204 protein-coding genes, 4 tRNA genes and 2 pseudogenes (2 of these 210 cut by a window edge) are annotated in these 228,930 nt (G+C 60.6%); 90 read left to right on the forward strand and 120 right to left on the reverse strand.

All coding sequences use genetic code 11. The features are described from left to right. Both M5B98_RS16025 and M5B98_RS16030 read left to right on the forward strand, forming a co-directional pair. Positions 1-222: the final stretch of an RNA polymerase sigma factor gene (locus M5B98_RS16025; protein ID WP_248743219.1), read on the forward strand. It extends 285 nt beyond the left edge of the window; the window shows 222 of its 507 coding nt (coding positions 286-507); its start codon lies off the left edge, out of view; the stop codon is at positions 220-222. Next, the gene (locus M5B98_RS16030) at positions 219-971 is read left to right on the forward strand and encodes an anti-sigma factor family protein (RefSeq protein WP_119428030.1); all 753 of its coding nucleotides are present in this window, start codon (positions 219-221) and stop codon (positions 969-971) included. The genes M5B98_RS16025 and M5B98_RS16030 overlap by 4 nt, the downstream gene beginning before the upstream one ends. 5 nt (positions 972-976) lie before the next feature. Here M5B98_RS16030 and M5B98_RS16035 read toward each other — a convergent pair whose 3' ends face one another. The 7 genes from M5B98_RS16035 to M5B98_RS16065 form a co-directional block, all read right to left on the reverse strand. Continuing rightward, on the reverse strand, positions 977-1,948 hold the full coding sequence (locus tag M5B98_RS16035) for a spore coat protein U domain-containing protein (protein ID WP_248743220.1): 972 nt from the start codon (positions 1,946-1,948) through the stop codon (positions 977-979). Beyond that, the gene (locus M5B98_RS16040) at positions 1,945-4,302 is read right to left on the reverse strand and encodes a fimbria/pilus outer membrane usher protein (protein ID WP_248743221.1); all 2,358 of its coding nucleotides are present in this window, start codon (positions 4,300-4,302) and stop codon (positions 1,945-1,947) included. Before M5B98_RS16040 ends, M5B98_RS16035 begins: the two co-directional genes overlap by 4 nt. A 108-nt stretch (positions 4,303-4,410) precedes the next feature. Next, positions 4,411-5,193: a molecular chaperone gene (locus M5B98_RS16045; protein ID WP_248743222.1), complete on the reverse strand. Its 783-nt coding sequence runs from the start codon at positions 5,191-5,193 to the stop codon at positions 4,411-4,413. 23 nt (positions 5,194-5,216) lie between these two features. Beyond that, entirely contained in the window at positions 5,217-5,717 is a 501-nt protein-coding gene (locus M5B98_RS16050) for a spore coat U domain-containing protein (RefSeq protein WP_248741092.1), read from the reverse strand. A 4-nt stretch (positions 5,718-5,721) separates the two neighbouring features. Continuing rightward, on the reverse strand, positions 5,722-6,258 hold the full coding sequence (locus tag M5B98_RS16055; RefSeq protein ID WP_119428025.1) for a spore coat U domain-containing protein: 537 nt from the start codon (positions 6,256-6,258) through the stop codon (positions 5,722-5,724). Positions 6,259-6,277: 19 nt separating this feature from the next. Further along, positions 6,278-6,811, reverse strand: a complete 534-nt coding sequence (locus M5B98_RS16060) for a spore coat U domain-containing protein (protein ID WP_085712451.1) — start codon at positions 6,809-6,811, stop codon at positions 6,278-6,280. 72 nt (positions 6,812-6,883) lie between these two features. Further along, positions 6,884-7,405, reverse strand: a complete 522-nt coding sequence (locus M5B98_RS16065) for a spore coat U domain-containing protein (protein ID WP_248743223.1) — start codon at positions 7,403-7,405, stop codon at positions 6,884-6,886. Between the two features lie 285 nt (positions 7,406-7,690). On the opposite strand from M5B98_RS16065, the gene zapE reads away from it, so the two are divergent. Then, positions 7,691-8,821, forward strand: coding sequence for a cell division protein ZapE (gene zapE / locus M5B98_RS16070; protein WP_248743224.1), 1,131 nt, complete (start codon positions 7,691-7,693; stop codon positions 8,819-8,821). Positions 8,822-8,884: 63 nt separating this feature from the next. Further along, positions 8,885-10,198, forward strand: coding sequence for a protein kinase (locus tag M5B98_RS16075; protein ID WP_248743225.1), 1,314 nt, complete (start codon positions 8,885-8,887; stop codon positions 10,196-10,198). Positions 10,199-10,255: 57 nt separating this feature from the next. On the opposite strand, the gene M5B98_RS16080 is transcribed toward M5B98_RS16075, so the two are convergent. Continuing rightward, positions 10,256-10,960 carry a YebC/PmpR family DNA-binding transcriptional regulator gene (locus M5B98_RS16080; RefSeq protein ID WP_085712455.1) on the reverse strand — a complete coding sequence of 235 codons (705 nt, stop codon included), beginning with the start codon at positions 10,958-10,960 and terminating at the stop codon, positions 10,256-10,258. 219 nt (positions 10,961-11,179) lie between these two features. Between M5B98_RS16080 and M5B98_RS16085 the strand changes: the two genes are divergently transcribed. Then, a complete protein-coding gene (locus tag M5B98_RS16085; protein WP_248743226.1) occupies positions 11,180-12,586 on the forward strand; it encodes a type VI secretion system Vgr family protein in 1,407 nt (468 codons plus the stop codon). Between the two features lie 3 nt (positions 12,587-12,589). Here M5B98_RS16085 and M5B98_RS16090 read toward each other — a convergent pair whose 3' ends face one another. Continuing rightward, positions 12,590-13,987, reverse strand: coding sequence for an FAD-dependent oxidoreductase (locus M5B98_RS16090; RefSeq protein WP_248743227.1), 1,398 nt, complete (start codon positions 13,985-13,987; stop codon positions 12,590-12,592). A gap of 66 nt (positions 13,988-14,053) precedes the next feature. Further along, on the reverse strand, positions 14,054-15,379 hold the full coding sequence (locus M5B98_RS16095; RefSeq protein WP_248743228.1) for an MFS transporter: 1,326 nt from the start codon (positions 15,377-15,379) through the stop codon (positions 14,054-14,056). Between the two features lie 270 nt (positions 15,380-15,649). Between M5B98_RS16095 and M5B98_RS16100 the strand changes: the two genes are divergently transcribed. After that, a complete protein-coding gene (locus M5B98_RS16100; protein WP_248743229.1) occupies positions 15,650-16,549 on the forward strand; it encodes a LysR family transcriptional regulator in 900 nt (299 codons plus the stop codon). Here M5B98_RS16100 and M5B98_RS16105 read toward each other — a convergent pair. Then, positions 16,519-17,379 (reverse strand): LysR substrate-binding domain-containing protein, encoded by an 861-nt coding sequence (locus M5B98_RS16105; RefSeq protein WP_248743230.1) that lies wholly within the window; start codon positions 17,377-17,379, stop codon positions 16,519-16,521. The genes M5B98_RS16100 and M5B98_RS16105 overlap by 31 nt on opposite strands. Before the next feature lie 113 nt (positions 17,380-17,492). Here M5B98_RS16105 and M5B98_RS16110 point away from each other — a divergent pair, with 113 nt between their 5' ends. The 3 genes from M5B98_RS16110 (at position 17,493) to M5B98_RS16120 (ending at position 20,231) form a co-directional block, all read left to right on the forward strand. Beyond that, complete coding sequence (locus M5B98_RS16110) at positions 17,493-18,602, forward strand: 2-aminoethylphosphonate--pyruvate transaminase (protein WP_085712460.1); 1,110 nt, start codon at positions 17,493-17,495, stop codon at positions 18,600-18,602. A 57-nt stretch (positions 18,603-18,659) separates the two neighbouring features. Beyond that, complete coding sequence (gene phnX / locus M5B98_RS16115; RefSeq protein ID WP_114884124.1) at positions 18,660-19,487, forward strand: phosphonoacetaldehyde hydrolase; 828 nt, start codon at positions 18,660-18,662, stop codon at positions 19,485-19,487. Positions 19,488-19,676: 189 nt separating this feature from the next. Continuing rightward, on the forward strand, positions 19,677-20,231 hold the full coding sequence (locus M5B98_RS16120; RefSeq protein WP_114884125.1) for a cytochrome b: 555 nt from the start codon (positions 19,677-19,679) through the stop codon (positions 20,229-20,231). Here the strand turns inward: M5B98_RS16120 and M5B98_RS16125 are convergent. Continuing rightward, positions 20,222-21,136 carry a 1-aminocyclopropane-1-carboxylate deaminase/D-cysteine desulfhydrase gene (locus M5B98_RS16125; protein ID WP_248743231.1) on the reverse strand — a complete coding sequence of 305 codons (915 nt, stop codon included), beginning with the start codon at positions 21,134-21,136 and terminating at the stop codon, positions 20,222-20,224. The two genes, M5B98_RS16120 and M5B98_RS16125, sit on opposite strands and share 10 nt — an antisense overlap. Positions 21,137-21,177: 41 nt before the next feature. Next, positions 21,178-23,214, reverse strand: coding sequence for an NADPH-dependent 2,4-dienoyl-CoA reductase (locus M5B98_RS16130; RefSeq protein WP_248743232.1), 2,037 nt, complete (start codon positions 23,212-23,214; stop codon positions 21,178-21,180). A gap of 205 nt (positions 23,215-23,419) precedes the next feature. Here M5B98_RS16130 and M5B98_RS16135 point away from each other — a divergent pair, with 205 nt between their 5' ends. Then, positions 23,420-24,550, forward strand: coding sequence for a nitrilase-related carbon-nitrogen hydrolase (locus M5B98_RS16135; protein ID WP_248743233.1), 1,131 nt, complete (start codon positions 23,420-23,422; stop codon positions 24,548-24,550). Positions 24,551-24,553: 3 nt separating this feature from the next. Beyond that, the gene (locus tag M5B98_RS16140) at positions 24,554-25,594 is read left to right on the forward strand and encodes an AraC family transcriptional regulator (protein ID WP_248743234.1); all 1,041 of its coding nucleotides are present in this window, start codon (positions 24,554-24,556) and stop codon (positions 25,592-25,594) included. A 4-nt stretch (positions 25,595-25,598) separates the two neighbouring features. Here M5B98_RS16140 and M5B98_RS16145 read toward each other — a convergent pair whose 3' ends face one another. The 3 genes from M5B98_RS16145 to M5B98_RS16155 all read right to left on the reverse strand — a co-directional run bounded on the left by M5B98_RS16145 (position 25,599) and on the right by M5B98_RS16155 (position 27,774). Next, positions 25,599-25,748, reverse strand: coding sequence for a hypothetical protein (locus tag M5B98_RS16145; RefSeq protein ID WP_170929600.1), 150 nt, complete (start codon positions 25,746-25,748; stop codon positions 25,599-25,601). Positions 25,749-25,909: 161 nt separating this feature from the next. Further along, on the reverse strand, positions 25,910-26,782 hold the full coding sequence (locus M5B98_RS16150; RefSeq protein ID WP_248743235.1) for a DUF2242 domain-containing protein: 873 nt from the start codon (positions 26,780-26,782) through the stop codon (positions 25,910-25,912). Positions 26,783-26,874: 92 nt separating this feature from the next. After that, positions 26,875-27,774 (reverse strand): LysR family transcriptional regulator, encoded by a 900-nt coding sequence (locus tag M5B98_RS16155; RefSeq protein ID WP_248743236.1) that lies wholly within the window; start codon positions 27,772-27,774, stop codon positions 26,875-26,877. A gap of 121 nt (positions 27,775-27,895) precedes the next feature. Here M5B98_RS16155 and M5B98_RS16160 point away from each other — a divergent pair, with 121 nt between their 5' ends. Then, positions 27,896-29,101 (forward strand): MFS transporter, encoded by a 1,206-nt coding sequence (locus tag M5B98_RS16160; protein WP_248743237.1) that lies wholly within the window; start codon positions 27,896-27,898, stop codon positions 29,099-29,101. 58 nt (positions 29,102-29,159) lie between these two features. On the opposite strand, the gene M5B98_RS16165 is transcribed toward M5B98_RS16160, so the two are convergent. The 10 genes from M5B98_RS16165 to M5B98_RS16210 form a co-directional block, all read right to left on the reverse strand. Further along, complete coding sequence (locus M5B98_RS16165; protein WP_248743238.1) at positions 29,160-31,031, reverse strand: SurA N-terminal domain-containing protein; 1,872 nt, start codon at positions 31,029-31,031, stop codon at positions 29,160-29,162. 233 nt (positions 31,032-31,264) lie between these two features. After that, positions 31,265-31,537: an HU family DNA-binding protein gene (locus M5B98_RS16170; protein WP_002552737.1), complete on the reverse strand. Its 273-nt coding sequence runs from the start codon at positions 31,535-31,537 to the stop codon at positions 31,265-31,267. Positions 31,538-31,684: 147 nt separating this feature from the next. Next, positions 31,685-34,081, reverse strand: coding sequence for an endopeptidase La (lon, locus tag M5B98_RS16175; RefSeq protein WP_085712471.1), 2,397 nt, complete (start codon positions 34,079-34,081; stop codon positions 31,685-31,687). Positions 34,082-34,244: 163 nt separating this feature from the next. Beyond that, positions 34,245-35,528, reverse strand: a complete 1,284-nt coding sequence (gene clpX / locus M5B98_RS16180; protein ID WP_016775335.1) for an ATP-dependent Clp protease ATP-binding subunit ClpX — start codon at positions 35,526-35,528, stop codon at positions 34,245-34,247. A 112-nt stretch (positions 35,529-35,640) separates the two neighbouring features. Beyond that, a complete protein-coding gene (gene clpP, locus M5B98_RS16185) occupies positions 35,641-36,276 on the reverse strand; it encodes an ATP-dependent Clp endopeptidase proteolytic subunit ClpP (RefSeq protein WP_053161532.1) in 636 nt (211 codons plus the stop codon). Positions 36,277-36,368: 92 nt separating this feature from the next. Continuing rightward, on the reverse strand, positions 36,369-37,679 hold the full coding sequence (gene tig / locus M5B98_RS16190) for a trigger factor (protein ID WP_248743239.1): 1,311 nt from the start codon (positions 37,677-37,679) through the stop codon (positions 36,369-36,371). 401 nt (positions 37,680-38,080) lie between these two features. After that, a tRNA-His gene (locus tag M5B98_RS16195) sits at positions 38,081-38,156 on the reverse strand. Between the two features lie 76 nt (positions 38,157-38,232). Further along, positions 38,233-38,317: transfer RNA gene (locus M5B98_RS16200), tRNA-Leu, on the reverse strand. A gap of 58 nt (positions 38,318-38,375) precedes the next feature. Next, positions 38,376-38,451 (reverse strand) — tRNA-His (locus M5B98_RS16205). Positions 38,452-38,483: 32 nt separating this feature from the next. Further along, positions 38,484-38,560 (reverse strand) — tRNA-Arg (locus M5B98_RS16210). A 274-nt stretch (positions 38,561-38,834) separates the two neighbouring features. Here M5B98_RS16210 and folD point away from each other — a divergent pair. Together folD and pbpG are read left to right on the forward strand one after the other, a co-directional pair. Next, positions 38,835-39,689: a bifunctional methylenetetrahydrofolate dehydrogenase/methenyltetrahydrofolate cyclohydrolase FolD gene (gene folD / locus M5B98_RS16215; protein ID WP_248743240.1), complete on the forward strand. Its 855-nt coding sequence runs from the start codon at positions 38,835-38,837 to the stop codon at positions 39,687-39,689. Between the two features lie 228 nt (positions 39,690-39,917). Next, the gene (gene pbpG, locus M5B98_RS16220) at positions 39,918-40,856 is read left to right on the forward strand and encodes a D-alanyl-D-alanine endopeptidase (RefSeq protein ID WP_085712474.1); all 939 of its coding nucleotides are present in this window, start codon (positions 39,918-39,920) and stop codon (positions 40,854-40,856) included. A 54-nt stretch (positions 40,857-40,910) separates the two neighbouring features. Here pbpG and M5B98_RS16225 read toward each other — a convergent pair whose 3' ends face one another. Together M5B98_RS16225 and M5B98_RS16230 are read right to left on the reverse strand one after the other, a co-directional pair. After that, on the reverse strand, positions 40,911-41,117 hold the full coding sequence (locus tag M5B98_RS16225; protein WP_102621718.1) for a hypothetical protein: 207 nt from the start codon (positions 41,115-41,117) through the stop codon (positions 40,911-40,913). A 97-nt stretch (positions 41,118-41,214) separates the two neighbouring features. Further along, a complete protein-coding gene (locus tag M5B98_RS16230; RefSeq protein ID WP_248743241.1) occupies positions 41,215-41,886 on the reverse strand; it encodes a peptidase C39 family protein in 672 nt (223 codons plus the stop codon). Between the two features lie 231 nt (positions 41,887-42,117). Between M5B98_RS16230 and M5B98_RS16235 the strand changes: the two genes are divergently transcribed. Beyond that, positions 42,118-42,285, forward strand: a complete 168-nt coding sequence (locus M5B98_RS16235; protein WP_167443780.1) for a hypothetical protein — start codon at positions 42,118-42,120, stop codon at positions 42,283-42,285. A 73-nt stretch (positions 42,286-42,358) separates the two neighbouring features. Here the strand turns inward: M5B98_RS16235 and M5B98_RS16240 are convergent, their stop codons facing one another. Together M5B98_RS16240 and M5B98_RS16245 are read right to left on the reverse strand one after the other, a co-directional pair. Further along, positions 42,359-43,108: a TerC family protein gene (locus tag M5B98_RS16240; RefSeq protein WP_085712478.1), complete on the reverse strand. Its 750-nt coding sequence runs from the start codon at positions 43,106-43,108 to the stop codon at positions 42,359-42,361. A gap of 28 nt (positions 43,109-43,136) precedes the next feature. Next, complete coding sequence (locus tag M5B98_RS16245) at positions 43,137-43,379, reverse strand: hypothetical protein (protein WP_134827433.1); 243 nt, start codon at positions 43,377-43,379, stop codon at positions 43,137-43,139. 144 nt (positions 43,380-43,523) lie between these two features. Between M5B98_RS16245 and nhaR the strand changes: the two genes are divergently transcribed. After that, positions 43,524-44,423, forward strand: a complete 900-nt coding sequence (gene nhaR, locus M5B98_RS16250; protein ID WP_085712480.1) for a transcriptional activator NhaR — start codon at positions 43,524-43,526, stop codon at positions 44,421-44,423. Here the strand turns inward: nhaR and M5B98_RS16255 are convergent. Continuing rightward, positions 44,420-45,580, reverse strand: a complete 1,161-nt coding sequence (locus M5B98_RS16255) for an MFS transporter (RefSeq protein ID WP_248743242.1) — start codon at positions 45,578-45,580, stop codon at positions 44,420-44,422. The two genes, nhaR and M5B98_RS16255, sit on opposite strands and share 4 nt — an antisense overlap. Before the next feature lie 337 nt (positions 45,581-45,917). Here M5B98_RS16255 and sstT point away from each other — a divergent pair, with 337 nt between their 5' ends. Beyond that, on the forward strand, positions 45,918-47,150 hold the full coding sequence (gene sstT / locus M5B98_RS16260) for a serine/threonine transporter SstT (protein ID WP_248743243.1): 1,233 nt from the start codon (positions 45,918-45,920) through the stop codon (positions 47,148-47,150). Positions 47,151-47,214: 64 nt separating this feature from the next. On the opposite strand, the gene M5B98_RS16265 is transcribed toward sstT, so the two are convergent. Then, positions 47,215-47,724 carry a DUF1993 family protein gene (locus tag M5B98_RS16265; RefSeq protein ID WP_248743244.1) on the reverse strand — a complete coding sequence of 170 codons (510 nt, stop codon included), beginning with the start codon at positions 47,722-47,724 and terminating at the stop codon, positions 47,215-47,217. Between the two features lie 124 nt (positions 47,725-47,848). Between M5B98_RS16265 and M5B98_RS16270 the strand changes: the two genes are divergently transcribed. Next, positions 47,849-48,496, forward strand: a complete 648-nt coding sequence (locus M5B98_RS16270; RefSeq protein ID WP_248743245.1) for a YceH family protein — start codon at positions 47,849-47,851, stop codon at positions 48,494-48,496. 16 nt (positions 48,497-48,512) lie between these two features. Here M5B98_RS16270 and M5B98_RS16275 read toward each other — a convergent pair whose 3' ends face one another. Together M5B98_RS16275 and M5B98_RS16280 are read right to left on the reverse strand one after the other, a co-directional pair. Continuing rightward, positions 48,513-49,031, reverse strand: a complete 519-nt coding sequence (locus M5B98_RS16275; protein WP_248743246.1) for a cupin domain-containing protein — start codon at positions 49,029-49,031, stop codon at positions 48,513-48,515. Between the two features lie 86 nt (positions 49,032-49,117). Continuing rightward, positions 49,118-49,936, reverse strand: coding sequence for a shikimate 5-dehydrogenase (locus M5B98_RS16280; RefSeq protein WP_248743247.1), 819 nt, complete (start codon positions 49,934-49,936; stop codon positions 49,118-49,120). A 254-nt stretch (positions 49,937-50,190) separates the two neighbouring features. Here M5B98_RS16280 and M5B98_RS16285 point away from each other — a divergent pair, with 254 nt between their 5' ends. From M5B98_RS16285 to M5B98_RS16295, 3 genes are all read left to right on the forward strand, one after another. Next, positions 50,191-50,535, forward strand: coding sequence for a hypothetical protein (locus tag M5B98_RS16285; RefSeq protein WP_025108898.1), 345 nt, complete (start codon positions 50,191-50,193; stop codon positions 50,533-50,535). A 246-nt stretch (positions 50,536-50,781) separates the two neighbouring features. Further along, positions 50,782-50,976, forward strand: coding sequence for a hypothetical protein (locus tag M5B98_RS16290; protein WP_085712486.1), 195 nt, complete (start codon positions 50,782-50,784; stop codon positions 50,974-50,976). Positions 50,977-51,078: 102 nt separating this feature from the next. Further along, complete coding sequence (locus M5B98_RS16295) at positions 51,079-51,261, forward strand: hypothetical protein (protein ID WP_085712487.1); 183 nt, start codon at positions 51,079-51,081, stop codon at positions 51,259-51,261. Here the strand turns inward: M5B98_RS16295 and M5B98_RS16300 are convergent. Beyond that, the gene (locus tag M5B98_RS16300; protein ID WP_248743248.1) at positions 51,258-52,319 is read right to left on the reverse strand and encodes an AI-2E family transporter; all 1,062 of its coding nucleotides are present in this window, start codon (positions 52,317-52,319) and stop codon (positions 51,258-51,260) included. The genes M5B98_RS16295 and M5B98_RS16300 overlap by 4 nt on opposite strands. Before the next feature lie 156 nt (positions 52,320-52,475). Here M5B98_RS16300 and yegQ point away from each other — a divergent pair, with 156 nt between their 5' ends. Then, positions 52,476-53,804, forward strand: a complete 1,329-nt coding sequence (gene yegQ / locus M5B98_RS16305; protein ID WP_248743249.1) for a tRNA 5-hydroxyuridine modification protein YegQ — start codon at positions 52,476-52,478, stop codon at positions 53,802-53,804. 6 nt (positions 53,805-53,810) lie between these two features. Here the strand turns inward: yegQ and M5B98_RS16310 are convergent, their stop codons facing one another. Next, positions 53,811-54,674 (reverse strand): LysR family transcriptional regulator, encoded by an 864-nt coding sequence (locus M5B98_RS16310; RefSeq protein WP_114884163.1) that lies wholly within the window; start codon positions 54,672-54,674, stop codon positions 53,811-53,813. 101 nt (positions 54,675-54,775) lie between these two features. Between M5B98_RS16310 and M5B98_RS16315 the strand changes: the two genes are divergently transcribed. Then, complete coding sequence (locus M5B98_RS16315; RefSeq protein WP_248743250.1) at positions 54,776-55,669, forward strand: DMT family transporter; 894 nt, start codon at positions 54,776-54,778, stop codon at positions 55,667-55,669. A gap of 12 nt (positions 55,670-55,681) precedes the next feature. On the opposite strand, the gene M5B98_RS16320 is transcribed toward M5B98_RS16315, so the two are convergent. Next, positions 55,682-56,398, reverse strand: a complete 717-nt coding sequence (locus M5B98_RS16320; protein WP_248743251.1) for a FadR/GntR family transcriptional regulator — start codon at positions 56,396-56,398, stop codon at positions 55,682-55,684. A 365-nt stretch (positions 56,399-56,763) separates the two neighbouring features. Between M5B98_RS16320 and M5B98_RS16325 the strand changes: the two genes are divergently transcribed. After that, complete coding sequence (locus M5B98_RS16325; RefSeq protein ID WP_248743252.1) at positions 56,764-58,110, forward strand: MFS transporter; 1,347 nt, start codon at positions 56,764-56,766, stop codon at positions 58,108-58,110. Positions 58,111-58,124: 14 nt separating this feature from the next. Continuing rightward, complete coding sequence (gudD, locus tag M5B98_RS16330; RefSeq protein ID WP_248743253.1) at positions 58,125-59,468, forward strand: glucarate dehydratase; 1,344 nt, start codon at positions 58,125-58,127, stop codon at positions 59,466-59,468. On the opposite strand, the gene M5B98_RS16335 is transcribed toward gudD, so the two are convergent. Then, positions 59,465-60,340 carry a LysR family transcriptional regulator gene (locus M5B98_RS16335; protein WP_248743254.1) on the reverse strand — a complete coding sequence of 292 codons (876 nt, stop codon included), beginning with the start codon at positions 60,338-60,340 and terminating at the stop codon, positions 59,465-59,467. The two genes, gudD and M5B98_RS16335, sit on opposite strands and share 4 nt — an antisense overlap. 160 nt (positions 60,341-60,500) lie before the next feature. Between M5B98_RS16335 and ampC the strand changes: the two genes are divergently transcribed. After that, positions 60,501-61,667: a class C beta-lactamase gene (gene ampC, locus M5B98_RS16340; protein ID WP_248743255.1), complete on the forward strand. Its 1,167-nt coding sequence runs from the start codon at positions 60,501-60,503 to the stop codon at positions 61,665-61,667. Positions 61,668-61,729: 62 nt separating this feature from the next. On the opposite strand, the gene M5B98_RS16345 is transcribed toward ampC, so the two are convergent. Continuing rightward, positions 61,730-62,002 (reverse strand): hypothetical protein, encoded by a 273-nt coding sequence (locus tag M5B98_RS16345; protein WP_103386224.1) that lies wholly within the window; start codon positions 62,000-62,002, stop codon positions 61,730-61,732. A gap of 405 nt (positions 62,003-62,407) precedes the next feature. Between M5B98_RS16345 and M5B98_RS16350 the strand changes: the two genes are divergently transcribed. The 4 genes from M5B98_RS16350 to M5B98_RS16365 all read left to right on the forward strand — a co-directional run bounded on the left by M5B98_RS16350 (position 62,408) and on the right by M5B98_RS16365 (position 70,211). After that, complete coding sequence (locus tag M5B98_RS16350) at positions 62,408-63,556, forward strand: AAA family ATPase (RefSeq protein ID WP_248743257.1); 1,149 nt, start codon at positions 62,408-62,410, stop codon at positions 63,554-63,556. A gap of 195 nt (positions 63,557-63,751) precedes the next feature. After that, positions 63,752-64,375 carry a response regulator transcription factor gene (locus M5B98_RS16355; RefSeq protein WP_085712498.1) on the forward strand — a complete coding sequence of 208 codons (624 nt, stop codon included), beginning with the start codon at positions 63,752-63,754 and terminating at the stop codon, positions 64,373-64,375. 3 nt (positions 64,376-64,378) lie between these two features. Then, positions 64,379-67,966, forward strand: a complete 3,588-nt coding sequence (locus M5B98_RS16360) for an ATP-binding protein (protein ID WP_248743258.1) — start codon at positions 64,379-64,381, stop codon at positions 67,964-67,966. 97 nt (positions 67,967-68,063) lie between these two features. Continuing rightward, positions 68,064-70,211, forward strand: coding sequence for an autotransporter outer membrane beta-barrel domain-containing protein (locus M5B98_RS16365; protein ID WP_248743259.1), 2,148 nt, complete (start codon positions 68,064-68,066; stop codon positions 70,209-70,211). 73 nt (positions 70,212-70,284) lie between these two features. Here M5B98_RS16365 and M5B98_RS16370 read toward each other — a convergent pair whose 3' ends face one another. The 4 genes from M5B98_RS16370 to M5B98_RS16385 all read right to left on the reverse strand — a co-directional run bounded on the left by M5B98_RS16370 (position 70,285) and on the right by M5B98_RS16385 (position 73,993). Then, complete coding sequence (locus M5B98_RS16370) at positions 70,285-70,848, reverse strand: DUF4174 domain-containing protein (protein WP_248743260.1); 564 nt, start codon at positions 70,846-70,848, stop codon at positions 70,285-70,287. Between the two features lie 211 nt (positions 70,849-71,059). Next, positions 71,060-71,845, reverse strand: a complete 786-nt coding sequence (locus tag M5B98_RS16375; protein ID WP_085712503.1) for a sulfite exporter TauE/SafE family protein — start codon at positions 71,843-71,845, stop codon at positions 71,060-71,062. A 102-nt stretch (positions 71,846-71,947) separates the two neighbouring features. Continuing rightward, positions 71,948-73,162 carry an MFS transporter gene (locus tag M5B98_RS16380; protein WP_248743261.1) on the reverse strand — a complete coding sequence of 405 codons (1,215 nt, stop codon included), beginning with the start codon at positions 73,160-73,162 and terminating at the stop codon, positions 71,948-71,950. 81 nt (positions 73,163-73,243) lie between these two features. Continuing rightward, positions 73,244-73,993: a hypothetical protein gene (locus tag M5B98_RS16385; protein WP_119428042.1), complete on the reverse strand. Its 750-nt coding sequence runs from the start codon at positions 73,991-73,993 to the stop codon at positions 73,244-73,246. A gap of 245 nt (positions 73,994-74,238) precedes the next feature. On the opposite strand from M5B98_RS16385, the gene M5B98_RS16390 reads away from it, so the two are divergent. From M5B98_RS16390 to M5B98_RS16400, 3 genes are all read left to right on the forward strand, one after another. Further along, a complete protein-coding gene (locus M5B98_RS16390) occupies positions 74,239-75,387 on the forward strand; it encodes an aldose epimerase family protein (protein WP_248743262.1) in 1,149 nt (382 codons plus the stop codon). Positions 75,388-75,477: 90 nt separating this feature from the next. Next, the gene (locus tag M5B98_RS16395; RefSeq protein WP_248743263.1) at positions 75,478-76,299 is read left to right on the forward strand and encodes an aldo/keto reductase; all 822 of its coding nucleotides are present in this window, start codon (positions 75,478-75,480) and stop codon (positions 76,297-76,299) included. 29 nt (positions 76,300-76,328) lie between these two features. Next, on the forward strand, positions 76,329-76,799 hold the full coding sequence (locus M5B98_RS16400; protein ID WP_085712507.1) for a DUF1810 domain-containing protein: 471 nt from the start codon (positions 76,329-76,331) through the stop codon (positions 76,797-76,799). On the opposite strand, the gene M5B98_RS16405 is transcribed toward M5B98_RS16400, so the two are convergent. Further along, a complete protein-coding gene (locus M5B98_RS16405) occupies positions 76,764-79,124 on the reverse strand; it encodes a DNA polymerase II (protein WP_248743264.1) in 2,361 nt (786 codons plus the stop codon). The two genes, M5B98_RS16400 and M5B98_RS16405, sit on opposite strands and share 36 nt — an antisense overlap. Before the next feature lie 188 nt (positions 79,125-79,312). Between M5B98_RS16405 and M5B98_RS16410 the strand changes: the two genes are divergently transcribed. Then, the gene (locus M5B98_RS16410; protein ID WP_085712511.1) at positions 79,313-79,753 is read left to right on the forward strand and encodes a CBS domain-containing protein; all 441 of its coding nucleotides are present in this window, start codon (positions 79,313-79,315) and stop codon (positions 79,751-79,753) included. 12 nt (positions 79,754-79,765) lie between these two features. On the opposite strand, the gene M5B98_RS16415 is transcribed toward M5B98_RS16410, so the two are convergent. Next, the gene (locus M5B98_RS16415; RefSeq protein ID WP_248743265.1) at positions 79,766-80,389 is read right to left on the reverse strand and encodes a glutathione S-transferase N-terminal domain-containing protein; all 624 of its coding nucleotides are present in this window, start codon (positions 80,387-80,389) and stop codon (positions 79,766-79,768) included. 88 nt (positions 80,390-80,477) lie between these two features. Next, positions 80,478-81,566: a DUF1615 domain-containing protein gene (locus tag M5B98_RS16420; protein WP_248743266.1), complete on the reverse strand. Its 1,089-nt coding sequence runs from the start codon at positions 81,564-81,566 to the stop codon at positions 80,478-80,480. 184 nt (positions 81,567-81,750) lie between these two features. Here M5B98_RS16420 and M5B98_RS16425 point away from each other — a divergent pair, with 184 nt between their 5' ends. Next, positions 81,751-83,286, forward strand: a complete 1,536-nt coding sequence (locus tag M5B98_RS16425) for an FAD-dependent oxidoreductase (protein WP_248743267.1) — start codon at positions 81,751-81,753, stop codon at positions 83,284-83,286. 4 nt (positions 83,287-83,290) lie between these two features. Here M5B98_RS16425 and hemB read toward each other — a convergent pair whose 3' ends face one another. After that, positions 83,291-84,265 carry a porphobilinogen synthase gene (gene hemB / locus M5B98_RS16430; RefSeq protein ID WP_003223551.1) on the reverse strand — a complete coding sequence of 325 codons (975 nt, stop codon included), beginning with the start codon at positions 84,263-84,265 and terminating at the stop codon, positions 83,291-83,293. A 144-nt stretch (positions 84,266-84,409) separates the two neighbouring features. Next, entirely contained in the window at positions 84,410-85,108 is a 699-nt protein-coding gene (locus tag M5B98_RS16435; protein ID WP_248743268.1) for a glutathione binding-like protein, read from the reverse strand. 295 nt (positions 85,109-85,403) lie between these two features. Between M5B98_RS16435 and M5B98_RS16440 the strand changes: the two genes are divergently transcribed. Continuing rightward, entirely contained in the window at positions 85,404-86,078 is a 675-nt protein-coding gene (locus M5B98_RS16440; RefSeq protein WP_248743269.1) for a histidine phosphatase family protein, read from the forward strand. 31 nt (positions 86,079-86,109) lie between these two features. On the opposite strand, the gene mnmH is transcribed toward M5B98_RS16440, so the two are convergent. The 3 genes from mnmH to M5B98_RS16455 all read right to left on the reverse strand — a co-directional run bounded on the left by mnmH (position 86,110) and on the right by M5B98_RS16455 (position 98,866). Next, entirely contained in the window at positions 86,110-87,213 is a 1,104-nt protein-coding gene (gene mnmH / locus M5B98_RS16445) for a tRNA 2-selenouridine(34) synthase MnmH (RefSeq protein WP_248743270.1), read from the reverse strand. Next, positions 87,213-88,247, reverse strand: coding sequence for a selenide, water dikinase SelD (selD, locus tag M5B98_RS16450; RefSeq protein ID WP_085712520.1), 1,035 nt, complete (start codon positions 88,245-88,247; stop codon positions 87,213-87,215). The genes mnmH and selD overlap by 1 nt, the downstream gene beginning before the upstream one ends. A 98-nt stretch (positions 88,248-88,345) precedes the next feature. Further along, on the reverse strand, positions 88,346-98,866 hold the full coding sequence (locus M5B98_RS16455) for an autotransporter-associated beta strand repeat-containing protein (RefSeq protein ID WP_248743271.1): 10,521 nt from the start codon (positions 98,864-98,866) through the stop codon (positions 88,346-88,348). Positions 98,867-99,273: 407 nt separating this feature from the next. Here M5B98_RS16455 and M5B98_RS16460 point away from each other — a divergent pair, with 407 nt between their 5' ends. Beyond that, positions 99,274-100,233, forward strand: a complete 960-nt coding sequence (locus M5B98_RS16460) for a nucleoside-specific channel-forming protein Tsx (RefSeq protein WP_248743272.1) — start codon at positions 99,274-99,276, stop codon at positions 100,231-100,233. Between the two features lie 14 nt (positions 100,234-100,247). Beyond that, positions 100,248-101,270: a purine-nucleoside phosphorylase gene (locus M5B98_RS16465; protein ID WP_248743273.1), complete on the forward strand. Its 1,023-nt coding sequence runs from the start codon at positions 100,248-100,250 to the stop codon at positions 101,268-101,270. 3 nt (positions 101,271-101,273) lie between these two features. Here the strand turns inward: M5B98_RS16465 and M5B98_RS16470 are convergent, their stop codons facing one another. From M5B98_RS16470 to M5B98_RS16480, 3 genes are all read right to left on the reverse strand, one after another. Further along, complete coding sequence (locus tag M5B98_RS16470; protein WP_248743274.1) at positions 101,274-102,230, reverse strand: quinone oxidoreductase family protein; 957 nt, start codon at positions 102,228-102,230, stop codon at positions 101,274-101,276. 30 nt (positions 102,231-102,260) lie between these two features. Continuing rightward, the gene (locus M5B98_RS16475; RefSeq protein WP_085712525.1) at positions 102,261-102,434 is read right to left on the reverse strand and encodes a DUF1427 family protein; all 174 of its coding nucleotides are present in this window, start codon (positions 102,432-102,434) and stop codon (positions 102,261-102,263) included. Between the two features lie 89 nt (positions 102,435-102,523). Further along, the gene (locus tag M5B98_RS16480) at positions 102,524-103,312 is read right to left on the reverse strand and encodes an AraC family transcriptional regulator (protein WP_248743275.1); all 789 of its coding nucleotides are present in this window, start codon (positions 103,310-103,312) and stop codon (positions 102,524-102,526) included. Positions 103,313-103,449: 137 nt separating this feature from the next. Here M5B98_RS16480 and M5B98_RS16485 point away from each other — a divergent pair, with 137 nt between their 5' ends. Further along, positions 103,450-103,677, forward strand: a complete 228-nt coding sequence (locus M5B98_RS16485; protein ID WP_064597962.1) for a DUF6555 family protein — start codon at positions 103,450-103,452, stop codon at positions 103,675-103,677. 38 nt (positions 103,678-103,715) lie between these two features. Continuing rightward, positions 103,716-103,988, forward strand: a complete 273-nt coding sequence (locus tag M5B98_RS16490) for a hypothetical protein (protein WP_248743276.1) — start codon at positions 103,716-103,718, stop codon at positions 103,986-103,988. A gap of 23 nt (positions 103,989-104,011) precedes the next feature. On the opposite strand, the gene M5B98_RS16495 is transcribed toward M5B98_RS16490, so the two are convergent. From M5B98_RS16495 to M5B98_RS16505, 3 genes are all read right to left on the reverse strand, one after another. Further along, positions 104,012-104,179 carry a metallothionein gene (locus tag M5B98_RS16495; RefSeq protein ID WP_085686659.1) on the reverse strand — a complete coding sequence of 56 codons (168 nt, stop codon included), beginning with the start codon at positions 104,177-104,179 and terminating at the stop codon, positions 104,012-104,014. Between the two features lie 472 nt (positions 104,180-104,651). Further along, complete coding sequence (locus M5B98_RS16500) at positions 104,652-105,107, reverse strand: DMT family transporter (RefSeq protein WP_248743277.1); 456 nt, start codon at positions 105,105-105,107, stop codon at positions 104,652-104,654. Between the two features lie 4 nt (positions 105,108-105,111). After that, positions 105,112-105,600 carry a DMT family transporter gene (locus tag M5B98_RS16505; RefSeq protein ID WP_248743278.1) on the reverse strand — a complete coding sequence of 163 codons (489 nt, stop codon included), beginning with the start codon at positions 105,598-105,600 and terminating at the stop codon, positions 105,112-105,114. A gap of 111 nt (positions 105,601-105,711) precedes the next feature. On the opposite strand from M5B98_RS16505, the gene M5B98_RS16510 reads away from it, so the two are divergent. Next, positions 105,712-106,647, forward strand: a complete 936-nt coding sequence (locus tag M5B98_RS16510) for a LysR family transcriptional regulator (protein ID WP_248743279.1) — start codon at positions 105,712-105,714, stop codon at positions 106,645-106,647. Positions 106,648-106,668: 21 nt separating this feature from the next. Here the strand turns inward: M5B98_RS16510 and M5B98_RS28880 are convergent, their stop codons facing one another. From M5B98_RS28880 to M5B98_RS16520, 3 genes and pseudogenes are all read right to left on the reverse strand, one after another. After that, positions 106,669-107,490, reverse strand: a complete 822-nt coding sequence (locus M5B98_RS28880) for a methyl-accepting chemotaxis protein (RefSeq protein WP_412548797.1) — start codon at positions 107,488-107,490, stop codon at positions 106,669-106,671. 84 nt (positions 107,491-107,574) lie between these two features. After that, positions 107,575-108,351, reverse strand: a pseudogene (locus tag M5B98_RS28885) (cache domain-containing protein); the annotation flags it as partial. 126 nt (positions 108,352-108,477) lie between these two features. Continuing rightward, positions 108,478-109,797, reverse strand: coding sequence for a Na+/H+ antiporter family protein (locus tag M5B98_RS16520; RefSeq protein ID WP_085712531.1), 1,320 nt, complete (start codon positions 109,795-109,797; stop codon positions 108,478-108,480). A 1,457-nt stretch (positions 109,798-111,254) separates the two neighbouring features. On the opposite strand from M5B98_RS16520, the pseudogene M5B98_RS28890 reads away from it, so the two are divergent. Continuing rightward, positions 111,255-111,401: pseudogene (locus tag M5B98_RS28890) on the forward strand (HAMP domain-containing protein); the annotation flags it as partial. Positions 111,402-111,503: 102 nt separating this feature from the next. Next, a complete protein-coding gene (locus tag M5B98_RS28895) occupies positions 111,504-112,259 on the forward strand; it encodes a methyl-accepting chemotaxis protein (protein ID WP_371807414.1) in 756 nt (251 codons plus the stop codon). Between the two features lie 41 nt (positions 112,260-112,300). Here M5B98_RS28895 and M5B98_RS16530 read toward each other — a convergent pair whose 3' ends face one another. From M5B98_RS16530 to M5B98_RS16545, 4 genes are read right to left on the reverse strand one after another with little or no spacing between them, the layout of a single operon-like run. Further along, complete coding sequence (locus tag M5B98_RS16530) at positions 112,301-113,614, reverse strand: ATP-binding protein (protein ID WP_248743281.1); 1,314 nt, start codon at positions 113,612-113,614, stop codon at positions 112,301-112,303. Continuing rightward, complete coding sequence (locus M5B98_RS16535) at positions 113,611-114,279, reverse strand: response regulator transcription factor (protein ID WP_248743282.1); 669 nt, start codon at positions 114,277-114,279, stop codon at positions 113,611-113,613. The genes M5B98_RS16530 and M5B98_RS16535 overlap by 4 nt, the downstream gene beginning before the upstream one ends. 3 nt (positions 114,280-114,282) lie before the next feature. Continuing rightward, complete coding sequence (locus M5B98_RS16540; protein WP_119428499.1) at positions 114,283-114,594, reverse strand: PepSY domain-containing protein; 312 nt, start codon at positions 114,592-114,594, stop codon at positions 114,283-114,285. Beyond that, complete coding sequence (locus M5B98_RS16545) at positions 114,594-114,902, reverse strand: PepSY domain-containing protein (RefSeq protein WP_248743283.1); 309 nt, start codon at positions 114,900-114,902, stop codon at positions 114,594-114,596. Before M5B98_RS16545 ends, M5B98_RS16540 begins: the two co-directional genes overlap by 1 nt. 145 nt (positions 114,903-115,047) lie before the next feature. Between M5B98_RS16545 and M5B98_RS16550 the strand changes: the two genes are divergently transcribed. The 5 genes from M5B98_RS16550 to codA all read left to right on the forward strand — a co-directional run bounded on the left by M5B98_RS16550 (position 115,048) and on the right by codA (position 120,166). Continuing rightward, the gene (locus M5B98_RS16550; protein WP_248743284.1) at positions 115,048-116,127 is read left to right on the forward strand and encodes a patatin-like phospholipase family protein; all 1,080 of its coding nucleotides are present in this window, start codon (positions 115,048-115,050) and stop codon (positions 116,125-116,127) included. A gap of 86 nt (positions 116,128-116,213) precedes the next feature. Continuing rightward, positions 116,214-116,570 (forward strand): 6-carboxytetrahydropterin synthase QueD, encoded by a 357-nt coding sequence (queD, locus tag M5B98_RS16555; RefSeq protein WP_007955941.1) that lies wholly within the window; start codon positions 116,214-116,216, stop codon positions 116,568-116,570. Positions 116,571-116,655: 85 nt separating this feature from the next. Next, the gene (locus M5B98_RS16560; protein WP_248743285.1) at positions 116,656-117,468 is read left to right on the forward strand and encodes an alpha/beta fold hydrolase; all 813 of its coding nucleotides are present in this window, start codon (positions 116,656-116,658) and stop codon (positions 117,466-117,468) included. 170 nt (positions 117,469-117,638) lie between these two features. Continuing rightward, complete coding sequence (gene codB / locus M5B98_RS16565; RefSeq protein ID WP_119428495.1) at positions 117,639-118,910, forward strand: cytosine permease; 1,272 nt, start codon at positions 117,639-117,641, stop codon at positions 118,908-118,910. A 14-nt stretch (positions 118,911-118,924) separates the two neighbouring features. Beyond that, complete coding sequence (gene codA / locus M5B98_RS16570) at positions 118,925-120,166, forward strand: cytosine deaminase (RefSeq protein ID WP_248743286.1); 1,242 nt, start codon at positions 118,925-118,927, stop codon at positions 120,164-120,166. Between the two features lie 143 nt (positions 120,167-120,309). Here the strand turns inward: codA and M5B98_RS16575 are convergent, their stop codons facing one another. Next, positions 120,310-121,302 (reverse strand): diaminopimelate epimerase, encoded by a 993-nt coding sequence (locus tag M5B98_RS16575; protein ID WP_248743287.1) that lies wholly within the window; start codon positions 121,300-121,302, stop codon positions 120,310-120,312. 113 nt (positions 121,303-121,415) lie between these two features. On the opposite strand from M5B98_RS16575, the gene M5B98_RS16580 reads away from it, so the two are divergent. Next, the gene (locus M5B98_RS16580; RefSeq protein WP_248743288.1) at positions 121,416-122,567 is read left to right on the forward strand and encodes an MFS transporter; all 1,152 of its coding nucleotides are present in this window, start codon (positions 121,416-121,418) and stop codon (positions 122,565-122,567) included. A 42-nt stretch (positions 122,568-122,609) separates the two neighbouring features. Here the strand turns inward: M5B98_RS16580 and M5B98_RS16585 are convergent, their stop codons facing one another. The 3 genes from M5B98_RS16585 to M5B98_RS16595 form a co-directional block, all read right to left on the reverse strand. Continuing rightward, positions 122,610-125,033, reverse strand: a complete 2,424-nt coding sequence (locus M5B98_RS16585) for a TonB-dependent siderophore receptor (protein WP_248743289.1) — start codon at positions 125,031-125,033, stop codon at positions 122,610-122,612. A gap of 98 nt (positions 125,034-125,131) precedes the next feature. Next, on the reverse strand, positions 125,132-126,115 hold the full coding sequence (locus tag M5B98_RS16590; RefSeq protein WP_248743290.1) for a FecR family protein: 984 nt from the start codon (positions 126,113-126,115) through the stop codon (positions 125,132-125,134). Positions 126,116-126,155: 40 nt separating this feature from the next. Further along, on the reverse strand, positions 126,156-126,656 hold the full coding sequence (locus tag M5B98_RS16595) for a sigma-70 family RNA polymerase sigma factor (RefSeq protein WP_045121794.1): 501 nt from the start codon (positions 126,654-126,656) through the stop codon (positions 126,156-126,158). Positions 126,657-127,001: 345 nt separating this feature from the next. Between M5B98_RS16595 and M5B98_RS16600 the strand changes: the two genes are divergently transcribed. Continuing rightward, a complete protein-coding gene (locus tag M5B98_RS16600; protein WP_248743291.1) occupies positions 127,002-129,716 on the forward strand; it encodes an AAA domain-containing protein in 2,715 nt (904 codons plus the stop codon). Then, the gene (locus M5B98_RS16605; RefSeq protein ID WP_248743292.1) at positions 129,713-130,024 is read left to right on the forward strand and encodes a hypothetical protein; all 312 of its coding nucleotides are present in this window, start codon (positions 129,713-129,715) and stop codon (positions 130,022-130,024) included. The genes M5B98_RS16600 and M5B98_RS16605 overlap by 4 nt, the downstream gene beginning before the upstream one ends. 17 nt (positions 130,025-130,041) lie before the next feature. On the opposite strand, the gene M5B98_RS16610 is transcribed toward M5B98_RS16605, so the two are convergent. Continuing rightward, the gene (locus M5B98_RS16610; protein ID WP_248743293.1) at positions 130,042-130,755 is read right to left on the reverse strand and encodes a class I SAM-dependent methyltransferase; all 714 of its coding nucleotides are present in this window, start codon (positions 130,753-130,755) and stop codon (positions 130,042-130,044) included. Positions 130,756-130,935: 180 nt separating this feature from the next. Here M5B98_RS16610 and M5B98_RS16615 point away from each other — a divergent pair, with 180 nt between their 5' ends. The 3 genes from M5B98_RS16615 to M5B98_RS16625 are packed head-to-tail and all read left to right on the forward strand — an operon-like array spanning position 130,936 to position 134,854. Then, a complete protein-coding gene (locus M5B98_RS16615; protein WP_248743294.1) occupies positions 130,936-132,105 on the forward strand; it encodes an aromatic ring-hydroxylating oxygenase subunit alpha in 1,170 nt (389 codons plus the stop codon). Positions 132,106-132,144: 39 nt separating this feature from the next. Next, positions 132,145-133,806 (forward strand): choline dehydrogenase, encoded by a 1,662-nt coding sequence (locus tag M5B98_RS16620; RefSeq protein WP_248743295.1) that lies wholly within the window; start codon positions 132,145-132,147, stop codon positions 133,804-133,806. 13 nt (positions 133,807-133,819) lie between these two features. Beyond that, entirely contained in the window at positions 133,820-134,854 is a 1,035-nt protein-coding gene (locus M5B98_RS16625) for a GlxA family transcriptional regulator (RefSeq protein ID WP_248743296.1), read from the forward strand. Between the two features lies 1 nt (position 134,855). Here M5B98_RS16625 and M5B98_RS16630 read toward each other — a convergent pair whose 3' ends face one another. The 4 genes from M5B98_RS16630 to M5B98_RS16645 all read right to left on the reverse strand — a co-directional run bounded on the left by M5B98_RS16630 (position 134,856) and on the right by M5B98_RS16645 (position 143,260). Further along, positions 134,856-135,584, reverse strand: coding sequence for a class II aldolase and adducin N-terminal domain-containing protein (locus M5B98_RS16630; RefSeq protein WP_248743297.1), 729 nt, complete (start codon positions 135,582-135,584; stop codon positions 134,856-134,858). A gap of 145 nt (positions 135,585-135,729) precedes the next feature. Continuing rightward, a complete protein-coding gene (locus M5B98_RS16635; RefSeq protein WP_248743298.1) occupies positions 135,730-140,199 on the reverse strand; it encodes a hemagglutinin repeat-containing protein in 4,470 nt (1,489 codons plus the stop codon). Between the two features lie 94 nt (positions 140,200-140,293). Then, a complete protein-coding gene (locus M5B98_RS16640; RefSeq protein ID WP_248743299.1) occupies positions 140,294-142,021 on the reverse strand; it encodes a ShlB/FhaC/HecB family hemolysin secretion/activation protein in 1,728 nt (575 codons plus the stop codon). 105 nt (positions 142,022-142,126) lie between these two features. Beyond that, positions 142,127-143,260 (reverse strand): MFS transporter, encoded by a 1,134-nt coding sequence (locus M5B98_RS16645; RefSeq protein ID WP_248743300.1) that lies wholly within the window; start codon positions 143,258-143,260, stop codon positions 142,127-142,129. A 97-nt stretch (positions 143,261-143,357) separates the two neighbouring features. Here M5B98_RS16645 and M5B98_RS16650 point away from each other — a divergent pair, with 97 nt between their 5' ends. The 3 genes from M5B98_RS16650 (at position 143,358) to M5B98_RS16660 (ending at position 146,929) form a co-directional block, all read left to right on the forward strand. Further along, positions 143,358-144,122 carry an AraC family transcriptional regulator gene (locus M5B98_RS16650; RefSeq protein ID WP_248743301.1) on the forward strand — a complete coding sequence of 255 codons (765 nt, stop codon included), beginning with the start codon at positions 143,358-143,360 and terminating at the stop codon, positions 144,120-144,122. A 96-nt stretch (positions 144,123-144,218) separates the two neighbouring features. After that, complete coding sequence (locus M5B98_RS16655) at positions 144,219-145,340, forward strand: HlyD family secretion protein (protein ID WP_248743302.1); 1,122 nt, start codon at positions 144,219-144,221, stop codon at positions 145,338-145,340. Then, a complete protein-coding gene (locus M5B98_RS16660) occupies positions 145,337-146,929 on the forward strand; it encodes a DHA2 family efflux MFS transporter permease subunit (protein WP_248743303.1) in 1,593 nt (530 codons plus the stop codon). The genes M5B98_RS16655 and M5B98_RS16660 overlap by 4 nt, the downstream gene beginning before the upstream one ends. 4 nt (positions 146,930-146,933) lie before the next feature. On the opposite strand, the gene M5B98_RS16665 is transcribed toward M5B98_RS16660, so the two are convergent. Further along, positions 146,934-147,374 carry a carboxymuconolactone decarboxylase family protein gene (locus tag M5B98_RS16665; protein WP_085712558.1) on the reverse strand — a complete coding sequence of 147 codons (441 nt, stop codon included), beginning with the start codon at positions 147,372-147,374 and terminating at the stop codon, positions 146,934-146,936. 229 nt (positions 147,375-147,603) lie between these two features. On the opposite strand from M5B98_RS16665, the gene M5B98_RS16670 reads away from it, so the two are divergent. From M5B98_RS16670 to M5B98_RS16685, 4 genes are all read left to right on the forward strand, one after another. Then, positions 147,604-148,110 (forward strand): sigma-70 family RNA polymerase sigma factor, encoded by a 507-nt coding sequence (locus M5B98_RS16670; RefSeq protein WP_248743304.1) that lies wholly within the window; start codon positions 147,604-147,606, stop codon positions 148,108-148,110. Next, entirely contained in the window at positions 148,110-149,069 is a 960-nt protein-coding gene (locus M5B98_RS16675) for a FecR domain-containing protein (protein ID WP_248743305.1), read from the forward strand. The genes M5B98_RS16670 and M5B98_RS16675 overlap by 1 nt, the downstream gene beginning before the upstream one ends. Before the next feature lie 98 nt (positions 149,070-149,167). After that, positions 149,168-151,591, forward strand: coding sequence for a TonB-dependent receptor (locus tag M5B98_RS16680; protein ID WP_248743306.1), 2,424 nt, complete (start codon positions 149,168-149,170; stop codon positions 151,589-151,591). Positions 151,592-151,672: 81 nt separating this feature from the next. Continuing rightward, on the forward strand, positions 151,673-151,963 hold the full coding sequence (locus tag M5B98_RS16685) for a hypothetical protein (RefSeq protein ID WP_248743307.1): 291 nt from the start codon (positions 151,673-151,675) through the stop codon (positions 151,961-151,963). Positions 151,964-152,021: 58 nt separating this feature from the next. Here the strand turns inward: M5B98_RS16685 and M5B98_RS16690 are convergent, their stop codons facing one another. From M5B98_RS16690 to M5B98_RS16710, 5 genes are all read right to left on the reverse strand, one after another. Beyond that, positions 152,022-153,593 (reverse strand): diguanylate cyclase, encoded by a 1,572-nt coding sequence (locus M5B98_RS16690; RefSeq protein WP_248743308.1) that lies wholly within the window; start codon positions 153,591-153,593, stop codon positions 152,022-152,024. Between the two features lie 190 nt (positions 153,594-153,783). Continuing rightward, positions 153,784-154,299 (reverse strand): hypothetical protein, encoded by a 516-nt coding sequence (locus M5B98_RS16695; protein ID WP_170931632.1) that lies wholly within the window; start codon positions 154,297-154,299, stop codon positions 153,784-153,786. Beyond that, positions 154,299-155,027, reverse strand: coding sequence for an alpha/beta hydrolase (locus M5B98_RS16700; protein ID WP_085712568.1), 729 nt, complete (start codon positions 155,025-155,027; stop codon positions 154,299-154,301). Before M5B98_RS16700 ends, M5B98_RS16695 begins: the two co-directional genes overlap by 1 nt. Before the next feature lie 3 nt (positions 155,028-155,030). After that, a complete protein-coding gene (locus tag M5B98_RS16705; protein WP_248743309.1) occupies positions 155,031-155,528 on the reverse strand; it encodes a PAAR domain-containing protein in 498 nt (165 codons plus the stop codon). A gap of 138 nt (positions 155,529-155,666) precedes the next feature. After that, positions 155,667-156,332 (reverse strand): ribonuclease T2, encoded by a 666-nt coding sequence (locus M5B98_RS16710; RefSeq protein WP_248743310.1) that lies wholly within the window; start codon positions 156,330-156,332, stop codon positions 155,667-155,669. Positions 156,333-156,502: 170 nt separating this feature from the next. Between M5B98_RS16710 and M5B98_RS16715 the strand changes: the two genes are divergently transcribed. From M5B98_RS16715 to M5B98_RS16740, 6 genes are all read left to right on the forward strand, one after another. Continuing rightward, positions 156,503-156,985: a hypothetical protein gene (locus M5B98_RS16715; protein WP_248743311.1), complete on the forward strand. Its 483-nt coding sequence runs from the start codon at positions 156,503-156,505 to the stop codon at positions 156,983-156,985. A gap of 95 nt (positions 156,986-157,080) precedes the next feature. Next, on the forward strand, positions 157,081-158,784 hold the full coding sequence (locus M5B98_RS16720; RefSeq protein WP_248743312.1) for a copper resistance system multicopper oxidase: 1,704 nt from the start codon (positions 157,081-157,083) through the stop codon (positions 158,782-158,784). Between the two features lie 11 nt (positions 158,785-158,795). Continuing rightward, entirely contained in the window at positions 158,796-159,653 is an 858-nt protein-coding gene (locus M5B98_RS16725) for a copper resistance protein B (protein WP_248743313.1), read from the forward strand. 31 nt (positions 159,654-159,684) lie between these two features. Then, on the forward strand, positions 159,685-160,059 hold the full coding sequence (gene copC, locus M5B98_RS16730) for a copper homeostasis periplasmic binding protein CopC (RefSeq protein ID WP_248743314.1): 375 nt from the start codon (positions 159,685-159,687) through the stop codon (positions 160,057-160,059). A gap of 3 nt (positions 160,060-160,062) precedes the next feature. Further along, positions 160,063-160,926: a copper homeostasis membrane protein CopD gene (copD, locus tag M5B98_RS16735; RefSeq protein ID WP_248743315.1), complete on the forward strand. Its 864-nt coding sequence runs from the start codon at positions 160,063-160,065 to the stop codon at positions 160,924-160,926. A 59-nt stretch (positions 160,927-160,985) separates the two neighbouring features. Next, a complete protein-coding gene (locus M5B98_RS16740) occupies positions 160,986-161,771 on the forward strand; it encodes a transporter substrate-binding domain-containing protein (protein ID WP_248743316.1) in 786 nt (261 codons plus the stop codon). A 48-nt stretch (positions 161,772-161,819) separates the two neighbouring features. Here M5B98_RS16740 and M5B98_RS16745 read toward each other — a convergent pair whose 3' ends face one another. The 3 genes from M5B98_RS16745 to M5B98_RS16755 form a co-directional block, all read right to left on the reverse strand. After that, positions 161,820-162,035, reverse strand: coding sequence for a hypothetical protein (locus M5B98_RS16745; RefSeq protein WP_085712578.1), 216 nt, complete (start codon positions 162,033-162,035; stop codon positions 161,820-161,822). A gap of 111 nt (positions 162,036-162,146) precedes the next feature. After that, positions 162,147-162,845, reverse strand: coding sequence for a hypothetical protein (locus tag M5B98_RS16750; protein ID WP_119428468.1), 699 nt, complete (start codon positions 162,843-162,845; stop codon positions 162,147-162,149). Between the two features lie 108 nt (positions 162,846-162,953). Then, positions 162,954-163,316, reverse strand: a complete 363-nt coding sequence (locus M5B98_RS16755; protein WP_248743317.1) for a DUF6124 family protein — start codon at positions 163,314-163,316, stop codon at positions 162,954-162,956. 573 nt (positions 163,317-163,889) lie between these two features. On the opposite strand from M5B98_RS16755, the gene M5B98_RS16760 reads away from it, so the two are divergent. Together M5B98_RS16760 and M5B98_RS16765 are read left to right on the forward strand one after the other, a co-directional pair. Beyond that, complete coding sequence (locus tag M5B98_RS16760; RefSeq protein WP_248743318.1) at positions 163,890-164,267, forward strand: hypothetical protein; 378 nt, start codon at positions 163,890-163,892, stop codon at positions 164,265-164,267. Between the two features lie 135 nt (positions 164,268-164,402). Continuing rightward, positions 164,403-164,807: a hypothetical protein gene (locus tag M5B98_RS16765; RefSeq protein WP_248743319.1), complete on the forward strand. Its 405-nt coding sequence runs from the start codon at positions 164,403-164,405 to the stop codon at positions 164,805-164,807. A gap of 136 nt (positions 164,808-164,943) precedes the next feature. Here M5B98_RS16765 and M5B98_RS16770 read toward each other — a convergent pair whose 3' ends face one another. The 6 genes from M5B98_RS16770 to M5B98_RS16795 form a co-directional block, all read right to left on the reverse strand. Beyond that, positions 164,944-165,789 (reverse strand): hypothetical protein, encoded by an 846-nt coding sequence (locus M5B98_RS16770; protein WP_248743320.1) that lies wholly within the window; start codon positions 165,787-165,789, stop codon positions 164,944-164,946. A gap of 192 nt (positions 165,790-165,981) precedes the next feature. Then, complete coding sequence (locus tag M5B98_RS16775) at positions 165,982-166,614, reverse strand: HNH endonuclease (protein ID WP_248743321.1); 633 nt, start codon at positions 166,612-166,614, stop codon at positions 165,982-165,984. Positions 166,615-166,865: 251 nt separating this feature from the next. After that, positions 166,866-167,966, reverse strand: a complete 1,101-nt coding sequence (locus M5B98_RS16780; protein ID WP_248743322.1) for a hypothetical protein — start codon at positions 167,964-167,966, stop codon at positions 166,866-166,868. A 264-nt stretch (positions 167,967-168,230) separates the two neighbouring features. Further along, complete coding sequence (locus tag M5B98_RS16785) at positions 168,231-168,608, reverse strand: hypothetical protein (RefSeq protein WP_248743323.1); 378 nt, start codon at positions 168,606-168,608, stop codon at positions 168,231-168,233. A gap of 359 nt (positions 168,609-168,967) precedes the next feature. Beyond that, positions 168,968-170,476, reverse strand: a complete 1,509-nt coding sequence (locus M5B98_RS16790) for a hypothetical protein (RefSeq protein WP_248743324.1) — start codon at positions 170,474-170,476, stop codon at positions 168,968-168,970. A gap of 151 nt (positions 170,477-170,627) precedes the next feature. Further along, a complete protein-coding gene (locus tag M5B98_RS16795; RefSeq protein ID WP_248743325.1) occupies positions 170,628-171,287 on the reverse strand; it encodes a hypothetical protein in 660 nt (219 codons plus the stop codon). 171 nt (positions 171,288-171,458) lie between these two features. Here M5B98_RS16795 and dusA point away from each other — a divergent pair, with 171 nt between their 5' ends. Next, positions 171,459-172,454, forward strand: a complete 996-nt coding sequence (gene dusA, locus M5B98_RS16800) for a tRNA dihydrouridine(20/20a) synthase DusA (protein ID WP_248743326.1) — start codon at positions 171,459-171,461, stop codon at positions 172,452-172,454. 75 nt (positions 172,455-172,529) lie between these two features. Next, positions 172,530-172,901, forward strand: coding sequence for a DUF2388 domain-containing protein (locus M5B98_RS16805; protein ID WP_248743327.1), 372 nt, complete (start codon positions 172,530-172,532; stop codon positions 172,899-172,901). On the opposite strand, the gene M5B98_RS16810 is transcribed toward M5B98_RS16805, so the two are convergent. Then, positions 172,902-173,732 (reverse strand): undecaprenyl-diphosphate phosphatase, encoded by an 831-nt coding sequence (locus tag M5B98_RS16810; protein ID WP_134827547.1) that lies wholly within the window; start codon positions 173,730-173,732, stop codon positions 172,902-172,904. A 506-nt stretch (positions 173,733-174,238) separates the two neighbouring features. Between M5B98_RS16810 and M5B98_RS16815 the strand changes: the two genes are divergently transcribed. From M5B98_RS16815 to M5B98_RS16825, 3 genes are all read left to right on the forward strand, one after another. After that, positions 174,239-174,979: a winged helix-turn-helix domain-containing protein gene (locus tag M5B98_RS16815; protein WP_085713182.1), complete on the forward strand. Its 741-nt coding sequence runs from the start codon at positions 174,239-174,241 to the stop codon at positions 174,977-174,979. A gap of 292 nt (positions 174,980-175,271) precedes the next feature. Continuing rightward, positions 175,272-175,916 (forward strand): winged helix-turn-helix domain-containing protein, encoded by a 645-nt coding sequence (locus M5B98_RS16820; RefSeq protein ID WP_248743328.1) that lies wholly within the window; start codon positions 175,272-175,274, stop codon positions 175,914-175,916. A 381-nt stretch (positions 175,917-176,297) separates the two neighbouring features. Next, positions 176,298-177,692 (forward strand): undecaprenyl-phosphate glucose phosphotransferase, encoded by a 1,395-nt coding sequence (locus M5B98_RS16825; protein ID WP_248743329.1) that lies wholly within the window; start codon positions 176,298-176,300, stop codon positions 177,690-177,692. Between the two features lie 359 nt (positions 177,693-178,051). Here M5B98_RS16825 and M5B98_RS16830 read toward each other — a convergent pair whose 3' ends face one another. The 6 genes from M5B98_RS16830 to galE all read right to left on the reverse strand — a co-directional run bounded on the left by M5B98_RS16830 (position 178,052) and on the right by galE (position 184,252). Continuing rightward, on the reverse strand, positions 178,052-180,130 hold the full coding sequence (locus tag M5B98_RS16830) for a YjbH domain-containing protein (RefSeq protein WP_248743330.1): 2,079 nt from the start codon (positions 180,128-180,130) through the stop codon (positions 178,052-178,054). Beyond that, positions 180,127-180,891 carry a capsule biosynthesis GfcC family protein gene (locus M5B98_RS16835; protein ID WP_248743331.1) on the reverse strand — a complete coding sequence of 255 codons (765 nt, stop codon included), beginning with the start codon at positions 180,889-180,891 and terminating at the stop codon, positions 180,127-180,129. The genes M5B98_RS16830 and M5B98_RS16835 overlap by 4 nt, the downstream gene beginning before the upstream one ends. After that, positions 180,888-181,553 carry a YjbF family lipoprotein gene (locus M5B98_RS16840; RefSeq protein WP_139831917.1) on the reverse strand — a complete coding sequence of 222 codons (666 nt, stop codon included), beginning with the start codon at positions 181,551-181,553 and terminating at the stop codon, positions 180,888-180,890. The genes M5B98_RS16835 and M5B98_RS16840 overlap by 4 nt, the downstream gene beginning before the upstream one ends. Before the next feature lie 12 nt (positions 181,554-181,565). Then, the gene (locus M5B98_RS16845) at positions 181,566-182,681 is read right to left on the reverse strand and encodes a polysaccharide export protein (protein ID WP_114884344.1); all 1,116 of its coding nucleotides are present in this window, start codon (positions 182,679-182,681) and stop codon (positions 181,566-181,568) included. Between the two features lie 89 nt (positions 182,682-182,770). After that, positions 182,771-183,007: a hypothetical protein gene (locus M5B98_RS16850; RefSeq protein ID WP_003226528.1), complete on the reverse strand. Its 237-nt coding sequence runs from the start codon at positions 183,005-183,007 to the stop codon at positions 182,771-182,773. A gap of 228 nt (positions 183,008-183,235) precedes the next feature. Further along, positions 183,236-184,252 (reverse strand): UDP-glucose 4-epimerase GalE, encoded by a 1,017-nt coding sequence (gene galE / locus M5B98_RS16855; protein ID WP_248743332.1) that lies wholly within the window; start codon positions 184,250-184,252, stop codon positions 183,236-183,238. A gap of 381 nt (positions 184,253-184,633) precedes the next feature. Between galE and galU the strand changes: the two genes are divergently transcribed. Next, on the forward strand, positions 184,634-185,467 hold the full coding sequence (gene galU / locus M5B98_RS16860) for a UTP--glucose-1-phosphate uridylyltransferase GalU (protein ID WP_007951629.1): 834 nt from the start codon (positions 184,634-184,636) through the stop codon (positions 185,465-185,467). 31 nt (positions 185,468-185,498) lie between these two features. Next, positions 185,499-185,909, forward strand: coding sequence for a mannose-1-phosphate guanylyltransferase (locus tag M5B98_RS16865; protein WP_248743333.1), 411 nt, complete (start codon positions 185,499-185,501; stop codon positions 185,907-185,909). 4 nt (positions 185,910-185,913) lie between these two features. Here M5B98_RS16865 and M5B98_RS16870 read toward each other — a convergent pair whose 3' ends face one another. From M5B98_RS16870 to M5B98_RS16905, 8 genes are read right to left on the reverse strand one after another with little or no spacing between them, the layout of a single operon-like run. Beyond that, positions 185,914-187,050, reverse strand: coding sequence for an SGNH/GDSL hydrolase family protein (locus M5B98_RS16870; RefSeq protein ID WP_248743334.1), 1,137 nt, complete (start codon positions 187,048-187,050; stop codon positions 185,914-185,916). Beyond that, positions 187,050-188,102, reverse strand: coding sequence for an acyltransferase family protein (locus M5B98_RS16875; protein ID WP_248743335.1), 1,053 nt, complete (start codon positions 188,100-188,102; stop codon positions 187,050-187,052). Before M5B98_RS16875 ends, M5B98_RS16870 begins: the two co-directional genes overlap by 1 nt. A 12-nt stretch (positions 188,103-188,114) precedes the next feature. Next, a complete protein-coding gene (locus tag M5B98_RS16880; protein WP_248743336.1) occupies positions 188,115-189,218 on the reverse strand; it encodes a hypothetical protein in 1,104 nt (367 codons plus the stop codon). After that, positions 189,209-190,441 carry a phosphoribosylaminoimidazole carboxylase gene (locus M5B98_RS16885; protein ID WP_248743337.1) on the reverse strand — a complete coding sequence of 411 codons (1,233 nt, stop codon included), beginning with the start codon at positions 190,439-190,441 and terminating at the stop codon, positions 189,209-189,211. The genes M5B98_RS16880 and M5B98_RS16885 overlap by 10 nt, the downstream gene beginning before the upstream one ends. Continuing rightward, a complete protein-coding gene (locus M5B98_RS16890) occupies positions 190,438-191,550 on the reverse strand; it encodes a polysaccharide pyruvyl transferase family protein (protein ID WP_248743338.1) in 1,113 nt (370 codons plus the stop codon). Before M5B98_RS16890 ends, M5B98_RS16885 begins: the two co-directional genes overlap by 4 nt. 14 nt (positions 191,551-191,564) lie before the next feature. After that, on the reverse strand, positions 191,565-192,647 hold the full coding sequence (locus M5B98_RS16895) for a glycosyltransferase (RefSeq protein WP_318654181.1): 1,083 nt from the start codon (positions 192,645-192,647) through the stop codon (positions 191,565-191,567). Positions 192,648-192,688: 41 nt separating this feature from the next. Then, positions 192,689-194,917: a polysaccharide biosynthesis tyrosine autokinase gene (locus M5B98_RS16900; RefSeq protein ID WP_248743340.1), complete on the reverse strand. Its 2,229-nt coding sequence runs from the start codon at positions 194,915-194,917 to the stop codon at positions 192,689-192,691. A gap of 38 nt (positions 194,918-194,955) precedes the next feature. Next, positions 194,956-195,396, reverse strand: a complete 441-nt coding sequence (locus M5B98_RS16905) for a low molecular weight protein-tyrosine-phosphatase (protein ID WP_085713166.1) — start codon at positions 195,394-195,396, stop codon at positions 194,956-194,958. A gap of 303 nt (positions 195,397-195,699) precedes the next feature. Here M5B98_RS16905 and M5B98_RS16910 point away from each other — a divergent pair, with 303 nt between their 5' ends. Both M5B98_RS16910 and tal read left to right on the forward strand, forming a co-directional pair. After that, a complete protein-coding gene (locus M5B98_RS16910) occupies positions 195,700-196,644 on the forward strand; it encodes a glycosyl hydrolase family 5 (protein ID WP_248743341.1) in 945 nt (314 codons plus the stop codon). Positions 196,645-196,836: 192 nt separating this feature from the next. After that, entirely contained in the window at positions 196,837-197,763 is a 927-nt protein-coding gene (gene tal, locus M5B98_RS16915) for a transaldolase (protein ID WP_114884366.1), read from the forward strand. Between the two features lie 72 nt (positions 197,764-197,835). Here tal and rssC read toward each other — a convergent pair whose 3' ends face one another. The 3 genes from rssC to M5B98_RS16930 form a co-directional block, all read right to left on the reverse strand. Then, positions 197,836-198,318, reverse strand: coding sequence for an anti-sigma factor antagonist RssC (rssC, locus tag M5B98_RS16920; RefSeq protein WP_042560140.1), 483 nt, complete (start codon positions 198,316-198,318; stop codon positions 197,836-197,838). Beyond that, on the reverse strand, positions 198,318-199,499 hold the full coding sequence (gene rssB / locus M5B98_RS16925; RefSeq protein WP_085713163.1) for a two-component system response regulator RssB: 1,182 nt from the start codon (positions 199,497-199,499) through the stop codon (positions 198,318-198,320). Before rssB ends, rssC begins: the two co-directional genes overlap by 1 nt. 324 nt (positions 199,500-199,823) lie before the next feature. Continuing rightward, positions 199,824-200,513, reverse strand: coding sequence for a VacJ family lipoprotein (locus M5B98_RS16930; protein WP_085713162.1), 690 nt, complete (start codon positions 200,511-200,513; stop codon positions 199,824-199,826). A 186-nt stretch (positions 200,514-200,699) separates the two neighbouring features. Between M5B98_RS16930 and M5B98_RS16935 the strand changes: the two genes are divergently transcribed. Together M5B98_RS16935 and M5B98_RS16940 are read left to right on the forward strand one after the other, a co-directional pair. Continuing rightward, a complete protein-coding gene (locus M5B98_RS16935) occupies positions 200,700-201,320 on the forward strand; it encodes an HAD family phosphatase (protein WP_248743342.1) in 621 nt (206 codons plus the stop codon). Positions 201,321-201,428: 108 nt separating this feature from the next. Next, positions 201,429-201,692, forward strand: a complete 264-nt coding sequence (locus tag M5B98_RS16940) for a DUF4404 family protein (protein ID WP_248743343.1) — start codon at positions 201,429-201,431, stop codon at positions 201,690-201,692. Positions 201,693-201,755: 63 nt separating this feature from the next. Here the strand turns inward: M5B98_RS16940 and queF are convergent, their stop codons facing one another. Beyond that, positions 201,756-202,586 carry an NADPH-dependent 7-cyano-7-deazaguanine reductase QueF gene (gene queF, locus M5B98_RS16945; protein WP_114884371.1) on the reverse strand — a complete coding sequence of 277 codons (831 nt, stop codon included), beginning with the start codon at positions 202,584-202,586 and terminating at the stop codon, positions 201,756-201,758. 61 nt (positions 202,587-202,647) lie between these two features. Next, a complete protein-coding gene (locus M5B98_RS16950) occupies positions 202,648-203,181 on the reverse strand; it encodes a plastocyanin/azurin family copper-binding protein (RefSeq protein ID WP_248743344.1) in 534 nt (177 codons plus the stop codon). 155 nt (positions 203,182-203,336) lie between these two features. Between M5B98_RS16950 and M5B98_RS16955 the strand changes: the two genes are divergently transcribed. After that, positions 203,337-204,017, forward strand: a complete 681-nt coding sequence (locus tag M5B98_RS16955) for a heavy metal response regulator transcription factor (RefSeq protein WP_248743345.1) — start codon at positions 203,337-203,339, stop codon at positions 204,015-204,017. Continuing rightward, entirely contained in the window at positions 204,017-205,357 is a 1,341-nt protein-coding gene (locus tag M5B98_RS16960) for a heavy metal sensor histidine kinase (protein ID WP_248743346.1), read from the forward strand. The genes M5B98_RS16955 and M5B98_RS16960 overlap by 1 nt, the downstream gene beginning before the upstream one ends. A gap of 30 nt (positions 205,358-205,387) precedes the next feature. On the opposite strand, the gene M5B98_RS16965 is transcribed toward M5B98_RS16960, so the two are convergent. The 3 genes from M5B98_RS16965 to M5B98_RS16975 all read right to left on the reverse strand — a co-directional run bounded on the left by M5B98_RS16965 (position 205,388) and on the right by M5B98_RS16975 (position 208,637). Then, positions 205,388-206,632, reverse strand: a complete 1,245-nt coding sequence (locus tag M5B98_RS16965; RefSeq protein ID WP_248743347.1) for a lipoprotein-releasing ABC transporter permease subunit — start codon at positions 206,630-206,632, stop codon at positions 205,388-205,390. A 63-nt stretch (positions 206,633-206,695) separates the two neighbouring features. Then, the gene (gene lolD, locus M5B98_RS16970) at positions 206,696-207,379 is read right to left on the reverse strand and encodes a lipoprotein-releasing ABC transporter ATP-binding protein LolD (RefSeq protein WP_167443782.1); all 684 of its coding nucleotides are present in this window, start codon (positions 207,377-207,379) and stop codon (positions 206,696-206,698) included. 7 nt (positions 207,380-207,386) lie between these two features. After that, positions 207,387-208,637, reverse strand: a complete 1,251-nt coding sequence (locus tag M5B98_RS16975; RefSeq protein WP_085713153.1) for a lipoprotein-releasing ABC transporter permease subunit — start codon at positions 208,635-208,637, stop codon at positions 207,387-207,389. A 94-nt stretch (positions 208,638-208,731) separates the two neighbouring features. On the opposite strand from M5B98_RS16975, the gene M5B98_RS16980 reads away from it, so the two are divergent. Both M5B98_RS16980 and M5B98_RS16985 read left to right on the forward strand, forming a co-directional pair. After that, complete coding sequence (locus M5B98_RS16980) at positions 208,732-209,313, forward strand: PilZ domain-containing protein (RefSeq protein ID WP_085713152.1); 582 nt, start codon at positions 208,732-208,734, stop codon at positions 209,311-209,313. Positions 209,314-209,326: 13 nt separating this feature from the next. Then, positions 209,327-210,049 (forward strand): glycerophosphodiester phosphodiesterase, encoded by a 723-nt coding sequence (locus tag M5B98_RS16985; RefSeq protein ID WP_085713151.1) that lies wholly within the window; start codon positions 209,327-209,329, stop codon positions 210,047-210,049. A 42-nt stretch (positions 210,050-210,091) separates the two neighbouring features. Here M5B98_RS16985 and sthA read toward each other — a convergent pair whose 3' ends face one another. Together sthA and M5B98_RS16995 are read right to left on the reverse strand one after the other, a co-directional pair. Continuing rightward, the gene (sthA, locus tag M5B98_RS16990; protein WP_085713150.1) at positions 210,092-211,486 is read right to left on the reverse strand and encodes a Si-specific NAD(P)(+) transhydrogenase; all 1,395 of its coding nucleotides are present in this window, start codon (positions 211,484-211,486) and stop codon (positions 210,092-210,094) included. 201 nt (positions 211,487-211,687) lie between these two features. Continuing rightward, positions 211,688-212,734 carry an FAD:protein FMN transferase gene (locus M5B98_RS16995; protein ID WP_248743382.1) on the reverse strand — a complete coding sequence of 349 codons (1,047 nt, stop codon included), beginning with the start codon at positions 212,732-212,734 and terminating at the stop codon, positions 211,688-211,690. A gap of 75 nt (positions 212,735-212,809) precedes the next feature. Between M5B98_RS16995 and M5B98_RS17000 the strand changes: the two genes are divergently transcribed. Further along, complete coding sequence (locus tag M5B98_RS17000; protein WP_085713148.1) at positions 212,810-214,102, forward strand: MFS transporter; 1,293 nt, start codon at positions 212,810-212,812, stop codon at positions 214,100-214,102. Between the two features lie 64 nt (positions 214,103-214,166). Here M5B98_RS17000 and M5B98_RS17005 read toward each other — a convergent pair whose 3' ends face one another. Continuing rightward, entirely contained in the window at positions 214,167-215,630 is a 1,464-nt protein-coding gene (locus tag M5B98_RS17005; protein WP_085713147.1) for a glyceraldehyde-3-phosphate dehydrogenase, read from the reverse strand. A gap of 354 nt (positions 215,631-215,984) precedes the next feature. Between M5B98_RS17005 and mfd the strand changes: the two genes are divergently transcribed. Genes mfd through M5B98_RS17020 form a run of 3 tightly spaced genes read left to right on the forward strand, consistent with a single transcriptional unit; the run spans position 215,985 to position 222,713 of the window. Next, the gene (gene mfd / locus M5B98_RS17010) at positions 215,985-219,434 is read left to right on the forward strand and encodes a transcription-repair coupling factor (RefSeq protein ID WP_248743348.1); all 3,450 of its coding nucleotides are present in this window, start codon (positions 215,985-215,987) and stop codon (positions 219,432-219,434) included. A gap of 10 nt (positions 219,435-219,444) precedes the next feature. Beyond that, a complete protein-coding gene (locus tag M5B98_RS17015; protein WP_085713145.1) occupies positions 219,445-220,011 on the forward strand; it encodes a CsiV family protein in 567 nt (188 codons plus the stop codon). Between the two features lie 11 nt (positions 220,012-220,022). Continuing rightward, on the forward strand, positions 220,023-222,713 hold the full coding sequence (locus M5B98_RS17020; protein ID WP_248743349.1) for a DEAD/DEAH box helicase: 2,691 nt from the start codon (positions 220,023-220,025) through the stop codon (positions 222,711-222,713). Positions 222,714-222,755: 42 nt separating this feature from the next. Here M5B98_RS17020 and M5B98_RS17025 read toward each other — a convergent pair whose 3' ends face one another. The 3 genes from M5B98_RS17025 to M5B98_RS17035 form a co-directional block, all read right to left on the reverse strand. Beyond that, positions 222,756-223,493 (reverse strand): S-methyl-5'-thioinosine phosphorylase, encoded by a 738-nt coding sequence (locus M5B98_RS17025; protein WP_248743350.1) that lies wholly within the window; start codon positions 223,491-223,493, stop codon positions 222,756-222,758. 12 nt (positions 223,494-223,505) lie between these two features. Continuing rightward, positions 223,506-224,516: a beta-N-acetylhexosaminidase gene (gene nagZ / locus M5B98_RS17030; protein WP_248743351.1), complete on the reverse strand. Its 1,011-nt coding sequence runs from the start codon at positions 224,514-224,516 to the stop codon at positions 223,506-223,508. Between the two features lie 158 nt (positions 224,517-224,674). Beyond that, a complete protein-coding gene (locus M5B98_RS17035) occupies positions 224,675-225,382 on the reverse strand; it encodes a TetR/AcrR family transcriptional regulator (protein WP_248743352.1) in 708 nt (235 codons plus the stop codon). A gap of 230 nt (positions 225,383-225,612) precedes the next feature. Here M5B98_RS17035 and lexA point away from each other — a divergent pair, with 230 nt between their 5' ends. Together lexA and sulA are read left to right on the forward strand one after the other, a co-directional pair. Continuing rightward, positions 225,613-226,221 carry a transcriptional repressor LexA gene (gene lexA / locus M5B98_RS17040; RefSeq protein ID WP_085713140.1) on the forward strand — a complete coding sequence of 203 codons (609 nt, stop codon included), beginning with the start codon at positions 225,613-225,615 and terminating at the stop codon, positions 226,219-226,221. A gap of 10 nt (positions 226,222-226,231) precedes the next feature. Further along, on the forward strand, positions 226,232-226,705 hold the full coding sequence (sulA, locus tag M5B98_RS17045) for an SOS-induced cell division inhibitor SulA (protein WP_248743353.1): 474 nt from the start codon (positions 226,232-226,234) through the stop codon (positions 226,703-226,705). Positions 226,706-226,784: 79 nt separating this feature from the next. Here the strand turns inward: sulA and M5B98_RS17050 are convergent, their stop codons facing one another. The 3 genes from M5B98_RS17050 to topA form a co-directional block, all read right to left on the reverse strand. Continuing rightward, entirely contained in the window at positions 226,785-227,018 is a 234-nt protein-coding gene (locus M5B98_RS17050; protein WP_003226592.1) for a hypothetical protein, read from the reverse strand. A 106-nt stretch (positions 227,019-227,124) separates the two neighbouring features. Continuing rightward, on the reverse strand, positions 227,125-227,649 hold the full coding sequence (locus M5B98_RS17055; RefSeq protein ID WP_085713138.1) for a DUF6586 family protein: 525 nt from the start codon (positions 227,647-227,649) through the stop codon (positions 227,125-227,127). A 171-nt stretch (positions 227,650-227,820) separates the two neighbouring features. After that, positions 227,821-228,930, reverse strand: the 3' portion of a protein-coding gene (gene topA / locus M5B98_RS17060; protein ID WP_248743354.1) for a type I DNA topoisomerase. 1,530 nt of this gene lie beyond the right edge of the window; only the last 1,110 of its 2,640 coding nucleotides appear in the window; its start codon lies off the right edge, out of view; it ends in the stop codon at positions 227,821-227,823.

Consider the following 228,930-nt stretch of genomic DNA (forward strand, 5'->3'; position numbering starts at 1 on the left):
GTCATTGCCCAGTCGACCCTGCAAGCCTTCGATCGCCTGCCCACCGAACAGCGCGCCCTGCTGCTGATGGTGTCGGTGGAAGGCTTGACCTATAAGGAGGTCGCCGAGATTCTCGACGTCCCCACCGGCACCGTGATGTCGCGCCTGTCCCGCGCCCGCCAGGCTTTGCGCCAGCTCAGCGACGGCGAAATCAGCAGCCCTTCCTTGCGGATACTCAAATGATCAGCCTGCCCCCCAGTGAGCGTGATTTGCACGCCTACATCGACCACCAGCTCAGCGACGCCGACCGGCGTGTGCTGGAAAACTGGCTGGCCAGCCACCCGGAAGACGCCGCGTTGATCCGCGCCTGGCAACAGGATGCCCAGCACCTGCGCGCGGCCCTCGGTGGCGCGTTGCAACAACCGGCCAACCCGGATCTGGACCCGGCGTTGATCCGCCAGCGGCTCAAGCATCGATCCCGTCGACGCTGGGCCAGCGCGGCCGTGTTGCTGATAGCGGTCAGCCTCGGCGGTGTCAGTGGCTGGCAGGCCCGGGAAATGACCCTCGTACGCTCGATTGCTCCGATGAGCGATGCCCTGCAGGCGTACCGTCTGATCGCTCAGCAAGGGATTCTGCCGGCGGACTACAAGGACGGCGGCGCAGGTGACATGCAGCGCTGGCTCGACCGCTACTTCACGCAGGCCAACCGTCTGCCGGACCTGACGGCAGCCGGGTTTCAACCGGTCAGCGGCCGCCTGCTGAGTACCGATGAAGGCCCGGCAGCGATGGTCATGTATGAGGATCAAAACGGGCACAAGGTCAGTTTCTACGTGCGCCCGCCAGGGCCGAAAAATACCTTTCTGCCACGGGGTAGCCGTCGCGACGGGGATCTGCAGGCCGAGTACTGGTCCGGCGACGGTTACAACTACGCCATGGTCAGCCCGACCGATACCCCGGCGGCGCCGTTGCTCCAGCACACCGAGCGCTTCTGACCGGTTCAGAAGCCGACATCCAGCACCACATTGTCCAGATAGGTGCCGGCGGGCGGCGTGGTCTGGTCGGTGTAGATCTTCGCGTTGTAGTTGAAGATCTGGCTGCCGGTGCCCAGGCCGTTACCGGGATTGACCTCGGCATCGGTGCTGGCCCGACGTGCTGCGCCGACACTACCCCAGCGGGTGGTGCCGGCGCTTTTGAAAATGTCGTAGGCCAGATAGTTGCTGCCGGAAATCATTCGTCGTCGACCGCCGACGCTGACCGGATTCTGCCCGTCGCCCAGACCCACGGTGTAGGCGCTTCCCTTGGTGCAGGCCAGATTGATGGTCTGCCCGGTCACCGGGGTAAACGCGCTGATCACCGGTGCGCTGCCGAAAGCGATGTTGGGCGCGGTGATGGTGCAATCGTTGGACACGGTCAGATTGACCGTCAGGGTCGTGGTGCCGCTGTTGATATCGCGACCCAGACAGAGTCCGCCGACCCCGATGCCCGAACAGTAATTCCAGTTCCAGAAGATACTCAGGGTTTCGGTGTACACCCCGGCTGCCACGTTGCTGCCAATCGTGGTGCCGAGGTACAGCGGCACGGTTTTCGGCACCGTGCCGCCCAGCAATCCCAGCGCATCGATAATGCCGTTGCGGGCGAAGTCATAAGCCGTGCCCCGGGTCAGCGGGTAACTGGTGCTGTTGTTGGCGTAGATCGTGTAGCCAATGACATCTCCGGTGGGCCCGAGCAAGCCGCTCTGGGTGGAGGTCACCGTGGCCCAGAAGTGATCGTTGTTGGCCAGCAGCGACAACAGCGAGCCTGTACAGCTCAACCCGCCGTTGAGTGTGGAACTGGGTTGCGACGTGGTACGAACCGCAATCGAACTGATCGTGCCGAACGCCGCCGGCGTGGTGGTGACCACCGAACACAGCGCCTGCGCCGCGCCCGGCAGCATCAGTGCCAGCCACAGGCAGAGCCGTACCCACGTCATTGGCACACCAATGGCCCGATCAAGGGCACCTGATCCTGTTGCAGGTCAACCTTGAACTGCGCCTGACAGGTCTTGCCATCGGCCAGCGTCACCCTCAGCGAGTTCTGCGCCTGCAGGTTTTCCAGATAGACCAGTCCGTCCCAGCCCACCACCGTGCGCGTACCACTCTCCTCATGCAGCACGCCGCTGCCGAGCGGCAATTCCTGTTGCTGCGCATCCACCAGCACGATGCTCGCGGCAATCACCCGGCTCAGCGGAAACTCCAGCAGATAGCCACTGCCACGGCGCACGGCAATGCGCTGTTCGACATTCGGACTGCGCACGTTGGCCGGCAGGTTCAACGGATCGATTTCATATTTGCCGCGGTAGTAGGCGCTGCTCCATGGCACCAGCAAATGGCCGTTGCGGTCGGTCTGGCCGACCTGCTGGTTCTCGTAACGCACCGGAACATCCGCGTAACCGTCAGTGCTGACGACCACGAACGCATCGTCGATGCGATTGGCCGCGAACACTTGATGGTCCATCCACACCAGCGAACCGCTGGCATCGGCCCAGCGGGTTTCTGCGTCCGAGGTGCCGTAGACACCAGCCTGCAACTGCACCGATTGCAGACGCCACGTCACATCGGCTTGGCGGTAATCCGGCCCGTCACCGTTGGCGTAGCCGAGGTTGAAGCCCACCCCGCCCTCGGACGGTACGGCGCGGCTGTAGTTGACGCGTTGTTGGGTCTGCCCGGTCTTGCTGCGTTCGCTGCTGATGGCGAGGCTGCCGCGCAGGTCGAAGGGGATCACCAGTTGCGCCTGCACCGCCCAGTTGGCGTCGCCGATTTCGCGGTTGGCCGACAGGTAAAAACTGCTGTTGCGCCACAACGGCTTGCTCCAGCTCAGGTTGAGCAACCGCGTGCGGGAATCGTCCGCCGCCCGGATATCGAAGTAGCCGACACCCAGACTGCCCCAGCGCTCAAGGTTCAGGCTCAGGGTCGCCTGCTCGCTGCGCTTGCTGAGGCTGGTGTAAGGACTGTCGACCACCGTGAGGTCGGCGTACTGATCGCGGCGCTGCAACCGTTGCCAGGAAAAGCTGAAGCGCTGGGCGCTGTACTGATAACCGAGGCTGTATTGCTGACCGCCGTCACCGTCGAAACGGCTCTGGCTGATCGCACTGTTGAGTACCCCGAAATTGCCCAGCCGCAGATTGCCGCCGAGCCCGCCGAGGGTCAGTGAATCGGCTGCTTCGGCGTGGCTTTCCAGCGTGAAGCTGTCGCTGATGCCATAACGCAGGCTGCCCGAAGTCACGCCCGGCCCGTAGCTGAAATCCTTCAGCCCGTAATCGCGGCGCAGCGTACCGGCGCTGATCGAGAAATCGCTCAAGCCCTTCTGCAACAGGCTGCTGGTGACATAGAACGGCACGGTGGTCGATACCTGCCGACCCAGCGCATCGGTGGTCACCACCACGGCTTCGCCCGCACCGTTGATGAAGGGGATATTGGTCAGGGTGTACGGGCCCGGTTGCAAATCGGTGCTGCTGGACTTGTAGCCGTTGATGAACAGATCCACCGAGGACGGCACCGCCGCTTCACCGGCGAACTGCGGCAGCGGATAGGTCACCAGATCCGGACGCACCGCGAAATCCCGGGAAAACTGCACGCCCCCCAGGCGCACGGAACTGCTCCACGGCAAGGCGCCGCTGACCACGTCCCCCGCCTCGTAGGTCAGCATCCGCTCGTCGTCGGAGTAACGCCACGTGGTGTCGTAGCGCAAATAGCCATTGTTCAGCGTGCTGACCGAATCACCCGACAAGGTGCGCCGGTACTGCCCGGTGTTGGACAGCGTGCCCCAACTGTCGAACACCCGCACCTCGTTCCACGCCGCCAGATAAGTCCCCGCGTCGTCGGTATCGTTGAGGTACAGGTCATAGTTGAACAAAGCGCCGAAACTGCTCAGCGCCGGGATACGTGGATAGACCTGACGATTGCCGATGAACTGCTCCGGCAGCCAGTCCGGTGGCACATCGAGCAGCAGTCGCTGACCGACACTGTCGTAGTCGCTGTGAAGCCCCGGCAGACCGTCGAGATCGACTTCGGCGCCGGCACTCTCGGGCAGTTGCATGCCGGTGTCGCGCAACACACTGGCCGGCAGGAACAGCCGCCCGCCGCGCTGCTCCACCGCCACTACACGTCCGGTATTCATCTGGTTGACCACCAGTTCCAGAAACAACTGTGCATCGCTGACGGCCTCCATGCCGCTGGGAGGCGGCGGCAGTTCGCCGGCCCCGGATGGATGAATGAACATCAGGCAACACGCGCCGGTGACAAGCCACAACGGACGCTGAATACGGCGAGCCCATCCCGGGCTCATTAGCGTGCTTCGTCCGTCAATGGACTGGTTCCTCCTGAAACCGCTGCTGCCCGCCGGCCAATCGCTTGCCCGGCGGCCCCGCACTACCCGGCCCGCAGGCCGAAATCCTTACTTCGCCGGAGCGATGCTCTGCACCTGCGCCGCGCCATTGATCCGACCGGCCAGTTCTCCCGTTGTTGATCCCGGCGCCGGCCAGCGCATGACCGCGCCGGGCAGCACATAACCCAACAGCCCTTCCGCCAACGGCTTGCTCTGCCCGCCCTGCTTGAGCGCGACATCGGTCAACCGCGCATGCACCGCGCCCTGGTTGCGCACTTCCACATAGGGTTTGCCGTCGACCGAAACCGTGCGCCAGCTCAATTGCGGCAGCCCGATACCCTTGGGATCACGCGGCCGGGTCGTGTCTTCCTTGCTCCACAGGCCGGCACCGTATGCAAACAGGGGCACCGAATAGCGCATCTGGAAGCGAATGGCCGCAGCCGTCTTTCCTGCATCGGCGACAGGTGGCTGCGCCGAAGGAATTTCGTCGATGATGATCCGGTAGGCCAGTTCCTGGCCGGGCGGCACCTCTTTTGTCCGGGTCAGGCGCACCAGTTGTTTCTGCCCCGGCTCGATCTTCGCCACGGGCGGACTGCCGATCACGTCACGCTGGTTCTGGTATTGCTCCTGGAAGCCGTTCTGGCTCCAGCCAAACACGCGGATCTGCAGATTCGCGGTTTCACTGCCACGATTTTCCAGCCATAACGCGCTGGCCTGCTGATCAGCTTCGAGCACCGGATCGATCGGCCAGATCAGAACAGAACTGGCCGCCTGCGCCTTGATCGCGCCGAGTGAAGCCAACATCAGCATTGCGCAACCCGCCCGTAACAGCCGTGACGAGACAACCCCCATAAACCTGCTCCTTGTGCCTTTCATTACCACGACAGTTGCACCTGCAACACGTCGCTGTACGTCCCCCCGGGCTGATTGCCCGGCAACTGAACCTGACCGTAGATCGGCAGGCTGATGTTGTTGGCGTCGCTATAAGCCACCGCCACGCTCTGCCCGATACCCAGACTCTGGCTGTAGGCCGCATCGCGAAACAACGCATACGCCACCTTCGCGCTACCGCCACTGATTTGCATGCGGCGCCCGCCGCTGTTGTACTGGCCGCCATCGACCGTCATGTTCAGCGTCACCCCCGGCGTACATTGCAACTGCACGCCGCCGGTCAATGCCACTTGCACCGTGCCGGTGGCCAGTGCCGAACTCGAACCGAAATTCAGTCCGCCATAGTTCGACACGCCCCCCACCACCAGGCAGCCCGGTGTGATCGTCGCGCTGACCTGAAAGCTCTGGCTGGTCACCGCCGCCAGCGGCAATGGCACAGCCCCCGCGCACAACAGAAGCAGCGCCGCACAACCATGCCGGCCCATGGCACTAGAACGTCAGCTCAACGGAAATCGTGTCGGTGTAAGTGCCCGCCGGCAGGCCGGCCTTGCCCACCGCCTGACCGTAGAGGTTCACGGTCTGCGCCACGCCGGTGCTGGCGGCGAGGTTGATCACGCCGTCGATAGCCAGCAATTGCGAGTGCCCGGCATCGGTGTACAAGTCGTAGGGCACGTAGTTGGCAACACCGTCGTAAAGCGCGCGGGTGCCGCCGGGCGACAACCCGTCGTGGGCGCCGGCCCGCACCTTGACCGACGGCGTGGTGCCGGCCGAGCAGAGAATCGACAACGCCCCGCCACCGCCGCCCAGCACCTGGCCGGTCGCGGTGGTGAACAGGCTGTTGGCGGTGCCGAAGTTCAGGGCACCGAAGTTCAGGCCTGTGGAACCGCCGGAACCGTTGACCTGGCAACTGCTGATCAGGATCAGGCTGGAAGTGATCTGACCGGTGACCGTGGTAGCGGCATTGACGCTGGAGGCCAGCGTCAGGCCGAGCAACGACAAACCTATCCTTGATGCAATCGTACCCATGGTGTCCTTCCTCTACGGTTTACCAATCGAGCGTCACCGTCAGGGTGTCGGTATAGACACCGGCCGGTACCGCACGGGTGTTCGCCACCACCGAGCCAAATACCGGGATGGGTATCTGCGCGCCGCTGGTGACAGCGAAATTGTGCTGTTGACCGATGCTGTAGCTCTGGCTGCCCGAGGCATCGAGAAACAGTTGATAGGGAATGGTCTGGCGACCGTTGCTCAGGCGACGGGTATTGCCGTCACCATGAGTGCCGCCGTCGATGCTCACGGTGAAACCGGTCACCGAAGGGTTGCAGGCCACGTTGAGCCTGCCGCTGCTGTCGTTGGCCAGGCTGGCCTTGATGGGGGCGTTCCAGGTAGGGCCCTGCTGGCCGAAATCGAGTTTGCCGAAATCGCCTACCGGGCTGGCGGGGCTGGATGTATTGGTCACTTCGCAGCCGGCGATAAGGGTCAACCGGGCGTGAATCTGCCCGTTGATGGCCGCCTGGGCATCTTCGGTGAGCAACAGCAATGCGCCTGCGGTGATGACCAGCCAGTGCTTGCCTGTCATTGCATCCCTACTCCTTCCGATCCCTGACCGCGTTCGTCATTGAACGCTCCTGCCGCACACGCTCCCGGCCGATCACCAGGTCACCGTCACCTTGACCAGATCCGAATACCGACCGGCTCTCGGCACCTCGGCCATCCGCTCGATCCGGCCGTACAGCGGCAGGTCCACCGAACCGCTGTCGGGCACCCGCCCGCTGACCGGCACGTCCACCACCAGCGGCAGCCGCCGTGCGGCGTCCTGGTACAAACGGTAAGGAATGGCTTTGCCACCCGCCTCGCCCGTCATGTAGCGCACTTCTCCGGTCCCGCCATGCAGCCCGCCATCGACGCACAGCTGATACGGCGTGTCGGGATTGCATTCCAGGCGCGGCAATCGCGCATTCATCAGCGCCGCCCCGAGTGGCCCGGCCGGATCGTCAAGGCGTGCAGTGCTGCCGAAATCAAGCACACCCAGTTGCTCGATACCGGCTTCGCGCTGCTGGCCGATCAACTGGCAACCGCGCTGCACATCGACGCGCACCTCAACCTGCAGGTCGGCCGCCTGCACCGGTGTTGCGAGCCCGCCCAGCAATGCCCAGACCACCCTTGCATTCACCGTCCGCTCCTTGATGGCGACAGCGTCTCTGCCGTTACAGTGTTTCAGGTTAGCAACGGACGCCGATTGCGCCAGTCGATTGGATCCACTGAACGTGCGGGATATGTTTCGAAAAGTTGTCGATCCGTTACCCCATGGCACTGAAAAAACCTGTACGCGCCGCAGATTACTGTCCAGAAAGACCGTTGGCCGATAAAGCGCAGTGGAAGGCAAACTACCCATCTGGTTACACTACGCCGCCGCGCTCGGGGGGAGCCGGCCTGACGATGACGGAGTGACCACACCGTGCCCGCCCGACCGCCCGAACGTTCGCGTCTGTCCCAGCGCCTTTCAGGGTTGCGCCGTTTGTTCGGCAAGCGAAATCTGGCCAGTGCTGGCCATTGCGCCAGCGCCCAATCGATCCGCGATTACTTCCGGCACAAGGCCCATGGCCAGGGCTATACCCTCAGCCACAGCCAGCAGCGGGTGATCGACTGCATGGCACAGCAGGCCGGCCTGTTGTTCGGCCCTTCGACGCAAACCCCACCCAGTCTGTACCTGCACGGCGCCGTCGGGCGTGGCAAGAGCTGGTTGCTCGACGGTTTTTTTCAGGCCTTGCCGATCCAGCAGAAACAACGCCTGCACTTCCATGAATTCTTCGCCCGCCTGCATCAGGGGATGTTCCGGCATCGCGAACAGGACGACGCCCTCGGCGCCACCCTTGATGAGTTGCTACAGGACTGCCGGGTGCTGTGTTTCGACGAATTCCATGTGCATGACATCGGCGACGCGATGCTCATCACCCGGTTGTACAAGGCCTTGTTCCAGCGTGGGATCCTGTTGCTGGTGACCTCCAACTACCCGCCGGAAGGCCTGTTGCCCAACCCGCTGTATCACGCACGGTTCAAACCGGTGATCGACCTGATCAACGCGCGCATGCAGGTCATGGAAGTCGGCGGCCCCCATGACTACCGCAGCCAGGCGCGCAATCACGCGCATCAGCTGTTCACCCAGGGCCATTACGTCTGGCCGGCCACACCGGCACAACGGCTGGCGCTGGATTTGCCGCCACGGGATACCGCGCCGCAACCGATAACGGTTGGCAACCGGGTCTTGCAGGCGCGTCTGTGCGAAGGCCGCCGCGTCGGTTTCACCTTCAATGACCTGTGCGAACAGCCCACGGCCGTGATGGATTATCTGGAACTGTGCCGGCGCTTCGACCACTGGATCATCGATGAACTGCCGGAGCTGGACGAATGCTCGATCGCCGTCCAGCAGCGTTTCATCAACCTGATCGACGTGCTCTACGATCAGGACAAACACCTGACGCTACTCGGGCGCCAGCCTTTGCATGAAAGCCTGGCCGGCAACGCCATTGACCTGGCTCGCACCCGCAGCCGGTTGGGGCAATTGGCGGAAGTGCGCGAACTGGCCTGATTTGCCGTTATCATGCCGCCCATTCCCGGCGTCACGGCGCCCTCTCGATAGCGACCTTTTTACATGCACACCCTTGCTCAATTGCGCGCCGGCGAACTGTCGGGCATCACCCGGCTGGACCTGGTCGAAGGCTTGACCGAGTTCCCACAAGAGATCTTCGACCTGGCCGACACGCTGGAGGTACTTAACCTCAGCGGCAACAAACTGAGCAGCCTGCCGGACGATTTGCATCGTTTGTCCCGTCTGCGGGTGCTGTTCTGTTCCGACAACCGGTTCACCGAGCTGCCCGAGTGCCTCGGTCAGTGCCAGGCCCTGAGCATGATCGGCTTCAAGGCCAACGGGATCGTCCGAGTGTCCGGCACCGCCCTGCCACCGCAGTTGCGCTGGCTGATCCTGACCGACAACCTCATCGAAACCCTGCCCGCCGAATTGGGCGAGCGCCCGCTCCTGCAAAAACTCATGCTCGCCGGTAACCGTCTGCGCGCGCTGCCGCCATCGCTGAGTCAGTGCCATCGGCTGGAATTGATCCGCATCGCCGCCAACCAGTTGACGGAACTGCCGCAGTGGCTGCTGACCCTGCCGAGCCTGACCTGGCTGGCCTACGCCGGCAATCCGCTGGAAACCGAAGCCGATGCCGCCGCGCTGGAAGCCACGCCGTTGATCGACTGGTCGAGCCTGCGTCTCGAGCAGCGGCTGGGCGAAGGCGCGTCCGGGGTCATTTCCCGTGCGTCGTGGCAGCCGGTCGGCCAGCCTGAGCGTTCTGTGGCGGTAAAGCTCTACAAGGGCGAGATGACCAGCGACGGCTCACCGCTGCACGAAATGAACGCCTGTATCACGGCCGGGCTGCACCCGAACCTGATCCGGGTCGAGGGCCGCATCGGCAATCATCCCGAGGGCCAGCAAGGGCTGGTGATGCAACTGATCGACCCGAGCTATCGCAACCTCGCCGCATTGCCGAGCCTGGCGTCCTGTTCGCGGGATATCTACACCGATGACTGCCGGTTCAGTGCCGATGTCGCCTTGCGCATCGCAAAAGGGATTGCGTCGGTTGCCGAACATCTGCATGAACAAGGCATCACCCATGGCGACCTTTATGGGCACAATATCTTGTTGAACGATCAGGGCGATTGCCTGCTGGGAGACTTTGGCGCGGCGTCGTTCCATGCCACCACGGACAACCCGGAAACCCGCGCGCTGCAACGCATCGAAGTGCGAGCATTCGGCATTTTGCTGGGGGAATTGCTGGCGCGCGTCGACTCGGGTCTGAGTGCGGATCGACGTGAGGTGCTGGAGGCGCTGGAACAGCGCTGCTGTCAGCCGGATGTGCTGGCGCGGCCGGGGTTCAGCGAGGTCGTGCAGCAGCTGGAATCGTTGTAAACGCTACACCGCCATCGCGAGCCGGGCTCGCGATGGCAGCATTTTTGACGCAGCGGATCAGCCGGCCAGGCCGACGAACATTTCCTGCACGTCGTCGTGGTTGTCGAGGCCTTCGAGGAACGCTTCGACTTCAGCCATCTGCTCGTCGCTCAGGCCGCTGACCGGGTTCTTCGGCTGGTAGCCCAGCTTGGCCGACAGCACGGTGAAACCTTGCTCCGGCAGGGCTTTCTGCACGGCGTCGAGGTCGGTCGGATCGGTCAGGAACAGGGTCGCGCCCTCTTCGCCCGGCTCGAAATCCTGGGCACCGGCTTCGATCGCGGCCATTTCCGGATCGGCGTCCGGGGTGTCCGGCGAGGCTTCGATCATGCCGACGTGGTTGAAGTCCCACGCCACAGAACCGGAAGCGCCCAGTTGGCCCTTGCGGAACGCCACGCGGATTTCCGCCACGGTGCGGTTGATGTTGTCGGTGACGCACTCGACGATCAACGGAACCTGGTGTGGAGCAAAACCTTCGTAAGTCACGCGATGGTACTGAACGGTCTCACCCAGCAGGCCCGCGCCTTTCTTGATCGCGCGGTCCAGGGTTTCCTTGGGCATCGAGGCTTTCTTGGCCTGTTCGACCACCAGACGCAGGTGTGCGTTGGTGGCGGTATCGGCACCGTTGCGGGCAGCGATGGTGATTTCTTTCACCAGTTTGCCGAAGATCTTGCCCTTGGCGTTGGCTGCCGCTTCTTTGTGTTTAACCTTCCACTGTGCGCCCATTACTCACTCTCTTGATCTGTGGCGCCGAGACATCTATTGGCCGACGCGTGGCGCCAAGTTTATACGGCCTAAAGTCGGCAATCGACCAAAAATTCCGTCACGTGTCGACATCTTCTACACACCTTGTAGGGCGATTCTGAAAAACCGGTTTGTCATGACCATTTCGCACTGCGGTTTCGTACCCTCTGTGGCCCGTATTACCCGACAGAGCCCGTGCGAATGCTCAATGACAAGGAAAGTCCCTTCACGCTGACACTCACCGACGGTGGCTTGTGCCTGCCGGTACTGCGCTTCAGCGGCCATGAAGCGTTGAACCGACCCTACCGATTCGAAATTGAAGTCATTGGCCTGGCTCCGGCCCTGGCCCCCGCCAGTCTGTTGCATCGCCCGGCGTTCCTGCAGTTGAGTGAAGATAATGGTCTCCACGGCACCCTTCACAGCGCCGGTTGTGAACACCGCGGCGCCCACCGGATCGGTTACCAGGTGGTGCTGGTGCCAGACCTGCAGAAACTGGAGCAACAGCCCAGGCGCCGGGTGTTCACCCGATTGAGCGTGCCGGACATTCTCGAACGGTTGCTGACAGAACATCGCCTGCCCGCGAACGGCTTCCGCTTCGATCTGACGGTGGGGTACTACCCGCCGCGCCCGTTCTGCATCCAGTACGACGAGTCGGACCTGGCACTGCTGCATCGACTGTGTGAAGAAGAAGGCATCCACTATCACTTCGAGCACCGGCCGGATGGCCATGTCGTGGTGTTTGCCGATGACAGCCTGAGCCTGCCGCAGCCCCCGATACCCGTGCCCTTCAGCCCGGAGAACGAGGCGCATGCTCCCACCCTCAGTACGCTGTTCCTGCGTCACGACCCCGTCACTGCGCAGGTGTCGCCCACCGTCCGCGAACGCGGGCAGCCCGGCAACGATGATCAAGCGGCCAATCACGCAGTGACAGGCGTCATACCCCTGCGAGGACTTCCGTCAACCGGTCAACGCCACGCCGATCAACGCAGCCGTCGACAGCTTGAGCGCCAGCGCTGCCACTACCGCTGCATTGAGGGGCGCAGCGATTGCCTGCAGCTGCTCAGCGGTCGTTTGTTGCAGGTCACGGATCATCCGGTGGGGGCGTTCAACGACCAGTGGCTGATCACCGAGTTGCGCCATCAGGGTCAACAGCCGTCGATTCTCGATCAGATGTCCACGCCCCGTCGTTATCACAACGACTTCACCGCACAGCCCTGGTCAACCGAGTTTCGCCCGCCGCTGCGACAGCCACGCCCGAGCATACCGGGCTATCACCCGGCGCAAGTGCTGGGCTCGCCCGGGCAACCTGCGCAACTGGACGATCTGGGTCGACTCGCCGTGCGGTTATGGCCCGCGCTGACACACAATGCCGACGCTGACGGCTTGTGGCTGACGTTTGCCGTGGTCGGCACCGGTGGCCGGATCAACAGGGAAGCGCTGCCCCGTGCCGGCAGCGAAGTCTGGGTGAGTTTTCTCGACAGTGACCCGGATCGGCCGATCCTGTGCCTGGACGTCAGCCAGCCTCGCCCGGCACGCAAGACCCCGGAACCGCACGACAACGGTCTGTTGCTCGACTGGCTGCTCAATCGCGCCCCGCCTTCGTCCTGATGTTCAACCCTTGTCGGCCTTGCCGGCAGCGGCGGCGAATTTCGCCAGGCGTACATCGAGATGCCGAGGTCGCCGCCCATGGTCTTCGGCGCGCTCCTTGCGGCGAATGGCGTTGCGCACCATCAGCGAGCCGAGATAACGGATCGGCTCCGGCGGGAAATAGCCCAGTGGTCCGTTGACCAACGGCGAACGCGTCCACGGGTTGTCGAGGCCTTGCACCAGCGAGGCGAGAATCTGCCCACCCATGTGGCACGGCCCGACACCGCTGCCGGAATAACCGAAACCGTAGAACACATTGCCGCTGGCACTCATCTGGCCGAAAAACGGCAGGCCGGTGACCGAGCGATCAGAAGGCCCGTTCCATGTCGCGTCGACTTTCACATCGGCGAAGGCCGGGAAAAAATCGTCGAGGCTGCGCTTGAGCAATCCGGCGTAAGGCGATGGCTGGTCGAATACCGGCAGCATCCGCCCGCCATAAGCGAAGGTGTTGCCGCCCTTGCCGAGCATGATCCGGCCGTCCGGGGTGTTGTGGTAGTAGTGCACGAAGATCCGCGAATCGAGCACGGTCACGCCGCTGGTCAAACCGATTTCCTGCAGCAGTTCCGGGCGCGGTTCGGTGATCAGCATGTCGCTGGAAACGATCGCCACACTGCGCTCGAACTGCGGGAATGCACGGGCCATCCAGGCATTCATCGCCAGCACCACGCGGTCGGCGACCACGCTGCCACTGGCCGTCTGAATGCGCGCCGGACGGCCCTCCTCAAGCCCGGTCATCGCGGTGTTTTCATGGATCCTGACGCCGAGTTGCAGCGCGACTCGACGTAAACCACGCACCAGCTTGCCCGGCTGCACACTGGCGGCGGCCGGCGAAAACCAGCCTTCCAGATGCTTGTCTGAACCGGCCATTCGCTGCACGTCGGCAACGGGACGCTGGGTGAACGAGTTGATGCCGTTGCGCTCGAGCGCGGCAATCACCGCATCGGTCGAGCCGCATTGCGCGCGGTTGGTGGCGGTGTAAAGCGTGCCGTCGAGGCGGTAATCGGCCTCGACGCCGTACTGCTCGCCGAACTCGCCGATGGCGTGAATGCTGCGTTCGGATTCCTTGACCAATCGCACCGCCTCTTCGACGCCGAACAGCCGCTCGAGGGTGAAATACTTCGCCGACCACGACAGCGCACAACCGCCGTTGCGCCCACTGGCGCCAGCGCCGCAGATGTCGGCCTCGATCAGCAACACATCGAGTTCGGGGTTCTGTTGCTTGAGCATGATCGCCGTCCACAACCCGGTGTAACCACCCCCGACAATGCACACGTCGGTGCGCACTTCGCCTTGCAGCGGCGGACACGGTTCGGACGTGTCGAGCTGCAAGGCCTGCTCCAGCCAAAACGGTCTCATGAACATTCTCCAGTCAGTCGGCCACGGCACAACCTGCCGCGAATGCCGCAGCAGGCCGCGAGGCAAGGTTTTTCAGTTACGCAGAGGTTTGATGGTCAGGGCCCGATTGGGCACCGAGGCACGGGGTTCCATGACGCCGACCGGGCGGCTGTTCCAGTGTGGTATCAGCACCAGCGCCGAGAACAATGCGCAACCGGCGAACACGATGAATACCGTCACCGAATCGAAGTAGCCGGGCAGCAAACCGCCAAGCACCGCACCCACCGAGCCGCAGCCGTTGACGAATCCGGCGGCGGTGGCGCCCGCCTTGGCCTTACCGAAATCGATGGCGGCCGCGCCGCTGATCATCGAGTCCGGGCCGTACAGGGTCAGGCCCATTACGAATAGCAGCGCCACCACCAGCATCACGCTGCCGGTGTGCAAGGCGCCCATGAACAGCGCGAGGGTCACGGTCAGCGCCAGCAGGCTCAGCACACAGGCCGGCATACGCCGGGCGCCGAACAGTTTGTCCGAGGCCATGCCGATCATGATCGGCCCGAGCAGCCCGGCCAGTTCAAACGCAGTCGGAATGATCGCCGCCCCGACCTTGCCGACCATGGGCATCTGTTCAAAGACGATCACCGGCCCCCACAACAGAATCGCGTAACGCGCCGGTTTCAGCAGAAAGTACGCCAGACCCAGCACCAGCACCGTGCGGTTGCGCAGGATTTCCTTGAGCGGCTCCCACACGCTGAGTTTGCTGTTGGCTTCGGCTTCTTCGGCACTGATGACCGGTTCCGGCTCCACGGCGGGCAGGCCGACATCTTCCGGTTTGTTGCGCTGAAAGATGAAGAACAACAGCGCCACCACAGCCACCACCGCCGCACTGGAAATGAACGCCGCGTGCCACGAACCGATCAGCGTGTAAGCCCACCAACCGGCGAACGGCGACGCCACCAATCCACCGAAGGCGTAGCAGGAACTCCATAACCCGAGCACTCGCCCGCGCTGTTCGGCGGGGAAGAAACTGCCGAGGTTCTTGCACAATCCCGACCAGCCGGTGGACTGCGCCAGCCCCTGAATCAGCATGCAGGTGGCGAAGATCGGCAGGGTCGCGAAACTGCCCATTACCAATGCCGCCGCAGCGGAAATCAGCAACCCGCCGAGCACCACGACCCGGGGGCCGAAGCGGTCGGCGAGCATGCCCCAGGTGAACTGACCGATGGCGTAGGCCGCCAGATAAATCGCGTCGAGGTTGGCCATGGCCATTTTGTCGAGCATGAAACTCGGGTCTTCGGCGATGCCCAGTTTGGCCACCGAAAAGGCTTTGCGGGTGAAATAGAACGCGGCGTAAGCGAGCCAGGTGACAGCGAAAATCTGCATGCGCCAACGCGCAATGGTGCCGATGTGCTTGTTCATTGTGGTTCTGACCTCAGGGTGTGAGTGTGCCGGCAGAATCGTTAAGTAAACGCCTGTGTTTTTTATTGTTGAGCACTGCGATATCACCCCGTCCCTTCGGCGATACCGGTCAGATGAGTCCTGCTGTTGCACGCACAGGCTCATGGCCAGCGTCGCTGCCCGACCGGGCAGTCAGCGTTGGCGTGAGCGGATCAAAGCAATTACTGTTTAATAAATAAAATCGATTTATCGTATTTCACACATAAGCTCAGCTTGTTACTGGAGTCAGTCATGTCGGTTTCCCACGCCCAGCTCAAAGCCTTTCACGCCGTGGCCGTGCACGGAAGCTTCACCAAGGCTGCCGAGCGGCTTTACCTGACGCAACCGGCGATTTCCGACCAGGTGCGCAAGCTGGAAGAGCGCTTCGGCGTGTTGCTGTTCCATCGCAACAAACGCTCAGTGCGCCTGACGGATCTGGGCGAGCGCCTCCTGGCAATCACCCAGCGCCTGTTCGTGGTCGAGGCCGAAGCCCAGGAGTTGTTGCAGGAGTCCCAGGCCCTGCAGACCGGCAGCCTGATTCTGGCAGTGGACGCGCCGGTGCACGTGCTGCCGCAGATCGCCAGATTTTGCGAGCGCTACCCGGGGATCAGCGTGAAGATCGAAACCGGCAATACCGATGAGTCGCTGTTCCGCTTGTTCAACTATCAGGCCGATCTGGCGTTGCTCGGGCGCGATGTCAGCGATGAACGCCTGCTGTGCGTGCCATTGCGCAACGATCCGATGGTGGCGTTCGTGTCGCGTCATCATCCGTGGGCCGAGCGCGAGTCGATCTGCCTTGAAGATCTGGACGACACGCCACTGGTGCTGCGCGAACACGGCTCGGTGACTCGTCAGACCCTGGAAGAAGAAATGGCACGCGCCGGTTTCCGCATCCGCCCGGCGATCCAGGTCGAAGGCCGGGAAGCCGCGCGGGAGGCGGTAGTGGTGGGGATTGGCGTGGGCGTGGTGTCGGCGGCGGAGTTTGGTGCGGACTCACGGGTCTGCGCGCTGCCGATCACCGATTGCACCCGGCGGTTGACCGAGACACTGGTGTGCCTGCGGGAGCAGAGTTCGCGGCGGGTGGTGGCGACGTTTCTCGACATGGTGCGCGAGAGTCTTGTTCAGACCGGCGCCAAACCGAAGAACGCCTGAATCAAGCGCAATTCGCGCCGCCGCTCCACGCAGCCGATCATGTGCCGGTTCACCAGACCTTCTCCCGCGATGGGAATCGCCACCACGCGCGGGTCATGGCTGACTTCAACCGATGACACCACGCCGACACCCAACTCAGCCGCCACTGCTTCCGTCACCGCCTCACGACTGTCCAGCTCCAGCAACACCCGTGGATTGACCGATGCCTGCGCACAGGCCTGATCGAAGGTGCGTCGGGTAATCGAGCTCGGTTCGCGTAACACCATGATCACCTGATCCAACTCCTTGAGCCTGACCTCGCCGCTGCGAGTCGCCCAGGGATGCCCGGCCGGCACCAGTGCGCAGATCCGCGATTCGCTCAGGGCTTGCAGGTGCAGGCCCTTGCGCGGTTCGACTTCGGTCAGCACCGCCACGTCCGCATGCTCGGACAACAACGCCGCCAGGGTTTCCTGCGCGTTGCCCAAACGCAAATTCACCGTGATCCCCGGATACCGCGCCCGCAGGCTGGCAAGCATCGGCATGACCATGTGCGGACCGTCCGCTGCCACCTCGAGACGCCCGGTCAGCAACTGCCGATTGGCTTCGAGCAACGCCTGGGCCTCTTCGGCCATGCCGAACATCGCCCGGGTGATCGCCGCCAGTTTGGTGCCCTCCTCGGTCAGCTCGACCCGGCGCGCCGTCCGTCGCAACAGGGTGATCTGGTAATGCTCCTCCAGCGCCTTGATGTGCCCGGTGACCGCCGGCTGGCTGATGAACAACCGCGCGGCGGCACGGGTGAAGCTGCCTTCACGGGCCACGGCGTCGAAGGCGCGGAGCTGGAACAGGTTCATGAATAACCCTCACTGATGGCTGGCATAACAACAAACAATTTGATTGATGATCCGCCGAATTGCAACGTATGCCCCGTAGCTTCATCCCACAGCGCTATCGCGAGGACACACGAATGAGTACTGCCGCACCCATCCTGCTCACTCCCGGCCCGTTGACCACCTCGGCCCGCACCCGTCAGGCGATGATGGTCGACTGGGGTTCATGGGATGACCGCTTCAATCAACTGACCGCCAGCCTCTGCGAGCAACTGCTGGCCATCATCAACGGCGCCGACAGCCACCATTGCGTGCCTTTGCAGGGCAGCGGCACCTTCGCCGTCGAAGCCGCCATCGGCACCCTCGTCCCTCGCGACGGCAAGGTGCTGGTGCTGATCAACGGTGCCTACGGCAAGCGTCTGGCGAAGATCTGCGAAGTCCTCGGCCGCTCGTTCAGCACCTTTGAAACCGCTGAAGACGAACCGACCACCGCCGCCGACGTCGACCGCCTGCTGCGCGCCGACAGCGACATCACCCACGTTGCGCTGATCCACTGCGAAACCAGCACCGGCATCCTCAATCCGCTGCCGGAAATCGCCCAGGTCGTCGAACAGCACGGCAAACGCCTGATCATCGATGCCATGAGTTCCTTCGGCGCACTGCCGGTGGATGCGCAGAAAGTCCCGTTCGATGCGCTGATCGCCGCCTCCGGCAAATGCCTCGAAGGCGTACCGGGCATGGGCTTCGTGTTCGCCCGCAAGGAATCCCTGGCCGCAGCCGCCGGCAACTCCCATTCGCTGGCGATGGACCTGTTCGACCAGCACAGCTACATGAAGAAGACCGGCCAGTGGCGCTTCACCCCGCCGACCCACGTGGTCGCGGCGCTGCACGAAGCCCTGCTGCAATACAACGAAGAAGGCGGCCTGCCGGCGAGGCATGCGCGCTACGCCGCCAACTGCCAGGCGCTGATGGAAGAGATGGGCAAGCTCGGCCTGCGCAGCTTCCTGCCTGCCGCGATCCAGGCGCCGATCATCGCGACCTTTCACGCACCGAAAGATCCGCGCTACCAGTTCAAGGACTTCTACGAACGGGTCAAGGCCAAGGGTTACATCCTCTACCCCGGCAAGCTGACCCAGGTCGAAACCTTCCGCGTCGGCTGCATCGGCCACGTCACCCCGGCGCAGATGCGCGAAGCCGTCGCGGCGGTGGGTGAAGTGCTGCGCGAGATGGAAGTGCTCGACATTTGATTCACCCGGCCCGCTCCCTTATTTGAATTGCATTGCCAACACAGGATTCTGACCAGCATGAACTACAACAACCCAACCCAGCTGCAAGCCGCCATCCTCGACTGGGCCGGCACCGTGGTCGATTTCGGTTCTTTCGCACCGACCCAGATCTTCGTCGAAGCCTTCGCCGAATTCGATGTCCAGGTTTCCATCGAAGAAGCCCGTGGCCCGATGGGCATGGGCAAGTGGGATCACATCCGCACCCTGTGCGACCAGCCGCAGGTTGCCGAGCGCTATCGCAAGGCATTCGGCCGCACCCCGACCGACGATGACGTGACCGCGATCTACAACCGCTTCATGCCGCTGCAAATCGAAAAAATCGCCGAGCACTCGGCGCTGATCCCCGGCGCACTGGAGACCATCGCCAACCTGCGCCAGCAAGGGATCAAGATCGGCTCCTGCTCCGGTTATCCGAAGCAGGTGATGGACAAGGTCGTGGCACTGGCCGCCACCAACGGCTACATCGCCGACCACGTGGTGGCCACCGACGAAGTGCCGAACGGCCGCCCATGGCCGGCCCAGGCTCTGGCCAACGTAATTGCGCTGGGCATCGACGATGTCGCCGCCTGCGTGAAGATCGACGACACCGTGCCGGGGATTCTCGAAGGTCGACGCGCCGGGATGTGGACCGTGGCGCTGATCTGCTCCGGCAACGCGCTGGGCCTGGACTACGAAGGCTACCGCGCACTGGGCAGCGACGCCCTGGCCAGCGAACGCAAGCGCATTCACGCGCTGTTCGAAGGCTCGCGTCCGCACTACATGATCGACACCATCACCGACCTGCCGGAAGTGATCGCCGACATCAACAAGCGCCTGGCCAAGGGTGAGATGCCGCAAAGCAGCTGATAACGCAGCCTGCGGCAAACAAAAACGCCAGTGTCTGCCCGACACTGGCGTTTTTTTTGGGCAAACCCCTGATTTCGCGCAATGAAAGAGTTTTTAGACGCGGGCAATTCGGCCAAAGCGGATTACAGTTAAAGCATGCCGTCGCTCAAGAACGGCACGTTTCGACCCTGATCCGTGAGGAAATACCGTATGCCGTGGACAAGTTCCGAATCACGCTACAGCACCGTGTCAGTCCTGTTGCACTGGTTGATGCTGGTGTTGTTGGTGCTGGTGTATGCCAGCATGGAATTGCGAGGCATCTTTCCCAAGGGCAGTGGCGGCCGCTCGCTGATCCGCGAAGTGCATTACATGCTCGGCCTGACCGTGTTCGTGCTGGTCTGGTTTCGCCTGCTGGCCCGCAGCATCGGCCCGGCGCCGAAAATCTTCCCTGCCTCACCGCAGTGGCAGACCGCACTGGCCCGGCTGATGCACTGGGCGCTGTACCTGTTCATGATCGCCATGCCGATCCTCGGCTGGCTGATCACCAGCGCCGAGGGCCATCAAGTGATGTTCTACGGTTTCGACCTGCCGTTGCTGGTGCACGAGGACAAGGCCTTCGCCAAGCAGGTTGAACACTGGCACGTGCTGATCGGCAACATCGGTTACTGGCTGATTGGCCTGCATGCGCTGGCCGGGCTGTATCACCATTACGTGGTGGGCGATAACACGCTGCTGCGGATGATGCCCAAGCGCAATCAGGGTTGACCGTCGAATCCACGCAGGCCCTGCAAGCCGCCGGTGTGGATGAAGATCAGGCGCGTTCCGCTCTTGAAACGGCCCGCCTCGATGTGTTGTTTGAGCGCGAGCAAGGCCTTGCCGGTGTACAGCGGTTCGAGAGGAACGCCGCTGGCCTGTTCGGTCTGCGCGATGAATTCAAGCAACGGCCCATCGACTTTGGCGAAGCCGCCACGGCTGGCGTCGATCAGTTCGTAGCCGCCGATATCACCGACAATCGCCTCGACGTTGGCCGCGACGCCGTGATCGTCGGGCACGGCCATCGCGCCATACACCGGGCGTTGACCGCCCTCCGCCAACACCAATCCCGCGAGCGTGGTGCCGGTGCCACAGGCCAGCCACCAGCCGTCATGGTTGTCCCAGCCGAGCTTGCCGAATTGTTGACTGACCTGATTCTTCAGTGATGCGCAACCCTGCGCACCGGGCAACCCACCGCCACCTTCGGGCACCGGATGCAGCGTCGGGTATTGCGCCAGCCACGGCTCCCAGAAACCCGGCTCGTGCCGTGCCCGATAACCGCCATATCCGAGCCAGTGCAACTGCATGTCGAAATCCTGCAGATCCCTGACCGTCGGCGTGTCCTGCGGATGCCCGCGCAACAGCCCCACCGTTGTGAATCCCAGGCGTTTGCCCGCCGCGGCCAGTGCATGCAGATGATTGGAGTGCGCGCCACCCAGGCTGATGATGCCTTCGGCGCCCGCACGGTCGGCGGCTTTCAGGTGTTCGACGAGTTTGAACCATTTGTTGCCGCTGATCAGCGGGTCGATCCGGTCCAGACGCAGGATCGCCACTTCAATGCCGGCGGCAATGAGCCAGTCCAGATGAAGCGGTTCGAGAGGGGCTGGGGCCAGCCAATCGGAGGGAGGCAGAAACATGAAGGCCGGCTCTGTAAAAAGAGCCGGCATTCTAGGGTGGATCAGAGCTCGGCGGCCAGACGCGAACCCTGATTGATCGCACGTTTGGCATCCAGCTCGGCCGCGACATCGGCGCCGCCGATCAGGTGCACGTTCTGCCCGGCAGCCACCAGACCGTCGTGCAGCTCGCGCAGTGGATCCTGGCCGGCGCAGATGACGATATTGTCCACCGGCAGCACTTGCGGCTCGCCGGTTTCGCCGATGCGGATGTGCAGGCCTCCGTCGTCGATCTTCAGATATTCGACGCTGTTGAGCATCTGCACCTGCTTGTTCTTCAGACCGGTGCGGTGAATCCAGCCGGTGGTCTTGCCCAGACCGTCGCCGACCTTGGATTTCTTGCGTTGCAGCAGGAACACCTCACGAGCCGGTGCGTGCGGTGCAGCCTTGATCCCGGCCACGCCACCACGGGCTTCCAGGTTCGTGTCGATGCCCCACTCTTTCCAGAACGCGGCGCGATCCTGACTGGTGGCCACGCCTTCATGAACGAGGAATTCCGAGACGTCGAAACCGATACCGCCGGCACCGATCACCGCCACACGCTTGCCCACCGGTTTGCGCTCGAGCAGCACATCCAGATAGCTCAGCACTTTGGCGTTCTCGACACCCGGAATCGCCGGCACTCGTGGTGCAATGCCGGTGGCCAGAATGACTTCGTCGTAACCGCCCTCGACCAGTTTTGCCACATCGACGCGGGTGTTCAGGCACACCTCGACGTTGGTGGTCTGCAGTTTACGTTTGAAGTAGCGCAGGGTTTCGTAGAACTCTTCCTTGCCCGGCACGCGCTTGGCGACGTTGAACTGGCCGCCGATTTCGCTGGCGGAATCGAACAGCGTCACCTGATGGCCGCGTTCGGCAGCCACGGTGGCAGCGGACAGACCGGCAGGGCCGGCACCGACCACGGCAATCTTCTTGATCTGCTTGACCGGCAGGTAGTTGAGCTCGGTCTCGTGGCAGGCACGCGGGTTGACCAGGCAACTGGTGAGTTTGCCGCCGAAGGTGTGATCGAGGCAGGCCTGGTTGCAACCAATGCAGGTGTTGATTTCGTCGGCGCGACCTTCAGCGGCTTTGTTGACGAAATCCGGGTCGGCGAGGAACGGCCGCGCCATCGACACCATGTCGGCATCGCCTTCGGCCAGGATCTGCTCGGCGACTTCCGGGGTGTTGATGCGGTTGGTGGTGATCAGCGGAATGCTCACCGAACCGCGCAGCTTGGCCGTGACCTTGCTGAACGCCGCACGCGGCACTTTGGTGGCGATGGTCGGAATCCGCGCTTCGTGCCAGCCGATACCGGTGTTGATGATGGTCGCACCGGCCTGCTCGATGGCTTTGGCCAGGGTGACGATTTCTTCCCAGGTGCTGCCGCCCTCGACCAGATCGAGCATCGACAGACGGAAGATGATGATGAAGTTCGGACCCACCGCTTCACGCACCCGGCGAACGATTTCCACCGGCAGACGCATGCGGTTTTCGTAGCTGCCACCCCAGCGGTCGGTGCGGTGGTTGGTGTGGGCCGCGAGGAACTGGTTGATGAAGTAGCCTTCGGAACCCATGATTTCCACGCCGTCGTACTCGGCGGTCTGGGCCAGTACCGAACAGGTGACGAAATCGCTGATCTGTTTCTCGATGCCTTCCTCGTCCAGCTCTTTGGGCTTGAACGGGTTGATCGGCGCCTGAATCGCGCTCGGTGCGACCTGTTTCGGGCTGTAGGCATAACGGCCGGCGTGGAGGATCTGCATGCAGATCTTGCCGCCCGCCTCATGCACCGCACGGGTGACGATGCGGTGCTTGAGGGCTTCTTCCTCGGTGGTCAGCTTGGCTGCACCGGAGTACACGCCGCCCTCGTCGTTCGGGCCGATACCGCCGGTCACCATCAGGCCGACGCCGCCACGGGCGCGCTCGGCAAAATACGCCGCCATCCGCTCGAAGCCACCCGGCTTCTCTTCCAGGCCGGTGTGCATCGAGCCCATCAGGGTGCGGTTGCGCAGCGTGGTGAATCCCAGGTCCAGCGGGGCCAGCAGGTGCGGGTAAGTGGCGGTCATCGGTAACTCCACAGCGAGCGATCACGGAAAATGCGGGAGCTCTGCGTCCCCCGTCAGTCATGTTCGACAGCCTAAGAGTCGCATCGCTGTCACTCAATGACCGTAACTGACAAGTTATTGATCCAAATGCGCAGCGCCCCTTGGCAAGCGCAGGCATGGGCCCTACCCTAGTCCCACACTTTGTACCCGGCTGTTGTTGGATTTCATGCGCAAACTTCTGTACCTGACCTTTTCCATGGCGCTGGTCGCCGCGCTCACCTTCTACGCCATGTGGGCGGCTGACCGCCCGGCCGGTCATTACCTGTCGGACCTGCGGATCAAACTGGCGGTCGATCAGGGCACCCGCGCCGACCGTGGCAACCTGCTGGGAATCCAGCCTGAACTGTTCCCCACCGACTACCAAAGCTCCGAGCGCCTGCACCGCAAACTCGCGGCTTATTTGCAGCAGGCGCAGGATCAGGGTCTGCTCAATGACAAAACCATCGTGGTGCTGCCCGAGCATGTCGGCACCTGGCTGATGATCAGCGGCGAAAAAGACGAGCTGTACCAGGCGCCCACCCTCGAGGAGGCGATGAACTGGCTGGCCGCCAGCAACCCGTTGCAGTTCGCCCGTGCCTGGCTCACCGCCAGGGGCAGCAGCCGTCTGGATGACGCCCACCTGCGGATGAAATCCCGAGACATGGCCAAGGACTATCAGCTGCTGTTCGGCGGCCTGGCCAGGGAATTTCATATCACGCTGGTGGCCGGCTCGATCGTGCTGCCGGAACCGAACATCATCGACGGCCGGCTCAAGGCCGGCAGCGGTGCGCTGTACAACACCAGTGTGGTGTTCGGTCGTGACGGCGCCCCGCTCGGCCAGCCACAGCGACAGATGCGCCCGATCTTCGATCAGGATCAAGCAGCCGGCACCAGCGAGACTTCACAGATCAACGTGGTCGACACCCCCGCCGGGCGCCTCGGTGTGCTGATCGGCAACGACAGCTGGTATCCGGACAACTACCGCAAGCTCGACGAGCAAGGTGCGCAACTGATCGCGGTGCCGGCGTTCGTCATCGGTCATGGCGTGTGGGACCAGCCCTGGCAGGGTTACAGAGGCTTGAACGTGCCGGACTCGGTCAGCCTCAAGCCGGGAGAGGTCAGCGAAGGCCAGGCCTGGCACCGCCTGACCCTCACGGCACAACCGCCGGGCAGCCGGGCGATTGCCGGCATGAGCGTGTTCCTGCGCGGGCAGTTCTGGGACAAACCGAGTTCCGGACAAAGCTTCCTCAGCAGCAATGGCCAGCAGTTCGCCGACGGTGAAGCCCGTGGCGCGCGCTTGCTCAATCTCTGGTTGTAGACCATGAAGCCGCTGCCGATGCGTCTCGGGGATCTGTCGGTGGGCTTCGTCCATAGCCTGGCCGATGCCGTGCGCAGTCATGACGCCGACCCGCAGCCGTTGCTCGAACAATATGGGCTCGACACCGCAAGACTGGCCGAGGCCGGCGCACGCCTGTCGATCCCGCGCTACATGCGCCTGGGTCATGGTGCAATCCAGTTGACCGGCGATCCGGCGCTGGGTTTGCGCATGGGCCGGCTCAGTCGTCTTAGTCAGGCGGGACTGGCGGGCGTCACGGCAGCGCAGGCGCCGACGGTGCGCGAGGCCGCCCGCTGCCTGACGCGCTTCGAACCGCTGTACGGCTCCAATTATCGTGGTCAGTCGAGTTTCCACGAAGACGCCAGCGGCGCGTGGCTGCGTTTCTATTCGATCAGCCCGTACAACGCCTATAACCGTTTTGTGGTGGATTCGATTATCGCCGGGTGGCTGCATCAGTTGTCCAGCGTCAGCCCCGAACCGCTGCGCGCGGAACGAATCGAAATCGAATTCGACACACCGGATTATCGCGACGCCTACGCCGTGCTTGGCGAGTGCCCGATCCAGTTCGGCGCCGAACACAATCAACTGCGCCTGAGCCTCGCCAGCCTGGCCGCACGCAACCCGGAGCATTGCCCCAGCACCTGGAAACATCTGCTGCAACTGTGTGAACGGGAACTGGAACAACTGACGCGAACCCGCAGCCTACGTGAACGCATCACGCAATTGCTCGGGCCGTTGCTCAATGGCGGCCGGGAACCCGACCTGGAAGAAGTGGCGGCGCGCCTGAAGCTGCCGACCTGGACGTTACGGCGCAAACTGGCCGAAGAAGGTACGCAGTTTCGCGCGATCCTCAACGATACCCGCCGTGATCTGGCGATGACCTACATCCGCGACACTGAACTGGCGTTCGGTGAAATCGCTTACCTGCTGGGTTTTGCCTCGGCCGAAGCTTTCCAGCGCGCCTTCAAGCGCTGGAACGGCCAGACACCGGGCGAGTTCCGCCGCAGTCACCGCAAGACCGGTTGAAGCCTCAGAGCTCGGTGGCGTCTTCCGCAGGCTCCGGCGAATCCAGTTCGTAGGCCTGGAATTCAAGCAGTTCTTCTTGATAGTCATCCATCGTGTAATCCCCCTCACTGCTTTGCTGAAATGGCCTGGAGCAAATGACCAGTGCCTCGAGCATAAAGTGCCCATATGAAGGAAAAATGAAACACGGCCTTCATGAAATAAACGTAGCAGGCGGTCAGGGATTTATCGCGGGGATATTTTCAGAAGGTGTAAACCGAAATTTCAGCTCACACAAGTATCGAAGCGGGAGCGACGTTGCGTCGCTCCCACAACCGGTCAATGCCCGCTTGGCATCGCCGGGATCGGCTCGGACGGTGGCGGCAAGTCAGTCGGATTGGCCGGTGGCGTGATGACTTCCGGTGCCGGCGCTGATGTTGGAACCAGCTCCGAACCCGGGGCCGGGGTGATCGGCGCCGCCTCGGCAGGTGGAACGACCGGTTCCGAACTGGCCGGAGTAGTCTCTGCGGCGGCAGGCGCCGGGGTCGTGGCAGGTTCGGCGGCCGGGGCTGGCGTCGGAGTCGGCTCGGCCGCTGGCGTCGGGGCCAGCGCGGCCGGCGCAGCCTTGGGTTCCGGTACGCCGAGATCGGCCTTCGGCTTCTCGGTGATGTGGGCGGCTTTCTTCGCATCGGCCGGCAGGAACAGCTCGACCAGGGTGAAGAAGCGCTCGTAGAACTTCTGCGAAGACACGGTTTCGCTGGCCACCTTGACCATCGAGTCGTCAGAGGAGCCGATCGGCATCGACACCGAGCCCAGCACACCCACGCCGAGGCTGGCCGAGTTGTTGGTCTTCTTCAGCGCGTAGCGGTCCTGCAGGGCGTTGGCGAACACGGTCGCGTGGTGCGCGGAGCTGCCGTCATCGGTACACACCACGTTGAAGCTGATCTCCATGTGGGTTTCACCGGTCTGCTGGAAGCTCTTGTGCCCGCTGACCAGTTTCGGGTCGCTGCTGGTGATGATGTAGCCCTGGCTGAGCAACGCACGGCGCGCCGCTTCGCAGCTGGCGGCATCGGTGACCGGATAGTTGCGCGAAAAGGTGCCGGAGTCGTCGAAGTTCTCATGCTCGTAGATAGGCTTGTCCTTGGAGCAGCCGGCAGCGGCGGTCAGCAACAACGCCAACCCGAAAAAACGCACGGGAATAGAATTCAACATTAAACATCCTGAGGGAAAACGGTCCGGGGCGTATTGTGCAACAGATCGCTGCCCCGCGGCGTACGGATTAGTGTCTTAAAACAGTTACAACTCTACTGACCCTCGGCGACAGGAAAAAGTCGCGCCGACAAATGATCAATGAACACCCGCAATTTGGCGGTTGCATGGCGACTGGATGGCCAAAGCACCCAGAACTGTCCGACGTGCTCCAGATGCTCATCCAGCACCCGCTGCAGGCGCCCCTGCCTTTGCGCCTCATGGGTCATGAAGTCCGGCAGGCAGGCGATGCCCAGACCGGCCAGTGCCGCATGTCTGACCGCTTCAATTGATGTGCTGACCAGGCGGGTCGGCAAACTCGGCTCGGGAACGCCCTCCTTACGCTTCAGCGGCCAGGGTTCCAGTTTGCCCGTGGCGTGAAACGTGTGGCGCAGACAGGCGTGCTGCGCCAGATCGGCGGGGATCAGCGGCACACCGCGTTCGCGCAGATACCCGGGGCTGGCCACCAACACCATGTGAAATTTCCCCAGGGGCCGGGCCATGAGCCGCGAATCCCGAGGTTTTCCTGTGCGGATGACCGCATCGAAGCCTTCCTCGACGACATCGACCATGCGATCGGTCAGGTCCAGATCCAGCTCGATCTGCGGGTACAGCGCCATGAATTCATTCATGACCGGCATCACCAGTTCATGCACCTGGGGCAAGCTGACCCGCAACTTGCCGTGAGGCGCCGATGCGGCATCACACAACTCGAATTCAGCCGCCTCGACCTCGGCGAGAATCTTGCGGCAGCGTTCAAGAAACAGCGCGCCTTCGCTGGTGAGCGTGATGCTGCGGGTCGTGCGATGGAACAACCTCACGCCGAGCCGGGCCTCCAGACGTGCGATGCTTTTTCCGACCGCCGAGGACGACACGCCCTGCAAACGTCCCGCTTCGGTAAAACTGCGGGTTTCCGCCACCTGCACGAACACCGAAATGCTGCCCAGACTGTCCATTCTTTCCCCCTGATTCACGACATTCCTGTCCGAGATGTTCGGAACCCTAACCTGTTTTTCCCGAATGTGCAGCGCCCTACCCTGTGGACTTCATCTCCCTCGGCAAAATGGATGCTGGCTCATGAACGATGCACAACTCACTTCTGCAACGCTTGCCCACCCGGTCGAACCCGCAGAGCGATTACCGTTGGGTGCCCTGCTCGCACTGGCCACCGCCGGATTCATCACCGTGCTGACCGAAGCCATGCCCGCTGGCCTGTTACCGCAGATGAGCGCGGGTCTCGATGTCTCTCAGGCGCTGATCGGGCAACTGGTTACGCTGTACGCCATCGGATCGATGCTGGCGGCCATTCCGCTGACCATCGCCACCCGAGACTGGCGCCGCCGACCACTGCTGTTATCGGCCATTGGCGGTTTTGCCATCGCCAACAGCATCACCGCGCTGTCAGAGTGGTACTGGCTGACATTGATTGCGCGTTTTATTGCCGGCGTGTTTGCCGGGTTGCTCTGGGCGTTACTGGCAGGGTACGCGAGCCGCATGGTTGCCCCGCATCTGCAGGGCCGCGCCATCACCGTGGCCATGCTCGGTGCCCCTCTCGCGCTTTCGTTGGGCATACCGGCCGGCACGCTGCTCGGCACCGTGGTCGGCTGGCGGTTGAGCTTCGCGATCATGAGCGCAATGACCGTGCTGCTGGTTATCTGGGTACGCTGGCAGGTACCGGACTTTGCCGGTGAGCGCGCCGGAAAGCACCTGCCCCTGCGTCAGGTGTTTACCCTGCCGGGCGTGCGATCCGTGTTGTTCGTGACGCTGTCCTACGTGGTCGCTCACAACCTTCTGTACACCTACATCGCGCCGTTCCTCGAACCCTCCGGGCTCGGTGCCGAAATCGACCGGGTGTTACTGGTGTTCGGCCTGGCGTCGGTGCTGAGTCTGTGGATCGTCGGCAGCCTGATTGATCGCTGGCTGCGGGAGCTGGTACTGATCAGCGCCACATTGTTCATGCTTTCCGCCGTGGCCCTGGCTCTGTGGCGGGAAATGCCCGGCGTGGTCTACGCCGCCACGGCGGTATGGGGGCTGGCCTTCGGCGCAATGCCTTCACTGCTGCAGACGGCCTCGGCGAAAACAGCGAAGGACGCTGCCGACACCGCGCAATCGATGCTGGTGACCCTGTGGAATGTCGGCATTGCCGGAGGCGGACTGGCGGGTGGCCTGTTGCTGGCGAATCCGGGCGTCAGTGCCTTTCCCTGGATCGTTGCGGGCTTATTGATTCTGACCCTCTGGGCGACCGCGAATGCCCGGCAGCATGGATTCCCACGCGCTGAATAGCGGGCAAAAAGAAGCCCCGGACTTTCATCCGGGGCTTCTTTTATCGCTCAGTCAGGCATCAGAAACGCTTGATGTCCGCTTCGCTTTCGAGCTGCTTGCGGTACGCCGCGAAGTCCTGCTGGCCTTCACGCGAAGCGAGGAAGCGACGGTATTGCGCTTTCTCTTCATCGGTCGGCGCAGCGGCTTCGTTCACAGCGTTCAGACGCACGATGGTCAGGCTGCCATCAGGCAGTGTCACGCTGCTGAAAGTCGGCTTGTCCTTGGCGGCCGGTTTCGGCATGCGGAACAGCGCTTGCAGCACTGCAGGATCAACACCTTCCTGGGCACGGGTGGCGGCCTGGGTGACTTTCCAGTTCTGACCGTCGATGGCCTTGTCCAGCGGGGTCTTGCCGTCACGCAGACCGGCGATCAGTTGCTCCGCCTTGGTCTTGGCAGCCGCGCTGGCGTGCTCTTTGGCCAACTGAGTGCGAATGGCGGTGGCCACGGCTTCCAGCGGCAGTTGCGCAGGCTTGAGGTGTTCCTTGGCACGCAACACGATCACGGTATCCGGATCCAGCTCGATGGCGGTGCTGTTGGCACCATCATCCAGCACTTCGTTGCTGAACGCGGCAGTGACCACGGCGCGGTTGGCCGCAACACCTTCCCCACCCTCACGGCCAAACGGCTTGGAGGTGTGTACGGTCAGTTTCAGATCCTGGGCCGGCTGCGCCAGGTCAGACGCCTCGAACGAGGAGTCTTCCAGCTGCTTGGTCGCCTCGACGAAACGCTGCTCGACCTGCTGGGCTTTCAGCTCGTGGGTCAGCTTGTCTTTCAGGCTGGCGAAGGTCGGCACTTCCGGCGCTTCGACGCCCAGCAGCTTGATCAGGTGGAAACCGAAATCGGTGCGAACCGGCTCGGACACTTGATCCTTGTTCAACGAATACAAGGCTTTCTCGAAGGCCGGGTCGTAGACACCAGGACCGGCATAACCCAGGTCACCGCCGTTGTTGGCCGAGCCCGGATCCTGCGAGAACTCCTTGGCCAGCGCTTCGAACTTCTCGCCCTTGGCCAGACGTGCCTGGACTTCTTCGATCTTCGCCTTGGCCTGGGCCTCGGTGGTCTTGTCGTTCACTTCGATCAGAATGTGCGCCGCACGACGCTGTTCCGACAGGTTGGCGATTTCTTTCTGGTACGCTGCCTGCAGGTCTTCGTCCTTGACGGCGACCTGGTCGAAGAACGAAGCCTTCTTCAGCTCGAGGTAATCGATGACCACCTGATCCGGGGTCATGAATTCCTTGGCGTGTTCGTCGTAGTAAGCCTTGACCTCATCGTCGGTCAGCTTCACTGCCGCCGGATCAGCCTTGATGTTCAGCGAGGCGAAATCACGGGTCTGCTTTTCCAGGCGGGCGAAGGCCAGCACTTGAGCGTCGGTGACGAAACCGCTGCCCGCTACACCGGCGCGCAGCTGACCGATCAGCATTTCCTGAGCCAGCATCTGGCGGAATTGCATGCGGCTGTAGCCCAGCTGACGGATCACCTGGTCGAAACGGTCGGAGCTGAACTTGCCATCAACCTGGAATTCAGGCGTTTGCAGGATCACCTGATCCAGCGCCGCGTCGGAGAAGGCGAACTTCGATTTTTCTGCGCCTTGCAGCAGCAGCTTGCGATCGATCAGACCCTTGAGGGCCGATTCGCGCAGCATTTTTTCGTCGAGCAAGGAAGCATCGAAGTCCTTGCCCAGCTGTTGCATCAGCTGACGGCGTTGCATGTCAACGGCCTGGCTCAGCTCGTTCTGGCTGATTTCTTCACCATTGACCTTGGCCGCCTCGTTGGTGTGAGTCGTGGCCTTGAAAATGGCATCGAAACCGGTCAGGGCCATCAGTGCAACGATGACCCCGATAATGGTCTTGGCAATCCAGCCTTGTGAATTGTCCCTGATATTCTGCAGCATGCGTCCCCCAGAAACGGTTGAACTTCAAAAATTAGGCAACCGTGGAGCGTGGGTAGAATCCGGATAGAAGAAAGGCGCATCCGAGGATGCGCCTTCTCGTAACTGGCGGAGCGGACAGGGCTCGAACCCTCGATCCCGGTGTAGCAGGCAATTATTCCAGACTGCCTGCTCTACCGCTCCGCTGCCAAGTCAGGCATGACCCCGACCCGGATGGGTAAAAACCTGAATCAAACTTAGTTGACGGCTTCTTTCAGGGCTTTACCGGCTTTGAAACCTGGCTTCTTGGCTGCCGCGATTTCCAGAGTCTTGCCGGTCTGTGGGTTACGACCGATGCGAGCTGGACGATCGGTTACCGAGAAAGTACCGAAACCTACCAGAACTACGGAGTCGCCAGCCTTCAGAGCGCCAGTGACGGATTCGATTACAGCGTCCAGCGCACGGCCAGCAGCAGCTTTCGGGATATCAGCGGATGCAGCGATAGCATCAATCAGTTCCGACTTGTTCACTCTAAGTCCCCTTATATCTATTTTGAGATGATTCTAAGTTTTTTGGTGAAAGCAAAAACGAGTGCTGAATGGCCTACAGACACTTAAGAGCCGCTTTATAACAAGGGCTCTAAAAAACTGTCAACAAGCCCCCCAGCCAAAGACGTATTAATGCGTGCTAATTCTTTCCTTGGAATCGGACTCGCGTTTTTCATCCTTCGCGACAATCTCCGGAGCCACATCCGGCAAGGGCTCCGGCGCGTATTGCAGCGCAATTTGCAGGACCTCGTCAATCCATTTAACCGGTTTAATCTGCAGATCCTGCTTGATATTGTCAGGAATCTCCTTCAGATCACGCACGTTCTCTTCCGGAATAATCACGACCTTGATTCCACCACGGTGCGCGGCAAGGAGTTTTTCCTTCAGGCCACCAATGGCAAGGACTTGACCACGCAGGGTGATCTCGCCGGTCATGGCGACATCGGCGCGCACAGGAATACCCGTCAAAGCCGACACCAGTGCGGTGCACATGCCTACACCGGCGCTCGGGCCGTCTTTCGGCGTAGCACCTTCCGGCATGTGAATATGGGTGTCGCGCTTCTCGTGGAAGTCCAGGGGAATGCCCAGGCTCTTGGCACGGCTGCGCACAACGGTCAGGGCCGCAGTGATCGATTCGACCATTACGTCACCCAGCGAACCGGTCTTGATCAGTTGCCCTTTACCCGGCACGACGGCCGCTTCGATGGTGAGCAATTCACCGCCGACCTGAGTCCAGGCCAGGCCGGTCACCTGACCGATCTGATCCTGCTGCTCGGCCAGACCGTAGCGGAATTTGCGCACGCCAAGGAAGTGCTCGAGCAGATCAGCTGTCACTTTCACCGAGAAACGTTTTTCCAGTGCATGCTCTTTAACTGCCTTGCGGCAGACCTTGGCAATCTGCCGCTCAAGGCCACGCACACCGGCTTCACGTGTGTAGTAACGGATGATGTCGCGGATCGCTTCTTCATCGAATTCCAGCTCGCCTTTCTTCAGGCCGTTGGCGGCAATCTGTTTTGGCGACAGGTACTTGACGGCGATGTTGATCTTTTCGTCTTCGGTGTAGCCCGGCAGACGGATCACTTCCATCCGGTCCAGCAGCGCCGGCGGAATGTTCATCGAGTTCGAGGTGCAGAGGAACATCACATCCGACAGGTCGTAATCGACTTCCAGATAGTGATCGTTGAAGTTGTGGTTCTGCTCCGGATCGAGCACTTCCAGCAACGCCGACGCCGGATCGCCACGCATGTCGCTGCCCATCTTGTCGATTTCATCGAGCAGGAACAGCGGGTTGCGGACGCCCACCTTTGTCATCTTTTGAATCAATCTTCCTGGCATCGAACCGATGTAAGTCCGACGGTGACCACGGATTTCCGCTTCGTCACGCACGCCACCAAGGGCCATTCGCACGAATTTACGGTTGGTGGCGTGAGCAATCGACTCCGCCAGCGAGGTTTTACCCACGCCCGGAGGGCCGACCAGGCACAACACCGGGCCACGAATCTTTTTCACGCGCTTCTGCACGGCGAGGTACTCAAGGATGCGTTCCTTGACCTCTTCCAGGCCGTAGTGATCGGCGTCGAGAATGTCTTCGGCACGGGCCAGATCCAGGCGTACCTTGCTCTGGGCCTTCCACGGCACCTGTACCAGCCAGTCGATATAGGAACGCACGACGGTGGCTTCGGCCGACATCGGCGACATTTGCTTGAGCTTGTTCAGCTCGGCAGTGGCCTTGGCCAGGGCGTCTTTCGGCAGACCGGCAGCGTCGATGCGCTTTTTCAGGTCTTCGATTTCGTTGTGGCCTTCGTCGCTGTCGCCGAGTTCCTTCTGAATGGCCTTCATCTGCTCATTCAGGTAGTACTCGCGCTGACTGCGCTCCATTTGCTTCTTGACGCGGCCGCGGATGCGCTTTTCGACCTGCAGCAGGTCGATTTCGGCGTCCAGCAGAGCCAGAACGTGCTCGACCCGGGCAGCCAGATCGATGATTTCGAGGATTTCCTGCTTCTGCTCGATCTTCAGCGCCATGTGCGCAGCCATGGTGTCTACCAGACGGCCCGGCTCATCGATGCTGTTGAGCGACGACAGGACTTCAGCCGGGACTTTCTTGCCCAGCTGAACATATTGTTCGAATTGCGACAGCAGCGTGCGCACGAAGACTTCGGACTCGCGCTCGGCGGCGTCGACTTCGTCGATCAGCGAGACTTCGGCACGGCAGTGGCCATCGACCTCGCTGAAACGCTCGACAGTACCGCGCTGCTCGCCTTCGACCAGAACCTTGACGGTGCCGTCAGGCAGCTTGAGCAATTGCAGAACGGTTGCAATGGTACCGACGCGATACAGAGCGTCTTCTCCGGGATCGTCGTCAGCCGGGTTTCTCTGGGCCAGCAGCAGGATCTGCTTGTCGCCCGTCATCGCGGCCTCGAGGGCTTCGATGGATTTCTCGCGCCCCACGAACAGCGGGATAACCATGTGCGGATACACAACGACATCACGCAATGGCAGGAGAGGCAATTCGATGGTGGTCTTCATGATTTCGCCTCTACGGCGGCCATATGGCCGTAATCAGATGGAATTAAGCTTGAAACCAAGATGGGGGCTGCCTTGAAAAAAAACAAGCGCAAAGCGGATGTAAAAAACGACATAAAAAAAAAGAGGCCCGAAGGCCCCTTCTTTGTTCCGGCAGGGTGGACACTTACGCGTCCGGCGCTGCCTTGGCCGTCGGCTCACTGTTTTCGTAGATATACAGTGGCTTGGACTTGCCTTCGATCACGCTTTCATCGATCACGACTTTGCTCACCTCGGACTGCGAGGGGATTTCATACATCGTGTCGAGCAGCACACCTTCGAGAATCGAACGCAGGCCACGGGCACCGGTTTTACGTTCCAGGGCACGCTTGGCGACCGATTTCAGCGCGTCGGAACGGAATTCCAGATCCACGCCTTCCATCTCGAACAGCTTGGCGTACTGTTTGGTCAGGGCATTTTTCGGCTCGGTGAGAATCTGCATCAATGCAGCCTCATCCAGCTCGTCCAGCGTCGCAAGAACCGGCAGACGACCGACGAATTCCGGGATCAGACCGAACTTGACCAGATCGTCAGGCTCGACTTCACGCAGGGATTCACCAACCTTCTTGCCTTCTTCCTTGCTGCGCACTTCTGCGTTGAAACCGATGCCACCCTTGGTGGAACGGTTCTGAATCACCTTCTCCAGACCGGAGAACGCACCACCGCAGATGAACAGGATGTTACGGGTGTCGACCTGCAGGAATTCCTGCTGCGGATGCTTGCGGCCACCTTGCGGCGGAACGGAAGCGACCGTGCCTTCGATCAACTTGAGCAAGGCCTGCTGCACGCCTTCGCCGGAAACGTCCCGGGTGATCGACGGGTTGTCGGACTTGCGCGAAATCTTGTCGATTTCATCGATGTAGACAATGCCCATCTGGGCCTTTTCCACGTCGTAATCGCACTTCTGCAGCAGCTTCTGAATGATGTTCTCGACGTCTTCACCCACGTAACCCGCCTCGGTGAGGGTGGTTGCGTCGGCGATGGTGAACGGAACGTTCAGCAAGCGGGCCAGGGTTTCGGCCAGCAGGGTTTTACCGGAGCCTGTCGGGCCGATCAGCAGGATGTTGCTCTTGCCGAGTTCGACGTCGTCAGCCTTTTTGTCACGCTGGTTCAGACGCTTGTAGTGGTTGTACACCGCTACCGCGAGAACCTTCTTCGCACGCTCCTGACCAATGACGTACTGGTCAAGGATGCCGCTGATTTCTTTAGGCGAAGGCAATTTATGCGCGCTGCTTTCGGCCTGTGCTTCCTGCACCTCCTCGCGGATGATGTCGTTGCACAGGTCGACGCACTCGTCGCAGATAAAGACCGAGGGGCCGGCAATCAATTTGCGCACTTCATGCTGGCTTTTGCCACAGAAGGAGCAATAGAGCAGCTTGCCGTTGTCCTCGCCGTTGCGGGTGTCAGTCATTCGTTCGATCCAAATCCGATAGGCTTGCAACACAAGATGAAGGCTATTGCGGGCTTTTTCAAGCCCGCCACTGATCGGACCAGCCGATCAGGCCTGTTTTGAGCTGCTTATTTTAAGCTGGACGCTGGTTGATCACTTCGTCGATCAAGCCGTATTCCTTCGCAGCTTCTGCACTCATGAAGTTGTCGCGGTTGGTATCGCGCTCGATTTCTTCCAGAGTGCGACCGCTGTGCTTGGCCATCAGCGTGTTCAGACGCTCGCGGATGAAGAGGATTTCCTTGGCGTGGATTTCGATATCCGACGCCTGGCCCTGGAAACCGCCCAGTGGCTGGTGAATCATCACTCGCGAGTTCGGCAGGCAGTAACGCTTGCCCGGTGCACCTGCGGTCAGCAGGAATGCGCCCATGCTGCAGGCCTGACCGATGCAGGTGGTCGACACGTTTGGCTTGATGAACTGCATGGTGTCGTAGATCGACATGCCTGCAGTAACCGAGCCGCCCGGGGAGTTGATGTAAAGATGGATGTCCTTGTCCGGGTTTTCCGCTTCAAGGAACAGCAATTGCGCGCAGATCAGGTTGGCCATGTAGTCCTCTACCGGACCCACCAGAAAGATCACCCGCTCCTTGAGAAGACGCGAGTAGATGTCATAGGCGCGCTCGCCACGAGCAGATTGCTCGACAACCATCGGGACCAGGCCGCCGGCGGCCTGGATATCAGAGTTCTGCTGAATATAGGAATTACGGAACATGCTCTGCAGTCACTCCCAAATAGTCATGTCTTGAATACGCATAAGCCAGCTCGAAGGCTGGCTTATGGTGTGTGCTTCTAACGCAGAAACAATCAGTCGGCTTTTGGAGCTTCTACCGGCTTGACCGCTTCTTCGTAAGAGACCGATTTGTCGGTCACGCTAGCTTTCTGCAGAACAGTATCCACAACTTGTTCTTCCAGCACAACCGAACGGACTTCGTTCAGTTGCTGCTCGTTCTTGTAGTACCAGGACACTACCTGCTCAGGCTCTTGGTAAGCCGAAGCCATTTCCTGGATCATTTCGCGAACGCGGGCTTCGTCTGGCTTCAGGTCGAATTGCTTGACCACTTCAGCCACGATCAGACCCAGGACAACGCGGCGCTTGGCTTGCTCTTCGAACAGCTCGGCCGGCAGTTGGTCAGGCTTGATGTTGCCGCCGAACTGCTGAACAGCCTGCACGCGCAGACGGTCAACTTCGTTGGACAGCAGAGCCTTTGGCACTTCGATCGGGTTGGTGGCCAGCAGACCGTCCATTACCTGATTCTTGACCTTGGATTTGATGGCCTGACGCAGTTCACGCTCCATGTTCTTGCGAACTTCGGTGCGGAAGCCGTCGATGCCGCTTTCCTTGATACCGAACTGGGCGAAGAACTCTTCGTTCAGCTCAGGCAGTTTTGGCTCGGAAACGGTGTTGACGGTCACGGTGAACTCGGCGATTTTGCCAGCCAGGTCCAGGTTCTGATAGTCCTCAGGGAAGGTCAGGTTCAGAACGCGCTCTTCGCCGGCTTTGGCGCCAACCAGGCCTTCTTCGAAGCCAGGGATCATGCGGCCGGAACCCAGCACCAGCTGAGTGCCCTTGGCGGAACCGCCAGCGAACACTTCGCCGTCAACCTTGCCAACGAAATCGATGTTCAGCTGGTCTTCGTTCTGGGCAGCGCGATCGGCCACTTCGAAACGGGTGTTCTGCTTGCGCAGGATGTCCAGCATCTTGTCCAGATCGGAATCAGCCACTTCAGCGCTCAGGCGCTCAACGGTGATGCCTTCGAAACCGGCAACGGTGAACTCAGGGAACACTTCGAATACGGCTACGTATTCCAGGTCCTTGCCAGCTTCGAGCGACTTGGGCTCGATCGACGGCGAACCGGCCGGGTTCAGCTTCTGCTCAACCACAGCTTCGTAGAAGGAGGACTGGATCACGTCGCCAATCGCTTCCTGGCGCGCATCAGCACCAAAACGGCGCTTGATTTCGCTCATAGGCACTTTGCCTGGACGGAAGCCAGCAATCTTGGCCTTCTGGGCAGTCTGCTGCAGACGCTTGTTGACCTGAGTCTCGATGCGCTCAGCCGGCACGGTGATGCTCATGCGGCGCTCAAGAGCAGTAGTATTTTCAACAGAAACTTGCATGGATATTCCTCGTTGCACAGACGTTAGCCGGCCGTTTCCGACCCAAGAATCAAGGGCAAGCATTCTAGTAGGTCAAACTCAAGAAGTCACCCTACTGAAAACGGGTAAAAAAACAGCAGGCAAATTGAAGGCGGGGACAAACGGTTGCGCCTCGCCCTGTTAGCAAATACAGCCAATCAAGCCAGGGCCCTGCACCAACCTCTTCTATATATAAGAGGCGGTTGAATCATCTCCCTGACAGCCAACCTCGCAAGCAAGGTCGGCGGGCAGCGCGGCATCATCGAGCAACATTGATACGACGAAGCACCCTGCCCTGCGACCCGAAACCGGCAGTCGCCGAAAACTCGAAACCGTAAAACAAAAAAGGCGCCAGACTGTTAAATCTGGCGCCTTTCGAAATATGGGGTGGACGATGGGGATCGAACCCACGACAACGGGAGTCACAATCCCGTGCTCTACCAACTGAGCTACGCCCACCATATTGCGTGCCAAAGAAGCCAAACAACTTCTTTGTAGAACTTCACCCTACCAACGGCATGAATGAAGCTTTGATTGGTGCGGATGAAGAGACTCGAACTCTTACGCCTCGCGGCGCTGGAACCTAAATCCAGTGTGTCTACCAATTCCACCACATCCGCGGATGAAGCTTTTTAAAGCAAAGGCGCCAGACTGTTACATCTGGCGCCTTTCGAAATATGGGGTGGACGATGGGGATCGAACCCACGACAACGGGAGTCACAATCCCGTGCTCTACCAACTGAGCTACGCCCACCATATCGCGTTACTTGTGCCAAAGCTGCCTAATGGCGCACCCGGCAGGACTCGAACCTGCGACCATCCGCTTAGAAGGCGGATGCTCTATCCAGCTGAGCTACGGGCGCCTTGTTAGCTGTACCCTTGGAGGACTACAAACTAAGTGCTTTCCAGTCTCGCAAAACCTTGATTTCGCTCGACCTTCTTAACCAGTGCTAGGCTGTGCCCGACAAGTGCGACGAATAGTATAGAGCGACCTGCAGGTCGTCAAATCCTTTTTGAAAAAAATTCATTTAATTAAAGGGCTTAGGGGAATTTGCTGACCAAGCGCCTTTGCCCTCACCGTTTGACATGCGAGAATGCGTTCTCTTTTTTTCCCCTCTCGATGGTTAATCACGCGCAATGACTGCACAACTAATCGACGGCAAATCAATCGCCGCCAGCCTGCGCCAGCAGATCGCCCAACGGGTAGCCGAACGTCGCGAGCAAGGCTTGCGCACTCCCGGCCTCGCGGTGATCCTGGTCGGCAGCGATCCTGCCTCTCAGGTTTATGTCTCGCACAAGCGTAAAGACTGTGAAGAGGTCGGCTTCCTCTCCCAAGCCTACGACCTGCCTTCCGAAACCACTCAGGAAGCACTGACCGATCTGATCGATCGACTGAACGACGACCCGGCAATCGACGGCGTTCTGCTTCAACTTCCTCTGCCTGAGCACCTGGACGCGTCCAAGCTGCTGGAGCGCATCCGCCCGGACAAGGACGTCGACGGTTTCCATCCTTATAACGTCGGTCGTCTGGCCCAGCGCATTCCGCTGCTGCGTCCGTGCACGCCGAAAGGCATCATGACCCTGCTGGAAAGCACCGGTGTCGATCTGTACGGTATGGACGCAGTGGTCGTCGGCGCTTCCAACATCGTCGGTCGTCCGATGGCCATGGAGCTGCTGCTGGCCGGCTGCACCGTGACCGTGACCCACCGCTTCACCAAGGATCTGGCCGGCCACGTCGGCCGCGCCGATCTGGTGGTGGTTGCCGCCGGCAAGCCGGGCCTGGTCAAGGGCGAGTGGATCAAGGAAGGCGCGATCGTGATCGACGTCGGCATCAACCGTCAGGACGACGGCAAACTGGTCGGTGACGTCGTGTACGAAACCGCCCTGCCCCGCGCCGGCTGGATCACACCAGTACCGGGCGGCGTCGGCCCGATGACCCGCGCCTGCCTGCTGGAAAACACCCTCTACGCGGCAGAAACCCTGCACGTTTAAAGCGCTTTTTCCGCTCCAGAAGAACCCCGCCTAGTGCGGGGTTTTTCGTATCCTCGAAAAAACCTTTACCGTTCGCCGGAAACCCCTATTTTTACAGGGCTTTTCACGACTTTTTCATGCCCTTCAAACAACCATCGACAGATCTTCAGCCATACTCCTAGAATGCGTCGTTTTACGACACAGTCCGTTACAAAAAACGGCATTTTCAACCTTCATGAGTTCGCCCGCGTGAATATTCGTCTGTCCATCCTGAGCCTGGTTTTTGCATTTTCAGGCACGCTCCTCACGCCAACGGTCAATGCCGCCGAAACCACCGCTGCCCCTCGAGACGCTTCACAGTTGAAGATTGCCTCCGGCAGCGCCCTGCTGATGGATCTGCAGACCAACAAAGTCATTTACTCCAGCAATCCGGACGTGATCGTGCCGATCGCCTCCGTCAGCAAGTTGATGACCGGCCTGGTCGTGGTTGAAGCCCACCAGAACATGGACGAATGGATTGACGTCGACATCAGCCACACCCCGGAAATGAAAGGCGTGTTTTCCCGGGTCAAACTGCGCAGCGAACTGCCGCGCCGGGAGATGTTGCTGATCGCTTTGATGTCCTCGGAAAACCGCGCCGCCGCCAGTCTCGCCCATCACTATCCGGGCGGTTATGCAGCCTTCATCGCGGCGATGAACGCCAAAGCCAAGGCGCTGGGCATGACCAGCACCCACTTTGTGGAACCGACCGGCCTGTCAGAGCGCAACGTTTCCACCGCCCGCGACCTGAGCAAGTTGCTGATGGCTGCGCAAAAGCATCCGATCCTGACCGAACTCACCACCACCAAGGAAAAAACCGTCTCGTTCCGCAAACCCAATTACACCCTGGGTTTCCGTAACACCGACCACCTGGTCAACAAGGCCGACTGGGACATCAAGATCACCAAGACCGGCTTCACCAATCCGGCCGGGCATTGTCTGGTGCTCGTGACCCGGATGAGCAACCGCCCGGTTGCCCTGGTGATTCTCGATGCGTTCGGCAAGTACACCCACTTCGCCGATGCCAGCCGCATCCGCAGCTGGGTGGAAACCGGCCGGAGCACCAACGTTCCGGCGGTGGCCCAGCAATACAAGGCCGAGAAGAACCTCAAGGGTCGCCAGAGCGGCGTGGTCGAAGCGTCCAAGTAAATCGCAACACAAGAAAAAGCCCCGAACATTCGGGGCTTTTTTTCGTCTGCCGGTTCAGTCGTTGGGCAGCGGCATCTGATCATCATCGGGAATGCCGTCGCCAGCACTGGGGTCGCGCCGATGTTCCGGGGTTACTACCGCAGGACGGGCCAATGGATCGCGTAGCGGACTGTCCGGATCCAGCACTGGATCAACGTCCGGCTCCGGCGTAGTCGGCACACTATCCGGTTTATGGTCGTCGAAGCTCGAATCGGTACTCATACGCACCTCTCGTTCGGGTAATCACCCGAAAAAACCGGGCGTTACCCTTATGAGCTTAGCTGCGCGCCAGGGTGCCCGTCAGGAGACGGACGGAACCTCACTGCCCCGCCAACGCCTTGCGCGCCTGTGCCGCCTCGCGTTCCTGGCCAGCCTGCGCCAATTCATCAGCGGCCTTCAGCCAGCGCTGACGATCTACGGAAGCCGGGATCTGGGTCGGTTTCTGAATCAGCACTGCCCAGCCGCCGGATTTCTCCAACGCGGACTCGAAAGAACTGAAACTCATCAGTTCACGACGATTCATCCCGGCGCGCAGCAGAACCTTCTGCTTCTTGCGGTCATAGCCGGAAAGGATCGCGTACCGCGGCTCGGCCCAGAACGCCGATCCCTCGCTGAAACGCACCATCACCGGGTAACCCGCCGCGACCTGGGTCAGCAGTGCCGGCAAACGGGCATCTACCGGGTACACGACCATGCCGTATTCACGGGCCAGGTTCTGCATATTCTGCTGAAGCTTGTCCTCGGCGCCCGGCAAGTGCAGAGGTTTTTCCAGCAACCCCGGGGTGATCACGATGCCTTGCTGCGACAGCAGGCTGGCCAACACCTGCGGCCCGCTCTGATAGGCTTCGCCCCGATAGAACGTGCCGCTGAGTTCAACGCGCTCCGGCAGGCGCTGGACTTCCGGCGCCACACTGCCCGCACACCCCACCAAAGCTGTCACACAACCGGCCACCAGCAGTGCCATGCGAATCCGGGAAAATACCTGCACCATCGTCACTCTCTTGATCAGTTACCGGTCATCGTGTTCCGGCTTGGTCGAGGATCATAGGACGGCGCAACGCTGCGGTATAGCCCAAAGGGGCAGATGCATCGGCTGCATAGAGCGAAGTGATTGGTCACCACCGACCTTTGGTCAATAGCCTGAAACACGCCAGCGACTAGACTGTCACTCGAAAGACAGCAAAAGAGTGAGCGCCCGACGCAGGGCAAAGAGGAGGCACCGATGAGCCTGACCATGACTATTGTGATGTTGATTGCCGGCTGGCTGGCCGTTGCCGCTGCCATGTTGTGGGGCGTGCTGCGGATTTCCCGCCGCCATCACCACCCTGTGCAACCTGCACCGATCAAGAAGATCGAAAAACACAGCGCCCGTCACGCCACCGCGCACTGACATCTTTCAATCGATTCAAACGAAAAAGGCCGCGTGACTCTTGCGAGTGACGCGGCCTTCGCTTTTCCAGCGGTTACGCCTGGGCAGCCAGTTTCTTCTGCTTGGCGCGACGGGACATCATGTTCAACACCTCGATCGCAGCCGAGAACGCCATGGCGGCATACACATAACCTTTCGGTACGTGGGCGCCGAAACCTTCGGCGATCAGCGTCATGCCGATCATGATCAGGAAGCCCAGGGCCAGCATCACCACCGACGGGTTGTCGTTGATGAACTTGGCCAGCGGATCAGCCGCAAACAGCATCACCAGTACCGAAACCACCACCGCGATCACCATGATCGGCAAGTGTTCGGTCATGCCGACAGCGGTAATGATGCTGTCGATCGAGAACACCATGTCCAGCATCAGGATCTGCCCGATGGCGGCGGCAAAGCCCAGGGTTACCGTCGAGGTAGCCGACTTCGGATCGTCCGGCACCGGGTCCATGCTGTGATGGATCTCGGTCGTCGCCTTCCACACCAGGAACAAACCACCGGCGATCAGGATCATGTCCTTCCAGGAGAACGCCTGGCCCAGGATCTCGATGACCGGCTCGGTCAACTGCACGATGAAGGCGATGGTGCTCAACAGCGCCAGACGCATGATCAGCGCCATGCCGATACCGAGGCGGCGGGCCTTCTGCCGGTACTGCTCGGGCAGTTTGTTGGTCAGGATCGAGATGAAGATCAGGTTATCGATGCCGAGCACGATTTCCATCACCACCAGTGTGGCCAAGGCAATCCAGGCCGTCGGGCTGGAAGCGAGTTCTAACAGGTATTCCATGGGTCAGTCCTGACTCTTGTAAGACGATTTAGATGGTCTTGGAGGAAGATTCGGATTTTTCCGCATCTTTTTCCGGGGCTTCTTTTTTCTCGATCAGGCCGCCAGTGGCCTCGCTGAGCGCCTGCTCGGCGGCTTTGTGCGTGTCGTCGATCGCCTGCTTGGCGCTCTCGGCGGCCTTGCCCATCAATTGCTGGGCGCTTTTTTCAGCCTGGTCGCAACCGGTCATAAGCAGTAAAGACGTAAACATCAGTGCCGGGATCGTGTATTTCATAAGGCTTCCTTCGAATGAACAGACAGGGTCACAGACCGCCCGTCGATGGCTGGGCATTCTAGGGAGACAAATACTTCAGGAAAATTCGTATTTTTAGCGGCTATACTTCGATTTATACGAACTGTATTTGACGGACCAAACCCCATGCTCAATTACCGACAACTGCATTACTTCTGGGTGGTGGCCAAGACCGGCAGCATCGTGCGCGCCTGCGAGCAACTGAACCTCACGCCGCAGACCATCAGCGGGCAGATTTCCCTGCTGGAACAGACCTACGGCATCGAGCTGTTCCAGCGGGTCGGCCGGCAACTCGAACTCACCGAAGCCGGGCGCCAGGCCCTGCCCTACGCCGAGCAGATGTTCCAGCTCGGCGGCGAACTGGAACTGATGCTGCGCGCACAACCCAACGAACAGCAGATCCTGTTCCGGGTCGGCGTGGCGGATGTGGTGCCCAAATCCATCGTCTATCGCCTGATCGCACCAACCATGGAGCTCAGCGAACCGCTGCGCATCACCTGCCGCGAAGACAAACTTGAACGGTTACTGGCGGACCTGGCCATCCAGCGCCTGGACCTGGTGATCTCCGACAGCCCGATGCCGTCGCACCTGGACATCAAGGGCTACAGCCAGAAACTCGGGGAATGCGGGATCAGTTTCTTTGCCACCGCCGAGCTGGCGGCGTTATACGGTCAGGATTTTCCGCGCAGCCTGCACGGTGCGCCGCTGTTGATCCCCGGCGCAGAAACCGTGGTGCGCAGCCGTTTGCAGCGCTGGTTCGCCGAGCAGCAGATTCAGCCGAGGATTGTCGGGGAGTTCGATGACAGCGCCCTGATGCAGGCGTTCGGCCAGTCCGGCAGCGGGATTTTCATCGGCCCGAGCGTGATTGCCGATGAGGTGAAGCGCCAGTACGGCGTTGAGTTGATCGGCCAGACCGATGCGGTGAGCGAGTCGTTCTATGCGATCTCGGTGGAACGCAAGGTCAAGCACCCCGGCATCAAAGCGATTACCGAAGGTGCCCGACGCGAGCTGTTTACCGAGTTTTAAGCCGTTGCGCAGACATCGCGCGGCTTGAGCACCATCAACACCATGGCGAGGAAAATCGACAGCAGAATGAAGCCGGCAGCGGCGAAACCCACGAAGCCCAGACCAGCGCTGTCGATCACTCGACCGCCAATGATCGCGCCCAGACCGATCCCGAGATTGGCCCCGGCAATGTTCAGCGACGCAGCGAAGGCCGGCGCCTCAGGTGCGGCTTTCATCAAACGCACGTGGCTGACCAGAAACAGCGCCGCCTGGGTCACGCCCCAGATGCCCATCGCCGCCGCCAGACCCAGCGACGAATTGATGTTGGGCACCAGCGCCACCATCCCGGGAATCATGAACGCGCAGAACATCACCGAGGCCATCAGCGGATGGCGATCCACCGCGCGCCCGCCCAGCGAGTTACCGATCAGGCCGACCGCACCAAAGCCCATCAGGCACCAACCGACCACGGTGCCATTGAAGCCGGCCAGACGCTCGAGAATGTCCGCCAGATAGGTGTAGGCCGTGAACATGCCGCTGAACACCAGGATCGACAGCAATACATGGCCAAGCATCAGCGGGCTGCGCAGGATCTTGAACTGCGAAGCGAAGCTGACCTGATGCTGGTGCAGGCTGGTTTTCGGCAGGTAAACAAACAGCAGCAAGGCCTTGGCGAACGCAATCACCGCCAGAATGGCGAATGCACTGCGCCAGCCGAATGCATCGGAAATGAGCGTACCCACCGGAATCCCGAATACCGTGGCGCAGACGATGCCGAAGCCGATCTTGGCAATGGCGCGACCGGCGAAGTCCGGGCCGACGATGTCCACGGCAGTTTCACTGGCCAGGGCCCAGAACACCGGCAACCCCAGCGCCGGGATCAACCGCGCAATAGCCATGACCCAGATATTCGGCGCCAGTGCCGCCACGGTATTGGCCAGACCGAACATGATCAGGATGGTGATGAACAGTTTGCGCCGTTCGAAACGGGCGAAATATGCGGTCAAGAAAGGACCGAACATGGCCACGGTGAAAGCGAATAGAGTCACCAGCAACCCGGCTTGCGGGATGGTGACGGCCAGGTCGCGGGCAATCGCCGGCAACAGGCCGACGATGACGAACTCCGTGGTCAGCACCGTGAATCCGGCGGCAGACAACAGAAGGATGGGCAACAGCATGGGGAACTCCAGCAAAACGACGACACCAGCGTTGACCCGAAGGCCCGCCGGCAGAACTTGAAAATAAGGATGCGCAATCTTAACAGAGTGTTTCCCGAGTGACTTGCACAAACCTGTCTATGTTGCCGGACGTTTCGGTGGCAGATCGTCACAGGCCTGAAGGATAAGGCCTACGCTGTGATAAAGTCCGCGCCCTGAAAAACGTACACCCTGTTCAGCCGCCCGTTTAACGGCGTGGCTGTCGCGTCATTCCTTTCGGTTCGTGTCTGTGGCCTGCCCCCGATTCATCGCCCGGACCACGCAACCTTGCACCCTATAAAAAAGCAGAGATGCCGTTATGACCGCTTCATCCCCTTCTCCAATGCAACGCCTGAAAGGCCTCAGCCTGGTCACGCAGATCCTGATCGGCCTGATTGCCGGCATCGCCCTGGCGCTGTTCGCGCCGGAAGCGGCCATAGGCACCGCCTTCATCGGCAAGGTGTTCGTCTCGGCGCTCAAAGCCGTGGCACCGATTCTGGTGTTCGTGCTGGTCATGGCCTCGATCGCCAACCACAAGCACGGCCAGGAAACCCACATTCGGCCGATTCTGTTCCTCTATCTGCTGGGCACCTTTGGCGCCGCGGTGGTGGCCGTGGTTGCCAGCACCCTGTTCCCGTCGCATCTGGTGCTGTCCACCGACAACGTCGCCGTGACGGCACCGGGCGGCATCGGTGAAGTGCTGCAAAGCCTGCTGTTGAGCGTGGTCGATAACCCGGTCACCGCGCTGATGAACGCCAACTTCATCGGTATTCTGGCCTGGGCCATCGGCATGGGCGTGGCCATCCGCCACGCCGGCGACACCACCCGGGAAGTGGTCAGCGACCTGTCCAACGGCGTGACCCTTATCGTCCGTGTGGTGATCCGCTTCGCGCCGCTGGGGATTTTCGGCCTGGTGGCTTCGACCCTGGCCACTTCCGGTTTTGGCGCACTGGTCGGTTACGCCCACCTGTTGGCGGTGCTGTTGGGCTGCATGGCATTCGTGGCGCTGGTGATGAACCCGCTGATCGTGTTCTGGAAGCTGCGCCGCAACCCGTACCCGCTGACGCTGAAATGCCTGCGTGAAAGCGGCATCACCGCGTTTTTCACCCGCAGCTCGGCGGCGAACATTCCGGTCAACCTGGAACTGAGCAAACGCTTGGGCCTGCACGAAGACACCTATTCGGTATCGATTCCGCTCGGCGCCACCATCAACATGGCCGGCGCGTCGATCACCATCACCGTGCTGACCCTCGCTGCCGTGCACACCCTGGGCATTGCCGTGGACATCCCGACCGCGATCCTGCTCAGCGTTGTCGCTGCAATCTGCGCGTGCGGTGCGTCCGGTGTAGCCGGCGGTTCGCTGCTGCTGATCCCGCTGGCGTGCAGCCTGTTCGGCATCCCGAGCGAAATCGCCATGCAGGTGGTGGCAGTCGGCTTCATCATCGGCGTGCTGCAGGATTCGGCCGAGACGGCGCTGAACTCCTCCACCGACGTGCTGTTCACCGCTGCGGCTTGCCTGGGCGAAGAACAGAAAGCCCAGCGTCCGGCCTAAACACCGAGCGCAATAAAAAGCCCGCCAAGGCGCAAACCTTGGCGGGCTTTTTTATGCGTCGGGTTTAGAACGCGCCCATGTAATCGCGCTTGCCGATTTCAACGCCGTTGTGACGCAGCAGGTCGTAAGCAGTGGTGACGTGGAAGAAGAACTGCGGCAGACCGTAGCTCAGCAGGTAAGCCTGGCCGCTGAAGCGCTTCTCTTTCGGGGTGCCCGGACGGGTCACGATTTCGATGCCTTCCTTGCCGTTGATTTGCTCAGGCTTGATCTCGCCGATGAAGGCCAGGACCTTGGCGATCAGCGCTTGCAGCTCGGCGAAAGTGGTTTCGGTGTCGTCGTATTTCGGGATTTCGACTTCGGCCAGACGCGAGGAAACGCCTTTGGCGAAGTCCACGGCGATCTGCACCTGACGCACCAGCGGGAACATGTCCGGGTACAGACGCGCTTGCAGGAAGGCGTTCGGGTCGATGTTTTTCTCGGTGGCGTGGGTTTCGGCCTTTTTCAGCACATCGCTCAGGGCGTTGAGCATTTGTTGGAAAACCGGGACGGATGCGGCGTACAGGGAAATGGTCATGGCAGTCTCACGTGGTGGCTGGGTGAATCGTGGGGCGATTATAGCCATGCTCGCGGGCCGCGCGACTTGTCTTTTATCCAGCAAGGATTAGGCTAGGCGCCTTCGACTGCAGAGGGAACGCGCGATGTCCACAGAACTTGAAACCAACGTCAACGAACCACGGCTCAACGCCACGGAAATCCGCATTCTGGGTTCGCTGATCGAGAAACAGGCCACCAGCCCGGAAACCTATCCGCTGACCCTCAACGCCTTGGTGCTGGCCTGCAATCAGAAAACCAGCCGGGAACCGGTGATGAACCTGACCCAGGGCCAGGTCGGTCAGAGCCTGCGCGCCCTCGAAGGTCGCGGTTTCGCCAAACTGGTGATGGGCAGTCGCGCCGACCGCTGGGAGCACAAGGTCGACAAGGCGCTGGAACTGGTGCCGGCACAATTGATTCTGACCGGGCTGATGTTCCTGCGCGGCCCGCAGACCGTCAACGAGCTGCTGACCCGCAGCGGTCGCATGCATGAATTCGAAGACGCCGAACAAGTGGTGCACCAGCTGGAACGCCTGATCGCTCGGGATCTGGCGGTGCTGATTCCGCGTCAGGCCGGTCAGCGCGAAGATCGCTACACCCACGCACTGGGCGATCCGGCGGACATTGAGGCGATTATTGCGGCACGACAGAATCCGAGTGAGCGCGGCGCTGCCAGCGGTGTGTCAGTGGAGCGCATCGAAGAGCTGGAAGCGCGGATTGCGGCGCTGGAAGAGCGTCTGGCCCGCCTCGAATAAGCGTAATGGGGCGGCGTTACTCGCCGTCCCAGTAATCCACCCCGTCCGACTGCCGCGCCACCGCCACGAATCCCGAGGCATTGCCCTCGGCATCGATGCTGAAGTTATCCATCACCGCGTATTTGTTCGAGTCCGGGTACTCGCAGATGTCCGGTTGCTGCTGGGTGCTGACCGCCAGATAACGCAGCTCCTGCGAGCTGGTGTTGATGATTTGATGCGCCTTTTCCGGGCCGCCCGGCGGGCAGGCGATCACGTCGCCGGTGCGGATCGGGAAACGCTCGGCCCCCAGACGCACCTCCCCTTCCCCGGCCACCACGTAGAACATCTCCTCATTGACCCGATGGCTGTGGAACGGACTGCCACGCATGCCCGGCGGCAGCGCATACAGCCGATAACCGAGCTTCTGCGCGCCCAGTTGCTGGCCGATTCGGGCGAACCGCTGCTGATAACGCCCGGCGGTTTCGCCTTCGGGGGCCAGGGCTTCGGGCAACGGTTCGAGTTCGACATCATTCAGGTTGAGAATGGGCGGGTGCATGCAAACCTCGGTTTTATGTCGTGGGGCAAGTCTGTGCCTGCTGATCCGGCAGTATAGGCAATGACCAACCCCGATACCGTGATCAATCAACTGCGGGCAAACGCCACCGCTGCATCGAACTGCTCGACCGTCGGCCGCACGCCGGTGTACAGCACGAACTGCTCCAGCGCCTGGATCGCGATCACTTCCAGCCCGGTGATGACTTTTTTGCCTTCGGCGCGGCCGCGCACGATCAACGGGGTTTCCGAGGGGATCGCCACCACATCGAACACGGTGTCGGCAGACTTGATCACATCCACTTCAAACGCCAGTTGCCCCGCTTCCGGACCACCGTCCATGCCGACCGGCGTCACGTTGATCAGCATCTGCGGGCGCTCATCGCCCAGATCCGCCTGCCACCGATAGCCCAGGGAATCGGCCAGCGCACGGCCGGCGCGCTCGTTGCGGGCGACGATCAATCCATTCTTGTAACCGCCGTCGCGCAAGGCACTGGCCACCGCTTTGGCCATGCCGCCGCTGCCGCGCAGGGCGAAAGTCGAGTCTTTCGGCACCGCGTGGGTTTCCAGCAACTGGGCGATGGCGATGTAATCGGTGTTGTAGGCCTTGAGATGGCCATTGGTGTTGACGATGGTGTTGATCGACTGGATCGCCGCGGCCGAGGCATCCAGCTCATCGACCAGGGCAATGCTCGCCTCCTTGAACGGCATCGACACCCCGCAACCACGGATGCCCAGCGCCCGGATCCCGCCGACGGCACCCGGCAGATCCTGGCTGCTGAAGGCCTTGTAATAGAAATTCAGGCCCAGTTGCTCGTACAAATGGTTATGAAAACGCAGACCGAAATTCCCGGGACGCCCAGACAGGGACATGCACAATTGGGTGTCTTTGTTGGGGTTCATCTGCATGGGAGTCTCCTTCGAATGCACTTTCGGATGGACGGGATTAGCCAGACCATCGGGTTCTGAACGATCATAAGGCGGTCTGTTCCGGGCATCACAGCCGTTGCCTGAAACCCGGTAAGCAAGCCGGTACAGACCTTACACAAAATTTACCCAGCCGCCGTGCTGTTTTTCCAAATGTTGCTGTCTTAGAAGTATCCCCGCGCTATCCCGAGCCTGTTGCAGGCCTGGACGCCGGGTCGAAGAACCGAGGATTAATCATGATTCGTAAACTCCCCATCGTGGCCTTGTTGATTGGTGCATTCGCGATCACGGGTCAGGCAGAAGCCCACGGCGGTGGCTGGCAGGGTCCGGCGGTATTTGGTGCGATCGTCGGCTCGGCCATCATCGGCTCGGCGCTCATCAACCAGGATCGTCCGGTGTATGTTCAACAGCCTGTTTACGCTCAACCGGCGCCGGTGTACGTACAACAACCGCCACCACCGGTCTACTACCAGCCGGCCCCGGTCTACGTACAACAACCGGTTTATGTTCCAGGCCCGGTCTACTACGGTCCGCCCCGTGGTTATTACGGCCACCCGCACTACTACGGTGGTCGCTGGTAAGCACACAGACAGAGCCCCGCTTTTACAGCGGGGCTTTTTTTTGGCCTCCAGAAAGCCAACCGTCCGTCGGCCAACGTCTGAAAAAATCTCGCCAAGGTCGCTGTGGGGACAGTTTCACCCGTTAAAGTCGGCATGATGGACTCGACCGTCGGGCCGAAACACAAAACGGTCATCTATTTGTCATGACGGAACCGCAATCTGAATCCGTCCGCATACAACAGGTTGATAAAAACAAGGACGACTGGAATGCCAACACAGAATCCGCACCGCATCGTCGGTTTATGCACCTCGAGCAAGGTGTACAACGCCCTGACCGAGCTCAAGCACCTGGAAGGCCATCGCACGGCGAAGTTTGTGTCGCTGCTGGCGGAAAACCTGGTGCGCAAGGGCTTGCTCAACGAGCACGAGATCGTGCACATGCTCGATCAGGTGGTCGATTGAGCCGGCCCTCAACGGCATCAATGTCCACTATCGAAAGCGTTGATTGTCCCTGATACGGCCAAATCCCTAAGGTAGCTCCATAGATTGATGGAGGTACTTTTCATGGCACAGGTTCAAATCATGTCCGTTGTCGGCAGCGCGGTTCCTGCATCCCTCAGAGAGCTTGGACTGCTCGCCTGCTGGTATCTGGTGCGCGACGGCGAACCGGTCAGCGGCCCGCTCACCTCTTTGCCAGCCGCCCAGGCGCTGTCGCAAAGACTGATCAACGGCCCGTTCAAGGCTTAAGGCAACTGCACTTTCGGTCTGGTTTCGACGAACAGCGCCCAGCTCGATATGAACAATGCAGCGATCAGCGGCCCGATCACGAAACCGTTGAGACCAAACACCGCCATCCCGCCCAGCGTCGAGATCAGGATCATGTAGTCCGGCATGCGCGTGTCCTTGCCCACCAGCACCGGACGCAGCACGTTATCCACCAGGCCGATCACAAACACCCCGAACAGCCCCAGCACAACGCCCTGCCAGATCATCCCGCTGAGCAGGAAGTAAACCGCCACCGGTGCCCAGACAATCCCCGCTCCCACCGCCGGCAACAGCGACAGAAACGCCATCAACACCGCCCAGAGCAACGCGCTGGGTATGTCGAGAAACCAGAAAATCGCCCCGCCCAGCGCGCCTTGCGTAATGGCCACCAAAAGGTTGCCTTTGACGGTGGCGCGCACCACTCGATTGAATTTCAGTTGCAGGCGCCGCTTGTGATGCTCCTCCAGCGGCACCGCCGTGCGCACCTTGCGCGCCAGTTCGGCGCCATCGCGCAGAAAGAAGAACAGCAAGTACAACATGATGAAAAAGCTCACCACGAAATCGAAGGTGCCCTGGCCGAAACTGAACGCCTGGCTCGCCAGCACCTGACTGCCCTGCATCGCCGCCTTGACGATCTTCTCGCGCAAGGCATTCAGTTCGCCCATACCGAAACGGTCGAGCAGGTGCTGAAAGTACGGTGGCAGGCTGTGCTTGAACTGCGCCAGATACGCGCCGATATCGAGCTTGCCGCTTTCGATGTTGTCGTAGAGCGTCGCCCCTTCCTGCACCAGCAACACGCTGATGACGATCACCGGCAGAATCGCGATCACCACGCAGACACTCAGGGTGCAAAGTGAAGTCAGGTTGCGTTGCCAGCCGAACTTCTGCTGCAACCGGCGCTGCATCGGCGCGAATACGATGCCGAGGATCACCGCCCAGAACACCGCACCGTAGAACGGCAGCAGGATCCAGATAAAGGCCACCGTCACCAGCAGCAACAGCACGGTGAGGGATTTGAATTGCAGACTCTTTTGGTTCATGTCCGGTCCATGTCAGTCAGGCGCCACGCGCGCCCGCCCAACTTAGTCAGCCCACGCCCGCGCGAGTGCCATCTTTGTTCATGGAGCATAGATCCAGATCAATAAACCCTCGCCGCACCTCGTTTACCCTCCCGCGCTTTTGCGACCGACACCGCCATGACGCCCTCCTTCACCCCGGAACTGCTCGCCCCTGCCGGCACCCTGAAAAACATGCGCTACGCCTTCGCCTACGGCGCCGATGCAGTCTACGCCGGCCAGCCGCGCTACAGCCTGCGGGTGCGCAACAACGAGTTCGACCACGCCAATCTCGCCCTCGGCATTCGTGAAGCCCAGGCCCAAGGCAAGCGTTTCTACGTGGTGGTCAACATCGCGCCGCACAACGCCAAGCTGAAAACCTTCCTCAAGGATCTGGCGCCGGTGATCGAGATGGCGCCGGACGCACTGATCATGTCTGACCCCGGCCTGATTATGCTGGTACGCCGGCACTTTCCGCAGATGCCGATTCACCTGTCGGTGCAGGCCAATACGGTGAACTGGGCGAGCGTCGAATTCTGGCAGCAACAAGGGCTGAGCCGGATCATCCTGTCCCGGGAGTTGTCGCTGGAAGAGATCGGCGAAATCCGCGAACAGGTGCCGGGCATGGAGCTGGAAGTGTTCGTCCACGGCGCACTGTGCATGGCCTATTCCGGTCGCTGTCTGCTCTCCGGCTACATGAACAAGCGCGACGCCAATCAGGGCACCTGCACCAACGCCTGCCGCTGGAAATATTCGGCGCAGGAAGCCACGGAAAACCAGCTCGGCGAGATCGTGCAGACCTTCGAACCGCAACCGACTCTCGGCCTCGGCGCGCCCACCGATCAGGTGTTCCTGTTGCAGGAAGCCAACCGTCCCGGCGAGATGATGCCGGCCTTCGAAGACGAGCACGGCACCTACATCATGAACGCCAAGGACCTGCGCGCGGTGCAGCACGTCGAGCGCCTGACTCGCATGGGCGTGCACTCGCTGAAGATCGAAGGCAGGACCAAATCCCACTTCTATTGCGCGCGCACCACTCAGGTCTACCGCCGGGCCATCGACGATGCGGTGGCCGGTCGCGAATTCGACCGCAGCCTGATGACCGATCTGGAATCCCTCGCCCAGCGCGGCTACACCGAGGGCTTCCTGCGCCGTCATGTGCATGACGAATACCAGAACTACCAGAACGGCAGTTCGGTGTCGGAGCGTCAGCAATTCGTTGGCGAGCTGACTGGCGAACGCCGGGATCGGCTGGCCGAGGTCAAAGTGAAGAACCGCTTTGCTCTGGGCGATCATCTGGAACTGATGACGCCCGAGGGCAATTTCCATTTTGATCTGCACGAATTGCAGAGCCTCAAGGGCGAGGCCATCGATGTGGCGCCGGGGGATGGGCACACCGTGTACCTGCCGATTCCGGATGCGGTGGATCTGCGCTTCGGCTTGTTGATGCGCGACGTGAGCGGGGCCTGATCCGGCTCAGGCAAACTCCTCGCGCAACATCGCCACAAATGCCTCACGCGCCGGGTGCACCCCGGCGTTTTCATGCCAGTAGAACAAGTTGTCGATGGCCGTCAGCTCCGGGAATTCGTAACCCGCACACCCCGCGCCTTTGGCGTATTGCTCGAACACGCCTTTGGGCACCAGTGCCACGCCAGCGCCGGCACTCACGCAACCGACAATCGCCCCGTAACTGGCCAGGCTGACAATCGGCAACGCCAGGCCCTGACGCAACAACCAGTGTTCCAGCGCGGCCCGATAGGGACAGCCTTGCGGCCACATGAACACGGTCTTGTCCTGCAAGTCGTCGAGGTTGCGTATCGGTCCGAACGAGGTTGAAGCGATCAGCAGCAATTCTTCGCGATACATCGGCGTGCGCTTGAGCTGGGAGCGCTCGACATCCACCGCGACGATCGCGCCGTCCAGACGATGACTGACCGTATCGTCGAGCAACTGGCCCCAGGTGCCAGTAGTCAGTTCCAGCGCCACGTTCGGATAGCGCTTGTGAAATTTCGCCAGCAGGCGTGGCAGACGCCCGGTGGCCGACGATTCGATGGCACCGATGCGCAACGGCCCGGACGGCTCGGCGGCAGGATCGACTGCGCGTTTGGCTTCAGCTGTCAGCGCCAGAATCTTCTCCGCGTAAGCCAGAAAGGTCTGCCCGGCAGGACTGATCCGCAACCCCCGCCCTTCGCGCAGAAACAGCGCCACTCCCAGCTCCGCTTCCAGGGACTTGATCCGCGCCGTGATGTTCGACGGCACGCAAAACAGCTTTTCAGCGGCTTTGGCGATGCTGCCGACCTCGGCCACGGTCTTGAACATGCGGATTTGCGCCAGCTCCATAATCATCACTCTGAGTGAACGGTTCGCGCAGTATAAGTCAGTTGTGGCGAATGATTGGCCGCCCGGATACTCGGTACATCAACCTTCCTGGTGCCTCGCTCATGCCCTCCACTTCGCCTTTGAAAATCCTCTTGGCCATGGCCTTCGTCGTCGGCTGCTGGGCCTATTCGCCGACCGGCATCCACATCGGCCTGCAAGCCTACGATCCGGGTCATCTGGCGTTGCTGCGGTTTCTGCTGGCGTCGCTGTTCATGGCGGTGATTGCTGGTTTCAAAGGCATTCATCTGCCGCGCCTACAGGATTTGCCACTGTTATTGGCCCTTGGCTTTTTTGCCGTCAGCCTGCATCACGTGGTGCTGAACATCGGCCAGCAAAGCGTCAGCGCTGGCGCGTCGAGCGTACTGGCGCAATCGACGCCGCTGTTCAGCACGCTGCTGGCGCGGTTTCTGTTCAAGGATCGGGTCAGCGTCTGGCGCTGGGGCTGTGTGCTGACGGGATTCGTCGGCGTGGTGATTGTGGTCAGCGGCGATCGCGGCCTCGGCAGCATCGACGCCCATGGTTTGCTGATTTTACTGGCCGCCGTTTCGTGGAGCGTTTACTTCGCCCTGCAAAAACACCACGCCCGGCGCTACGACGGGCTGACGCTGGTTTGTTACACGGTGTGGTCCGGCACGCTGTTGCTGTTGATCTACTTGCCGGGGCTGGCCGACAGCGTGGCCAGTGCGCCGCTGCGGGTGCAATGGGCGGTGCTCGCTCTGGGCGTGTTTCCCAGCGCCCTCGCCTATCTGGCGTGGGCGTTCGTGCTCAAGCATGTCGATTTGAGCCGGGCGACGATGACGCTGTATCTGATTCCGCCGACCGCGATGGGGATTGCCTCGGTGGGATTGGGCGAACGACCGACGCTGTTGGTGCTGGCGGGGTCGGCGGTGGTGTTGATCAGCGTGCTGGCGTTGAATCTGGAGCGGCCGGCGGTGATCCGGGCCATCGAGACTTGAGTCGCCGCGGCGTCAGGCGCCGCCCGCCGAAAACCGGTCGCGACTGTTGCTCAGGTGCAGCCACATCGCAGCACGCGCCGCTTCCGGATCCTGGCGTTTGATCGCGTTGAAAATCGCCTCATGCTCCAGGTTCGCCAATTGCCCGAGCTTGCTCAAATCCACCGCCCCGCGCTCGACCGCATTGACCCGGGTGCGCGGAATCATCGCGCTGCCCAGGTGCTGCATGATCTCGGTGAAGCAGACATTGCCGGTGGCTTCGGCAATCAGCAGATGAAAGCGCCGGTCGGCCTCGACGCAGCTGTCGTTGTTGGCCAACAGACGCTGATAGTCGTCCAGCGCCTGACGCATCTGCACCAGTTGTTGTTCGCTGCGACGCTGCGCGGCCAGTGCCGCCGCTTGCGTCTCGAGGCCCATGCGCAATTCGAGAATGCTGCGCACGCCCAGTGCGGTGTCGACATTCAGCCGCAGCCCCTGCTCCGGCGCGCGCTCGATCACGAACGTGCCGATGCCGTGCCGCGTCTCCACCAGCCCCGACGCCTGCAACTTGGAAATCGCCTCGCGCACCACGGTGCGGCTGACGCCGTGTTCCTGAACGATCGAGTTCTCCGACGGCAACTTGTCACCGGGCAACATCTGGCCGAGCAGGATGCTCTGGGTCAGCTTTTCCACCAGATCGTGGGCCAGGTTGTGCGCGCGTTTGCGGGCGGGGGCGTCGAGGTCTTCTTGCATGGTCGGATCCGGTGATCGGGGCAAGCCGATCGTAGCACTGCAGGCGATGACTTGTATGAGCTCCTATGATTTCAGGCGCTCAACTTGTATGACAACAAGCGATTTTCGTTAGAAAACTTTCAATGGCTTCACGCCAACACTCCACTTTTGCTGGTCTGTCACTCTGTACCTCAACCCGTAACAAACCTTTAAAACCCAACAAATACGGCACATCGAATCCAGAAAAGCATAAAAACCCTCCGTCGTAGATAAATTTGATTGAGCACTCCCGCTTGTAGGACAAAAAAATCTAGTTGTATGATGTCTATCAACAACGCAGCACCCAGCCACACCCCGCATAAAAATAACGAGTGGGAGAAAACCAAGTGAAATCATCCATTGCCGGGATGAACGAGGGCGCCGATTCGGTGCTGTCCTCCGCCATTGCCAAAGTCAAACGCCACGTCCTGCCGCTGTTCGTCATCATGTTCATCGTCAATTACATTGACCGGGTGAACATCGGCTTCGTCCGCACCCACATGGAACATGACCTTGGCATCGGTGCTGCGGCCTACGGTTTCGGTGCCGGTCTGTTCTTCATCGGTTACGCGCTGTTCGAAGTCCCCTCCAACATGCTGCTGCAAAAGGTCGGCGCACGAATCTGGCTGACCCGCATCATGCTCACCTGGGGCCTGGTGGCCGCCGGCATGGCGTTCATCCAGAACGAAACCCACTTCTACATCCTGCGATTTCTACTCGGCGTGGCCGAGGCCGGGTTCTTTCCCGGGGTGATCTACTACTTCACCCGCTGGTTGCCGGGGGCCGAGCGCGGCAAGGCGATTGCGATCTTCCTCAGCGGTTCGGCCGTGGCCTCGCTGATTTCCGGTCCGCTGTCCGGCCTGCTGCTACAGATCGAAGGTCTCGGTCTGCACGGTTGGCAATGGATGTATTTCATTGAAGGGATGTTCTCGGTCGGCCTCTGCGTGTTCGTCTGGTTCTGGCTCGACGCCAAACCCCACGACGCCAAATGGCTCACCCACGCCGAGCAGGATGCGCTGGTCAAAGCCATCGACGACGAACAGAAGGCCCGCGAAGCCGCAACGCCGATCCGGCCGTCGCTGGGCAAGCTGCTCAAGGATCGCCAGATCATCCTGTTCTGCCTGATCTACTTCTTCATTCAATTGACGATCTACGCCGCGACGTTCTGGCTGCCGAGCATCATCAAAAAGATGGGAGAGATGAGCGACTTTCAGGTCGGCCTGTTCAACTCGATTCCGTGGCTGCTGTCGATCATCGGCATGTACGCGTTCGCCTCGTTCTCGGCAAAGTGGAAATACCAGCAGGCATGGGTCGCCACCGCGCTGTTGATTGCGGCGGCGGGGATGTTCATGTCCACCACCGGCGGACCGATTTTCGCGTTCGTTGCGATCTGCTTTGCCGCACTGGGTTTCAAATCCGCCTCGTCGCTGTTCTGGCCGATCCCGCAGGCCTATCTCGATGCGCGGATCGCCGCCGCCGTGATCGCGTTGATCAACTCGGTGGGCAACCTCGGCGGCTTCGTCGCCCCCACCACGTTCGGCCTGCTGGAACAACACACCGGTTCGATCCAGGGCGGCCTCTATGGTCTGGCCGCGACCTCGATCATCGCCGCGATCATCGTGTTCGCCGCCCGCATGACACCCAAATCCGCACCTGACGTCGCCGTGGCCGATGCCGCGCCGAAACACGCTTGAAAGGACAACGCCAAATGACCGCACACGACATCGCCAAAGCCCCGATCATCACCGAGATGCAAGTTATCCCGGTGGCCGGCCACGACGGCATGCTGCTTAACCTGAGCGGCGCCCACGGGCCGTTTTTCACCCGCAACATCGTCATTCTCAAGGACAACGCCGGCCACACCGGCGTCGGTGAAGTGCCCGGCGGCGAACGTATCCGCCAGACGCTGGAAGACGCCCGCAGCCTGGTGGTCGGCAGCCCGATCGGCACGTATCAGAAAATCCTCAATCAGGTGCGCCAGACCTTCGCCGACCGCGACTCCGGCGGCCGTGGCCTGCAGACCTTCGACCTGCGCATCACCATTCACGCGGTCACCGGGCTGGAAGCCGCGCTGCTCGACCTGCTCGGCCAGCACCTCGACGTACCGGTGGCCGCGTTGCTCGGCGAAGGCCAGCAACGTGATGAAGTAAAGATGCTCGGTTATCTTTTCTACGTGGGCGACCGCCGGGAAACCGACCTCGCCTACCGCAGCGAACCGGATGCCGACAACGACTGGTTCCGAGTACGTCACGAGAAAGCCATGACCGCCGACGCCGTGGTGCGCCTGGCCGAGGCGGCCCATGCGCGCTATGGCTTCAAGGACTTCAAGCTCAAGGGCGGCGTGCTCAGCGGCGATGCCGAAATCGAAGCGGTGACCGCACTGGCCGAACGCTTCCCTGACGCCCGCATTACCCTCGATCCGAACGGCGCGTGGTCACTCAAAGAAGCGATCCGTCTGTGCCGCGACCAGCATCATGTGCTGGCCTACGCCGAAGACCCGTGCGGTGCGGAAAACGGTTATTCGGGCCGTGAAGTGATGGCTGAATTCCGTCGCGCCACCGGCCTGAAAACCGCCACCAACATGATCGCCACCGACTGGCGCGAGATGGGTCACGCGATTCAGTTGCAGTCGGTAGACATCCCGCTGGCCGACCCGCATTTCTGGACCATGCAGGGCTCGGTGCGCGTGGCGCAGATGTGCCACGAATGGGGCCTGACCTGGGGCTCGCACTCCAACAACCATTTCGATATTTCCCTGGCGATGTTCACCCACGTCGCGGCCGCCGCACCGGGCGACATCACCGCCATCGACACCCACTGGATCTGGCAGGACGGCCAGCGCCTGACCAAGGCGCCGCTGCAAATCGTCGACGGCTGCGTGCAGGTGCCGAAGAAACCGGGGCTGGGCGTGGAACTGGACATGGATCAGGTGGCCAGGGCCCACGAACTCTATAAAGGCATGGGACTCGGCGCGCGGGATGACAGCGTGGCGATGCAGTTTCTGATTCCGGGCTGGACGTTCGATAACAAGAAGCCGTGCCTGGTGCGCTAAGCCTGCGCGGCCTCCAGCAACCAGTACCTGAACGCCGCCATCGCCGAGGTCTCCGGCCGTGACTGCAACCGCGTCAGCCAATAGCTGCCGGTGGTGATTTCGATGGCAAAGGGTTGGCGGATCAGGTCCGCCGCCAGTTGCCGGGCAAACATCAACGGCGGCGCCAGTGCCACCCCGCCGCCCTGCAACGCCGCTTCCATCATCGCCAGCGACGAGTCGAACACGATGCTCTGGGGCGGTGCGGCATGGGTTGCCAGACCGGCCGCGTGAAACCAGTCCGGCCACTCATCGGTGCGATAGGAACGCAGCAGGCGCTGCTGCAAAAGATCCCCCGGCGTGTGCAATTGCCGGGCGATTTCCGGTACACAGAGCACGGTCAACGGTGCCTCCAGCAAACGGGTCGCCTCGATACCGTGCCACGCCCCGGCACCAAACCGGATCGCGTAATCCAGCCCTTCGGCGGCCACGTCCACCCGGTTGTTGTTGGTCGACAGCCGCAAATCTATGAGCGGATGTTTCGCCTGAAAGTCCGCCAGCCTCGGCAACAACCAGCCCACCGCGAAAGTGCCCACCGCACCGACCGTGAGCATTTCCCGATATTGCCCGCCCGCCAGACGCTCGAGCATCTGCGCGATATGATCGAACGACGTGGTCAGCACCGGCAGCAGCGTTTCGCCCTCGCCGGTCAGCATCAGCCCACGGGGCAGGCGTTTGAACAGGATCACGCCGAGTTGCGCCTCCAGGCTTTTGACCTGATGGCTGACGGCGGCCTGGGTCACGCACAGCTCCACGGCGGCGCGAGTGAAGCTCAAATGACGCGCAGAAGCTTCGAAGGCGCGTAATGCATTCAAAGGCAATTGAGGTCGAATCATGCCCAGTCCCAAATTTTTCTAATGGCTCGTCCGAGTTTTCATCGTTTGTCGAAAGACGCCGGACTGCCTAGATTTGGCGGCGCCGATCAGCCGGCCCGACGGAAAACGCTCGCAGTGTAGCGGGATAACACCATCAACACTCATGGAGAGTGGCCCAAGCATGTTTTCGATCAACCTGAACAAACTCAAGTCCCTCTGCGCTTTCGGACTTTTCTTCAGCGCCGCCACCTGCCTGGCCGCCCCGCAAACCGACGATCAGTTGCAGGCGCTGGTGAAGGCCACCGTGACACCGGTCATGCAGCAACAGGACATCGCCGGTCTGGCCGTGGCCGTGACCGTCGATGGCAAAGCTCATTACTTTAACTACGGTGTTGCCGACAAGAGCACCGGGCAAGCGGTGAGTGAAAACACCCTGTTCGAAATCGGCTCGGTCAGCAAAACCTTCACCGCGACCCTCGGCGCCTACGCCCAGGCCAGCGGCAAACTGGAATTCTCCGACAAGGCCAGCCAGCACTGGCCCGAGCTGAAAGGCAGCGCCTTCGACCAGATCAGCCTGCTGCAACTGGGCACCTACAGCGCGGGCGGCCTGCCGCTGCAATTCCCGGATGCCGCGGACTCTTCCGACAAGATGCTCGGCTATTACCAACAGTGGAAACCGACTTATCCGGCCGGCAGCCAGCGCCTGTACTCCAACCCGAGCATCGGCCTGTTCGGCTATCTGGCAGCAAAAAGCCTCGGCCAGCCGTTCGATCAGATCATGACCGAAACCCTGCTGCCGAAACTCGGGCTCAAGCACACCTTCCTGTCGGTGCCCGCGTCTGAACAAAAGCTCTATGCCCAGGGCTATGACAAGAACAACAAGCCGATTCGAGTCAGCCCCGGCGCCCTCGACTCCGAAGCCTATGGCGTGAAAACCAGCGCCTCAGATCTGCTGCAATTCGTCCAGGCCAACCTAGACAGCGCCAAAATCGAAACACCGCTGCAAAAAGCCATCGCCCTCACCCACACCGGCTACTACACCGTCGGCGACATGACCCAGGGCCTGGGCTGGGAACGCTACGCCTATCCGATCAGCCTCGAGCGCCTGCTGGACGGCAACTCGACGCCCATGGCCATGGAACCGCACAAGGTCAAATGGCTGAATCCGCCACAACCTGAGCCGGCGAACGTGCTGCTGAACAAGACCGGCGCCACCGGTGGCTTCGGCGCGTATGTCGCATTCGTGCCATCGAAGAACGTCGGGATCGTGATTCTGGCGAACCGCAATTACCCGAATGGAGAGCGGGTGAAGATTGCGCACAGGATTCTGGGGGAGTTGACCCGATAATCACGCCATGAAAAACGGGCGACCTGAGAAGGTCGCCCGTTTTTGTTTGGGGGGATTGAAAACTACGCCTGTAGCTTCCAGCCCAGCACATCCATCAGGTCGCAACTGTCGCGCAGAGGGATTGCCAACACCCGGGCGAAGTCCTGCAGCAGTAATGCGTCGTGGCCGGTGCCATCGCTCAATGAAAGTGTTTCCAGCAACTGCGTCACGCTGCGCAAGCGGTAGGCAGCGGTGCCGTGGAGTACGTCTACCGGGGCTTCGCGGTCGATCAGGAGACAGGGAATCGGGCAATCGATGCCGGTAATGGGGATGTAGCGGGGTTTGGGGTTGGCGATGTGTTCCGGGGAATCTGAATTCGTGGGAGTTTCCGGCCTGTTTGGATCTGTTTTTTTCATGTGTGAATATCTCGATAACTAAAGGAACACGCCAACGGGTACTGGCGCAAATATGTTCTCTGTGATCATCGGACTTCCACATCCGGAGGCTGATTTTGCAGCGACCCCAATAGGTTATCGGCGTACGACTCAAGCCACCAGTTCACCAACGCCGCCGCGTTTTGAAGGAAACGTCCGATGGTTCCGAAGGGTGTTGCCGCGTAAATTTTCCGGGCACATTCAGCAATAATTTTCAAAGGTGACCAGCTGAAAGCGATGCATCTAAACTGCACCGCACTGCCGGGTTATCGCGGATGAAATGACGTTCGCCAAACACCTGACCGACTGAAACACAGAGGTGAATGAATGAAGATCGACAGCCTCAAACTCACGAATGTAGGTCGGTTCAATGACATCACCGTTCATTTGGCTCCTCTCGCCGGATCCCCTTCTAATGTCACCGTGTTCGTGGGAATCAACGGCGCCGGTAAAACCACCCTGCTGAAAGCGCTCACCACCTGCCTGAGCTGGCTGATAGCAAGAATTCGCACCCGAAAAGGCAATGGCAGCCATATCGCAGAGGAAGACATTCGCAACGAGACCCCGGCTGCCATCGTCTCGATCGCGGTAGCAGAACCTGCACATCCGCGAGTCAGTCCCGAGTCGGATCCCGATGAAGAAGACGATGTATTCGTATGGGGTATGTCGCACAGCAAACAGGAAGGGAAAACGGCGCTACACAGTTCTTTGGAAGACGTAAATCTGCTCGCCGATCACTATCGCGCCCTGCTGACAGCCGATGACAGCGCCTCACTTCCCCTGATTGCCTACTATCCGGTGGAGCGCTCGGTTCTCGAAATCCCGCTGAAAATCAAAAGCGGACAAACCTTCGATCAATTGGCGGGCTACGACGACTCACTGAAACACAGCACCGACTTTCGCCGCTTCTTTGAATGGTTTCGAGAGCGTGAAGACAGCGAAAACGAGTCCGGCATTTCCGATTCCGCATTGAACGAAATAGCTCAGAAGCTTGGTGCTGAGAGCGAAGCCTGGAAGACATTATCCAATCTCAAAGCTTCGTCCCGCGACTCCCAACTGACGGCCGTCCGCTCCACCATCGCGGCCTTCATGCCGGGTTTCACCAACCTGCGAATACAGCGACAACCTCGCCTGCACATGGCGATCGACAAGGACGGCGTCACTTTCAATGTCGCCAAATTGTCGCAAGGCGAAAAGTCGATGCTGGCGCTGGTCGGAGACATCGCCCGCCGACTGGCCATGATGAACCCGTCACTGGACAATCCGCTCCACGGCGAAGGCATCGTTCTAATCGATGAAGTGGACCTTCATCTGCATCCGGAATGGCAGCTCAACCTTATCCAGCGGTTGAGCAAAACATTTCCGAACTGCCAATTCGTGCTGACAACTCAGTCTCCCTTGGTCATCGCGGATGCAAAAGAGGCTCTGGTTTATGTCTTGAGAAACGGTGAACTTCACGAGTTCAACGGCGGCTGAGGGGAAATGCCCCTTCCCCCAGATAAAACTTACACCCCAGCGCCAAAGATACCTCTGCACGACACCTCCCATTGCTTCCCCCCGTAAACCTTGTAGGATCGCGCCTTTTTTTCACCGCCCCACCACCACGCATCCGATCCGCCGGGCTCGTCAGCCCCTGCGGACTATGCTGAAACAGGGCCTGAGGGTTGATCCATGAAAGTGCTGTTGGTCGATGATCACGCGGTAGTGCGCATGGCGATCGGGATGATTCTGGCCCGTGAAGGCCATGAGGTTGTGGGTGAATGCGACAACGGTGTGGATGCGTTGAGCCAGGCGTTTGCGCTCAGGCCCGATGCGATTGTGCTCGACCTGGATATCCCGCAGCTCGACGGCATGGCGGTGATCGACCGCTTGCGCATCGGCGGCAGCAAGGCCCATGTGCTGGTGCACACCGGCCTGAAAAGCCAGGCCTACGCGGCGCAATGCCTGCGGGCCGGGGTGTCGGCGTTTTTGTCGAAGGTCGACGATCCGGTGGAGATCGTCACTGCGCTCAAAGCGGTGGCCAGTGGCAAGACGTGGTTTCCGGTCAATGCGCTGAATTCGGTGCGGGCCAGCGACTTTGCCCGAGACGATGCGCAACTGCTCGACGGTGTGTCGCGCCGCGAACTCAAGGTGTTGCACGGGCTGGCCCAGGGCAAGAGCAACAAGCAGATCGCCGATGACATGCTGCTCAGCAACAAGACCATCAGTACCTACAAGACCCGTCTGATGCAGAAACTCAACGCAGGCACGCTGCTTGAGCTGATCGATTTCGCCAAACGCAATCACCTGGTCTGAACCATGAGGTTCGGGCGATGGCTGGGCGCGTTGAGCCTGATGCTGCTGGCGTTGGCGGCGAACGCCGGGCCGCTGAACCTGCTCAGCCGTGCCGGTGAGAATCGGCTCGACCTGCCCCTCACCAGCGCCCAGCACCAATGGCTGACCAACAAAACCGTGTTGCGCGCCGGGGCCTATGCGCCGGATCGACCGCCGCTGGACATCACCGCCAATCAAAAGGATTACGAAGGGCTGTCGGCCGACTATCTTGACCTGCTGACTCGCAGCCTCGGCCTGCGCGTGGAAGTCGAGCAATACGCCAGCCAGTCGGATGCCCTCGCCGCCTTGCAGCGGGGCGATGTCGATCTGGTACCGCGCATCAACCACCTCGAAGCGAACTACAACGATCTGCGCCTGAGTGCGCCCTACGCGTACGATCAGGCCGTGTTGATCAGCCATTTCGGCACCCATTGGCCAAATGACCGGTTACCGGCCGGCACCACGGTGCTGTTCGATCAGGACTGGATTACCGAGGATCGGGTGGCGTCGCTTTTCCCCGGCCACCCTCTTCAAGCGGTCGGCTCGACCCAGCAAGGCCTCGGCCAAGTGGCCTATGGCGAAGGCACGGTGCTGCTGACCGATGCGATTTCCGCGCAATACCTGCTCGAACGCAGTTACCAGCAGAGCCTGAAACAGACCATCCAGCGCGACTCCGAAGGCCTGGGCTTCAGCTTTGCCACGCAGCAGGAAAATACGCGACTGCTGAACCTGCTCAATGCCGCCATGGCGAAGATCACGCCCCAGGAACGCACGGTCATCGCCCGGCGCTGGGGCATCGGCGCCAACCCGAAACTCGGTTACAACCGCCTGCAACTGACGGCCGCCGAACAGCAGTGGATCAAGGACCATCCGCAGATCGAAGTGTTGGCCAATGACTTGTATTCACCGTTCAGTTTCTTCGACAACGAAGGCCAGCTCAGGGGCATGGCCGCCGACCTGCTGGAAACCATCAACGATCGCACCGGCCTGACGTTCCGGCCAAGCAAGATGTCCTCCATCGACGCCGTGACCGGTCGCGCGCAACGGGACCCGCCCAGTCTGATCGGCGCAATGACCTACAGCGCCCGTCGCGAGGAACACCTGGCGTTCTCCCGGCCCTATGCAATCAATCCGTTCGTCCTGGTCACCCGCACCCAAGCAGAGCGCCCCGGTCTTGCGGGCCTCAAGGGAAGACGCGTCGCGATCATCAAGGATTCGGCCGCCGCCAACTGGCTGGAACGCGAGTGGCCGGACATCCGCACCGTGCAGGTCGACACGCCGATCGAGACCTATGAGCTGCTCGCCGAAGGCCAGGTGGAGGGCGTGATCCAGCCGCAAATGGGCGCGGCGTATCTGATCGACCGGTTCTTTCGCGGTCGCCTGCAAATCGATTCGGTGCTCGGTTCGCAACCGGCGCTGATCGGTTTTGCCACGGGCAAACAGAACGCCATGCTGGTCTCGATTCTCGACAAGGCGCTGCTCGATATCGCCCCGGACGAGTTAAGCGAACTGGCCAGCCGCTGGCAGAATTCCCAGGACAGCCAGGACACCTGGAGCACTTACAAAAACTGGATTCTGCGTGCGGTGTTGGCGCTGCTGACCGTGCTGCTGGTCATTCTGGCGTGGAACCTGGGTCTGCGCCGGCAGATCACCGAGCGGCAAAAAGCGCAGAAAGCCTTGAGCGATCAGTTGCTGTTCATGCAGGTGCTGGTCGACGGCACGCCGCACCCGATCTACGTGCGCGACCGCAAGGGGCTGCTGTTGAGCTGCAACCGCGCGTATTTGCAAGTGATGGAAGTCGAGCCACAGCAGGTGCTGAACAAGGGCCTGATCGAGGCGAACATCCTGCCGCTGGACACCGCCCACCAGTACAAACGCATCCACCGCGCCACGCTGGAAAGCGGTGAACCGTCGTTCGACAGCTTCACCATGACGGTCAAGGACAAGACTTATCACATCTACCACTGGGCACTGCCCTACCGTGATTCCGACGGGACCATGACCGGCGTGATTGGCGGCTGGATCGACTTCACCGAGCAACAGCATCTGCAACATGCATTGCTCGCAGCCAAACATCAGGCCGAGGCGGCCAACCGGGGCAAGAGTCATTTCCTCGCAGTGATGAGCCACGAGATCCGTACACCGATGAGCGCATTGATCGGCGTGCTCGAACTGCTGCGTCACCAGTCCGCACCGCGTCCGGACGACACCGAACTGATCGATATCGCCCAGCAATCCGCCGGCGGCATGATGGAATTGATCGGCGAGATTCTCGACCTGACCCGAATCGAGGCCGGCCAGTTTGAACTGCGCAACAGCCGCTGCCATCCCGAACCGCTGGCGCGCACGGTGATCGAGGGGTTCGCCAGTCTGGCCCGGCAGAAAAACCTTGAACTGAACTTCATCAGCGACCACGCCGACTGCGCCGTGGAACTGGATTCGCTGCGGTTCAGGCAGATTCTTTCCAACCTGCTGAGCAATGCGATCAAGTTCACCGCTCAGGGCAGCGTTACGGTCGAGCTGCGCCTGGAGCCCGACGGCGAACTCGCCCGACTGCGCCTGGCGGTGCGCGACACCGGCATCGGGCTCGACGAGCAGCAGCGCCAGCGCCTGTTCCAGCCCTACACCCAGTTCGAGGGCGATGATCGTGAAGTGCAGGTCGGCAGCGGTCTCGGGCTGTCGATCTGTCGGCAATTGACCGAGCTCATGGGCGGCCGGCTGACCTGCGAAAGCCAGCCGGGGCAAGGCGCCTGCTTTACCCTGGAACTGCCGGTCAAACGCCTGCCCGACAACGAGACAACTCCGATAACCGACGATGCAACGCTGCCGCCATTGCCTGTGCGCCATGTGTTGATCGTCGAGGATCACGAGTTCAACCGCGTGGTGCTGCAGCGTCAACTGGAGTCCCTGGGAATGCGTGTCACCTGCGCCGAAAACGGCATCGAAGGCCTGCGCCTGTGGCACGAAGACACCTTTGATTACCTGATCACCGACTGCAACATGCCACTGCTCAACGGCGACAAGATGACTCGCCAACTGCGCGCCATCGAAGCCTCCGAAGGTCGTGCTCCGACCCATGTGCTGGGGCTGACGGCCAACGCCCGCCCCGAGGAAATCCAGCGCTGCCTCGAGGCCGGAATGAACGACTGCCTGTTCAAACCCCTCACCCGCCCTGTGCTCGAGCGCTACCTGCGCGAAGCCGAACGGGCCAGGCAAGCCACTGCGCCGTGCTTCGATCTGTCGAAGGTCACTGCCATCACCGCAGGCGACCTGAGCATGACCCGGCAATTGCTCGCCACGGTGCTGCGCACCAACCAGGAAGATTTCGAAACCATGCAGGCGCTGTTCCAGGCCGGTGACTTTTCCGGGATGAAACGCTGCTGCCACAAGATCCTCGGCAGCGCGCGGATCATTCACGCCGCGCCGCTGATCGCTGCATGCGAACAACTGGAATCAACCTGCGAAATCAGCACCACACGCCAGGAGGTGCATCGCCTGTTCGAAGCCTTCGGGCAGCAGATGAAGCGTTTGCAGTCGCACCTGCAAGTGGCCTTGCACAGCGCCTCTGTGTAGGACGCTTCCTACAAAAACTTGGGAAGTGCCTGCGTTACCCCGACCACTCGCCTGAGCAGAATTCGCCGCCTCTTACAGCGGTTGTCGGCGGATCATCATGCTTGCGTTGAATGTACGGTTTTCTCGGGTTTCACTTTCGGGTGCCCTGCTGGTGCTCAGTGCCGCGCCCATGGTGGTACAGGCCGCCAGTTGCGATGGTTTGCCTTGCCTGACCTCGCCACAAAGCAACCTGTTGGTCGATAACGGCTCGACTGTCCTGGCCGGTACCGGCGCAACACTGACCGACAGCATCGTGAGCCTTGGCACCCTTCAGTTGCTTGATGAGAGCGTGGCCAACGGCACCACGATCAAGGACAGCGGCTGGCTGGAAGCCCGTGACAGCGCGAAGCTCACCGACACCCTGATGGAAAACGGCACACTGGTATTGATCGGTTCTGCCACGGCGCTGACAACCAGGGTCAACGATGGCTTTCTCGAAGTGACGCAAAACGCGGCGGTCAGCGACACCCAACTCGACGGTGGGCAGATGTATGTCTACGGCAATGCGCTGGCCAAGAACAGCCGCGTCGCCAACAGCATGATGACGGTCTACCAGGATGGTCATGCGCAACTGACCACGGTCAATGCTGGCGGCGAACTGGCGGTCAACGACACCGCGTCGGTCGACGATACGCAGATCAATCAGGGCGGCACGATGACCAGCGTGGCCGGCACGACGGTCTCCAACACTACGGTCAATCAGGGCGGCTTGATGGTGCTGGGCGCCGCAGCCACCGCCAGCGACACCACACTGAACGACGGTGCCCTGCTGCGCCTCAAGGGTGATGCCGCATTGAACGGAGCCAACCGCCTCGATGGCCGGGTCGAATTTGCCGACCCCGCCATCAGCGGCGCATTCCACACCCTGACCATCAACGGCCCGCTGACCGGCAACGGAACATTCGCAATGAACACCGATCTGGCGTCGTTGCGCGGCGACCTGCTCAAGGTGCAAGGCCCGATCAACGACCTGCACACCTTGGTGGTGGCGGATTCCGGCAATGCACCGAGTGGCGCACAGCAGGCTCTGAAGCTGGTGGAGGGCAATGGCGGCAGTGGTGATTTCCAGCTGTTCGGCGGCACGGTCGATGCCGGGGCCTACCGCTACTCGCTGCAGAAACATGGGAATGACTGGTATCTGGGCAAACCGGCGATCAGCACTCCGGATGAAAGTATCCAGAAGCCGCAGGTTCCACCTGTCGACGGTCAACCGGAAACCGTGGTGCAACCCGTGGTGATTCAACCGCCAGCGACACCGCAGCCTCAGCCTCAGCCTCAGCCTCAATCACAGATGCTGAGTAAAGGCGCAAACGCCGCCGTCGCCAGTCATGCCGCCACCGCAGCGCTGCTCGATGCGCAAAACGGCAGCACCCGACAGCACTTTTCCGATTTGCGTTCGGGCAAGGATCAGGGCGGCATCTGGGCCCGGGGTTACGGTGCCGAACAAAAACACGACACCCGCACCAGCCGCGCTTTTCAGCAACAGGCCAATGGCATGGAAATCGGTGCCGACACCGCGCTGCCGACGTCCAGTGGAACGTTGTATGTCGGCGCCCTGTTCGGCCAGGGTCAGGGCCGCCAGGATTTCGGTGAACGCAGTAAAGGCACGATCGACAGCACCACGCTGGGCGCCTATGCCAGCTATCAGGATCAGGACGGGTTGTATGTCGACGGCACCCTGAAATATTCACGGCTGAACAATGAGATCAAGATCACCAGCAACCTCGGCGAACCGGTCAAGGCCCGTTACGACAACCATGCCGTCAGTGCCGAGGCACAGATCGGCAAGGTCATCGATCTGGGCCGGGACTGGTTCGTCGAACCTCAGGTCGGGGTGCAGGTAATGCGCATCAGCGGCGGACGTTACACCGCCAGCAATGGACTGGATGTACAGCAAGATGCGATGACCTCGGTGCAGAGTCGGGTCGGTGCGCAGTTCGGGCGCGAGCTGCAACTGGACAAGGGCCTGCGGATCAAACCGTACGTCAAGGCCGCGTGGGTCACCGAACATGCCGGCGACAGCGAAGTGAAGGTCAACGGTGCACGCCTGGACAGTCGCCTGCCGGGATCACGGGCGGAACTGGGTGGCGGGTTGATGCTGACGGCAGCACAAAACCACCATGTGTATGTCGAGGGGCAATATGCCAAAGGCCGTGATATCGAACAGCCCTGGGCGGTGAATGTCGGGTATCGCTACAACTGGTAATTTGCGGACAATAAAAATGGCGAACGGAAAAAACCGTTCGCCATTTTTTGTTCAGGTCACCCGAACCGTGCTCTCAATCATCCGGCATTTCCGGCGGCTTGGCGGGTTTCGCAGGTTTTGCCGGTTTGCCGTTCTTCGTCCCCTTGGCCGGTGCCGCCTCGGTGGCCGCTGGAGGTGGAGGCACGGCGACCAGCTCTTTCTCGGCGGCCGGCAATGCATCGATGGTGTCGAAGACTTTCTTCAGGTCCACCGACTTCGCCTCGTCCCCGGCGGCCGACAGTTTGGTTTCCCCGTCCTTGCCCATCAGAAAGACTTTCGGATAGGCCCCGGCACCCAGCTTCAGCGAGCGCAGCAACGCCATGGTGTCCTGTTGGCCAAGATCCTTGCCGTCAAGCTGCCCGGCCATATTGAGGATGGTGTAGACCTTGAGCTTGCGGTCGGCGATCCCCTGCTTGTTGGCTGGATCCTCAAGGGACTTTTTCAGGCTCACCCAGACCGGGTCGACCGTACTGCTGGCGATGACGATCAGGGGGCGGTAGTTGCCTTTGTCGACATCCAGAGGGGAATCGTTGTCCCCGGCGAACAAGGGGCCGGCAATCGCCAGCAAGAGTGTCAGGGTCAATGACCTGATGAGCATGCGCATCTCCTTTTGATATCCACGCTCTAATGATTGCGCATCGTGGCGATTGTTCCGGGGTTGCCCGGCAAATATGTTTCGCCTTGTTCAAAGCGTAGGTCAGCAACGATTTTGCGCAACCGGACGGGCGCGATCCTGTCGCCCCTTTGTTTACCTTTCATGACCGCCCCGGAGCGACTGTCGAGCCTGCCGGGTCATGTCGGCACGCGGATCAGAACGCCAGCTTGTAACCGATCAACACCAGCATCGTCGCCAGGCACGGGCGCAGCAGTTCATCGGAGACCCGACCGGTCAGGTGACTGCCGAGCCAGATGCCCGGCAACGAACCCACCAGCAGGAAGCCCAGCACGCCCCAGTCCATGTTGCCCATGCTGGCGTGGCCGAGGCCGGCGACCAAAGTCAGCGGTACGGCGTGGGCGATTTCGGTGCCGACCAGGCGGCGGGTCGGCAGCAGCGGATAGAGGATGAACAGCGCGACGGTGCCGAGGGCGCCGGCGCCGATGGAGGTCAGGGCGACCATGGTGCCGAGGATCAGGCCGGTGATCACCGTCATGATATTCAAGCGAGTGCCGCTGGGGTTGTAGTTGCCGCCGGCGCGTTTGTGGGCGAATTCCAGCAGGCGCTTCTTGAACAGAATCGCCATCGCCGTGGCAAACAGCACGTAGCCCAGCGCCTGCTTGATGATGGCGTTCATCGCATCCGGCGCGGTGTGCAGGGTGCTGAGGAACCACAGCGTCATCGCCACCGCCGGGACACTGCCCAGGGTCAGCCAGCCGGTGATGGCCCAATCGATGTTCTTGTTCTTCCTGTGCACCAGCACGCCGCTGGACTTGGTAATGGCGGCGTACAGCAGGTCAGTGCCCACCGCCGTGGCCGGGTTGATACCGAACCACAGCAGGATCGGCGTCATCAACGAACCGCCGCCGACACCGGTCATGCCGACGATAAAGCCCACCACCAGCCCGGCAATCACCAGGCCGAAATTTGCCAATTCCATGAAGACATCCAGAAGACGACAGGAAAAATCTGGCCCGCAGCATAGCGATTTTTCTTATAACCACCTATATCGATCCGATCTATCGTTATGCCATTTCGTGCTTCAGTGTTGCCGTCGGCCAGGTTTGAAACTGTGGGTGGAATTGATCCACACCGTGGCCAGAGCGATCAGCGACAAAATCAACAGCGCCCACGGAAACGACATCGCCCCCGCTCGGTCCAGCAGCAGCCCGCCAAACAATCCGCCGCCGGCAATCGCCACGTTCCACGAGGTGGTGAGCATCGCCTGCACCACATCGACATGTTCACCGGCAGAGTCCGCTGCGGCGGTGAGCAGCAACGTTGCCGAACCGCCGAACGACAATCCCCACACCGCCATGCAGGCATAAATCAGCCACGGCGAAGGCGCGGCCAGCGCCAGCACCAGTGCGGTCACGGCAAACACCGCGAGACTGATCAGCGCCAGCCCGCGCAGCCAGCGATCCACCAGCAGGCCGATGATCCAGATCCCCAGCAGCGAGCACAGACCGAACACCAGCAGCACCAGATCGACACGCTCGCCAAGACCGGCCTGCATCAGGAACGGCGCGATGTAGGTGTAGAGAATGTTGTGGCCGAGCATCCAGGTCAGCACCACGAACAGTACCGGGCGCACGCCGGGCAAGCGCAGCGATTGCATCAGCGGCAAACGTTCGGCACGGGCCTGCCCCGGACGATCCGGCACTGCGATGACGATCCACGCCGCCAACACCAGAGCCAGTGCCGACATGATCCCGAACGAGGCGCGCCAGCCGATCACATTGCCCAGCCAGGTGCCGGCCGGCGTGCCCAGCGACAACGCCACCGGGGTACCGAGCATGGCAATCGCCAGCGCCCGGCCCTGCTGATGCACCGGCACGATCCCGCGCGCGTAACCGGCCATGATCCCCCAGGAAAGCCCTGCCGCCATCCCGGCCAGAAACCGCGACGCCAGGGTCACGCCGTAATGAGTGGAAAACGTGGTGACGGTGTTGAACAGCAGAAACCCGCCAACCGTCATCAGCAGCACCCGCTTGCGCCCCCAGCCTCGGGTGGCGACCGTCAGCGGAATCGCCGCGACAATCGAGCCCAGTGCATACAGCGTCACCAGTTGCCCGGCCAGCACTTCGCTGACGCCCAGGCCGGCGCCAATCTGCGGCAACAGACCGGCCGGCAGGGTTTCGGTGAGGATGGCGATGAAGCCGGTCATGGCAAACGCCAGCAACGCGGCGTAAGGCAGTTTGTCGGTGCGGGTAGCCCTTTCCAGGCTCGTGAATTCGGCGCTTGCGGGGTCGGTCATGACAGGTGCAGCTCCCTTTGAGTCAAATCGGACGAAAGATTGTATACAAATCTTGCCGTCCGCCACTCTACCCGACTCGGCTCACTGCACTGGCAAAAAATTCAAAAACAGCAGGCTCTGGGCGTAGTTCAGCCCGATGCGCCGGTAGCGCTCGTCCAGCATCTGGGTCAGCAGATCCAGGCGCGCCACGACTTTGCCGAACTCCGTGGCGAAACTCAGGTTGCTGCCCTCTTCTGAAATTTCGTTGGAGAACAGCAGCGGCTGGCCTTCTTTGTTCTGTCGCTGGGCGAGGATCCACGTGGCTTTTTCGATGTTGCGCGCGGCGTTGTTGACGAAGGTCGGGTTGATCGCATCGGTCATGTAGAACTCGGTGCGATTGCCGTGGGCGGTGACCAGCATGCTGCCGATGGCATAGATGAAGGCGCCGACCCGGTCACCGAGGAACTCCGGGCTCATGGCGTAACTCAGTGCCGCCAGATCTTTTTTGCCGCCAAGGGTCGGCAGCGGTTGCTGCTGCTCAATGGCCAACCGTACCTGCTTGACCGCCGTGCGAATGTCGAGGAAACCGGATTTGCGCAACTCATCCGGGTTGCGCAGATACAACTTGCCCATCAAGCGATAGAGGCTGTCGAGGTTATCGCGCATCGCCAGGGTGGCCATACGGTCGACGCTGGTCTGGAGAAATTCCTGCGGCCTGCCCTCGCGCATCTGGCTGATGAAATTGTTGCCGTCCTGATGGCTGCAAGCGCCGAGCAACAGCGTCGACAGGCAGGCCAGCAACAGGCACGGGCGATGAATGAATGCAGCGATGTGAGGCAAAACTCTCGGCATGAATTCTTTGACGGACACGTTCCTGTGCGGCGGGAGTCACCGCAACCTGGCCATGGATAGAGCCGGGGATTGCGCAAAAGTGCAGTGCCGCAGCGGTTTCCCGACTTTCGGCGTTTGATGAATCACTATTTAGTCCGACTTTATTTTTGCAATAACCGTTTAATCGTCTATAAATTTTCACTCGAACGATAATTAGCATGACTATTTAGTGATTTTGAAAACAACAACAAAAAGGAAGGTCAACCATGCTTCAATCCCGACACTCACTCTGCGGCCTCGGACTGTCCCTGATGATCGCCACCCTCCCCGCCCAGGCCGCCGGCCTGTCCAGCGAACACAAAGCCTTCGGCAAAACCAATGACGGCACGCCCGTCGAGCAATACATCCTGCGCAACAGCCACGGCATGCAGGCCACGGTCATCACCTACGGCGCGACCTTGCAGGCGCTGCAGGTGCCGGACAAACACGGCAAGCTCGACGACATCGTCCTCGGTTTCGACGATGTGCAGGGTTACCAGAAAGGCACCGCGTACTTCGGCGCAACCATCGGCCGCTTCGGCAATCGCCTGGCCGATGGCGCCTTCGAGCTCGACGGCAAACGCTATCAAGTGCCGCAGAACGACAAGACCAATGCCTTGCACGGCGGCACTCAGGGTTTCGACAAGAAGGTCTGGAAGGCACAGGAAACCAAGGACAAGGATTCGGTGGGCGTGACCCTGACGTATCTGTCGGCGGATGGCGAAATGGGTTTCCCCGGCAACCTCACCACCGAAGTGACCTACCGCCTCACCGACAGCAACGAACTGCGCATCGACTACAAGGCCAGCACCGACAAACCGACAGTGCTCAACCTGACCAACCACAGCTACTTCAACCTCGCCGGCGCCGGCAACGGCGACATCCTCAAGCAAGTCGCCACCCTGCACGCCAGCCACTACACCCCGGTCACCGCCAAACTGATCCCGACCGGCGAACTGGCCCCAGTGGCCGGCACGCCGATGGACTTCACCAAACCCACCGCCATCGGCCAGCACATCAAGGCCGATCACCCGCAGCTGAAATTCGCCGAACCGCAACACGGCGGTTTCGATTTCAACTGGGCGCTGGACACCAAGGGTGACGTCAGCAAACTCGCCGCCGAAGTCAGCGACCCGCAATCCGGCCGCCACCTCCAGCTGTACACCAATGAACCCGGCGTGCAGTTCTACACCAGCAACTTCCTCGACGGCACGGTCAAGGGCAAGGGCGGCAAGGTCTATCCGCACTGGGGCGCGTTCACCCTGGAGACCCAGCACTACCCGGACTCGCCGAACCAGCCGAACTTCCCGAGCACCCGGCTGGATCCGGGACAGACCTACACCCAGAGCGTGGTGTTGAAGTTCTCCGCGAAGTAGCCACCCTCGCCTCCTTTCTGGAACCGGACGGAACCCGTGGGCTATCCTGCTGCCCACCAAGGTATCGACCGTTTCGGAAAGGAGGTTTGAATGCGTACCCTCGAACTGGCTGGCGTGCAGGTTCCGGTGATTGGCCAGGGCACCTGGCGCATGGGCGAAGACCGCTCGGCGCACAAGCGTGAAGTGGCGGCCCTGCGCAGCGGCATCGAGCTGGGCATGACCCTGATCGACACCGCCGAAATGTACGCCGAGGGCGGTGCCGAAAGCGTGGTCGGCGAAGCCATCGCCGGCCTGCGTGATCAGGTGTTCCTGGTCAGCAAGGTCTACCCGCACAACGCCAGCCGCAAAGGCATTCCCCAGGCGTGCGAGCGCAGCCTGCGCCGGCTCGACACCGATTACATCGACCTCTATCTGTTGCACTGGCGCGGCCAGTATCCGCTGGACGAAACTGTCGAGGCCTTCGAGCGCCTGCGCGAGGACGGCAAGATCGGTCGCTGGGGCGTGTCGAACTTCGACGTGGACGACCTCGAAGAACTGTCTTCATCGGCCTGTGCGACCAATCAGGTGCTGTACAACCTGGAAGAGCGCGGCATCGAATTCGACCTGCTGCCGTGGTGCCAGCAACAGCGCATGCCACTGATGGCGTACTGCCCGATCGGCCAGGGCGGTGCGATGCTCGCCGAGCCGGTGCTGAAACAGATTGCCGCTCGTCACGGCGTGACCCCGGCACAGGTTTCGCTGGCGTGGGTTCTACGTCAGGATGGGGTGATTGCGATTCCCAAGGCCGTGCGCCCGGAACACGTGCAGCTCAATGCACAAGCGGCGCAGCTGCAACTCGATGCCGGGGATCTGGCGGCGCTGGACCAGGCGTTTCACGCGCCACAACGCAAGCAGCGGCTGGCCATGGTCTGAGCCACCGCCGACTGACAGAGGGCTTCGCCATGAGAAGCACTGATCAGGACGATCCATTCAACCTGCAACGTTTCGTGCTCGCCCAGGACCCAGTGTTCGAACGGGTCCAGCGCGAGCTCGGCGAGGGCCGCAAACGCAGCCACTGGATGTGGTTTGTGTTCCCGCAGTTCGCCGGGCTCGGCGGCAGCGAGATGTCCCGGCGCTTCGCCATCGGCTCCGCCGGGGAAGCCCGGGCCTATCTGGCCCATGAGCTGCTCGGCGCCCGGCTGCGCACCTGCGCGCAGCTTGTGCTCAATGTGCCGCAGCGTTCGATTGCCGAAATTTTCGGCCACCCGGACGACCTGAAATTCCACTCATCGATGACCCTGTTCGCCCAGTTCGCGGACGACGACAGCCTCTGGCATCAGGCGCTGGAGCGCTACTTCCACGGCATTCAGGACGAATGGACCCTGCAGTTGCTGGACTCAAAACAGGCCCAGTTGCCCCCCGATCAGGGTTGAGAAGTCGTCGTCGACAAACGGCAGGATCGCATCCGCCACCGGTTGCAGCTGGCGGGTGATGTAGTGGTCGTAGTCGATGGCCGCGCGGCGTACTTCCAGCGGCTCGGGGCCGGCCAGGGTGATGACGTAACTGATCCAGCCGCCGTTCTGGTATTGCCGCGGGCGACCGTGCTCTGCGTTGTAATCGTCAGCCAGTCGCGCCGCCCGAACATGCGGCGGAACGTTGCGTTCGTAGTCGTCGAGGGTGCGGCGCAGACGCTTGCGGTAGACCAGTCGCTCGTCGAACTCGCCGGCCAACGTCTTGCGCACGTATTCACGCACGTAATCCTGATACGGCTTGCGCTGGAAGATCTTCTCGTACAGTTCCTGCTGGAATTGCCGGGCCAGCAGCGACCAGTCGGTGCGCACGGTTTCCAGGCCTTTGTAGACCATTTCTTCGCTACCGTCGGCGCGGGTCACCAGACCGGCGTAGCGTTTTTTGCTGCCCTCCTCGGCGCCGCGAATGGTCGGCATCAGGAAGCGTTTGTAGTGAGTTTCGAACTGCAATTCGAGGGCGCTTTCCAACCCGTATTGCTCGCGCACGTGCTCGCGCCACCAGTCGTTGACGTGCGCAACCAATGCCCGGCCGATTTGCGCTGCCTCCTCCTGACCGTGGGGGCGACGCAGCCAGACGAATGTCGAGTCGGTATCGCCATAGATCACCGCATGCCCCTGGGCCTCGATCAACTGCCGGGTGCGCAGCATGATCTCGTGGCCGCGCAGGGTGATCGACGACGCCAGCCGCGTATCGAAAAACCGGCAACCGCTGGAACCGAGCACGCCGTAGAAGGCGTTCATGATGATCTTCAACGCCTGGGACAACGGCGCGTTGTGCTCGCGTTTGGCAGTCTCGCGGCCCTCGGCGACACGGGCAACGATGGATGGCAGGCAATGCCGGGTGCGCGAGAACCGCGCACCGCGAAAGCCCGGCACCGAATGGCTGTCGTCAGGATGCTGCAAACCTTCGACCAGCCCCACCGGGTCGATCAGAAAGGTGCGGATGATCGACGGATAAAGGCTCTTGTAGTCGAGCACCAGCACCGATTCGTACAGCCCCGGCTGCGAGTCCATGACAAACCCGCCGGGGCTGGCCTGCGGTGGATTGGTGCCAAGGTTCGGCGCCACAAAACCCTGACGGTGCATCAACGGCATGTACAAATGGGTGAACGCCGCCACCGAACCACCGCTGCGATCCGCCGGCAGGCCGGTGACGCTGGCGCGCTCCAGCAAGAACTTCAGCAGCTCGGTTTTGGCGAAGATCCGCGTGACCAGCTCGCAGTCCTTGAGGTTGTACTTGGCCAGCGCCGGTTTGTCCTCGGCAAACATGCGGTTGATCTCGTCCATGCGCTGGTACGGGTTGTCGATCGACTTGCCCTCGCCGAGCAACGTCTGGGCGACGTTCTCCAGGCTGAACGACGGGAAACTCCAGGTCGCCGAACGCAGGGATTCGATGCCATCGATGATCAACCGCCCCGCCGCTGCCGCGAAGTAATGATTGCGGCTGCCGTGCTCGCGCCATTGCATTTCCTCGCCGCCGCGCCCGAGCTTGAGCGGCACGCCGAGGCGCCGGGCGTGTTCATGGAGGATGCGCAGGTCGAACTGCACGAGGTTCCAGCCGATGATCGCGTCGGGGTCATGGCGGGCGAACCAGTCGTTGAGTTTCTTCAGGATCAGGGTGCGCGATTCGCAGTACTCAAGATCGTAGTCGACAAGGCTGTCATCACCGTTCGGTGCGCCGAGCATGTACACCTGTCGCTCACCGCAGCCTTCCAGCGCGATGGAGTACAGCTCGCCCTGCTCGGTGGTTTCGATGTCCAGCGAGACCAGTCGCAGTTGCGGACGATAGTCGGGTGAAGGCTTGAGGTGGGCGTCGAGCAGCACACCATCGGCATCGGGCGTGCCGCTGAACCACACCGGCGCCGTGATGAAACGCTCCATCAAGTAGCGCTCGGGCGGTCGCACGTCGGCTTCGAAGACATCGATACCGTGACGGTTGAGCGCCGTTTCCAGGCGCATCAACTGCCCGTGTTGCTGGCAATACAGCCCGAGTACCGGGCGATGTTCGAAATCCTGCAGGGCCAAGGGGCGCAGTTCGACGTTCTTTTCGTCCGCCAGCACCCGCTCCGCCTGCTCGCGCTGCGCCACCGGGATGAACGCCACCGATGGCTGATGCGGCAGGCGTACGCGGCGCGGCCCGGCGTCGGTCGCCAGCCAGAACTCGACTTCGGTGCCGGCCGGGGTGTCACGCCAATGCCGGGTCAGGACGAAGCCCTGCTGTAAATCCACCACTGCGACCTCAAGAATTGATTCAGACAGGCATTCTACGCGGCATTGCCGCCTCCGGTGGCAAAGGCCTCGTCAGGAAAAAACCCTCAAATGACGTTTTTTGCGTGTTATCTGCCGTTTTGCGACCTTGCTCTGTGCGCCACGGTCTACGATGCTTGGAGAACAACGACAACACCTGAGTAACCGCCATGAAAACCGTCGCCCAGCTGCTCAAGCTCAAAGATCAGAAAAATCAGGAAGTGCACCAGATCAAGCCCGATCACATGGTGCTCGAAGCGCTGATGAAGATGGCCGAAAAAAACGTCGGCGCCTTGCTCGTGGTGGAGGACGAAAAAGTGGTGGGCATCATCAGCGAGCGTGATTACGCACGCAAGCTGGTGCTGCACGGGCGCTCGTCAGTCGGCACCCCGGTACGAGACATCATGGTCGCGAACGTGATCACGGTGGACACCCACCAGACCGTCGACACCTGCCTGAGCATCATGTCCGACAAACGCCTGCGTCACTTGCCGGTGGTGGAAAACGGCAAGCTGCTGGGCCTGCTGTCGATCGGCGACCTGGTCAAGGAAGCGATTGCCGAACAGGCCGAGCTGATCAAACAGCTGGAGCAGTACATTCGCGGGGAGTGATCGGCCGAAGTCTCAAGCAGGCCAATGTCTTGCAAAGACCGGCGCCAGCACCGGGTGCCGGTCGATGCGTTGCAGCCACGCATAAAACCCCGGCCGGGCCTGACGCAGGTGTTCGCGGGTGCCGGCCCAACGCGTCACCACTGCCGCCAACACATCCAGCGCACCCGGTGTTTCATCGTCCAGGTACAGCTCGGCGGAAAACTGGTCGGCGAACACCTCCCACATCCAGTGCAATCGCTCACGGGCGCCGGCCATCAGGTTCTGCCGCGAGGCTTCGTCCGGCATCACCAGCCAGCGTTCGGGGTAATCAATGACGCCGATGGCCCCGTAGCAATTGCTGACGATGTACACCAGTCCACGAATGGCCTGGTCACGGTCAGCGGTATCGGCCGGCAGCAAGCCAGACTTGGGAAAGCTCAGCCCCAGGTGAATCAGGATCGCCGCGCTTTCGGTCAGTGCGCTGCCATCGGGTAGTTGCAGGGTCGGAATCTGCTTGAGCGGATTGAGCCTGGCCAGCTCCTGCGCCGCTTCGGCGCTGGCTTCGGTGTCGATGAAGCGATAAGCGATCTGACACAGTTCGAGCGCCGCCTCGATGGCCGCCGCCCCTGAATTCCTGTGGCCGTAAAGTTGATACATGTTCCCCCCTCTAAATAGCGACTCTCCGTCTGCTCAGGAGTGTAGAAGGCGCGGCGGATATCGCCGCCGCGAGCCGATGACTGAAGCGTCAATCCCGGGCCATGCAACGCCGATAACGCTCATCGACCCGTTTGGCAAACCACGCGGTGGTCAGTTTGCGGGTGATCTTCGGGCTTTGCAGGACAATCCCCGGCAGCACCGCCCGGGGCAATGATTTGCCTTCGGCCTTGTCCGCCAGTTCGAAAACCCGTTGATACAGCTTGGTCTCCTCGAATCCCAGGGTGTTGCCTTTCTCCAGTTGCTCGCGGATCACCGGATTGCGCATGCCCAATGACTTGCCAAGCTTGCGCACCGCCAGTTCGGTGGTGCCCGGCATGATCGAGTCATAGCGGATCAGGTCGCCATCCAGCGCCAGCGGCACACCCGACACACGACTGACCGCATTCTGAAACGCCGCATTGCGACTGGCGTACCACCCCGCATTGAAGTCGGCGAAACGATACAGCGGTTCGCGATAACTCACCGGGTAACCCAGCAAATGGGCAATGCCGAAGTACATGCCGCCTCGGCGAGTGAACACTTCGTGGCGAATCGTGCCGTTCACCGGATACGGATAACCCTTGGCGTGCTGCTCGGCGAATTCGATGCTGACCTGCATCGGGCCGGCGGTGTGCACCGGGTTGAAGCCGCCAAACAGCGTGCGCCCCATCGGCACCATGCCGATGAAGTCATCGAAAATCGCGCTCAGGTCTTTCTCGGTGCGTGCCGCGCTCAGGCGTTCGCTGTAGCTCTTGCCGTTGGGCGAGCGCACCTGCAAGGCGCCGCTGACCAGCAGGCTCGGGATGTGCACTTTTGCAGCTCGCCGGTCGATCTCGTCGCGGGCGATCTTGCCCAGGCCGGGCACTGGCGGATCGACCTGAAAGTTGGACTCCTGCTCGGCGACGGCCAGCACCGAACACAGGTTTTGCGTGGTCGGACTGATGCCCTGGGCGGCGAACGCGGTGTAGATGTCCGTGGCCCAGCCCTGGCGGTCGGCGGTCTTCGCCGGCAGCAGGCGCACGATCTGCGCCTTGACCTCGGCCGGCGGGCGCGGGGCCGGTTCCTGGCTGCGCTGCCCGGCGCAACCGGCCAGCACCAGCAGCGCGGCGAGGCTGAGAAATAATCGAGGGCTTTGCATAACGCTCCATGAAGTCCGTTGAGCCGTGTTTACCCTACGCTCAATCCCGGGTTGCAGGATAGGACTGCGGGCCGGCGATGCTGTTCCATCGTCCCGTTTGGCAGGCCAACTGGCCGTGACCGCCTGCTGATCCATACTTGCTGCTGCACACTCAGTGGCAAAGGGCACGCGAGGAGGACAGACCATGAACCGCAGTGACGTTCTGATCATCGGCGCGGGCCCCACCGGACTGGTACTGGCCCTGTGGCTGAGCAAACTGGGCGTGCGCGTGCGCATCCTCGACAAGACCTCCGGCCCCGGCACCACCTCGCGGGCGCTGGCGGTGCAGGCGCGAACGCTTGAACTGTATCGGCAACTGGACCTCGCCGAAGCCGTGGTGCGCAATGGGCATCGGGTGGCGGCGGCAAATTTCTGGGTCAAGGGCAAATCCGTGGCGCAGTTGCCGCTCAACCGTATAGGCGAAGGACTGACGCCGTATGCCTTTCTGGAAATCTACCCGCAGGACGAACACGAGCGACTGCTGATTGACCGCCTCGAAGACTACGACGTGACCGTCGAGCGCAACACGACGCTGGAGAGCTTCACGGAAAACGGTGACGGCCTCACCGCCCATTTGCGTCTGCCGGATGGTGAACAGGAGATTTGCCAGGCCTGCTATCTGGCGGGTTGTGACGGCGCCCGGTCGGTGGTGCGCAAGACCCTCGACACCGGTTTTCCCGGTGGCACCTATCAGCAGATTTTTTACGTCGCCGACGTAAAGGCCAGCGGCCCGGCGCTCAACGGCGAGCTGCATCTGGATCTGGATGAGGCGGATTTTCTCGCGGTGTTCCCGCTGGCCGGCGAAGGCCGCGCGCGACTGATCGGCACGGTGCGCGACGAACGTGCGGAGCGCGCCGAAACCCTGGAATTTTCCGACGTCAGCAGCCGCGCCATCGAACACTTGAACGTGCACATCGAAGACGTCAACTGGTTCTCCACCTACCGCGTGCATCATCGGGTGGCGGATCACTTTCGCAAGGGCCGGGCGTTTCTGCTTGGCGACGCGGCCCACGTGCACAGCCCCGCCGGCGGTCAGGGCATGAACACCGGCATCGGCGATGCGATCAATCTGGCGTGGAAACTCGCGGCGGTGCTCGGCGGCGCAGCCACGCCAAAGTTGCTCGACAGCTACGAAACCGAGCGCATCGCCTTCGCCCGGCGGCTGGTGTCGACTACCGACAAAGTCTTCAGTTTTGTGACTGCCGAGGGCCGTATGGCCGACCTGTTGCGCACACGGCTGGCACCGTTCGTGATCCCGAAAATGGCCTCATTCGAGACCAGCCGCGAATTCCTGTTTCGCACGGTGTCGCAAATCACCGTCAACTATCGGGGCATGGCATTGAGCGAAGGCGTGGCCGGGCACGTCCACGGCGGCGACCGCTTGCCGTGGGCCCATGATGGCGAGGGGGACAATTACGAACCGTTGCGCAACCCGTGCTGGCAGGTGCATGTGTACGGCGACACCAGCGACGAGATGATTGCCTGGTGCAATGAACATCACCTGCCGCTGCACGTGTTCGACTGGCGCCCGGCGTTCGAAACGGCGGGACTGGGGCGCAACGGCTTTTACCTGCTGCGCCCGGATACTTACGTGGCGATTGCCGACAACAGCGCGGATCCGAAGGTGATCGAACGGTACTTTCGCGATCACGGGATCCGGCCGTTTTTCAATTGCCCCTGAAAGATCAGATCCCGGCCAGCGCCAGGTCCATCGCGAAGTAAGTGAAGATCAGGTCCGCACCGGCGCGTTTGATTGCACCGAGGCTTTCGCGCACCACGCGGTCTTCGTCGATGGCCCCGGCCTGGGCGCCGAACTTGATCATCGCGTACTCGCCGCTGACCTGATACGCCGACAACGGCAGGTTCGAGGCTTCGCGGATGTCGCGGATGATGTCGAGGTACGCACCGGCCGGTTTGACCATCAGCGCATCGGCGCCTTCCTGCTCGTCGAGCAATGATTCGCGCAGGGCTTCGCGGCGGTTCATCGGGTTCATCTGATAGCTTTTGCGATCGCCCTTCAGCGCGCTGCCGCCGGCTTCGCGGAACGGGCCGTAGAGCGCCGAGGCGAATTTGGTCGAGTAGGCCATGATCGGAATCTGGGTGAAGCCGGCATCGTCCAGTGCCCGGCGAATCGCCCGCACCTGGCCGTCCATTGCCGCCGACGGCGCGATCACGTCGGCACCGGCACGGGCGGCGGCCACGGCTTGCTTGCCGAGGTTGATCAGGGTCTGGTCGTTGTCGACTTCATGGTTGTGCATCACGCCGCAATGGCCGTGGTCGGTGTACTCGCAGAAGCAGGTGTCGGACATCACGATCATTTCCGGCACCGCGTCCTTGGCGATCCGCGACATGCGCGAGACCAGGCCGTTTTCGCGCCAGGTGTCGCTGCCGTTGGCGTCCAGATGGTGGGACACGCCGAAGGTCATCACCGACTTGATCCCGGCACGGGCGTAGCGCTCGATCTCGCTGGCCAGTTTGCGCTCCGGAATGCGCATCACGCCGGGCATGCTCTTGATCGGCACGAAGTCGTCGATCTCTTCTTCGACGAAGATCGGCAGCACCAGATCGTTGAGCGAAAACTCGGTTTCCTGGAACAGGCTGCGCAGGCTCGCATTGCGGCGCAGACGGCGTGGACGTGCTTCGGGGAACTGACTGGACATGGGGCCTTTCCTGAAAAACGGGCAGATGAGACGAAAGTCGTAGGGGGCGAAGCTTATGCCTTGCGGGGGACGGGGTACAAACCTGGATCAATCAACAGTGCATTACCGGGCACGCAATAATCTGCGCACCCGGCTCAGATCGACTTATGAAGGGATGGTCAAACCGCGCACCACCGCCGGCCGCGCCAGAAAACGCTCCAGCACCCGGGTGACGTTCGGGAAGTCCTTGATGCCGACCAGATCGCCCGCCTCATAGAACCCGATCAGGTTGCGCACCCACGGGAACGTGGCGATGTCGGCGATGGTGTAGCGCTCGCCCATGATCCAGTCGCGTCCTTCGAGGCGGGTATTCAAGACGCTGAGCAGGCGTTTGCTTTCGTCGACGTAGCGGTCGCGGGGACGCTTGTCTTCGTAATCCTTGCCGGCGAATTTGTTGAAGAAGCCGAGCTGGCCGAACATCGGGCCGATGCCGCCCATCTGGAACATCAGCCACTGAATGGTTTCGTAGCGCAGTGCGCCTTCCTGGGCCAGCAACTGGCCGCTTTTGTCGGCGAGGTAAATCAGGATCGCGCCGGACTCGAACAACGGCAGTGGTTTGTCATCCGGGCCGTGAGGATCGAGGATCGCCGGGATCTTGTTGTTCGGGTTCAGCGACAGGAATTCCGGGGACATCTGATCGTTGGTGTCGAAGCCCACGCGGTGCGGCTCGTAGGGCAGACCAATCTCTTCGAGCATGATCGAGACCTTGACGCCGTTGGGGGTCGGCAAGGAATAGAGCTGAATCCAGTCAGGGTACTGCGCCGGCCATTTCTGGGTGATCGGGAACGCGGACAGATCGGTCATGAGTAGCATCCAGTCACAAAATGAAAGGCCTGAGCATAATCCACGTTTTTCGCTCTGGCTCGGGTTCTTTTTGTCCCGGCCAGCGGACTTACTTAAATCCGCAACATCCTGTCGTTAACCTGCCCTTCAGCCGTGCGGCGACGCCTTTAAAGTGTGCCCCGCCAAGCGGATCGAACCAAAGGCCTGCAGAGGGCTCCAAGGAAACCACTTAAGACAGGGAAAACACCCGGCCCCGGCAGCCTGCGGTGCAGAGGTTTGTCAGCCTTAACCGAACAGACTGAAGACCCTTTATTTCATGACGAACTTGCTGAAAGTCGCCAGACGCTTCAAACATCGCGCCTACGTTGCCCTGCCCTCGCTGCTGGCGATGAGCGCGCTGTTCCTGTCCCTCGAATCCAGCGAAAGCCGCGCGCAACCGGTGGACGGCACCCAGACCCTGATCTTCCTGCGTCACGGGGAAAAACCTGCCGGCGGCCTCGGCCAGCTCAACTGCCAGGGCCTGAATCGCGCCATCGAGCTGTCGACCCTGCTGCCGGAGAAATTCGGCAAGGCCGACTACGTATTCGCCGCCAACCCGACGCGCAACGTCGAGGAAGGCGAGCTGGACAACTCCTACAGCTACATTCGCCCGCTGATGACCATCAGCCCCGCCGCGATCAAGCTCGGTCTGCCGGTGAACATCGAGTTCTCGGCCAATGACACTAGCGATCTTGCCCGGGAACTGATCGCCGACAAGTACCACAACTCGATCATCTACACCGCGTGGTCCCACGGTTACCTGCCGGAGCTGATCAACAAGGTCGCCGGCAAGGCAGTGGGCGAGAAGCAGACCATCACCGAAGACTGGGAATCCGGCGACTATGACTCGCTGTACGTGCTGACCCTGACCTGGCACAACGGCAAGGCCAGCCTTCAGAGCCACAGCTACAAGCAGGGGCTGGACAACGGCAAGGTCACTTGCCCGACCTGAGTGCCTTGGAGCCCCTACCGGGGCTCTCGCTTCAGCGCTTCTGATTCAACCGCTGGCGCAGATACTCGATCACTGCCCCGCGCTCCCCGGCAAACTCGATCCGCGCGCCCTTCTTCTCGCGCTGAAACACATACATCGGGTCGTAATACTCACGCAGCAAGCCTTCGATCCAGCCCCGGTGCAAGTCCACCGAACCGCTGCGCCCCTGCTCGGCCAGTGCGTCTTCCATCAACAGCAACATCCGCCGGTGGCGTTCGCCGCCCAGACGTTTCTGCACATTGTTCAGGCTCTCAAGCAAGCGTTCAGAGAACAGCTCGAAACCTTGCTCGCCATGCACCGTCGAAAATTCGGCCGACAGGTCCACTACGTAATCCCGCAGAATCCGCTGCACCCTGTCGTCAAAACTGTCCTCCAGCCAGACCATCGGGTAGTGCTGCATGCCCTGATACAACGGCAGCGGCAGCGCGCAACTGCCCACCACCCGGCTCTCGTCTTCGAGTACGAACTGGTCGATACCGGCGTCGCGTTTCTTGAGGAAGTCGATGGCCAGGCGATTTTCGAAGTCGATGTTCGATGGCTGACCGGTGGCGCGCTTGCCGAAGCTGGAGCCGCGATGGTTGGCGTGGCCTTCCAGATCCAGGCTGTTGCGCAATTGCACCAGCAGTTCGGTCTTGCCGGTGCCGGTCATGCCGCCCAGCAGCACGAAATCACATTGGGTCAACGCTTGTTCAAGGGTGTCGATCAGGAAGTTGCGCAGGGCCTTGTAGCCGCCACCGATGCGCGGATAGTCGATCCCGGCCTCGCTCTTGAGCCACTGCTGGGTGATCTGCGAGCGCAGGCCACCGCGAAAGCAATAGAGATATCCGTCTGGATGGGCCCGGGCGAATTCGGCCCAAGCCTCGATGCGTTCGGCCTTCACCGCACCGGACACCAGATGGTGGCCCAGTTCGATGGCGGCCTGCTGGCCGTGCTGTTTGTAGCAGGTGCCGATCTTTTGCCGTTCGAGGTCATTCATCAGCGGCAGGTTGACCGCCCCGGGGAACGCGCCCTTGTGAAACTCGACCGGCGCGCGGGCATCCATCAGCGGCCGGTCGTTGAGGAAAATGTCGCGGTAATCGGTGCAGTCGCGGAGCATCAAATCACCTCGACTGCGTGGGTCTGTCGCTCGACCAGTTCGCCGATCGGCGCCAGATTCAGGCCCAGCTCTGCGGCCACTGCGAGGAATTCGGCGTTGCCTTCCGGGGTCACGGCCAGCAGCAGGCCGCCGCTGGTCTGCGGATCGCACAGCACCCGCTTGTGCAGTTCCTGCACACGGCCGAGCTTGCTTGAATAGCTGTCGAAATTGCGCAAGGTGCCGCCGGGGACACAGCCCTGATCAAGGTAGTACTCGACGCTGTCCAGACGCGGTACGCGGTCATAGGCGATGCGCGCGGTGAGGTGGCTGCCGTCGGCCATTTCCACCAGATGCCCAAGCAGCCCGAAACCGGTGACGTCGGTCATCGCGGTAACCCCGGACAACTTGCCGAAACGACTGCCGGGCTTGTTCAGCGTACACATCCAGTCCCGGGCCACGCCGATGTCGGCGTTACGCAGCTTGCCCTTCTTTTCCGCGGTGGTGAGGATGCCGATGCCCAGCGGTTTGGTCAGGTACAGCAGGCACCCGGCGGTGGCGGTGTCGTTGCGCTTCATGAAGCGCTTTTCCACCAGACCGGTGACGGCCAGGCCGAAGATCGGCTCCGGCGCATCGATCGAATGGCCACCGGCCAGGGGAATACCCGCCGCGTCGCACACCGCACGACCGCCGCGAATCACTTCCCGCGCCACTTCCGGCGCCAGCACATTGACCGGCCAGCCGAGGATGGCAATGGCCATCAACGGGTCACCGCCCATGGCGTAGATATCGCTGATGGCGTTGGTCGCGGCGATACGGCCGAAGTCGAACGGGTCATCGACGATCGGCATAAAGAAATCGGTGGTCGACACCACACCGCGTTCGGCATCGATTTCATACACCGCCGCGTCATCGCGCGAGGCGTTGCCGACCCACAGTTTCGGGTCGAGGTTCTGCGCGCCGCTGCCGGCGAGAATCACTTCCAGCACCTGCGGCGAAATCTTGCAGCCGCAACCGGCACCGTGGCTGTATTGGGTCAGACGGATGGGTTCGCTCATGGGGCAACCTCTGGCTGGGAATGGGGCGGATTCTAGCAGAGGGGATTGCCAAGCAAAAAAAACCGCCCTTTCGGGCGGTCAAAGTGCTTCGACCACGATCAGAAGCTTTGGCTGAAGCTGATGGTCATTGCGCTGTCGTTGTTGTCGCTGGACACCTGGCCCGAATAGCCGATGCCGAGCTTGCCGGTCGGGCTGATCTGGAAGTCCACGCCGGCTTCGAGCAGCGCACTGTCCTTGGCGATCGGCACGCCCTGGGTGCTGAACGATGCGCCGCCGTCGATGAAGGTCAGGTCGGCATCCGGCTTGGTGTCGCCGTAGGCATGCCGCCAGCCGATGGCTGCGCGCGGAGTCAGTTGACTGCCGTTGGCAAGGGTCACCAACTTGCCGATGCGCACACCGAGGGTCGAGTAGGTGATGTCCTGATCGGCATCGCCTTTCAGGCGCCCCACTCCGCCTTTTTCCTTGGCGGTGTCGCTGTCGTAGTTGACGTAGGCCAGGCCGGCGAACGGTTCGATGGCCACGCCGGCTGCATTGATGGCGTAACCCACTTCACCGAACACCTGGGCACTGCGGGCATCGTAGTCAGCCTTCAGACGGTCGTTGTAGGCACCGACGCTGACGTCGCGTTTGGTCTCGATGCTGTGCCAGCTGTAAGCCGCGCCGAGGCGCACGGCCAGTGCATCGAACTGCGAACTCAGGTACGCCGCCAGGTGGTAGCTGTCGACCTTGGCATCGGAGTTGCGATCGTGGGCGTTGAGGTTGCCACGGGTGTAACCCGCGGCCATCCCGGCGCGCCATTGATCGTCGAGCTGCTTGTCGGTGCCGAGCATGAAACCGCCGAGGCTGCGATCGACTTTCGCCGTGTTGCTGTCACCGCCCATGTCGCCCCAGGCACCGATGGCACGGGCCCAGCCGACCATTTCACCGTGGCAGCCGTTGCTGCTCAACTGGGTGTCGCTCGGTGCCAGCGTGCGGCGTGGATCGTCCGATGCGCTGCAAGTCGGTTGACGCATCCGGTCGTTGACCGCTTCACGAACGAAGCGTGAATCCTCGAGGACCGCGCTCGCAGTGCTGGCATGGATCTCCCCGGACAGACTGTCGAAGGCGTGACGCGCACCGGCCACGCTGAGGTTGACGATTTCATTCTGCAACGCAGCGCCCGCCGGACCGTTACGCATCAACGCCGAAGCGGTGTTGCGCTGGTTGCGGGTGGCGGCGACGTCGGCGAACGAATTGCCGTTGCGGCTGACCACCAGATTCACCGCGTCAGGGCTGTACACCAGCGCCGTGTCGAGGAACGCGTATTGCGGCAGATCGGCGGCGCTGAATGTGCCATTTACGCCACCACCAGCGGTGATCAGCGAGTACACGGTGTTGCCGGTGAACGGCGCCAGGCTGTTCACTTGCAGGCCACCGCCCAGGGTTGCCGTGCCGCCGACAGCCAGAGGCGTAGCGGTTGGCGAGCTGACGGTCAGGGCCAGCACACCGTCCGGGGCGTTGGTCAGGTTGCCCGCCACACTCAAGGTGCCGTCACCACCGCCGGAGGCCACCACACCGTGGTTGACCACCGAACCGACGCTGCCGTTACCGCTCAGGGCCGCGCCGTTGGCGACGGTCACTTGACCACCCAGCGATGCCCGCGCTGCCCGGCTGCCGACTTGCAGCACACCTTGATCCACCGACACGGTGCCGCTGAACGGTTGGTCACCGGTCAACAGCAACCGCGACACACCACGTTTGGCCAGTGCGCCGACGCCACTCAGACGACCATTGAACTGACCGTCGGTGTTCTGTTGGAACACTACCGAAGCGTTGTCGATGATGTTGCCTTGCAGGCTGGTGGTGTTACCGATCAGCGTACCGCCGCTGACGGTAGTGCCACCGCTGTAAGTGTTGGCTGCAGTGAGAACCAGGGTGCCGGAGTCGAGTTTCTCGATCCCGCCGGTACCGATCAGCGGTACATCGATTTGCGTGGTGGCGCCGGCATTGACGCGGATCGGCGCCGGAGTGCCGCCAGGTCCGTTGACCGGGGTCAGCGTGTCACCGGCATCCGGTACCAGGCTGTAGCCGTTGACGAGGAATTGCATCCCGGTGAAGTTCTGATTGCCCTGCACGGTGACCGTCCCGCCCTGCCCGCCAAACACTGCGAACTGGCCGTTGGAGCCCAGCGCCTGAGTGCCGGTCGGGTCGGTCCAGTTGGTGCCTGGGCCCCACACGCCGCTGCCGCCACCGATGCTGCCGTCCGGGTTGGTCTTGCCGCCGTTCCAGAACTGCACCTCGCCCGGTGTGTTCTGTACCAGCAGGTTGACCTGATTGGCCAGCGCCGTTTGCAGGGTCAGATTGGCCGCCGAAACCGGCAGGCTGCCGTAGACCAGACCGTTGTCGGTCAGCGTGCCGCCGTAGCTGAAAAGTTGATACACACCGGTGCCGAAGCCGCCGGCGTTAGTGATGTTCAGCGTGCCGTCGAGGGTCAGGTTGCCGGCAACGTTGACCACGGTCGTGGAACTGGCAGCGGAGCCGAGGGTGAAGTCCAGATTGGTCCCCGAAGACAACGCCAGGGATCCGACCGACAACGGCGTCGCGCTGCCGCCACCCAGCAGGGTCGCACCGCTGGCCAGTTGCACGGCCCCGCCGAACTGGCCGCTGCCGCCGATCTTCGCGCCGCTGGCGACATCGACACTGGCGCTGTTGAGCACGCCATTGACGTTCAGCGTACCGGCCTGAACCGAGGTGTTGCCGGTGAAGGTGTTGTTGCCGGTCAACAGCAAGGCGCCAGTGCCGGTTTTGTTCAGGATGCCGGCGCCGGTCAGATTGCCGGTGTAGCTGCCGTCGCTGTTCTGTTCGAAGGTCAGCGTCGCGTTGTTGACGATGGCGCCTTGCAGGCTGCTGGTATCGCCACGGGTGCTCCCGCCGTTCAGCGTGGTGCCGCCGCTGTAGGTGTTGGCGCCGCTGAGCACGAGGTCGGCATTGCCGTTTTTCACCAGACTGCCGCTGCCGGTGACCGCACCGATCAGGGTGGTGCTCTGGTTGCCGGCCAGGGTCAATTGCGCACCCAGGTTGATGGCGTTGGCCAGTTGCAATGCAGAGGTGCTGTCCAGGGTGCCGTTGCCCGACACACTCAGTGCACCGCTGCTGATCGCGCTGTTGTTGCCCAGAACCAGCGTACCGCCGGCGAGCTGGGTACCGCCGCTGTAGGTGTTGCTGCCGTTGAGCGTCAGGCTCGATGGGCCGGTCTTGATCAGACTGCCGCTGCCGCTGACCACGCCGCCGAGAGTCAAGGCGTTGGAACCGGCGACGGTGAGTCCGCCATTGAGCACCACATCGTTGGCCAGGTTGACCGCCGTGTTGCTGTCCAGCGCCGTGCCGTTGGCGGCGGTCAATACGCCGGTGCCGAGGGCCGCATTGTTGCCGACCACAATCTTGCCGCCGTTGAGCGCGGTGCCGCCGGTGTAACCGTTGGCGGCGTTGAGCACCAGGGTGCCGGTGTCGTATTTGCCCAGTGTGCCGGCGCCGTTGAGCGCGACGCCCACGGTGGCGGTGACGTTCGGATCGACCCGCACGGTGGCGTTGCCCAACGAACCGTTGACCAGATTCAGCGAACCCGCCGTACCGTTTTGCAGGATGTAGCCATCGGTGACGAACTGCATGCCGGTGATGGTTTGCGCGCCGTTGACGGTCACGGTGCCTGCCGCGCCCTGGAACACCGCGAAGCTGTTGGTCCAGGCCTGATTGGTGGTGCCGTTCACATCGGTCCAGTTGGTGGTGCCGGTGCCCCAGGTGCCGCTGCCGCCATCGACGGAACCGTTGGCGACAAGCTGGTTGCCGTCCCAGAACTGCACGGTGACGCCCGGTGCGGTGACCAGCAGGTTGATCTGGTTGGCCAGTGCGGTTTGCAGGGTCAGGTCGCCCGGGGTGACGCTGCCGGGCACGGTGCCGATCAGCATGCCGTTGTCGGTCAGGCCGCCGGTGTAGTTGATCAGGCGATACACGCCGCTGCCGAAACCGCCGATGTCGCTGACGTTGAGCGTGCCGTCGAGGGTCAGGTTGCCACCAACGTTGACCAGCGCGTTGCCGCCACCGGACACCGGTGCGCCGAGGCCGACGTCAAAGTTGGAGTTGGCGTTGAACACCAGCGAGTTCACCGACAGGGTGCTGCCGGTGGCGCCGGCCAGATGACCGCCATCCGCCACGGTCACCGCCCCGCCGAGCGAGCCGCCGCCGGTCAGGGTGCCGCCGCTGTTGACCAGTACGCTGGCGCTGTCCAGCGAGCCGCTGACGTTCAAGGTGCCGGCGTTGACCGTGGTGTTGCCGGTCAGGCTGTTGAGGCCGGTCAGGGTCAGCGTTCCGGTGCCGAGTTTGCTCAGTTCGCCGGTGCCGGTAAGCACGCCGTCGAAAATGCTGCTCGCGTTGTTGCCACCGATGCTCAGGGTGTTGCCGCCGCCGATCAGCGCTGTACCGCTACCGGTCAGGCTGGCGAGACTGCCGGAGCCGCCGAGGTTGAGGGTCGCCGCAGCGCCGAGATTGACCCCGGCGTTGCTGCCCAGTGCCGAGTTGCCCAGGGTGGTCAGGCTGCCGGACTGCACATCGAAGGTGCCGCTGAAGGTGTTGTTGCCGGTCAGCGTCAGGTCGGCCAGACCGTTCTTGGTCAGGGTGCCCGCCCCGGCGATCACGCCGCCCAGGGTCAGGTTGTTGTTGCCGGCCACGCTGAGATTGGCATTGACGTTGAGGTTGTTGGCCAGCACCAGCGGCGCCGTGGTGTCGAGGGTCGATGCGCCCGCCACGGTCACCGCGCCGGAGCCCAGGCCCGCCGAGGTGCCGAGGGTCACGGTGCCGGCGTTCAGCGTGGTGCCGCCGCTGTAGGTGTTGATGCCATTGAGGGTCAGGTTGGAGGCGCCGTTCTTGATCAGACCGCCGGTTCCGCTGACCACGCCGCTGATGGCTACGTCACTGTTGCCGGTGTTGGTCAGGTTGGCGTTGAGCACCACGTTGTTGCCCAGCGACACCGAGGTGTTGCTGTCCAGCGCCGAGGCACCGGCCACGATCAGGTTGCCCAGACCGAGGGCGCCGTTGCTGCCGGCGGTCAGGGTGCCGGCATTGAGGGTGACGCCGCCGAGGAAGTTGTTGGCCCCGGACAGAATCAGGTTGGCCGCGCCATTCTTGGTCAGGCTGCCGGCGCCGTTGATCGCGCCACTGAGGGTCAGATCGTTGCTGCCGACGATTGCGAGGTTGCCCGCCAGGTTGATCGCGTTGGCCGCGCTGAAGGCGCCGCTGGCATCCAGCGTGGTGCCGTTGGCCGCATTCAGGGTGGCCGAGCCCAGCGCGCTGTTCGACGCCAGAATCAGACCGCCCGCGTTCAGTGCCACCGGCCCGAGGAAGGCGTTGTTGCCGCCGAGGGTCAGGCTGGCCGAACCGTTCTTGATCAGCCCGCCAGTGCCGGAAATGACACCGTTGAGGGTCAGCGCATTGCTGCCGAGCACGGTCAGGTTGCCATTCAGCGTGGCAGCGTTGGCCAGGGTCACGGCGGTGTTGCTGTCGAGTTGCGTGCCGGCATTGGCGATCAGCGCGCCAGTGCCCAGTGCGGTGTTGCTGCCAACCACCAGGGTGCCGCCGTCCAGTTGCGTGCCGCCGGTGTAGCTGTTGGCGCCGTTGAGCACCAGGGTACCGGCATCAAGTTTGTTGAGGATGCCGCTGCCGTCGATGTTCACGCCGACCGTGGCAGTCACACCCGGATCGACCCGCATCGCCGTGGTGCCACCGCTGCCGTTGACGGCGGTCAGCAAACCCGACGTACCGTTGACCACGTTGTAGCCATTGGTGAGGAATTGCATCCCGGTGAACAGTTGCGTGCCGTTGACCGACACCGTGCCCGCCGTGCCCTGGAACACCGCGAAGTCGCCGGCCCAGGTCTGGTTCAGCGTGCCGTTGGAATTGGTCCAGTTGGTGCCGCCGGCATCCCAGGTGCCAGTGCCGCCATCCACCGTGCCGTTCGGGATTGTCTGGCTGCCGTCCCAGAAACGCAGGTTGGTATTCGGCGCCGACACCACCAGGTTGACCTGGTTGCCGAGGGTCTGCACAAGAATGTCGCCGAGGCCATAACCTACCGGCACGCCGGCCACGGTCAGGCCGTTGTCGGTCAGTGCACCGATGAAGTTGAACAGCCGATAGACGCCAACACCGAAACCGCCGGCATCGGTGACGTTGAGATTACCGTCGAGAGTCAGGTTGCCGCCGATGTTCATCAGCGACGAAGTCGATGGCGTGGCGAGGCTCGCGTCGACATTACTGTTGGCCGTAAGGATCAGCGACGAGGTGGACAAGGTATTGCCCGAGGACAACGCCAGATGACCGCCGCTGTTGACAGTGATGAAGCCAAGCGCCGAACCGGTACCTGTGAGCGTGGCGCCGTTGTTGACGTTGAGCTGGGTGCTGGCCAGCGATCCGGTGAGATTCAGCGTGCCGGCGTTGACATTGGTATTGCCGGTAATGCCGCTGCTGCCGGTGAGGTTCAGCGTCCCGGTACCGACTTTGGTCAGGGCGCCGCTGCCACCGAGGTCGCCGTCGAAGGTGCTGGTGCTGTTCACGCCGCCCACGGTCAGGGTGTTGCCGCCGGCGATCTGCACACTGCCACTGCCGCTCAGCCCGTTGAGGCTGGCGCTGCTGTTGAGATAGAGATTGGCACCGGCGCTGATGTTGGCGCCGGAGGTGTTGCCCAGCGCCCCGCTGCTCACGGTGGTGACGCTGCCGGAGGCGATGTTCAGCGCACCGGTGAAGGTGTTGTTGCCGCTGAGCGTCAGGTCGCCGAAGCCGTCCTTGGTCAGGCTGCCGGCGCCATCGATCACGCCGCTGAGGTTCAGGGTGTTGCTGCCGGCCAGAGTCAGGCCGGCGTTGAGGGTGATGTTGTTGCCGATGCTCATGCCGGTGCTGGTATCCAGCGTCGAAGCGCCACCGACGGTCAGGCCGCCACTGCCCAAGGCAGCGGCCGAGCCCAGTGTCAGCGTACCCGCGTTGAGCGTGCTGCCACCGCTGTAGGTGTTGGTGCCGTTGACGGTCAGGTTGGCCGCGCCGTTCTTGATCAACTGGCCGGCGCCACTGATCACACCGCCGAGGGTCAGGTCCTGGGTGCCGCCGACGCTCAGTGCCGCATTGAGCACGACCGCGTTGGCCAGGCTGACCAGCGGCGAACTGCTGTCGAGGGTTGCTGCACCACCGACGGTCAAAGCGCCGGTGCCGAGGGCCGAGCTGTTGCCGGCGGTCACCGTACCGGCGTTCAGCGTGGTGCCGCCGACGTAAGTGTTGGTGCCATTGAGGTTCAGATTGGCTGCGCCGTTTTTCACCAGGCTGCCTGCTCCGGCGACGGTCCCGGTGAGGGTCAGATCCGCGCTGCCGCCGATGTTCATCGCGCCGGCCAGGTTGACCTGGTTGCCCAGCGTGACGGCGGTGTTGGTATCCAGCGTGGTGCCGGCCGCTGCGTTCAATGCGCCGCTGCCGAGCGCGGTGTTGCTGCCGACAATCAGTTTGCCGACGTTGAGTGCGGTGTTGCCGAAATAGGTGTTGGCGCCGTTGAGAATCAGGTCGGCGGGGCCGCTTTTGGTCAGGCCGCCGACACCGGAGACCACGCCCGCGAGGGTCAGCGCATTGCTGCCGCCGATGGTCACGTTGCCGCCGAGGTTGACGTTATTCGACAGACTCGTAGCGGTGCTGGCGTCCAGCGTGGTGTTGTTGCCAGCGTTGAGCACGCCAGTGCCGAGGGCGGTATTGGAGCCGACGATCAGTGTCCCGGCGTTCAGCGACGTAGAACCGGTGTAGGTGTTGTTGCCGGTCAAGGTCAGGGTTGAGGAGCCGGTCTTGATCAGGTTACTGCCGCCGCTGATCACGCCGCCGAGGGTCAGCGGGTTGGCGCCACCGGCGGTGAGGTTGGAGTTCAGCGCAATGGCGTTGTTCAGCGTGACGTTGGCGCTGCTGTTGAGCGTTGCGCCCGCCCCGCCCACTGTCAGCGTGCCGGTGCCGAGTGCCGCGCCGTTGCCGACGGTCAGGCTGCCGGCGTTGAGTGCGGTGCCACCGGTGAAGGTGTTGGCGCCGTTGAGGGTCAGGTTGGCGGTGCCGTTCTTGATCAACTGACTGGCGCCGCTGAGCACGCCGCCCAGAATCAGGCCGTTGCTGCCGCCGATGGACAGGTTGCCGTTGAGGGCGACGTTGTTGTTGAGGATGACCGAGGTGTTGCTGTCGAGAGTCGCGGCATTGGCGACGGTCAGGGCGCCGCTGCCCAGTGCGGCGGCGTTGCCGATGGTCAGGGTGCCGGCGTTCAGCGTGGTGCCGCCGCTGAAGGTGTTGGCGCCGTTGAGAATCAGGTTGGCCGCGCCGTTCTTGGTCAATCCGCCGCTGCCGCTGACTACGCCGCCAAGCGTCAGGTTGGCGTTGCCGGCGATGTTCAGGTTGCCGCCGAGGGCGACGGCGTTGCTCAGTGCCACGGTGGTGCTGGCATCGAGGGTGGTGCCCGCCGCCGTGGTCAGCGCGCCGGTACCCAGCGCGGTGTTGGAGCCGACGATCAGCGTCCCGTTGTTCAGCGCCGTACCGCCGGAGAACGTGTTGTTGCCGCTGAGGGTCAGGTTCGCGGTGCCGCCCTTGATCAGGCTGCCGGCGCCGCTGATGACGCCACTCAAGCCAAGCGCCTGAGTGCCGCCGATGGTCAGCCCGCCCGCCAGCGCCACAGCGTTGGCCAGGGTCACCGCTGTGGTTGCATCCAGCGTGGTGCCGGCCGCTGCGTTCAATGCGCCGGTGCCAAGGGCGGTGTTGCTGCCGACGAACAACGTGCCGCCGTTGAGCGCGGTGGTGCCGCTGTTAGTGTTGTTGCCAGTCAGGGTCAGGCTGGCGCTGCCGCTCTTGGTGATCGCGCCGGTGCCGGAGACGATGCCGGCCAGGGTCAGGGCATTGCTGCCGAGCACGTTCAACGCACCGGTGATGCCGACGTTGTTGGCCAGGGTCACGTTGCCGGTGCTGTCGAGGCTGGTGCCGTTGCTGGTGTTGAGCACCCCGGTGCCCAAGGCGTTGTTGTTGCCGACGCGCAGGGTGCCGGCGTTGAGGCTGGTGATCCCGGTGTAGGTGTTGATGCCGTTGAGGGTCAGGCTGCCGCTGCCGGTCTTGGTCAGGTTGGCGGCGCCGCTGATCACTCCGCCCAGGGTCAGCGCACCGGTGCCGGTCGCGGTCAGGGTGCTGTTGAGCGTGATCGCGTTGGCCAGCGAAATCGGCGCCGTCGCCGAGATGCTTGAAGAGCCGCCGACGGTGATGCCGCCGGTGCTGAACGCCTGGTTGTTGCCCACCAACACCACACCGCCGTTGAGCACGGTGTTGCCGGTGTAGGTGTTGATACCGTTGAGGTTGAGCTGACCGCTGCCGATCTTGGTCAGGCCGCCGGTGCCGGAGATCACACCGTTCAGGGTCGTGCCGTTGATGCCCTGCAGGGTCAGGCCGCCCGCGCCCAGATTGATCTGGTTGGCCAGGATCAAACCGGCGTTGCTGGCCTGAAGAATCCCGCCGTTGGATGTCAGCACACCGCTGCCGAACGCGCCGTTGTCGTTGAACTGCGCGACACCGCCATTGAGGGTGGTCGCACCGCTGACCAGGGGTCCCTGCAAGGTCCAGGTGCCGCTGTTGAGGGTCAGGTTGTTGAAGTTGACATAGACCGCGCTGGACGCCGTGCCGGTCCCGGTGGTGCCGCCGCCGAGGCCGATCGGGTTTTGCAGGATCAGCGTGTTGGTCCCCGCCGCGCCGCCATCGATCGTGCCGGTCGGGGCGAAGGTCAGGTTGACGCCGATCAGGCCTCCAAGGCCCACGGAGACTTGCACGCCGTCACCGACGTTAACGCTCGAACCGGTGATCGCGTAGAAGGTGTTGGTGCTGCCCGCCCCCATCGACAAACCGCCGGTGATGTTACCGGCGTTGGTGAAGGTGTTGCCCGCCACTGACGTTTCGAACGCCATCCGGCCGTTGATCGTGCCGCTGGCGCTGTTGGTCATATTGACCTGCGAACCGCCATACACCCCGACCACCGGCGTATCGGCCAGGGTGATTCCGCCGACCGACAATCCGGTGGAGGTGATGGTGCCGTCGTTGGTGATGGTCGTCGTGCCCGACACCGAGTTGTTCACGGCAATCCCCAGACCGTCGATGCTGGTCAGGTTGAGGCCGAGCAACATGCCGGTGCCGCGAATGATCCCGGTTGTGTTGTTGGCGATGCTCACCGTGCTGGTCGCGCCGGTGCCGATGAACGCACCGCCACTGAGAATCGAAACCAGGCCGAGCAAGGCCGGGTCGATGGTGCCGGAGTTGTTCAGGTTGATGTTGGCCCCGGTCAGGTTGATCACCTTGCCGCCGAGGGTGGAGTTCATCTGCGCGCCGTTGGTGACGTTGACCGTCACGCCGCTGCTGGCGCTGCTGTAGTCATTGAGAAACAGCGGCAACGTCGGAACACCCGAACAGGTGATCGTCGAGCCCGCGGCCGAGCAGGTGGCGAACGCCTGCTCGCTGACCCCGCCGAACAGAAGTCCGGCGACGCTCAGGTGCACTGCAAGGGAAAGTGGGGAAAAGCGCGAAACGAGGGCGACACCAAACCTTGCTTCCACGGGTTACTCCTTTCGTGGCCAATTTCATCCTTGAAGGCGTGCGAAGGCGGCAAGATCCAACACGCGTATCAAGCGTATGACGGTCATCAGATAAACCGTCTATTCCAGACACACGCTAGTTGATGCCCTGCGATGGGGCATTGATTAAATAGTGTTAATACTTTTGTGCGATAAGGCGCTGCGGTGATACTTCCAGCCGTTCTGAACAAGGTCTTGAGGTGCTTGATACGGGCCAGGCCTACACCTGACCGAGGCGCCAGATAAACCACCGAATTGATCGATTTTTCAGGGTATTGCGAAAATTGGTACGGCTTGTGCAAACGTTTGCGAGTCGTTGTTGACCGCATTTTCGTAACAAAACCGTACAGCCCCGAAAACCGGGCCCTGATCCGCAAAAAGGACTTTGAATGCACGCTTCTTCCTGCCGCCGCCGTCGTGGTGCGCGACCGTTTGCTGTTTCCCTGCTACTGGCCGGCGTTACCGGAGTTCTCAGCCACACGGCGCTGGCGCAACCTGCCTTGCCCGAAGAATCCGCCCAGGGCGAAGCCCTCAGCCCCGAAGCCAGCCCACCGAAAAAAGGCGCGTACCTGTCGGACTGGTACAACCAGGACCTGATGCTGATCGGCAGCAAGGACATCAGCTTCGGGCCGCAACCGGCCGACGATATTTACCTGGAATACGAATACTTCGGGCGCAAAGGGCCGTTCGAGCTGTACGGCTACATCGACATTCCGAAGATCTTCAACATCGGCAACAGCCACGACAAAGGCGTGTGGGATCACGGCTCGCCGGTGTTCATGGAGCACGAACCGCGCATCTCCATCGACTACCTCGCCGGCCGCAGCCTGGCCATCGGGCCGTTCAAGGAATGGTACGTGGCGTTCGACTGGATCTACGACCACGGCAGCCGCAAGGAAAACCGCGCCAACACGCTGTACAGCGGTTTCGGCACCGACATCGACACCCACTCGCGGGTCAACCTTTCGGCCAACCTGTACGGGCGCTACCAGTGGGAAAACTACGGCGCCAGCAATGAATATTCGTGGGACGGCTACCGCGCGCAGCTCAAGTACATCGTGCCGATCGACAAATTCAGCAACGGTGCCTCGCTGACCTACATTGGTTTCACCAACTTCGACTTCGGCTCGGATCTGCACAAGGACAACCCGGCGCGCACCGCCAATGCCACGGTGGCGACCAACGTGTTGCTGTACTCGTTCACCCACCTGCGTTTCACCCTGGTCGGCCGTTACTTCCACAACGGCGGCAACTGGGAGGACGGCAGCGAGCTGAACTTCGGCGACGGCAACTTCCGCGCACGTTCCAACGGCTGGGGTTACTACGCCGGCATCGGTTATCAGTTCTGAATCCAGGAGCCATCATGAAAGCAATGACGCGTGTATCTCTGGCCGCTGCGGCCCTGCTCTCCTCCACCGCCTGGGCGGCCGAGGCACCGATTCAGCCGAAAGTGGTGCTGATCACCATGTTCGCCCCGGAGGCGCAAAACTGGATCGAGCGCCTCGAACTCAAACAGGAAATCCGCGTGCCGGGCCTGTCGGCCGAGTACCCGACCATCCGCTGCAACACGCAGCAGGTGTGCCTGATGACCACCGGCATGGGCCAGACCAATGCCGCTGCCTCGACCCTGGCACTGGCCCTGTCGCCGAAATTCGACCTGCGCAAAAGCTACTTCCTGATCGCCGGAATTGCCGGCATCAGCCCGAAACACGGGACCATCGGCACCGCCGCCTGGGCACATTATCTGGTGGAGTTCGGCACCCAGTGGGAACTGGATTCACGCGATGCGCCGTCGAGCTGGCCGACCGGTTACCTCGGCATCAACACCAAAGGCCCGAACGAAAAACCGCCGCTGGACTACAAGACCGAGGTCTTCGAACTCAACCCGAAACTGCAGGCCAAGGCCTTCGCCCTGAGCCACAAGGTCGAACTGAGCGAGAGCAAGGAATCGGCCGCGTGGCGCCTGAAATACCCGGCAGCACCGGCCAATCAGCCGCCAGTGGTCACCCGCTGCGACACGCTGGCGGGCAACACCTGGTTTTCCGGCACGCGCCTGAGCGAACGCGCCGAGGTCTGGACCAAATTGCTGACCGACAACAAGGGTGAATACTGCACCACCCAACAGGAAGACAACTCCACCTACGAAGCTCTGCTGCGCGCCAGCCGCGAAGGTCTGGTGGACGTACAGCGCCTGGCCGTGGTGCGCGCCGGCTCTGACTTCGACCGCCCGGCGCCGGGCGGCAGCGAAGTGGACAACCTGCTCAAGTACGCCGATCAGGGCGGATTTGTGCCAGCCTTGGAAAACCTCTACCGCACGGGGAATCCGCTGGTGCAGGACATCCTGAAGCACTGGTCGGCGTGGGAGCACGGCGTGCCGGACGCATAAGCATCAAGGCATCAGGATGACCTTGTCGCCGCTGCCCTGATTCACATCGGCATAGCGCGCCAGCGCTTCGGCCAACGGTGCTTCGACCAGTCCTTGCGGCAATGGCAGCAAGTCTTCGTCGAAGAACCGGCCGAACTGCTCGAGCATCGCCGCACAGGCTTCAACGCCGTACAGCAACGAGTTGATGCCGACCACGGAGCCACCCTTGCGATACAGGGCCAACGCCGGCAGTTGCACATGACCGTCCACCGGCGCAGCGATGATCGCAATACGCCCGAACGGCGCCAATGCGGAAACCGAAGCCGGCAGCCAGAACCCGGTGGTGTCGAAGATTACATCGGCACCGCCGCGGTATACCGCGTTGACCTGAGCGCCGAGTTCTTCAGGCTTGTCCAGCTGGATCGTCTGATAACCCTGCGCCTGCAAATCCTTGACCTGCTCCGGCCGCCGCGCCGCCGCCAGCAACTGCGCACCACGCACCTTGGCCAGCGCCAGTGCCGCCGTCGCCACCGCCCCGCCGCCGATCACCAGCAAACGGGTTTCGGCATTCACCAGACTGCGCTCCAGCGCATCCCACGCCGTGGTGTAAGGCACGCCGAGGCTGGCGGCCTGGGTGAAACTCAGGTGCGAAGGTTTGTGCGCCACGCCATTGGCCGGCAGTTTGACGAACTGCGCATGGGAGCCATCGGCAAAAAAGCCCAGTTCGCGCCCGGTGCCCCAGACTTCCTGACCGATCAACGCCTGCGGCCCTTCGACCACCACCCCGGCAAAGTCCCGACCGGGAATGCGCGGCAGCGTGGTGTACGGGAAACGCCCGAGCACATTCTTCACGTCGCTGGGATTGAGGCCGGCAGCCTTGATCTGTACCAGCACCTCGTCGGCCCCCGATACAGGCGTCGGAACCTCGACGAAGCGCAGGGAAGACAGGTCTCCGGTTTTATCGAATTGCAGTGCTTTCATGAGTTCATCCACCGAATGAAAAAGGGAAATTCAGGACAACCAGCCGCTGACCAGTTGCCGGCCCAGCGGCCACAACTGCTCGCCCGCCAGCATGCCCAACAGGCCGACCAGCGCGATGGCCGGTGGCGCCGGGGAACGGAAATCCAGCGCGCCATACAACAGACCGACGCCCAGACCGATGCCCAGGGAAATCAGGTAGTTCATGGGATCACTCCGCCACATAAAGGGAATGGGCAAAGTCTAGGGAAGGCTGTGCGAAAGCACCGGCCAAGGACTTCTGAATTTCGGCCAAATCAGCCTGAAAGCTGCCCGGCACCGAACTGCGAAGGCGCCACGCCCAGCTCACGACGGAACATGTCGCTGAAACTGCTCGGCGAATAACCCAGCTCCCGGGCAATCGCGCTGACCGGCACGCCCTGAATCAACTCGGCAACCGCCGTCGCCAGTTGCACCTGCCGCCGCCACTCGGCGAAGCCCATGCCCAGACCTTCCTTGAACAACCGCGCCAGAGTGCGCACGCTGGCCCCGGCGTTTTCGGCATGTTGCTCGAAAGGAATGTCCAGCGATGGCGCGGCCATCACCGCCTGACACAGGCTCATCAGCCGCCGGTCGGCGTCGTCCGGCAGCGGGATCTTCAACTGTGAACGCCTTGCGCGTTTCAGCTCCAGCAGCGCCAGCCCGACCAGCGCTTCGTAGTATTCGGCATCACCACTGTCGCCCTGCTCCACCAATCCGACGATCAACTCACGCAACAGACCGCCGACCTCGATCACCTGCACCGTCTGATCCAGCGTTGCCGCCAGCGCCGGGCGCAGGTAGATATTGCGCATCTGCAAGTCCGACACCACCCGAATCCCGTGGGGCACCCCCGGCGGCAACCACACCGCCCGCTGCGGCGGCACCACCAGCGCCTCGTGCGGGGTCTCGACCCACATCACGCCACTCATCGCATACAGCAACTGCCCCCAGACATGCTCGTGCGGCTCGATGAACAACCCGCGCGGATAGGTGCGCGCCAGCGGCTGCACCGGCACATCGGTATCACTCAGATCGGGGGGCGCGGCGAGGGCCATGGCGAACATTCATCAGAGTTGGCGAAGGCGCCATGGTAACCAGTGCGCCCGGTCAATCGCCATTGATAGATACCGTCGGACAATCCGAGTGAATTTTCCCGGTGCGCAGCGATCCTTCTATTACCACAGGGAGGAAGAACGGCTTTATGAACAACGCAAAACTGTACGTCATCGATTACACCCTTCACGGCACGCCAAAGTCGTTCATTATCCGCTCGGACAAAATGGACAACACCGAGGCGTGGCACTGGGCAAGCTGCGACGCCGGGGTGGGCCGCATCCCGCGCTTCGGCCGGGAGAAAGTGCAAAAGACCAGCAAGCCGATGGCAGAAAAATTCGGCGTGGAAAACGTCACGTGGCGACCGGCAAGCTAAGCTTGCGCGCAGGCGGGGACTCTTTCGGGGGAACACACATGACAACCATCAGCAGCCCGGCGCATCTGGACTACAGCCTGGACACCGCAACCGGCCGGGTCACCCGAAGCATCGACTGCCCGGTTGGCCTGGAACCCGTCGAAAACGATCCCTACTGCTTCGCCCTGCGCGTCCCGGCCCCGCAACCGGAAGACCTTGAACAGGCCACAACCGTCGACGTCCGGGTCGAAGGCCGACGCCTGCAAGGCACCGTCCGCCACACCGAACGCCTGGACGACGACAGCCTGAAACTGCAAGTGGAGCCTGACTAGGCTCCACTTTTTCATGCAGCCCGTTATTTCGGGTGCGCGCAATGGCAACCCTTGCCGGAACACTCTTCACCGCCCTTGTGATGATGAGCGCAGGCCTCACAGCAATAGTGCTTGCCGTGCGCCACGTAGGAATGCTCGCCTTCCTTGATCTTGCAGCTACATCCCGGGCAATCGCATTTTCTATCGGCCATGGAACAGACTCCTTTGATGGTGGTTGTCTGAGGCTGAAGGAACAAGCCGTGCTACCAGTGTAGAAGGTGAAAACCACCAGACAACCCAACAACCAAACCACCCACTCCCCCACCACTTACCACTCACCACGATGAGCGTTAGCTCGAGCAAAGCTTTTGATCTCAAGGCCCGTCGGCAGGCTGAGTGGAGGGATTGATCCGGGGGTGGGAGCGCAGCGACCGTGCGGCGCAGCCGCATGCATCGAGAGGAGGTGCAGCGAAGCAAACCGTAGGCGATGCCCCCGGATCAATCCCGGAGCGAAGGAACCCGAGCCACAGCGAGGGCCGTACGTCAGGGCCCAAGACCTTTGGTTACTTTGGGGCGTTTGCCAAAGTGACTCGCTGTAAGAGCGAAACCGCCAGCGCCAGCACCCGAAGAAACGGATATGTACCCAATAACCCGGGAACCTGGTCGGCCCAAAGGCCGCCACGTTCAAACAGCCTGCCGAACACTACTGCGATACATGAATACCAACGCCAACCCCAAACACCCCATCGCCAAAACCCGGCTCGAAGACAGCTCAATAGCCGGATTCCCCAACCACCCAAAATTATCGATCAGCATCCCCATTCCAAGCTGCCCGACAATAACCGCCACCGTGGCCACGGCCGTACCAACGCGCGGCATCGCACCAACCATGACCATCATATAAACCACCCCAAACAAAGCCCCACTCAACTGCCACTTCGGCACGTCCAGCAGGCTGACCGCATGGGCCGGTTCGAAGAACAGGATCAGCAGCCCCGTACTCACCGCGCCAACCACAAACGTCAGCAGGCTACTGCGCAGAACACCAACGGTCTCCCCCAATCGCCCATTGATCGCCGCCTGCACACTCAACACCGCACCGGCCAACACCACCACCGCCAACAAAATCACCAGACTCATCTCATCAACCCCGCGCAATCAAAATCAGTGCCGCCACAATCAACCCCAACGCCAGCCAGCGCTCGCCGTTGACCTTCTTGCGCGTAGCCCCGAACCAGCCGAAATGGTCAATCAGCACGCTCTTGCCCACCTGCCCCGACAGAATCGCAATCATGGTCATCGCAATCCCGATATGCGGCGTCGCCAGGGTTAGCACCACCACATACATCGGCCCCAGAAACCCGCCGATCAACTGCCAGCGCGGCAGATCGGTCAGCGCCGGTCCCTTCTGCGGCCCCGCAAACAGCAACAGCAAAAACAGAATCGCCGACCCCACCCCGAAGATGCTCAAGGTCGCCCACAGATGCCCGACCTGCTCACCCAGCGGCCCCAGCAACCCGGCCTCCACCGACAACCCCATGCCGGCCAGAATCACCAGCGGCAACAGCAACAAGCGCAAACCCGGCCGGGCGACCGGAGCCGGCGCGGCACTCACTTCTTCAAACGACTGCATCTGAAAAACCTCTGAAGGAAACGATGGCGCGGATTATCGGCTGGCTCAGCTGTGCGATAAATGGGAGCATCCTGACAACACTTTTGCGCAACTCGCACAGCAGGATCGACGATGCACGGGCTCAACGAACTGGGATTCAAGGCGCTAAGGCTGTTTGTGGCGGTGCTCGACCACGGCAGTTTTTCCGAAGTCGCCCGCCGCGAAGGCGTGGCGCCCTCCTCGATTTCCCGACAGATCCAGTTGATGGAACAGGCGCTGAACCAGCAACTGCTCTACCGCCACACCCGCGCGGTCACGCCGACCGAAGCCGGGCGCATGCTCGGCCACCACGCGCGGCTGGTGCTGGTACAGCTGGAGGAAGCCGAACAGGCGTTGCAGGAACAGCAAAGCGAGCCCACCGGGCTGGTACGGATCAACGCCCCGGTGGTCTTCGGCCAGCGCCATCTGACGCCATGGCTGGGCCGCTTGTGTGAGCGCTATCCAAAGCTGCAACTGGATATCCAGCAGACCGACCACTACATCGACCCGCTGCAGGAAGGCGCCGACCTGCTGTTCCGCATCGGCCCGTTGCACGACTCGAGCATGCAGGCACGGATCCTCGCGCCGCACCGCTTTCAGGTCGCGGCCAGTCCGGCCTATCTCAAACGTTTCGGCACGCCGCAGCATCCCGAAGACCTCGCCCGCCATCAATGTCTGGCCTACAAGGGTGCGACCGGTCAGCAGCGCTGGTTTTTCCGGCAGGATCAGGGCGAGTGGACGCCGTACTCGGTCAAAGGCCCGATTACCGGCAATCATGCGGACACCCTGACCCAGGCCGCCGAACAGGGGCTGGGGCTGGTGATGTTTCCGTCATGGCTGATTGGCGAGGCGGTGCGTGGGGGCACGCTGGTGCCGGTGCTGGGGGGGTATCAGGTGTCGAACAGTGTCGAGCCGCAGCAGATTGCGGTGCTGTGGCCGGGGAGTCGACGGTTGTCGGTTAAGGTGCGGACGGTGATTGATTTCTTTATCGAGTGTTTCGGTGAGGTGCCGTATTGGGACAGACCCTGACGGTCCGCCCCGGCAACGGCATCAGATCCGGAACTGCCCGACCAGCTTGCCCAACCGCTGCCCCAAATCCGCCAGACTGCGCGAAGTCTGCGCCCCCAACTGTGTCTCATCCGCCACGTTGTCCACCGCCACCGCAATCTGGTGCACGCTGCGGTTGATCTCTTCCGCCACGGCCGTCTGCTCTTCAGCGGCACTGGCGATCTGCGCATTCATCGAGTTGATGGTCGCAATCAGATCCGCCATGGCATCCAGCGACGCCCCCGCCTGATTGGCCTGAGCCGAGGTACCGTCACCCGCCTCGCTGGAACGGCGCATCGCCTCGACCGCCGACTGCGTACCCGCCTGCAAACGGTCGATCATGCCCTGAATTTCCTGCGTGCTGATCTGCGTGCGCGACGCCAGCGCCCGCACCTCGTCCGCCACCACCGCAAATCCGCGCCCGGCCTCGCCGGCCCGGGCCGCTTCGATCGCGGCGTTGAGCGCCAGGAGGTTGGTCTGCTCGGCAATCGAGCGAATCACCCCGAGCACGCCGACAATCGACGACACGTCCTGCTGCAGGCTGTCGAGGGACACGCCGCTGCTGCGGATGTCGTCCACCAGCGCATGAATCTGCTTGATGCTGCCGGCCACCACGCGTTTGGCGCTCTGACCTTCTTCGTCGGTCTGCTGCGCGGCGACGGCGGCGTTCTGTGCGCTCTTGGCGACTTCTTGCGCGGCGGCGGACATTTCGTTGATCGCCGTGGCCACCTGATCGGTTTCGTGACGCTGACGCTCCATGGCCTGATCGGAACGCTGGGCCTGATCCGAGACTTGCGTCACCAGCCCGGTCAGTTGTGTGGTCATCTCGGTGATCTGCCGCACCAAGCCGTGGATCTTATCGACGAAGCGGTTGAACGAGCCGGCCAGTTCGCCGAGTTCGTCCTGACTGGTGATGGTCAGGCGCCGGGTCAGGTCGCCCTCGCCTGCTGCGATGTCATCGAGGTTGGCTTTCATCAGGTTCAGCGGCCGCAGAATGGTATTGGCCAGCACCAGTCCCGCCACCGCGATCACCAGCAACACGACCACCGCCACGCCGACGATGCTCAGCACCACACCTTCCATACGCTCCTGAACCTGAGCCTGGACCAGCGCCACTTGCGCCTCGATGCCGTCGAGGTTGACCGATGTACCGACCGCCATGTCCCACTTCGCCAGGTATTCGGTGTAGCCGAGTTTCGGCACCAACACCTGCGCATTTCCCGGCAGCGGCGAGCTGTATTGCAGGTAGTGAGTACCGTCTTTCGCCACTTTCACCAGGTCGCGGTTGACGTAGACGCCGTTCGGGTCGCGGTTGTCCTTGAAGCTTTTGCCCACGCCTTCGGGATCGGTGGACTTGAACAGGCGCACGGTCTCGGAATCGTAGCCGAAGAAGTAGCCGTCCTTGCCGTACTTGATGCCCGAGAGCAGCTTGATCACCTGCGCCCGTGCGTCGGTGTCACCGGGGGCGGCAGCGTCGTACAGCGGTTTGATGGTGGTCATGGCCACCGCGACATAACTGGCCAGAGTGGCCTTGGCGTCGCCGAGCAGGCGTTCTCGGGTCTGTTCGACTTCCTTGTGCGCCTGTTCCTGGAGAATGAACAGCGTGGTCAGGCTGATCACCAGCGCAAAGAGCAAGACCGGGAGGACGGCAAGGGACAGGACTTTAGCCTTGAGACTCAGGCGCATGGGGGCTCACTCTTTTGGTTTTATTGGCGTGGTTAAAGGCGTTAACGGCACGCGAAAGCAAAAGTTGAGCTGAGGTCTAACCAGATCGTTACCACGTTCTGAGCAGTAACGATCCGGTTTGGGGTGTTACAAGACCATTGCGGCCATCCAGCCGGCCGCCAGCAACGGCAGGTTGTAGTGCAGGAAGGTCGGCACCACGGTGTCCCAGATGTGGTGATGCTGGCCGTCGATGTTCAGGCCGGAGGTCGGGCCGAGGGTCGAGTCCGAGGCCGGCGAGCCGGTGTCACCCAGGGCCCCGGCAGTGCCGACGATGCAGACGATCGCCATCGGGCTGAAACCCAGCTGCACGCACAGCGGCACGAAAATCGCCGCGAGGATCGGCACCGTGGAGAAGGACGAACCGATACCGATGGTCACCATCAGCCCCACCAGCAGCATCAGCAGCGCGCCAATGGCCTTGCTGTGATCGATCTGCGCCGCCGCGCTTTCGACCAGCGTGCGCACCTCGCCGGTGGCCTTCAGCACTTCGGCAAAACCCGAGGCGGCGATCATGATGAAACCGATCATCGCCATCATCTTCATGCCTTCGGTGAACAGGCCGTCAGTCTCGCGCCACTTGACGATGCCCGACGCCGAGAAGATCAGGAACCCGGCCAGTGCCCCGATAATCATCGAGTCCAGCAGCAGTTGGATAATGAAGGCTGCAGCGATGGCCAGACCGGCAATGCCAATGGTCATCGGGTTGTAGGCGACGCTGACCTGTTCAACCTGTTCGATCTTCTCCAGATCGTAGACACGCTTTTTGCGGTAGCTGAAGAACACCGCCATCAACAGACCGAACACCATGCCCGCCGCCGGAATGGCCATCGCATGCATGACGTTGACCTGGCTGATGTCGACGCCAGCCTTGCTGACGTTGGCCAGCAGGATCTGGTTGAGGAAGATGTTGCCGAAACCCACCGGAAACACCATGTACGGCGTGATCAGACCGAAGGTCATGACGCAGGCGATCAGCCGGCGATCCAGTTGCAGCTTGGTCAATACATATAGAAGCGGCGGCACCAGCAATGGAATGAACGCAATGTGGATCGGCAGGATGTTCTGCGAAGCGATCGCCACCACCCACAGCAGGCCGATCAGCAGCCATTTGACGCTGCCGCCACCGGATGCGTGCTGACGATCGACCATTGCCAGGGCCTTGTCGGCCAGCGCATGGGCCAGGCCGGACTTGGCAATCGCCACGGCGAAAGCGCCGAGCAACGCGTAGGACAACGCCACCGTCGCCCCGCCGCCCAGGCCACTGTTGAAGGCCTTGAGCGTGGCGTCGATGCCCAGGCCGCCGGTCAGGCCACCGACCAGCGCACCGACGATCAACGCGATCACCACATGCACCCGGGACAGGCTGAGGATCAGCATGACGCCGACCGCAGCAATCACTGCATTCATTTCACTACCTCAAAAACACGACGGTAAAGCCATTCACCGCCAGACAGGATGAGTCCGGCCGGCAAGCCACGAAGGTCGCCAGCGGATTTGCATAGAGGGTCTTATTAGAAGGGCGCGCACTGTGCCGCAGAGCGGGCGCAGTGTCAAAGCGACCGGTCGCGACACTGTGTAACTTTCCATGATCAAACCGGCGACAACGGCATATCGGCCATAAAGTGCGTCAATTCGCCCTATTGCGTTTGCGCCATAAAGAAAGTCGAAACGCGGCCGTTACAGTGCAAAGTCTCAGATATTTATCGAATAAGGACGTCTCCATGTCGCTCAGACAACTTTCCATCCAATGGAAAATCACCCTGCTCGCCGGCCTCTGCCTGGCCGGTATCGTGACCCTGTTGGTGGGTCTTTCGCTGTATCGCATGGAGCACAGTTCCGAACTGGTCAAAGCCTCCAGCATGGAGATGCTCACCGAATCGGCCCAGGCGCGCATCGAATCCCAGGGCGAAGTTCAGGCCGCGGGCATTCGCCAACAGTTCATGGACGCCTATCAATATGGCCACGGTTTCTCTCGTCAGGTTCTGTTCCTGCGCGAACAGGCCGAGAAGCGCTTCCTCGATGCCTTCGACCTGCGCGAAGACATGACCCGCCAGGTGAAATCCGCACTGCAGGCCAACCCGGAGCTGCTCGGCCTGTCGCTGGTGTTCGAAGCCAATGCGCTGGACGGCAAGGACGAGCTGTTCGCCGGACAAAGTGAATTAGGCAGCAACGACAAGGGCCGCTTCGCCCTGTACTGGTCGCAACCGACGCCTGGCAAAGTGACCTCGATGGCGCTGCCGGAAAGCGACATGGCCGACACCAGCACCGGCCCCAGCGGCCAGGCTGCCAACGCCTGGTTCACCTGCCCGCGCACCACGCTCAAGCCGTGCGTGATCGAACCGTATTTCTACGTGATCGACGGGCAAAAGGTGCTGATGACCAGCATCGTGTTCCCGCTGATGGTCAACGGTAAAGTCATCGCCTCGCTGTCGGTGGACATCAACCTCAACAGCCTGCAAGCGATCAGCCAGGGTGCCAGTAAAAAGCTCTATGACGGCCAGACCGCCGTGAGCATCATCAGCCCCGCCGGCCTGCTCGCCGGTTACAGCCCGGACGCCAACAAACTCAGCCAGCGCCTGGATGCCGTGGACACCACCAGTGGTGCCGAACTGCTGCGTCTGCTGGCCTCGAGCAAAACCGTCAGCAGCCTGCACAGCAATGCGCAGTTGAAAGTGCTCTCGCCGTTCCAGCCGATTCCCGGTGGTCCGTCGTGGGGCGTGCTGCTCGATGTGCCGGAGAAAGTGTTGGTGAGTCGCGCCGAAGCGCTCAAGCAGCAACTGGATGCCAGCAACACCTCGGGCACCCTGATCGAACTGAGCCTCGGCGTTCTGGCGGCACTGCTCGGCCTGCTGCTGGTGTGGCTGATGGCACGCAGCGTGACCAAACCGATTCTCGGCGTGGCGCACATGCTGGAAGACATCGCCAGCGGCGAAGGCGACCTGACCCGTCGTCTGGCCTATGACAAGAAAGACGAACTCGGCCAACTGGCCGGCTGGTTCAACCGCTTCCTCGACAAGCTGCAACCGATCATCGCCGAGGTAAAACGTTCGGTGCAGGACGCGCGCAACACCGCCGACCAGTCTTCGGCCATTGCGACCCAGACCAGCGCCGGCATGGAGCAGCAATACCGTCAGGTCGATCAGGTCGCCACCGCGTCCCACGAAATGAGCGCCACCGCCCAGGACGTGGCCCGCAGCGCCGCGCAAGCCGCCGAAGCGGCCAAGGATGCTGACCGCGCCACGCGTCAGGGCCTGACCGTGATCGACCGCACCACCGCCAGCATCGACACCCTGGCCGCCGACATGAGCGCCGCCATGGTTCAGGTCGAAGGCCTGGCCGCCAACAGCGAGAAGATCGGTACGGTGCTGGAGACCATCCGCGCCATCGCCGAGCAGACCAACCTGCTGGCCCTCAACGCCGCCATTGAAGCCGCTCGCGCCGGCGAAGCCGGACGTGGCTTTGCGGTGGTGGCCGACGAAGTGCGCAACCTCGCCCGCCGCACTCAGGAGTCGGTGGAAGAAACCCGCCAGGTCATCGAGCAATTGCAGAACGGCACCCAGGATGTGGTCGGCTCGATGGGCAACAGCCATCGTCAGGCCCAGGGCAGTGTCGAACAGGTCGGCCAGGCCGTAACGGCGCTGCGCCAGATCGGCGATGCGGTGACGGTGATCAGCGACATGAACCTGCAGATCGCCAGCGCCGCTGAAGAACAGAGCGCGGTAGCCGAGGAGATCAACAACAACGTGGCGACCATTCGTGATGTGACGGAGTCGCTGTCGGGGCAGGCGAATGAGTCGGCGCGGGTGAGTCAGTCGCTCAATAGCCTGGCGAATCAGCAGCAGAGTCTGATGGATCAGTTCCGGGTTTGACCTTCAAACCCGCTCCCCACAGATCCCTGTGGGGAGCGGATTCACCGCCGGGGCAACTGAATCTCCACCTGCAACCCGCCCCACTCACTTTCGCCAAGCAACAAAACCCCGCCCCACGTCTCGACAATATCCCGCACAATCCCCAGCCCCAACCCATGCCCATGGGTCTGTTCATCCAGCCGCGTGCCCCGACTGAACACCTGATCGCGCTGTGCCTCGGGAATTCCCGGCCCGTCATCTTCCACGCTCAACACAAAACCTTCAGCCGTCTCGACCACGCTCAGCCGCACCTCGGCGTCCGCCCATTTACAGGCGTTGTCCAGCAGGTTGCCGAGCAGTTCCAGCAGGTCTTCACGATCCCACGGCAGTTGCAGTCCCGAGGGGGCAACGTAACTCAACGAAAGGTGTTCGCCGTGGATCATGTTCAACGTCGCCAGCAGCCCCGGCAGCTCCGCATCGCAATCGAACAGCGCGCCCGGCAGCGCATCGCCGGACAGCCGCGCACGGTTGAGCTCGCGGTTCAGGCGTTGCTGAACCTGTTCCAGTTGTTCCTTGAGGATCTTGCGCAGCTCGGGATGGGCATCGAGTTTTTCGTTCGAGGCCAGGCTCAGCAGCACCGCCAGCGGGGTTTTCAGTGCGTGCCCCAGATTGCCCAGGGCATTGCGCGAACGCTTGAGGCTGTCTTCGGTGTGCGCCAGCAGATGGTTGATCTGCGCCACCAGCGGTTCCAGTTCTGCCGGCACTTGCTCATCGAGTTGTGAGCGCTGGCCTTGCTGTAACTGGGCGATCTGTTCGCGAGCCTTTTCCAGTGGACGCAAGGCGCGGTGCACGGTCAATCGTTGCAGAATCAGGATCAGCAGCAACCCGGCCAGCCCAAGGCCCAGACCGATCTGACGCATGCGCTGGAAGCTCTCGCGCACCGGGGTGTAATCCTGGGCCACGCTGATCGAGATCGACTGGCCGAGCCGTCGGTAATCCGAGCGCAGCACCAGCAGTTGCTGCCCGTCCGGCCCCAGTTGCAGATTGCTGTGCAGACCGGGCTCCGGCAGCAGCGGCAGGTCCTGATCCCACAGCGAGCGTGAACGCCAGTGACTGTCGGCAAAGTCGATGCGGAAATAATGGCCGGAAAACGGCCGTTGGTAGGCCGGCGACAGATGTCGCTCATCCAGTTGCAAGCCTTGCGGGCCACGGACCAGCGCCACCAACAGGCTCTCGCTGTCATTGCGCAGACCGGCTTCGAGGTAACGCTGCAAACCCACTTCGAACAGCCACAAACTGGTTTGCGCCAGCACCACGCCGACAACCACCATCACGCTGATCAGGCCAAGACTCAAGCGGCGCTGGATCGATCTCACGAAGCCTGTCCGCCGAACAGATAACCCTGGCCGCGACGGGTTTCGATCACGCTTTTGCCGAGCTTGCGCCGCAGGTGATTGACGTGGACTTCGAGGACGTTGGAGTCGCGCTCGGTCTCGCCGTCGTAGAGGTGTTCGGCGAGGTGGCTTTTGGAAAGAATCTGCTCCGGGTGCAGCATGAAGTAGCGCAGCAGGCGGAATTCGGCGGCGGTCAGTTGAATGTCGGCACCGTCACGCACGACACACTGGCGGCCCTCATCCAGGTGCAGCCCTGCGGCCTTGAGCGTCGGCTGGTTGGCCTGCCCCTTGGAGCGGCGCAGCAGCGACTGGATGCGCAAATACAGTTCTTCCGGGTGAAAGGGTTTAGTCAGGTAATCATCGGCACCGGCCTTCAGGCCCTCGATGCGCTCGGCCCAAGAGTCGCGGGCCGTGAGGATCAGCACCGGCGTCGCCAGCCCGCCGGCACGCCATTGCGCCAGCACTTCAAGACCCGGCACGCCCGGCAGGCCGAGGTCGAGAACGATCAGGTCGTACGGTTCGCTGCGGCCCTGATAGACCGCATCGCGACCATCCGCCAGCCAGTCCACGGCATAACCCTGGCGTTGCAGGCCGGTGATCAGCTCATCGGCCAGGGGGACGTGGTCTTCCACCAGAAGCAAACGCATCGATCAATCTTCCTTGTCTTTTAGCAGGCGGCCGGTGGCGGCTTCGAGATGGAGTTCGCGGGTCACCCCGTCGACGGTCAGCAACTCGACTTCGTAAATGTAGACGTCGTGCTTTTCTTCCAGCTCGACTTCCAGCAGTTTCGCACCGGGGTAGCGATCCAGCGCGTTATGCAGCACTTGCTCCAGCGGCAGAATCACCCCCTGCTGGCGCAGGCGCAGGGCTTCATCCTGATCGAGATCACGAGCCCCGGCCACCGAGCAGAAAATCAAAAGCGCCAACGCGGTTCGACCGGTGGCGCGAGCATTCACCTTCATTACGTATCCTGATGATCCTTGAGCACTTGCCCGCTGACCGCGTCCAGTTCCACATCCCACTCCAGCCCCTGCGGGTCCCGCAGGTCGAGCTGGTAGAGGTACTTGCCGTACTTCTCTTTCAGCTCGGCGTCGGTAATGGTGGAACCCGGATGCCTGTCCAGCGCCGTGGCATTGAGCTGCTCGAAGGGCACGATAGTACCAGCGTCGTGCAGACGTTGGGCTTCATCCGGGCCAAGATCACGTGCGTGGGCCAGGCTCGTGCCCAGACCGATGAACGAGGCGAGACTCAGAGCAGTCAGGGTTTTCATGGGTTCTCCGTATTTTCAGTGCCGCTACGGACAGCACCATAACGGTGCGAACTTAACTGAAACTGAATGGCCATCACCGGGCCAGCTTCAGCAGGGTCGGCAACATGTGCTTATAATCTTTCGCTTGCTAACGATCGAGACCGGTATGACAGCCATCCACATCAAGTTCCCCTCCCTGACCCTCAAGGCCGGCCCACGCGCCATGGCACGCATCCGCGCCCAGGGCCTGAATGCCGCCGACGTCGGCACCCTGCCCGGTGCGGCCGGCGGGCCGAAGGCGCTGGGGATTCAGGGGCTGGATCTGGCGCTGTTCGGCGAGTGGCTGCCGGCGGCTCCCCGTGAGCGTTCGCTGATCGGTGCATCGGTGGGTTCCTGGCGCTTCGCCAGCGCCTGTCTGCCGGACGCCGCCGAAGGCATTCGCCGCCTCGGTCACCTGTACACCGAACAGAACTTCAACAAAGGCGTAACCATCAGCGACGTCAGCCGCAGTTCGCAGCGCATGCTCGACGACCTGCTCGACGGCCGCGATGCGCTACTGCTCGACAATGCCCATTACCGCTTGAACATCATGGTGGTCAAAAGCCACGGCGGGCTGGCGAACGACCATCGTGGCCGGCTGGGGCTGGCGCTGGGTTCGGTGATCGCCGACAACTTGCGAGGCCGGGCGCGGCTGTCGCGGCACTTCGAACGGCTGATCATCCACGATCCGCGTCTGGCACCGCCGGTGCATGCGCTAAACGATTTTCCGTCGCGCTTCGTCGCCCTCAATGCCGGCAACCTGCGTCAGGCGCTGCTGGCGTCCGGTTCGATCCCGATGGTCATGGAAGGCGTGCGCGACCTGCCGGGCGCCGGTGCCGGCACCTTCCGCGACGGCGGCCTGCTGGACTATCACCTCGACCTGCCCTACAACGGCGACGGCATCGTGCTCTATCCGCACTTCACCGACCGGGTGATTCCGGGCTGGTTCGACAAGACCCTGCCGTGGCGCAAGGCCTCGACCGAGCGCCTGCAGGACGTGCTGTTGCTCGCGCCGTCCAAGGAATACCTGGCGCGCCTGCCCTACGGCAAACTCCCCGACCGTAACGACTTCAAACGTTTCATGGGCGATGCACCGAGCCGGCAGAAATACTGGCGCGCGGCGATGGACGAGAGCCGCCGGCTGGGCGACGAGTTCCTTGAACTGACTGCCAATGGTCGCCTCGCCGAGCGCTTGCTGACCCTTTAGTCAGCACAGCCGGGGACAAGCTGGTAAACTCGCCGCCTGCCCGAATTCGCTGCGGCGAACGCCATCTGAACAGAGCTGAAATCACTGTGGAAATTTTCAAAGAGTTCACCTTCGAATCCGCCCACCGCCTGCCCCACGTACCGGACGGCCACAAGTGCGGACGTCTGCACGGTCACTCGTTCAAAGTGGCGATTCACCTCAGCGGCGACCTCGATCCGCACACCGGCTGGATCCGTGATTTCTCCGAGATCAAGGCGATTTTCAAGCCGCTGTACGAGCGTCTGGATCACAACTACCTGAACGACATTCCGGGCCTCGAGAACCCGACCAGCGAAGTGCTGGCCAAATTCATCTGGAATGAATTGAAGCCCCTGCTGCCGGAACTCAGTGCGATCCGCATCCACGAGACCTGCACCAGCGGTTGCATCTATCGCGGCGAGTAAATCCCGCGATACAAAAAAACCACCGAGACCGGTGGTTTTTTTACGCCTATGCTTTTTGGCTCGAACCCGCCAAGAGGACAGGCCCATGACGGACTGGCTGCTGGATCAGGTCTTTGATTTCAACGGGCGACAGATTCGCCACGGGGTGCGCGGCGACGGCCCGCCGCTGGTGTTCGTGCACGGCACGCCCTTCTCTTCCTGTGTGTGGCACCGCATCGCCCCGCATTTTTTTGCCACGCATCGGGTGCACTACTTCGACTTGCTGGGCTACGGGCGCTCCGAGCAACCGGACGCCGATGTCTCCCTCGGCGTGCAGAACGAATTGCTCGCGCAGTTGCTGGATCACTGGGGCCTGCAACGCCCGGACGTGGTTGCCCACGACTTCGGCGGCGCCACCGCCCTGCGCGCGCATCTGCTCAACGGCAAGGATTACCGCACCCTGACGCTGATCGACCCGGTGGCGCTGACGCCCTGGGGCTCGCCGTTCGTGCAGCACGTGCGCCAGCATGAAGCGGCGTTCAGCGGCCTGCCGGATTACATCCAGCACGCCATCGTCCCGACCTACATTCGCGGGGCCATTCACCGGGATATTCCCGATGATGAACTGGCGCCCTACGTGGAGCCGTGGCTGGGTGATCCGGGGCAAGCGGCGTTCTACCGGCAGATCGCGCAGATGGACCAGCGCTACACGCTGGAGGTGCAGCCGCTGTACCCGACGATTCGCTGCCCGGTGCAGATTCTCTGGGGCGAGGAAGATCAGTGGATTCCCATTGAACGCGGCCGGGCCTTGCACCAGATGATCCCCGGATCGCGGTTTCATCCGATCCCGAATGCCGGGCATCTGGTGCAAGAAGATGCGCCTGAAGCCATCGTTGCTGCGCTGCTGCGCTTTCTCTGAGCCGAAAAATAACCGGCCTGATGGCTCCCACATTGTGCTTCAGCGGAGGCAGGCGCACCGCTTTCGCGCCAAATCCCATCCCTCGTCTATACATAACCTCGCCAATCGGTAACTGGCACGACCGCTGCAACCTCCTCGCGTCCTCCCCTTTCCAGCAAGGAACGCCCGCCATGACGCAGAACGATCCCGGCAACGACTACCCCCTGAGCGAAGTCCCCATGCACGCCCGCAAAGGCCTGGCCTCGACGGCCATGGTGCTGCTGGGCTTCACCTTCTTCACCGCGACCATGTTTGCCGGCGGCAAGCTCGGCGTGGCGTTCGACTTTGGCGAGATGATGGCGGTGATCATCATCGGCAATCTGCTGCTGGGCCTTTACGCCGCAGCGCTGGGTTACATCGCCTTCAAGAGCGGCCTGAACTCGGTGCTGATGGGGCGCTTCTGCTTTGGCGAAGTCGGCAGCAAGCTCAGCGACCTGATCCTGGGTTTCACGCAGATCGGCTGGTACGCCTGGGGTACGGCGACGGCAGCGGTAGTACTCGGTAAATATTTCGCCCTGGACGACGGCACGGTGCTCGGGCTCATGGTGCTGTTCGGCCTGGTGTTCTGCGCCACGGCGTATGTCGGGTATCGCGGGCTGGAGATTCTGTCGTACATCGCGGTGCCGGCCATGATGTTGCTGCTGATGCTGTCAATGTGGGTGGCCACGGTGAAGGTCGGCGGCCTTGATGGTCTGCTGGCCGTGGTGCCGACCGGTTCGCTGGACTGGTCAACCGCCATCACCCTGGTGTTCGGCACCTTCGTCAGCGGCGCGACCCAGGCCACCAACTGGACGCGTTTCTCACGCTCGGCGCGGGTCGCGGTACTGGCCAGCCTGATCGGCTTTTTCATCGGCAACGGCCTGATGGTGCTGATCGGCGCCTACGGCGCGATCGTCTATCAACAACCCGACGTGGTTGAAGTGTTGCTGCTGCAAGGTTTCGCCATGGCGGCTATGGCCATGCTGCTACTGAATATCTGGAGCACCCAGGACAACACCATCTACAACTTCGCCGTCGCCGGCTGCAACCTGCTGCGCACCGGGCGCCGCAAGACCGTGACCCTGGCCGGTGCGGTGATCGGCACGCTGCTCGCGCTGTTGGGCATGTATGACATGCTGGTGCCTTATCTGATCCTGCTCGGCACCGTGATTCCGCCGATTGGCGGGGTCATCATGGCGGACTTTTTCTTCCGCTGGCGCGGTCACTATCCGCGCCTGGCCGACGCACGGCTGCCGGCCTTCAACTGGCCGGGGCTCGGGGCCTACGCGGTTGGCACCCTCGCGGCGTTTCACTCGCCGTGGATCGCGCCGCTGGTGGGGATCGCCGCTGCCGCGCTAACGTATGTCATCGTCACCGGCCTGCTGGGCGCCCGCCGCGCCAGCGCGCCACTACAAGACCTATAAGAAGGATTTGCCTGATGCACATCATCAACGCCCGCCTGCGCAACCAGGAAGGTCTGCACGAATTGCACCTGGAAGACGGCCTGATCCGCAGCATCGCGCGCCAGACCGAAGCGCCGACCCTGAGCCCCGACGACCTCGACGCTGGCGGCAATCTGGTGGTGCCGCCCTTCGTCGAGCCGCACATTCACCTCGACGCCACCCTGACCGCCGGCGAGCCGCGCTGGAACATGAGCGGCACGCTGTTCGAAGGCATCGAATGCTGGGGCGAGCGCAAGGTCACCATCACCCAGGAAGACACCAAAACCCGGGCCAAGAAAACCATTCAGACACTGGCCGCCCACGGCATCCAGCACGTGCGCACCCACGTCGACGTCACCGACCCGCAACTCACCGCGCTCAAGGCGATGCTCGAAGTGCGCGAGGAAAGCCGTCACCTGATCGATCTGCAAATCGTCGCGTTCCCCCAGGAAGGCATCGAGTCGTTCCGCAACGGCCGCGAGCTGATGGAAGAAGCGATCCGCATGGGCGCGGATGTGGTCGGCGGGATTCCGCATTTCGAATACACCCGCGACCAGGGTGTCAGCTCGGTGAAGTTTCTGATGGACCTGGCCGAACGCACCGGCTGCCTGGTGGACGTGCACTGCGACGAAACCGACGACCCGCATTCACGCTTCCTCGAAGTGCTGGCCGAAGAGGCCCGCAGCCGCGACATGGGCGCACTCGTGACAGCCAGCCACACCACCGCAATGGGCTCCTACGACAACGCCTACTGCGCCAAACTGTTCCGCCTGCTCGGGCACTCGGGCATCAGTTTCGTCTCCTGCCCGACCGAAAGCATTCACCTGCAAGGCCGCTTCGACAACTTCCCGAAACGCCGTGGCGTGACCCGCGTCAACGAGCTGCTCGAAGCCGGCATGAACGTCTGCTTCGGCCAGGATTCGATCGTCGACCCGTGGTACCCGCTGGGCAACGGCAACATCCTGCGCGTGCTCGAAGCCGGGCTGCACATTTGCCACATGCTCGGTTACCGCAACCTGCAAAGCGCCCTGGACCTGGTCACCGACAACAGCGCCAAGGCCATGCACCTCGGTGAACGCTATGGCCTGGAACAGGGTCGCCCGGCCAACCTGCTGATCCTGTCGGCGGACAGTGATTACGAAGTCATTCGCAGCCAGGGCCTGCCGCTGTATTCGATCCGTGGCGGCAAGGTATTGATGAAGCGGCAGATGCCGGTGGTGGAGTTCGTCGAGAGGTGAGTGGCGGTTATGGTTCGCGGCGGTTTTATCGCAAAACGATCGTGACGCCCTGTCAGATCTGACAGGCGACAACCGCAGCGAACCGGCTCACAGTGAAGTTCAAGGGATCCATCGTTCCCGGGGGGACGATCATGAAAGGGACTTCACCTTTTTGTCTGATGCGCCGTGCCGAACAGACGCACGCCGATCAGCTTACCGTTCTCTTCCTCCAGTAAAATCGGCGCCGCCCCGCCCGGCATCACCACCTGCACTTCTCCCGCCGACACCCAGCCCGCCCGCCACGCCGCACACGCCACTGCACTGGCGCTGGTGCCGGAAGACGCCGTCGGCCCCTCGCCCCGTTCGAATACTCGCGCCGCGATGCGTTGATCACCCACGCGTTTCGCCCATTGCAGATTGACCCCGGCCGGGCACGGCTGGCCGGCGCCGACGGGCATGGCGAAGGCGATGGCGGTCAGGCTGTCGGCCAGCGGTGACTCAAGCATCTGCGCGTTGCTCGGCAGTGCGGCCTCATTCTGCACCAGCGTCACACAATGGGGATTGCCGATGCGCACGAACTGGCTGTGTGCCCAGGCAGGATCGAGTTGCGCCAATGGTCGGACGCGGCTGACTTCCACGTTGTTGAACTGCACGAGTTCAACGCCGGCTGCACCGACGGCTGCCGGACCGAAACCGGGCTGCCCGAGATCCAGCCAGAAGCCTTGCACCCCTGTCACCTCAGCGGGTTTGACGGAAACCGCTACTGGCGAAAGCGCATCCAGCTTGTCGTGATGCACCTGCAACGATGCGCCCTCTTCCGGCATCAGCCCTTGCTCAAGCAGTGCCTGAGAGAAAATCGTCAAGCCGTTGCCACTGCGCTCGGCCAGCGTGCCGTCGGTGTTGACGATCAGCAGATCGAAAGGTGGCGAGGATTGAAACGGACCGATCAGCAAGCCATCGCTGCGGTGGGACTTGCTGCCGGCAGGTCGCTGACAGTCGGGCCAGTCACAACACAGGGCAATCGCGGCGCGGCTCCACGCCTGTCGAGACAAGGCACATTGCGCGGCATCGGAGGGCAGATCGATGCCCGACTCCCGCAGCGCCCGGGGTGAAACCACTCCGTAGATATTGCCCCGTGCATCGTAGAACTGCGTCATCAACCGGCCCTTGTTTTCCTGTTTTCTGAAGCGCCACTTTAAAACGCAATTCACCGCAAGGGCGAGCTGTGCAAGGATGCCCACTGCTGAAACGTTTTTTGCCAAGGATTCCCATGACCAGTCTCACGCCTAACGACACCTTCGTCCCCGGACGCCTGCAACAGATGTCCACGCGCATCGCCTTCTTCATCGCCGGGCTCGGCATCGCGGCGTGGGCGCCGCTGGTGCCGTACGCCAAGGCGCGGGCCGGGCTTGATGAAGGGACGCTGGGTCTGTTGCTGTTGTGTCTGGGGGTGGGTTCGATTCTGGCAATGCCGCTGGCGGGGATTCTGGCCACGCGGTTCGGCTGTCGGCGCGTGGCTACCGGCGGCACGTTGCTGATCTGTGCAGCGTTGCCGTTGCTGGCGACGGTGTCGTCGATCCCGGCGTTGATCGCCACGTTGTTCATGTTCGGCGCCGGGCTCGGCACGGTGGATTCGACGGTGAACCTGCAAGCGGTGATCGTCGAGCGCGCCAGCGGCAAGAACATGATGTCGGGGTTTCACGGCCTGTTCAGCCTGGGCGGGATCGTTGGTGCGGCGGGCGTGAGCGCCCTGCTCGGTCTTGGGCTGTCGCCATTGGCGGCGATGCTGGTGGTGGTCGTGGTGCTGATCGCGGCACTGTTCAAGGCTGTGCCGCACATGTTGCCTTACGGCAGTGAAAGCTCAGGGCCGGCGTTTGCCGTGCCTCACGGTGTCGTGCTGTTCATCGGCGGGATGTGCTTCATCGTGTTTCTCACCGAAGGCGCGGCGCTGGACTGGAGCGCGGTGTTTCTGGCGCAGGAACGCGGGATCGATACGGCTTATGCAGGCCTCGGCTACGCAGCGTTCGCGCTGACGATGACTGCGGGCCGTTTGACCGGTGACCGGATCGTTCGCGCACTGGGTGCGACGCGGATCATTCTGTTCGGTGGTCTGCTGGCGGCGGCAGGTTTGTTTCTGGCGACGTTCGCCCCGAGCTGGGAAGCCGCGCTGGTCGGCTATGCGCTGGTCGGCGCCGGGTGTTCGAACATCGTGCCGGTGCTGTACACGGCGGTCGGCAAACAGACCGTGATGCCGGAAAGCATCGCGGTGCCTGCGATCACGACGTTGGGTTATGCAGGGATTCTGGCGGGGCCGGCGGTGATCGGGTTTGTCGCCCATGCCAGCAGCCTGAGTTTCGCCTTCGGATTGATGGCGACGCTGCTGGTGGCGGTGGCGATAGGCGGCAAAGCCCTCAAGGTCTGAACCGGCTCGTTCCCACGCCGTGCGGGAACGAGCCTCGCGGGGTCAGAAACCGACGCTGGCCTGCACGAAGAACGTACGCGGCGCGCCGACATACATCCCGGAGTTGTTGTCGCTGGAGCGGGTGAAGTACTGCTTGTCGAAGATGTTTTTCACCCCGGCGCCGAGTTTCAGGTTCGACAGCTGCGCACCGAAGTCATAACCGCCACGCACGTTCCAGGTCACGTAGCCCGGGATGTCGCCGTACTGGCCGTCCGCCGTGCCTTCGGTGATGTAGTTGTTGCTGAAGCTGCCGTCGGCATTCACGCCGGTGCCCGGCGAGCGCTGTTTGGACTGGGCGAATCCGTCGATGTTGTAGGTCCAGCGGTTGATGTCGTAGCGCAGCCCGACGGTCGCCACCTGACGCGAATAGAACGGCAGGTCGCGGCCCTTGAAGCCCGGAATCTCCCCTTCATACGTGGCGCGGGTGTAGGTGAAACCGGCGTTGGCGGTCAGGCCATCGAGACGCGGATCAAGCGCCGCCATGTCGTAGTGCACCGAAGCCTCGATACCCTGGTGCTTGGTGGCGCCGAGGTTGGTCCAGCCCACATCGTTGCTGATGTATTGCAGCTCATCGTCGAAGTCGATGTAGAACAGCGTCACTTCTCCGCCCCACACATCATCGTTGTAGCGGGTGCCGATTTCGTAGGTCTTGGCCTTTTCCGGCTCCAGGCCATTGGCCGTCTGGTCACCCGAGCCGCCCTGGCCCAGCTGGAAATACTGCAGGCTGCCGAACGAGGTTTCGTAGTTGGCAAACAGCTTCCACGCATCCGACAGGTGATACATCACGCTCAGCGCCGGCAGCGGTTCGTTGCTCTCGATGCTGCGGTTTTTTTCCGGCACGCGTTTGCCGGCGGTGTCGAGCACGGCGCGGTCGTGCCAGTCGGTGTTGATGTGCTCGAAGCGAATGCCTGGAGTGATGGTCCATTTGCCGACGTCGATCTTGTTGTCGACGTAGACCGAGTTGGCCTCGGTGCCGCCGGTACGGTCCTGGAACACATGGCCATCGGACGTCTTGGTGACCACCGGCTCATTGTTGACCAGCGCCAGACGGCTCGACTGCTCGTGCATGGCCTCTTTAAGGTAGCGATAACCGACGCTGACTTCCTGAGTGGTCGGACCGACATCGAATACCCGCGAGACACGTGGCTCGATACCCAGCGTGTAGTAGGAGCGCGGGTACGAGCTCAGGGTTTTCTGGTCGCGGGCGGCGATGGTGCTGCCACGGAAGCTGTCGGTGTAATAGGTCAGCACTTCAGCCTGGGTGCGCTCGTCGATCTGACGGATCCACTTGAACGACACATCCTTGCGGCGGCCGCTGAAGTTGTCGTAGTCGCGCACCGAGTCGTACGGTTTGTCGTCGTACTGCTTCTGCGTCAGGCCGCCGGGCATGTCGGCGCTGGCGTCGTAATAGTGGAAGTTGAGGCTGAAGTCGTCCTGATCGGTCGGCGCCCAGTGGGTTTTGAGCAGCACGTCGTCGATGTCGTTGCCGTTGTTGCGCTCGCGGTAACCGTTGCCGTTGACGCCGGAATACAACAGCGCGACGCCCATGCCGTTGTCGGCGGTGCCGCCAAGGAACGCGGTATCGATGTGTTTCCAGCCGCCATAACGGGTGGTTTCCAGGATGGTGCCGATTTCACCGGTGGCTTTTTCCGGGATGGCACGGGTCACGAAGTTGATCACGCCGCCGACGTTCTGTGGCCCGTAACGCACGGAACCGGCGCCGCGCACGACGTCGATGCTGTCGAGGTTGCCGGAAGAAATCGGTGCCATCGACAGTTGCGGCTGACCGTAAGGTGCGAACGCGGCTGGCACGCCGTCGATCAGTACGGTAGAGCGCGGCGACAGACGCGAAGTCAGGCCACGAACGCCGACGTTCAGCGAGATGTCGCTGCCCCCGGTGCCGTTGGAGTCCTGCACCTGCACGCCCGGCACACGCTTGAGGACGTCGCTGACGTTCATTGCGCCCTGCTCGACCATGGCCTCGCGGCGGATCACCGTCCGTGCGCCCGGGTGGTTCTGCACCACGGCGGCATCGGCGTCGCCGAGCCAGTCACCGACCACTTTGATGTCGGTCACGCCCAGTTCCAGCGGGCCGTTGGCGGCTGCGGCCGGCGCTGGCGACAGGGTCACCGAGCCTTCATTGATCTGATAGTTCAGGCCGCTGCCTTGCAGCAACTGGCGCAGCGCATCCTCCGGTGAAAGATTGCCATCGACGGCCGGGGCCTGTTTGCCGGCGACCAGGTCCGGGCTGAAAAACACTTGCAGCGAGGTTTGCTGACCCAGTTCGCTCAGCGCCTGGCCCAGTGGTTGCGCGCGGATATGAATGGCGTCGGCGGCGAATGCCAGCGGCATCGCAGCGTTGACCGCCAGCGCAAGCGCCAGCGGCAACCAAGGGGATTTTTTGTTGTTGGCAGTGGTGTTTTTCACGTCGTACGGAGTCCTGTGGATCGCAAGAGTGTGCGGCTGTTAATGCAAACCAGTTGCAGTTGAACAGGAAGACGACGAACTCGAAAAAAACCTGAATTTTATTTTGAAATTATTTCCTGACTGCCGTCGGCGTGGGTGCGCACGGCCACCGGAAGAATGCTCGGCAAGGCCTTGAGCAAGGCGTCGGTATTGTCGGATTTGAACACGCTGGTCAGGCGCAGCTTAGCCACGGCCGGGTTGGCGACTGTCAACGGCTTGTCGCGGTAACGGGACACCTCTTCGACCACTTCACTGAGACTGGCGTTGTTGAACACCAGTTTGCCGCCGCGCCACGCCGTCAGCTCCGCCGGGTTGACCGCGTAGGCCTGAGCCACAACGCCATGGGCGTCGACATGGGTACCGAGGCCGGCCGTCAAGTTGATGAACACGTTGTCCGGCGCATGCCGCCCCTGCACCTTGACGGTGCCCTGCTCCACGGCGACCCGGGTTTGCGTCACGTCGCGGCGCACATCGAAGCGCGTGCCGGTGACCGTGACCTTGCCGCTGCCGGCTTCGACCACGAACGGTCGCGAAGTGTCGTGCTCGACGCTGAACATCGCCTCGCCTTCGGTCAACTCGATCAGGCGCCGATCCTTCTCGAAACGCACCTGCAAGCGGCTGCGGCTGTTGAGATCGATCACCGAGCCGTCCGGCAACGCCACATGCTTGCGTTCGCCCAACGCGGTGACGAATTCGGCGCTATAACCCGCTGGGTGATTCAAGCCACTGAACAGGCCGAGCCCGAGGGCCACCGCGACCACACTGGCCGCCACCGCATAACGCAGCAACGGACGGCGCTCACGTCGCGTTGGCGGGGTTTCACACAGAGCCTTGAGCCGTGGCGCCGGCAGCAGATCCGCCGCCGTCCACAAGCCTTGCAGCAACTGGAATTCGTCACGGTGCTGCGGATGTTCGTTCAGCCAGGCTTCGAAGTTCCGATATTGTTCGGCGTCGACAGCAGGCTCCTGCAAACGCACAAACCAGCGTGCCGCCTCATCGCGCACCGTTGTTTGCCCGCACGCGCAATCACGAGTATCCATCATGGAATGTCCTGTTTGGCTGGGGATGAAAAGACGCCGCGGCTCATGATTGCGCCCCGTCCAGGCGATCACGCAGATGCCGCAGGGTGCGGATCATATACTTTTCCACCATGTTCTTGGACAGGCCCAGGCGTTCGGCGATTTCCGCCTGGGTCAGGCCTTCGATCTTCTGCCAGACGAAAATCCGCCGGCAGTTGACCGGCAACTCCGTGAGCGCCCGTTCGATGGAATCGGCCAGCTGGATCGCATGCATGTAATGCTCCGGGTCGCCGGTCGGCGACTCACTGAGATCGATCGCCTCCGACTCCATGGCACCCCGCCGGTCCTCACGCCGATAGCCGTCCACCGCGATGTTGCGCGCCGTCTGATGCAGATACGCCCGGGGTTGCTGCACCGCCGACGAATCGGATTCGAGCACCCGCACAAAGGTGTCGTGCGCCAGATCCTCGGCCTGCGAGCGATTGCGCAGGCGACGGGTCCAGGTGCCGATCAACTCTTCGTAATGCTCGAGAAAGCCGGGTCTGCGGGGCAGCATGGGGATCATTGCGGCGTGCTGAGGAAAGGGGCGTGAATAGTAATGCTTCCTATTAAGCCGAAGCAATGGATTCCTCGGGAATGCCAACGAGGTTGTTTGACACTGTGCAAAGCCGCTTTTGGTCGGTCGACCACCGGTTCAGGCCGGAAGCGAGCGTATACGGAAACAGGTCCGCTCCCTTTCAGGATTTCCGTCTTCGTACAGCGCCGAAGTTCTGGGAGATTCCAACTGCACAAGCCCTCTATCAGCCTGGTACGCAATGATGGCAAAATGACCACTATCGGAGAATCAACGACATCCTGTGGTTCGCAGTGAAGCGCAGTCGGATATCGTGCGAATGGACTAAAGGGACGTATGGTATCGATTCAGGTGTGTGGCGAGGACAAGACCCCGAAGATTAGCGACTGGTCGATTCACTGGAGCGATAAGCACGAAATCCTTCAACTGACTTGTCATTACCCCTCCAGGAAAACATACACGCGTCCGATCAGTGACTGCCGTGTTACTCCCACCCGCGAACTGGTTGAGATGTTGCTGACCAGGTCCGATAGTGCGATCGTCAAACCCATTGCCAAGGCGACGATCTACGGTGAGCGATATGCCGTCGTGTATTACCCGGCTTCCGACAAACCGTATGTCTACAAGATGGACGGCATCGGCTTTACCCAACCGACAGCGATGAAGCGTTCGCCGGTCTTTCGCTATTTTTCAGCGGTGGCAGATGCCCGGCGGGATCACGCCAAGTCAAATACTGACCGTGAGATCGCAGCCAACGTCCTGCGTCAACTGGAAAAACTGCCCGCCAGTGCCGACACCGCTCTGCAGGCATACTGTACGGGTCGCAACGGTACACTGACGCCGGGTCAAGGGCTGATCTATCCATTTGGACTGAACGAGAGCCAGCTCTTGGCGGTCGAGCAGGCCTTCCGTGCGCAAGTCAGCGTGATCGAGGGCCCTCCGGGAACCGGCAAGACCCAGACCATCCTCAACATCATCTCCAATATCCTGTTGCGCGGTCAGACGGTTGCCATGCTGTCCAACAACAATGCAGCAGTGGAAAACGTCTACGAGAAACTGGAGAAAAGCGGCCTGGGCCACCTCATCGCCAAGCTCGGCAACCGGGACAACCGCGAAGACTTCTTTGCTGACCTGCCGCCTTGGCCATCAAGCGAGCCCGAGCCCGCACCGACACTCGACGAGATTCAAGCCTTGCTGGCTCGCTTGAAGCAGCACTTGCATGCCCATAATCGAGCGGCGCAGTTGCAGATGGAGCTTGATGAACTCGCAGTTGAGCGACGCCACCTGCAGCAATGGCTGACAGACAGCCACATACAGACCAACCATTTGCTGGATAAATACAGACTTTCGCCGCGCAAGACTGCGGATCTGATGGCTTATCTGACCCATCTCGGTGAGGAGCGAATCCGCTTTAAAGATCGAGTAGAACTGCTGTTCAATTTCAAGATCTTGCGCGCCAGGCCATTCGCTCAAGGCGATACACGCTTGTCTGTCTTTCATGCCCTGCAGATACACTTTTACGACAAGGCGTTACAAGACACTGAAGCGGAGTTACAGGCGTGTCGGGAATCGCTGGCGCGCGCAAACTTCAAGGTCTTGTTGGACGAGTTGAAATCGGCATCGATTCGTTATCTGAAACAGCAATTGAAACGCCCGACACCATCCTCGGACAATTTTGATACCAAGACGTACCGTCAGCAGTTCGATGCGTTCTTGAAGCGTTTCCCGATCCTGGGTAGCGGTACGCACTCGATCGTCAATTCGATCGCGCCGGGGGCGATCCTCGACTACGTGATCATCGACGAAGCCTCACTACAAGACATTGTGCCGGGCATTCTGGCTCTGGGCTGTGCACGTAATCTGATCATCGTCGGCGACAGTCGCCAATTGGCGCACATCCCGATTTTGCTGGGTTTGCAGGCGCCCGCCCCTGCATACGATTGCGAGCGCTACAGCCTGCTCGACTCGTGCATCGAAGTGTTCAGGGAATCGCTTCCCAGAACCTTGCTGAAAGAGCATTACCGCTGTCATCCCAAGATCATTCAGTTCTGCAATCAGCAGTTCTATGACAACGCTCTGGTGCCAATGACCGAGGATAAAGGGGAAGAGCCATTGCGCCTGGTGGTGACAGCCAAAGGCAACCACACTCGCCAAAATGTCAACCTGCGCGAGCTGGATTCCCTACTCAAACTGCTCGGTAACGAGGGAGAACCGATCGGGTTGGACGGCGATGGCCGCGGCTTCATCGCGCCATTCCGTGCGCAGGTCAATCTTTCCGGCACGCACCTGCCAAAAGACTTCGCCAAGGACACCGTGCACAAATTTCAGGGTCGAGAATGTGACGAGATCGTTTTCTCCACGGTGCTGGACAAAAAGCGCTACAACCAGGAGCGTAGCCGCCTGAACTTCGTTGATGACCCACGCATGATCAACGTGGCGGTATCGCGCGCCAAACACCGTTTCACCCTGGTGACCGGTGACGACGTGTTCACCAGCAACAACGGCCACATAGCGGCTCTGATGCGCTACATCGCTTATTACGCGCATGAGGATCAGATCGTTCGCGCCCCCGTCGTATCGGCCTTTGATTTGCTGTACCGAGAGTTTGATCAGTCTCTGGCGCGCCTGGACGCCCGCCTGCGGCCAGAAGACTCACGGTACAAGTCCGAGCAGATCGTGGCGCATCTGTTGCGCCAGAAACTGATCGCTCCGGAGTGCCGTTCATTGATGTTCCATACGCAGGTCAAACTGCATCAGATCGCATCACCACGCAACCACGATTGGACAGACCGTGAGCGATCCTTCATGGCGCGCGCCAGTTGCGACTTCGTGATCTATTACAAGGTGGGCAAGATCCCTGTAGGAGTCATTGAGGTCGATGGCGGCTCTCACGACCGACCCGATCAGGTGGCGCGGGACAATTTGAAAAATGGCGTTTTGGCGAAAAGCGGCATTCCCATACTGCGTCTGCGTACCGTCGAGAGCCGCATCGCGGAAAGAATCGGTGAATTCACCGCTCAGTGGGCCAACCCGACACAGGTTAACTTATGACTAGAAGCCTCAGGCTTCAAAAAAAGCTCCATTCACTGCATCTGCTGACGACAGCCGAAGAGGTGGTGCGAGATAGCAGTCTTGTCGAAAAACTATGGGCGCTCAAGCAGGGCGACAGGTTTGAACTGAATCGGGCGTCTTTCAGATCGTGGACTGTTCAAAGGTATCGCTTGGAGTTTGTGATAACGAGAGGGCCAGTACGTGGGCACTGGCTGCACAAAGAATTTGACGCGACAGAACTTGAGCTATTTTTTACGGCAAAGAATTTTGACGGCATCTGTCACGGCTGGATTCTGTTTGACGAGTGATAGCCTCAAATTCAGCGCTAACTCCTGGCAATCTCTGCCTTGCGTGGGCAGAACCACCCATGCATCAACCCCGCCTGAAAGAATTGGACCGGCGCCTCGAACCCCGCCGAATCGATCAGTCCGGCGACCTGTGGCGCCGGCAGGATCGCCACATCGCTGGCATACGCCGCACGCGCTCGTTCGAGCATTTGCGTCGGCACCTGGGCCGAAGCCATCAGCGTCATCCAGTGACGCAGCAATGCTTCGTAGGCCGGCGATGCGGTGTCAGAAGCGAGATCAGCGTTCGCCAGAATCCCGCCCGGCACCAGACGACGGGCAATCTCGTGGAAAAAGCCGATACGGGCCTGCGGATCGAGCAAAAACTGCGACACCAGAAAACAGGTCGCCCCGTCGTAAGCGGATTCATCCGTCAGCGTATCGAGATAGCCTTCGTGAAAACGGCAACGGGCCAGGAAGCCGCCTTCGGTCGCTCTTTGACGGCACACGTCGAGCATCGCGCCCGAAGGGTCGACCCCGGTAAATTGCCAGCCGGGAAACCGCTGCGCCAGGTGCGCCATTTCCACACCGGTGCCCACGCCGACACAGAGAATCCGGGCATTTTCCGGCAGGCCCGCGAACACTGAATCCAGCAGCAAATAAAGAGCATCACGAATGGGCGCCATGCCGCTCCACTGTTTGTCATAGACAGCGGACTGCTGGTCGAACAAAGCCTTGAGTGCTTGATTGTCCATGGAGAAATTTCCTCTGCATCATGATCGCGGTGAAGTTTCATTATCGCAGGGCTGTCAAGGCCTCCACGGTACAGCCTGCGATTGATCATTCCGCCCAGCAACTGGTCGCAATCCATCAACCCCACCCCCGCCCCGCACCCTAGATTAGATCCCACAACAACAAGCCGTGGAGATCGCCTCATGCACAGTTTCCAGACACGCAAGCAGCACAGCCCGGTCGACGCCTGGGATCAGCAGGATCCAGAGCAGGCCTTCACCCTGCCCTCGCGCTATTTCTACGACGACAGCCTGTTCCGTGCCGAGCGCGACAACATTTTCATGAAGGCCTGGCATGTCGCCGGGCATGCCAGTGAGTTCGCCGAACCGGGGCAGTTCGTGGTCACCGATCTGTTCGATCAGAGCGTGGTGGTGGCGAAGAACCGGCAGGGGCAGATCCACGGCTTTCACAACGTCTGCCAGCATCGCGGCAATCGCTTGCTCGAAGAACGCCGTGGCACCACCGGTGGCGTGGTGCGCTGCGCCTATCACTCGTGGTGCTACGAGATGGACGGCAGCCTGCGCGGTGCGCCTCGTTGCGAGCGGATGAAGAATTTCGAGCTGGCGCAATTCAACATTCCCCAGGTGCGCACCGAGGAACTCGGCGGTTTCATCTACTTCAACCTCGATCCGAATGCGCCGTCGCTGCGGGATCTATTCCCCGGTGCCGATGAGGAAATGCGTCGGGTGTTCCCGGATCTGGCCGACATGCGCCTGATCGAGGAACAGGACGTCATCGTGCCGGCCAACTGGAAGGTGATCATGGACAATTCCATCGAGGGCTATCACTTCAAACTGTCCGGCCCGTGCCACATCGACCTCGCCCGGTTGATCGACTTCAAGGGTTATCAGTTGATCAAACGCGACAACTGGTGGACCTACGCTGCACCGGCCAACCTGTCGGCGACCGAAGCCTATGGCGTGCCTTTGAAAAGCGAGCTGAATCCGCAGGAATGCTTCTTCAACATCGGCATGTGGCCGAACAACACCTTCTACACCTTCCCGTTCTCCGAGTTTCTCGGCTCGTTCATCATGATTCCGCTGGATGCCGAGCGCTCGCTGCTGCGCTTCGGTTACTACTCCAGCAACCCCGAGACGGCCGCCGTCAGTAAGGCGTGCATGAAGTGGATGAACGAAGACCTCGGCCCCGAAGACATCGCCCTGAACATCTCGGTGCAAAAGGGCCTGCGCTCGCTCGGCTACGACCAGGGCCGCTACATGATCGACGCCCAGCGCAGCAATGAAAGCGAGCATCTGGTGCATCACTTTCATCGCCTGGTGTTCAACGGCATTCACGGCCATTCCGTGGACTGATCCGCCCTTCCCTCGTCATTTGTCAGAACGGAGCAAACCATGGACGAAACCGGGTTTGATTACCTGATCGTGGGCGCCGGCTCGGCCGGTTGCGTGTTGGCCAATCGCCTGAGCGAAGACCCGAGTGTGCGCATCCTGCTGCTGGAGGCCGGCCCTGAAGACAAGAGCTGGACGATCGACATGCCCTCCGCCGTGGGCCTTGTGGTGGGCGGCTCGCGCTACAACTGGCGCTATCAGTCCGAGCCCGAGCCGTACCTTGACGGGCGGCGGATCGGTACGCCAAGAGGCCGCACCCTCGGCGGCTCATCGTCGATCAACGGCATGGTCTACATCCGTGGCCACGCCCGGGATTACGACGGCTGGGCCGAACAGGGCTGCACCGGCTGGAGCTATCGCGAAGTGCTGCCGTACTTCAAGCGTGCGCAGACTCACGCCGACGGTGGAGATGACTATCGCGGCGCCAGCGGCCATTTGCACGTCACTCCCGGCGATGTCGAAACACCGTTGTGCGCGGCGTTCATCGCGGCCGGGGCCGAGGCCGGTTATGGCGTCAGCGAGGACTTGAACGGCTATCGCCAGGAAGCCTTCGGCCCGGTGGATCGCACCACACGCAACGGTCGGCGCTGGAGCACTTCGCGCGGTTATCTGAGCGAAGCGTTGGCCCGGGGCAACGTGCGAGTGGTGACCGATGCACTGGTGCTGCGCATCCTGTTCGAGGGACGGCGAGCGGTCGGGATTGACTATGAACAGAACGGCGAAACAAACACCGTCCGCGCCCGTCGGGAAGTGCTGCTGACCGCCGGGGCGATCAACTCTCCGCAGTTGCTGTTGCTCTCGGGCGTGGGCCCGGCGGCAGAGCTGCGCGACCTCGGCATCAGCGTTATCCACGATCTGCCGGGCGTCGGCAAACGCCTCAACGATCACCCGGATGCGGTCGTGCAATTTCGCTGCAAGCAACCGGTGTCGCTGTATCGCTGGACCACCGCGCCGGGCAAATGGTGGATCGGTGCGCGCTGGTTCGTCCGTCACGATGGTCTGGCGGCGAGCAACCATTTCGAGGCCGGTGCATTCCTGCGATCACGGGCCGGCGTCGAACACCCGGACCTGCAACTGACCTTCATGCCGCTGGCCGTACAACCGGGCAGCGTCGAGCTGGTGCCGACCCACGCGTTCCAGATCCACATCGACCTGATGCGCCCTACGAGCCTGGGCAGCGTGACGTTGCACAGCGCCGAACCGCGGCGGCCGCCAAGGATTCTGTTCAACTACCTGAAGACTGCGCAGGACCGTGCCGACATGCGCGCCGGCGCACGGCTGGTGCGCGAGATCCTCGACCAGCCGGCCATGGCCCCGTTCAAGGGCGAAGAACTGGTGCCGGGCCGTTCGGTGCAGACCGACGCCGAGCTCGACGCCTGGGCGCGGCAAGTCACGGAAACCGGCTACCATGCCAGCGGCACCTGCAAGATGGGGCCGATTGGCGACCCTGAAGCCGTGGTCGATCCACAACTGCGAGTGCACGGCCTCGACGGCTTGCGCGTCGTGGACGCATCGATCATGCCAATGATCGTCAGCGGCAACACCAACGCACCGACGGTGATGATCGCGGAAAAGGCCAGTGACCTGATCCGCAACCTCGCCCCGCTGCCAGCCGCCGATGTACCGGTGTGGACCCATCCGCACTGGCAGACCGAACAACGATAAAGCAGAGATGGCGATGACCCGATCCGCTGAAGCTGTACCGCACTATGAAGCACCGCTGCGAGTGGCGGTGCTGTTGCTGCCGGCGTTCTCGAACTTCGGTCTGGCGGCAGTGCTGGAACCGCTGGCCATCGCCAACTGGCTGAGCCAGCGTACGCTGTTCGAGTGGACGTTGCTGTCCTTGCAGCAGGGCCCGGTGACGGCCAGCAACGGTCTGGCGAGCATTGCCGAAGCTGGCTTGAACAACGAGCAGGCCTTCGACGCCTGCGTGGTGCTGGCCAGTTTCGAGGTGCATCAACACAGCCGCAACCCGGCGCTCAAGAGTTGGCTGCGCAAGCAGGCGCTGTTCGGCGCGGTGTTGATCGGCGTGGAAACCGGCACCGAACTGCTGGCCGCTGCCGGCGTGCTCGACGGCTACGAAGCGGCGGTGCATTGGGACAACCTGCAGGGTTTTCAGGAGAGTTACCCCAAAGTCCACGCCAAACCGCAGCTCTACACCCTCGAACGCCAGCGCCTGACTTGCGCAGGCGCGACCACCATTCTCGACATGCTGCTGGGCTGGATCGGCCAGCGCTTCGATGCGGATCTGGCCCGTGAAATCGGCCTGCATCTGCTGATGGGCCAGATGCGCGCGCCGGCGGACAATCAGCTCGACGGCGGCCTGGGCAACAGCGGGATGTACGGCAACAAGATCCGCCGTGCCGTGCAACTGATGGAAAAGGCGCTGGAAGAGCCGCTGGACTGCGAGGCGATTGCCAGTGAAGTCGGCCTGTCGCGGCGGCAACTGGAGCGCCAGTTCAAACATCAGACCGGGCTCTCGCCGCTCAAGTACTACATCACCCTGCGCCTGGCCCGGGCACACAACCTGCTGCAACAGACACAGATGAGCGTGGCCCAGGTGGCGGCGTGTTCGGGGTTCGGATCGCTGGAGCATTTCTCCCGCACTTACCGCGCACGGTTTGGCTGCCCGCCGAGCGAGGACCGGCGCCAGGCGTGGAGCGCGCCGGTGATGCGCCAGCCGTTGAGCAAGGCGCACTTGTCGCAAGAATGAGTCACTGCCGGTACGCCGGCTCGTCCTCATCAAGAATGCCCATCAATGCATTGAAATGCTTGTCCGCAAACCCCGGATAATCCAGCCACTGCCGACAGGTCTTGCGCGCCACTTCATCGCTGGCCACGCGCAACTCACGCCCGGTCGCTAACGCGGTGATGTATACCTCGCAAGCCCGCTCGAAGTAATACAGATCATCAAACGCCTGAGTCACGCTCGGTGCCGCGACCAGCAATCCGTGATTGCCCATCAGCAGGATCGGCTTGTCACCGAGCAGCCTGCTCACCCGCTCCGCCTCTTCCCCAAGGCCCATGCCATCAAAACCGTCATCAATCACCACCCGCTCGAAAAACCGCATGCTGTTCTGCTCGATCGGTGGCAGTCGTGAGTCCTTCAGGCAGGCCAATGTCGTCGCGTATTTGCTGTGGGTGTGGAGGATGCAACGGGCCTGGGGCTGGTTGCGGTGCAAGGCGCTGTGCAAGGCCCAGGCAGTGATGTCCGGGGCGTCCGGGCGATCGAGACTGGCCGGATCGTCGGCATCGAGAAGCAGCAGATCACTGGCGCGGATCCGCGAAAAATGTTTGCCGTAAGGGTTGATCAGAAACTCGCGACCGTCCTGCGAAGTGGCCACGCTGAAGTGATTGGCGATGGATTCGTGCAGGTTCAAGCGCGCGGCCCAGCGCAGGGCGCAGGCCAGCTGGATTCTCAGGTATTGGACGTTGTCGTGCATGGCGCGGCCTCCCGGTTTCATCCGAGTGTAGAGCGCATGCATTCATCGACTTGACGGGAAACGACAGTGGCTGCCGTTTTGAGAGAGGCGCACATCAGAAGCGGGAGCGAGCAGGCTCGCTCCCGCCGGTTTCACTGACGGTGAATCAACCTTTTTCGTCGATCCCTGCTTGCAGGGACTGACTGTCCAGATGACCGCTCAGGGTCACCGGGCCGACTTTCAGGTTGCCGTTTTCAAGGGACACCTTCGGTGCGTTTTCTTCGGTTTTGTGCGGCAGATCCAGGCCGGCTTTTACGCCGTAGTCGAGGTTGCTCAGATCGCTGCTGCTGACCTTCGAACCACCCAGATCGACCTTGCCTTCGGTGGCGGAAATCCGCGCGCCGGTCAGCTGGGTAGCGCCGCCGACGGTGAGATTCACACCCTGACCAGCGCTGATGCCGGACGCCTGTTTCACGCTGTCCTTGTGCGAGTATTCGCCGTCAGCTTTCAGCGTCGGCTTGTAGTCGGTACCGGCCAATTTGCCCTTGTCGTCTGCGGGGGTCTTCTTGGCAGTCAGGCCCAGATCCACATCGACCTTGGCGTGAGTGCTGGAGTCCTGACGGCTCTCGACCGACAGATCACCGGCCACATTGCCGCTGACATTGCGCGCATCGATCCGCGCACCGCTCAGGTTCGCATCACCTGCGCTGTTCAACACCACAGTGTCAGCCTTGATCTGGCTGTTCTGCTGGGTGGTGCCTTGCAGGTAATCCACGCCCACCTTGGCCCCGGCATTGAAGCCGTGATCACTGCTGACTTTCTCATCGGCGGCGGTCGGCGTGCTTTTGCTCAGATTGCCACCGGCGTTCAGCGCAACGTTCCAGTTGTTGCGGCTGTCGGTGGACTGCGCAGACTCCTGAACGAAACCGCCCTTCTGCGCGTCGATGCTGACGTTTGGCGCGCTGACCTGAGTGCCTTGCAGGCGCACCGAATCGCCGCTCAAGGCGATGCCGTTCTGGCTGTTGAGCTGGCCACCGCTGAGAGTCTGGGTGTTCTCGTTGACCCGACCGATGTTGAAGTTGCCGCTGAGATTGCCGCCCTGATCGCGGCTCTTCTCGCTGCTGGTCTTGCTGCCGCCGGCCTTCAGGCCGCCGCCGAGATTGCTGCCGGTGGCGACGTGCGAATCGGTGGCCGCTTGCAGATCGAGCTTGCCGTCGGCCTTCAGGTCGATAGCACCAGCGCTGTCGATCTTGGAGCCCTGCTGAACCTGATTGCCGCCGCTGCTCAATTGCACCGGGCCGTTGCCGCTGATACTGGCGACGTGGGCCTGGCTGTCGGTGGTCTGGTTGCCTTTGTGATCGAGCTGGAACCCGGCGCCCAGATCGACATTGGTGCCGTCGGTGCCCGGCAAGGTGCCGACGGTCAGCGAACCGTTGCCGCGTAGGCTGGAGCTGTCGCTGCTCTGACGGTCGTTGGCCTGATTCAGGGCCAGATCGCCGCCGGTCTTGACGCTGACACCGCCCTGCCCGCCGTCGAAACGGCTGCCTTCGAATTGTGCGTCGCGGGTGACATTGATGTTCACGCCCTGATTGCCAGCGTAACCGCCGACCACTGCCGTGGAGCTGTCTTTGCTCGACTGGCTGCTGCCACCCGCGCCGCTGCCGGCCACGTTCACGTCTTCACCGGTCTTGGTGTAGACACGCACATCGACCTTGGCATCCACCGCGTTGTCGGTGCTGCTGCGAGTGTTGTTCGCGGCATCGGCCACCAGTTTGTCGGCGCTGATGTTCACTTTGCCGGCGCTGGCGTTGTACTGCGTGCCCTGATCGTGCAGCGTGCCGCCGACCTTCACGTCCACGGTCTGGCCGTCGAACCGGCTGACCACGGCATTGCTGCTCTGCTCGGTTTTATCGGCGCTGGCATGACCGATTGCCACGTCGATGCCGACGTTCGGCTGACCGAGATTGGCCAGTGCGTCCTTGTCCGGTACCTTGCCGTCGAGCACGTCTTTCACCGCGCCGGCAATCGGCCGGGCGATGTCTTTGTACTCGACGTTGGCGCCGATGTCCGCCGACCAGTTGCTCTCGCTGTGGGTGCTGCTCTCGGTGTTGCTCGCGGCACGGTTGTCGACTTCGTTGGCGGCGACGTTCAGACCGTTGCCGGACTTCAGTTGCGCGCCTTCGGTGGCGAGTTTGTCCGCATTGATGTTGAGGCTGCCGCTGCTCTGCACGCCGGTGGTTTGCGCGGTGGTTTTGCCGGTGGTGTCTTGCGAGGTGCTGTGCGAGAAATCCACGCCGCTGCCGGCGCGGTCGAGGCCGCCGGTGTAGTAGAAACCGCCGCCGGTGCTGCGGGTTTCGGTCGAGGTGCTGTGGCTGTCCTGCTCGGCCAACAGCGAGACGTTCTTGCCGCTTAGCGTGGTGTCGCCAGCGGTGGATTTCACCTCGGCGCCCTTGAGCGTCACGTCGCCGCCCGCCTTCACTTGCACGCTGCCGCCGCTGAGGCTGGAGCCCTGCTGGGTGACGTCGTTGGCGGTGACGGTTTGCGCCTTGTCTTCATAATGCACGCCGGCGCGATACTGCTCCGCCGTCTGCTCCTTGGCGTAAGCGTCGAAGCCACGGGTCTGGGTGCTGTTGCTGCTGTCGTGGGTGTTCTGGGTGGAATGCACCTTCACATCACCCGCCGCATCCGCCGTCAGCGAACCGCCGGCCTTGACCGTGGAGCCGGCGACTTCGATGTCCTTGGCGCTTTTCAGCTTGAGGTTGCTGTCGGAAGCCAGCTCGCTGCGCACCGTGGTGCTGTCCTTGCTGTTCTGCCGGGACTCGTCCTTGGTGATGCCGAAGAACTTGCTGTCCTTGTCATGGTTGTTGCTGTGCGAGGTGTCCTGCACGCCGTCGATGGTCAGCGAACCGTTGTCGCTGATCACGCTGGCGTCCTTGGCGCCGCGCACCTGGCTGCCGCTGATACGCACGTCGTCAGCCTTGACCAGCAGCTTGCCGGCGGCGTTGATCTTGCTGCCCTGATGCTGGGTCTGGCCCTTGTCGGCGTCGCCGGTCTTGCCGAAGAAACCGCCGCCGACCAGATCACCGGAATAGCGGTTGTCGCTGCTGCGATTGGTGCGGGTCGCGGTGGTGATTTCCACCTGTTTGCCGGCCAGTTGCAGGTCACCGGCGCTGTCGATTTCGGCGCCTTCGGAGCGCAACAGCGCAGCGGTTTGCAGGGCGATGTTGCCGCCCTTCAACTGGCTGGTGACGCTGCGCTGCTCTTCGCTGCTGCTGTCCCAATCGGCTTTCCACAGGTGTTTGCGGTGCTTACCCTGATCGGTCTGGGTGTGACTTTCGGTGGCGGCGGTCAGGCGCAGGTCGCCGCCGCTTTGCACGCTGAGGTTGTTTTTCGCTTCGACCTTGGCGGCTTTCAGTTCGGTGTCTTTGCCGGACGACAGTTGCGCGTCGCGGCTGGCGATGATCTGGCTGCCGTGCTGGCGCGAATCGCTGTCGGTCTTGGTGCGTTCGTAGGTTTCCCAGGTGATGCCGATGGTGCTGTTGTTCCAGTTCTCGCGCTGCTCCTGGAGCTTGCGGCTTTCGACGGTGGTCAGGGTCAGGTTGCGCTTGGCATCGACTTTCACGTCACGACCGCTGACATCGGTGGCGGCCAAAGTCAGGTCCTTGCCGCTGTGCAGGCCGACGTCGCCCTGGCTGCTGCGAATGCCGGCGCGGGTCACGTCGAGGCTGTCCGGGATCGCCTGGCCGCTGACGCTCAGGTCGCCAGCCGAACGGATCTGTACACCGTCACGCCCGGCGACTTGCACCGCGCCGACCTTCACGCCCGCGCCTTCGGCGGTGCTGACGATGTTGATGCGCCCGGCCTGCATCGCGCCGAACAGGCTGGCGTCGATTCGCTGATCGGTGGTGTTGCCTGCCGGGTCCACGGCTTTCACCTGGCCGCTGGCGTAGTCGATCTGATTGCGCCCGACAGTGAGGTTCAGTTGATCACGTGCAGTGATCGCACCCTGGCTGTCGATGCGTGGTGCGATCAGGTTGATCGAGCCTTCGCCGTTGCGCAGGCCGCCGCCCTGAATCTGCAACTGGCCGGTGGCGTCGCGGGTGCTCAGGGCTTGCAGCTTGCCATCGTTCAGCTCGGGACGACCGACCACCAGATTGGCGTTCGGCGTGTTGATGAAACTGCCGCCATTCACCGAAATGCCGTTCGGGTTGGCGAGCACGTAGTCGGCGGCGCGACCGAAGATTTCCTGGGCGCCGTTGATGGCCGACGGGTTGCGGCTGATCACTTCGTTGAGGATCACGCTCGCGGCCTGGCCCTGCAATTGCGGGTTGGCCGCCAGTTGCCCGGCGAGCTGCGATTGTCCGGCCTGCAAGGCGTTGTTCAGCACCAGCCCCTGACGGTCGACGTTGTAGTCGAGGAACTGGTTATGCGACAGGCCCGAGCCGTTCGGCGCGACGATGTTGACGATCGGGACGCCGCCCTGGGTCTGCAATTGCGCGGTGCCGCCGGGGCCGGGTGCGACCACCACACCGCCGGCCATGGCGCCCGGCAGATGAGCGACCAGGAACAGGCTGGCGATGGCCCAGCGCAGTTTGCCCCGTGGGGAAAGATGAAACGCAAAGGTATTCATTGGCATAAAAAACTCTCCATGTAGTGCGGCATCACGTTGCGCGTTGAGTTGAAGGCCACGGCTGTCGCGCTCAGGTCCGATGGCTGTTGTTCACTGACGTTCATATCTGTAATCCGACCCGCATCAGCCAGGTTTCAGGCTCGCGGTGCAGGCCGGTCGGGGTGTTGAGGCTGCGTTGGTAATCGACATCCACCTGCAGGTTTTTCCAGCCCAGATTGAGGCCGATGCTGGCGCCGCTCAGGCGTTGAACCGGGGCGCCGTGATCGGCCTTGATCCAGCCGTGGTCGAGGCCGATACGCGGGGTGAGCTGCACCGGCAAATTGCTGCGCAGCGGCAGGCGCAAAGTGTTGCGCCAGATCGCACCGCTGGCGCCGGACGCGCTGCTGACCCGGTAACCGCGCACGGCGGAATCGTCGGTGCCGAGCAGTTGTTCGATGGCCGGCAGCGGATCCGGGCTGTATTGCACGTTCAGTTGGCTCTGCCATTGCCAGGCTTGCGTACCGAACTGGCCGTTGCGCCACTGGCTGAGTCCGGCGCGGTACTTGCGAAACTGTGCCTTGGGCAGGTTCCTGACCTGATGATCGGCATCGTCGTCAGCACCCAGCCAGCGCAGGCCCTGGGCATAGTTGAAGTCGAGGTTCCACACCGCACGGTCGAGCCAGAACAGATTGAGCCCGGCCTCGGCCACGGTCAGGGTCGGGCTCTGGATGCCGAGGCGAACGTTTTCCAGGTAGCTGTCGACATCCTTGTGCGCCAGTTGCAGGTTGGCACTGAGCTGATGGCTCTGGTCACGCCACAACACGCGGTCGGCGCGCAGGCTGAGCTGATCGGTGATGCCGGTGCTGTACAGGGTCGTGCCCGGCAGTTTGAACGGCGCGCGGTATTCGGCATGGCTGGCGAACGTGCTGAACGTCCAGTAACCATAAGGAATTGCGTAATAGAGGCTGGCGTTGCGGTTGTAGCGATCACCCCGATTTAGGGTGTCGCTGGCACTCACGCTCAACAGGTCGTTGAGTTCCAGCGGACTGTCGACGCTCAAGCTCAGCGTGTTGCGATCCCGCCCGGTGCTGGCGCTGCCGAGGTTGTCGAAACCGGCGCCGAGGGCCCAGCGCGACTGCCCGGAGGTACGCGAACGCAAGATGATTTTTGACGCGCCGGGCTGGCTGCCGGGGGCGATGTCGGCGGTCAGATCGAGGGAGCGCAGGCGGTTCAACTGATCCAGCCCCTGCTCCAGATCCCGCAGATTCAGCGGCTTGCCGAGCATGCCCGGGAATGCGCCACCGAGAGACACCGGCAGGCTCTGGTCGGCCAGTTCGATGGACTCGATGTAGCCTTCGTCGATCAGGATATCCAGCGACTGCCCCGCTGCCGGCGCACTGCTCAGATATGGCCGGCTGGCGATGTAGCCCTTCTCTACGTAGAGCGCGGTGATGGTCGCCAGCAGATGGTTGATCTGGCCGACGCCCATGCACGGCGCCAGCAGTGGCTGGATGCGGGCGTTGAGCTGGTTTTTGTCGATCAGCGTGACGCCGCCGATGCGGGTGCCGCTCAGGGGCCAGCAGCGTTCGTCGGGTTTGATCGAATCGGCAATGGCCGGGGTGGCAGGCGTCGGGCCGAACGCGCCGCGCTCCAGTTGCCGTTTGCGCTGTTCAAGTTGCAGTTGTTGCAGATCGCGCTGTTGCTGTTGCTGCTGGCGCAGCACTTCCTGGCCTGGATTCGACAGTTCGGCGGCAAGAACGCTGGGCGCGCACACACTCAACAACAAGGCCGACAACAGCGGACGAGGCAGATAACTACGACGAGAAACAGCGCGAATCGAATACGGCACTCAACATCCTTGCAATCAAATGGCTTAATGCCATCCCATCAATTGCAGTGATAGTCAGAGCCTTCCTACACAAATGCAAGACGCTTCCTACATCGCTTACATTTCTTAAACAAATGCGTTTTTAGCACGGATCGCCAGCGATAACGCCAGCAAGTTGCAGACCATCAGGGTTTCCCCGAGGGCCTGAGACCATGCGGCCAACATCAATCCCGCACCGATCAGCAGGTAATAAAACAGCCCCAGCAATGCACCGGCGGTACCCAAACGATCCGTGTAATTGCGCAAGGCTGCGCCGAGGATATTCGGAATTGCCATGCCGAACGCCAGTACCACCAGCAACATCGGCAATACGAACCAGACGTACGCTTCCAGCAGCCAAACGCCGATGCCACCGAGCAAACCGGTCAGCGCTGCCAGGCGAATCAACTGCAGTGGACGGCAACCGATTTGCAGCAATTTTTTGTTCAGCCATGCTCCAAACCCTGAGGCCAGCGCGAGCATCACGCCGCTGTAGCCGAACCACTCGCCGCTCAAACCGAGACGTTCGAACCGGAAAGGTCCGAGGCTGTAGTAGCTGAACAACGCAACGTTGAACGATGCGATCCACAGTGCCGAACGCCAGATACCGGGATCACGCAACATGTCGCCCATGGTTGCGAACAGGCCGACGGAGGTGAGTTGCGCTGGACGGGTTTCAGGCAAGGTGCGCCAACTCCAGATCCACAAGATCGATGCCAGCAGCAACAACGCAGCGAGCACGCCGCGATAGCCGAAGGCTTGAACCAGACTCGCCCCGCTGAACAGACCGATGGCCGGGCTGGCCGCCAGCGCCATGCCCACAAGAGAAAACACCTGGGCCAGTTCGGTCCCGCGAAAACGATCACGCAGTAAAGTCTGGGTCACCACCGAGCCAACAGCAGCGCCGAATGCCGCCAGTGCCTGGGCCATCAACAAACCGTTGAAACTGCGAACGCTCAAGCCCAATACGCAGGCAAGCGCATAAATCGCCAGACCGGCGAGCATCGAAGGCCGCCGGCCAATCCGGTCACACACCCGCCCCCACGTCACCACGCCAAAAGCAAACGCGAGGAAGTACACCGACAATGTCTGCGCCGCCACTTGCGGAGCAACATCGAACGCACGGCCGATATCCCCGAGCGCCGGGCTGAACAATGTCTGGGCGATCTGCGGAAACATCAGCAGTGCAATCGCCAACATCAAAAACGTTCTATGGCTCATCACCCTGACTCCTCAACAAAAACGCCGAGGAGTTTAAAAAGCCGTGGCTGGCGTATTATCCGAACCCTGACAATTTATCGTTAAAATCGGACAACCCATGGCCTGGCTCGAAGCCCACGACCGTTTTGACCCGGATCGCTTCCCGGCGCCGGTAGTCGGCATTGCTTCCACCCTTGGCGATCACGACTCCGGCCTGCATCGGCATCAGCGCGGGCAATTGCTCTACACCCGACAGGGCTGCACCCGCATCACCCTGGCGCAGCAGTTGTGCCTGCTGCCGCCATCGCGGGCGGCGTGGATTCCCGGTGGCATCACGCATCGGGCGGTGATGCAGCAAAGCGTCGACTATCGCTCCATCTACCTGACACCCGAGTTATGCCGCGAGCTGCCGCAACAAGTTTGCGTGATCGAGGTCAGCCCGCTGCTGCGCGCGGTGCTGGAACCGATGGCGATTGCTGATTTCGACACCGATTGGCAGCAGGGCAAATTCGTCCATCTGCTGGGGCTGTGCCTGAGTGAAATTCGCGAAGCGGCGCAGCAACCGATGCTGTTGCCCCTGCCGCAGGACAAACGCCTGGCGCCTCTGCTGGCTCGCCCCGAGCAACTGCCGCCGGAGCTGCAAGTGCTGGAGCAACAGATCGGCGCCAGCAGCCGCACCATTGGCCGGATCTTCCAGCGAGAAACCGGCATGAGCTATCAACAATGGCGCCAGCAGTGGCGACTGATGCGTGCCATGGAATTGCTCGCCACCGGGCGCAACCTCGGCTATTGCGCGTTTGAACTGGGCTTCGCCAGCGACAGCGCATTCATTGCGTTCTTCAAATCCATGACTGGCAGCACACCCGGCGCCTGGCTCAGATAGGCAACTGACGACTGGCGATAAAAATCAATTGCCACAAAATATTACTCGCGTCATATTACAGCCGTAATAACACCCTCGCTTCGCAGGTATTACGCCATGACCAGCATGCCCACCGTTGAACCCGACCTCGCCGTTCCGGTCAGCGCTCCCAAACCTCCCCTGCTCAAACGCCTGCTGTTGCCCACTGCGGGGCTGGCTGCGCTGGTACTCGCCGGGCTGTATGCCGTGCATTGGTGGGGCGCCGGACGCTTTCTCGAAGAAACCGACGATGCCTACATCGGCGGCGACGTCACGGTTATCGGGCCGAAAGTCGCCGGTTACATCGAAGAGGTGCTGGTCAGCGACAACCAGTCAGTGAAGGCCGGCGACGTGTTGATCCGCCTCGACGCCCGGGACTACCGCGCCAATCTGGCCAAGGCCGAAGGTGCGGTCGCCGCTGAAGAAGCACTGCTGGCCAACCTCGATGTCACCGAACAATTGCAGCAAGCAGTGATCGGTCAGGCCCGCGCCGGCATCGATGCCGCCGGCGCCGAAACCGCCCGCTCACGGGACGACAACGCACGCTACAAACGTCTGGTCACTACCAATGCAGTCTCGGTGGAAGCCGCGCAACGGGCCGACGCCACCTTCAAGACCGCCCAAGCCTTGAGCGCCAAGGCCCAGGCCGAATTGCTCGCTGCGCAACGCCAACTCTCGGTGATCGAAACCCAGAAACAACAGGCCCGCGCCGCCCTCCAGCAAGCCCGGGCCGAGCGAGATCTGGCGCAACTCAACCTCGGTTACACCGAACTGCGCGCCCCGGTCGACGGCGTGATCGGCAACCGTCGCGCGCGGGTCGGCGCTTATGCCCAGGCCGGTTCGCAACAGTTGTCGGTGGTGCCGGCCAGCGGTCTGTGGGTCGATGCCAACTTCAAGGAAGACCAGTTGGCGCGGATGAAACCCGGCCAGCGCGTGAGCATCCGTGCCGACGTGTTGTCCGGTCAGGAATTCCATGGCCGCCTCGACAGCCTCGCCCCGGCCACCGGTTCTCAGTTCAGCGTGCTGCCGCCGGAAAACGCCACCGGCAACTTCACCAAGATCGTCCAGCGGGTGCCGGTGCGGATCCTGCTCGACCCCGCCGACAGCGTGCTCGGTCATCTGCGTCCGGGCCTGTCGGTGACGGCCGAAGTCGACACCCGCGCCCAGCCTGAAACCACCGCCGTGGCCAGCGCGCCATGAGCCGCGCCCTCGCCGTCCCTGCGCAGCCGTTCAATGCCGCCGAGATGGCGACGGCGACCAAAGTGTTCGCCTTCGCCACCCTGTGCATCGGCATGTTCATCGCGCTGCTGGACATCCAGATCGTCTCGGCGTCGCTGCGGGATATCGGCGGCGGACTGTCCGCCGGCACCGATGAAACGGCCTGGGTGCAGACCAGTTACCTGATCGCCGAAATCATCGTGATCCCACTGTCGGGCTGGCTGTCGCGGGTGTTCTCCACGCGCTGGTTGTTCTGCGCTTCAGCGGTCGGTTTCACCCTTGCAAGCCTGTTGTGCGGCGCGGCCTGGAACATCCAGAGCATGATTGCCTTTCGGGCGCTGCAAGGGTTTCTCGGCGGCTCGATGATTCCGTTGGTGTTCACCACGGCATTCTTTTTCTTCACCGGCAAACAACGGGTGATTGCTGCCGCGACCATCGGCGCCGTGGCGTCGCTGGCGCCGACATTGGGCCCGGTCATCGGTGGCTGGATCACCGACATTTCGTCCTGGCACTGGCTGTTCTACATCAATCTGGTACCGGGGATTTTCGTTGCCGTGGCGGTGCCAATGCTGGTGAAGATCGACCAGCCGGAACTGTCGCTGCTCAAGGGCGCGGATTATCTGAGCATGGTGTTTCTGGCGCTGTTTCTCGGTTGCCTGGAATACACCCTCGAAGAAGGCCCGCGCTGGAACTGGTTCAGCGACCAGACAATTCTGACCACCGCGTGGATCAGCGCCCTGGCCGGCGTGGCGTTCGTCGGCCGCACGCTGCACGTGGCCAATCCGATCGTCGACCTGCGCGCCCTCAAGGATCGCAATTTCGCCCTCGGCTGCTTCTTTTCCTTCGTCACCGGCATTGGCCTGTTCGCGACGATTTACCTGACGCCGCTGTTTCTCGGCCGGGTGCGCGGTTACGGGGCGCTGGACATTGGGCTGGCGGTTTTTTCCACCGGGGTGTTCCAGATCATGGCGATTCCGCTGTACGCCTTTCTGGCCAACCGACTCGACCTGCGCTGGATCATGATGGCGGGCCTGGCGTTGTTCGCCTTGTCGATGTGGGAATTCAGTCCGATCACCCACGATTGGGGTGCCGGGCAGTTGATGCTGCCGCAAGCCCTGCGCGGGATTGCCCAGCAACTGGCGGTGCCGCCGGCGGTGACGTTGACCCTTGGCGGTCTGGCCCCGGCGCGATTGAAGCACGCCTCGGGCCTGTTCAACCTGATGCGCAACCTGGGCGGTGCAATCGGGATTGCCGCGTGCGCGACCATTCTCAACGACCGCACCAACCTGCACTTCACCCGGTTGGCCGAGCATCTGAACAGCAGCAACGAAGCCTTGAACCAGTGGCTGGCCCAGGTCGGCGGCAACTTCGCCGCACTGGGTCAGAGCGGTGACGTCGGTATCACCGCCGGCCTGCATCAGTTATGGCTGCTGACCTACCGCGAGGCGCAGACCCAGACCTACGGCGATACGTTCCTGATGATCATGGTGTGCTTCGTGATCGCCACGGCGATGGTGCCCTTGATGCGCAAGGTGCAACCACCGGCCGCGCCGAGTGCCGATGCACATTGACCGATCAGGCTTGCGGGGTTTTACGGAAGCCCACGGCCAGACGGTTCCAGCTGTTGATGGTGCTGATCGCCACGGTCAGGTCGACCATTTCTTTTGGCGAGAACTGGGCAGCGACGGCTTCGTAATCTTCATCCGGAGCGTGGGTCAGGCTCAACTGGGTCAGGGACTCGGTCCACAGCAGCGCGGCGCGTTCGCGGTCGGTAAAGAACGGCGCTTCACGCCAGGCCGTCACGGCGAACAGCCGGCGTGGGGTTTCGCCGCCCTTGATCGCGTCAGCGGTGTGCATGTCGATGCAGAACGCACAGCCGTTGATTTGCGAAGCGCGCAGTTTCACCAGTTCGATCAGGGTCTTTTCCAGCGGCAGTTTCGAAACGGCGGTTTCCAGGGCGATCATCGCTTTCAGGGCATCTGGGGAAGCGGTGTAGAAATCGGCACGAGGTTTCATGGTGGTTCTCCGGGGCGAGTGAATGTGTGGCTACGTTAGTCCCGGGGCCGGGCCAAACAAATAGCCAATCTCCCGGAAGACGGGTAGGCCACTCCTTTCTGGCGCCAGAAAAGAAAGTGCAACAGGGCAATTGCCAGCGCTCGTTCCGCGCCACTAGAATGCGATCCATTCTTAATTGCACTCTAATTGCAGCCAGGCATCGGATGCCCGCAACGAGTATCTGCCGCCCATGTCGTCTTTCGATCCGCCACTGAATCAGCAAGTCCAGACGCTCTACAGCGAACACCACGGGTGGCTGCAGGGCTGGTTGCAGCGCAAGCTGGGCAATCGCTGCGATGCGGCCGACCTGGCGCACGATACGTTTTTGCGCCTGCTCAGCCGTCAGGTGGTCAAACCGCTGGGCAGCGAACCCCGGGCGCTGCTGACGCACATCGCCAAAGGTCTGGTGATCGACCGCTGGCGGCGCCAGGACATCGAGCGCGCCTACCTGGAAACCATCGCCAGCCTGCCCGCCGCCGAGGTGCCGTCGCCGGAAACCCGCTACCTGATTCTCGAAACCCTGTGGCGCATCGAAGCCTTGCTGCGCGAGTTGCCGGCGCAGACCCGCGACACCTTCCTGCTGTCGCAGATCGAAGGCCTGACCTACGCGCAGATCGCCACACGCCTGAATGTTTCGCTGATTACCGTCAAACGCCACATGCGCGCCGCGTTCATTGCCTGCCTGAGTGTCACCTGATGAGTTCGTCGATGATCAATCCGCAGATTCTTGGTGAAGCCGCCGACTGGCTGGTGCAGTTGCATTCGGGCACCGCTTCGCCGTCCGATCATCAGGCCATCGCCCAATGGCGCAGCCGCAGCGCCGAACACGCGATCGCCTGGCAACGGGCCGAAGCCCTGCTCGGTGATTTGCGCAGCGTGCCGGCCAATGTAGCAATCCAGACCTTGCAACGGGCATCGCGCAAGGAAGGCCTCAGCCGTCGCCAGACCCTCACCCGCCTCGGCCTGCTGTTGATGGCCGGGCCGCTGGGCATGGCCTCGCAACATGTGCCGTGGCAGCAATGGACCGCCGACCAGCGCACCGCCGTCGGCGAGCAGAAGAACCTGCAACTGCCGGACGGCACCCAACTGCTGCTCAACACCGACAGCGCCGTGAACATCGCTTACAGCCCGGTCGAGCGCCGGGTACTGCTGCTCAACGGCGAGGTGCTGATCAATACCGCCAGCGATGCTGCCGCCCGCCCGTTCATTGTCGAAACCCCGCAAGGCCTCGCCCGCGCGCTCGGCACGCGGTTCTGCGTGCGCACCGAGGGTTCGCGCAGCCTGGTGTCGGTGCTGGAGGGCCAGGTGCAAATCACCCCGGAATTGCTCAAGCAAAACGCGATCATCAAGACCGGCGAACGCCAGCGCTTCAAGCTGAACGGCTTCGACAGCGCCGAAACCTTCGACACCGCCAGCCTGGTCTGGGACAAGGGCATGCTGCTGGCCAGCAACATGCGTCTGGACGAATTGCTTGGCGAGTTGAGCCGCTATCGTCGGGGCGTCTTGCGCTGTCATCCGGACGTCGCGGCGATGCGCGTGTCCGGCGCGTTTTCCCTGCGCGACACTGACGCCAGCCTGCGTCTGCTCAGCGACACCCTGCCGCTGAACATCAACAGCCTGACCCGTTACTGGCTGTCGGTGGAGCCCCGCGTCTGAGCCATCGGAAAATAATTTCAATGTTCACTGATACCTTTTCGCGCCTCGTCCGGTGAGTGGATAGACCTTTAATTCCACGCGCCCGACAGGATCGCCGAATGACCGCATTGCCCACGACCCGCCCCGCCATTTTTCCATTCAAGGCCCTGAGCCTGGCCCTGGCTTTCGGCGCACTGTTGCCGACTGTCGGCCACGCAACCGACAGCATCAGCGAAAGTGCCAGCCAGAACGTCAACATCGGCCCGGGCCTGCTCAGCCATGTGCTGGCGCAGTTTGCGGTCAGCGTCGGCGTGCCGCTGTCGTTCGACCCGGCGCAACTGGGCAACCGTCAGAGTCCGGGCCTGCAAGGCAGTTACACCGCGCAAAGCGGTTTTGCCCGCCTGCTGGACGGCAGCGGTTTCGAACTGATCAGCACCGGTGACAACGGCTACACCGTGGCGCCGAAAGTCGCGGCGGACGGCGCACTGGAACTGGGCGCCACCACCGTCAGCGCCCTGCACGACAGCAGCGATGATACCTACGGCGGCGAACAGGTCGCCCGTCGCGCGCAGGTCGGCATGCTCGGCAATCAGGCAGTCAACGACCTGCCCTTCAGCGTCACCAGTTACACCGCCAAGACCATGGCCGATCAGCAAGCGCAAACCATCGGCGATGTGTTGCTCAACGATGCCTCGGTGCGCCAGTCCAACGGCTTCGGCAACTTCTCGCAGATGTTCATGATCCGCGGCCTGCCGCTGGCCTCCGATGACATTTCCTATAACGGCCTGTATGGCGTGCTGCCCCGGCAGATCATCGCCACCGAAGCACTGGATCGCGTCGAGCTGTTCAAGGGCCCGAATGCCTTCGTCAACGGCGTGACCCCGAGCGGCAGTGGTATTGGCGGCGGGATCAACCTGCAACCGAAACGCGCCATGGATACCCCGACCCGCAGCATCACCCTCGACTACAGCGCCGACGGCCGGGTCGGCACGCATCTGGACCTCGGCCAGCGTTTTGGCGAGGACAACCGCTTCGGTGCCCGGGTCAACCTGATGCAGCGCGAGGGCGACACCGCGGTCGATCAAGAAGACCAGCGCTCGTCGCTGTTCAGCGTCGGCCTCGACTATCGCGGCGAGCGCCTGCGGGTCTCGACCGACTTCGGCTATCAGAAGCAGGTGATCAATCAGGGCCGCTCGGTGATCTACGTCGACTCAAGCCTGAGCAAAGCCCCCAAGGTGCCGCACGCCAACGCCAGCTACGCCCAGAGCTGGAGCTACTCGCAGCTCGAGGACACCTTCGGCATGGCCCGCGCCGAATACGACCTCAACGATAACTGGACCGCCTACGTGTCCGGTGGCGCCAAGCACACCCGGGAAAACGGCGTGTACTCGTCGCTGACCGTCACCGACCTCAACGGCAACGCCCGTGGCGGCATGCTCTATCCGCCCCACGACGAGGACAACCAAAGTGCAATGGCCGGCCTCAACGGTCACTTCGACACCGGCCCCGTCAGCCATCAGTTGAACTTCGGCTGGGCGGGCATCTGGGGCGAGCAGCGCTCGGCGTTCGAAACCATCGGCAACGCCTCGCGCTACTCCACCAATCTGTACAACGTCACCGACAAACCGCGCCCGCCGGCCACCTCGTTCGCCGGTGACATCAATGATCCGCGCGTCGTCGGCAAGAACACCCTGCGCAGCGAAGCGATTTCCGACACCCTCGGTTTCCTCGACGACCGCGTGCTGCTGACCCTTGGTCTGCGCCGCCAGCAAATGAAGGTCGATGGCTGGGCCACGGCCACCGGGGCGCGCACCTCGAGTTACGACGAATCGATCACCACTCCGGTCTACGGCCTGGTGATCAAGCCCTGGGAACACGTGTCGTTCTACGCCAACCGCATCGAAGGCCTGGCCAAGGGCCCGACGCCGCCGACCAGCGCGATCAACCGCGACGAAACCTTCGCCCCGGTGCGCAGCAAACAGGTCGAGGCCGGCGTGCGGCTGGACATGGGCAGCTATGGCGCCAGCCTCGGCGTCTACCGCATCGAGCAACCGTCGAGCTACACCCAGGATGGAATCTTCCGAGTCGACGGCCAGCAGACCAACAAAGGCGTGGAACTCAATGTCTACGGTGAACCCGTCGACGGCCTGCGCCTGCTCAGCGGCGCGACCGTGATGAAGACCGAACTCGACGGCAGCAGCAACGGCGTCAACGACGGCAACCGCGCCATCGGCGTGCCGCGCTTCCAGTTCAACATCGGTGCCGACTGGGACATTCCGGGACTCGAAGGCGCAGCCCTCAGCGCCCGCATGTTGCGCACCGGCGGCCAGTACCTGAACGCGGCCAACACCCAGAGCATCCCGTCGTGGAACCGCTTCGACCTCGGCTCGCGCTACGCCTTCAAACTCGATGAAAAGCAGATCACCCTGCGCGCCAACCTGGAAAACGTCGCCAACGAAGCCTATTGGGCCTCGGCCAATGGCGGCTATCTGACCCAGGGCGCACCGCGCACGTTGAAGGTTTCGGCCACCGTGGATTTCTGAGTACCACTGGTCACCCGGTCGGCACCAAGCGGTGCGCGCTTCAGACCAATATCAGGTAAATCCCCTCTCTGGAGACGTACCATGAAGAAGCGCACATTGACCTCGATGCTGCTGGCCGGTTTGTTGGCCACAGCGTCCGCCGCCAGTTTTGCCGCCAATGACGGTGCCAGCACGTCGGGCACCCAGTCCGGCGCCAACGGCGGGACGGGCATGCCGCCGGACAACACCACTAAACGACCTAACGACGGCCCATCCGACGGGATGAAAACAGGTACCGGAACCAACGGCAGCGGCTCAGGCTCGGGCGCCGGTGGTGGAACGGGCGCAGCAGGTGGCGGAACGGGTGGTTCCGGAGCCGGGACCGGCGGCTGAACGAACAAGAGCAGGCCATGGTGAACGCATCATGGCCTGTGTCTGAACCCTTTTTCCGTCAGCGATCCGAACGCATCAACTCACCAATGCCGCCGTCCATGGACAACACTGCCGCACGGTTACGACCTGCGTTCTTGGCCTGATACAGCGCCGCATCGGCACGCTGGATGAACAGTTCCGGGCTGTCGTTGCCCAGCGGAATGAACGAATAACAGCCCAGACTCACGGTGAGGTAACCGGTGGGCGAGCCGCTGTGGGTGATGTGTTTGTCCATGACGCTGCGGCGGATCTGCCCGGCAATCGCCAGCGCGCCGTTGATGTCAGTGTCCGGCAACAGCACCGCAAACTCTTCGCCCCCGTAGCGCACCGCCAGATCGGATTTGCGCTGGCAGCAGTTTTTCACCACCAGAGCGACCTGGGTCAGGCAATGGTCGCCGGCCACATGGCCGTAGGCATCGTTGTAGCGTTTGAAGAAGTCGATATCGAGCATGATCAGGCTGACCGGGCTCGACTGCCGGGCGCCCCGGGCGAACTCAATCTCCAGCGACTGCTCGAACAGGCGCCGGTTGGCCAGCCCGGTCAGGCTGTCGTGCGTGGCAATCAGCTCCAGCGCCCGCTGGGCCTTGATCAGGTTTTTCTCGATCCGCTCACCGTCGCGCACCTGATGAATGAACACCCAGCCAAACAGCCCCACGCCGAGCATCACCAGCGCCACGATCACGCTGGACTGAAAGGCGCGGTCATGCCAGCCCTTGAGAATCGTGTCCCGGGATGAAGAGGCAGACACCACCAGCGGATAACTGTCGAGCTGCCGATAGCCATAAAGGCGCGTGACCCCGTCGACCACCGAATCGATCATTGCCGTGCCGGCCGAGGCGTTGGGGAGCAACGTCTGATAGATCTCGCCCTTGGCCAGCGAGGTGCCGATCAAGGACTCGTCGAACGGCCGGCGCGCAAGCAAAGTGCCGTTGGTCAGGCCGAGGAACATGGTGCCGTTGTCATCGAGGCTGAAGCTTTTGAAGAACTTGTCGAAGTACGACATCTTGATGCCGGCCATCAGCACGCCCTGAAAATTGCCGGAGTGGTCGTTCACTCGTTTGGAAATCGGGATGATCCACTCGCCGTTTTCGCGACTGCGAATCGCCGGGCCGATGTGCGCCACGGACGACACGTTCTGCTGGTGATATTTGAAGTACTCGCGATCGGCCACGCCGTTGCCACGGGGCAGATCAGGGAATGAGGTAATCACCCACTGCCCTTCGCGATCGAACAGGAACATGCCGTGCAACTGCTCCAACTGCTGCACCCGGCGTGCGAAGGTTCTCTGCAAACGCGGTTTCTGCGCCGCGCCATAACCGTCTTCCTGAATCCAGTCGACCAGGCTGGTCATCACCAGATCGGCCGCCAGAAAAGTGTCTTCAGCCTGCTGCGCCATCGCCCGGGTCAGGTTGGCCGACGCCATCTGCGCATTCGCCAGATCCTGCCGGCGCGACTGTTCGATCTGCAGATACAGCAAACCGGACAGGCACAGACACACGGCAACGATGAACAGCACCGCCGCCTTGCGCAGGGGCAAACGCTTGAGAGTGCCGCCGGGGGCCTGATGCGGATCGTGAATGGGGATAGGCAAAAGCGTGTCCTGGGCAGGTACGACAGGGGCAAAGGCCCGAAACCCTTGTTTTTTGTGAGCGTAGCCCACCGGATAGTACGGGGCAACCAAGTGCCACCGAGACAATCCCGACCCCGTTGATATCGGCGCGCAGTGGAAATGGATGACCTGCGCGGCGATTTATTTTTCAGGCCCCACGACTCAAGCCGGTTCAGGGCTTGTTGACTTCGCGCAGCAGGTCTGCGACCGGGAGGTTCATGGTGTTTGAGTAGTAGGGTTTGTAGCCGTAAGCGGTGACGACGACTTTGCAGGGGATTTGTTGTTTGCCGGAGAGGAGTTGGTTGATTTCTGCCACTGACAAGTATCTTTCCGAGCTTCGGTCGCTAGAGGTCTCGGAAATGAAAGCATGGGTCAGATAAGAGTATCCCGCTGGGGCTCCGTCTCTTTTATCGGGCGATATCAGGCCAAACGCTGAAAACCGAATCGCTTTACCAACCGAGAAATCCTGATCTTCAGCCAAGGCACAATGAAGCATGCCTGAAGCCATTCCTACCCTTTCTCCCCGGCCAAAAAGATCCAAGACATCAACATTCGACTGATATCTGATTACATATAAAGACCTGTCTCTCTCAACTGAGACATAGCTCAAGTTCGCTGGAGGCCATGCATGGTCTTTTGCACAACCCGAACAGATCACGATAAGCAGGCAAACGAACAATCTAAACATCAGGAAAATTCCTCCATGATCGAGTCAAACAGCAGATCACCAGCAGATTTGTTTCCCGCAATACGTGCGGTAAACAGACCCAAAGCGTTTGCATGATTGGTATCCACATTCACGTTCAGTGACGGGCCACAAGTGATAAGCCATTTCTCGCCAAAGTCGGCGACACCATCTGAAGAGTCTCTTTTGCTGGGCGTAGCCTTGATGTTCACCCAATTGGCCGCAACCGGGTCAGGACGATCAAAATAAATATCTGAGCCCAACCAGACCAAAGCGCCCTCTCCCACAGGATCAAGGGTAACCAGCATCTGAACCCGGTATCCCCATTCAGACATGATCTTTGTCAGGTGCGCGCCATTCCAGCCACCGAGGCTGTGACCAACGATATATACGGGGCAGCTCTTGTAAGGGATCAGGCCCAGAACATACCGTTGAATATCTTTCTTTCCTTTGACTTGGTTGTACCCCAGCCAATCCGATTTATATTTCCCCTCCGTTGCCAAATCCTGAACGCGCTCATCGAAGTACTTACGTGCTTCTTGAATGTTTCCATATGGCCCTGAAAAATAGTAACTCTCCTTATCCCCAGCACCTCCCACAAACACAACAACCGCCTTGGTACTCTCCACCGGCACAGCCTTAACACTGACATCCTTCTTGTCCGTCAGCGTATGTTCCTTGTGCAGCTTGTAATTGTTGCCTTTCTCGCACGTAACCGTTTCCGCACACATGCCTCATTCCTCCAGAAACAGTTTGATGGATTCCGGAAGATGCGAACTGATCGTGTGGGTAAAGCCTGCGGAGTCAGACACGCCGTGCTCCATCCGACCGTCCGCACGCTGGATCATGTACGGATGATTCGACATCGGTTCACCGGTGGTGTCGTTCACCAGCTGCAATTTGTCGGTGAAGTGCACCGGCATTGGCAGCAGGCCGCTGAAGGGCGCGTTCGTCACGGTATCGCCAATGATGACCGTGCCGGATCCACCAATGACCACATTTCCGTGACCACCGGTGCTGTCCAGGGTGGCGGCGTTCAGACCATTGATGAAAACCGTCGAGGCAACGCCACCGGTAATCGGGCTGCCGCACGCCGACTTGTCCGTCATTCGTGCAGCGGGCAGCCCGTCGAAATTCACGTTAGGCGAACCACTGACAATCGGGTTGGTGCCATGTCCCGGTAATGGGCAGGCCGTCGGGTCGGTCACTCGGGCAGCGGGTTTTCCGCTCATGAAAAAGCTCCTTGCAGTATCGCGTCATCATCCGTGGGGCGCGCAGCATGAACAAAGTCGCGACGCTGATCAAATCTGCACGCAAAAAAAACAGGCGCCTGAAAAGGCGCCTGTTTTTGTGAGGGGTTACCGCTCAGGTCAGCGCGACGGTGGGACCCTAATATCCCCCGCCCGGCACTGGGTTTTCACGCCTTTGCCGCACGCACCGAATTGCAGATCCTTGCCCATGCACACCCGTACTTCCGAGAGTTCCGGGCCGCTGCAGATGACGGCGATGCCGTCGGCCGGGATGCCTGGATTGCTCTTGCGGAACAGGTCGGCGATTTCCTGTGCTTCGAAGTAATAAGAGTTGCTGAACGGTTGCAGCTCTTGCGGGATTGTCACCGCCGCCACGGCTTTGTCCGCTTCGTCGAAGTAGCCCATTGCGCCGAGACCACTGCAGGTGCCGTGTTTGCTCCATTCGTGATCGAGGAGTTTTTTCGTCGGGAACAATGTCATGCCCTTGGCTGTTTCAGCGGCCGAGAGCGTGGTCACTGGCGGGCAGGATTCCGGCCAGCCACCCTTGGCGTATTGCGGCCACAGGCCGTGCAGGACAAAACCGTAGCCCTTGCCGGTGCATTGCGGGTCATCTTTGTGGGTGAGGCAGAACGTCGGCGACCAGGACAGCGTCAGCAGGTAGTAATCGAACACCCCCGCCACCGACTCCGTCGGCGCCTTGCTGGCATGTGACTGGCGTGCCGAACTCAGGCCGATGCTACCGACCGTCAGCGCAATCAGCGCCATAATTGTAAAAAGCTTTTTCATGTTCCCGTTCCTTGGGACGCGTGCGTCCGTGGTTTTTGTGGTCTGACCGTCAAATGGTCAAGGGCTGATTGAGTCATGCCAGTGTTGCAAGCGCATGACGCAAGGCAAAGCTGTACTACGTTGAAAGGTCTACGATTAATAAGCAGACACCAAAAACAGGGATCCCCGAAATGAGTAAAGCAGACGAACTCGCCGCGAAGCTCAAGCAAACCCGGCACACTCACGCGGACGACATCACCTGCGCCGAACTGGAAATCGATTGCTGGCCGGCGGTGGTCTACGACCTGTATCACCGCATCGAGGGCTGGTTGCAACCGGTCACCGAGGTAGGACTGAAGATTCGGCGAAATCCTACCCATGTTTGCGAAAGTTCACCGGACGGCGAGCCCCACGACTACGCCATCGACCAGTTGATCATCGAAGCCAACCACCACAGCCTGACGTTCGATCCCATTGCGCGATTCACCGAAGACGGTGCCGGGCGCGTGCAGATCAACCTTCCGGGAAGGGAAACATCGCTGCTGCGCACGGTCGACGAACACGGCGAGAGTCATTGGTGGTTGCAGACCATCGAGACCGGTCAACAACTGGATGCGATTGCGCTGACGGAAAACAACCTGTTGCTGGTGGTCCAGGAAGGACTCGGATTGTAGGTTGAACCTGACGCAACTGTAATCCGCGCCTCAGCCAACAGAAAGCTGCCGCTGGTTAGCCTCCCCGTCATTGGTCAAACGGGGACTTCCAGCGCATGCTTTCCAACACCTCAAGACGCACCTTCGTCAAAGGCCTGGCCGCCGGCGGTCTGCTCGGCGGCCTTGGCCTGTGGCGCACGCCAGTGTGGGCACTCAACAGCCCCGATCAACTCAACGAACTGACCGGCACCGATTTCGAGCTGTTCATCGGCGAAACCCCGGTCAACTTCACCGGCCAGTCGCGTACCGCGATGACCATCAACGGCGGCGTCCCCGGTCCCCTGCTGCGCTGGCGCGAAGGCGACACCGTGACGCTGCGGGTGCGCAACCGGCTCAAGGCCGACACCTCGATCCACTGGCACGGCATTCTGCTGCCGGCCAACATGGACGGCGTGCCGGGCCTGAGCTTCAAGGGCATTGAGCCCGGTGGCGTGTACGTCTATCAATTCAAGGTTCGCCAGCACGGCACCTACTGGTATCACAGCCATTCCGGATTGCAGGAACAGGCCGGCGTCTACGGGCCGCTGGTGATCGACGCCCGGGAGCCGGAGCCGTTCCAGTACAACCGCGAGCACGTGGTGATGCTCAGCGACTGGACCGACGAAGACCCGGCCAGCCTGATGAAGACCCTGAAAAAGCAGTCCGACTACTACAACTACCACAAGCGCACCGTCGGCGATTTCATCCAGGACGTCGGCGAAAAAGGCTGGGGCGCCACCATTGCCGACCGCACGATGTGGGCGCAGATGAAGATGAATCCCACCGACATCGCCGATGTCAGCGGCGCCACGTACACCTTCCTGATGAACGGCCACGCACCCGATTCCAACTGGACCGGCCTGTTTCGCCCCGGTGAAAAGCTGCGTCTGCGGCTGATCAACGGCTCGGCCATGACCTACTTCGACGTGCGCATCCCAGGGTTGAAAATGACCGTGGTCGCCGCCGATGGCCTGCACGTCAAACCGGTGACCGTCGATGAGCTGCGCATCGCCGTGGCGGAAACCTATGACGTGATCGTCGAGCCCGCCGCCGACGCCTACACCCTGTTCGCCCAGGCCATGGACCGTACCGGCTACGCCCGCGGCACCCTCGCCACCCGCGCCGGTTTGTCGGCCCCGGTGCCGGCGCTGGACCCGCGCCCGCTGGTGACCATGGACGACATGGGCATGGGCGGCATGGATCATGGCTCGATGGACATGAGCGGCATGGATCACGCCAGCATGAACATGGGCCCGATGCAGTCGCACCCCGACAGCGAAAAGGACAACCCATTGGTGGACATGCAAGCCATGACCACCGCCGCGAAACTCGACGACCCCGGCCTCGGCCTGCGCAACAACGGGCGCCGCGTGCTGACCTACGCCGACCTGCACAGCACCTTCGAAGACCCAGACGGCCGCGACCCGGGCCGCACGATAGAACTGCACCTCACCGGCCACATGGAGAAATTCGCCTGGTCGTTCAACGGCATCAAGTTCTCCGACGCCGAGCCCCTGCGTTTGAGGTACGGCGAGCGCATCCGCCTGGTGCTGGTCAACGACACGATGATGACCCACCCCATCCACCTGCACGGGATGTGGAGCGATCTGGAAGACGAAAACGGCGAATTCCAGGTACGCAAACACACCATCGACATGCCCCCCGGCACCCGCCGCAGCTATCGCGTGACCGCCGATGCGCTGGGCCGTTGGGCCTTTCACTGTCACCTGCTTTATCACATGGAAATGGGCATGTTCCGTGAAGTGCGGGTGGAAGAATGAGGACGCCGACCATGACTCGATTTGCCGCGTTTTCGTTGTCACTTCTGTCGCTGTCTTCGGCGTTCGCCGCCAGCGACATGCAGGGCATGGACCACAGCCAGATTGGCGATCTGCAAAGCATGGACGACGGCATGATGCAGCCCGCCGCGCCGACCGAAAGCCGAACCCCGATCCCGGCGCTGACAGACGCCGACCGTGCCGCCGTGTTCACCAGTCACGGTGGCCATCAGGTGCACGACAGTGCCATCAACACTTACTTCCTCGCCGACAAACTCGAATGGCAGAACGGCGACGACGCCAGCACGCTGGCCTGGGATTTGTCCGGCTGGATCGGCGGAGACATCGATCGCCTGTGGTTGCGCTCCGAAGGCGAGCGCAGCAACGGCAAGACCGAAGACGCGGAAATCCAGGCGCTCTGGGGCCACGCGATCTCGCCGTGGTGGGACGTGGTCAGCGGCGTGCGCCAGGACTTCAAACCCGGCGCCCCGCAAACCTGGGCCGCGTTCGGTCTGCAGGGCATGGCGTTGTACAACTTCGAAGCCGAAGCCACGGCGTTCCTCGGCGAAAACGGCCAGAGCGCAGTACGGCTGGAGGGTGACTACGACATCCTGCTGACCAACCGGCTGATCCTGCAGCCGACCGCCGAACTCAACGTCTACGGCAAAAACGATCCGCAACGCGGGATCGGCTCAGGCCTTTCGAACACCGAAGCCGGCTTGCGTCTGCGCTATGAAATCCGCCGCGAATTCGCGCCGTACATCGGCGTGACCTGGAACCGCACCTACGGCAACACCGCCGATTACGCACGGGAAGAAGGCGAAGATCGCAGCGAAGCGCGACTCGTCCTCGGCGTGCGGATGTGGTTCTGAATCCCTTCAAAAAACAGCACAGAGGTCTTGCATGCGCACATTGAAAACTTCCCTCGTCCTCGCCAGCGGCCTGCTCCTGAGCACCCTGGCCCAGGCCCATCCGAAACTGCTGTCGTCGAACCCGGCCGAAGGCGCGGACGGCGCGCCACCGGAGAAAATCGAACTGCATTTTTCCGAGAATCTGATGGCCCAGTTCTCCGGCGCCAAACTGGTGATGACCGAAATGCCCGGCATGGCCCACTCGCCCATGCCGATGAAGGCCAAGGTCAGCGCCGGCAGCGATCCGAAAACCATGCTCGTCACCCCGCTCTCGCCCTTGCCGGCCGGCACCTACAAGGTCGAATGGCGCGCGGTGTCGTCGGACACTCACCCGATCACCGGCAACGTCACGTTCAAAGTGAAGTGACCGATGGCCGACCTGATCAACATCCTGCTGCGGATGGCGTTGTACGTGGATTTGCTGCTGTTGTTCGGGGTGGCGTTGTTCGGGTTGTACAACACTGACGCGACGCTGCGGTTTCGGCCGATGCTGCGCGGGATGGCGTTGTTCGGGGCATTGTTGTCAGTGGCGGGTCTGGTGCTGATGACTCGCGCCATGAGTGGCGAAACGGAATTCGCGGCGCTGTGGCCGCATCTGCAAATGATGCTGTTCGAGACCGATGTCGGCTTGGCGTGGGCGGTGCGGATGTTTGCACTGGTCGTCGTGATGATCTGGCCGGGGTTGTGGCTCGCGTCGATGGCCGGCGCACTCGCCCTCGCCTCTCTGGCCTGGAGCGGACACGGCGCGATGGATGGCGCCTGGCACCTGCTCAGCGACATCCTGCACCTGCTCGCGGCGGGTGCGTGGATGGGCGCCATGTTGGCGTTGATCTTGATGTCGCGGTTCGACGCTCTGTGCAGCGAAGCGCGCATTCGTTCGCTGGCCGATGCCGTCATACGTTTCGAAGGCGTGGGCGCGGCGATTGTGCTCATCCTCTCGGTGACCGGCGTGGCGAACTACCTGTTCATCGTCGGCCCGAAGTTGGGCGACGTCTTGCTCGGCACCTACGGGATACTGCTGGCGATCAAGGTCGTGCTGTTCGCCGGCATGCTGGTTTTAGCGGCGCTGAACCGCTTCCACCTCGGCCCGTTGCTGGAGCAATCGTTGCGCGACGGCCAGCATCAAGTGGCAGCCAATGCGCTACGGCGCAGTGTTGCCGTGGAGCTCGGGATGGCGCTGTTGGTCGTGGCGCTGGTGGCGTGGCTGGGAACGCTCGGGCCGGACGCGGGATGACACCCGGCAAACCCTTTCACTACACTGGCCTGCACTCCCACTGCATAAGCCCGATCACAATGACCATTCGAAAAAACGCGATGATCTTCTGCGGTCTGCTGGCGCTGGCCGGCACCGCCCATGCGCAAGAACCAGCCTCGCACCTGGACACCATCCAGCAACAAGGCCAGTTGCGCGTCTGCACCACCGGCGACTACAAGCCCTACACCTTCAAACGCGAAGACGGCGGTTTCGAAGGCATCGACATCGCCATGGCCCAATCGCTGGCCGACAGCCTCGGCGTGAAGATCGAGTGGGTGCAGACCACCTGGAAAACCCTGATGCCCGACATGCAGGCCGGCAAATGCGACATCGGTATGGGCGGCATTTCGGTGACGCTGGAGCGGCAGAAAAAGGCCTACTTCAGCAACACCCTCGACGTCGACGGCAAGATCCCGCTGGTGCGTTGCGCCGACCAATCGAAGTACCAGACCATCGAGCAGATCAACCAGCCGAACGTGCGCTTGGTCGAACCCGCCGGCGGCACCAACGAAGCCTTCGTCCACGCCTTCCTGCCCAAGGCGCAACTGGCGTTGCACGACAACGTGACGATTTTTCAGCAACTGCTCGACAACAAGGCCGACGTGATGATCACCGACGCTTCCGAGGCGCGGTATCAACAGAAACAGAAACCCGGTTTGTGCGCGGTCAACCCGGAGCAGTTCATGCAGTACGGGGAAAAGGCCTACCTGCTGCCGCGTGATGACATGAGCTGGAAGCTGTATGTCGATCAGTGGCTGCACTTGAGCAAGGTGACCGGGAAGTATCAGAAGGTCATTGGCGAGTGGCTGGCAGGGCCGCAGTAAAACGCTTCAAGACGAAAAAAGGGCGCCTCGATGGGCGCCCTTTTTTATTCAATCGTCATGCAACATGCCGGAGCTGTACTGGTTGAGGCTGGCACCAATACCGGTGCCGCCGAACTTCAGCGTATTGGCGCTGGCGCGCCCTTCCGGCGACTGGCAATCCGAAGAAAAACAACTGGTGGTGGTCAACCCACCGGAGCCCGAACAGGCACTCAATACCGAGACAGCTGCAGCAATCAACAGCACTTTGACGACATTGGCACTCATGGCACGGCTCCCCTTGGATGAAACGATCTTATCGCTGCATCCTAGGCGCCCCCGCGTGCCGACAACATGAAACTTTCGCTATCGACAGCGCGGGTTCAGGCAGAGCGGCGATTACTCGTTTAGATCCTTGACCAGATAAGTACCAACAATCTGCGAAACACCGGTCAACGCCTCACGGACCAGCTCCGGCTCGGTGCGATAACGCAGCGGCTCGTAACCATAGGTGTTGGCACCGTTGAACGGAGTGATGGGTTCCTTGCGCTGCCAGATCAACTCATCGCCACGCTTCAGGGCACCGTTCACGGCAATCGTCGGATACACCACGCTGCTGAAACCTTGCGTCAGCGCAAAGCCCCAGGTGACCACCGTCAACTCGATCTGCGCATCGGCGGGCTCATTATCGGCGACGATCTTGAAACGACCGCTGGCCGCCAGTTGATCCTCGAACCCCTTCTTGACCAGTTTGCCCAGGTCGATATCAGCACTCGTCATGTTGTACTGAATCGCCTCGACCGTAGACATCGACGCCAGATCCCCGGCCTTCAATCCCGCCGCAAACCCGGCCCCACTGAGCGCCGCCGTGCCCAGTTTCCCGGCATGGGACGCCATCCCGACACCCGCGCCAACACCGGCCCCGATTGCAGCGCCCCAGGCCTGCTCGCGGCCCATGTAGGTCATTTCCTTGAAGCTCCAGGTCACCGGAAGGACTTTCACCGTGTGGATCTGCGTGCGGTATTCGGGTTTGAACTTCTGATTGGCGCAACCTGCGAGAAACAGGACGGCGAACATCACGACAACTAGCTTTTTCATGGACAACTCAAAACGCGGAATGGAATGCGTAAGTTGTCGTCCATGTTGAGGAAATCTGAAGAAACACTGCCCTCCCGTGGCGGCATTCGCCACGGGAGGTGTTTGCACTTACGACTTCGGCTCGACGTGATCCAACGCCTGATTCACCGCCAACCCCGCGACCATAACCACCTGCGCGATACCCAGCGCGGTTTTGCGGTGAGCGGGTTCCAGGATCGCGGCGAAATTGCTGAGCATTTCACTGGCGGAATCGAGGGACTCGCTGGCGTTGGCCAACAGGGATTCGCTGGTGTAGGCAGGGTTGGCCAGGAACATGGGGTCGTGCTGGGTGTGACTGCCCATGATGCGTTGTTGCGGGGTGAGGTAATGGTCGAGGGCGCGTTCGGCGGCTTCGTTGAGTTTTTTGGAATCTGGGAATTGATAAGGTGAAACCGGATCGGTTTCTGGTGGGTTTGGGGTTGGTTTGATCATGGATGAATCCTCTAGCGCGATTACCAAAAGGAACCATCACCCTTCGCTACCAAACGTTGGGTGGCGGCCATACGCGGGTTGGTAGACCGGTCGCACTAGAACCCGGCGCCCACGAATGGGCCCCACGCATGACCACCATGAAATCCGAGCCCTGAAAAGGACTGCACACGGTGACGCCATGAATCTAGACACGAAGCGGGCTACCAAACCCGATCACTGGTTTTCAGTGACACGAGAACGATAAAAGCCACGGGCTAGACGCACAAGCCGGCGGATTCTGTCTTAGGTGTAGGGGGTGGCGCAAGGTTGTGTAGGGCCAAAGTCGTGTCAGAGAGCTTCGTTTAAACACTCTTGGATTTAGCTGTTTAGATTGGCGACATACACCGAGCAAGTCGCCGTCAGACACCCGCCAAAGCAAGTCTGATACAGTCCGTCTCGGCTATTTCATTGACAGGGAGTCAATCATGGCAAAGCCCGCCGCACGCCTCACCGATCCCACCAGTTGCCCCAAGCCCAAAACAAATAAATCTGTCCCCTTTCAGTTTTTGACGAAGAATTAGAGGAGCTTTCCCATTGGGAAGTATTTTACCTCCGGAAGATAAGGCCAAGATCCAGATAGCATTGGCTGAAGCCTTCGTTGACAACGAAGTCGACTATGCATACATCGCGGAGCGAATTAAATCCTACGATCTGAAAATTGTTGAAGACATACTGTATTCAGAAGTGGCTCCCGTGTGCTTTGGCAATCTTGAGACGCCCGTACCTCCCATCTGGACGGGATTCAAGGATGAGTGGCTGTTAGACGAGATTGAAAAAGAACTGCGAGCTCGCCAACGAAGTAAGGTGCGGCGAACTTTTGACAAACTGAAGATTCTTTGGCTTCGTTACAGCTATCGCTATATCTGGAAAGAAATCTTAAAAAGCATAAACAAACAGCCAATTGAACAGTAAAAAACAAGGACAGATATATTCATCAATTAAATTAAATAAATCTGTCCCCTGCCCCCTTTGATGCTGTTTCACAGCTACATTCACGGTCGCCCTTACGAAGCAAGGCTGACACCATCACATGACAGGACGTCAAAAATGGCTGAACCAAACACTCGGAAGACATCCTCCACCAAGCGTGACTGGGCGTTAACAACAGAGAAGGAGCACTCCCACGTCTATTGGGCACTGTCCGACGCGTTTGTAGACAACGAGGTCAACTACGAATCCATCGCGCGCCAGACCGAAGATTACGACCCGCAAGAGATAAAGCGAATTCTCTACGAGGAGGTCGCACCTGTCTGCCATTCGAACCTTGAGACAGTGATCCCGATGATCTGGTCTGCTTTCAACCTTGAACAACTAACGTCTGACATTAGGAAAAATCTGAAAACCCGAGAGCACAGCCGTTATAGACGCCAAATAGACAAACTCCTGATACGTTGGCTTGAGTTCCGATACAGATACATATGGAAAGAAATCTCCAGGCACTATCCGAAATAATCTGAGCTGTACGCACACTCTCTAGTGTCCTTCCCTTCATAGAAACAGTGGGGACGAAACAATGGACCAACAATGGGACGACCAACAATGGGACAGATTTATTTATTGTCCCCTTTCAGTCCTACATTGACAGCGATCAGTAGGATGCCGGCTTGCCGCGTGAATCATTCCTCCTGCCGCGGCGAGCCAGGAAACCGATGATCGCCGTATACACCGCACCCGCAACCAGACCGATGACGAGATAGACGATCAGCCCCGGCCAGAATCCGCGAGGTGACAGTTCCGCGCCTTTCAGAAGGGCTTGCGGCTTTGCCAAAAAAACTGGTGCGACAGACAGCAGCCAGACAAAAAAACTGCTCATCACGCCGCCGATCAGGTACCGCAAGCGCGTGGTGAGAAAGCGCTCCACCAACCAGAGCATCGGCCAACTGACCAGCATGCTGATAAGCCCACCGATGAGGAACAGCATGAAGAACATCGAGACGATACTCAGCAGACCACTTGACTGACTGATAGTCGCAATGACGGCGACGGTGCCCAATGCCAGCCCTCCCGACAACGGGATGGCAACAATCGCCCCCCAGCCACGTGCTGTACGGTGCTGGTTTGAGGCCGGGATTTTTTCTATGGCGCCGAGGGCCAAGGTATACAGCCCGCCCAATGCGACACCGCCGACAACTGATATCAACAGCAGTTGCCAGAGCGGTCCTCGGTAGGAAAGGCTGACCAGCAGGCTTTGAATCAACCCGCTCAGCACATGCCGCACCCGAGACTCGGGGCAACGGCGGTCGCCCAGGAGCAGAAAGGGGATGCCAAACACGGCAGAGAGGATGCAGCCAAAAAGAAAGCCGGAGAACAGCACTGCATCGCTGAAGCCGTAGACCATCACTTTCACGACAGCATAGACGAGGCCTCCGCATAGCGGTGTGACGAACAACCGGAGCTCGTTATGGAGCATCTTTTCAAGCGTGTTGCCGGGCATTGAGGTCGTCCTGACAGGGAAGTATTTCGAGCAGGCTATTCGAATCGATCACTGGGCTTGTCGCAAGCAGAGAAGGTGTTTTTCCATAAAGCATCAAGAAAACAATGAGGACAGATTTATTTACCACATAAAAACCCAAAACACCCCCCCTTTCATTGTTAAAAACAAACCTGTTTTTTTGTCTAATTATTTTTAATCATAAAAAACAAGTGACTCACCAACCATAAACTCCGGAAACTCTTTAAACTTGAGCCCTGGCACGTTTGCGTTCAAAACAGCTAAAGACATTGCCTCAGGAGCCCGAGCCCAAATTTCGTACCCCATAGTTAAACTACTGATGCGCCCCTCAACCACTGCAAAGTACAAAAATACAAAACCTTGTATGCTAACAAAAAAACGGAGCATAGCATCGCTAAGCACATAAAACTGATCGTGATCAAGCTTCCTTCGATTGGCAGACTCAAGTAATTTTTTAAAATAAAATGCTATTTCATCTTGATCATCGCCTCCTTGAGCGCCTATCGGCTGGCTCATATCAGGACGGCCATTAAAGCCTTCATGTGCAACCTTATGACACTTTGAACACAGCGATATCCCATTCCCGAGTTCGAACCTAGCTTGAGGAAGCAGCGTACGGCGAAATAGGTGATGTGCTTGAACCTTATTTGGTGAGTCGCACACGACACATTTGTAGGCATCTCTAGCCCGTACAAAACGACTCCATAACGTCAAGCACCATTTATCAGAACACTTTCTGTCGATAGCAGAATACAGCTTATCTCTAATAAATATAAGCTCGTCGTAACTCACTTCAACCGATGCCATGCTTCCACTCCAAAACAACCATATTTGAAATATCACAAATCAACTTACTTACTAAAACCACCACCTGGAAGTAAAAAACAAACAAACCCGCCCCCTATGCTGTAATCACCCGCACGTATAAAACCGTGAAACCCTACACTCTTGGGTCGCCCTAGCACGCTCTTTTCGGCAGAAGCAAATAAATAAAAAACAACTGTGACAAATTAACTTATCACTTAAAAAATACCCCCCCCTTTTTTACCAATACTTCACTACACGCCCTCCCCAGATTTTTCTTTAACTTGTCCATTTACAGTTTTTTCGATAAAGTCAGGAACTAACCGCTCGCTAAACCCGGCGACTATCGCGAGTATTAACAACCTACCACTACTCCCCCCCATCACCCCTAACAACAAACCAGATTTACATGCGACTAAAGAAATAACTCCAAATGCACAGCCTAAGCAAACACGAACCACTCCTTGCAAAACAATTATTTTTGTAGACTCATACATTCCTACTTGAAGATTCTTGGAACGCTGCAACACGGAAATCAGCGCACCACAGACACCACCAAACAGGCCCATCAGTGTAACTTTAACGTTCTCACTAATTTCCGGACCCCATAAAAGATACTGCCCACCCACTATCAACATTATTAAAAAAGAAAAAGCCATGACATACGAAATCAAATAATACTTCGCATCGTCAGCAACATTCTTATGAACATAATTTACGACAGGTTCAAAAATTTTTGACAAATCACTTTCTGGCGCAGCCGACTCCGCCCTTAACCCTATAGCCAAACAGGTTGCCAACTTATAGTTAAACAGCTTAATCTTTGATTTTGACAGGACAACGGTACCCCACGCTTTAAGCCTATAAAAATCCGAAAAAACATTGTATCTTTTCCTTAGCTCACGCCGAACACTATAATCCACCAAACCTTCAGAATCTAAATAGACGACAAAATCATCTGTATGATCAACGAGCACCCCAGGATTAGCGGCTTCCTTTACGTACTGAGAAAACTCTTCCATAGCAGCATCAATAGCTGAGACGGAATTTTCATCCCCAAAACCGTTTATCAATACAAGGGACAATATAGAAACTATATATCCGTTTGTTATATTTGAATTAATATATCTAAATTTTTTTGTTGCGCTTGCGACAATAAAATCCAACTCATTCAGCTTTAGCGCAGCAACAGGATCAATATTACTAACAGAATAACAAACACGAAATCCCGAATAATATATAATTAGAGATTTCCTTGTAATCAGCACCTCGTCCACTCTTGTGCCATCCAAAACATCCCCACTAGAAACTTCTGAAAAATCTTTAATCTGACTACTAAAAAACTCTTTCGACATTAACATTTACTCAAAGCAAGTCTCAAAAAAAAACCAAAACGCAACATAATTTAACAATTAACTCATCCCTGCAAGATCCTATACAAAAACATTTAGCCTATTTTCACGATCAAATTCTTACTTACTAAAACCACAAGAAAATCAACTAGATACAACTTATAAATGTATAATTTTGAACATTTTATTTACAACCCGACATCTCACAATAGACATATTCGCCCCGCCTTGCATATCTAAAACCTCAAGCTCAAAACACGCTAAAATTTAATCAACTCTGTAATGAACGCAACAATCATACCCTCGCTCCTTTAGGTAGTTAGCCATTGCTTCGACTGCTTGCGTTCTGCGATTTGCCTGACCTGAAAATGGAGTCGGCAAATAAAGTCTTCTATCTTGTCTTGAGTTAGCTGGCGCAAGGTACCCAGGCAGCCCTAAGCGATCAATCTCCAACTTTCGGACCTTTTTCATATTCACAAAAGCACTATCCAAATTGAAACTACCATCATCATCTGGATAATCGGAAGCTGCTTTTTTCCCTATTTCAATCGCTATCATTATTTCTTTTTTTAGCTCAAAAAGATCTATTTTCATTATTACTCGCACGCCAACTGCAAAGTTTAATGGATTAAATTTATTTATCATCCAAAAACCCAACCACACCAATTACAGGATGAGTTTTATAATAAGCAATCAACCAACTATCAAAAATCTTCAACCGGCTTCTTAGCCTCAGCCAAAACCTTATTCGCCTCTAACCGCGGAAACGCAAACCGAATAATCATCCCCGAATAACGGGGACAGATTTATTTTTCGCAAACAATGATCAAAAAAATCTGTCCCTTTTCTATTGCCGATGAGCCGCGTTACACGCCAAAGCATGAAACTTAGAAAGACTCGACCGGTTTTTTGGTCTGCTCAACAAGCTAAAAACAATGGAGGCGGATTTATTTACCACTTAAAACAAATAAATATGTCCCCTTCTTGTTAGGAGGACAGAAACGTCAAGCGGTGGTTGTTGACGCATTCAAAGGTGATTTCTTCTCTGCAGGCTTCTCTAACTCATCCTGAGCAGCAAGACCATCCACGACCTTTTTCGTTTCATTATTCAAAATCTCTTCAGTCCTAGCAGCTAACTTATTGGCAATCGCAGAAAAGCCAGGAAGCTTTGACAGAGTTTCAATTGAATCTGAAAGCTTCGCACTATTCTCCAATGCATCCATCAGCGGATGATCAGACTTATTGTAATCGGTGATAAGCTTTCCAGGGTTTTCTGAGCTAACCTGAAGCAAATTAAAAAGCAACCTAGTGCGCAACTCATCTCTGACAACGCTTTCCCGAGGTAACGACTCAATCTGATTTGAAAGTCCGGAAAAAGTCCCCCCTAGCACTGCTTTATGCGTGTATTCTTCGATCAGGCGCTTTGATAAATTGAGCTTTTTACTTGAAGAATATGCAAACCATAAAACCGGAAAATACAATGGCAATATTGCGACTATTAGGCTGGGTGTGTTTTTAATTACCTGTACCAAATCAGCTCCCTGCCCAACCAGCTGATACGTATCAACCCCAAATGGAATTAGCGAGACTAGCACCATTAACGCAATCGCGAATTTAAAGGTAGATTCGTACTTTTCCAGCGATTTAATCTCGTCATTTTTCTTATTTTCGTAAGCAGCACTTAGCCCAGCAGCCATCGCCCCTGGCAGCAGCCCCATCAATTGGTCATTGACCGCAGCATATCTTTCACTTGATGCAGTTACTAGATTTTCAAAATCCAACTTATCCTTACCCAGTTGTTCCTCATGCTGTTCAGTTATTGAAACAACCAGATGAGACAAACTTTCTTCAAGTGAAAGTACTTTAGCTTCGATTTCACTGTACGATTTTTTCAATATATCCTGCAGCCCATCAACGTGCTCTACCGTGCCGTCAGAGGACTTAATATCAGAACCAATAATTTTTCTATGTAACTCATCGATTTCTGACTTTCTTTTTAAAGAATGCGACAAAAGGCCATCTATATCACCACTCACCGTCGTAGACGTATCGAGGAGCTTCTTAACAACCTCAACCTGCTCCGGCAATTTTGCCGCCTCAACCAATGCCGACTTAACAATCGAAAAATCAGTATTTATTTCTTCACACGCTTTTGCTGCAGAATCCTTAAGCTCAGAAACCTGAGATGATACAACCTTGCTAGACTGCAACACAGACTGAATTAGCTGCCCATTTTCTTCAGATTTCGCACCCGCTGCTTTCAGCTTATCAAGATCCGACTTGGCCTCTGACACGTAGCCTTCCAAAATACCCAAGGCGCTAGTTACATCGGCATCTACTGACTTAATTCTTTTCTCGGTTTCCAACACTCTTTCTGCAGCTGCGCGCGCCGCATCATCAGAATCAGACGCTTTTAACCGCACTTCTTGTAATAGTGCATCTAGCTGCCCCTTTACTTCCCGCTTAAATTTTTCAAACTCTGCCGGGTCAACACCCCGATCTAAAATGCCCATATCACACTCTCGCATTCGTATTTTCAAGAAATTACGCTATCAAAAACTTATTTTCATTTTACGACGCGCACAACGCACATTAAAAATTCCAACTAAGCCCCTCTGTGATACGCCTTTTCACTCACACTATCTAGATTCTAAAACTAAGTAATTAAAAAGCCTCAACAGGTTTCTTAGCCTCAGCCAGTATCTTATTCGCCTCCAACCGCGGAAACGTAAACCGAATAATCATCCCCGAATCCGCACCTTTCCCCGCCATCACCAACTCAGCGGAACGAATATTTTCCGGCGCAGCAGCCAGCGCACTTACAGCATTGGTTTGCCCTTTAGCGTTCAACCCTTCAAGAAACGTGTAAGTCAGATTCCCCGACGCCAGACCAACCTGTTCAAAATTGGAAATCTTCGTCGTCAGCTCTTCAGTGCTTCTCGACTTTCTTGCGATATCAAACATATCCAGGATGGATTTTTTATCGCTCATGGAAACCAGCGTGAAGGATTTGGAAAGCCCCGCGATGGCTTTGACATAAAGGTTCTGATCAAACGGGCTTATCAACGAAACCATCATCAACTTGTCACCGGAGAAGATCAGCGCGACGGTGAATTTCTCTTCCAGGAAATCCACATCGTCGATGCATCTCGCGGTTCCGCCGACGTCTTCGGAGCAGTCGTAGTAGCCGGCAGCTTCGGTGAATTTTGCGAGTGGGGTTTGGTAGACGTAGTTTTTGAACAGCTTTTCTTCGGCGAAAGCCCCTTGAGCGGAGGCAAGCAGGGCGCCGGCGACGAGAATGGATGACGCGACTTTCTTCAGCATGGGATCCCTTCCTCACTCTTATTGATAGCCCGATGCTATCAGCCCATTTCATGGCTGTCTTGCTTAATCCCACACTTGATGAGGTTGTATTTCCGCCGGATATCACTGAGCCCAACCGGTCATTCCTGATAAACTCCCCCACCTCCCAGCCACACCGATTCCGTACCCCCAATGCCCCCAATCACCGCCACACCCGCTCCACTCTCCCGCCGTTTCTCCGTCGCGCCGATGATGGATTGGACTGACCGTCACTGCCGGTACTTCCTACGCATCCTGTCGAAAAACGCCCTGCTCTACACCGAAATGGTCACCACCGGCGCTCTGCTGAACGGCGATCACGAGCGTTTCCTTCGTCACAACGAAGCCGAGCACCCTCTGGCCTTGCAGTTGGGCGGTAGTGTCCCGCTGGATCTGGCCGCCTGTGCGCGCATGGCGCAGGAGCACGGTTACGATGAGGTGAATCTGAACGTTGGCTGCCCGAGTGATCGGGTGCAGAACAATATGATCGGTGCGTGCCTGATGGGGCATCCGCAGTTGGTGGCGGATTGTGTGAAGGCGATGCGTGATGCGGTGTCGATTCCGGTGACGGTGAAGCACCGGATCGGGATCAATGGGCGGGACAGTTATGAGGAGCTGTGCGATTTCGTCGGCACGGTGCGGGATGCCGGGTGCACGAGTTTTACGGTGCATGCGCGGATTGCGATTCTGGAGGGGTTGTCGCCGAAGGAGAACCGTGACATTCCGCCTCTGCGTTATGACGTGGCGGCGCGGTTGAAGGCGGATTTTCCGGAGCTGGAGATCATTCTGAACGGCGGGATCAAGACGATGGAGGCCTGCCATGAGCATTTGCAGACCTTTGACGGTGTGATGCTGGGTCGTGAGGCTTATCACAATCCGTATCTGCTGGCCGAGGTGGATCAGCAGTTGTTCGGCAGTTCGGCGCCAGTGATTACCCGGGCCGAGGCGTTGGCGCAATTGCGACCTTATATTGCCGCGCATCTGGCGACTGGCGGGGCGATGCATCACATCACGCGGCATGTGCTGGGCCTGGGCACCGGGTTCCCGGGGGCGCGCAAGTTTCGGCAGTTGTTATCGGTGGATATTCACAAGGCCAAGGATCCGCTGGCGTTGCTGGATCAGGCGGCGGAGTTGCTGGCGGGTCGTTGATCGATGTGTTGATTGTGCGGGCAACGAATGAGCGTTGCCCAGTGTTTTGTTGTACTGACAGGATGTCTTTTGTTTATGCCCGCGTTGAATTTCTCTGGCTTCAAGCGCTGCACCTTCCTTGCCTTGTTTTGCGTCACGTCCAACGTTCAGGCCCACTGCGACGGGTTGTGTCTGGGTAACACCGATACGCCATGGGAGGTGACCAAGCTATCTGGCTTCGCGCTTGTCTCGTTGCTGCTCACGCCCTTTACGGCCTCGCGAGAAACCACCGACAGCCATAAACGCGTTTACTCCGCTGCGGAGCTCGAGGACGCGCGGCTCTATCTCGCCAGCGACGGCGTGCTGCAAGCCGCATATTTCACGTCAGCCTTGCAGCGTTTTCGTCGGGAATCGCCTGATACGGAGTTGAGCGACCTCGCCGTCGCCGCGCTGATCAGCAGTCAGTGATCAGGCCGCCGCTTCCGTCCAGTTCACCCAGCCAAACACCCACGTCGCCAGAATCAGCAAACCAAACGCGATCCGGTACCAGGCGAACGCGGCGTAGCTGTGGTTCGCAATGAACTTGAGCAGGCCGCGTACTGCGATCATCGCGAACACGAATGCGGTGACGAAGCCCAGGGCGAAGACCGGCAGGTCGCCTGCCTGGAACAGGTCGCGGTATTTGTAGCCGGAGTACACCGCCGCGCCGACCATGGTCGGCATCGCCAGGAAGAACGAGAACTCCGTGGCGGCTTTACGCGACAGGCCGAACAGCAGGCCGCCGATGATGGTGGAGCCGGAGCGCGAGGTGCCGGGAATCATCGCCAGGCACTGTACGAAACCGATCTTCAGCGCGTCGGACCAGGCCATGTCGTCGACATGCTCGACACTCACCACATGATTTCGTTTTTCGGCCCACAACATCACGATACCGCCCACCACCAGTGCGACCGCCACGGTGATCGGGTTGAACAGGTAATGATGAATGGCGTCGGCGAATAACACGCCCAGAATTACGGCCGGAAAGAATGCGATCAGCAGATTAAGGGTGAAACGTTGAGCATTGCGCTGGGTCGGCAGGCCTTTGACGATCTCGAAGATCTTCGGGCGAAACTCCCAGACGACGGCAAGAATGGCGCCCAGTTGAATAATGATGTTGAACGCCATCGCGCGTTCGCCGCCGAAGTCGAGCAAGTCGGCAACGATAATCTGGTGGCCCGTACTGGAGATGGGCAAGAACTCGGTGAGACCTTCTACCGCACCTAAAACCAACACCTTGAACAAGGTCAGTAAATCCATTAATCCTCCGTCAGAACGCTCTTCAAGAGCGCCCGGTCAACTGCATACAGGCATTGAGTATCTGCAATTAAACAATTGGCAGATCTACAGTCATTGCCCGATTTGGTGACGGAGAATATGTCTTATCAAAAGACACACTCAAGCCATGTTAATAATCGTCTGTCTGTGAACTTGTTCACTTAGTGGCAAAAATAACCTTGCGCCCCTAAAATGTGACCGACCTCACACTCCCCTGATTCTGGCGACGAACCATACTGGCCATAGGACATAAAAACCGGTCGCCATAATTACAAAATAGTGGCACCATTGCACATCGCCACCATCTAACGACGTTCGTTTCGTTAGTTCAGCACCCCGAGAAAATCAACTAAAAGCTTGAAAAGCTTAATTATTGTTAAAAAACTCGGGAGCCACGTCTAAAAATCGCGCGAATGTTACCAATTGTCAGTCACAGATGAGAACCGGTGCTTTAACATCCCGATGTCCGCACTTTTTCGAGTCAAGGCATGATGCTTACAGGGAACTTAGCGACTAGAAGCTCGCACCAGACAAACGACGCGCCAGGTGTTCTTGCCCTGGCGCGTACCCGTGCTGTGGCCGAACACTTCAGAGCGCTAATCGCCAAACATGTGCAGACCGGTCTGGCGCTGGAAGCCGACTCTTTCACTAGTTCATATCAGCCAAACGAATATCACGGCGCCTATCGCGCCATTTTCATCGTCATCGATACTCCGCAAGCACTGGAAGACAATCTGGCGCTGGTGGAGAACCTGCGCACCGAGAACTTGAAGCCGATCATTTGTGCGGTGATTACCGGTCGCGGCGCCCACAACAAGATCAAATACCATCTTGCCGGGGCAGACTTCTGTATCAAGCTCAATACCCTTTCCGATGAGGGCGGCGAGTTGCTGAGTGAATTCTTCAGCAGTGAAGAATGGCTGCGTGACATTGATCTGATACTGGACCCGACCCGTATCTGCCTCTCCGACACCAGCAAGAAACTGGACATTTCCTTTGCCGAGATGAAGATCCTGGAAGCGTTTTCGCAAACCAGCAATCACATTCTCAGCCATGACGAAATCGCCGGCATCATGGGGCTCAACACGCATTTCTACGACCCTCGCGCACTGGAAAAATCCATCAGCCGCTTGCGTGGGAAAATCAAGGACGTGTACGGTACGAACGCCATACAGAGCATTCGCGGGTATGGCTACCGTCTGATGAGGGGGTTGATCTCGACCGCCTGAGTCAGGGAAATCACCATTTGCAGCATACGAGGGAACGTCTGATGCAACGCTACAACAATCCAAAGTCTCATCGCTTTACTCGCAACACCTGCCTAATAAAAAGCTGTCAATTGAATGAGCGCTGCAACACTTAAACATAACAATAAATCATTACTCTAAAAGCAGACCCAGTGGAACTTGTCGCGGGCCATAATCGGGCCCAGACCCTGCCTGTCGATTATTTCCGAGCGCGTTATAACTCGTCTGCCGATTACCTTTTAGCCAAATTTGGTGCGTTATTCAGGAGAGAGACATGGAAACCAGTACAACCCTCCCACGAAAATATTTTGTTGTCGTGACCAATAACTCCGCGTCGCAACGTGAACTCGAGAGCATTCTCTCCAGTGAGCGTTTCAATTCGTTCGGTACGTCCCAGGCACAAATGTTTGTTGAAGGTGTTGCTTCGCCCTCTTCCACTCCCACGCTCATGGAGTTCACTTACCCACGCGGCACAAGGAAAAGCGTCGCTCGCAGTATTGAACACGATACACAGCGCATATTGGCCACCCTCGAATCCGAGTGGCTGGCGGCACAATCGGTAAACTCGCTCCAGAATACGCCGGCAACAGAAGACACCGGCTCCATTGAAGGCAATGTTCCCTGCACAGAGGCCTGGCATCTGGACAATGACCAGGGCGCCCTCGTCAAGGAAGGTGTCGAGATCAGCCTCACCGGCCTCGAAACCGCACTGGTCAGAAAGATGCTGCACCACGAAGAACGCGTTGTCAGTCGCGACGATCTGATCCTCAGCATCGGCCGGGAACCGGAACAATATCGCGGACTGGAAATGTGCCTGAGCCGTCTTCAAGACAAGTTCAAAAGTGCCAGCAATGGTGAACGGCTGTTTCGTGCCGTGCGCAATCGTGGTTATTGCCTGATCCAGGAAGTTGTTGCCTGAGCACAGCCTACGCACCCATAAATTGAAGCAAGTGCAACAACAAAAATAAAAAAGCACTTTGCTTGTTTGAACCTCCTTTTCAGTAATGCTTCCCTCCTCACCCTTCCTACGATAGCAAACAGATTATTGTTTGTTCACCCTTTGCCTTTGACCTTTTCTAACGTTCGATTATTTCCCCAATCAATTGATTGGCACTTTGCCATCTTGTTAGAACTCGTCAGACAGCTTCTTCCCCAATAACTTAGTCTATTGATTGACGATAGTTCGGCATACCGATGTTGTTACCTCAGAACATGGGCACCTAAAACAAAAACAACTCTGCTTAACAACTCGGATTTCAACTGTCGAAACCTGAATGGAAGTCTTTTGGGGATATCGCATATGGATCTCACTCTACGTATCAACCGAAACACCGGCCTCAAGGGACTTACCTTCTGGGGCCAATGGGCACTGGCACAGTGCTTTATTGTTTCACTGTTATTTATATTGGCTGAGCAGCACACGGGAACGGTCGAGTTCTATTACCGGATGTGCACCATGCTGGCCGTGCTGGCTTCGGTTCCGGCCTACACGTTCAGCGGCGCCTACCGAAAGCGCGACAACTACCTGACCGGCCTCGGACGGCTGCTGATGGGCTGGTCGATGACCATGGCCGGGCTGACGTTCATTGCGTTCATCTGCAAGGCCGATGAGCTGTTTTCCCGCCAGGTGATTCTTGACTGGGCGGTGTACGGCTTCTTGGGTCAGGCGCTGCTGTATGCGCCGCTGCATGCGTTTTCGAAGTACTACCAGCGTTCCCGCAAAAGCGAGCACAAGACCCTGATCGTCGGCACGGGCGAACTGGCCCTGGGCCTGGCGAAGAAGCTCAGCGAACACGAAAACCTGCCGCTGGTGGGCCTGGTCAGCAACGGCGACCTGCCCGCTCTGGACGCTGATGCTCCTCGGGTCGTCGGCGATCAGGAAAACTTGCTGGAGCTGATCAAACGCCACGATATCCGCCGCCTGTACATCACGCTGTCGCTGTCCGAAGCGGCGAAGATCGAAGCGATGTATGTCGATCTGCTGGATGCCAACGTTGACGTGGTCTGGGTGCCGGACCTGAACAGCCTGACGCTGCTCAATCACTCGGTAAAAGTCGTGGACGGCCTGCCGGCGATCTACCTCAATGAAAGCCCGCTGACCAGCCGCCCGACCGCCGCCCTGAGCAAGAGCCTGATGGAGAAAAGCGTCGCGCTGCTGGCCATCATCCTGTTGAGCCCGGTGCTGCTGCTGATCTCGCTGGCGGTGAAACTCAGCTCGCCGGGCCCGGTGTTCTTCAAGCAGGATCGCCATGGCTGGAACGGCAAGGTGATTCAGGTCTGGAAGTTCCGCTCGATGCGCGTGCACGATGACCGCGACGTCAAACAGGCCAGCCGCAACGATTCGCGCATCACCGCCGTCGGCCGCTTCATCCGCCGCACTTCGCTGGATGAACTGCCGCAACTGTTCAACGTACTGCAAGGCCACATGGCCCTGGTCGGCCCGCGTCCGCACGCCGTGGCGCACAACAACTACTACTCGGGCAAGATCCTCGCGTACATGGCGCGCCACCGAATCAAACCGGGCATCACTGGCCTGGCACAGATCAGCGGCTGCCGTGGTGAGACCGACACTCTCGACAAGATGGAGAAGCGTGTCGAGATCGACCTCAAGTACATCAACAACTGGTCGCTGTGGCTGGATGTGAAGATTCTGGTGAAGACGCCGTTTACCCTGTTGTCGAAGGATATTTACTGAGACGCAGCGCTTCACAAGGCAGGACCGCAAGGGGACGAAAGTCCCCTTTTTTGTGGGCGAGATTTGGTGGCTGGCGGAAGGCTTGCACCTGCATTGGGTCAGTTGTAGTGAGGTTGGCTGAACTGACATCATCGCTGGCAAGCCAGCTCCCACAGGGGTTTGTGGTGAAACACAACTAACGATCCGACCACAATCATTGTGGGAGCTGGCTTGCCAGCGATAGCGCCGGATCATTCAACACCGGGCTAGAGCTCACCGTCCCCTGCTCCCTCAGCAGTGGTGAAGGCTCAAGAAGACATCCACCCCAAACCAAAACGGGAGCCGAAGGGCTCCCGTTTTGACTTCCCGGTCTCCCGGACCTACTCGGTAATCTTCCCGAAGTTGCGATAGAACATGTCGTCTTCACGGCTATCGGTCATCGAGTGCAGCTGGAAGCTGCGGCTGAGCCTCGCACCACCGTCACGGGTCAACGGCGCCCAGACCAGGTTGGCCCGGCGCATGGTCGACATGCTCATCATCTCGTCGAACGGAATCGACAGATAAATGCCCTTGTCGAAACTACCTTCGCCGTATTCCGTACTGCCCGCCGTGGTGATGGTCGCCCAGGCACCGAAGCGCACGCCGTTGGAAAACTCCCGGGAGATATCCAGCGTGCCGCCAAAGTCGCCCGCCAGATAACGCCCGACGCTGACTGCCGCCAATGTTTCGTAGGGCAAATCGGTGTAACCGGTGATATGACCGGTCAGCACCGAGTAGTCCCGCAGGCCGAAACCCTGATCGAATTCACGCTGACGCACGTAGTTCAGATCCGCACCGATCGCCCAGCGCTCGCCGGTCGGACGGAACAGCACCTCGCCTCCGACCCCGGCGAACATCGACTCCAGATAACCGCCGTAGACCATGCCGTACAGATCCTTGTCCAGTTGCTCGGCATGGCTGACCTGAAATAACGGCATGGTGGTGTCGGACGTGGTCAGGTACTGACGCAAATCCGTGCGCACACGCGGCAAGCCGCTGGGTGCGTCGTATTTGAACTTGTCGAAGTTGTTCGTCAGGTTCTGGCTGAGCATGCCGCTCCACCAGGTGTTGCGGTTGAAGCGGAACTCGGCGTCGAGGTCGGCGCTGAATTGATAGAGCAAGCCATCCGGGCCACCGACGTTCTGTTTGAAGCCCAGACCGGCGCCATAACTGAAGTGCTGCAGCGGCTGGGTGTAGAGCGTCTTCTCGTTGTGCGGCATCGCCGGGTTGACCTCGGTGGTGCGGTGCAACGTTTGCAGCGGCTCTTCGTTGTTGATCACTTCGCGGAAGGTCTGGCGCGGCACGCTGGTTTCTTCCAGCGGCAGGTCGTAACGCTTGTTCACCAGGGTGAACCAGTCGATGTCGTCGTTGACGCTGTTGTCCAGCACCCGGCTCGCACGCCCCACCGCTTTGGAGGAATGGAAGTAGCGCTGCTGCTCGCCATACACGATCAATTCGGAATCGCGCTGGGCAATGCGCTCGACCCGATAACCGGCATTTTGCTGCAGGCGTTGCGACACATTAGCCCAGTCAACCTGATCCATCGACGTAGTCGGTGCCTTCGCCGGCAGCGGCTCCGGCGGTGGATCGAAATTCTTGGCCGGGGCCTTGCGGCTGACGAAATTGGTGTGGAAGGTGACGCCGAACATCGCCGTGTTGCCCCGCTCCCACGCGGCGCTCACGTCGAGGGAGTCCGTTACCTTGAACACCGCGCCAAGGTTGATCGGCGAGTCCTGCTTGATCACGTTGTCCTTCGGTTCGTGTTTGTAATCGTTGCCTTCGTACTCGAGTTTCAGACTCAAGCGATCCCAAGGCGTCTGGTAACTCACGCCGCCGAAGAACGACGGCTGGCCGCGAAAGTAGGAACCAGCGTTGACGTCACCGGTGCCTTTCAGGGACGGGCGCGTCTTGAAGCGATCATCGAGATAGCCGAACGGGTTGTCGATGTCGCCGCGATTACCGATGTAGCCCCAGGCGATGCCGGCGCTGAAATCCAGGTTGTCGTAGCGCTTGTTGGCCACCAGAAATTCACTGGCGAACAAACCCGTACCACCGACGTCTCGGAAGCCCAGGGCGACGTCGGGCGCCCAATGGGTTTCCTCCCAGAGCCGGACTTTGACGTCGACCGCCTTGTCCTTATAGCTCTGGTTGCCGCTCATCGACTCCGGGCCGTACGGGCGGTTGGTGATGGCGGTGTAGCGAAACGAACCTTCGAGCCAGTCCAGCGGCTGCAACGAAACGCTGTAGCGGCTGTAGGGCTCGGTGCGGTTGGCGTTGACGCTCAACTCGCCGGCCGGGGACATGCGCGCGGTGGGCGTCTGCAACAGACCGGCACCACCAAAATCGCCCTGGGTAATTCGCGGCTCGGCATGGACCAGGCCGCACGGCAATAACAACACAGCTGCAAAACGCAAATTCAACGAACCACCTCAGCCAACTGCGTGGCAATAAATTCGGCCAACTGCTGATTCAGTTCAGGGATAGGCGGATCCAGATCATCGTTTTTCAACGGCACCAGAATCTTGCTGCCGGCAACGGGAAACTGCCCGCTCTCACGATTCCAGTGAGCAATGCCGACGCGCCGCGAAACCCCGTTGGGCTGGATCAGCCACAGGTAATCGGCGTCGGCATCGTCCTCCAGCAGCACGCAACTGCTGAGGTAGTCACGGGCCTCGAGCAATGGCTGATAAGGCAGCCGGCAAGTCCCGGCGACCGCGCCGAGCACTTCCACTTCGTCGACCCGCTGCGGGTAGATCAGGCGATCGCCGTCATCCAGACGAATGTTGCGGGCGAAGCCGACTTCCAGCGCCACCGGGTCCAGGTCCGCGATCTGGCGCCCGGTGACCGGCATCTGCCGCACGTCTTCGGCCATGCGCACCGCCAGGGCTTTGCGGCTCGGTCGATCGAACAGATCGGCCATGCGCTGCAACACGTCCAGGTCGAACAGCACGCCGACCTTGAGCCGGGTCTGCTCCTCCAGCAACGACTGACGCAGCAGCACACCGGCCAGCCAGTAACCCTCGGCGTTAGGCACGGCCTCGCTGATCACATCGGTCAATCGGCCGCCCGGCGGCAACGTCACCGGCCCGGGGTTGGCCACATCGCCGCTGACCGTGACCGCCGCCTGACTTGCGCCGGCGAGCAACATCAAACCCGCCGACAGAACCCTCAAGCGCTTCATGGCAGATGCCTGCGGTCAGGGGTCAGTTGCACGATCTTCACCCGCAGTTGCGAGGTCAGTTGCTGCTCGCTTTGCACAATGAAACCGTCTACCGGATCGACCCAATAACGGTTGGTTGCCCGCAGGCCGATGGCCGGGACGTCGATACGTTCATCGACACGCAGCACGGCGTATTCCTTGTTCAGAATCTTCAGGGTTTCCACGGATTTGCGGGTGAAGCGGCTGTTGACGATCAGCCCGACTTCCTGGCCCTTGTAGAGATCGATCCAGCGCTGGCTGGTCTGGCCATCGGTAACGTGTTGCAGACCGCGCTTGAACGGCGACGCATCGGACAGCCGCGTGCCGTCCAGGTCGCCCTCCGCGCCCAGGCCGATGCTGCGCACCGCGAGACCGTCGCGCAGCAGCAGGACCTGCTTGCCCGACGCCACCCAGAACTGCAGGTCATCGCGCTTGCGCACCAGCGCCAGCACACCGGAACCGGACGGCGTGGTGAGTTTGAGTTGCGGATAATTGACCTCGGCCACCTGGGCCGGCGTCACGTCGATATCATCCGGGCCGACGACCGCCGACTTGAGGTTGGTCACCGAGGCAACCATCAGCGGATTACAGCCACACAGCAACAAGGCCGCCATCAGGCAGACGCCAACATTCAAGGTTTTCAAAGTCGGCGGGCCTTATTTGCTGTTGTTGGTGAATTCGCTCCAGTTCTTCGCAGCGGAAGCGCCGGTGCCGACAATCGATGCCGACGGCACCAACTGGCTGATCAGACGGTTCCAGCGAGTCACGTTGGCAGGCCCTACATAAACGACGTCCTGGGGACGCACTTCGAAGTGCGTGGCGAGAACCATGGCAGTCGGCGATTCGGCTTCCAGTTGATAGATCTTCGCCGGTTCCACATCGAGGTTTTCCACCCCGCGAATGACGTACACGGCGTTGCCGTTGGCGGTGGTCTGACTCAGGCCGCCGACCGAGCCGAGCACGTCGGACAGGTTCATCGTCGCCGTCTTGAAGCTCAGGGCGCGCGGCTGGTTGACCTCGCCCATCACGTAGATGCGCTTGTTGTCGTTGTACGGCAGATACAGTTTGTCGCCACCCTGGAGGTAGACGTTCTGCAACTCGGAATCCTGTTGATTGAGGGTATCCAGATTCAGCGGATAGACCCGCCCGTTGCGCGTCAGCAACAACCCGGACAAGTCGGCATTGTTGGTGTCGATGCCCGCCGAACCGAGGGCTTCGACCACGCTCAGCGGGTTAGTGGAAATCGCTTGCGGGCCAGCCTTGGCGACCGCGCCGGTGACCACGACTTTCTGGCTGGCGAAACGCAACACGGCGACGTCCACTTGCGGCTCGGCGATGAACGCCGACAGCCGTTGTTCGATGTCGTCGCGCAGTTGCTGGATGGTCCGGCCGGCGGCCTGGACTTCCTTGATGTACGGGTAATACAGCGTGCCGTCGGAGCGCACCAGTCGGCCGTTGGCATCGATCTGTTGCTGCGCGCCCGACGGCGCGGTCAGCTCGGGGTGATCCCACACGGTGATGTACAGCACGTCGTTGTTGCCGATGCGGTACTCGGCCGGCGTCGCCAGCAATTCCGTGGGCACCGACTCACGCTTTTGCGTGGCGCGGTTCATGGAGATCAGCTTGGGGGTGATCGGAATCAACTCGACCCGGCTGCTTTCACTGGCGCCTTGGCGGGTGATGCCAAAGGTGCTCAGGTGTTGACCGGGGGAAAACATGCAACCTTGCAGAGCGAGACTTGCCAGCATTAAAAGAGAAAAACTACGAGTCATAATGGCACTACGCTATTCAAGGGCGAATCCAAAACAAAGTCACCCGACTTTCGTCGGGCGACCTTGTACTGCACCAACAGTTACTTCAGTTAGTTGTGCGTGCCGGTTGTACCCGTGGTACCGGTGGTACCCGTTGTACCGCCGTTGGCACTTCCACCACTGTTGGACGCCGCTACGGCACTGGCAACCATTGCAGTACTGGCAGCGGGCGCTGTAGAAGCCGCGACACTGCCCGATACATTGGTTACCGCTGTAAGCGGCGCTTCAGCTGCGGATGCCCAGTTGCTCAACATCGTCAACAAGGCAATCGCCATCACTTTTTTCATATCAACTCCTTTCTAACATTGCACCGTTACATCGGGTGTTTCGTTAGAGGCGGTAGAGTTCAAGTCGCAAAAAGCGCGAACAAGATCCGTTGTTCTTTCACAGTCCTACGCAACTGATAAAAGTCGAACGGCAGGTTTATATCTACGGACTTGCAAAAGGCATTGCCAGTGTAATTTCCCGACGATATCTAACAACCTGACCGAAAATAACATTGGACTAAAAGGCCATCATTCCAGATAACCCCTGGGATGATTCGATTGCCAGCGCCAGGTATCGGTAACCATATCCTGCAAGTTGCGTGTGGCTTTCCAGCCCAGTTCTTTTTCCGCCTTGGAAGCGTCGGCCCAACTCTCGGCAATATCACCCGAACGCCGTGGCATCACCCGAAACGGCACTGGCTTGCCGCACGCCTGTTCGAAGGCTCGCAGCACTTGCATCACGCTGTAACCGTCACCGGTGCCGAGGTTCCAGGTATGAATGCCGGTGCGCCCGTCGATGGCCTGCAAGGCCTTCAGGTGCCCGTCCGCCAGATCGACGACGTGGATGTAGTCGCGCACGCCGGTGCCGTCTGCCGTGGGGTAATCGTCGCCGAAGACCGACAACTCCTGGAGGCTGCCGACTGCCACCTGGCTGATGTACGGCAGCAGGTTATTGGGGATGCCGCTCGGGTCTTCGCCCATGTGGCCGCTGTCATGGGCGCCGATCGGGTTGAAGTAGCGCAGCAGCGCGATGCTCCAGCGCGGCTCGGCCTGGCTCAGGTCGCGCAGCACGTTTTCGACGATCAGCTTGGATTGGCCGTAGGGATTGGTCGGAATGCCGGTAGGAAAATCCTCGCGGATCGGCATCTGCTCAGGCTCGCCGTAGACCGTGGCCGAAGAGCTGAACACCAGCCGGAAGACCCCCGCCGCCGCCATCGCCTGGCACAGCGTGATGCTGCCGCTGACATTGGTTTCGTAATACTCGAGCGGCTTGCGCACGCTCTCGCCGACCGCTTTAAGCCCGGCAAAATGCAGGACGGCATCAATTGAATGCTGCTGGAATATCCGGTCCAGCAACGCCCGGTCGCACACATCGCCGCGAATCATCAGCGCACTTTTGCCGCAAATGCCTTCCACGGCGTGCAGTGCCGCGTCGCTGCTGTTGCAAAGATTATCCAGAACGACAACTTCATAACCTGCTTCAAGCAATGCGAGTGTGGTGTGCGAGCCGATATACCCGGCGCCACCCGTTACCAGAATCTTCATAGCGCGGTCCATAGTGGGAAAAGTGCCAACTAGCGTGTCAAGCCCAACTTGTTTAATGTGTGTCTTGCTTCACATAAACAGGGCGACAACAACCCAAAACAAAAACAGTTCCATCGCTGGCCAAAAATATTTTTAAAGGCCAAACTGTATTGCCCGGTACTTATTAGCACTCCCGCACTTTCACCACTATCAACAGATACCGACTAAAAATAACTGTTATTTATCAAGCCGACATCTAATAACATTACCCCCCTTTACACTAAGCTAACGTTGTCACTCATAACCTGACTCAGGTATTAAAGTACAGCTTCATCAACTTGCAACTTTTCCTTATTGCAATGTAACCGATGGCTGTATGCCATGAATGTCCAGGAAACTTCTATGATTCGTAAATGTTTGTTCCCCGCTGCCGGCTACGGCACGCGTTTCTTGCCGGCCACCAAAGCCATGCCGAAAGAGATGCTGCCGATCGTCAACAAGCCGTTGATCGAATACGCCGTTGAAGAAGCACGGGACGCCGGCCTGCAGCACATGGCGATCGTCACCGGTCGGGGCAAGCGCGCACTGGAAGACCACTTCGACATCAGCTACGAACTCGAACACCAGATTCGCGGCACCGAGAAAGAGAAGTTCCTGGCCGGCACTCGCGAGCTGATCGACACCTGCACCTTCTCCTACACCCGTCAGGTGGAAATGAAAGGTCTGGGCCACGCGATCCTCAGCGGCCGCCCACTGATCGGCGACGAACCCTTCGCCGTGGTCCTGGCCGACGACCTGTGCCTGAACCTGGAAGGTGACGGCGTGCTCACCCAGATGATCGAGCTCTACAAGAAATTCCGCTGTTCGATCGTGGCCATCCAGGAAGTCCCCCGCGACCAGACTCACAAGTACGGCGTGATCGCCGGCGAGGCGATTTCCGAGGGCATCTACCGGGTCAACCACATGGTGGAAAAACCGGCGCCACAGGACGCTCCGTCGAACCTGGCGATCATCGGCCGCTACATCCTGACGCCCGACATCTTCGACCTGATCGCCGACACCGAGCCCGGCAAGGGCGGGGAAATCCAGATCACCGACGCCCTGATGAAACAGGCGCAAAACGGTTGCGTGCTGGCCTACAAGTTCAAGGGCCTGCGATTCGACTGCGGTGATGCCGAGGGTTACCTGCAGGCGACCAACTTCTGTTACGACAACGTCTACCTCAAGGGCCGCTGAAAGGCGCCCGCGCATCTCCGACGAGGCAACCATGAACATTGCACAACATTCGACAGGCATTGAACGGGAGGTGGACAACCTCGGGGTGATGAGCTGGTTGTCTCGTCATCAGCCGTTGCCCAGCGCCAACGAATCCTGGCTCGGGACCATCCTGCTGGTGGAGCGGATCGGCATGTTTCCCTCGTCCGGAGACATTCGCCGGCCACTGCGCGATCCCTATCCCCTGCTCGCCCATCTGAAACGGATCTACGGCGAGCAGGCGCTGGAGGTCGATGACCGCGACGGCCTGAAGGTGATTCTCGGCGACTGGCGATTCCGCGTGCGCCTCTGCTGCAACGAGCCGGCAATCATCATCAATGTGGAGACCCGTTGCGTGACGCAGTTGATGCCGCAGAAGACCGCAGAGCTTCTGGGTCACGTCGACACCTTCGACAAGGGTTGAGTTCTTATTCCGAGGCGGCGCCGCATGAAGTCCCGTGGTTGCCGCCGACGATCATCCGATAGAAGTAATCGGCAATCACCTTCCCTCCCGTGGCCGGCACCGGATGTATTTTGTCCGGGCCGATCATCGCCGCCGCGTAACGTTTGACGTCCGTACCGAACGCGCATTGCAGATTGGCGTAACCCAGATGCTGCTCGCGGGCCCAGGGTTCGAGCACCTGCGCGTAGGCCGACATTGGATAGGCGCTGGAGCGTGTGGTGTCCTGGCGCATGATCAGGTTGACGCTCGCGGCCGGCTGAATCTCGCGGATCATCCCGACCAACCCCTGAACGTTTTTCAGGTACTGCTCGGGCTTCACGCCGAAACCCTGATCGTTGCCGCCGAGCATGATCAGATAGATGTCCGCAGGAATCTTCGACACCACCGCTTTCCACTGGGTCTGCCACTGACCATCGGCATGATAGAAATCGCCGGACGCTGCGCCCGACGCGGCCAGTTTCGACACCCGCAAACCGGCCTGCTCGTTGCTCATCCACAGGCCGAACAGCGTTGGCGCGCCCTTCACCACTTCCAGCCTGAATGACCAGTCCGTCGCGGCGGATGTACCCGGTAACGGGACTTCCTGAACGCCCGCGCCGGAGAGACTCAGCGGCTGCCAGTCCACCGAGGGCGACCAGCGATAGCGCAGTTCACTGGATTCGCCGCTGCCCAGAAAAAGTAACTTTGCCTGGGTGACGGCGGTGTTTATCGCTTCGCTCGGATGCGCATCGACCTGCAGCCATGCACCGGGCCGTCCCGTCACCGTGCGGCTGTCGGGGCTGGCCACGCCGAGGTTCGACACCTTCCAGTCGCCGCCGAAGTATTTCTCGCTGCTGCGGGTGTACTTGAAATGGCTGCCACCCAGCGCCGCACCGTGGTTGAAGCCGACATAACCGGGGCCGGCAAAACCGACCTCCCCGACCAACCGCTGCACCAGTTTGTTGAGGTAGTAATCCTGCCCGGCGCTGTAGCTGTCGCCGATCACCGAAACCGACAACACCTTCCCGGCCTTGCCTTCGCGCCACTGGGCAAAACGCTCGCGGGCGTCACCGACTTCAACCACCGACGCCGCGACCGGCGCTGCGTCATCCACTGCAACCATCAAGCACTTCCTTTAGCCGAAACCTGCGCCGGGGAGACGTTCCCCGCCGGTTTTTTCGCCGCCGCACGCTCGCCCAGAAACAGCACCGACGTGAAGTTGAACCGGCTGAAGATCGTCGACAACAACACCGGCCCGAGCAAGCCGCACGCCACGCCGCAGAACACCAGCACGCTTTCGTCCTTGATGCCCAGGCGTCCGAGCACCGAGCGCGAGGTGGCGGCAAACAACACATGAAACAGGAAAATCGCGTAAGAGTAACCACCGAGCCAGGTCAGCGCCTTCGAACGCATGTCACTCGACAGCAGCGCAAAGCAGGACACGCAACCCACCGTCAGGCCGATCAGACTGCGACGATCGATGATCAGTTCGCGGTCCAGCGATGCGATGTACAACAGCGTCAACGAAATCAGCACGAACACCAACGGGCCGATCACTTTGAACCGTTGCTTCAACGCGCTGACATTTTCCTGGCCGATCATCCCCGCCACAAAAAACGGCAACAGATAGGTTGCCCCGTTGATGCCGAACGCATCGAACTTGAACGGCGGCAACAGAAATACCGCAGCGGAAAACGCGAACAGCAGATACAGACGCGTCGTCGAACGCAGCAATCCACGCCACTCCAGCAGGCCGACAAACATGAAAATGATGAACACCGCCTGCAGGAACCAGAAGTGGTTCACCGGCACATAGAACGACAACAGCGCATCGATCACACCGACGTCCTTGTTCACGCCCGGCCCCACCGCCTGCAACACGGAGAACGGCACACCCACGCAAAACAGCGGCACGATCAGCCGCCGCACCTTGCCGGTGAAGAACGCCGAAAAGTCATTGCCGCGAATCTTGTAGATGGAATAGATGTAACCCGAGATGAAGGTGAACAGCGGCATGCGCACGTACACCATGGAATCGGCGATCACCCGGAATGGCGAGCCGATATCGATCTTCAAACCGCCGCCCAAAGGGCCGATCACGTGATAGAGCACCAGCAGCAGGCACGCCAGGCCGCGCAGGGTTTCGATCTCCAGGGACTTTTTCTTGCTCGACATAAAGCACCCGCCTCAATTCAGAATTCTTGATTCGACCTTCACCGGTTTGTTCGCCCGCAGCATCAACCCCAGGCCCACGAACAACACCGGCACCACCATCGAGAAGTGTCGGGCGAACGAGCCGAAGTCCGGTTCGAACAAGCCTTGAACCAACAGAAACGCCAGGGGAATCGCGATCAGTTCCTTGGGTTTGGTCTGGATCGGCGCGCCTTTGTAATCGGTCGAGGTGATGACTTTGAACAGCAGCAGCGCGGTCATGATCATCAGCGCCACGAAGATCACCTGGCCCGGCCCGGAGAGCAGGATCAGCTCCACCGGGAACGACAGGCGGAAGAAGATGATCATCGAGTCCAGGGCCTGCGAAACGAAGTCACTGCCGCTGAGCCACGAGACGATCAGCGACTTGGACCCCTCCTCGCCCGCCGTACGCAGTTCGTTGTTGCTGGCGCGAATCGACGACACCGGAAAGCCCAGCGCCAACTGGATCGCCATGGCCACCGCCAGGTAGAACAGGAACAGCATCACGAAGAAGGTCATGCGCGACACGTACTTCTTCATCATGCAGACGCCAACCCAGGACAGCGAAAACAGGATCCAGTAGGGCCGGATCAGCACGCCGTAGATCACCGCCGACAGGAAAAACCCGCCGCGATATTTGCGCGTCAGCGAGCTGAACAGAATGCTCAGCACCGCCACCGACACGATGATTTCCTTGGTCAGGTTCTCCAGGAAGAACGAGCGCACCACGCCCCACAGGCACAGGGTCCCGAAGATCGCCAGCGGCATGCGCCGGAACACCACCACCGGAATCGCCGTGAGGAAGAAATTGCAGAACATCCCGTAGGCCCAGGCGTTGGTCAGGTTGATCCCGGTGGGCCGCAGCAGGAACGCCGAACACTCGTAGGACGAGCGATCCGGCGAGAACGGGTTCCAGAAATTGCAGTTGTCGGCCCGGGCATAGGACGACCACAAGGTCATCGCATCCGGGCCGGGATCGCGGGGGATCAGCAGCGGCATGGCCACCGACAGAAACAGGCCGGTGAACAGGATCAGGAACGACAGCGACGAATCGAGTTTCCTGCCGCGAAACTCGATGCACGGCAGTTTCAGGCCCATGACACGACAGCCTTTTTCGCACGCGTTGCACGGGTCAGCAGCGCAATCACGCCGAGCTGCACGATGATCCCGAAGACGTTGCCCCAGGCCGCGCCGTAGATCGAATAGTGCTTGATCAGCACATAGCTGACCGGCACCGAAATCAGCAGGCAAAGAGCCGAACTGGCGAGGGAGACCCGGCTGTTTTTCGACGCGATCAAGCCGCCCCAGACGATGTCGCCGATGGCGCGCAGGGCGAAGGAAAAGATCAGCACGCCAAGAATTCCGTTGTCCGGACGTGGCACCGCTGCACCGACGTAATCGAGCACGACATTGAAGAACAGATAAATCGCCACCGCGACTGTCGCTGAAACCACCAGCGAACGCGCGACCCATTTGTTCACGAACAATTGCCTGACCGTGAACGCTTGCTGGTCGGCCTGGTAACGCTTGGCGAGCACCGGAATGCCGACCACCGCCACCACCGCATAGGACAGCGCCTGCAAGGTGTTGGCCGCCGACCACGCGTACACGTATTTACCGAGGCTGGCGTAGGGTTCCAGATCAATGATCAGAAAGCGCTCGGCGTACTGACTCACGGCGATCAGGCCGGTGCCCAGATAGAATGGCAACCCGGCTTTCCACACGGTCGCCGTCGCCAGCGTCCCCTCTTCGCGCCCGCGATGGACGTTCACCACGATCAGGTAACCGGCGACGATCACCAGCACGTTGGCGATGACCCACAGCCACAACACGCTGGCGATCCCGGACACCCAGCCGAGCATCATCCCGCCCACGGCGAGCAGTGCCCAGAGGCCGGTCTTGATGAAGAACAGCAGCGCCCCCGCCGTGGCTTTCTGCGCGGAAAACACGAACGAGTTGATTTCGAACGACAGATGCTCGGTCAGCAGAACCAAGGTCACGCAGGCGATCAATGCCGCCGTCGCCTCGACCTGCTGGAACAGTGAATAGATCAGCACCGTCAGCACCGACAACAGCAACCCCACGGCCAGGTACAGCAGCAGAACCTTGTCGACCACACGCTTCGAACTGCCGCCGACACTGATCAGCCGATTGATCTCGGAACTGAAACCGACGCTGTAGAACTTCGAAGCGATCAATGACGCCGCGACCACCACGCCGTAAAACCCCAGCGCCTCGTAACCGAGGTAATGGGTGATGGCGAGCACCAGCAGGAACTTCGCGCCCAGTGCTCCGCCACGCAGCAACAAGCGGAATATCATCGAATGACGCCCTTGATGATGTCGTCCATGGCCACGGTCTTGGCTTCGATTTCACGGCAAGTGTCGGTCAGGCGTTTGCCGAAATTCGACAGCGCGTCAGGCGCGTAAACCGTGTCGATGATGGTGTCGACATCGATGTCGCCACCGTTGATCACCCAGTCCTCGACGCCCATGTCCTGATAGGCGCCGAAGCCCTTGCGCTCGTAGCTGATGTGGTACGCCGGCACGCCGGACAGCAGCGATTCGATAGCCCCGTGCAGGCGCACGGAAATCACCAGGTCCGGCTGATATTTGGCAATCGTCGCCTTCAACGACAGCAGGTCTTCGGTGATGCCCAGTTCGCGATAGAACGCACCGTCATCGTTGCCGCGCACAGCGCTCTGCACCGCGCAGACCACTTTGCTTTTGTTCTTCAAACGCTGCAGCAGCACCTTCAGGTTGGCCACGTAGGCGAGCTTCTTTTCCTTGCTCCATGCCGGCGGTTTGCGCAGCACCACGCACACCGTGGCCGGTGTCGAGGCGCAGCGGGTGAACTTGGGTTGCTGCAGGATTTTGCCGGCCAGGGCCTGCACTGCGAGGTCCGGTGCGCGGTAGACATTTTCGCAGGCATCGAACAACGCCGAGGAGCGGTTATCGCGCACGAACACCGCATCGGCGCTGGCGTAGTGGCCGACGATCCTGTCGCTGTCACCGTGGAACGGCCCGATGCTTTGCGGCAGGTACACCGACGGGACTTTGCTGAGGATCGCGGTTTCCAGTTGCTTGGCGTGGCCCAGTTTCAGCTTGATGTGTTCGAAGGCGCTTTTGGAGCGCATATAGCCGCCACCAACGCCGACGATCAGATCGGTTTTCTTCAACAGATCCGCCAGCCCGGCGTAGGACTGATTGAGGAATACCGCCTGCTTGACCCGGCCCAGGCCCTTGGCTGCCATGACCGGCGCGTCAAAGCGCGGGTGCGGCAGGTATTTGAAGGAGTCCGGATCGGAGGCCACGACGCTGATCGCGGTGTCTTCGCCAAAGTTGCGCTGCACCAGCGCGATGGCCAGATCGACCAGCAGACCATCACCGGAATTGGAGGCACTGTAGCCATGCAAAATTGTTACGTTCATGAGCGGCGTTCTACTTAATAAGAGGGAGCGGAATACACGTCGTAGGTCTGGCGGATCATCAACGCGGCGCTGAAGCGCTCGCGGACGATGCGCCGGCCTTCGATGCCGAGGGCTGACAATGCGGGTTTCTGGATCTGCTTCAGGCGATCGGCCAGCGCGTGGTGGTCACCGGTGGGGAACACGTAACCGGACACCCCGTGGGTGACCAGTTCCGGCAACGACGTGCAGTCGCTGGCAATCACCGGCAAGCCCAGCGCCATGCCTTCCAGCGGCACCATGGCAAAACCTTCCCAGCGACTCGGGACGATCAGCGCATCGGCCTGCTGATACAGGGCGTTGACCTCGGCCGGCGTGACCCACGGCAGGTATTGGACGCCTTCCATTGGCGGGCACTCGACCGTCGCTTCGTTGACCGCACTGCCGACCACCGTCAGTTTCAGGTCGTTGCGCCCGGTCCTGGCGTAGGCCTTGAGCAGCACGTCAAAGCCTTTCTGATAGTCGAGTCGGCCGACGAAGAGCAGATGAATCGGTTGCGGATCCTCGGCCTTGCGCTGGTCATCCTTGGGATGAATGCCGTTGTAGATCAGCCGCATGCGTTTGCGCTCGATGCCAAACGCTGCTGCTTTATCCAGCTCGTACTGGCTGACGCAGATGATCGTGTCGGTGACCTTCTGCAACACGCGCTCGATCCACGCATAGACTTTCTGCTTGATCGGCGAGCTTTCCATCAGGAACGAAAAGGCATGCGGGCAGTAGACGATTTTCGGTTTGCGCCACGGCCGCAAAAGTACGCACACACAACGGCCGATCACCCCGGAAAACGTGCTGTGCAGGTGCACGACATCAGGTTTTTCCTTGAGCATCACTTGCATCAGGCGCCAGGCAAAACGCAGCAACGACGGCACATTGCGCCCGGTTCGCTCGAAGGTGCGGATCTGCTGCGGGGCAATGCCGTGCAGTTCCTTTTCCTGATCCTGCGGCACCAGATACACCAGCTCGTAGTTGGCTTGCTCGTCTTCCGGGGACGCCGAAATCGTGCGGATCACCGTCGCGACGCCACCTTTAATCGTTTCAGCCACGTGCAGTATTTTTTTCACAACCCACCCACTTTGTTGCCTGTAAGAACAATCGCTGAAACTCAGGATTTGTCGGACGCGTATTCGTAGTTGTAGTAGCCGTAGCCGCCGTTGCCGTAGTAACTGGCGGCTCGCTTCTCGACGCCGTTGAACACCGCGCCTTTCAACTCGATGCCGTTCTGGGCGAAGCGGCGAATCGTCAGTTCGACTTCTTTGGCCGGGTTCACGCCGAAGCGCGCGACGATCAGGCTGATGCCCGCTTCACGGCCGACAATCGCCGCGTCCGTTACCGCCAGCAGCGGTGGCGTATCGATGATCACCACGTCGTAGCGCTCGCTGAGTTCCGCCAGCAGTTCGCGGAAATTGGCGTGCATCAACAGTTCGGAAGGATTGGGCGGCACCTGGCCCCGGCTGATGAAGTGCAGGTTGTCGACTTCGACCTTGTTGATCGCCTGTTCAAGGGTGCAGCGCTTGACCAGCAAGTCCGACAAGCCGTTGGTGATCGGTGTGTTCAGCGTCTTGTGCAGATGCCCCTTGCGCATGTCGGCATCGATCAGCACCACGCGCTGGCCGCTCTGGGCCATGACCGCCGCGAGGTTGGAAGACACAAAGGTCTTGCCGACCTGCGGGCTCGGGCCGGAAATCATGATGCGGTTGTTGGTCGAGTCCAGCGCCGCAAAGTGAAGGCAGGTGCGCAGGCTGCGGATCGATTCGATGGACAGGTCCGTCGGATTGCGCAGGGCCAGCAGATAGGCCGGTGTGTCCGCCGTGACCTTGGCGCGGACTTTCTTGGTGTCCTCTTCCTGTTGCAGGGCGCTGTAAGGGATCGATGCATAGACCGGCAAGCCGAGCTGCTCGATGGCTTCCGGCCCTTCCAGGCCCTTGCTCAGGGACTTGCGCAACAGCACCAGCGCCACGCCGACGAAGGCGCCGAGGAAGGTCGCGATCAGCACGATCAGGGCTTTCTTCGGCTTGACCGGACTGGTCAGGTCGACATCCGCCGAGTCCACCAGACGCACGTTGCCCACGGCGCCGGCACGGATGATGTCCAGTTCCTGGGACTTGTTCAGCAACTGGGTGTAGATCTGCGAAGCGACTTCGACATCGCGGGTCAGGTTGAGCAGTTCCTGTTGCGTGGCCGGCAGGTCGCCAACCTTGCCTTCCAGCGACTTCTGTTGCTGGGTCAATTCACCGATCTGGGTCATCAACGCACGATAGGCCGGATGCTGTCTGGTGAACTTGCGATCCATTTCCGCCTGCTGCATTTTCAGCTCGGAAATCCGCGTTTCGAGGGCGACGGACTGGCCGAGCACCGATTGGGTTTCCAGGGAGATGTTCACGGTCTTGCCGCGCGTCTGGTAGGCATTGAGCGCATCACTGGCCTTGGCCAGGTCGCGTTTGACCTGCGGCAACTGACTTTGCAGGAAGGCCAGGCTCTGCGCGGCTTCGGCCGAGGTCCGACGTACGTTCTGGTCCACGTACAGCGAGGCGATCTTGTTGAGGATCCTCACCGCTTCGGCGGCATCGGTGCTGGCCAGGGCCAGACGGATAATCCCCGACTCCTTGCCCTGCTCGGAAATATCCAGCGCGTCCTGATAGCCCTGAATGGTCACGATTCGTGGGTAGCGCACCACTTCGAAACGGGTGCCGGGGTTGGCCTGCAAATGCGTGATCTGCCCTTCTACTCCGTCCTGCGCGAAGGCTTCACCGGCAGTGCCTTCTGCCAGCAGATTGTCGTTGTCGTCGAACAACTGGAAGCGATGCTGCTCGCCGGCGATCAGGCTGAGTTTCTTGCCCAGCAGTTCCTTGGGCAGATCGAGCCGGGCAAATTCCAGGCGCTCACCGCCCCACGCGTAGCTGTTCAGCCCAAAACGCGGTGGCGCGACGCTGAGTTCGGTCTCACCGCGATAGCGGCGGGAGAGAAAGCCGCCAATCACCGGAAAAGTATTGGGGGTGATGTCGATGTCCAGGCGCAGATCGTCGACGGTCTTGCCGATCACCGCGCGGGATTTGATGATGCCGATCTCTGTAACGGACGGCGACTGACCGCCCAGCATGCTGTTGAGATCGGAGAAGCCGAGCATGTCGTTCTTTTTCGGCTCGACCTGTACCAGCGCGTTGGCCAGATACACCGGTGTGGCCAGAATCGCATAGGCGACGCCGGTCATCATGAACGCGCCGGTGAAGGCACCGATCAACCATTTCTGATCGATCAAACTGCCGAATATGCCGAGAAGATCAATACTGTCTTGATCGTTGTCACGGGTGCCGACTACTGACGGTAACTGCATAAGTCTTTCTTACCATTCACTGTTCTGAAGAATATTCATCAATGCCCGAGGCGCTGTGCCCAGGAGCCAACAGCATCTTCAATCAATGCATGGGCATGAATAAAAGCGGCCTGACCTTGACGATACGGATCCTGTATTTCTCGTTCGTTCTGCCACTTGCCGAGAAGAAACACTTTGCCCCTGGCGTGAGAGGCAATCTTCAGTACTTGTTTAACATGCTCTTTTTCCATGACCAGAATCAGGTCTGATTCATTGACGATGTCCGCTGTCAGTTGCCGTGCCTTGAAGCCTTCGGCGCACTGCCCGCGGTCTTCCAGCACCTTGCGGGCCGTTGCTTCCATGGACTCGCCGACCCTTGCGGACAAGCCTGCGGAGGCGACCGTGATGGTCGAGGGCGCCAGTGCGTTACGTAGCAACAGTTCTGCTGTCGGACTTCGGCAGATATTGCCGACGCAGACGACAAGGATCTTTTTGAACAAGGTTTACTTTCCCGTGTAATGTCAATCGGCCAACATGTCCCGTGGACTTAAATGAATCCACAGGACTTTCCTGCACTCGGAAACAGTTTCACCTGTTAGTACCGGTGCATTAAGTACCACGGGGTCCAAAAGTCACCCAACCAGAATTACCGGACTAAAAATAACTGTGATTTTCGGCGCTTTTTACACTTTGAGTTTTCCGACAAAAAATAACATTCGCGCACTTTTCGGCCTTTTCGGCATCGCATGAAAGTAACGAGATAAACCATTGGCTAGATGTCACGTCTCATCAGGAGAGCAGACATGAAAGCAGCACATCTCAAACGTCTCGGCGCCCTTTCCCTTTTGTTGTTCGGCACAACGGCTCAGGTTGATGCCAGCGAGTTGTTCCCCGCACTGCCCCACCGAACGGTCGGTATCCAGGTCAAGGTTCAGAGTTTTTCGGCTTCCGATGCCGCGCAGATCAAGGCTGCGGGCTTCAGCTTCGTGCGCCTGGGCGCGTGGAGCGACAGCCTGGGCGACAAGACCTATCAGAAACAGCTCGGCGATGCGTTTGCCGCCGCCGGATCCGCCGGGTTGCCGGTGCTGATGACGGTGCGCGCCATCAAACCGCTGTCTACAGACCCCGCCACCGCCGGCACGGCGTTTGCCAGCGCAGTCACCAGTCTGGAGCAGACCTACGGTTCTCAACTGGTCGCGATTGAAATCTGGAATGAGCCGGATTTGAATACGTACTGGCCCACGGGCAATTTCAGCACCACGTTTGCGCCGTTCATGAGCGCCATGTGCAAGGCGCTGCAAGACAATCCCACCAGCACTCCCGTGATCGGTTTCGGCTTCGCCCGGCCACCGAGCGCCGGCTCGGCCTCGACCGTAGCGCTGAACAGCATTCTCGGTGCGTATCCGAAATGCCTTAGCGCCATTTCCTACCATCCTTATGGTATGACGGCGACGCAGATCGGCAATGCGCAGACCTTCATCCAGCAGAATTTCCACCTGCCGGGCGTCATCAGTGAATGGGGGATTTCGGCACTGGCCTCCAACGGCGGTCCCGACGGGCAGGCCACCAAGGTCGCGGCGTTCATTGCCGATGTGAAACGGCTGCAGATTCCACTGACGTCGATCTACGAGTGGAAAAACAATGATACGGGCAGCGATGACCGGGAGAAGAACTTCGGTTTGCAGACCGCAAGCGGGCAACCGAAACCGGCGGAAGCTGCCGCCACAAAGCAGTTGGACTCCGAGTAGCGTCCACATTCATCAGTCAGTTGCTTTGAACCTGTGCCGCGATTTGGCATCGTATCTATCGATACCGCGCCCCGCCCTTTCAAACAGCCGTTTTCAGGTTGTTGCCTGCGGGGCTATCGATACATCCACATGCCCTTGAGTGGCTGTCAGCGCTCGGGTAATGTCGTCAGACCCATAGGACAGAGCACGCTCATGACTTCCAAGCTGGAACAACTCAAACAGTTCACCACCGTGGTTGCCGACACCGGCGACTTCGAAGCGATTGCCCGGGTCAAGCCGGTCGACGCCACCACCAACCCTTCCCTGCTGCTCAAGGCAGCGGCCATTCCGGCCTATGCCGAGCTGCTGAACGCCGCTGTTCGCGACTGCAAGGGCGATGTCGGCCTGGCCAGCGACCGTTTCGGCGTCGCGGTGGGTCAGGAAATCCTCAAAGTGATCCCGGGCCGCATTTCCACCGAAGTGGATGCCCGCCTGTCGTTCGACAAGGACGCGATGCTCAAGCGTGCGCATCGTCTGATCGAGCTGTACGACAAGGCCGGCGTCGGCCGCGACCGCGTGCTGATCAAGATCGCCTCCACCTGGGAAGGCATCCGTGCCGCCGAAGTGCTGGAGAAGGAAGGCATCCAGACCAACCTGACCCTGCTGTTCTCCTTCGCTCAGGCCGCCGCTTGCGCCGATGCCGGCGTGTTCCTGATTTCGCCGTTCGTGGGCCGCATCTACGACTGGTACAAGAAGGCCAACGGCAACGACTACACCGGCGCAGATGATCCGGGCGTGCAGTCGGTGACGCGTATCTACAACTACTACAAAGCCAATGACTACAAGACCGTGGTCATGGGCGCGAGCTTCCGCAACCTCAATCAGATCGAGCAACTGGCCGGCTGCGACCGCCTGACCATCAGCCCGGACCTGATCGACAAGCTGGCGGCAGACACCGGCAAACTGGAGCGCAAACTGGCCCCGGGTCACGCCGGCGAAGCACGCCTGAGCCTCAACGAATCGCAGTTCCGCTGGTTGTCCAACGAAGACGCGATGGCTACCGAGAAACTGGCCGAAGGCATCCGTCAGTTTGCCCGGGACCAGGAAAAACTCGAGGCGCTGCTGCAAGCCAAGCTGTAATGGGCTGACGGCAAACGCAAAAAGGGCGAACCCTCACAGGTTCGCCCTTTTTTGTGCCTGATAGCTGGGGAATCAATGCCTTTCGAGGGCATTCACCAGATCATGGAAGGCTTCGCGGTTGGAGTCGTTCAGGCCCATGAGGATCTTGTGCGCTTCCAGCACCTTGATCCGTACGACCTCCTCCGACTGATCCTGATCCGGCAGGTCATCGAGGCATTCCGGGCAAGGCACGGGATGGTTGACGATATTGAACACCTGCTCGAAACCCATCGATTGCAACAGACGGGTGATGTCGTCGTGAGTGGTGACCACGGTCGGCAGCAGGCCGACCTTTTGCCGCGACAGGATCGACAGCTTGGCCAGCAGGCCCAGCGTGGTGCTGTCGATGCTGCGGGTTTCGGTCAGATCGATCACGATCGCGTTGAAATTCAGCGCGGTGAAGATCTTTTCAATAGTCGCATCCAACGCCGAACACAGGGTCAGGCGAACTTCACCGACGAACTTCAGGACGAAGGTGCCATCCTGCTCGGCGAACTGGATTCTACCGGTACTCATTAAAGATTCCTGCTCAACACCAACAAGGCGATATCATCCGGCATCTCCCCTAGCGTGGCCAATCCAAAAACCTGCCGCAGGCCATCCAGGCTGCCGCCCGCCGACTTGACCCGCTGGGGCAAGGCAGCTTCTTTCTCTTTGAGTGTGGGTTCTGGCAAAAGATCCAGAATGCCATCAGACATCAGCGTCAGGCTGAACGTCGGTGGCAGCTCGAGCACGTGGTCTTCGTAGGTGGCTTCGTTGAAAAGTCCTACGGGCAGACCGCGCCCCTCGAGGTAGCGAACACTGTCAGGCGTGTACAACACAGGCAACGGCAGATGGCCGCCGATGCTATAGGTCAACAAACCGGTCTCCTCGTCGATGACTCCACCGACCATTGTGACGTGTTTACCCAGCTTACAACTGATCAGCCCCCGGTTGATATGACCAAGGACTTCCGAAGGCTTGAATTCCGGCAAGGTGCCGTTGCGCTTGGACTCGAACAACAGGCGCGTGGTCATGAACTTCAGCAGCACCGTGACGAAGGCCGAAGAAGCGCCATGACCTGAAACATCCGCCAGATAGAACGCGACCCGCCGCTCGTCCACCCGGAAATAGTCGACAAAATCACCCGACAGGTACAACGACGGGATGATCTGGTGGGCGAACTTGAACGCGTCGATGGTCCAGGGGCTTTCCGGCAGCATGTTCATCTGCACCTGGCGACCGGCGTTCTGGTCTTCCTGGAGCAGGTTCAAGCTGGCTTCGAGCTCACGGTTGGCCTTTTCCAGCTTCTCGCGGTAGCGCTGGTTTTCCAGCAGCAGACGCGCACGATCCAGGGCCCGGCGCACGGAGTGCTCGAGCACGGCCAGATCTTCGAGAGGCTTGATAAGGTAATCCGCCGCGCCCAGGCGCAGAGCCTCGACCGCGTCGTTCATCACGCCGGCACCGGAAACCACGATCACAGGCGTCTGTGGTGACCGCTCGGTGACCTGACGAATGAGTTCGAGACCGCCCATCTGCGGCATGCGCAGATCGCAGATGACCAAGTCGGGCTTGTCTTGCTCGAATACCTGAAGACCCTGCTGGCCGTTACTGGCCTGCAAGACGCTGAAACCACTGTCTTCCAAATAGGCCGCGAGGCTCGCGCGCACTACTTCGTCATCATCGATTATCAGCAGCGTGGCACTGGTTTTTGGCATGTGGGCAAACGGCGCCAGAATTAGGTTGGCGTAGCAGGCGGGGCAATGGCCCGGCGCAGACTACTGGATTCGCTTTCTAGCCTCTCTGCTGCACCGCTTCGGAGCGTTTGCCCCGCACACGGATGCACCAGAGGTGCCCTTCTAAGGCGCAGACGGTACTCCCATCCTTCGAGCGTTTCAAGCATGCGCGGATCGTCACTTGACGACTTTGTTTGTCAAATCACAGAGAGTTATAAGAACGTTCGAAACCGTAACTCAATGGAAGGACGCGCGGACAAAAAAAGGCGACCTTTCGGTCGCCTTTCCGTGGTTCACAAGCCGAAATCAGAAATCGTCTTCGACGTGACCGTCCTTGACCTTGAACTCGCGGTTCTGCAGGTAGGCATTGCGGATGAAGGTGTACTTGTCGCCGCTGATCAGCTTCTCGCTGGACAGCAGGCTGGCGCGGGTGTCGACGATGTTCAGGCCGTAGATGGTGTTACGCGCCGGGATGTCGTTCATGTAGCGGTACGGTGCGGTGTAGGTATCCACGTACTTGGACGGTGCATCACGCAGGGTGCTCGGGCCGAGCAACGGCAGCATCACGTACGGACCGCTGCTGACACCCCAGTAGCCGAGGGTCTGGCCGAAGTCTTCGTCGCTGCGCTGCAGGCCCATCTTGGTGCCCACATCGAAGAAGCCCAGCAGGCCGAAGGTGGTGTTGAAGATCAGACGCGCAGTGTCGACACCGGCAGCGGCCGGTTTGGCCTGCAGGATGTTGTTCGCCAGGTTGGTGATGTCACCGACGTTGCGGAACATGTTGTGAATGCCGTCTTCCAGGAATTGCGGCGTTACATATTCATAGCCCTGCGCCAGAGGTTTCAGCGCATAGGTGTCGACGAAATCGTTGAACTGGAAGATCGGACGGTTGACGCTTTCCCAAGGGTCTTCTTCCGTTGCCGCCTGGGCAACGAACGGAACCAGCATCACGCTGGCGCATACACAAAGCTGAGCGAGAGGGTTGCTCCAGCGCATAGAAAAACTCCTTGGATTGTACATACGCGGCATGCGGGCCACGGTCATAAGAGGTGCAGTATAAGACGGAAACAAGGTTTTAGGCATTTCCGGCGTGAACACCTCTGTAGGAAGCATCGTCACGCACTTGTCATCCAACTGTCACCGGCCATGCTTAGCCTGACTTCTATTTCAGGGACGTTTTCCATGCCTCAAGCCGAAGCCTTGCCCCTTTCAGCACCCAACCTGACAGCCGTGCTGTTCGGGCTCAGCGGTTGCCTGGTGGACTTCGGCGCCCGTGCCCGTCATCAGGCCAACCCCGGCACGGAGCACGCCGACGCCACACCGGGCGCGCTCGACAGCCTGCACAGCCTGCAGCGCCAGTTGATCCCCTGCGCCTGGCTCGACGATTTGCCCCCTGCCCTCACCCAGGTGCTTGCATCCGGATTGCCGGGCTGGATCAAACCTTCGCAACAATCTGCAACACACAATCCCTGGCCGGCACCGAATGCCTGCTGGCAAGCCCTGATGACGTTGAATGTCGATCGTCTGGACGGCTGCGTGCTGGTCAGTGGCGAACCGCGTTTACTGCAATCGGGCCTGAATGCCGGGCTGTGGACCATTGGCCTGGCGTCCTGCGGCTCACTCTGCGGCCTGGCCCCGAGTGAATGGCAGGCCCTCAGCCAGAAAGAGCGCGAACAACTGCGCGGCAAGGCCACTGTGCAACTGTTCGGTCTGGGCGTGCACTCGGTGATCGATAACCTGGGCGATCTCGACACCTGCCTGGCCGACATCAGCCTGCGCCGCCTCAAAGGCGAAAAGCCCTGACCCGGATCATGCAGGTTGCAGCAGAGTGGATTAGTCTTAAGGAGAGCCATAGACCTTTGGCGCACGGCTGCGGTCTATGCCAGTGCCTCTCGATAAAAGGAAAACACCATGCCCGCCCGCGAACTGCAAGAACAGCTCAATACCCTGCGCGAGCAACTGGATCAGAATCCGCCGCTGTCGGAAGCCGAGCGCGCAGACCTGCACGCACTGATGCAACAGATCGAACTGGAACTTGAACTGGAAACCAAAACCCAGGATTCCAGCATCGCCGACGGTGTAAATCTGGCAGTTGATCGCTTTGAACTCGAACATCCCGCCATTGCCGGTACATTGCGCAACATCGTGAATTCCCTGGTCAGCATGGGAATCTGAAGCTCGCGAATGCAAAAAAGCCCTGCCAGCGATGGCAGGGCTTTTTCATGTCCGCGTTGCGGGTTACTGACGAACCAGACGATGGTTCGGCAACTGCACGCTTTCCGTGCTGCGGTACGGGTTGATATCCAGCCCGCCACGGCGCACATAACGTGCAAACACCGTGAGTTTTTCCGGTTTCAGCAAACGCTGCAGGTCGAGGAAAATCCGCTCAACACATTGCTCATGAAAGTCCGAATGCTGGCGGAAGCTGACGATGTATTCCAGCAGACTGGCGTGATCCAGCGCCGCGCCACGGTATTCCACCACCACGCTGCCCCAGTCCGGCTGGCTGGTCACCGGGCAGTTGGATTTGAGCAGATGGCTGTGCACGCTCTCCTCCACCACTCGCGAATCATCGCAGCGCAGCAGTTCGGGACGCGGATGTTCGTAGTTGCTGACGCTGATATCCAGATCGTCGATGCACACGCCCGGCAGCGCAACCACGCCTTCGGCCTCAACCTCTTTCAGGCTGCGAACCCGCACGCCCACCGGTTTGCCGGCAGCGGCGGACAAGTCCTTGACCAGCGTTGCTTCCAGGCTCGCTGTATCGGCGAACGGGGTCTGGTTCAACGAGTTCAAGTACAGCTTGAACGACTTGGATTCGATGATGTTCGGCGAGTCCGCCGGGATGCTGAATTCGCCGATCGCCACCACCGGTTTGCCCGACGGCAGCAGCCACGACAGTTCGAAGCAGTTCCAGAAATCCACGCCTTTATACGGCAGGGTCTCGGCGGTCAGGCCCAGCTCGGCCCACTTCGCGGTGCGCGGAATCGGGAACAGCAGGGACGGAGTGTAAGTGGCGATGTATTCGCTGGACTTGCCCAGCGGCGAATGTTCGGCTGCGGGATGCATGGCGGAAACCTGACTGAAGAATCAGCGGATTCTATCAGCCTTTGCTCCCGCCTTTGAGTGCTTACTGACTGACAGTCAGTTTGCCGACCATTCCGGCCTGGTAATGCCCGGGAATGTTGCAGGCGAACTCCAGGCTGGTCGCCTTGCTGAAGGTCCAGGTCAACTCGGCGGTCTTGCCCGGTTCGACCAGCACGCTGTTGGGGTCGTCATGCTTCATGACGTGCCCCATCGACGCATGATCCATTCCCGCCATATCGTGGGACATTTCCTTCATGCCGGTGGGCGTCAGCATGCCGCTTTGCTGCATCTGCAACATTTCCTGCTGATGTTTGGCATGCATCGCTGCATCGCCGAGGTTGAATTCGTGCAGTAACTGGCCTTTATTCACCAAAACAAAACGAATGGTCTCACCGGCCTTGATGTCGATGGCCTTCGGATCGAACGACATGTCGCCCATCACCACTTCAATGCTGCGACTGGCCTTGGCGGCCGGGGCTGGCTGGCCGAAGTCATACGTGTGCGCAGGGTCGGCCCAGACGGATGAACTCAGCACCAGCAAACAGGCGGCGACGGCCAGAGGGTTGCGCAAAAACATAGTCATACTCCAACAAGAAAAGGTTCAGCCTGTGGGAAACTCTAGCCCGCCCGCGCTGGCAGCTACCTGACAGGCAGATTACAACTTTGTCAGGTTGGCGCTTGCGACAATGTCCCACGGTATAAAGCTTTCGATCCTACAACCCCGAGTTGCCCATGAAACTGCTGATCGTCGAAGACCAACCGAAAACCGGCCACTACCTGCGCCAGGGCCTGACCGAGGCCGGTTTCAACACTGAACTGGTGGCGGACGGCAACACCGGGCAACAACTGGCGTTGAGCGGTGACTACGCCCTGCTGATCCTCGACGTGATGCTGCCCGGGCGCAATGGCTGGCAGATTCTGCAAGCGGTACGCAGTGCCGGGCTGGAAACGCCGATCCTGTTTCTGACCGCCAAGGACACCGTGGAAGACCGGGTTCATGGCCTGGAACTCGGCGCCGACGATTATCTGGTCAAGCCGTTCGCTTTCTCCGAATTGCTCGCTCGAGTACGCAGCCTGTTGCGCCGCGGCAGCACCGCGCCTCAGGAAACCTGCCTGCAACTGGCCGATCTGCGCCTGGACCTTATCCGCCGCCGCGTCGAACGCAGCGGCCAGCGCATCGATCTCACGGCAAAGGAGTTTGCCCTGCTGGAAATGCTCCTGCGCCGCCAGGGCGAAGTGCTGCCCAAATCCCTGATCGCCTCGCAGGTCTGGGACATGAACTTCGACAGCGACACCAACGTGATCGAAGTGGCGATCCGCCGCCTGCGCCTGAAAATCGACGACGAGTTTCCCGAAAAACTGATCCACACCGTGCGTGGCATGGGTTACGTGCTTGAAGAGCGTCCTGCCTGATGCGTCGCCTGTCACTGGGCAGTCGGCTGGCGTTGCTGTTTGCGGCTTGCACCGCGACGGTTTCGCTGGTGGCGGGCGTGGTTTTCAATCGGGCCAGTGAGGCGCACTTCATTGAACTCGATCAGCAATTGCTCGAAAGCAAGCTGATCAATGTGCGTCAGACGTTGCTGAGTGGCAGCGATGCCGCACATATCACCGATGAGTTGAGCCAACAGGGCGATGTCTCGCTGCGCATAAGCAGCCCCGAGGGTCAGCGCTGGTTCGGCCGTTCTCTGCAAATGCCGGCAAACCTGCCGCAGCAGCCCGGCCTGGCCACCATCAACGACAACGGCACGGACTATCGCCTGCTCAACGCCCCGCTCTCCCCGGAACAACCCGACTCACCGCAGTTAACCTTGCTGCTGGACATCACCCATCACCAGCACTTCCTGCAACGCATGCAGCATCTGATCTGGCTGACCGTCGGTCTGTCGGCGCTGGCCACCGCACTGTTGGGCGCCTGGGCGGCACGCAGCGGTTTGCGTCCGTTGCGTCGCATGAGCGCCGTGGCACGCGGGATTTCGGCCCAATCGCTGAATGCCCGACTCCCGGAAGCGCAGATGCCTGCGGAACTCACGGAACTGGCCCACAGTTTCAACGCAATGCTCGGACGTCTCGATGACTCCTTTCAGCGACTTTCGGCGTTCTCCGCCGACATCGCCCATGAATTGCGTACCCCGTTGTCGAACCTGCTGACCCACACACAAGTCACCCTCACCCGCCCTCGCCCACTCGAAGATTATCGCGAGGCCCTGCACAGCAACCTCGAAGAGCTGCAATGGATGGCGCAACTGGTCAACGACATGCTTTATCTGGCCAAGGCTGACCACGGATTGCTGGTGCCCAAGCGCGAACCCCTGGAACTGGCGGAAGAAACCGATGCGTTGCTGGAGTTTTTTGCGCCGCTGGCCGAAGACGCTCAGGTCAGCCTGAGCCGTGACGGTAAGGGTCGGTTTGAAGGTGACCGCGCGATGCTCCGCCGGGCGCTGTCGAATCTGTTGGATAACGCATTGCGCTTCACGCCGTCAGCAGGCGATGTGCGCGTGCGCATAGCTGAGCAGGCGAAATCCTTGAGAGTGACCGTCGAGAATAGTGGCGAGGGGATTTCTTCGGAGTTGTTGCCGCGTTTGTTCGACCGCTTTTACCGGGCTGATCCGGCACGCCAGGAAGGCAGCAGCGAACACGCCGGATTGGGACTGGCGATCACTCAGTCGATCATCCGGGCCCATGGCGGGCAGATTCATTGCGAATCGGCTCAGGGCTGGACGCGGTTTGTGATTGAGTTGCCGCAAAACGATTGAGGCCGGCAATGCCGGCCTCAATGGGTGAACTTACGAGTAACGCAACGCGTGCGCCGGCTCGATCTTCGCCGCCCGCCAGGCCGGGTAAACCGTGGCCAGGAAGCTGAGGATGAAGCCCGCCGAGCAGATCAATAGCACGTCGCCGCCCTGCAGTTCCGAGGGCAGGTTGCTGACGAAATACACGTCGGAACTGAAGATGTGTTGCCCGGTCACTCGTTCGACCCAGCCCACCATCTCACTGACGTTCAGCGCAGCAATCACGCCCAGCACGCCACCGATGATGGTGCCGACGATACCGATCACCGTGCCCTGGACCATGAAGATCGCCATGATCTGCCGTGGCGTGGCGCCGATGGTGCGCAGGATCGCGATGTCCGCGCCCTTGTCGTTCACCACCATGATCAGGGTCGCGATGATGTTGAACGCCGCCACTGCGACGATCATCAGCAGCAACAGGCCGATCATGGTCTTTTCCATTTTCATCGCGCTGAACAGGCTGCCCTGGGTGTGGGTCCAGTCGTCAGCCTTGAAATCATTGCCCAGACCGGTGGCGATGTCCGACGAAACCTTCGGCGCGGCATACAAGTCCTTCACCGCCAGACGCACACTCTGCACCTGATTCGGCTCCCAGTGCTGCATGGTCGCTGCATCGGCCACATGGATCAGGCCCATGGAACCGTCCAGCTCGGCGCCGACCTTGAAGATGCCGACCACATTCAGGCGCTGCATGCGCGGGGTGATGCCGCCGGGTGCGGTGCTGACTTCCGGCACGATCAGGGTGATCTTGTCGCCGACGTTCAGGCGGAAACGCCGGGCCGTGATTTCACCCAGCACCACGCCGAACTCGCCCGGCTTCAAGGCATCGAGACGGCCCTGAACAATGTGCTGGGCAACGATCGACACCTTGCCTTCCTGAGCCGGATCGACGCCGCTGATCTGGATCGGCTGCATCATGCCCTTGTAGGACAGCATGCCTTCCATCTCGGTGAACGGCACGGCGGCAGTCACTTCCGGATTCTTCAGGGCGGCGGCGGCCACTGGCTGCCAGTCATCGATCGGCTTGACGCCGACGATGGTCGCGTGAGGCACCATGCCGAGAATGCGCGAGCTCATCTCGCGCTGGAAACCGTTCATCACCGACAGCACCACGATCATCGCCAGCACGCCGAGGGCGAGACCGATCATCGAGGTCATCGAAATGAACGAAACAAAGCGATTGCGGCGCTTGGCGCGGGTATAGCGCGTGCCGATAAAGATCGATAACGGTCTGAACATTCGCTGGGGCACCGTATAAAAATAAAAGACCCGACGCCTTTTCAGGCATCGGGTTTCAAGCCGTCAGATGGGGGTCAGGCAACCTTCCTGCAACTGCAGGACGCGGTCCATCTGGCGAGCCAGGTTCATGTCGTGAGTCACCACCAGAAACGCCGTGCGCATCGAGGTGCTGAGTTCCAGCATCAGGTCCTGAATGCCTTCGGCGGTGTGGGAGTCGAGGTTGCCGGTCGGCTCGTCGAGCATCACCAGGCCCGGGTTGTTCACCAGTGCACGGGCGATGGCCACGCGCTGGCGTTCGCCGCCGGACAGCTCGGCCGGTTTGTGTTCCAGGCGATGGCCCAGACCCACTCGCTCCAGCAACGCCGTGGCCCGCTGACGCGCCTCGGGGATTGCGGTCTTGCCGATCAGCAGCGGCATGCAGACGTTTTCCAGCGCGGTGAATTCCGGCAGCAGGTGGTGGAACTGGTACACGAAGCCGAGGGCACGGTTACGCAGCAGGCCGCGCTTCTTCTCGCTCAGCGCCGACAGCTCTTCACCGTCGAGCCAGACACTGCCCTTGGTCGGCGTATCGAGACCGCCCAGCAGGTTGAGCAAGGTACTTTTGCCCGAACCGGATTTGCCGACGATCGCCACGCGTTCGCCCGGGTGCAACTCCAGTTGCAGGTTGGCCAGCACTTCCACCGACTCCGGGCCTTCCTCGTAGGACTTGCCCAGGTTGCGGCAGCTCAGGATTGCTTTTTCACTCATGCCCGACTCACTCATAACGTAGCGCCTCCGCCGGCTGGGTGCGCGCGGCACGCCAGGCTGGATACAGGGTGGCGAGGAAACTCAGGACCAACGCAGCGGCGCAGACCATGATCACATCCTGGCTCTGCACCTGCGATGGCAGGTAATCGATGAAATACACGTCGGCGTTGAGGAACTTGTGTCCGATCAAGCCTTCGAGTGCGGAAATCGCGGCGCTGACATTGAGCGCCGCCAGAATTCCGACCACGGCGCCGATGGCCGTACCGACCACCCCGATCACCGTGCCCTGCACCATGAACGTGCGCATGATCGTGCCCGGCGTGGCGCCCAGCGTGCGCAGGATGGCGATGTCGCCCTTCTTGTCGTTCACCACCATCACCAGTGTGGAAATGATGTTGAACGCGGCAACGGCGACGATCAGCAGCAACAGCAGGCCGATCATGGCTTTTTCCATGCGGATCGCCTGATACAGGTTGCCGTGGGTACGGGTCCAGTCGCGGGCGTAGTAATGGTCTTCGCCGAGGCGCTGGGCGATGTTCCACGCTTCACGCGGTGCCTGGAACAGATCGTCGAACTTCAGGCGCAGGCCTTGCACCTGATCAGGCTTCCAGCGGTGCATCTTCGCCAGATCCTGCAAGTTGGTGACGCCCAGATAACCGTCCAGTTCACCGGCGCCGACGTGGAAGATGCCGACCACGGTGAAGCGTTTCATGCGCGGGAACATCCCGGCCGGGGTCACACTGACCTCCGGCGCGACGAAGGTGATCTTGTCACCGATGCCTACGCCGAGCTTGGTCGCGGCCTTGTCGCCGATCACGATGCCGAAGCTGCCCGGCGTCAGATCGTCGAGTTTGCCCTGCTTCATGAAGTTGTCGATGATCGAGACGTTGCGCTCCAGCGCCGGATCGATGGCATTGAGCAACACCTTGGACACCTGGCCGTTGTTGGTCAGCAGGCCCTGCATCTGGGTGAACGGCGCGACGGCCGCCACCTGCGGGTTCTGCTTGACCTTGGCGGCCAGGCTCGGCCAGTCGCTGATGGCTTCACCGGATTCGATGGTCGCGTGGGGCACCATGCCCAGCACGCGGGTGCGCATTTCATGATCGAAGCCGTTCATCACCGACAGCACCACGATCATCACGACCACGCCAAGGGCGAGCCCGATCATCGAAGTCAGGGAAATGAACGACACAAAATGATTGCGACGCTTTGCACGGGTGTAACGCGTGCCGATAAATACGAAGAGAGGTCTGAACATGTCGGGGCTTGTTCGGAGGGAAAAGGAACGTCCTTGTGGCGGGGGTCGATAACCAGCTTTACACTCAGACCACCGCCGCTACCATGGGTTCGCCATGTCGACATTAGATGAAGAAGATCGCCGCGAATACTACCGTATCGAGGATTCGATCGCACTGGAAATTCGGCCCCTGTCCGCTGCCGAAGCCGCTGGCCAGGAAGTGTTGCAGGATGCTTCCCCGTTATTCAACGTGCTCAGTGAACTGCACCTGAGCGAATTCGAATCGCAGCACCTGTTGCGACAGATCAACGAGCGCGACCGTGCCATCGCGGCATTCCTGAAATCCCAGAACAAGCGCATCGACCTGCTCAGTCAGGTCATTGCCCTGACCGCACTGGGACAGATCGGCGAGCCGCAACCGGTGATCATTTCCGAGGGCGGTGTCGACTTCCAGAACCCGACCCCGATAGCCGCCGGCTCGCGCCTGTCGGTAAAAATGGTGTTGATGCCACAGGCCCACGGCCTGCTGCTACGCGCCCGGGTCACCCATTGCGACCGCAAGGGCGACGGCTACGACATCGGCACCGAGTTCGAACACTTGACCGATGCCCAGCGCCAGTTGCTCGCCCGCTATATCTTGCAAAAGCAGGCCCAGGAACGACGCCTGGCCCGCGAACAGAACGAATCAGGCATTTAATTAAGGAAGAACCGTGACCCTTATCTACGGCCACCGCGGCGCCAAGGGCGAAGCACCGGAAAACACCCTGACCAGTTTTCAGGAATGTCTCAAGCACGGCGTACGCCGCTGCGAACTGGATCTGCACCTGTCCAAGGACGGCGAGCTGATGGTCATCCACGACCCGACCCTCAAGCGCACCACCGAGCGCCGTGGCAAGGTGGTCGAGCACACCGCCGCCGATCTGGTGACCTACGACGCCCGCAAGGGCGGCCCCGGCTGGATCAAGCCATGCCCGATTCCGACCCTGGAAGAACTGTTCGAGAAATGTGATTTCGATCACTGGCAGCTCGAAGTCAAAAGCGCTTCGCGCACCCGCGCTGCCACCACCGTTCTGGCCATTCGCGAAATGGCGGTCAGGCACGGGCTGCTCGACAAGGTGACGATCACTTCGAGTTCGAGGGAAGTATTGAAAGCGGCGCTGGATCTGGTGCCGGACGTGTCACGGGGCCTGGTGGCCGAGTATGCCTGGCTCGACCCGCTGAAGGTCGCGGCAAGCTACGGCTGTGAGATTCTGGCGTTGAACTGGACGCTGTGTACGCCGGAACGCCTGCAGAAGGCGCAGCGTCAGGGGCTGCATGTGTCGGTGTGGACCGTCAACGAGCCTGCGCTGATGCGCAGACTCGCCGACTTCGGCGTTGACAGCCTGATTACAGACTTTCCCGGTTTGGCCACTGCCACCCTCGGGAATTGCTGAAATCGGTCTCCCCGGCCGGCTCAGGCCACCGGCCGGAGCCGCTCAAAAAAGCCGGTTGAGGCCGTCGTACGCCGCTACCCGATAGGCTTCGGCCATGGTCGGATAGTTGAACGTGGTGTTGACGAAGTACTTCAGGGTATTGAGCTCACCCGGCTGGTTCATGATCGCCTGACCGATGTGCACGATCTCCGACGCCTGATAACCGAAGCAGTGAACGCCCAGCACTTGCAGGGTTTCGCGGTGGAACAGGATCTTCAGCATACCTTGCGGCTCGCCGGCGATCTGCGCCCGCGCCATGCTCTTGAAGAACGCCTTGCCCACTTCGTACGGCACTTTGGCCTGGGTCAGTTCCTGCTCGTTCTTGCCGATCGAGCTGATCTCCGGAATGGTGTAGATGCCGGTCGGCACGTCATTCACGAAACGCCAGCTGCCATTGTCGACAATGCTGCCGGCCGCCGAGCGACCCTGGTCGTGGGCGGCACTGGCCAGGCTTGGCCAGCCGATCACGTCACCGGCGCCATAGATGTTCTGCACACAGGTGCGGTAATTCTCGTCGACTTCGATCTGGCCGCGGCTGTTGACCTTGATCCCGATGTTTTCCAGGCCCAACTGGTCAGTGTTGCCGGTGCGGCCGTTGCACCAGAGCAAGGCGTCCGCCTTGATCTTCTTGCCGGACTTCAGGTGCAGGATCACGCCGTTGTCCACGCCTTCGACACGGTCGTAGTCTTCGTTGTGGCGCACAGTGATGTTGTTGTTGCTGAAGTGGTAGCTCAACGCCTGGGAGATTTCCGAGTCGAGGAAGCTCAGCAACTGACCGCGGTTGTCCACCAGCTCGACCAGCACGCCCAGACCACTGAAGATCGAAGCGTATTCACAGCCGATCACGCCAGCGCCGTAAACGATCAGTTTGCGCGGGGTGTGGCCGAGGCTGAGGATGGTGTCGCTATCGTAGATACGCGGGTGGTGGAAATCGATGTCCGCCGGGCGATACGGACGCGAACCGGTGGCAATGATGATGTGCTTGGCCACCAGTTTCTCGACCACGCCGTTGGCGCAGACCACTTCGATGGTCTGCTCGTCGGCGAAGCTGCCGGTGCCGAAGAACACGTCGACGCGGTTACGGGCGTAGTAGCCGGTACGCGACGCGACTTGCTTGGAGATGACTTTCTCGGCGCTCTTCAACACGTCCGGGAAGGAGAACCAGCGCGGCTCCCCGATCGCACGGAACATCGGGTTGGTGTTGAACTGCATGATCTGCCGCACCGAGTGACGCAGGGCCTTGGACGGGATGGTGCCCAGGTGGGTGCAGTTACCGCCGACCTGGCGACGGCTGTCGACCATCGCCACCTTGCGCCCTGCTTTGGCGGCGTTCATTGCCGCGCCTTCTCCCGCCGGGCCGGAACCCAGCACCACCACGTCGTAGTTGTAGACAGCCATGCGTACTCCTCAGAACAGGCCGCGGTGCCAGCAGCACCGGCGGCTAAATCACGCCGAACGACGGCGCGAAGGAACAATTGGGGGCCAGTTGAAAACCCGGACACAGTCTATAGAAGCGTCAGCGCCGCGCACATTAACCCTTGGTCGCGTCGTAGGCTACTTTTGCCTGCACTACAACGCCAGCTTTCGCATTGCTCCGGGTCAATTTTTTGCGCCACTGAGCCGTTCGAACGCCGGACTGGTGCGGGTGACGAAACCTGTATCGGCACGAATCACAAAGAATGCACCAATGTCGTGTTTTTCGGCATAGTCCCAGGCCTTTTCCGGGCCGAGAATCAGCAACAGTGTCGATAGTCCATCGGCCATCAACGCTGAAGGATGTATTACCGTGACTGACGCCAGGTCGTGTACGACGGGCGCTCCGGTGCGGGCATCGAAGGTGTGGGAATAACGTCTTCCGTCCTGTTGAAAATAGTTGCGGTAGTCGCCGGACGTGGAAAGCCCATAACCATCGACATTAATGACGCGCTCAGCTACTTGCTGATCGTCACGCGGCTCCTCCAGTGCAATGCGCCAGGGCGAGCCATCGAGCTTCCTGCCGGACGCCTTGAGCTCGCCAGTGGCCTCGGCGAGGTAATCATGAATGCCCATGGCGTCGAGTCGCGCCGCGATGGTATCGACCGCGTAACCGGCAGCGATGCTGTTGAAATCGACCTCGACCGCCGCATCCTTGCACAACCGGTCGCCATCGATACGCAAATGCCGGTAACCCACCCGCTTCTGCACCTCGGCCAGCGCATCGGCGTTCGGGACTTTTTCTTCACGCCCTTGTGGACCGAAACCCCAGAGATTGAGCAGCGGCTCCACGGTCAGGTCGTAGGAACCTGCGCTTTGTTGTGACAGCTGCTCACCAACCCGCACCAGTTCAAGGATCGGTGCGGGCATGGTCTGACAGCGATCGGCAGGCAATGCGTTGAAGCGCGAAATATCGGAGTCCGCACGATAGGTGGACATCTGCCGGTCGACGTCGGCAAGGATCTTCTCCACTTCGACACGGACATCCTGCGGCGCCGGCAGATTGGCGCGGCGCACGTACTTGATCGAATAGGTGCTGCCCATGGTCGGGCCGCCGAAGCTCTCCATGGAATCGCCGTTGCCGCATCCGGACAAAACGCCGAGCAAACCCACGAAAATCACAAACCGTCCAGTTAACAATTCTTCATCTCCGAGCAAAACCGCGCCGGCCATTATGGCCACAGAGCCCGCTCGCTCCCAAACGGCTGCATCGCTTTCATACAAAATCAAAAAAGTGAGTACCTGAACATGTCCTCCTCCACGGGCAAAGGCAAAGCGATTTTTCGCGTTGTCAGCGGCAACTTTCTCGAGATGTTCGACTTCATGGTCTACGGCTTCTACGCCACGGCCATCGCCAAGACCTTCTTCCCTACCGACAGTGCTTTCGCCTCCCTGATGCTTTCGCTCGCCACCTTCGGCGCAGGTTTCCTGATGCGCCCGCTGGGGGCAATCTTCCTTGGCGCCTACATTGACCGACACGGACGACGTCAGGGCCTGATCATTACCCTCGCACTGATGGCGGCCGGTACCGTGCTGATCGCCTGCGTTCCGGGCTATGCCACGCTCGGCGTTGCAGCGCCGTTGATCGTACTGTTCGGCCGGTTGCTGCAAGGCTTCTCGGCCGGTGTGGAACTGGGCGGCGTGTCGGTGTATCTGGCGGAAATCGCCACACCGGGGCGCAAGGGCTTCTTCGTCAGCTGGCAGTCCGCGAGCCAGCAAGCGGCCGTGGTGTTCGCCGGTCTGCTGGGTGTCGGCCTCAACCACTGGCTGAGCCCGGACCAGATGGGCGACTGGGGCTGGCGCGTGCCGTTCCTGATCGGCTGCATGATCGTTCCGGTGATCTTCGTCATTCGTCGCTCGCTGGAGGAAACCCCGGAATTCCAGGCGCGCAAACATCGCCCTACCCTGCAGGAAATCGTTCGCTCGATCGGTCAGAATTTCGGCATCGTCCTCGCCGGCATGGCGCTGGTGGTGATGACCACCGTGTCGTTCTACCTGATCACCGCCTACACCCCGACCTTCGGCAAGGCGGAACTGCACCTGTCGGACTTCGATGCGCTGCTGGTCACCGTGTGCATCGGCCTGTCGAACTTCTTCTGGCTGCCGGTGATGGGGGCACTTTCCGACAAGATCGGACGCAAACCTCTGCTGCTGGGGGCGACAATCCTGGCAATCCTGACCGCTTACCCGGCGCTGTCGTGGCTGGTGGCGAACCCGAGCTTCAGCCATCTGCTGATCGTCGAGCTGTGGCTGTCGTTCCTGTACGGCTCGTACAACGGCGCGATGGTGGTGGCACTGACCGAAATCATGCCGGTGGAAGTGCGTACGACCGGTTTCTCGCTGGCCTACAGCCTGGCCACAGCGACTTTCGGTGGCTTCACGCCAGCCGCCTGCACTTACCTGATCCATGTACTGGACAACAAGGCCGCTCCGGGGATCTGGCTCAGTGGCGCAGCCGTATTGGGCCTGGTCGCAACCTTGGTGCTGTTCCGTGGCAACAAGCACGAACTGCGCACGGCACAAGCCGCTATCCCTCGCTAACCCAAATCGCGCACAAACAAAAACGCCCCGACAATGTCGGGGCGTTTTCATTTGCGGCTAAGGCTTAGCGCGGGAATGCTGGCGGGTTTACACCGGCCATGTCTTCCATCACGCGAACCACCTGGCAGCTGTAACCGAACTCGTTGTCGTACCAGACGTACAGAACAACGCGGTTGTCCTGAGTGATGGTTGCCTCGGCATCCACGACACCGGCGTGACGCGAGCCCACGAAGTCAGTGGAAACCACTTCCTGCGAGCTGACGTAATCGATCTGCTTGTGCAGATCCGAGTGCATGGCCATCTGGCGCAGGTACTCGTTGATTTCTTCGCGAGTGGTAGCCTTTTCCAGGTTCAGGTTCAAAATGGCCATCGACACGTTCGGCGTAGGTACGCGAATCGCGTTGCCGGTCAGCTTGCCCTTGAGCACTGGCAGCGCCTTGGCAGCGGCAGTGGCGGCACCGGTCTCGGTGATAACCATGTTCAGCGGCGCGGCGCGGCCACGACGGCTGCCCTTGTGGAAGTTGTCGATCAGGTTCTGGTCGTTGGTGAACGAGTGAACGGTTTCGACATGGCCATTGACGATGCCGTACTGGTCGTTGACGGCCTTGAGCACCGGTACGATGGCGTTGGTGGTGCAGGACGCCGCCGAGATGATCTTGTCGTCAGCAGTAATGTCGCCGTGGTTGATGCCGTGAACGATGTTCTTCAGCGCGCCCTTACCCGGTGCGGTGAGAATCACGCGAGCAGCGCCCGGGCAGGCCAGGTGCTGGCCCAGACCGTCGGCATCACGCCATACACCGGTATTGTCTACGATCAGCGCGTTTTCGATGCCGTACTGGGTGTAGTCGACTTCGCTCGGGCTCTTGGCGTAGATCACCTGGATCAGGTTGCCGTTGGCGGTGATGGTGTTGTTTTCTTCGTCGATGGTGATAGTGCCATCGAACGGGCCGTGTACCGAGTCACGACGCAGCAGGCTGGCACGCTTGACCAGATCGTTCTCGGCGCCTTTGCGCACGACGATGGCGCGCAGACGCAGGCCGTCGCCACCACCGGTTTTTTCGATCAGGATGCGCGCCAGCAGACGGCCGATACGACCGAAGCCGTACAGCACGACATCAGTGCCTTTACGCGCGGAGGCGTTTTGCTGACCCACAACATCGGCCAACTCTTCGCGAACGAATTGTTCGGCCGTGCGGCCATTGCCTTCAGCGCGGAATTTGAACGCCAACTTGCCCAGATCCACCGAAGCCGCGCCGAGCTTGAGCTCGCTCATGGCCTTCAGCAGAGGGAATGTTTCGTGGACGGAGAGTTCGCTATCGTCGGAAGAACGATGGCGAGCAAAGCGGTGAGCTTTGAGAATCGCGATGACAGACTGGTTGATCAGGCTGCGGCCATAGATCGAGCTCACCACGTTGTTATTGCGGTAGAGCTGACCGATAAGCGGAATCATCGCTTCTGCGAGTGCTTCACGGTCGATCCATTCACCAAGACACTGGTCGGGCTTCTGAGTCACGGGAACCTTCCACATGTAGGGGCAGAAAAAAGGGGCTACATTATGCCGCCGAGAACCTCTTGTAGCAATGCGCGCTTGTCGCGCAATCGGTAACAAAATTCGCTCCAAAAAAATAACGCTCTGCGCCAGCCCAGTAAAACCGGGGCTTCCAGCGCAGCCGGTTTTTCGACGAGTGTTAGACGATGTCTGTAACCCTCCGTAACACCACCCACTTTCGGCACTACATAATCGTCAAAAAAGTGCTGGTTTTTATGGTTACCACTACATTTCGCCGAAACCGTGCAGATAGACGCAGTCTGCAACTGACAGGCGGCACCGGACGCCGCTACAATTACCGACTTTGTCGCAACGCCTGGAGCTCAACCTTCCGTGCCTGTTCTGCGTCTACCGCTTCTCCCTGCCGCGGCAGGTAAACAGCACTGGGGCAACCTCCCCGGTGCCGCCCTGAGCCTGGCGATTGCCGAGGCTGCCAGCGCTGCCAAGCGCTTCACGTTGCTGCTGACCGCCGACAGCCAGAGTGCCGAACGGCTGGAGCAGGAGCTGAGTTTCTTCGCCCCGGATTTGCCGGTGCTGCATTTCCCCGACTGGGAAACCCTGCCCTACGACCTGTTCTCGCCGCACCAGGACATCATCTCCCAGCGCATCGCCAGCCTTTATAGGCTGCCGGAACTGGAACATGGCGTGCTGGTGGTGCCGATCACCACCGCCCTGCATCGCCTGGCGCCGACCAAGTTTCTCCTCGGCAGCAGCCTGGTGCTGGATGTCGGGCAGAAACTCGACGTCGAGCAAATGCGCTCGCGGCTCGAAGCCAGTGGCTATCGCTACGTCGATACGGTTTACGAACACGGCGAGTTCACCGTACGCGGCGCACTGATCGACCTGTTCCCGATGGGCAGCAAACTGCCGTATCGCATCGACCTGTTCGACGACGAAATCGAAACCCTGCGCACCTTCGACCCGGAAAACCAGCGTTCCATCGACAAGGTCGATTCGGTCAAGCTGCTGCCGGCCAAGGAATTCCCGCTGCAGAAGGACGCGGTCACCCGCTTCAAGGCGCGTTTTCGCGAACGCTTCGACGTTGATTTCCGACGCTGCCCGATCTTTCAGGATCTGAGCAGCGGTATCACGCCGGCCGGCATCGAGTACTACCTGCCGCTGTTCTTCGAGGAAACCTCGACCCTGTTCGATTACCTGCCCCAGGACACTCAGGTGTTCTCGCTGCCGGGTATCGAGCACGCGGCGGAAAACTTCTGGAACGATGTGCGCAATCGTTATGAAGAACGCCGCGTCGATCCATCGCGTCCTTTATTGCCGCCCGCCGAACTGTTCCTGCCTGTGGAGGACTGCTTCGCCCGCCTGAAGAACTGGCCGCGTGTCGTTGCCAGCCAGCAGGACGTGGAAACCGGCGTCGGCCGCGAGCGCTTCCCGGCGCAGGCACTGCCGAATCTGGCGATCGAAGCCAAGGCCACGCAACCGCTGGCCGCGTTGTCAGCCTTCCTCGACGAATTCCCGGGGCGCGTGCTGTTCACCGCCGAATCCGCCGGCCGTCGCGAAGTGCTGCTGGAATTGCTGGAACGCCTGAAGCTGCGACCGAAAACCGTCGACAACTGGCCGGACTTCGTTGCGAGCAAGGATCGCCTGGCGATCACCATTGCCCCGCTCGACGAAGGCCTGATGCTGGATGACCCGGCACTGGCACTGGTCGCGGAAAGTCCGTTGTTCGGCCAGCGCGTGATGCAGCGTCGTCGTCGTGAAAAACGCGCCGACGCCAACAACGATGCCGTGATCAAGAACCTCACCGAGCTGCGCGAAGGCGCACCAGTGGTGCACATCGACCACGGTGTCGGCCGCTATCTCGGCCTGACGATTCTGGAAATCGACAATCAGGCTGCCGAATTCCTGACCCTCGAATACGCCGAGAACGCCAAGCTCTACGTGCCCGTGGCCAACCTGCACCTGATCGCCCGCTACACCGGCAGCGACGACGCACTGGCGCCGCTGCATCGCCTCGGTTCCGAGACCTGGCAGAAAGCCAAGCGCAAGGCTGCCGAACAGGTACGCGATGTGGCTGCCGAACTGCTCGACATCTATGCCCGCCGCGCCGCCCGCGAAGGTTATGCGTTTGCCGACCCGAAGGCCGATTACGCAACGTTCAGCGCCGGCTTCCCGTTCGAAGAAACCCCGGACCAGCAATCCACCATCGAAGCCGTGCGCGAAGACATGCTCGCGCCGAAACCGATGGATCGACTGGTCTGCGGCGACGTGGGTTTCGGCAAGACCGAAGTGGCCATGCGCGCCGCGTTCATCGCGGTGCATGGCGGCAAGCAAGTGGCGATTCTGGTGCCGACCACCCTGCTCGCCCAGCAGCACTACAACAGCTTCCGTGACCGCTTCGCCGACTGGCCGGTGACCGTGGAAGTGATGAGCCGCTTCAAGTCGGCCAAAGAAGTGAACGCGGCGGTGGCCGAACTGGCCGAGGGCAACATCGACATCGTCATCGGCACCCACAAGTTGCTGCAGGACGACGTCAAGATCAAAAACCTCGGGCTGGTGATCATCGACGAAGAGCACCGTTTCGGTGTCCGTCAGAAAGAGCAGCTCAAGGCCCTGCGCAGCGAAGTCGACATTCTGACGCTGACCGCCACGCCGATTCCGCGCACGCTGAACATGGCGGTGTCGGGCATGCGCGACCTGTCGATCATCGCCACGCCGCCGGCGCGACGCCTGTCGGTGCGCACCTTCGTCATGGAGCAGAACAAGAGCACGGTCAAAGAGGCCTTGTTGCGTGAGCTGCTGCGTGGCGGTCAGGTCTATTACCTGCACAACGACGTGAAGTCCATCGAGAAATGCGCCGCCGAACTGGCCGAACTGGTGCCGGAAGCGCGGATCGGCATCGGCCACGGGCAGATGCGCGAACGTGAACTCGAACAGGTGATGAGCGACTTCTACCACAAGCGCTTCAACGTACTGATCGCCTCGACCATCATCGAGACCGGCATCGACGTGCCGAGCGCCAATACCATCATCATCGAGCGTGCCGACAAGTTCGGTCTGGCGCAGTTGCACCAGTTGCGTGGTCGCGTTGGCCGCAGTCACCACCAGGCCTACGCGTACCTGCTGACTCCGCCACGCCAACAGATCACCGGTGATGCGGAAAAACGTCTGGAAGCGATTGCCAATACTCAGGATCTGGGCGCGGGCTTCGTGCTGGCCACCAACGACCTGGAAATCCGTGGCGCCGGCGAACTGTTGGGCGACGGTCAGAGCGGACAGATTCAGGCGGTCGGCTTCACGCTGTACATGGAAATGCTCGAGCGCGCGGTGAAGTCGATCCGCAAGGGTGAACAACCGAACCTCGACCAGCCGCTCGGCGGCGGCCCGGAGGTCAACCTGCGGGTACCGGCACTGATTCCGGAAGATTATCTGCCGGATGTGCACGCACGCCTGATCCTGTACAAGCGCATCGCTTCGGCCACCGACGAGGAAGGCCTGAAAGATCTGCAGGTAGAGATGATCGACCGCTTCGGCCTGCTGCCGGAGCCGACCAAAAATCTGGTGCGCATCACGGCGCTGAAATTACAGGCCGAGCAGTTGGGCATCAAAAAAGTCGATGGCGGCCCGCAAGGCGGTCGCATCGAGTTCGCGGCGCAGACGCCGGTCGACCCGATGACCCTGATCAAACTGATCCAGAGTCAGCCAAAACGCTACAAATTCGAAGGCGCCACGATGTTCAAGTTCCAGGTGCCGATGGAGCGCCCGGAAGAGCGCTTTAATACTGTAGAGGCGCTGTTCGAGCGCCTCATCCCGAAAACTGTTTGAAGGACGCCGCATGCGCCTGTTTCGCTCACTGACCTTGTTGTTGACGCTGGTCGCCCCTTCGGCATTTGCCGATGACCTGTATCAGGTCGAAATGATTCTGGTACGCCAGAACGCCGTGCCGGCCATCGTCAGCCGCGCCGCGCCGGAAGACTGGGCCGCCGGTGCCCAGCGCCTGGGCGATGACAGCAAGCGCACCACAGCGCTGAACGACGTCGCCAACAAACTCACCGCCAGCGGCGAATACAGCGTGCTGATGCACAAGGCCTGGCAGCAGACACTCGGCGAGACCCCGGCGAAGGTCGCGGTCAGCGATGGTCAGGAGCAATTCGGCCAGTTCCCCGTCGAAGGCACGATTGAAATGAAACTCGGGCGCTTTACCGACGTGAACGCCGACTTCTGGGTCAACCAGATTGATGCCAACGGCATGGTCACTGCCAGCGAACGCCTGAAGCAGGAAAGCCACACCAAGAACGGCCAGCTCAACTACCTGGACAACGGCCACCTTGCCCTGCTGATCAAGATCACTTCACTGACGGCGCCTGCGCCTCGGGAAGCGCCTGAAGTCGTTCCGGACTGATTGAAGTCCTTATGTCCCCACCTCTGAGTAAACCGCTGGCCTCCTCCTGGGTCAGCCGGTTCAAGGAACAAAGCCTGGAGCGTGGCCGCCGCTACGCCCTGGAAAACCGGGTGCGGATCGTGCAGGTCGGTGATGCGACCATTACCGCCAGTTGCGAAGGCTCTGGCGGCAACATTTATCGTCAGACGATTCATCTGCGCGAGTCAGCCAAAGGCACGTTATTGATGGTCGACGCCACGTGCACCTGCCCGGTCCACAGCAACTGCAAACACTGTGCGGCGGTATTACTGCAAGTGCAGGAAACCCTCGAATACCCGGCCGCTGCCAAAGACGCCGAACTGCTGGAAAAACTCCAGGCTGTACTGGAAAACCGCAGCCCGAAAGCGCCGCCGCAAGTGCTGGTGGACAACGTGCAACCGGTGCCGCGCCTGTGGCTGGCCAGCGTCGAGTTCAGCGCTTTCGAGCCGCGCAACGGCAAGATGCAGCGCTACATCCAGCATCGTGCGGCGCTGTCTTTCAGCTACCTCGATGAATACGTCAGCGGCCAGAAAAACAGCGACATCCTGATTCGCCAGGAAGCGCAGACGCTGCGAGTCAAACGCCAGCCGGACGTCGAGCAAAGTTACCGCGAGCAACTGCGGATTCTCGGCTTTCGCATCGCCACCCGGCAAAGCAAGGCCCTGCCGGAAAGCGCTGGCGAACTCTACGAGATGGTCAACGACAGCGCCTGGCTGACGTTCACCCTTAACGATCTGCCGAAGCTGCGCACCCAAGGCTGGGAATTGCTGGTCGACGATGAATTCGGCTTCGACCTGACGGCCGTGGACGACTGGTACGCCACCGTCGAGCAGACGTCAGAGCGGGACTGGTTCGACCTGGAGCTGGGCATCATCGTCAATGGCGAACGCTTGAGCCTGCTGCCGATCCTGCTCAACCTGATGCGCTCGCACACGGAAATTCTCAACCCCGAACGCCTCGCCCGGCGACGGGACGATGAGCTGATTCTGGTGAACATTCCGCAACGCAACAGTGAGCACGGGCCATTGCAAGTCGCCCTGCCCCTTGGCCGGCTGAAACCGGTGCTGACGACGCTGGGCGAGTTCTATCTGCAAGAGCCGGGCGAAACCACCCTGCGCTTGAGCAGGGCCGACGCCACACGCCTGAATTCGCTGGAAGGCATTCCTCTGCTTTGGGAGGGTGGCGAGCAGATTCGTAGCTTCGCCCAGCGCTTGCGCGATATCCGCGACTACAGCGCCGAAGCGCCGCAAGGGCTGAACGCGACACTGCGCCCATATCAGCTTGAAGGCTTGAGCTGGATGCAGTCGCTGCGGCAACTTGAAGTTGGCGGGATTCTCGCGGACGACATGGGCCTGGGCAAAACCCTACAGACCCTGGCGCACATTCTCAGCGAGAAAAACGCCGGGCGCCTGGATCGACCCTGCATGGTGGTAATGCCCACCAGCCTGATCCCCAACTGGCTGGACGAAGCGGCACACTTTACGCCACAGCTCAAAGTGGTGGCCCTGTACGGCGCCAGTCGCAAAAAGCATTTTGAGCATCTGGCCGATTACGACCTGATCCTCACGACCTATGCGCTGCTGCCCAAGGATGTCGAGCGTCTCGCACAGCAACCGCTGCATGTATTGGTGCTGGACGAGGCGCAATACATCAAGAACCCGAACAGCAAGGCCGCTCAGGCTGCCCGCGAGCTGAACGCCCGCCAGCGCCTGTGCCTGAGCGGTACACCGCTGGAAAATCACCTCGGCGAACTGTGGTCGCTGTTTCACTTCCTGCTGCCCGGCTGGCTCGGCGACGTCAAAAGCTTCAACGCCGATTACCGCGTGCCGATCGAAAAGCGCGCCAGCGAAGTCAGACTTCAACACCTCAACGGTCGGATCAAACCCTTCCTGCTGCGCCGCACCAAGGAGCAGGTCGCGACCGAATTGCCGCCGAAGACCGAGATCATCCACTGGGTCGAGCTCAACGAAGCCCAGCGCGACGTGTACGAAACCATGCGCCTGGCCATGGACAAGAAGGTGCGCGACGAGATCACTCGCAAAGGCGTGGCGCGCAGCCAGATCATCATTCTCGAAGCGTTGCTCAAGCTGCGTCAGGTCTGCTGCGATTTGCGCCTGGTCAACGACGCCACCCTGCCCGCGCGCGGCAGCACCTCGGGCAAGCTCGACAGCCTGATGGAAATGCTCGAGGAGTTGTTTGAGGAAGGACGGCGGATTTTGCTGTTCTCGCAGTTCACTTCGATGCTGTCATTGATCGAGGACGAGCTGAAAAAGCGCAATGTCCCCTATGCGTTGCTGACCGGGCAAACCCGGGATCGGCGCACACCGGTGAAGGAATTCCAGAGCGGCAAGCGTCAGATCTTTCTTATCAGCCTGAAGGCTGGCGGTGTGGGCCTGAACCTGACGGAAGCGGACACCGTGATTCACTACGATCCGTGGTGGAACCCGGCAACCGAAAACCAGGCAACCGACCGTGCGTATCGCATTGGTCAGGAGAAGCCGGTATTCGTCTACAAGATGATTGCCCGGGGCACGGTCGAAGAGAAAATTCAGCTTCTGCAGCGGGAAAAATCCGACCTGGCGGCCGGCGTGCTGGATGGGCGCAAGGCCGGGGACTGGAAGTTGCAGAGTGATGATATCGAGGCGCTGTTTGCGCCGTTGCCGGACAAGTTCGACAAGCGCTGAGATCCTCAGCGCCTGTTCGTTCGAGTCATTGCGGAGCCGGGCTCAGCCCTTGAGCACCCGCGCCAACGTCGATTTCACCTTGCCCATGCCGTCATGCAGCGCCTGCTCGATCTCGGCCATGGTGATCACTTCAGTGGTCTTGCCCGCCGCCGGGTTCACCACCAGCGACAGGCAGGCGTAATCCAGATCCAGCTCGCGAGCCAGCGCCGCTTCCGGCATGCCGGTCATGCCGACGATGTCGCAACCGTCACGCTCCAGACGCACGATTTCCGCCACGGTTTCCAGTCGCGGACCCTGGGTGCAGGCGTAAACGCCTTGTTCGCTGTATTCGCAACCTTCGGCGGCCAGCGCAGCAATCAGTTGCTGACGCAGCGGCTCGCTGTAGGGAAAGCTGAAGTCGATGTGTGTGACATGTTCCAGGTCATCGGCGAAATAGGTGTGTTCGCGACCGCTGGTGTAGTCCACGATCTGATGCGGTACGCAGAAATGTCCGGTGCCCATTGCCGGATGAATCCCACCCACGGCGTTGACTGCGATGATCGCTTCAGCCCCGGCCTGCTTCAGTGCCCACAGATTGGCGCGGTAGTTGACCTTGTGCGGCGGAAAGCGATGCGGGTGACCGTGGCGAGCGAGGAACAGCACTTCCTTGCCGGCGTATTCACCGATCTGGACTTCAGCCGATGGCGCACCATAAGGCGTATCCACTGCCAGCGACTGACGAATGCTCAGGCCTTCCAGCTGGGTCAGGCCGGTGCCACCGATGATTGCGTAAACCGTCATAGCGAAAAATCCTTAATCGATCAGTTGAGCGTCTTTGAGCGCGCCGACAGCGGTCAGCCAGCGCGGATCCTGACGGTATTCGGTGTTGGCGAACGCCTGACCGCGCATGCGTGAGATGCGCGGCGACGGCTTGACCTTCATGCGTTGCGCGGCGCTCAGGGCCAGCTCGGCGGCCGCTCGGTCGTTGCACACCAGGCCCATATCGCAACCGGCGCTGAGTGCCGCTTCGATACGACTGGCGGCGTCGCCGACCACATGGGCACCCGCCATCGACAGATCGTCGCTGAAAATCACACCGTCGAACTGCAACTCACCGCGCAGGATGTCCTGCAACCAGCGCCGGGAGAAACCTGCGGGCTGTGCGTCAACTTGCGGATAAATGACGTGGGCCGGCATGACGGCGGCCAATTGCTTGCTGAGTCTGGCGAACGGCACGAGGTCGTTGGCGCGGATCTCTTCGAGGCTACGCTCGTCGTTGGGGATTGCGACGTGGGAGTCGGCTTCGGCCCAGCCGTGGCCGGGGAAATGCTTGCCGGTGGCGGCCATGCCAGCGCTGTTCATGCCTTTGATGAAAGCACCGGCAAGCAGTGCTGCACGCTCCGGATTGCCTTCGAATGAACGAGTGCCAACCACGGCGCTGCGCTGGTAATCCAGGTCCAGCACGGGGGCAAAGCTCAGATCGAGACCGACAGCCAGCACCTCAGTGGCCATGATCCAGCCGCACTGCTCGGCCAGATATTCGGCATTCGGGTTGTCGGCAATGGCCCGCATGGCGGGCAGGCGCACGAAGCCCTGACGCAGGCGCTGGACGCGACCGCCTTCCTGGTCCACCGCCAGCAGCAAGTCCGGACGAATGGCACGGATCGCCGCGCTCAGCTCGCGCACCTGACGCGGGTGCTCGATATTACGGGCAAAAATGATCAGGCCGCCCACTTCGGGCTGGCGCAACAATTGGCGATCTTCGGCCGTCAGCCAGATACCGGCGACGTCCACCATCAACGAGCCTTGCAGGCCAGCAGTCATAGAGATTCCTTGAAAACGAAAAACCCGTCGCCCACGAAACCACCACCAGAGGCATTGCCCGGCAGAACGGTGATTTCAATGAGAAACGGGGTCAGAACGAGAGTCGGCATGGGCGGCTAGCTTAGCGGATGTCCGCTGCCACGCCCACCCATGGACAGTTAAACCTTGGCAGGCGCCGGTGCCGATTTGCTGCGAGGGCGCAACTGCGCGGTGGCCATTGCGCTATCGGTGACACCGGTTTCGGCACGCATGCCAGCCGCCAGGAACGGCACCATCAGGCGCATCACCTGTTCGATGGAGGTGTTGACGCCGAAATCGGTCTCGGCAATCGCGCGCAGGGCCTTGATACCCGACATGCTGAATGCCGCTGCGCCGAGCATGAAGTGCACACGCCAGAACAGTTCGATAGGAGGAATACGGGGAGCGGCTTCGTTTACCAGCAGCATGTAGCGGCGGAAAACCTTGCCGTACATGTCTTCCAGATAACGGCGCAAGTGGCCCTGGCTCTGGCTGAATGCAAGACCGAGCAAGCGCATGAAGATCGACAGATCATTGCCGCTGCGTGGCTGCACCACCAGCGCCTGCTCGACGAGGATTTCCAGCAGCTCTTCAAGCGAAGGCTTGTTCTCTGGCTTGGCCTGGCGGCGCTCCAGTTCTTTATCGAGGCTGATGCAGAACGGACCGAGAAAACGCGAGAAAACCGCCTGGATCAGCGCCTTCTTCGAGCCGAAGTGATAGTTCACCGCGGCGAGGTTGACCCCGGCCTTGCTGGTGATCAGACGCAATGAGGTTTCGGCGAAACCTTTTTCCGCGAACAGCTGTTCTGCAGCATCAAGAATGCGTTCAACGGTTTCCGACTGGGCCATGGCTACTCCGCCTGACAAACACTTGTTTGAAACATACGTTTCAGCCTGTGCCTTGTCAAGCCTGCCGGTTCGTTTTGGGAATGGTCGGTCAGATATTTAACCACAACAAGGACGCCACATTAATCGGCGCCGTCACTGACCGTCCGGCGGCCTGGCAAAAAACGATCATTGCCAAGACCGCTTCACTGTATATAATCCCAGTCACTGTATAAAAAGACAGAGCGATCAATATGCTTAAGCTGACGCCACGCCAAGCCGAGATTCTGGCCTTTATCAAACGCTGCCTCGAAGACAACGGCTACCCGCCGACCCGTGCGGAAATCGCTCAGGAACTGGGTTTCAAATCGCCCAACGCTGCCGAAGAGCATCTCAAGGCGCTCGCCCGCAAAGGCGCGATCGAAATGACTCCCGGCGCCTCTCGCGGCATTCGAATCCCCGGCTTTGAAGCCAAGGTCGATGAATCCACCCTGCCGATCATCGGTCGAGTCGCTGCCGGTGCGCCGATTCTCGCCCAACAGCACATCGAAGAGTCCTGCAACATCAACCCGGCCTTTTTCCATCCTCGCGCAGACTACCTGTTGCGCGTCCACGGAATGAGCATGAAAGACATCGGTATTTTCGACGGTGACCTGCTGGCGGTTCACACGACCCGAGAAGCACGTAACGGCCAGATCGTCGTTGCGCGGATCGGCGACGAAGTGACCGTCAAACGCTTCAAGCGTGATGGCAGCAAAGTCTGGTTGATTGCCGAGAACCCTGAGTTCGCCCCTATCGAAGTCGACCTGAAAGATCAGGAACTGGTGATCGAAGGCTTGAGTGTCGGCGTAATCCGCCGCTAAAGGAGGCTTTATGCAGTTCCCACACGCACCTCAGCAAACACAACTGCCGTTGTTCGAAGCTTTTCTGGCGCAACCATTGGCCCCCATCCTCAAGGATGCAGCCGAACGCCCATGGAATGTCGAACCCGAAGCGTTCAGTGAACTGTCGCTGCGCGGTGCGGCCGGGAACTGCCTGAACCTGCTGGCACCCATACTTCGGGAGTTGAGTGAGGATCAGGACGCACGATGGCTGACCCTGATTGCACCACCCGCGAGCCTGACCCAGGCCTGGCTACGGGATGCAGGACTGAATCGCGAACGCATTCTGCTGCTGCAACCGCGTGGGACTCAGAGTGCCCAGCAACTGGCTTGCGAAGCACTGCGCCTGGGTCGCAGCCATACGGTGGTGACATGGTTGAACCCGCTCAACTCAGGCTCACGCCAACAACTGATCAGCGCCGCCCGCACCGGGGACGCTCAAAGTCTGAATATTCGATTGGGCTGACTTGATACGCGCTGCTTTGAGCGCGGGGCTTCTCAAAGGACAGAGAAGCCGAACCGAAGCGATAATCGACGGGCGGTGCTCAATGAAGAACCCGCGGCCCCTCTTCCTTATCAAACTCGCCTTCAACCATTCGACCAGCCATCTGCACGCCAACGCTGAGCATCGCCTTGGCTATTTCAACGTGCTGGCCCTGCAGAAATGCCTTGGCATCCTCGGAGAAATCCAGAGTCACCAGAGAACCCTCGTCCTCGGCCCTGCGCAGTTCGATTCGGCCGTCTGGTAGCTCGACAATTTCTAGAAAGGACGTTGGCATATAGGTCTGTTCTCCACGAAAGGCAGGGATTATATAGACATCATTCGGGATTCGCTCGGGATCTTGACCAGCAGCATGCATCTCGTCGCCGCCAGTCAAGAAGCCATCAGCACTCGTTCAGGCCTTCACGGAAACGGATCGCCAGACTCTTCAGATTTTGCCGCCAGCTCTCCAGCTCTTCACGACTCAACTCTTCCGGGGCTTGCTCTTCATCCAGATTAACCGCCTGAATCAGCGGCTGGGTCACATCGCCTTTTGGCTTGTGTGGCACCCGTGGCGGCTGAAACAGCGCCGAATGCGCAGCCAGCAATTTAGCCAGCCAGGTTTCCGGATTACCTGCCAACTCGACCATCTCGGCCAACTCTGGAATCGCAATCGACTCAAGCACTTCGCGGGTCAACAGCGTTTCCGCCCGGGGCGCGTTAGCCTGTGGCAGACGGTAAAACCCTGCAATTTCGTGACATAACCCCAGCAATGCGCCGTAGAGATGAAACAGTGCCGATTCGCGCCCGGCCTGAATCAACGCAAGCGAATTCATCGCCCGCCCCTCTTCAGCCCTGGCCAGCGCTTCCAGCGACAGACCCGCGAAATAGATCTTCTGATTGGTACGGGTATAGAGCTCGTGGGCCATATCGGCACTCTCCGCAGCGAAATAATTTCTTCATACAGGTCGGACAGTGTCATGGATCAGTCGATCCGACCGCAAGCTTTAAACAAAAAGGCCGCATGAAAACCAGAAGGTTTTCATGCGGCCTTTTGTGTTGAAGCCACCCGGTCAGGGCAGCCTCGGATCAGCGCTTGCTCAAGCCTTGGCTTTCGCCGGACGCTTGTCTTCAACGGTCCACTTGCCACCGTCGAAGAACGCTTTCCAGCCAGTCGGTTTGCCGTCGACTTCGGTCTGGACGTATTGCTCCTTGGTCTTGCGGCTGTAGCGGATCACTGCCGGCAGACCATCTGGATCCTTCTGCGGCGCTTCGCACAGGAAGTGGTACTTCGGATCGATCTCGTCCTTGTGCGGCAGAATCTCGATCACCAGCGGAGCACGGGTCTCGCGGTTTTTCGGGAACTGGCTCGCCGCCAGGAACAGGCCTGAAGCACCGTCGCGCAGGATATAGGTGTCGTTGACCTTTTCGCATTTCAGCTCAGGCATCTTCACCGGATCCATCTTCGGCGGCGCCGCGTCACCGCTCTTCAGCAGCTTGCGAGTGTTCTTGCAAGTCGGATTGGTGCAACCGAAGAACTTGCCGAAACGGCCGGTCTTGAGCTGCATCTCGCTGCCGCACTTGTCGCACTTGTCGCACTCCAGGCTCGGGCCTTCGTAACCCTTGATGCGATAGCTGCCCTCTTCGATTTCGTAGCCGGCGCAATCCGGGTTGTTACCGCAGATGTGCAGCTTGCGCTTTTCATCGAGCAGGTAAGCGTCCATTGCCGTGCTGCAGATCGGGCAACGATGCTTGCCGCGCAGCACCAGGGATTCCGATTCACCCTCGTCGTCCGCAGCAATTTCATCGCCTGGCACCAAGTTGACCGTGGCCTTGCAGCGCTCTTTCGGCGGCAGGCTGTAACCCGAGCAACCGAGGAACACACCAGTCGATGCAGTACGAATCTGCATCGGACGGCCGCAAGTGGTGCACGGGATATCGGTCATCACCGGCTGGTTGGCACGCATGCCGGCTTCCGGATTCTCGGCCACTTCGAGTTTTTTCTTGAAGTCACCGTAGAACTCGTCCAGCACGTTTTTCCAGTCGCGTTCGCCCTGGGCCACGTCATCGAGGTTCTCTTCCATGCCGGCGGTGAAGCCGTAGTCCATGAGGTTCGAGAAGCTCTCGGACAGACGCTCGGTGACGATGTCGCCCATCTTTTCCGAATAGAAACGACGGTTGTGCAGGGTCACGTAACCGCGATCCTGAAT

Origin of the sequence: Pseudomonas sp. MWU12-3088 (assembly GCF_023242405.1) — a bacterium.
GTDB lineage: Bacteria > Pseudomonadota > Gammaproteobacteria > Pseudomonadales > Pseudomonadaceae > Aquipseudomonas > Aquipseudomonas kribbensis.

Excerpts from the sequence above, each read along its gene's own strand:
- M5B98_RS16030 (WP_119428030.1), top strand. The coding sequence starts at position 219 with ATGATCAGCCTGCCCCCCAGTGAGCGTGATTTGCACGCCTACATCGAC.
- M5B98_RS16035 (WP_248743220.1), bottom strand. The coding sequence starts at position 1,948 with ATGACGTGGGTACGGCTCTGCCTGTGGCTGGCACTGATGCTGCCGGGC.
- M5B98_RS16040 (WP_248743221.1), bottom strand. The coding sequence starts at position 4,302 with ATGAGCCCGGGATGGGCTCGCCGTATTCAGCGTCCGTTGTGGCTTGTC.
- M5B98_RS16045 (WP_248743222.1), bottom strand. The coding sequence starts at position 5,193 with ATGGGGGTTGTCTCGTCACGGCTGTTACGGGCGGGTTGCGCAATGCTG.
- M5B98_RS16050 (WP_248741092.1), bottom strand. The coding sequence starts at position 5,717 with ATGGGCCGGCATGGTTGTGCGGCGCTGCTTCTGTTGTGCGCGGGGGCT.
- M5B98_RS16055 (WP_119428025.1), bottom strand. The coding sequence starts at position 6,258 with ATGGGTACGATTGCATCAAGGATAGGTTTGTCGTTGCTCGGCCTGACG.
- M5B98_RS16060 (WP_085712451.1), bottom strand. The coding sequence starts at position 6,811 with ATGACAGGCAAGCACTGGCTGGTCATCACCGCAGGCGCATTGCTGTTG.
- M5B98_RS16075 (WP_248743225.1), top strand. The coding sequence starts at position 8,885 with ATGCACACCCTTGCTCAATTGCGCGCCGGCGAACTGTCGGGCATCACC.
- M5B98_RS16080 (WP_085712455.1), bottom strand. The coding sequence starts at position 10,960 with ATGGGCGCACAGTGGAAGGTTAAACACAAAGAAGCGGCAGCCAACGCC.
- M5B98_RS16085 (WP_248743226.1), top strand. The coding sequence starts at position 11,180 with ATGCTCAATGACAAGGAAAGTCCCTTCACGCTGACACTCACCGACGGT.
- M5B98_RS16090 (WP_248743227.1), bottom strand. The coding sequence starts at position 13,987 with ATGTTCATGAGACCGTTTTGGCTGGAGCAGGCCTTGCAGCTCGACACG.
- M5B98_RS16095 (WP_248743228.1), bottom strand. The coding sequence starts at position 15,379 with ATGAACAAGCACATCGGCACCATTGCGCGTTGGCGCATGCAGATTTTC.
- M5B98_RS16100 (WP_248743229.1), top strand. The coding sequence starts at position 15,650 with ATGTCGGTTTCCCACGCCCAGCTCAAAGCCTTTCACGCCGTGGCCGTG.
- M5B98_RS16105 (WP_248743230.1), bottom strand. The coding sequence starts at position 17,379 with ATGAACCTGTTCCAGCTCCGCGCCTTCGACGCCGTGGCCCGTGAAGGC.
- M5B98_RS16110 (WP_085712460.1), top strand. The coding sequence starts at position 17,493 with ATGAGTACTGCCGCACCCATCCTGCTCACTCCCGGCCCGTTGACCACC.
- phnX (WP_114884124.1), top strand. The coding sequence starts at position 18,660 with ATGAACTACAACAACCCAACCCAGCTGCAAGCCGCCATCCTCGACTGG.
- M5B98_RS16120 (WP_114884125.1), top strand. The coding sequence starts at position 19,677 with ATGCCGTGGACAAGTTCCGAATCACGCTACAGCACCGTGTCAGTCCTG.
- M5B98_RS16125 (WP_248743231.1), bottom strand. The coding sequence starts at position 21,136 with ATGTTTCTGCCTCCCTCCGATTGGCTGGCCCCAGCCCCTCTCGAACCG.
- M5B98_RS16130 (WP_248743232.1), bottom strand. The coding sequence starts at position 23,214 with ATGACCGCCACTTACCCGCACCTGCTGGCCCCGCTGGACCTGGGATTC.
- M5B98_RS16135 (WP_248743233.1), top strand. The coding sequence starts at position 23,420 with ATGCGCAAACTTCTGTACCTGACCTTTTCCATGGCGCTGGTCGCCGCG.
- M5B98_RS16140 (WP_248743234.1), top strand. The coding sequence starts at position 24,554 with ATGAAGCCGCTGCCGATGCGTCTCGGGGATCTGTCGGTGGGCTTCGTC.
- M5B98_RS16145 (WP_170929600.1), bottom strand. The coding sequence starts at position 25,748 with ATGCTCGAGGCACTGGTCATTTGCTCCAGGCCATTTCAGCAAAGCAGT.
- M5B98_RS16150 (WP_248743235.1), bottom strand. The coding sequence starts at position 26,782 with ATGTTGAATTCTATTCCCGTGCGTTTTTTCGGGTTGGCGTTGTTGCTG.
- M5B98_RS16155 (WP_248743236.1), bottom strand. The coding sequence starts at position 27,774 with ATGGACAGTCTGGGCAGCATTTCGGTGTTCGTGCAGGTGGCGGAAACC.
- M5B98_RS16160 (WP_248743237.1), top strand. The coding sequence starts at position 27,896 with ATGAACGATGCACAACTCACTTCTGCAACGCTTGCCCACCCGGTCGAA.
- M5B98_RS16165 (WP_248743238.1), bottom strand. The coding sequence starts at position 31,031 with ATGCTGCAGAATATCAGGGACAATTCACAAGGCTGGATTGCCAAGACC.
- lon (WP_085712471.1), bottom strand. The coding sequence starts at position 34,081 with ATGAAGACCACCATCGAATTGCCTCTCCTGCCATTGCGTGATGTCGTT.
- clpX (WP_016775335.1), bottom strand. The coding sequence starts at position 35,528 with ATGACTGACACCCGCAACGGCGAGGACAACGGCAAGCTGCTCTATTGC.
- clpP (WP_053161532.1), bottom strand. The coding sequence starts at position 36,276 with ATGTTCCGTAATTCCTATATTCAGCAGAACTCTGATATCCAGGCCGCC.
- tig (WP_248743239.1), bottom strand. The coding sequence starts at position 37,679 with ATGCAAGTTTCTGTTGAAAATACTACTGCTCTTGAGCGCCGCATGAGC.
- folD (WP_248743240.1), top strand. The coding sequence starts at position 38,835 with ATGACTGCACAACTAATCGACGGCAAATCAATCGCCGCCAGCCTGCGC.
- M5B98_RS16225 (WP_102621718.1), bottom strand. The coding sequence starts at position 41,117 with ATGAGTACCGATTCGAGCTTCGACGACCATAAACCGGATAGTGTGCCG.
- M5B98_RS16230 (WP_248743241.1), bottom strand. The coding sequence starts at position 41,886 with ATGGTGCAGGTATTTTCCCGGATTCGCATGGCACTGCTGGTGGCCGGT.
- M5B98_RS16235 (WP_167443780.1), top strand. The coding sequence starts at position 42,118 with ATGAGCCTGACCATGACTATTGTGATGTTGATTGCCGGCTGGCTGGCC.
- M5B98_RS16240 (WP_085712478.1), bottom strand. The coding sequence starts at position 43,108 with ATGGAATACCTGTTAGAACTCGCTTCCAGCCCGACGGCCTGGATTGCC.
- M5B98_RS16245 (WP_134827433.1), bottom strand. The coding sequence starts at position 43,379 with ATGAAATACACGATCCCGGCACTGATGTTTACGTCTTTACTGCTTATG.
- nhaR (WP_085712480.1), top strand. The coding sequence starts at position 43,524 with ATGCTCAATTACCGACAACTGCATTACTTCTGGGTGGTGGCCAAGACC.
- M5B98_RS16255 (WP_248743242.1), bottom strand. The coding sequence starts at position 45,580 with ATGCTGTTGCCCATCCTTCTGTTGTCTGCCGCCGGATTCACGGTGCTG.
- sstT (WP_248743243.1), top strand. The coding sequence starts at position 45,918 with ATGACCGCTTCATCCCCTTCTCCAATGCAACGCCTGAAAGGCCTCAGC.
- M5B98_RS16265 (WP_248743244.1), bottom strand. The coding sequence starts at position 47,724 with ATGACCATTTCCCTGTACGCCGCATCCGTCCCGGTTTTCCAACAAATG.
- M5B98_RS16270 (WP_248743245.1), top strand. The coding sequence starts at position 47,849 with ATGTCCACAGAACTTGAAACCAACGTCAACGAACCACGGCTCAACGCC.
- M5B98_RS16275 (WP_248743246.1), bottom strand. The coding sequence starts at position 49,031 with ATGCACCCGCCCATTCTCAACCTGAATGATGTCGAACTCGAACCGTTG.
- M5B98_RS16280 (WP_248743247.1), bottom strand. The coding sequence starts at position 49,936 with ATGCAGATGAACCCCAACAAAGACACCCAATTGTGCATGTCCCTGTCT.
- M5B98_RS16285 (WP_025108898.1), top strand. The coding sequence starts at position 50,191 with ATGATTCGTAAACTCCCCATCGTGGCCTTGTTGATTGGTGCATTCGCG.
- M5B98_RS16290 (WP_085712486.1), top strand. The coding sequence starts at position 50,782 with ATGCCAACACAGAATCCGCACCGCATCGTCGGTTTATGCACCTCGAGC.
- M5B98_RS16295 (WP_085712487.1), top strand. The coding sequence starts at position 51,079 with ATGGCACAGGTTCAAATCATGTCCGTTGTCGGCAGCGCGGTTCCTGCA.
- M5B98_RS16300 (WP_248743248.1), bottom strand. The coding sequence starts at position 52,319 with ATGAACCAAAAGAGTCTGCAATTCAAATCCCTCACCGTGCTGTTGCTG.
- yegQ (WP_248743249.1), top strand. The coding sequence starts at position 52,476 with ATGACGCCCTCCTTCACCCCGGAACTGCTCGCCCCTGCCGGCACCCTG.
- M5B98_RS16310 (WP_114884163.1), bottom strand. The coding sequence starts at position 54,674 with ATGGAGCTGGCGCAAATCCGCATGTTCAAGACCGTGGCCGAGGTCGGC.
- M5B98_RS16315 (WP_248743250.1), top strand. The coding sequence starts at position 54,776 with ATGCCCTCCACTTCGCCTTTGAAAATCCTCTTGGCCATGGCCTTCGTC.
- M5B98_RS16320 (WP_248743251.1), bottom strand. The coding sequence starts at position 56,398 with ATGCAAGAAGACCTCGACGCCCCCGCCCGCAAACGCGCGCACAACCTG.
- gudD (WP_248743253.1), top strand. The coding sequence starts at position 58,125 with ATGACCGCACACGACATCGCCAAAGCCCCGATCATCACCGAGATGCAA.
- M5B98_RS16335 (WP_248743254.1), bottom strand. The coding sequence starts at position 60,340 with ATGATTCGACCTCAATTGCCTTTGAATGCATTACGCGCCTTCGAAGCT.
- ampC (WP_248743255.1), top strand. The coding sequence starts at position 60,501 with ATGTTTTCGATCAACCTGAACAAACTCAAGTCCCTCTGCGCTTTCGGA.
- M5B98_RS16350 (WP_248743257.1), top strand. The coding sequence starts at position 62,408 with ATGAAGATCGACAGCCTCAAACTCACGAATGTAGGTCGGTTCAATGAC.
- M5B98_RS16355 (WP_085712498.1), top strand. The coding sequence starts at position 63,752 with ATGAAAGTGCTGTTGGTCGATGATCACGCGGTAGTGCGCATGGCGATC.
- M5B98_RS16360 (WP_248743258.1), top strand. The coding sequence starts at position 64,379 with ATGAGGTTCGGGCGATGGCTGGGCGCGTTGAGCCTGATGCTGCTGGCG.
- M5B98_RS16365 (WP_248743259.1), top strand. The coding sequence starts at position 68,064 with ATGCTTGCGTTGAATGTACGGTTTTCTCGGGTTTCACTTTCGGGTGCC.
- M5B98_RS16370 (WP_248743260.1), bottom strand. The coding sequence starts at position 70,848 with ATGCTCATCAGGTCATTGACCCTGACACTCTTGCTGGCGATTGCCGGC.
- M5B98_RS16375 (WP_085712503.1), bottom strand. The coding sequence starts at position 71,845 with ATGGAATTGGCAAATTTCGGCCTGGTGATTGCCGGGCTGGTGGTGGGC.
- M5B98_RS16380 (WP_248743261.1), bottom strand. The coding sequence starts at position 73,162 with ATGACCGACCCCGCAAGCGCCGAATTCACGAGCCTGGAAAGGGCTACC.
- M5B98_RS16385 (WP_119428042.1), bottom strand. The coding sequence starts at position 73,993 with ATGCCGAGAGTTTTGCCTCACATCGCTGCATTCATTCATCGCCCGTGC.
- M5B98_RS16390 (WP_248743262.1), top strand. The coding sequence starts at position 74,239 with ATGCTTCAATCCCGACACTCACTCTGCGGCCTCGGACTGTCCCTGATG.
- M5B98_RS16395 (WP_248743263.1), top strand. The coding sequence starts at position 75,478 with ATGCGTACCCTCGAACTGGCTGGCGTGCAGGTTCCGGTGATTGGCCAG.
- M5B98_RS16400 (WP_085712507.1), top strand. The coding sequence starts at position 76,329 with ATGAGAAGCACTGATCAGGACGATCCATTCAACCTGCAACGTTTCGTG.
- M5B98_RS16410 (WP_085712511.1), top strand. The coding sequence starts at position 79,313 with ATGAAAACCGTCGCCCAGCTGCTCAAGCTCAAAGATCAGAAAAATCAG.
- M5B98_RS16415 (WP_248743265.1), bottom strand. The coding sequence starts at position 80,389 with ATGTATCAACTTTACGGCCACAGGAATTCAGGGGCGGCGGCCATCGAG.
- M5B98_RS16420 (WP_248743266.1), bottom strand. The coding sequence starts at position 81,566 with ATGCAAAGCCCTCGATTATTTCTCAGCCTCGCCGCGCTGCTGGTGCTG.
- M5B98_RS16425 (WP_248743267.1), top strand. The coding sequence starts at position 81,751 with ATGAACCGCAGTGACGTTCTGATCATCGGCGCGGGCCCCACCGGACTG.
- hemB (WP_003223551.1), bottom strand. The coding sequence starts at position 84,265 with ATGTCCAGTCAGTTCCCCGAAGCACGTCCACGCCGTCTGCGCCGCAAT.
- M5B98_RS16435 (WP_248743268.1), bottom strand. The coding sequence starts at position 85,108 with ATGACCGATCTGTCCGCGTTCCCGATCACCCAGAAATGGCCGGCGCAG.
- M5B98_RS16440 (WP_248743269.1), top strand. The coding sequence starts at position 85,404 with ATGACGAACTTGCTGAAAGTCGCCAGACGCTTCAAACATCGCGCCTAC.
- mnmH (WP_248743270.1), bottom strand. The coding sequence starts at position 87,213 with ATGCTCCGCGACTGCACCGATTACCGCGACATTTTCCTCAACGACCGG.
- selD (WP_085712520.1), bottom strand. The coding sequence starts at position 88,247 with ATGAGCGAACCCATCCGTCTGACCCAATACAGCCACGGTGCCGGTTGC.
- M5B98_RS16460 (WP_248743272.1), top strand. The coding sequence starts at position 99,274 with ATGCACGCTTCTTCCTGCCGCCGCCGTCGTGGTGCGCGACCGTTTGCT.
- M5B98_RS16465 (WP_248743273.1), top strand. The coding sequence starts at position 100,248 with ATGAAAGCAATGACGCGTGTATCTCTGGCCGCTGCGGCCCTGCTCTCC.
- M5B98_RS16470 (WP_248743274.1), bottom strand. The coding sequence starts at position 102,230 with ATGAAAGCACTGCAATTCGATAAAACCGGAGACCTGTCTTCCCTGCGC.
- M5B98_RS16475 (WP_085712525.1), bottom strand. The coding sequence starts at position 102,434 with ATGAACTACCTGATTTCCCTGGGCATCGGTCTGGGCGTCGGTCTGTTG.
- M5B98_RS16480 (WP_248743275.1), bottom strand. The coding sequence starts at position 103,312 with ATGTTCGCCATGGCCCTCGCCGCGCCCCCCGATCTGAGTGATACCGAT.
- M5B98_RS16485 (WP_064597962.1), top strand. The coding sequence starts at position 103,450 with ATGAACAACGCAAAACTGTACGTCATCGATTACACCCTTCACGGCACG.
- M5B98_RS16490 (WP_248743276.1), top strand. The coding sequence starts at position 103,716 with ATGACAACCATCAGCAGCCCGGCGCATCTGGACTACAGCCTGGACACC.
- M5B98_RS16495 (WP_085686659.1), bottom strand. The coding sequence starts at position 104,179 with ATGGCCGATAGAAAATGCGATTGCCCGGGATGTAGCTGCAAGATCAAG.
- M5B98_RS16500 (WP_248743277.1), bottom strand. The coding sequence starts at position 105,107 with ATGAGTCTGGTGATTTTGTTGGCGGTGGTGGTGTTGGCCGGTGCGGTG.
- M5B98_RS16505 (WP_248743278.1), bottom strand. The coding sequence starts at position 105,600 with ATGCAGTCGTTTGAAGAAGTGAGTGCCGCGCCGGCTCCGGTCGCCCGG.
- M5B98_RS16510 (WP_248743279.1), top strand. The coding sequence starts at position 105,712 with ATGCACGGGCTCAACGAACTGGGATTCAAGGCGCTAAGGCTGTTTGTG.
- M5B98_RS28880 (WP_412548797.1), bottom strand. The coding sequence starts at position 107,490 with ATGACCACACAACTGACCGGGCTGGTGACGCAAGTCTCGGATCAGGCC.
- M5B98_RS16520 (WP_085712531.1), bottom strand. The coding sequence starts at position 109,797 with ATGAATGCAGTGATTGCTGCGGTCGGCGTCATGCTGATCCTCAGCCTG.
- M5B98_RS28895 (WP_371807414.1), top strand. The coding sequence starts at position 111,504 with ATGGAGCAGCAATACCGTCAGGTCGATCAGGTCGCCACCGCGTCCCAC.
- M5B98_RS16535 (WP_248743282.1), bottom strand. The coding sequence starts at position 114,279 with ATGCGTTTGCTTCTGGTGGAAGACCACGTCCCCCTGGCCGATGAGCTG.
- M5B98_RS16540 (WP_119428499.1), bottom strand. The coding sequence starts at position 114,594 with ATGAAGGTGAATGCTCGCGCCACCGGTCGAACCGCGTTGGCGCTTTTG.
- M5B98_RS16545 (WP_248743283.1), bottom strand. The coding sequence starts at position 114,902 with ATGAAAACCCTGACTGCTCTGAGTCTCGCCTCGTTCATCGGTCTGGGC.
- M5B98_RS16550 (WP_248743284.1), top strand. The coding sequence starts at position 115,048 with ATGACAGCCATCCACATCAAGTTCCCCTCCCTGACCCTCAAGGCCGGC.
- M5B98_RS16560 (WP_248743285.1), top strand. The coding sequence starts at position 116,656 with ATGACGGACTGGCTGCTGGATCAGGTCTTTGATTTCAACGGGCGACAG.
- codB (WP_119428495.1), top strand. The coding sequence starts at position 117,639 with ATGACGCAGAACGATCCCGGCAACGACTACCCCCTGAGCGAAGTCCCC.
- codA (WP_248743286.1), top strand. The coding sequence starts at position 118,925 with ATGCACATCATCAACGCCCGCCTGCGCAACCAGGAAGGTCTGCACGAA.
- M5B98_RS16575 (WP_248743287.1), bottom strand. The coding sequence starts at position 121,302 with ATGACGCAGTTCTACGATGCACGGGGCAATATCTACGGAGTGGTTTCA.
- M5B98_RS16580 (WP_248743288.1), top strand. The coding sequence starts at position 121,416 with ATGACCAGTCTCACGCCTAACGACACCTTCGTCCCCGGACGCCTGCAA.
- M5B98_RS16590 (WP_248743290.1), bottom strand. The coding sequence starts at position 126,115 with ATGATGGATACTCGTGATTGCGCGTGCGGGCAAACAACGGTGCGCGAT.
- M5B98_RS16595 (WP_045121794.1), bottom strand. The coding sequence starts at position 126,656 with ATGATCCCCATGCTGCCCCGCAGACCCGGCTTTCTCGAGCATTACGAA.
- M5B98_RS16600 (WP_248743291.1), top strand. The coding sequence starts at position 127,002 with ATGGTATCGATTCAGGTGTGTGGCGAGGACAAGACCCCGAAGATTAGC.
- M5B98_RS16605 (WP_248743292.1), top strand. The coding sequence starts at position 129,713 with ATGACTAGAAGCCTCAGGCTTCAAAAAAAGCTCCATTCACTGCATCTG.
- M5B98_RS16610 (WP_248743293.1), bottom strand. The coding sequence starts at position 130,755 with ATGGACAATCAAGCACTCAAGGCTTTGTTCGACCAGCAGTCCGCTGTC.
- M5B98_RS16615 (WP_248743294.1), top strand. The coding sequence starts at position 130,936 with ATGCACAGTTTCCAGACACGCAAGCAGCACAGCCCGGTCGACGCCTGG.
- M5B98_RS16620 (WP_248743295.1), top strand. The coding sequence starts at position 132,145 with ATGGACGAAACCGGGTTTGATTACCTGATCGTGGGCGCCGGCTCGGCC.
- M5B98_RS16625 (WP_248743296.1), top strand. The coding sequence starts at position 133,820 with ATGACCCGATCCGCTGAAGCTGTACCGCACTATGAAGCACCGCTGCGA.
- M5B98_RS16630 (WP_248743297.1), bottom strand. The coding sequence starts at position 135,584 with ATGCACGACAACGTCCAATACCTGAGAATCCAGCTGGCCTGCGCCCTG.
- M5B98_RS16635 (WP_248743298.1), bottom strand. The coding sequence starts at position 140,199 with ATGCCAATGAATACCTTTGCGTTTCATCTTTCCCCACGGGGCAAACTG.
- M5B98_RS16645 (WP_248743300.1), bottom strand. The coding sequence starts at position 143,260 with ATGAGCCATAGAACGTTTTTGATGTTGGCGATTGCACTGCTGATGTTT.
- M5B98_RS16650 (WP_248743301.1), top strand. The coding sequence starts at position 143,358 with ATGGCCTGGCTCGAAGCCCACGACCGTTTTGACCCGGATCGCTTCCCG.
- M5B98_RS16655 (WP_248743302.1), top strand. The coding sequence starts at position 144,219 with ATGACCAGCATGCCCACCGTTGAACCCGACCTCGCCGTTCCGGTCAGC.
- M5B98_RS16660 (WP_248743303.1), top strand. The coding sequence starts at position 145,337 with ATGAGCCGCGCCCTCGCCGTCCCTGCGCAGCCGTTCAATGCCGCCGAG.
- M5B98_RS16665 (WP_085712558.1), bottom strand. The coding sequence starts at position 147,374 with ATGAAACCTCGTGCCGATTTCTACACCGCTTCCCCAGATGCCCTGAAA.
- M5B98_RS16670 (WP_248743304.1), top strand. The coding sequence starts at position 147,604 with ATGTCGTCTTTCGATCCGCCACTGAATCAGCAAGTCCAGACGCTCTAC.
- M5B98_RS16675 (WP_248743305.1), top strand. The coding sequence starts at position 148,110 with ATGAGTTCGTCGATGATCAATCCGCAGATTCTTGGTGAAGCCGCCGAC.
- M5B98_RS16680 (WP_248743306.1), top strand. The coding sequence starts at position 149,168 with ATGACCGCATTGCCCACGACCCGCCCCGCCATTTTTCCATTCAAGGCC.
- M5B98_RS16685 (WP_248743307.1), top strand. The coding sequence starts at position 151,673 with ATGAAGAAGCGCACATTGACCTCGATGCTGCTGGCCGGTTTGTTGGCC.
- M5B98_RS16695 (WP_170931632.1), bottom strand. The coding sequence starts at position 154,299 with ATGTTTAGATTGTTCGTTTGCCTGCTTATCGTGATCTGTTCGGGTTGT.
- M5B98_RS16700 (WP_085712568.1), bottom strand. The coding sequence starts at position 155,027 with ATGTGTGCGGAAACGGTTACGTGCGAGAAAGGCAACAATTACAAGCTG.
- M5B98_RS16705 (WP_248743309.1), bottom strand. The coding sequence starts at position 155,528 with ATGAGCGGAAAACCCGCTGCCCGAGTGACCGACCCGACGGCCTGCCCA.
- M5B98_RS16710 (WP_248743310.1), bottom strand. The coding sequence starts at position 156,332 with ATGAAAAAGCTTTTTACAATTATGGCGCTGATTGCGCTGACGGTCGGT.
- M5B98_RS16715 (WP_248743311.1), top strand. The coding sequence starts at position 156,503 with ATGAGTAAAGCAGACGAACTCGCCGCGAAGCTCAAGCAAACCCGGCAC.
- M5B98_RS16720 (WP_248743312.1), top strand. The coding sequence starts at position 157,081 with ATGCTTTCCAACACCTCAAGACGCACCTTCGTCAAAGGCCTGGCCGCC.
- M5B98_RS16725 (WP_248743313.1), top strand. The coding sequence starts at position 158,796 with ATGACTCGATTTGCCGCGTTTTCGTTGTCACTTCTGTCGCTGTCTTCG.
- copC (WP_248743314.1), top strand. The coding sequence starts at position 159,685 with ATGCGCACATTGAAAACTTCCCTCGTCCTCGCCAGCGGCCTGCTCCTG.
- copD (WP_248743315.1), top strand. The coding sequence starts at position 160,063 with ATGGCCGACCTGATCAACATCCTGCTGCGGATGGCGTTGTACGTGGAT.
- M5B98_RS16740 (WP_248743316.1), top strand. The coding sequence starts at position 160,986 with ATGACCATTCGAAAAAACGCGATGATCTTCTGCGGTCTGCTGGCGCTG.
- M5B98_RS16745 (WP_085712578.1), bottom strand. The coding sequence starts at position 162,035 with ATGAGTGCCAATGTCGTCAAAGTGCTGTTGATTGCTGCAGCTGTCTCG.
- M5B98_RS16750 (WP_119428468.1), bottom strand. The coding sequence starts at position 162,845 with ATGAAAAAGCTAGTTGTCGTGATGTTCGCCGTCCTGTTTCTCGCAGGT.
- M5B98_RS16755 (WP_248743317.1), bottom strand. The coding sequence starts at position 163,316 with ATGATCAAACCAACCCCAAACCCACCAGAAACCGATCCGGTTTCACCT.
- M5B98_RS16765 (WP_248743319.1), top strand. The coding sequence starts at position 164,403 with ATGGCTGAACCAAACACTCGGAAGACATCCTCCACCAAGCGTGACTGG.
- M5B98_RS16770 (WP_248743320.1), bottom strand. The coding sequence starts at position 165,789 with ATGCCCGGCAACACGCTTGAAAAGATGCTCCATAACGAGCTCCGGTTG.
- M5B98_RS16775 (WP_248743321.1), bottom strand. The coding sequence starts at position 166,614 with ATGGCATCGGTTGAAGTGAGTTACGACGAGCTTATATTTATTAGAGAT.
- M5B98_RS16780 (WP_248743322.1), bottom strand. The coding sequence starts at position 167,966 with ATGTCGAAAGAGTTTTTTAGTAGTCAGATTAAAGATTTTTCAGAAGTT.
- M5B98_RS16785 (WP_248743323.1), bottom strand. The coding sequence starts at position 168,608 with ATGATAAATAAATTTAATCCATTAAACTTTGCAGTTGGCGTGCGAGTA.
- M5B98_RS16790 (WP_248743324.1), bottom strand. The coding sequence starts at position 170,476 with ATGGGCATTTTAGATCGGGGTGTTGACCCGGCAGAGTTTGAAAAATTT.
- M5B98_RS16795 (WP_248743325.1), bottom strand. The coding sequence starts at position 171,287 with ATGCTGAAGAAAGTCGCGTCATCCATTCTCGTCGCCGGCGCCCTGCTT.
- dusA (WP_248743326.1), top strand. The coding sequence starts at position 171,459 with ATGCCCCCAATCACCGCCACACCCGCTCCACTCTCCCGCCGTTTCTCC.
- M5B98_RS16805 (WP_248743327.1), top strand. The coding sequence starts at position 172,530 with ATGCCCGCGTTGAATTTCTCTGGCTTCAAGCGCTGCACCTTCCTTGCC.
- M5B98_RS16810 (WP_134827547.1), bottom strand. The coding sequence starts at position 173,732 with ATGGATTTACTGACCTTGTTCAAGGTGTTGGTTTTAGGTGCGGTAGAA.
- M5B98_RS16815 (WP_085713182.1), top strand. The coding sequence starts at position 174,239 with ATGATGCTTACAGGGAACTTAGCGACTAGAAGCTCGCACCAGACAAAC.
- M5B98_RS16820 (WP_248743328.1), top strand. The coding sequence starts at position 175,272 with ATGGAAACCAGTACAACCCTCCCACGAAAATATTTTGTTGTCGTGACC.
- M5B98_RS16825 (WP_248743329.1), top strand. The coding sequence starts at position 176,298 with ATGGATCTCACTCTACGTATCAACCGAAACACCGGCCTCAAGGGACTT.
- M5B98_RS16835 (WP_248743331.1), bottom strand. The coding sequence starts at position 180,891 with ATGAAGCGCTTGAGGGTTCTGTCGGCGGGTTTGATGTTGCTCGCCGGC.
- M5B98_RS16845 (WP_114884344.1), bottom strand. The coding sequence starts at position 182,681 with ATGACTCGTAGTTTTTCTCTTTTAATGCTGGCAAGTCTCGCTCTGCAA.
- M5B98_RS16850 (WP_003226528.1), bottom strand. The coding sequence starts at position 183,007 with ATGAAAAAAGTGATGGCGATTGCCTTGTTGACGATGTTGAGCAACTGG.
- galE (WP_248743332.1), bottom strand. The coding sequence starts at position 184,252 with ATGAAGATTCTGGTAACGGGTGGCGCCGGGTATATCGGCTCGCACACC.
- galU (WP_007951629.1), top strand. The coding sequence starts at position 184,634 with ATGATTCGTAAATGTTTGTTCCCCGCTGCCGGCTACGGCACGCGTTTC.
- M5B98_RS16865 (WP_248743333.1), top strand. The coding sequence starts at position 185,499 with ATGAACATTGCACAACATTCGACAGGCATTGAACGGGAGGTGGACAAC.
- M5B98_RS16870 (WP_248743334.1), bottom strand. The coding sequence starts at position 187,050 with ATGGTTGCAGTGGATGACGCAGCGCCGGTCGCGGCGTCGGTGGTTGAA.
- M5B98_RS16875 (WP_248743335.1), bottom strand. The coding sequence starts at position 188,102 with ATGTCGAGCAAGAAAAAGTCCCTGGAGATCGAAACCCTGCGCGGCCTG.
- M5B98_RS16880 (WP_248743336.1), bottom strand. The coding sequence starts at position 189,218 with ATGGGCCTGAAACTGCCGTGCATCGAGTTTCGCGGCAGGAAACTCGAT.
- M5B98_RS16885 (WP_248743337.1), bottom strand. The coding sequence starts at position 190,441 with ATGATATTCCGCTTGTTGCTGCGTGGCGGAGCACTGGGCGCGAAGTTC.
- M5B98_RS16890 (WP_248743338.1), bottom strand. The coding sequence starts at position 191,550 with ATGAACGTAACAATTTTGCATGGCTACAGTGCCTCCAATTCCGGTGAT.
- M5B98_RS16900 (WP_248743340.1), bottom strand. The coding sequence starts at position 194,917 with ATGCAGTTACCGTCAGTAGTCGGCACCCGTGACAACGATCAAGACAGT.
- M5B98_RS16910 (WP_248743341.1), top strand. The coding sequence starts at position 195,700 with ATGAAAGCAGCACATCTCAAACGTCTCGGCGCCCTTTCCCTTTTGTTG.
- tal (WP_114884366.1), top strand. The coding sequence starts at position 196,837 with ATGACTTCCAAGCTGGAACAACTCAAACAGTTCACCACCGTGGTTGCC.
- rssC (WP_042560140.1), bottom strand. The coding sequence starts at position 198,318 with ATGAGTACCGGTAGAATCCAGTTCGCCGAGCAGGATGGCACCTTCGTC.
- rssB (WP_085713163.1), bottom strand. The coding sequence starts at position 199,499 with ATGCCAAAAACCAGTGCCACGCTGCTGATAATCGATGATGACGAAGTA.
- M5B98_RS16930 (WP_085713162.1), bottom strand. The coding sequence starts at position 200,513 with ATGCGCTGGAGCAACCCTCTCGCTCAGCTTTGTGTATGCGCCAGCGTG.
- M5B98_RS16935 (WP_248743342.1), top strand. The coding sequence starts at position 200,700 with ATGCCTCAAGCCGAAGCCTTGCCCCTTTCAGCACCCAACCTGACAGCC.
- M5B98_RS16940 (WP_248743343.1), top strand. The coding sequence starts at position 201,429 with ATGCCCGCCCGCGAACTGCAAGAACAGCTCAATACCCTGCGCGAGCAA.
- queF (WP_114884371.1), bottom strand. The coding sequence starts at position 202,586 with ATGCATCCCGCAGCCGAACATTCGCCGCTGGGCAAGTCCAGCGAATAC.
- M5B98_RS16950 (WP_248743344.1), bottom strand. The coding sequence starts at position 203,181 with ATGTTTTTGCGCAACCCTCTGGCCGTCGCCGCCTGTTTGCTGGTGCTG.
- M5B98_RS16955 (WP_248743345.1), top strand. The coding sequence starts at position 203,337 with ATGAAACTGCTGATCGTCGAAGACCAACCGAAAACCGGCCACTACCTG.
- M5B98_RS16960 (WP_248743346.1), top strand. The coding sequence starts at position 204,017 with ATGCGTCGCCTGTCACTGGGCAGTCGGCTGGCGTTGCTGTTTGCGGCT.
- M5B98_RS16965 (WP_248743347.1), bottom strand. The coding sequence starts at position 206,632 with ATGTTCAGACCGTTATCGATCTTTATCGGCACGCGCTATACCCGCGCC.
- lolD (WP_167443782.1), bottom strand. The coding sequence starts at position 207,379 with ATGAGTGAAAAAGCAATCCTGAGCTGCCGCAACCTGGGCAAGTCCTAC.
- M5B98_RS16975 (WP_085713153.1), bottom strand. The coding sequence starts at position 208,637 with ATGTTCAGACCTCTCTTCGTATTTATCGGCACGCGTTACACCCGTGCA.
- M5B98_RS16980 (WP_085713152.1), top strand. The coding sequence starts at position 208,732 with ATGTCGACATTAGATGAAGAAGATCGCCGCGAATACTACCGTATCGAG.
- sthA (WP_085713150.1), bottom strand. The coding sequence starts at position 211,486 with ATGGCTGTCTACAACTACGACGTGGTGGTGCTGGGTTCCGGCCCGGCG.
- M5B98_RS16995 (WP_248743382.1), bottom strand. The coding sequence starts at position 212,734 with ATGGCCGGCGCGGTTTTGCTCGGAGATGAAGAATTGTTAACTGGACGG.
- M5B98_RS17000 (WP_085713148.1), top strand. The coding sequence starts at position 212,810 with ATGTCCTCCTCCACGGGCAAAGGCAAAGCGATTTTTCGCGTTGTCAGC.
- M5B98_RS17005 (WP_085713147.1), bottom strand. The coding sequence starts at position 215,630 with ATGTGGAAGGTTCCCGTGACTCAGAAGCCCGACCAGTGTCTTGGTGAA.
- M5B98_RS17015 (WP_085713145.1), top strand. The coding sequence starts at position 219,445 with ATGCGCCTGTTTCGCTCACTGACCTTGTTGTTGACGCTGGTCGCCCCT.
- M5B98_RS17020 (WP_248743349.1), top strand. The coding sequence starts at position 220,023 with ATGTCCCCACCTCTGAGTAAACCGCTGGCCTCCTCCTGGGTCAGCCGG.
- M5B98_RS17025 (WP_248743350.1), bottom strand. The coding sequence starts at position 223,493 with ATGACGGTTTACGCAATCATCGGTGGCACCGGCCTGACCCAGCTGGAA.
- nagZ (WP_248743351.1), bottom strand. The coding sequence starts at position 224,516 with ATGACTGCTGGCCTGCAAGGCTCGTTGATGGTGGACGTCGCCGGTATC.
- M5B98_RS17035 (WP_248743352.1), bottom strand. The coding sequence starts at position 225,382 with ATGGCCCAGTCGGAAACCGTTGAACGCATTCTTGATGCTGCAGAACAG.
- lexA (WP_085713140.1), top strand. The coding sequence starts at position 225,613 with ATGCTTAAGCTGACGCCACGCCAAGCCGAGATTCTGGCCTTTATCAAA.
- sulA (WP_248743353.1), top strand. The coding sequence starts at position 226,232 with ATGCAGTTCCCACACGCACCTCAGCAAACACAACTGCCGTTGTTCGAA.
- M5B98_RS17050 (WP_003226592.1), bottom strand. The coding sequence starts at position 227,018 with ATGCCAACGTCCTTTCTAGAAATTGTCGAGCTACCAGACGGCCGAATC.
- M5B98_RS17055 (WP_085713138.1), bottom strand. The coding sequence starts at position 227,649 with ATGGCCCACGAGCTCTATACCCGTACCAATCAGAAGATCTATTTCGCG.